203 protein-coding genes, 1 tRNA gene and 1 pseudogene (2 of these 205 only partly in view) are annotated in these 230,686 nt (G+C 33.4%); 82 read left to right on the top strand and 123 right to left on the bottom strand.

The window, feature by feature from the left end; genetic code table 11:
- The 6 genes from pheT to ACEN92_RS00290 all read right to left on the bottom strand — a co-directional run.
- On the bottom strand, positions 1-1,534 hold the 5' portion of the coding sequence (gene pheT, locus ACEN92_RS00265; RefSeq protein WP_495640369.1) for a phenylalanine--tRNA ligase subunit beta. Its footprint begins 887 nt before the window's first position; the window shows 1,534 of its 2,421 coding nt (coding positions 1-1,534); the start codon lies at positions 1,532-1,534; its stop codon lies beyond the left edge, outside the window.
- Positions 1,535-1,718: 184 nt separating this feature from the next.
- Positions 1,719-2,582 carry a bestrophin family protein gene (locus ACEN92_RS00270; protein WP_495640370.1) on the bottom strand — a complete coding sequence of 288 codons (864 nt, stop codon included), beginning with the start codon at positions 2,580-2,582 and terminating at the stop codon, positions 1,719-1,721.
- A gap of 31 nt (positions 2,583-2,613) precedes the next feature.
- Positions 2,614-3,924 carry a TolC family protein gene (locus ACEN92_RS00275; protein ID WP_495640371.1) on the bottom strand — a complete coding sequence of 437 codons (1,311 nt, stop codon included), beginning with the start codon at positions 3,922-3,924 and terminating at the stop codon, positions 2,614-2,616.
- 75 nt (positions 3,925-3,999) lie between these two features.
- A complete protein-coding gene (locus ACEN92_RS00280) occupies positions 4,000-7,098 on the bottom strand; it encodes an efflux RND transporter permease subunit (protein ID WP_495640372.1) in 3,099 nt (1,032 codons plus the stop codon).
- An 88-nt stretch (positions 7,099-7,186) separates the two neighbouring features.
- Entirely contained in the window at positions 7,187-8,257 is a 1,071-nt protein-coding gene (locus ACEN92_RS00285; RefSeq protein WP_495640373.1) for an efflux RND transporter periplasmic adaptor subunit, read from the bottom strand.
- A 336-nt stretch (positions 8,258-8,593) separates the two neighbouring features.
- The gene (locus ACEN92_RS00290; RefSeq protein ID WP_495640374.1) at positions 8,594-10,384 is read right to left on the bottom strand and encodes an ABC transporter ATP-binding protein; all 1,791 of its coding nucleotides are present in this window, start codon (positions 10,382-10,384) and stop codon (positions 8,594-8,596) included.
- A gap of 242 nt (positions 10,385-10,626) precedes the next feature.
- Between ACEN92_RS00290 and ACEN92_RS00295 the strand changes: the two genes are divergently transcribed.
- Positions 10,627-10,701 (top strand) — tRNA-Val (locus tag ACEN92_RS00295).
- Between the two features lie 260 nt (positions 10,702-10,961).
- Here the strand turns inward: ACEN92_RS00295 and ACEN92_RS00300 are convergent.
- Positions 10,962-12,506, bottom strand: a complete 1,545-nt coding sequence (locus ACEN92_RS00300; protein WP_495640375.1) for a helix-turn-helix domain-containing protein — start codon at positions 12,504-12,506, stop codon at positions 10,962-10,964.
- 730 nt (positions 12,507-13,236) lie between these two features.
- Between ACEN92_RS00300 and ACEN92_RS00305 the strand changes: the two genes are divergently transcribed.
- The 3 genes from ACEN92_RS00305 to ACEN92_RS00315 are packed head-to-tail and all read left to right on the top strand — an operon-like array spanning position 13,237 to position 21,745.
- Entirely contained in the window at positions 13,237-18,834 is a 5,598-nt protein-coding gene (locus ACEN92_RS00305) for a DUF7507 domain-containing protein (RefSeq protein WP_495640376.1), read from the top strand.
- Between the two features lie 59 nt (positions 18,835-18,893).
- Positions 18,894-19,802 (top strand): PorP/SprF family type IX secretion system membrane protein, encoded by a 909-nt coding sequence (locus tag ACEN92_RS00310; RefSeq protein WP_495640377.1) that lies wholly within the window; start codon positions 18,894-18,896, stop codon positions 19,800-19,802.
- A 2-nt stretch (positions 19,803-19,804) separates the two neighbouring features.
- A complete protein-coding gene (locus ACEN92_RS00315) occupies positions 19,805-21,745 on the top strand; it encodes an OmpA family protein (protein ID WP_495640378.1) in 1,941 nt (646 codons plus the stop codon).
- Between the two features lie 592 nt (positions 21,746-22,337).
- Here ACEN92_RS00315 and ACEN92_RS00320 read toward each other — a convergent pair.
- The 9 genes from ACEN92_RS00320 to ACEN92_RS00360 form a co-directional block, all read right to left on the bottom strand.
- Positions 22,338-24,059, bottom strand: coding sequence for a sensor histidine kinase (locus ACEN92_RS00320; protein ID WP_495640379.1), 1,722 nt, complete (start codon positions 24,057-24,059; stop codon positions 22,338-22,340).
- Between the two features lie 173 nt (positions 24,060-24,232).
- Positions 24,233-25,360 carry a sensor protein KdpD gene (locus tag ACEN92_RS00325; RefSeq protein ID WP_495640380.1) on the bottom strand — a complete coding sequence of 376 codons (1,128 nt, stop codon included), beginning with the start codon at positions 25,358-25,360 and terminating at the stop codon, positions 24,233-24,235.
- Positions 25,361-25,451: 91 nt separating this feature from the next.
- Positions 25,452-26,012, bottom strand: a complete 561-nt coding sequence (locus ACEN92_RS00330) for a K(+)-transporting ATPase subunit C (RefSeq protein WP_495640381.1) — start codon at positions 26,010-26,012, stop codon at positions 25,452-25,454.
- Positions 26,013-26,109: 97 nt separating this feature from the next.
- A complete protein-coding gene (kdpB, locus tag ACEN92_RS00335; protein ID WP_495640382.1) occupies positions 26,110-28,152 on the bottom strand; it encodes a potassium-transporting ATPase subunit KdpB in 2,043 nt (680 codons plus the stop codon).
- Positions 28,153-28,351: 199 nt separating this feature from the next.
- Positions 28,352-30,052, bottom strand: a complete 1,701-nt coding sequence (gene kdpA / locus ACEN92_RS00340; protein WP_495640383.1) for a potassium-transporting ATPase subunit KdpA — start codon at positions 30,050-30,052, stop codon at positions 28,352-28,354.
- Positions 30,053-30,209: 157 nt separating this feature from the next.
- Positions 30,210-30,287, bottom strand: coding sequence for a potassium-transporting ATPase subunit F (locus tag ACEN92_RS00345; protein WP_081491444.1), 78 nt, complete (start codon positions 30,285-30,287; stop codon positions 30,210-30,212).
- A gap of 83 nt (positions 30,288-30,370) precedes the next feature.
- A complete protein-coding gene (locus tag ACEN92_RS00350; RefSeq protein ID WP_495640384.1) occupies positions 30,371-30,652 on the bottom strand; it encodes a DUF7674 family protein in 282 nt (93 codons plus the stop codon).
- 204 nt (positions 30,653-30,856) lie between these two features.
- Positions 30,857-32,206 (bottom strand): sigma-54-dependent transcriptional regulator, encoded by a 1,350-nt coding sequence (locus tag ACEN92_RS00355; protein ID WP_495642320.1) that lies wholly within the window; start codon positions 32,204-32,206, stop codon positions 30,857-30,859.
- Positions 32,207-32,497: 291 nt separating this feature from the next.
- Entirely contained in the window at positions 32,498-34,942 is a 2,445-nt protein-coding gene (locus ACEN92_RS00360) for a TonB-dependent siderophore receptor (protein ID WP_495640385.1), read from the bottom strand.
- Between the two features lie 247 nt (positions 34,943-35,189).
- Between ACEN92_RS00360 and ACEN92_RS00365 the strand changes: the two genes are divergently transcribed.
- Positions 35,190-35,552 (top strand): hypothetical protein, encoded by a 363-nt coding sequence (locus ACEN92_RS00365; RefSeq protein ID WP_495640386.1) that lies wholly within the window; start codon positions 35,190-35,192, stop codon positions 35,550-35,552.
- A 171-nt stretch (positions 35,553-35,723) separates the two neighbouring features.
- Here the strand turns inward: ACEN92_RS00365 and ACEN92_RS00370 are convergent, their stop codons facing one another.
- Positions 35,724-36,998, bottom strand: a complete 1,275-nt coding sequence (locus tag ACEN92_RS00370; protein ID WP_495640387.1) for an ice-binding family protein — start codon at positions 36,996-36,998, stop codon at positions 35,724-35,726.
- Between the two features lie 724 nt (positions 36,999-37,722).
- Between ACEN92_RS00370 and ACEN92_RS00375 the strand changes: the two genes are divergently transcribed.
- Together ACEN92_RS00375 and ACEN92_RS00380 are read left to right on the top strand one after the other, a co-directional pair.
- Complete coding sequence (locus tag ACEN92_RS00375; RefSeq protein ID WP_495640388.1) at positions 37,723-37,995, top strand: hypothetical protein; 273 nt, start codon at positions 37,723-37,725, stop codon at positions 37,993-37,995.
- 128 nt (positions 37,996-38,123) lie between these two features.
- Positions 38,124-38,558: a PepSY-like domain-containing protein gene (locus ACEN92_RS00380; protein ID WP_495640389.1), complete on the top strand. Its 435-nt coding sequence runs from the start codon at positions 38,124-38,126 to the stop codon at positions 38,556-38,558.
- Between the two features lie 92 nt (positions 38,559-38,650).
- Here the strand turns inward: ACEN92_RS00380 and ACEN92_RS00385 are convergent, their stop codons facing one another.
- The 8 genes from ACEN92_RS00385 to ACEN92_RS00420 all read right to left on the bottom strand — a co-directional run bounded on the left by ACEN92_RS00385 (position 38,651) and on the right by ACEN92_RS00420 (position 46,026).
- Positions 38,651-39,778 (bottom strand): peptidylprolyl isomerase, encoded by a 1,128-nt coding sequence (locus ACEN92_RS00385; RefSeq protein ID WP_495640390.1) that lies wholly within the window; start codon positions 39,776-39,778, stop codon positions 38,651-38,653.
- 44 nt (positions 39,779-39,822) lie between these two features.
- Positions 39,823-40,902 (bottom strand): peptidylprolyl isomerase, encoded by a 1,080-nt coding sequence (locus ACEN92_RS00390; RefSeq protein WP_495640391.1) that lies wholly within the window; start codon positions 40,900-40,902, stop codon positions 39,823-39,825.
- A gap of 24 nt (positions 40,903-40,926) precedes the next feature.
- Positions 40,927-41,568, bottom strand: a complete 642-nt coding sequence (gldI, locus tag ACEN92_RS00395; protein ID WP_495640392.1) for a gliding motility-associated peptidyl-prolyl isomerase GldI — start codon at positions 41,566-41,568, stop codon at positions 40,927-40,929.
- 8 nt (positions 41,569-41,576) lie between these two features.
- Positions 41,577-42,581 carry a DHH family phosphoesterase gene (locus ACEN92_RS00400; RefSeq protein ID WP_495640393.1) on the bottom strand — a complete coding sequence of 335 codons (1,005 nt, stop codon included), beginning with the start codon at positions 42,579-42,581 and terminating at the stop codon, positions 41,577-41,579.
- 298 nt (positions 42,582-42,879) lie between these two features.
- The gene (locus tag ACEN92_RS00405) at positions 42,880-44,136 is read right to left on the bottom strand and encodes a voltage-gated chloride channel family protein (RefSeq protein ID WP_495640394.1); all 1,257 of its coding nucleotides are present in this window, start codon (positions 44,134-44,136) and stop codon (positions 42,880-42,882) included.
- Positions 44,137-44,283: 147 nt separating this feature from the next.
- On the bottom strand, positions 44,284-44,670 hold the full coding sequence (locus ACEN92_RS00410) for a RidA family protein (protein WP_007807877.1): 387 nt from the start codon (positions 44,668-44,670) through the stop codon (positions 44,284-44,286).
- A 152-nt stretch (positions 44,671-44,822) separates the two neighbouring features.
- Positions 44,823-45,119, bottom strand: coding sequence for a chaperone modulator CbpM (locus ACEN92_RS00415; RefSeq protein ID WP_495640395.1), 297 nt, complete (start codon positions 45,117-45,119; stop codon positions 44,823-44,825).
- Positions 45,112-46,026 (bottom strand): DnaJ C-terminal domain-containing protein, encoded by a 915-nt coding sequence (locus tag ACEN92_RS00420; RefSeq protein ID WP_495640396.1) that lies wholly within the window; start codon positions 46,024-46,026, stop codon positions 45,112-45,114. Before ACEN92_RS00420 ends, ACEN92_RS00415 begins: the two co-directional genes overlap by 8 nt.
- A gap of 298 nt (positions 46,027-46,324) precedes the next feature.
- Between ACEN92_RS00420 and ACEN92_RS00425 the strand changes: the two genes are divergently transcribed.
- The 8 genes from ACEN92_RS00425 (at position 46,325) to yidC (ending at position 57,379) form a co-directional block, all read left to right on the top strand.
- Complete coding sequence (locus ACEN92_RS00425) at positions 46,325-47,068, top strand: hypothetical protein (RefSeq protein ID WP_495640397.1); 744 nt, start codon at positions 46,325-46,327, stop codon at positions 47,066-47,068.
- A gap of 135 nt (positions 47,069-47,203) precedes the next feature.
- On the top strand, positions 47,204-48,733 hold the full coding sequence (guaA, locus tag ACEN92_RS00430; RefSeq protein WP_495640398.1) for a glutamine-hydrolyzing GMP synthase: 1,530 nt from the start codon (positions 47,204-47,206) through the stop codon (positions 48,731-48,733).
- 60 nt (positions 48,734-48,793) lie between these two features.
- Positions 48,794-50,704, top strand: coding sequence for a LysM peptidoglycan-binding domain-containing protein (locus tag ACEN92_RS00435; protein WP_495640399.1), 1,911 nt, complete (start codon positions 48,794-48,796; stop codon positions 50,702-50,704).
- 95 nt (positions 50,705-50,799) lie between these two features.
- Entirely contained in the window at positions 50,800-52,899 is a 2,100-nt protein-coding gene (locus tag ACEN92_RS00440; RefSeq protein ID WP_495640400.1) for an amino acid ABC transporter substrate-binding protein, read from the top strand.
- On the top strand, positions 52,899-53,300 hold the full coding sequence (locus ACEN92_RS00445; RefSeq protein WP_495640401.1) for an OsmC family protein: 402 nt from the start codon (positions 52,899-52,901) through the stop codon (positions 53,298-53,300). Before ACEN92_RS00440 ends, ACEN92_RS00445 begins: the two co-directional genes overlap by 1 nt.
- A 73-nt stretch (positions 53,301-53,373) precedes the next feature.
- Positions 53,374-53,607 carry a DUF3820 family protein gene (locus tag ACEN92_RS00450; RefSeq protein WP_495640402.1) on the top strand — a complete coding sequence of 78 codons (234 nt, stop codon included), beginning with the start codon at positions 53,374-53,376 and terminating at the stop codon, positions 53,605-53,607.
- Between the two features lie 173 nt (positions 53,608-53,780).
- Positions 53,781-55,394: a CTP synthase gene (gene pyrG / locus ACEN92_RS00455; protein ID WP_495640403.1), complete on the top strand. Its 1,614-nt coding sequence runs from the start codon at positions 53,781-53,783 to the stop codon at positions 55,392-55,394.
- Between the two features lie 80 nt (positions 55,395-55,474).
- On the top strand, positions 55,475-57,379 hold the full coding sequence (yidC, locus tag ACEN92_RS00460; RefSeq protein ID WP_495640404.1) for a membrane protein insertase YidC: 1,905 nt from the start codon (positions 55,475-55,477) through the stop codon (positions 57,377-57,379).
- Between the two features lie 62 nt (positions 57,380-57,441).
- Here the strand turns inward: yidC and ACEN92_RS00465 are convergent, their stop codons facing one another.
- Together ACEN92_RS00465 and ACEN92_RS00470 are read right to left on the bottom strand one after the other, a co-directional pair.
- Positions 57,442-58,572, bottom strand: coding sequence for a GTP cyclohydrolase (locus tag ACEN92_RS00465; RefSeq protein WP_495640405.1), 1,131 nt, complete (start codon positions 58,570-58,572; stop codon positions 57,442-57,444).
- A 32-nt stretch (positions 58,573-58,604) separates the two neighbouring features.
- A complete protein-coding gene (locus ACEN92_RS00470) occupies positions 58,605-59,621 on the bottom strand; it encodes a transporter (protein WP_495640406.1) in 1,017 nt (338 codons plus the stop codon).
- 118 nt (positions 59,622-59,739) lie between these two features.
- Between ACEN92_RS00470 and ACEN92_RS00475 the strand changes: the two genes are divergently transcribed.
- From ACEN92_RS00475 to ACEN92_RS00495, 5 genes are all read left to right on the top strand, one after another.
- The gene (locus ACEN92_RS00475; RefSeq protein ID WP_495640407.1) at positions 59,740-60,027 is read left to right on the top strand and encodes a DUF4834 family protein; all 288 of its coding nucleotides are present in this window, start codon (positions 59,740-59,742) and stop codon (positions 60,025-60,027) included.
- A gap of 47 nt (positions 60,028-60,074) precedes the next feature.
- A complete protein-coding gene (locus tag ACEN92_RS00480; protein WP_495640408.1) occupies positions 60,075-62,540 on the top strand; it encodes a YfhO family protein in 2,466 nt (821 codons plus the stop codon).
- A 58-nt stretch (positions 62,541-62,598) separates the two neighbouring features.
- Positions 62,599-63,888 (top strand): glycosyltransferase family 4 protein, encoded by a 1,290-nt coding sequence (locus ACEN92_RS00485; protein ID WP_495640409.1) that lies wholly within the window; start codon positions 62,599-62,601, stop codon positions 63,886-63,888.
- A gap of 38 nt (positions 63,889-63,926) precedes the next feature.
- Positions 63,927-65,396: a lipopolysaccharide biosynthesis protein gene (locus ACEN92_RS00490; RefSeq protein WP_495640410.1), complete on the top strand. Its 1,470-nt coding sequence runs from the start codon at positions 63,927-63,929 to the stop codon at positions 65,394-65,396.
- 305 nt (positions 65,397-65,701) lie between these two features.
- Positions 65,702-66,001 carry a hypothetical protein gene (locus tag ACEN92_RS00495; RefSeq protein ID WP_495640411.1) on the top strand — a complete coding sequence of 100 codons (300 nt, stop codon included), beginning with the start codon at positions 65,702-65,704 and terminating at the stop codon, positions 65,999-66,001.
- Positions 66,002-66,082: 81 nt separating this feature from the next.
- Here ACEN92_RS00495 and uvrA read toward each other — a convergent pair whose 3' ends face one another.
- Positions 66,083-68,881, bottom strand: coding sequence for an excinuclease ABC subunit UvrA (uvrA, locus tag ACEN92_RS00500; RefSeq protein WP_495640412.1), 2,799 nt, complete (start codon positions 68,879-68,881; stop codon positions 66,083-66,085).
- A 197-nt stretch (positions 68,882-69,078) separates the two neighbouring features.
- Here uvrA and ACEN92_RS00505 point away from each other — a divergent pair, with 197 nt between their 5' ends.
- The 9 genes from ACEN92_RS00505 to ACEN92_RS00545 all read left to right on the top strand — a co-directional run bounded on the left by ACEN92_RS00505 (position 69,079) and on the right by ACEN92_RS00545 (position 83,631).
- Complete coding sequence (locus ACEN92_RS00505; RefSeq protein ID WP_495640413.1) at positions 69,079-71,880, top strand: helix-turn-helix and ligand-binding sensor domain-containing protein; 2,802 nt, start codon at positions 69,079-69,081, stop codon at positions 71,878-71,880.
- A 241-nt stretch (positions 71,881-72,121) separates the two neighbouring features.
- Complete coding sequence (locus ACEN92_RS00510; protein ID WP_495640414.1) at positions 72,122-75,157, top strand: SusC/RagA family TonB-linked outer membrane protein; 3,036 nt, start codon at positions 72,122-72,124, stop codon at positions 75,155-75,157.
- A gap of 11 nt (positions 75,158-75,168) precedes the next feature.
- Complete coding sequence (locus ACEN92_RS00515) at positions 75,169-76,668, top strand: RagB/SusD family nutrient uptake outer membrane protein (RefSeq protein WP_495640415.1); 1,500 nt, start codon at positions 75,169-75,171, stop codon at positions 76,666-76,668.
- 11 nt (positions 76,669-76,679) lie between these two features.
- Entirely contained in the window at positions 76,680-78,305 is a 1,626-nt protein-coding gene (locus ACEN92_RS00520) for a PKD domain-containing protein (protein ID WP_495640416.1), read from the top strand.
- A gap of 12 nt (positions 78,306-78,317) precedes the next feature.
- Positions 78,318-79,973: a glycoside hydrolase family 16 protein gene (locus tag ACEN92_RS00525; RefSeq protein WP_495640417.1), complete on the top strand. Its 1,656-nt coding sequence runs from the start codon at positions 78,318-78,320 to the stop codon at positions 79,971-79,973.
- 76 nt (positions 79,974-80,049) lie between these two features.
- Positions 80,050-80,808, top strand: a complete 759-nt coding sequence (locus ACEN92_RS00530) for a glycoside hydrolase family 16 protein (protein WP_495640418.1) — start codon at positions 80,050-80,052, stop codon at positions 80,806-80,808.
- 321 nt (positions 80,809-81,129) lie between these two features.
- Positions 81,130-81,714 carry an RNA polymerase sigma factor gene (locus ACEN92_RS00535; RefSeq protein WP_495640419.1) on the top strand — a complete coding sequence of 195 codons (585 nt, stop codon included), beginning with the start codon at positions 81,130-81,132 and terminating at the stop codon, positions 81,712-81,714.
- Between the two features lie 51 nt (positions 81,715-81,765).
- On the top strand, positions 81,766-81,909 hold the full coding sequence (locus tag ACEN92_RS00540; RefSeq protein ID WP_495640420.1) for a hypothetical protein: 144 nt from the start codon (positions 81,766-81,768) through the stop codon (positions 81,907-81,909).
- 660 nt (positions 81,910-82,569) lie between these two features.
- The gene (locus ACEN92_RS00545) at positions 82,570-83,631 is read left to right on the top strand and encodes a tetratricopeptide repeat protein (RefSeq protein ID WP_495640421.1); all 1,062 of its coding nucleotides are present in this window, start codon (positions 82,570-82,572) and stop codon (positions 83,629-83,631) included.
- An 81-nt stretch (positions 83,632-83,712) separates the two neighbouring features.
- Here the strand turns inward: ACEN92_RS00545 and ACEN92_RS00550 are convergent, their stop codons facing one another.
- On the bottom strand, positions 83,713-84,369 hold the full coding sequence (locus ACEN92_RS00550) for an endonuclease III domain-containing protein (protein WP_495640422.1): 657 nt from the start codon (positions 84,367-84,369) through the stop codon (positions 83,713-83,715).
- 259 nt (positions 84,370-84,628) lie between these two features.
- Here ACEN92_RS00550 and bcp point away from each other — a divergent pair, with 259 nt between their 5' ends.
- The gene (bcp, locus tag ACEN92_RS00555) at positions 84,629-85,081 is read left to right on the top strand and encodes a thioredoxin-dependent thiol peroxidase (protein ID WP_495640423.1); all 453 of its coding nucleotides are present in this window, start codon (positions 84,629-84,631) and stop codon (positions 85,079-85,081) included.
- 190 nt (positions 85,082-85,271) lie between these two features.
- On the opposite strand, the gene ACEN92_RS00560 is transcribed toward bcp, so the two are convergent.
- The 7 genes from ACEN92_RS00560 to ACEN92_RS00590 form a co-directional block, all read right to left on the bottom strand.
- Positions 85,272-87,992, bottom strand: coding sequence for a DNA gyrase/topoisomerase IV subunit A (locus tag ACEN92_RS00560; RefSeq protein WP_495640424.1), 2,721 nt, complete (start codon positions 87,990-87,992; stop codon positions 85,272-85,274).
- A gap of 83 nt (positions 87,993-88,075) precedes the next feature.
- On the bottom strand, positions 88,076-89,260 hold the full coding sequence (locus tag ACEN92_RS00565) for an RsiV family protein (protein ID WP_495640425.1): 1,185 nt from the start codon (positions 89,258-89,260) through the stop codon (positions 88,076-88,078).
- 3 nt (positions 89,261-89,263) lie between these two features.
- Positions 89,264-91,132, bottom strand: coding sequence for a DNA topoisomerase IV subunit B (locus tag ACEN92_RS00570; protein ID WP_495640426.1), 1,869 nt, complete (start codon positions 91,130-91,132; stop codon positions 89,264-89,266).
- Between the two features lie 164 nt (positions 91,133-91,296).
- Positions 91,297-92,472, bottom strand: a complete 1,176-nt coding sequence (gene pncB, locus ACEN92_RS00575; RefSeq protein ID WP_495640427.1) for a nicotinate phosphoribosyltransferase — start codon at positions 92,470-92,472, stop codon at positions 91,297-91,299.
- Between the two features lie 91 nt (positions 92,473-92,563).
- Positions 92,564-93,460 (bottom strand): transglutaminase domain-containing protein, encoded by an 897-nt coding sequence (locus ACEN92_RS00580; RefSeq protein WP_495640428.1) that lies wholly within the window; start codon positions 93,458-93,460, stop codon positions 92,564-92,566.
- 88 nt (positions 93,461-93,548) lie between these two features.
- Positions 93,549-94,073 carry an NADPH-dependent FMN reductase gene (locus ACEN92_RS00585; protein ID WP_495640429.1) on the bottom strand — a complete coding sequence of 175 codons (525 nt, stop codon included), beginning with the start codon at positions 94,071-94,073 and terminating at the stop codon, positions 93,549-93,551.
- Between the two features lie 146 nt (positions 94,074-94,219).
- On the bottom strand, positions 94,220-95,677 hold the full coding sequence (locus ACEN92_RS00590) for a TonB-dependent receptor (protein ID WP_495640430.1): 1,458 nt from the start codon (positions 95,675-95,677) through the stop codon (positions 94,220-94,222).
- Positions 95,678-95,768: 91 nt separating this feature from the next.
- On the opposite strand from ACEN92_RS00590, the gene ACEN92_RS00595 reads away from it, so the two are divergent.
- Positions 95,769-96,533, top strand: a complete 765-nt coding sequence (locus ACEN92_RS00595; RefSeq protein WP_495640431.1) for an MBL fold metallo-hydrolase — start codon at positions 95,769-95,771, stop codon at positions 96,531-96,533.
- Positions 96,534-96,545: 12 nt separating this feature from the next.
- On the top strand, positions 96,546-97,049 hold the full coding sequence (locus ACEN92_RS00600) for a hypothetical protein (RefSeq protein ID WP_495640432.1): 504 nt from the start codon (positions 96,546-96,548) through the stop codon (positions 97,047-97,049).
- 68 nt (positions 97,050-97,117) lie between these two features.
- Here ACEN92_RS00600 and ACEN92_RS00605 read toward each other — a convergent pair whose 3' ends face one another.
- The 4 genes from ACEN92_RS00605 to ACEN92_RS00620 form a co-directional block, all read right to left on the bottom strand.
- Entirely contained in the window at positions 97,118-97,762 is a 645-nt protein-coding gene (locus ACEN92_RS00605) for an alpha/beta hydrolase (RefSeq protein ID WP_495640433.1), read from the bottom strand.
- 73 nt (positions 97,763-97,835) lie between these two features.
- Positions 97,836-98,162 carry a hypothetical protein gene (locus tag ACEN92_RS00610; protein ID WP_007811777.1) on the bottom strand — a complete coding sequence of 109 codons (327 nt, stop codon included), beginning with the start codon at positions 98,160-98,162 and terminating at the stop codon, positions 97,836-97,838.
- 5 nt (positions 98,163-98,167) lie between these two features.
- Complete coding sequence (locus tag ACEN92_RS00615; RefSeq protein ID WP_495640434.1) at positions 98,168-99,424, bottom strand: dihydroorotase; 1,257 nt, start codon at positions 99,422-99,424, stop codon at positions 98,168-98,170.
- Positions 99,425-99,502: 78 nt separating this feature from the next.
- Positions 99,503-101,431: a BatA domain-containing protein gene (locus tag ACEN92_RS00620; RefSeq protein WP_495640435.1), complete on the bottom strand. Its 1,929-nt coding sequence runs from the start codon at positions 101,429-101,431 to the stop codon at positions 99,503-99,505.
- 316 nt (positions 101,432-101,747) lie between these two features.
- Here ACEN92_RS00620 and ACEN92_RS00625 point away from each other — a divergent pair, with 316 nt between their 5' ends.
- Entirely contained in the window at positions 101,748-102,860 is a 1,113-nt protein-coding gene (locus ACEN92_RS00625) for a lactonase family protein (RefSeq protein WP_495640436.1), read from the top strand.
- 111 nt (positions 102,861-102,971) lie between these two features.
- Here ACEN92_RS00625 and ACEN92_RS00630 read toward each other — a convergent pair whose 3' ends face one another.
- From ACEN92_RS00630 to ACEN92_RS00670, 9 genes are all read right to left on the bottom strand, one after another.
- Entirely contained in the window at positions 102,972-104,321 is a 1,350-nt protein-coding gene (locus ACEN92_RS00630) for a DEAD/DEAH box helicase (protein WP_495640437.1), read from the bottom strand.
- Between the two features lie 96 nt (positions 104,322-104,417).
- A complete protein-coding gene (locus ACEN92_RS00635) occupies positions 104,418-104,783 on the bottom strand; it encodes a response regulator transcription factor (RefSeq protein ID WP_495640438.1) in 366 nt (121 codons plus the stop codon).
- Between the two features lie 21 nt (positions 104,784-104,804).
- Positions 104,805-106,997, bottom strand: a complete 2,193-nt coding sequence (locus tag ACEN92_RS00640; RefSeq protein WP_495640439.1) for a glycoside hydrolase family 20 protein — start codon at positions 106,995-106,997, stop codon at positions 104,805-104,807.
- Between the two features lie 3 nt (positions 106,998-107,000).
- The gene (locus ACEN92_RS00645) at positions 107,001-108,260 is read right to left on the bottom strand and encodes a YaiO family outer membrane beta-barrel protein (RefSeq protein WP_495640440.1); all 1,260 of its coding nucleotides are present in this window, start codon (positions 108,258-108,260) and stop codon (positions 107,001-107,003) included.
- Between the two features lie 5 nt (positions 108,261-108,265).
- Entirely contained in the window at positions 108,266-109,702 is a 1,437-nt protein-coding gene (locus tag ACEN92_RS00650; RefSeq protein ID WP_495640441.1) for a glycosyltransferase family 2 protein, read from the bottom strand.
- The gene (locus ACEN92_RS00655) at positions 109,699-110,664 is read right to left on the bottom strand and encodes a HEAT repeat domain-containing protein (RefSeq protein ID WP_495640442.1); all 966 of its coding nucleotides are present in this window, start codon (positions 110,662-110,664) and stop codon (positions 109,699-109,701) included. Before ACEN92_RS00655 ends, ACEN92_RS00650 begins: the two co-directional genes overlap by 4 nt.
- Before the next feature lie 147 nt (positions 110,665-110,811).
- Positions 110,812-111,576, bottom strand: a complete 765-nt coding sequence (locus ACEN92_RS00660; protein WP_495640443.1) for a TIGR02757 family protein — start codon at positions 111,574-111,576, stop codon at positions 110,812-110,814.
- Positions 111,563-113,263 (bottom strand): LIC_10190 family membrane protein, encoded by a 1,701-nt coding sequence (locus ACEN92_RS00665; RefSeq protein WP_495640444.1) that lies wholly within the window; start codon positions 113,261-113,263, stop codon positions 111,563-111,565. The genes ACEN92_RS00660 and ACEN92_RS00665 overlap by 14 nt, the downstream gene beginning before the upstream one ends.
- Positions 113,263-113,928 (bottom strand): ABC transporter ATP-binding protein, encoded by a 666-nt coding sequence (locus tag ACEN92_RS00670; protein ID WP_495640445.1) that lies wholly within the window; start codon positions 113,926-113,928, stop codon positions 113,263-113,265. Before ACEN92_RS00670 ends, ACEN92_RS00665 begins: the two co-directional genes overlap by 1 nt.
- Before the next feature lie 170 nt (positions 113,929-114,098).
- On the opposite strand from ACEN92_RS00670, the gene ACEN92_RS00675 reads away from it, so the two are divergent.
- Complete coding sequence (locus ACEN92_RS00675) at positions 114,099-114,395, top strand: hypothetical protein (protein WP_495640446.1); 297 nt, start codon at positions 114,099-114,101, stop codon at positions 114,393-114,395.
- 2 nt (positions 114,396-114,397) lie between these two features.
- Here the strand turns inward: ACEN92_RS00675 and ACEN92_RS00680 are convergent, their stop codons facing one another.
- The 8 genes from ACEN92_RS00680 to ACEN92_RS00715 all read right to left on the bottom strand — a co-directional run bounded on the left by ACEN92_RS00680 (position 114,398) and on the right by ACEN92_RS00715 (position 123,265).
- Positions 114,398-115,144 (bottom strand): trypsin-like serine protease, encoded by a 747-nt coding sequence (locus ACEN92_RS00680; protein ID WP_495640447.1) that lies wholly within the window; start codon positions 115,142-115,144, stop codon positions 114,398-114,400.
- A gap of 67 nt (positions 115,145-115,211) precedes the next feature.
- On the bottom strand, positions 115,212-117,989 hold the full coding sequence (locus ACEN92_RS00685; RefSeq protein WP_495640448.1) for a T9SS type A sorting domain-containing protein: 2,778 nt from the start codon (positions 117,987-117,989) through the stop codon (positions 115,212-115,214).
- A gap of 329 nt (positions 117,990-118,318) precedes the next feature.
- On the bottom strand, positions 118,319-118,621 hold the full coding sequence (locus tag ACEN92_RS00690; RefSeq protein WP_495640449.1) for a DUF6787 family protein: 303 nt from the start codon (positions 118,619-118,621) through the stop codon (positions 118,319-118,321).
- 32 nt (positions 118,622-118,653) lie between these two features.
- On the bottom strand, positions 118,654-119,085 hold the full coding sequence (locus tag ACEN92_RS00695; protein ID WP_495640450.1) for a DUF6146 family protein: 432 nt from the start codon (positions 119,083-119,085) through the stop codon (positions 118,654-118,656).
- A gap of 194 nt (positions 119,086-119,279) precedes the next feature.
- Positions 119,280-119,516, bottom strand: a complete 237-nt coding sequence (locus ACEN92_RS00700) for a hypothetical protein (RefSeq protein ID WP_495640451.1) — start codon at positions 119,514-119,516, stop codon at positions 119,280-119,282.
- A 363-nt stretch (positions 119,517-119,879) separates the two neighbouring features.
- Positions 119,880-120,830, bottom strand: coding sequence for a D-2-hydroxyacid dehydrogenase (locus tag ACEN92_RS00705; protein ID WP_495640452.1), 951 nt, complete (start codon positions 120,828-120,830; stop codon positions 119,880-119,882).
- Positions 120,831-121,026: 196 nt separating this feature from the next.
- Complete coding sequence (serC, locus tag ACEN92_RS00710) at positions 121,027-122,097, bottom strand: 3-phosphoserine/phosphohydroxythreonine transaminase (RefSeq protein ID WP_495640453.1); 1,071 nt, start codon at positions 122,095-122,097, stop codon at positions 121,027-121,029.
- A gap of 97 nt (positions 122,098-122,194) precedes the next feature.
- Positions 122,195-123,265, bottom strand: coding sequence for an acyl-CoA reductase (locus tag ACEN92_RS00715; RefSeq protein WP_495640454.1), 1,071 nt, complete (start codon positions 123,263-123,265; stop codon positions 122,195-122,197).
- Positions 123,266-123,392: 127 nt separating this feature from the next.
- Here ACEN92_RS00715 and ACEN92_RS00720 point away from each other — a divergent pair, with 127 nt between their 5' ends.
- Together ACEN92_RS00720 and ACEN92_RS00725 are read left to right on the top strand one after the other, a co-directional pair.
- Positions 123,393-123,743, top strand: a complete 351-nt coding sequence (locus ACEN92_RS00720) for a 4Fe-4S dicluster domain-containing protein (protein ID WP_007811821.1) — start codon at positions 123,393-123,395, stop codon at positions 123,741-123,743.
- A gap of 163 nt (positions 123,744-123,906) precedes the next feature.
- Positions 123,907-125,073, top strand: a complete 1,167-nt coding sequence (locus ACEN92_RS00725) for a hypothetical protein (RefSeq protein WP_495640455.1) — start codon at positions 123,907-123,909, stop codon at positions 125,071-125,073.
- Positions 125,074-125,215: 142 nt separating this feature from the next.
- On the opposite strand, the gene ACEN92_RS00730 is transcribed toward ACEN92_RS00725, so the two are convergent.
- The gene (locus tag ACEN92_RS00730) at positions 125,216-127,918 is read right to left on the bottom strand and encodes a TonB-dependent receptor (protein WP_495640456.1); all 2,703 of its coding nucleotides are present in this window, start codon (positions 127,916-127,918) and stop codon (positions 125,216-125,218) included.
- A 318-nt stretch (positions 127,919-128,236) separates the two neighbouring features.
- On the opposite strand from ACEN92_RS00730, the gene ychF reads away from it, so the two are divergent.
- Together ychF and ACEN92_RS00740 are read left to right on the top strand one after the other, a co-directional pair.
- Positions 128,237-129,331 (top strand): redox-regulated ATPase YchF, encoded by a 1,095-nt coding sequence (gene ychF / locus ACEN92_RS00735; RefSeq protein ID WP_495640457.1) that lies wholly within the window; start codon positions 128,237-128,239, stop codon positions 129,329-129,331.
- A gap of 328 nt (positions 129,332-129,659) precedes the next feature.
- Complete coding sequence (locus ACEN92_RS00740; protein ID WP_495640458.1) at positions 129,660-130,586, top strand: YihY/virulence factor BrkB family protein; 927 nt, start codon at positions 129,660-129,662, stop codon at positions 130,584-130,586.
- Positions 130,587-130,622: 36 nt separating this feature from the next.
- Here ACEN92_RS00740 and ACEN92_RS00745 read toward each other — a convergent pair whose 3' ends face one another.
- From ACEN92_RS00745 to murQ, 9 genes are all read right to left on the bottom strand, one after another.
- Complete coding sequence (locus ACEN92_RS00745) at positions 130,623-131,252, bottom strand: 3'-5' exonuclease (RefSeq protein ID WP_495640459.1); 630 nt, start codon at positions 131,250-131,252, stop codon at positions 130,623-130,625.
- Positions 131,253-131,254: 2 nt separating this feature from the next.
- The gene (locus tag ACEN92_RS00750) at positions 131,255-133,174 is read right to left on the bottom strand and encodes a DUF294 nucleotidyltransferase-like domain-containing protein (RefSeq protein ID WP_495640460.1); all 1,920 of its coding nucleotides are present in this window, start codon (positions 133,172-133,174) and stop codon (positions 131,255-131,257) included.
- A gap of 144 nt (positions 133,175-133,318) precedes the next feature.
- A complete protein-coding gene (locus ACEN92_RS00755) occupies positions 133,319-134,092 on the bottom strand; it encodes a TerC family protein (protein ID WP_495640461.1) in 774 nt (257 codons plus the stop codon).
- A 16-nt stretch (positions 134,093-134,108) separates the two neighbouring features.
- Positions 134,109-134,480 (bottom strand): DNA topoisomerase IV, encoded by a 372-nt coding sequence (locus ACEN92_RS00760; RefSeq protein ID WP_495640462.1) that lies wholly within the window; start codon positions 134,478-134,480, stop codon positions 134,109-134,111.
- Positions 134,481-134,759: 279 nt separating this feature from the next.
- Positions 134,760-135,335, bottom strand: a complete 576-nt coding sequence (locus ACEN92_RS00765) for a DUF1572 domain-containing protein (protein WP_495640463.1) — start codon at positions 135,333-135,335, stop codon at positions 134,760-134,762.
- Between the two features lie 2 nt (positions 135,336-135,337).
- Positions 135,338-135,910: a pentapeptide repeat-containing protein gene (locus ACEN92_RS00770; protein WP_495640464.1), complete on the bottom strand. Its 573-nt coding sequence runs from the start codon at positions 135,908-135,910 to the stop codon at positions 135,338-135,340.
- Positions 135,911-136,059: 149 nt separating this feature from the next.
- Positions 136,060-136,248, bottom strand: a complete 189-nt coding sequence (locus tag ACEN92_RS00775; protein WP_495640465.1) for a hypothetical protein — start codon at positions 136,246-136,248, stop codon at positions 136,060-136,062.
- A 27-nt stretch (positions 136,249-136,275) separates the two neighbouring features.
- Positions 136,276-136,497: a DUF6095 family protein gene (locus ACEN92_RS00780; RefSeq protein ID WP_495640466.1), complete on the bottom strand. Its 222-nt coding sequence runs from the start codon at positions 136,495-136,497 to the stop codon at positions 136,276-136,278.
- A gap of 102 nt (positions 136,498-136,599) precedes the next feature.
- A complete protein-coding gene (gene murQ / locus ACEN92_RS00785; protein WP_495640467.1) occupies positions 136,600-137,412 on the bottom strand; it encodes an N-acetylmuramic acid 6-phosphate etherase in 813 nt (270 codons plus the stop codon).
- A gap of 103 nt (positions 137,413-137,515) precedes the next feature.
- Here murQ and ACEN92_RS00790 point away from each other — a divergent pair, with 103 nt between their 5' ends.
- Entirely contained in the window at positions 137,516-138,655 is a 1,140-nt protein-coding gene (locus ACEN92_RS00790; RefSeq protein ID WP_495640468.1) for a helix-turn-helix domain-containing protein, read from the top strand.
- 153 nt (positions 138,656-138,808) lie between these two features.
- On the top strand, positions 138,809-141,196 hold the full coding sequence (locus tag ACEN92_RS00795; RefSeq protein ID WP_495640469.1) for a TonB-dependent receptor: 2,388 nt from the start codon (positions 138,809-138,811) through the stop codon (positions 141,194-141,196).
- A gap of 179 nt (positions 141,197-141,375) precedes the next feature.
- Here the strand turns inward: ACEN92_RS00795 and ACEN92_RS00800 are convergent, their stop codons facing one another.
- The gene (locus ACEN92_RS00800; protein WP_495640470.1) at positions 141,376-142,044 is read right to left on the bottom strand and encodes a ZIP family metal transporter; all 669 of its coding nucleotides are present in this window, start codon (positions 142,042-142,044) and stop codon (positions 141,376-141,378) included.
- Positions 142,045-142,060: 16 nt separating this feature from the next.
- Positions 142,061-142,825, bottom strand: coding sequence for a class I SAM-dependent methyltransferase (locus ACEN92_RS00805; RefSeq protein WP_495640471.1), 765 nt, complete (start codon positions 142,823-142,825; stop codon positions 142,061-142,063).
- Positions 142,826-142,966: 141 nt separating this feature from the next.
- On the opposite strand from ACEN92_RS00805, the gene ACEN92_RS00810 reads away from it, so the two are divergent.
- On the top strand, positions 142,967-144,130 hold the full coding sequence (locus tag ACEN92_RS00810; RefSeq protein WP_495640472.1) for a THUMP domain-containing class I SAM-dependent RNA methyltransferase: 1,164 nt from the start codon (positions 142,967-142,969) through the stop codon (positions 144,128-144,130).
- A 129-nt stretch (positions 144,131-144,259) separates the two neighbouring features.
- On the top strand, positions 144,260-144,496 hold the full coding sequence (locus ACEN92_RS00815) for a hypothetical protein (RefSeq protein ID WP_495640473.1): 237 nt from the start codon (positions 144,260-144,262) through the stop codon (positions 144,494-144,496).
- Positions 144,497-144,570: 74 nt separating this feature from the next.
- On the opposite strand, the gene ACEN92_RS00820 is transcribed toward ACEN92_RS00815, so the two are convergent.
- The 8 genes from ACEN92_RS00820 to ACEN92_RS00855 all read right to left on the bottom strand — a co-directional run bounded on the left by ACEN92_RS00820 (position 144,571) and on the right by ACEN92_RS00855 (position 151,528).
- Positions 144,571-145,383, bottom strand: a complete 813-nt coding sequence (locus ACEN92_RS00820) for a DUF6048 family protein (protein ID WP_495640474.1) — start codon at positions 145,381-145,383, stop codon at positions 144,571-144,573.
- Positions 145,355-145,891 (bottom strand): DUF6452 family protein, encoded by a 537-nt coding sequence (locus ACEN92_RS00825; protein ID WP_495640475.1) that lies wholly within the window; start codon positions 145,889-145,891, stop codon positions 145,355-145,357. The genes ACEN92_RS00820 and ACEN92_RS00825 overlap by 29 nt, the downstream gene beginning before the upstream one ends.
- An 11-nt stretch (positions 145,892-145,902) precedes the next feature.
- A complete protein-coding gene (gene rlmD / locus ACEN92_RS00830) occupies positions 145,903-147,315 on the bottom strand; it encodes a 23S rRNA (uracil(1939)-C(5))-methyltransferase RlmD (protein WP_495640476.1) in 1,413 nt (470 codons plus the stop codon).
- Between the two features lie 396 nt (positions 147,316-147,711).
- Positions 147,712-148,152 (bottom strand): hypothetical protein, encoded by a 441-nt coding sequence (locus tag ACEN92_RS00835; protein WP_495640477.1) that lies wholly within the window; start codon positions 148,150-148,152, stop codon positions 147,712-147,714.
- Between the two features lie 99 nt (positions 148,153-148,251).
- Positions 148,252-148,650, bottom strand: coding sequence for a hypothetical protein (locus tag ACEN92_RS00840; RefSeq protein WP_495640478.1), 399 nt, complete (start codon positions 148,648-148,650; stop codon positions 148,252-148,254).
- A gap of 113 nt (positions 148,651-148,763) precedes the next feature.
- Positions 148,764-149,750, bottom strand: a complete 987-nt coding sequence (locus tag ACEN92_RS00845) for an aldo/keto reductase (protein WP_495640479.1) — start codon at positions 149,748-149,750, stop codon at positions 148,764-148,766.
- A gap of 97 nt (positions 149,751-149,847) precedes the next feature.
- The gene (gene cysM, locus ACEN92_RS00850; protein ID WP_495640480.1) at positions 149,848-150,735 is read right to left on the bottom strand and encodes a cysteine synthase CysM; all 888 of its coding nucleotides are present in this window, start codon (positions 150,733-150,735) and stop codon (positions 149,848-149,850) included.
- 1 nt (position 150,736) lies between these two features.
- A complete protein-coding gene (locus ACEN92_RS00855) occupies positions 150,737-151,528 on the bottom strand; it encodes a serine O-acetyltransferase (protein ID WP_495640481.1) in 792 nt (263 codons plus the stop codon).
- Positions 151,529-151,717: 189 nt separating this feature from the next.
- Between ACEN92_RS00855 and ACEN92_RS00860 the strand changes: the two genes are divergently transcribed.
- On the top strand, positions 151,718-152,419 hold the full coding sequence (locus ACEN92_RS00860) for a DUF1003 domain-containing protein (RefSeq protein ID WP_495640482.1): 702 nt from the start codon (positions 151,718-151,720) through the stop codon (positions 152,417-152,419).
- Between the two features lie 20 nt (positions 152,420-152,439).
- Here ACEN92_RS00860 and ACEN92_RS00865 read toward each other — a convergent pair whose 3' ends face one another.
- Complete coding sequence (locus ACEN92_RS00865) at positions 152,440-152,718, bottom strand: DUF2752 domain-containing protein (protein WP_495640483.1); 279 nt, start codon at positions 152,716-152,718, stop codon at positions 152,440-152,442.
- 103 nt (positions 152,719-152,821) lie between these two features.
- Here ACEN92_RS00865 and ACEN92_RS00870 point away from each other — a divergent pair, with 103 nt between their 5' ends.
- Together ACEN92_RS00870 and ACEN92_RS00875 are read left to right on the top strand one after the other, a co-directional pair.
- The gene (locus ACEN92_RS00870; protein WP_495640484.1) at positions 152,822-153,010 is read left to right on the top strand and encodes a hypothetical protein; all 189 of its coding nucleotides are present in this window, start codon (positions 152,822-152,824) and stop codon (positions 153,008-153,010) included.
- A complete protein-coding gene (locus tag ACEN92_RS00875; RefSeq protein WP_495640485.1) occupies positions 153,000-153,551 on the top strand; it encodes a DUF8465 domain-containing protein in 552 nt (183 codons plus the stop codon). The genes ACEN92_RS00870 and ACEN92_RS00875 overlap by 11 nt, the downstream gene beginning before the upstream one ends.
- 115 nt (positions 153,552-153,666) lie before the next feature.
- Here the strand turns inward: ACEN92_RS00875 and ACEN92_RS00880 are convergent, their stop codons facing one another.
- Positions 153,667-154,641: a hypothetical protein gene (locus tag ACEN92_RS00880; protein WP_495640486.1), complete on the bottom strand. Its 975-nt coding sequence runs from the start codon at positions 154,639-154,641 to the stop codon at positions 153,667-153,669.
- Between the two features lie 86 nt (positions 154,642-154,727).
- On the opposite strand from ACEN92_RS00880, the gene ACEN92_RS00885 reads away from it, so the two are divergent.
- Entirely contained in the window at positions 154,728-155,852 is a 1,125-nt protein-coding gene (locus ACEN92_RS00885; RefSeq protein ID WP_495640487.1) for a cysteine desulfurase family protein, read from the top strand.
- Positions 155,853-155,955: 103 nt separating this feature from the next.
- Here the strand turns inward: ACEN92_RS00885 and ACEN92_RS00890 are convergent, their stop codons facing one another.
- Complete coding sequence (locus tag ACEN92_RS00890; RefSeq protein WP_495640488.1) at positions 155,956-156,516, bottom strand: L-threonylcarbamoyladenylate synthase; 561 nt, start codon at positions 156,514-156,516, stop codon at positions 155,956-155,958.
- A 195-nt stretch (positions 156,517-156,711) separates the two neighbouring features.
- Here ACEN92_RS00890 and ACEN92_RS00895 point away from each other — a divergent pair, with 195 nt between their 5' ends.
- Positions 156,712-157,926 (top strand): glycosyltransferase, encoded by a 1,215-nt coding sequence (locus tag ACEN92_RS00895; protein ID WP_495640489.1) that lies wholly within the window; start codon positions 156,712-156,714, stop codon positions 157,924-157,926.
- A 60-nt stretch (positions 157,927-157,986) separates the two neighbouring features.
- Positions 157,987-158,952, top strand: a complete 966-nt coding sequence (locus tag ACEN92_RS00900) for a WaaS/CpsH family glycosyltransferase (RefSeq protein WP_495640490.1) — start codon at positions 157,987-157,989, stop codon at positions 158,950-158,952.
- On the opposite strand, the gene ACEN92_RS00905 is transcribed toward ACEN92_RS00900, so the two are convergent.
- Positions 158,949-159,836 carry a glycosyltransferase family 4 protein gene (locus tag ACEN92_RS00905; RefSeq protein WP_495640491.1) on the bottom strand — a complete coding sequence of 296 codons (888 nt, stop codon included), beginning with the start codon at positions 159,834-159,836 and terminating at the stop codon, positions 158,949-158,951. The two genes, ACEN92_RS00900 and ACEN92_RS00905, sit on opposite strands and share 4 nt — an antisense overlap.
- A gap of 351 nt (positions 159,837-160,187) precedes the next feature.
- Positions 160,188-161,258, bottom strand: coding sequence for a glycosyltransferase family 4 protein (locus ACEN92_RS00910; protein ID WP_495640492.1), 1,071 nt, complete (start codon positions 161,256-161,258; stop codon positions 160,188-160,190).
- 84 nt (positions 161,259-161,342) lie between these two features.
- Between ACEN92_RS00910 and ACEN92_RS00915 the strand changes: the two genes are divergently transcribed.
- Positions 161,343-162,110 carry a lipopolysaccharide kinase InaA family protein gene (locus ACEN92_RS00915; RefSeq protein ID WP_495640493.1) on the top strand — a complete coding sequence of 256 codons (768 nt, stop codon included), beginning with the start codon at positions 161,343-161,345 and terminating at the stop codon, positions 162,108-162,110.
- A gap of 51 nt (positions 162,111-162,161) precedes the next feature.
- The gene (locus tag ACEN92_RS00920) at positions 162,162-162,974 is read left to right on the top strand and encodes a glycosyltransferase family 2 protein (RefSeq protein WP_495640494.1); all 813 of its coding nucleotides are present in this window, start codon (positions 162,162-162,164) and stop codon (positions 162,972-162,974) included.
- Here ACEN92_RS00920 and ACEN92_RS00925 read toward each other — a convergent pair.
- Positions 162,967-164,025, bottom strand: coding sequence for a glycosyltransferase family 9 protein (locus tag ACEN92_RS00925; RefSeq protein ID WP_495640495.1), 1,059 nt, complete (start codon positions 164,023-164,025; stop codon positions 162,967-162,969). The genes ACEN92_RS00920 and ACEN92_RS00925 overlap by 8 nt on opposite strands.
- A 132-nt stretch (positions 164,026-164,157) precedes the next feature.
- A complete protein-coding gene (locus ACEN92_RS00930; protein WP_495640496.1) occupies positions 164,158-164,973 on the bottom strand; it encodes a 2,3,4,5-tetrahydropyridine-2,6-dicarboxylate N-succinyltransferase in 816 nt (271 codons plus the stop codon).
- A gap of 267 nt (positions 164,974-165,240) precedes the next feature.
- Between ACEN92_RS00930 and ACEN92_RS00935 the strand changes: the two genes are divergently transcribed.
- The 5 genes from ACEN92_RS00935 to ACEN92_RS00955 all read left to right on the top strand — a co-directional run bounded on the left by ACEN92_RS00935 (position 165,241) and on the right by ACEN92_RS00955 (position 169,237).
- On the top strand, positions 165,241-165,870 hold the full coding sequence (locus ACEN92_RS00935; protein WP_495640497.1) for a PAS domain-containing protein: 630 nt from the start codon (positions 165,241-165,243) through the stop codon (positions 165,868-165,870).
- Between the two features lie 157 nt (positions 165,871-166,027).
- On the top strand, positions 166,028-166,771 hold the full coding sequence (locus ACEN92_RS00940; RefSeq protein ID WP_495640498.1) for a class I SAM-dependent methyltransferase: 744 nt from the start codon (positions 166,028-166,030) through the stop codon (positions 166,769-166,771).
- Positions 166,772-166,808: 37 nt separating this feature from the next.
- Complete coding sequence (locus tag ACEN92_RS00945; RefSeq protein ID WP_495640499.1) at positions 166,809-167,036, top strand: hypothetical protein; 228 nt, start codon at positions 166,809-166,811, stop codon at positions 167,034-167,036.
- Between the two features lie 164 nt (positions 167,037-167,200).
- Positions 167,201-167,617: a Holliday junction resolvase RuvX gene (gene ruvX, locus ACEN92_RS00950; protein WP_495640500.1), complete on the top strand. Its 417-nt coding sequence runs from the start codon at positions 167,201-167,203 to the stop codon at positions 167,615-167,617.
- Positions 167,618-167,743: 126 nt separating this feature from the next.
- A complete protein-coding gene (locus ACEN92_RS00955; RefSeq protein ID WP_495640501.1) occupies positions 167,744-169,237 on the top strand; it encodes a malate:quinone oxidoreductase in 1,494 nt (497 codons plus the stop codon).
- Between the two features lie 38 nt (positions 169,238-169,275).
- On the opposite strand, the gene ACEN92_RS00960 is transcribed toward ACEN92_RS00955, so the two are convergent.
- Complete coding sequence (locus tag ACEN92_RS00960; RefSeq protein WP_495640502.1) at positions 169,276-171,495, bottom strand: FUSC family protein; 2,220 nt, start codon at positions 171,493-171,495, stop codon at positions 169,276-169,278.
- A 201-nt stretch (positions 171,496-171,696) separates the two neighbouring features.
- On the opposite strand from ACEN92_RS00960, the gene def reads away from it, so the two are divergent.
- The 3 genes from def (at position 171,697) to mazG (ending at position 173,673) form a co-directional block, all read left to right on the top strand.
- Positions 171,697-172,287: a peptide deformylase gene (gene def, locus ACEN92_RS00965; RefSeq protein ID WP_495640503.1), complete on the top strand. Its 591-nt coding sequence runs from the start codon at positions 171,697-171,699 to the stop codon at positions 172,285-172,287.
- Between the two features lie 39 nt (positions 172,288-172,326).
- On the top strand, positions 172,327-172,806 hold the full coding sequence (locus ACEN92_RS00970; RefSeq protein ID WP_495640504.1) for a DUF5606 family protein: 480 nt from the start codon (positions 172,327-172,329) through the stop codon (positions 172,804-172,806).
- 96 nt (positions 172,807-172,902) lie between these two features.
- Positions 172,903-173,673: a nucleoside triphosphate pyrophosphohydrolase gene (gene mazG / locus ACEN92_RS00975; RefSeq protein WP_495640505.1), complete on the top strand. Its 771-nt coding sequence runs from the start codon at positions 172,903-172,905 to the stop codon at positions 173,671-173,673.
- 91 nt (positions 173,674-173,764) lie between these two features.
- Here the strand turns inward: mazG and ACEN92_RS00980 are convergent, their stop codons facing one another.
- The 8 genes from ACEN92_RS00980 to prfB all read right to left on the bottom strand — a co-directional run bounded on the left by ACEN92_RS00980 (position 173,765) and on the right by prfB (position 180,484).
- Positions 173,765-174,235 carry a hypothetical protein gene (locus ACEN92_RS00980; protein WP_495640506.1) on the bottom strand — a complete coding sequence of 157 codons (471 nt, stop codon included), beginning with the start codon at positions 174,233-174,235 and terminating at the stop codon, positions 173,765-173,767.
- A gap of 106 nt (positions 174,236-174,341) precedes the next feature.
- On the bottom strand, positions 174,342-174,689 hold the full coding sequence (locus tag ACEN92_RS00985; protein WP_495640507.1) for a hypothetical protein: 348 nt from the start codon (positions 174,687-174,689) through the stop codon (positions 174,342-174,344).
- Between the two features lie 99 nt (positions 174,690-174,788).
- Positions 174,789-175,211, bottom strand: coding sequence for a DoxX family protein (locus tag ACEN92_RS00990; RefSeq protein ID WP_495640508.1), 423 nt, complete (start codon positions 175,209-175,211; stop codon positions 174,789-174,791).
- A 123-nt stretch (positions 175,212-175,334) separates the two neighbouring features.
- Entirely contained in the window at positions 175,335-176,963 is a 1,629-nt protein-coding gene (locus ACEN92_RS00995) for an acyl-CoA carboxylase subunit beta (RefSeq protein ID WP_495640509.1), read from the bottom strand.
- A 167-nt stretch (positions 176,964-177,130) separates the two neighbouring features.
- Positions 177,131-178,129 carry a UDP-3-O-(3-hydroxymyristoyl)glucosamine N-acyltransferase gene (gene lpxD, locus ACEN92_RS01000; protein WP_495640510.1) on the bottom strand — a complete coding sequence of 333 codons (999 nt, stop codon included), beginning with the start codon at positions 178,127-178,129 and terminating at the stop codon, positions 177,131-177,133.
- A 117-nt stretch (positions 178,130-178,246) separates the two neighbouring features.
- Positions 178,247-178,786: a DUF1697 domain-containing protein gene (locus ACEN92_RS01005; RefSeq protein ID WP_495640511.1), complete on the bottom strand. Its 540-nt coding sequence runs from the start codon at positions 178,784-178,786 to the stop codon at positions 178,247-178,249.
- A 77-nt stretch (positions 178,787-178,863) separates the two neighbouring features.
- Entirely contained in the window at positions 178,864-179,310 is a 447-nt protein-coding gene (msrB, locus tag ACEN92_RS01010; RefSeq protein ID WP_495640512.1) for a peptide-methionine (R)-S-oxide reductase MsrB, read from the bottom strand.
- A 75-nt stretch (positions 179,311-179,385) separates the two neighbouring features.
- A protein-coding gene (prfB, locus tag ACEN92_RS01015; RefSeq protein WP_495640513.1) for a peptide chain release factor 2 occupies positions 179,386-180,484 on the bottom strand; the annotation gives its coding sequence in 2 pieces (ribosomal slippage) (positions 179,386-180,420 and positions 180,422-180,484; 1,098 coding nt in all).
- A 148-nt stretch (positions 180,485-180,632) separates the two neighbouring features.
- On the opposite strand from prfB, the gene ACEN92_RS01020 reads away from it, so the two are divergent.
- On the top strand, positions 180,633-181,652 hold the full coding sequence (locus ACEN92_RS01020; RefSeq protein ID WP_495640514.1) for a threonine aldolase family protein: 1,020 nt from the start codon (positions 180,633-180,635) through the stop codon (positions 181,650-181,652).
- A gap of 77 nt (positions 181,653-181,729) precedes the next feature.
- Here ACEN92_RS01020 and ACEN92_RS01025 read toward each other — a convergent pair whose 3' ends face one another.
- Positions 181,730-182,050: a YbaB/EbfC family nucleoid-associated protein gene (locus tag ACEN92_RS01025; protein ID WP_007806829.1), complete on the bottom strand. Its 321-nt coding sequence runs from the start codon at positions 182,048-182,050 to the stop codon at positions 181,730-181,732.
- Between the two features lie 144 nt (positions 182,051-182,194).
- Between ACEN92_RS01025 and ACEN92_RS01030 the strand changes: the two genes are divergently transcribed.
- Entirely contained in the window at positions 182,195-184,255 is a 2,061-nt protein-coding gene (locus tag ACEN92_RS01030) for a S9 family peptidase (RefSeq protein ID WP_495640515.1), read from the top strand.
- A 70-nt stretch (positions 184,256-184,325) separates the two neighbouring features.
- On the top strand, positions 184,326-185,366 hold the full coding sequence (capA, locus tag ACEN92_RS01035) for a cysteate synthase (RefSeq protein ID WP_495640516.1): 1,041 nt from the start codon (positions 184,326-184,328) through the stop codon (positions 185,364-185,366).
- Positions 185,367-185,469: 103 nt separating this feature from the next.
- On the opposite strand, the gene ACEN92_RS01040 is transcribed toward capA, so the two are convergent.
- The 3 genes from ACEN92_RS01040 to ACEN92_RS01050 form a co-directional block, all read right to left on the bottom strand.
- The gene (locus ACEN92_RS01040; protein ID WP_495640517.1) at positions 185,470-186,120 is read right to left on the bottom strand and encodes a response regulator transcription factor; all 651 of its coding nucleotides are present in this window, start codon (positions 186,118-186,120) and stop codon (positions 185,470-185,472) included.
- Positions 186,110-186,769, bottom strand: coding sequence for a sensor histidine kinase (locus ACEN92_RS01045; RefSeq protein WP_495640518.1), 660 nt, complete (start codon positions 186,767-186,769; stop codon positions 186,110-186,112). The genes ACEN92_RS01040 and ACEN92_RS01045 overlap by 11 nt, the downstream gene beginning before the upstream one ends.
- A gap of 753 nt (positions 186,770-187,522) precedes the next feature.
- Entirely contained in the window at positions 187,523-187,957 is a 435-nt protein-coding gene (locus ACEN92_RS01050; RefSeq protein WP_495640519.1) for a hypothetical protein, read from the bottom strand.
- 262 nt (positions 187,958-188,219) lie between these two features.
- On the opposite strand from ACEN92_RS01050, the gene ACEN92_RS01055 reads away from it, so the two are divergent.
- The 7 genes from ACEN92_RS01055 to ACEN92_RS01085 all read left to right on the top strand — a co-directional run bounded on the left by ACEN92_RS01055 (position 188,220) and on the right by ACEN92_RS01085 (position 194,269).
- Positions 188,220-189,089 (top strand): hypothetical protein, encoded by an 870-nt coding sequence (locus ACEN92_RS01055; RefSeq protein ID WP_495640520.1) that lies wholly within the window; start codon positions 188,220-188,222, stop codon positions 189,087-189,089.
- 18 nt (positions 189,090-189,107) lie between these two features.
- On the top strand, positions 189,108-189,512 hold the full coding sequence (locus tag ACEN92_RS01060) for a hypothetical protein (protein ID WP_495640521.1): 405 nt from the start codon (positions 189,108-189,110) through the stop codon (positions 189,510-189,512).
- An 18-nt stretch (positions 189,513-189,530) separates the two neighbouring features.
- Positions 189,531-190,220, top strand: coding sequence for a hypothetical protein (locus tag ACEN92_RS01065; RefSeq protein ID WP_495640522.1), 690 nt, complete (start codon positions 189,531-189,533; stop codon positions 190,218-190,220).
- A gap of 61 nt (positions 190,221-190,281) precedes the next feature.
- A complete protein-coding gene (locus tag ACEN92_RS01070; RefSeq protein WP_495640523.1) occupies positions 190,282-190,884 on the top strand; it encodes a hypothetical protein in 603 nt (200 codons plus the stop codon).
- The gene (locus ACEN92_RS01075) at positions 190,881-191,342 is read left to right on the top strand and encodes a hypothetical protein (RefSeq protein WP_495640524.1); all 462 of its coding nucleotides are present in this window, start codon (positions 190,881-190,883) and stop codon (positions 191,340-191,342) included. Before ACEN92_RS01070 ends, ACEN92_RS01075 begins: the two co-directional genes overlap by 4 nt.
- Positions 191,343-191,352: 10 nt before the next feature.
- Positions 191,353-193,026 (top strand): S8 family serine peptidase, encoded by a 1,674-nt coding sequence (locus tag ACEN92_RS01080; protein WP_495640525.1) that lies wholly within the window; start codon positions 191,353-191,355, stop codon positions 193,024-193,026.
- Positions 193,027-193,036: 10 nt separating this feature from the next.
- Positions 193,037-194,269 carry a peptidoglycan-binding domain-containing protein gene (locus ACEN92_RS01085; RefSeq protein ID WP_495640526.1) on the top strand — a complete coding sequence of 411 codons (1,233 nt, stop codon included), beginning with the start codon at positions 193,037-193,039 and terminating at the stop codon, positions 194,267-194,269.
- Between the two features lie 77 nt (positions 194,270-194,346).
- Here ACEN92_RS01085 and ACEN92_RS01090 read toward each other — a convergent pair.
- The 4 genes and pseudogenes from ACEN92_RS01090 to ACEN92_RS01105 all read right to left on the bottom strand — a co-directional run.
- Positions 194,347-194,733: pseudogene (locus tag ACEN92_RS01090) on the bottom strand (TlpA family protein disulfide reductase); the annotation flags it as partial.
- Between the two features lie 18 nt (positions 194,734-194,751).
- Complete coding sequence (locus ACEN92_RS01095) at positions 194,752-195,513, bottom strand: DUF4369 domain-containing protein (protein ID WP_495640527.1); 762 nt, start codon at positions 195,511-195,513, stop codon at positions 194,752-194,754.
- A gap of 259 nt (positions 195,514-195,772) precedes the next feature.
- Positions 195,773-196,213 carry a KTSC domain-containing protein gene (locus ACEN92_RS01100; RefSeq protein ID WP_495640528.1) on the bottom strand — a complete coding sequence of 147 codons (441 nt, stop codon included), beginning with the start codon at positions 196,211-196,213 and terminating at the stop codon, positions 195,773-195,775.
- A 278-nt stretch (positions 196,214-196,491) separates the two neighbouring features.
- Positions 196,492-196,746 (bottom strand): hypothetical protein, encoded by a 255-nt coding sequence (locus tag ACEN92_RS01105; RefSeq protein ID WP_495640529.1) that lies wholly within the window; start codon positions 196,744-196,746, stop codon positions 196,492-196,494.
- Positions 196,747-197,037: 291 nt separating this feature from the next.
- Between ACEN92_RS01105 and ACEN92_RS01110 the strand changes: the two genes are divergently transcribed.
- The 8 genes from ACEN92_RS01110 to ACEN92_RS01145 all read left to right on the top strand — a co-directional run bounded on the left by ACEN92_RS01110 (position 197,038) and on the right by ACEN92_RS01145 (position 202,417).
- Entirely contained in the window at positions 197,038-197,577 is a 540-nt protein-coding gene (locus ACEN92_RS01110) for a hypothetical protein (RefSeq protein WP_495640530.1), read from the top strand.
- Positions 197,577-197,723 (top strand): hypothetical protein, encoded by a 147-nt coding sequence (locus ACEN92_RS01115; RefSeq protein WP_007806803.1) that lies wholly within the window; start codon positions 197,577-197,579, stop codon positions 197,721-197,723. The genes ACEN92_RS01110 and ACEN92_RS01115 overlap by 1 nt, the downstream gene beginning before the upstream one ends.
- Before the next feature lie 73 nt (positions 197,724-197,796).
- A complete protein-coding gene (locus tag ACEN92_RS01120) occupies positions 197,797-198,030 on the top strand; it encodes a hypothetical protein (protein WP_441765861.1) in 234 nt (77 codons plus the stop codon).
- On the top strand, positions 198,020-198,400 hold the full coding sequence (locus tag ACEN92_RS01125) for a YchJ family protein (RefSeq protein WP_495640531.1): 381 nt from the start codon (positions 198,020-198,022) through the stop codon (positions 198,398-198,400). The genes ACEN92_RS01120 and ACEN92_RS01125 overlap by 11 nt, the downstream gene beginning before the upstream one ends.
- Before the next feature lie 81 nt (positions 198,401-198,481).
- Positions 198,482-199,600, top strand: a complete 1,119-nt coding sequence (locus ACEN92_RS01130) for a vWA domain-containing protein (protein WP_495640532.1) — start codon at positions 198,482-198,484, stop codon at positions 199,598-199,600.
- A gap of 163 nt (positions 199,601-199,763) precedes the next feature.
- Positions 199,764-201,227 (top strand): AAA family ATPase, encoded by a 1,464-nt coding sequence (locus ACEN92_RS01135; RefSeq protein WP_495640533.1) that lies wholly within the window; start codon positions 199,764-199,766, stop codon positions 201,225-201,227.
- Between the two features lie 43 nt (positions 201,228-201,270).
- Positions 201,271-201,672, top strand: coding sequence for a GlcG/HbpS family heme-binding protein (locus ACEN92_RS01140; protein WP_495640534.1), 402 nt, complete (start codon positions 201,271-201,273; stop codon positions 201,670-201,672).
- Positions 201,673-201,823: 151 nt separating this feature from the next.
- Positions 201,824-202,417 (top strand): 2OG-Fe(II) oxygenase, encoded by a 594-nt coding sequence (locus ACEN92_RS01145; protein WP_495640535.1) that lies wholly within the window; start codon positions 201,824-201,826, stop codon positions 202,415-202,417.
- A gap of 70 nt (positions 202,418-202,487) precedes the next feature.
- On the opposite strand, the gene ACEN92_RS01150 is transcribed toward ACEN92_RS01145, so the two are convergent.
- Complete coding sequence (locus ACEN92_RS01150) at positions 202,488-203,906, bottom strand: aminotransferase-like domain-containing protein (protein ID WP_495640536.1); 1,419 nt, start codon at positions 203,904-203,906, stop codon at positions 202,488-202,490.
- A 186-nt stretch (positions 203,907-204,092) separates the two neighbouring features.
- Between ACEN92_RS01150 and ACEN92_RS01155 the strand changes: the two genes are divergently transcribed.
- The 4 genes from ACEN92_RS01155 to ACEN92_RS01170 all read left to right on the top strand — a co-directional run bounded on the left by ACEN92_RS01155 (position 204,093) and on the right by ACEN92_RS01170 (position 209,070).
- Positions 204,093-204,995: an EamA family transporter gene (locus ACEN92_RS01155; RefSeq protein WP_495640537.1), complete on the top strand. Its 903-nt coding sequence runs from the start codon at positions 204,093-204,095 to the stop codon at positions 204,993-204,995.
- Positions 204,996-205,100: 105 nt separating this feature from the next.
- On the top strand, positions 205,101-205,955 hold the full coding sequence (locus ACEN92_RS01160; protein WP_495640538.1) for an EamA family transporter: 855 nt from the start codon (positions 205,101-205,103) through the stop codon (positions 205,953-205,955).
- A gap of 459 nt (positions 205,956-206,414) precedes the next feature.
- Positions 206,415-207,701 (top strand): Glu/Leu/Phe/Val family dehydrogenase, encoded by a 1,287-nt coding sequence (locus tag ACEN92_RS01165; RefSeq protein WP_495640539.1) that lies wholly within the window; start codon positions 206,415-206,417, stop codon positions 207,699-207,701.
- A 145-nt stretch (positions 207,702-207,846) separates the two neighbouring features.
- Positions 207,847-209,070: a sterol desaturase family protein gene (locus ACEN92_RS01170; RefSeq protein WP_495640540.1), complete on the top strand. Its 1,224-nt coding sequence runs from the start codon at positions 207,847-207,849 to the stop codon at positions 209,068-209,070.
- A gap of 113 nt (positions 209,071-209,183) precedes the next feature.
- On the opposite strand, the gene ACEN92_RS01175 is transcribed toward ACEN92_RS01170, so the two are convergent.
- The 3 genes from ACEN92_RS01175 to ACEN92_RS01185 form a co-directional block, all read right to left on the bottom strand.
- Positions 209,184-209,618 (bottom strand): DUF6526 family protein, encoded by a 435-nt coding sequence (locus ACEN92_RS01175; protein WP_495640541.1) that lies wholly within the window; start codon positions 209,616-209,618, stop codon positions 209,184-209,186.
- A gap of 96 nt (positions 209,619-209,714) precedes the next feature.
- Positions 209,715-210,299 (bottom strand): DUF4142 domain-containing protein, encoded by a 585-nt coding sequence (locus tag ACEN92_RS01180; RefSeq protein WP_495640542.1) that lies wholly within the window; start codon positions 210,297-210,299, stop codon positions 209,715-209,717.
- A gap of 107 nt (positions 210,300-210,406) precedes the next feature.
- On the bottom strand, positions 210,407-210,898 hold the full coding sequence (locus ACEN92_RS01185) for a DNA-deoxyinosine glycosylase (protein ID WP_495640543.1): 492 nt from the start codon (positions 210,896-210,898) through the stop codon (positions 210,407-210,409).
- Positions 210,899-211,080: 182 nt separating this feature from the next.
- Between ACEN92_RS01185 and ACEN92_RS01190 the strand changes: the two genes are divergently transcribed.
- Positions 211,081-212,106, top strand: a complete 1,026-nt coding sequence (locus ACEN92_RS01190) for a helix-turn-helix domain-containing protein (RefSeq protein ID WP_495640544.1) — start codon at positions 211,081-211,083, stop codon at positions 212,104-212,106.
- 115 nt (positions 212,107-212,221) lie between these two features.
- Here ACEN92_RS01190 and ACEN92_RS01195 read toward each other — a convergent pair whose 3' ends face one another.
- The 8 genes from ACEN92_RS01195 to ACEN92_RS01230 all read right to left on the bottom strand — a co-directional run bounded on the left by ACEN92_RS01195 (position 212,222) and on the right by ACEN92_RS01230 (position 222,745).
- Positions 212,222-213,421, bottom strand: coding sequence for an NAD(P)/FAD-dependent oxidoreductase (locus tag ACEN92_RS01195; protein WP_495640545.1), 1,200 nt, complete (start codon positions 213,419-213,421; stop codon positions 212,222-212,224).
- The gene (locus ACEN92_RS01200) at positions 213,418-213,903 is read right to left on the bottom strand and encodes a low affinity iron permease family protein (RefSeq protein ID WP_495640546.1); all 486 of its coding nucleotides are present in this window, start codon (positions 213,901-213,903) and stop codon (positions 213,418-213,420) included. The genes ACEN92_RS01195 and ACEN92_RS01200 overlap by 4 nt, the downstream gene beginning before the upstream one ends.
- 1 nt (position 213,904) lies before the next feature.
- Positions 213,905-216,712 carry an AsmA family protein gene (locus ACEN92_RS01205; protein ID WP_495640547.1) on the bottom strand — a complete coding sequence of 936 codons (2,808 nt, stop codon included), beginning with the start codon at positions 216,710-216,712 and terminating at the stop codon, positions 213,905-213,907.
- A gap of 121 nt (positions 216,713-216,833) precedes the next feature.
- Positions 216,834-217,637, bottom strand: coding sequence for an MlaD family protein (locus tag ACEN92_RS01210; RefSeq protein WP_495640548.1), 804 nt, complete (start codon positions 217,635-217,637; stop codon positions 216,834-216,836).
- 29 nt (positions 217,638-217,666) lie between these two features.
- Positions 217,667-218,446 (bottom strand): ABC transporter ATP-binding protein, encoded by a 780-nt coding sequence (locus ACEN92_RS01215; RefSeq protein ID WP_495640549.1) that lies wholly within the window; start codon positions 218,444-218,446, stop codon positions 217,667-217,669.
- A gap of 1 nt (position 218,447) precedes the next feature.
- Positions 218,448-219,206 (bottom strand): MlaE family ABC transporter permease, encoded by a 759-nt coding sequence (locus tag ACEN92_RS01220; RefSeq protein WP_495640550.1) that lies wholly within the window; start codon positions 219,204-219,206, stop codon positions 218,448-218,450.
- 229 nt (positions 219,207-219,435) lie between these two features.
- Positions 219,436-221,706 (bottom strand): glycosyltransferase, encoded by a 2,271-nt coding sequence (locus ACEN92_RS01225; RefSeq protein ID WP_495640551.1) that lies wholly within the window; start codon positions 221,704-221,706, stop codon positions 219,436-219,438.
- Entirely contained in the window at positions 221,684-222,745 is a 1,062-nt protein-coding gene (locus ACEN92_RS01230; RefSeq protein ID WP_495640552.1) for a glycoside hydrolase family 130 protein, read from the bottom strand. The genes ACEN92_RS01225 and ACEN92_RS01230 overlap by 23 nt, the downstream gene beginning before the upstream one ends.
- A 351-nt stretch (positions 222,746-223,096) precedes the next feature.
- Here ACEN92_RS01230 and ACEN92_RS01235 point away from each other — a divergent pair, with 351 nt between their 5' ends.
- A complete protein-coding gene (locus ACEN92_RS01235; RefSeq protein WP_495640553.1) occupies positions 223,097-224,185 on the top strand; it encodes a DNA topoisomerase IB in 1,089 nt (362 codons plus the stop codon).
- A gap of 99 nt (positions 224,186-224,284) precedes the next feature.
- Here ACEN92_RS01235 and ACEN92_RS01240 read toward each other — a convergent pair whose 3' ends face one another.
- The 10 genes from ACEN92_RS01240 to ACEN92_RS01285 all read right to left on the bottom strand — a co-directional run.
- Positions 224,285-224,578 (bottom strand): hypothetical protein, encoded by a 294-nt coding sequence (locus tag ACEN92_RS01240; protein ID WP_495640554.1) that lies wholly within the window; start codon positions 224,576-224,578, stop codon positions 224,285-224,287.
- Positions 224,579-224,783: 205 nt separating this feature from the next.
- Entirely contained in the window at positions 224,784-225,293 is a 510-nt protein-coding gene (locus tag ACEN92_RS01245; RefSeq protein ID WP_495640555.1) for a DinB family protein, read from the bottom strand.
- 21 nt (positions 225,294-225,314) lie between these two features.
- A complete protein-coding gene (locus ACEN92_RS01250; RefSeq protein ID WP_495640556.1) occupies positions 225,315-225,686 on the bottom strand; it encodes a VOC family protein in 372 nt (123 codons plus the stop codon).
- Between the two features lie 76 nt (positions 225,687-225,762).
- Positions 225,763-225,972 (bottom strand): hypothetical protein, encoded by a 210-nt coding sequence (locus ACEN92_RS01255; RefSeq protein WP_495640557.1) that lies wholly within the window; start codon positions 225,970-225,972, stop codon positions 225,763-225,765.
- 13 nt (positions 225,973-225,985) lie between these two features.
- A complete protein-coding gene (locus tag ACEN92_RS01260; protein WP_495640558.1) occupies positions 225,986-226,366 on the bottom strand; it encodes a DoxX family protein in 381 nt (126 codons plus the stop codon).
- Positions 226,367-226,687: 321 nt separating this feature from the next.
- Positions 226,688-227,425, bottom strand: coding sequence for a GNAT family N-acetyltransferase (locus ACEN92_RS01265; protein ID WP_495640559.1), 738 nt, complete (start codon positions 227,423-227,425; stop codon positions 226,688-226,690).
- Between the two features lie 68 nt (positions 227,426-227,493).
- A complete protein-coding gene (locus tag ACEN92_RS01270) occupies positions 227,494-228,099 on the bottom strand; it encodes a Crp/Fnr family transcriptional regulator (RefSeq protein ID WP_495640560.1) in 606 nt (201 codons plus the stop codon).
- 9 nt (positions 228,100-228,108) lie between these two features.
- On the bottom strand, positions 228,109-229,365 hold the full coding sequence (locus ACEN92_RS01275) for a hypothetical protein (protein ID WP_495640561.1): 1,257 nt from the start codon (positions 229,363-229,365) through the stop codon (positions 228,109-228,111).
- A gap of 19 nt (positions 229,366-229,384) precedes the next feature.
- Entirely contained in the window at positions 229,385-230,461 is a 1,077-nt protein-coding gene (locus ACEN92_RS01280; RefSeq protein WP_495640562.1) for an SH3 domain-containing protein, read from the bottom strand.
- Position 230,462: 1 nt separating this feature from the next.
- Positions 230,463-230,686, bottom strand: partial view of a glucosaminidase domain-containing protein gene (locus ACEN92_RS01285; protein ID WP_495640563.1) — the final stretch only. The gene runs 2,407 nt beyond the window's last position; the window shows 224 of its 2,631 coding nt (coding positions 2,408-2,631); its start codon lies off the right edge, out of view — the gene reads right to left on this strand; its stop codon occupies positions 230,463-230,465.

The raw sequence follows: 230,686 nt of genomic DNA on the forward strand, positions 1-230,686 counted from the left end.
TGATATTCTGTACTTTATAATCTTCTGTTCTTGGCGAATTCGAAACGGTTGCATTGAACTTTTTAGAAAATTCAATATTATTATAACCGTAAACTCTCAAAATTTCTTCGATTACATCAATTTCACGTTGAACATCAACGCGATAAGCCGGAATGGTTAATCCCAAACCGGAATCAGAAACACTATTAACCTTAATGTCTAATGAAACCAATATTTTTTTGATGGTATCTTTTGGAATTTCCTGCCCGATAATTTTTGATACGTGGCTGAAGTTCAGTAAAACAGAAAAATCTTCTATTTTTTTAGGATACACTTCAACAACGTCAGATGTAATTTTTCCGCCTGCTACTTCCTGAATCAAAAGAGCAGCACGTTTCAATGCATATTCTGTAATAGTTGGATCAATTCCTCTTTCAAACCTGAAAGAAGCATCTGTATTTAATTGATGTCTTTTAGCTGTTTTACGAATGCTAACGGCATCAAAATAAGCACTTTCTAAGAATATTGAAGTTGTTCCTTCAGAGACCCCTGATTTTTTTCCGCCAAAAACACCCGCGATACAAAGCGGACCTTTTTCGTCACAAATCATTAAGTCTTCTGCATGCAATGTTCTTTCAACATCGTCTAAAGTTGTAAATTTTGTACCTTCCGGCAGCGTTTTTACAATTACTTTTCCGTGGATTTTTGCAGCATCAAAAGCGTGTAATGGCTGCCCTAATTCATGTAAAACATAATTAGTGACATCTACAATATTATTTTTTGGAGTTAATCCGATTGCTTTTAAGCGGTCTTGCAGCCAGGCTGGCGATTCTTCAACAGAAATTCCGGAAATTGTTACCCCACAGTATCTAGGTGCCAATGCAGGTTCTTCTACACTTACATCAATTTTCAAAGTACGCATGTCAACTCTGAAATTACTAACTGAAGGAGTAATTAATTCTACGTTCACTCCGCGTTGCAGCATTCCTGCTCTTAAATCACGGGCAGTTCCCAAATGGCTCATTGCATCAGCACGATTTGGAGTGAGTCCAATTTCGAAAACTTCATCATTTGCAAGCTTAAAAACTTCTGCAGCAGGTGTTCCGGGAATTAAGGCATCGTCTAAAACCATGATTCCGTCATGTCCTGTGCCAAGACCTAATTCATCTTCTGCACAAATCATTCCGTGACTGTCCTGTCCACGAATTTTACCTTTTTTAATAGTAAATTCTCCTCCTTCTTTATCATATAAAATTGTTCCGATAGTGGCTACAGGAACTTTTTGTCCTGCAGCAACATTTGCAGCGCCACAAACTACCTGAATTGGATTTTCTAAACCAATATTTAAAGTTGTAACTTTTAATCTGTCTGCATCAGGATGCTTTTCGCAAGTCAGTACGTGTCCTACAACAACTCCTTCTAAACCTCCTTTTATCGATTGATATTTTTCGACAACTTCAACTTCCAGACCTAAATCCGTTAGTAACTCAGAAGTCTGCTCCGATGTCCAGTCAGTTTTAATAAATTGTTTTAACCAGTTGTATGATATTTTCATGTTAACTTATTGTTCTTAAATAAAGGTGTAAATATAAGGATTGATTGCCGGAGTTGGAAACTATTTTTTTGTTTTTTGTCTTTAAAAAGTACCGTTTAACGGAATTGTGAAGAACAAAAATGAGTAAAAAAGTTATCACAATCGACTTAATAATCAATTTAGAAAAAAAATCAGATTGAAATTTTTAAATTAATTCTTCCACATGTTTTTTAATGTTTTCTGAAATCTTTCTGGTAGGCAAATCATTTTCGTCATCACCAAAAGGGTCTTCAATTTCTTCAGCAATAAGCTCCAGACTTGCTAATACATAAAAGATAAAAACAACGACCGGTGCTACATAATACCCTAAACTTATGGAGTACCCAAAAGGCAGTGTCATTGTATAAAAGAAAATGAATTTTTTAATAAAAGCACTGTAAGAGTAGGGGATTGGCGTATTTTTGATTCGTTCGCAGGCACCGCAAATATCTGTAAACGATTGTAATTCTTCGTTTAAAGTAATAAGCTGGTCACCGGTAATTTTTTTTGCTTCGTATAAATCATTGATTTTATGATACATCATTCTTTTAACCTGATTTGGTTTATGCTTATGATGATCAATTTCTAAATCAACATCTTCGAAAAGCTGTTTGCTGATTTCATCATCTTTTAAATGCTTATGCAAAATAGTAGCATAAGTCGGGATAAATTTCCTGAAAAATTTTCGATCATTTTCATCTTTCAAAATAGCCGAAAGCTTAATGGCTAAATTACGGCTGTTATTTACCAGGGCTCCCCATAACTTTCTTCCTTCCCACCAACGATCATAAGCAGTATTGGTTCTGAAAACAAGTAATAATGAAATTACAAAACCAAGCATTCCGTGCATAATTGGAATGTTATGGATATAATCGTTTTTAGTAATTTTAAAGTATTCAACTTCAACATAACCTACAATTGCCGAGTAAACCCCAATAGCAAGCATAATAGGGAATAATTTTCTAACGGTATCAGATTTATGGAAATGAAAAATAAAAGAAAACCATTCTTTTGTATTGTATGAAATCATTTTTTAAATATATTTTGAAAGTAAAATTAAACTAAAAACTGATATTTCCTGCTAATTCTTTTAAGGCAATTTCTGATAATTTTGCCTGATATTGAGCGTTGCTGTAGCTAACTTTTGCATTGACATAATTCAGTTGAGCCGTCCTGAATTCTAAGGTGGTGATTGTTCCAATTCTAAATTTATCCAATGTAATAGACAAATTCTGTTTCGCTATTTCTACATTATCATCTACAAGACCTATTAATTCAATATTGGTTAAATATGTTTGAAAAGCAGTGCTTAATTGTGTATTCAAAATCATATTTTGCTGATCGATTGCAATTTGCGAATTTTCAATCTCCAATTTGGCTACTTTTTCATTTCGGTGCTGATTGAATCCATCGAATATATTCATTGATGCGCTAAAACCGTAACTTAAACCATGCGAAGAAGCCTGACTGGTAAAACCCAGACTTGACTCACTTTTAGCAAAATTGTAACCTGAATTTAATTGTACTGTTGGATAGCGACCGGCTTTTACTTGTTTCAATTGTAACTCGGCAATTCGTTTATTAATAATTTGTTGTTCTAAGTCAGGATTTTGTTTTTGTGCCAGACTCAATAAATCGGCAAAGATTAATTTATCATCAACGGTGACTGCATCCGTTACTCTGAAATCAATTTTAGGATCACGGGCAAGGTATTGGTTCAATAGGATTTTGGCATTGGCATAAGACTCTTTTTGGCGTAATAAAGCTACCTGATCTGAATTTAAATCGACCTGAGCATTTAAAACCTCTAATTTTGAAGCTTTCCCAATCGTAAAACGATTTTTTGCCAAATCTAATCTCTGGTTTGAAATCACAATTGTGGTGTCTAAAGCGGATAATTGCTGCTGTTGTTGCACCAAATCATAATAAGCCGAATTAACCTGTCCTATTTTTTCTAAAATAGTTCTTTTTAATTCGGTATCACCTAATTTTTGAAGCTCTTTTAATTGGTCTAACCTTGCAAACATCTTCATTCCGTCAAAAATTGTCCAGCCAAGACTTACGCCATAATTTAAACTGTTGTTTTTTGCATTCTTCAATGATGTTGTTGTTCCGTCCTGACGTGTCTGAGAGGAGTTTTGAATACTGTTGTTATCGACTATCGAAGCTGAGGCAACAGGTAACATACCGGAATTTCCGATAGTTACATTGGTTTCGCTTATTTTTGAGTTGTTTTTGGCAATTTTAATTTCAAAATTATTTTCTAATGCAATTTTCATGGCATCTTCAATAGTGAGGATTTCCTGTGCATTGTTTTTTGCTATACAAAACAAAAATAAAATCAGGCTTTTTAATATTGTTTTAGTTTTCATATTATAAATTATTGACTGCGAATTACCATTTTAAACTGAAGCCCACAGCTTTTAATATTATTTCAAATTTAGGATCTACGATTTACTTTCTTTTTCATATTCTTCGATATGATCAAATTCCGGATAATGTTTTCGGGCTTTAGACCACATTAAATAGATAGCAGGAATTATAAAAAGTGTTAGTGCTAAAGAAAAAATAGTTCCTCCTACGATTACAACCCCCATTCCGATTCTGCTTGTCGATGCTGCTCCAAGTGATAGTGCAATTGGCAGTGCTCCTAAAGCGATCGCCAGACTCGTCATTAAAATAGGTCGTAAACGGGCTTCTGAAGCTTCTAAAATAGCTTCTAATTTCGGTTTCCCCTGTTCACGCAGCTGATTGGCAAATTCTACAATCAAAATACCGTTTTTTGTTACCAGACCAATAAGCATTACAGTTCCGATCTGACTGAAAATATTCCAGGTCTGATTGAATAGCCATAACGAAAATAAAGCTCCTGCAACAGCCATAGGTACCGTTAATATAATAATAAACGGATCTACAAAACTCTCAAACTGAGCAGCAAGAATCAAAAAGATCAGTAATAATGCTAACCCAAAAGCGAAAGAGGTATTGGAGCTGCTTTCGACAAAATCGCGGGATTCTCCACTTAAATCGGTAGTGAAACTTTCATCCAAAACCTTGGCTTTTATCTGATCCATTGCCTGAATACCATCGCTGATACTTTTTCCCGGCGCTAAACCAGCCGAAACAGTAGCAGACATATAACGGTTGTTGTGATACAATTGCGGAGGATTACTCTGTTCTTCCACATTTACCACATTATCCATCTGTATCAATTCTCCATTTTTGTTTTTGACAAACATCGAAGTTAAATCCAATGGTTTTGAGCGGTCTTTTTGATCAAACTGTCCGATAACCTGATATTGCTTTCCGTTTTTTATAAAATATCCAAAACGCTGTCCACTTAACGAAAGTTGTAAAGTCTGAGCAATATCCATAATAGAAATACCTAAACTTTCGGCTTTTGCACGATCGATACTTACATTTATTTCAGGTTTGTTAAATTTTAAATTTACATCAGTAATAGAGAAAACATCACTTTTACCGACTTCTTCCATAAAAACAGGTATTTTTTCTCTTAACTTTTCAAAAGTAGGAGCCTGAATAATATACTGAATTGGTAAACCTCCACGCCTGTTAACGGCAATTGTGGGCTGTTGAATGACGGATGTTTTAGCATCCGGATATTGTTTGGTCCATTTTGTCAATTTATCAGCAATATCTTTTTGAGATCTTTTCCTTTCATCAGGTTCTTTTAATGAAAGCCTTATAAAACCACTGTTTACAGATGAAGATCCAAATCCTGGCGAAGTAATAACAAGACTTACTTTTTTCTCCGGAATAGAATCATCAACCAATTTCGAAATTTCCTGCATAAAACGATCTGTGTATTCGTAAGAAGAGCCTTCAGGTGTATTCATACGCATTACGATCGAGCTTCGGTCATCATAAGGTGCTGTCTCTTTTGGGAGTATGGTAAAAAATAAATAGATAATTCCAAAACAGACAATCAAAATAGGGAAGCTTATCCATTTTTTTGCCATGAAACGATTTAAGGCATCGGCATAACCGCTGTTTAATTTTTCGAAAAACGGTTCTGTTTTAATATAGAATTTTGACTTTTTTTGTTCCCCGCCTTTCATTAAATAGGCATTCAGCATTGGAGTTAAAGTCAATGATACAAAGGCCGAAATCAAAACGGCGGCACCAATTACAACTCCAAATTCCCTAAAGAGCCGTCCTACGAAACCTTCTAAGAAAATTACGGGTAAAAATACTGCTGCAAGCGTTACTGAAATCGAAATTACAGCGTAGAAAATCTCATTAGAACCTTTAATTGCTGCTTCAATCGGCGACATGCCTTCTTCGACTTTCTTGAAGATATTTTCAGTTACGACAATTCCGTCGTCGACCACCAAACCTGTAGCCAAAACGATTGCCAATAAAGTTAATACGTTAATTGAGAATCCGAAAAGCCACATAATAAAGAAAGTGGCAATCAACGAAACCGGAATATCAATCAATGGTCTGAAAGCAATTGCCCAATCCCTGAAAAACAGGTAAATAATAATGATTACAAGAATTATCGAAATCCCTAAAGTTTCTGCTACTTCCAATACCGATTTTTTTACGAAAATGGTATTGTCAAGTGCAATATTCAGTTTAATATCTTTTGGAAGATCCTTTTTTAAGGCTTCGTATTTTTTATAAAATTCAGATGAAATATCTAAATAATTTGCTCCGGGCATCGGAACAATAGCCAAACCAATCATCGGCAGCCCCGATTGACTCAATTTTGTTTCAATATTTTCAGGTCCTAATTCAGCACCTCCAACATCACTTAAACGAACGATTTTATCTCCATCCGTACGAATGATAATATTATTGAATTCTTCCGGTTTAGAAAGATTTCCAACCGTTTTTACGGTTAATTCGGTATTATTTCCGGTTAGTTTTCCTGAGGGTAATTCTACATTTTGTGCATTCAAAGCATCACGGATCTCTGCAACCGTACAGCCGTAAGCAGCTAATTTAGCCGGATCAATCCATAAGCGCATGGCATACCGTTTTTGACCCCAAATCTGAACACCACTTACACCTGGAATGGTTTCTAATCGCTGTGAAATTACATTTTCTGCATAATCACTTAATTCTAAAGAATTTCGGGAATCACTCTGAACAGTCATCGAAATAATGGCATCACTATCGGCATCTGCTTTAGAGACTACGGGCGGCGCATCTATATCCTGTGGTAAACTCCTGATGGCCTGCGAAACTTTATCACGGACATCATTTGCAGCTTCTTCTAAATTTTTATCTAAATTAAATTCAATTGTAATATTACTGCTTCCCTGATTACTGGAAGAAGTTATGTTTCTGATTCCGTCGATAGCATTTACGGCTTTCTCCAGAGGTTCTGTAATTTGCGATTCAATGATATCAGAATTGGCTCCTGTATAATTGGTCCTGATAGAAACCTGCGCCGGATCAATTGAAGGGAATTCCCGAACACCTAAAAAAGTATAACCAATAAAACCGAATAAAATAATCAAAAGATTCAGTACAATGGTTAAAACGGGTCTTCTTATACTTGTGGTTGATAAACTCATTATGATGTGATTTATTTTAGATTTTAGAGTTCAGATTTTAGATTATAAAAATGTGGAAGTACATTATTCAAATTTCAAAACTCATAACTTAAAATTGCTGTTTTTTTACTTTAACTTTTATTGGAGCATCATTTTTTAATGACATAACGCCACTGGTAATTAAGGTATCTCCGGTTTTTAATCCTGATAAAATCAAAATAGATGAGTCGGTTCTTGTAGTAGCATCCACCATAACTTCTTTGGCTTTGCCCATATTTGCTATAAAAACTTTTTTACCGCTTTGAACAGGAACAATAGCTTCTGAAGGAACTGTAATTGCATCTTTGATAATGTTTAAAGGTAATTTTACATCAGCGAAAGTACCCGGGAAAAGTTTTCCATCAGCATTATCTGCAATAGCACGAATTTGTAAAGTTCGGGTTGCAACCGCTATTTCAGGCTCTATCGCATATATTTTTGCGTTATACACCTTCTCTGATCCCGAAACAGTAAAATCTATGGTTGATCCTGATTTTACTTGTGCTGCGTATTTTTCAGGAATAGAAAATGTGATTTTTAATTTGCCGGTATTTACTAATTTTGCAACAACAATTGCCGGAGTGATATAGGTTCCCGGAGAAATAGAGCGTAAACCAATTTTACCTGAAAAAGGAGCTTTTACGGATGTTTTGGAAATTTGAGCCCTAATTAATTGGCTTTGTGCCTGCGCAGAAGCAAAATCTGCATTTGCAACATCAAATTCTTCCTGACTGATAGCTTCTTTCTGAAGTAATAATTTGGCTCTTCTTTGATTTTCAGCGGCCAGGTTTTCTTTGGTGGAAGCCTGTCTTAATTGAGCCCTCAATTCAATATCATTTACCTTAAAAAGAACCTGTCCTTTGTTTACATAACTGCCTTCGGTAAAGTAAATTCCTTCTACAATTCCTGAAACTTCACTATGGATTTCTATTTGTTCATTGGCCTCAATAGAACCTGATAAAGATAAGTTATTGTCAAAAGTGCTTGTCTTAACAATAATTCCGGTTACAGTTGTTGGTGCATCTTTATCTCCGAATTTTTTAGATTCGTCATTTTTACTTTTATTAGATATCACTCTATAGGTAATAAATCCTCCCAGTACGATAATCAGTAAGGCGTAAATTAGGTTTTTTACTTTCATAAATTGAGGTAAATGTGTTTTATAATTTCGAGTTTAGTGAGTATACAAATTTAGTTTTTTGAAACCAAAACCTGTGATATTGGCAGTTATTTAACATTTGTATGTACAACTATTCTTAGCCAATCTTTTGACATAAAAAGATTAGACTATGCTCTTAAAAAAAGGTTTAATCAGAATGTTTTTTAATTTAAAAAAAGCTTCGATTAAGTTTATCCTGAGCGAAGTCGAATGGACTCTGCCTGACACTATGTTTTATCGATTGATGGTAATAAAAATCAAAAAAAATGCAATAAAAGAGTTTCACTTTTATTGCATTTTTTTTGATTTTCGATTTTGCTATGAATTGCTGAACTGAAGATTGCTTAGATTTTTATAGGTTCCATTTTCAAGATTAATCAATTCCTGATGGGTTCCTTCTTCTGTAATTCTTCCGTTGTCTAAAACTAAAATTTTATCAGCACTTCTGATAGTCGAAAGACGGTGAGCAATAATAATACTTGTTCTTCCTTCCATTAAAACCTCTAACGCTTCCTGAACTAATTTTTCGCTTTCACTGTCTAAAGAAGATGTAGCTTCATCTAAAATCAATATACTTGGATTTTTTAATAATGCTCTTGCAATTGCAATTCTTTGGCGCTGACCACCTGATAATTTTACACCGCGTTCTCCAACCAAAGTTTCAAATTTTTCAGGAAACCCTTCAACAAAATTCAATGCATTCGCCTGTTTAGCCGCCAGCATTATTTCTTCATCAGAAGCGTCCGGTTTTCCGTAGGCGATATTTTCTCTGATTGTCCCTCCAAATAAAATAACATCCTGAGGAACAATACTCATGTTTCCACGAAGGTTCTCTAAATCATAATCATAAATACTTTTTCCATCAACCAGAATTTCACCTGATGTAATATCATAGAAACGCAGTAATAAAGAAGAAATAGTCGATTTTCCGGCACCACTGGGACCAACAATAGCAATTTTTTGACCAAATTCGGCTGTAAAGTTTACATCTTTCAGAACTTCAACTTCTTTACGGGAAGGATAACTAAAAGCAACATTTTTGAAAGTAACGTTTCCTTTGATCTTTTCTAAAGAAGTTGTCTTCGGATTTGCATTAATTTCTTCGGGAGTTTCCTCTAATAATTCAAAAACACGTTCAGTAGCTCCGACTGCTTTTTGAATCTGGGCATACATTTCGGCTATTCCTCCAAAAGAAGCACCTATAAAAGTGGTATAAAGTACAAACGAAATTAAATCCCCAACACCTTGAACTTCACCTTTTATAGTTAAGGTAATTCCGTACCAGACAACTGCTACCACGCATCCAAAAAGACATAAAATTATAAACGAAGCAAAATAACCCCTGTATTGACCGCCTTTGATAGCAATTTTTACAATTTCCTTAATTTTGTTTTTATAACGCTGAATTTCGTACCATTCATTGGCAAAGGCTTTTACATTGCTGATTCCCTGCAAAGTTTCTTCGACAATTACCTGGCTTTCGGCTACTTTGTCTTGTGTTTTTTTTCCGTATTTACGAATAAATCTTCCAAAAATTACTGCTGCAACTGCAACAACCGGAACTATGGCCAGCATCATCAGAGTTAATTTTGGGCTAATGTTTCCTAAAATTACAAACCCTCCAATAATCAATATAAACTGGCGTAAAAACTCAGCAATTGTAGTAGTAAATGTATCCTGCAACTGTGAAATATCAGCACTGATTCGGCTATTAAGTTCTCCAACGCGTTTTTGAGAGTAAAACGACATTGGAAGTTTAACCAGGTTCTCATATAATGCAAAACGAATATTTGATAATGAATTTTCAGTGAAATTTACAAAAAGAGAAATTCTGAAAAAAGAGAATATAGCCTGTAAAACCAAAATTCCCATAAGAGCAACAGCAATTTGGTTAGCTTTATCAAGATCCTTATTTGTAACGCAATCCACCAACATTCCCATTAGTTTAGGAAAGGCGAGGGCAGTAGCGCTGGTTAATAATAAGAAAACCAAACCCAGGAAAAATTTCCATTTGTGATTTTTGGCATATTTAAAAATTCGTAGTGCTTTTTGAAGTGAGTTAGTGTCTAATTTAGCTTTCGGTAAATCATTTTCTTGAAATCTTGCCATGTGAGTATACATTTAAGGTATGCAAATGTATGATTATAGCAAATGAATACAAAAGAATAATCAAAAATCCCTTTTCAGATTTTGCATTTTAACTTAATACTAAGAAAACGTCAGGATTTATTTGTTTTTAAGAAGCTGAAATATAGATTGATAAATGATAATGCTAAAAAATATTTGACTTTTTTTCTAAATATGCTTGCAAATACAAATTCTAACTGTATATTTGCACACCTTTAAACAAAGGGCGATTAGCTCAGCTGGTTCAGAGCACCTCGTTTACACCGAGGGGGTCGGGGGTTCGAACCCCTCATCGCCCACTAAGAAAAGCTTCAATGAAAATTGAGGCTTTTTTTATTTTGTATGCCCAGTAAATACTCATCTTTCCGGCCTTATTGAGAATTTCAATGCCGAGTAGTTTAGTTTATATTGCATGAAAAATAAAGACTTCCCGATTATTTGAGGATTTAGAGTTTTGGATTCTCTTTTAAATTCTTAAAATGGAGTGCTTTATCGATTGATTCTAACCCGGATGTATCGCGATTTTTTGCAATATGGTTTTGCTTTCAAGCAGACTAAATTACTTTTTTTCTTCTTTTTGCAGGTAAGTAATAAAAGTTAAGGGTGAAACACCTGTTATTTTTTTAAATGTAGTTGTAAATCTGCTATGGGATAAAAACCCGGACTGATCAGCAAGATAACTTATTTTATATTTCAAATAGTCGCTGTCATTCCTCAAACGATCGACAATGAAATTGATTCTTAATTCACTGATATAGCTTGCAAAATCTTTTTTATTATGCTTTTTGATAACGTATGATAAATAGCGATGATTTATACCAAGCTCTCCGGCCATGGAATTCAGGGATATATCCTTATTGAGATAAAAATGAGAATTCTCAAATTCCTGAATACTTTTTAGAATACTCTCCTCTGTTTCAGCTGACATATAGTCCTTTGCAGGATCTTTTTTTAATGTTGGCTCAATTTCGGTAAAAGGCACTATTTCCTTTTTATTTATAAATTTTTTAAATTTTTTATAATCTTGTTTTCGTCTGTAAATATATAATCCTAATGTAAGTATAACAATAAAAATACAGCTTCCAATAATAATAAAAGTACTCTTTTTATATTTCGATTGGATATCGATCTGTTTTTTGCGAAGTGCTTTAATTAAGTCATTTGCAATTATTTTTCGGTTGTGTTCTTCTCCTTTGTTCAATTTCTGATACAATTCATTATAAGAGATGTACTTTTTACTGTTTTCGGTCTTCTTATAATAAGCAAGTAAAGAACTGTACACTTCTTCTTTTAATGCAAAAAAATTAGAAGCATCTGCTATTTGTTCTGCCTTTTGGTAATTGAAGGATGCACTTTTATAATCTTCAGTGGATGTGTATACGTTTCCAAGTCCATTGTATATAAAACCTTTTAAAGGACTATTTGATGATTGAGACTGGGTAAGTTGTTTATTTGATTTTTCATAAAAATATAAAGCCGAATCAATTTTATGCAATAAAAGATAATTTTTGGCTATTAGTTCGCCATTTACAGCTAACTGAAAATTTCGATCAATACTGGCGCCGGCTTTTTCAAACAATTGATTTCCTTTTTTAAGGTTGGTTATAGCTTTCGAATAATTAGCATCTAACATTTCATAATATGCTATTTCCTGAGACAAATTTCCTTGAAATTTATACATTTCGCTTTTGTCCTCTATCTTTTTACTTACATCAACTGCTTTTTGTAAATAAACTTTACCTATGCTCGGAATTTCATTCTCACGATAAAGTGTAGATAAAAAACCATTTATCCTTGCCTGAAAAGTGTAATTATTATCTAGTTTGGCTAAACTGTCTGCATGCACTAGAGCAGAAGCCGCTTCTTTTCGGATTCCGTATTGACGTAAAAGAGTAGCTTTAAGCATATATGCTTTTATTCTTTCCGGATTATTTTTTGAAATCTTATAAAGATAATCAGTATTGGCTAATGCTTTTATAGGATTTGAACTTAACAATACTTGAGATGTCTCAGAAAAAATACGGTCATATTTAGAAATCTGAGCATTGCATTGCAAATGAAAAAATACAATTACGAACAAGAAGGAGATAAATTTGAAATACATAAACTAAGATAAATTAAAATAATTAAAGACTTGTATAGTACTTTCTTTATCAATACAGGCAAGTCTCTAATTTTAACTATGTTAAATTCTGCAAATGTAATTATTTACTCTATGATATATTTATTTATGAAATAAATTATATAAATCCTATGTCGCCTTCAATGTTGTCCATTACTAAATATTAATTTAATCTTTTGGTCAATAATATTACTTGATCTTAAAATAACTTCAGGATTTTAATGCTTATTAGAGAATATTTGAATAGAATGCGTTAAGTAATTTAAAATCACAACTTATTGATTTTTAGATATTTGAAATTATAATATTTTACCGTTTGCGTAATAGGTAAAGTGTTTTAGTTTTTTTTTTGAAGTACATTCATCAGTTTTGCAGCTGTTTAGCATTAGAAAAAATAGTAGTTTTTTTCATGCAAAAAATAGCTTAAAATACTGTTTTGTTAACTTCTTTGTTTGAAAATAAGATTTCTTTTATAAGAATTCAAAAAAACTCAAATCATTTTTATTGGACTTTAATAAGTCAAATCCCGAGGTTTCAATTTATTTTCATAAAGGACAGCATCGAAAGTTTTCATTTTTGGCAGTGTAATAAATATAGGTAATTTCATATTAAACAGAAATAACAAAGTGGTCTTTGAATTTTAGCCACTATAAAAAATTTAAGATCCGTGAAGATCTTAATTACTTTTTACAGAATTTTAATTATTAATTATATGGGGAATTTTACTTTTTTGAAAATTTTAACGACAACCGGAAAATGGACTTTGAATATACTTCTGGTCTGTTTTTTATTGTTAGTAAGTGCTAATAAAAGTTTTGCGCAAGCAGGAAAAGATGGTACATTAACAGTAACAGTTGCAAATACTGTGTTAAACAGATATACAAGAGTGACTGCCGATGTATTAGCTGGTTCTAATACAGTAACAGTGACGAATATAGCTGAATTAAACCGGGATGGAATTTCATATTTGCCGGCAGGTTATGTAACAAATGCTGCTGGGTTTTCATCCAATACTTTGGCTACCGGTGATTTAATCATGTTATATCAGGCACAAGGGGCAATTATTAATTCTACTAATACAATAGCTTACGGTGATGTAACAAATTACAATAATGCAGGATCTTATGAGCTCGCATATGTTAGTAGTGTTGCCGGTAATGTTATTACGTTAAGTTGTAATACCCGTTTATCTTATTATGCAGCCCGATATGTTCAGGTTATAAGAATTCCACAGTATACCACATTAACAGTTACCAATCCGGGAACTATAGTTGCCGTTCCTTGGGGTGCACCTGCCTTTGGTGGGGCAGATGAGTCGGCTATAGAGAGAAGAAGAGGAGGCCTTGTTGGAATTCTTGCAGACAATATTGTTAATAATGGATCAATAAATGCAAATGATGCTGGTTTTAGAGGAGGTACGAGAGAAAATTTTACTTCTGGTGCAGGGGGTAATTTTTATACCGACTTTAGGACTACAGATGCTGCTTTGTCTGCTGAAAAAGGAGAAGGTATTGCCGGTTACAGAACAGATTATGATACCTCATTTGGAGGAAGATATGGTAGAGGAGCAGCAGCTAATGGCGGCGGCGGCGGTAATGCGCATAATGCCGGTGGTGGTGGAGGTGCCAATGGAGGTGATCCTTTAACTTGGTTTAGAGGAGCAGGGGTAATGAATGATTTTGGTACCTGTGGTACTCCGGGTGCCTGGATTTTAGATCCAAATTATATTGCAAATGGAAATGCATTAACCAATTCTTCCGGTGGAGGAAGTGGTGGATATACTTATTCGGCATCAAATTTAAATGCCTGTACTGTGGGGCCATCCTATCCTGCAGGTTTTATCTCAGCAGGTGTTCCCGCAGCAGATGTTTCTAATGCTACATGGGGTGGAGATTATAGAGATGCAGTAGGGGGAATGGGAGGAAGACCTTTAACATCAACCGGCATGCAAAGTCAGATTTTCTTTGGTGGTGGTGGTGGAGCCGGGGACGGAAATAACAGTGCCAGTGCAGATGGTGGAGATGGTGGAGGAATAGTTTTCTTAATCGTTGCAAATGATATAACAGGCAGCGGTACCATACAAGCTAATGGACAAAATGGATTTAATACAATCGGAGGGCATAATGATGCTCCCGGTGGTGGTGGTGGTGGTGGAACTGTTTTAATAGAGGCATCAACACTGGCAAATACCATAAATGCAAATGGAGGAAGCGGAGGTAATCAGTTAATTACTGGAGCTGAAGCCGAAGGCCCTGGTGGAGGTGGAGGTGGAGGTGTAATCTCTATTAAAGCTACTACAGATTCATCTGCTAAAACAATCCTTGGTGGTATAAATGGACAAACTAATTCCTCATCAGTTACAGAGTTTAAAGCTAATGGAGCAACTAGCGGAAATAGTGGGTCTATTTTAGCTATTGCAATTACTTTGAATTCATCTGTTTGTCAGACAGATTTGCAAATCGATAAAACAGTAAATAATACTACGCCTAATGTAGGAGATAATGTAACCTTTACAATTACTGCCAAAAATAATGGTGCTAATGATGCTACCTTAGTTTCGGTAAACGATGTGCTTCCTGCGGGCTACACCTTTGTGAGCGCAACGCCGTCCGTGGGAACATGGACAGCACCGAACTGGGCTGTCGGCAGCCTTGCCAACGGCGCCAGTGCAACGCTGAGCATCACCGCTACGGTAAACGCTGCGGGTTCTTACAGCAATACGGCAACGATCACAGGCAACGAGCCTGATCCGGTCCCTGGAAACAATACATCGACTACAGTGCCGGTGCCTGTTGCCCAGTCCGACCTTAGTGTGGTCAAGACAGCCAGCAGCGCTACGCCGAATGTAGGATCGAATATCACCTTTACGATCACTGCGGCCAACAACGGACCAAGCACTGCCACGGGAGTTTCGGTAAACGACGTGCTTCCTGCGGGCTACACCTTTGTGAGCGCCACGCCGTCCGTGGGTACATGGACAGCACCGAACTGGGCTGTCGGCAGCCTTGCCAACGGCGCCAGTGCAACGCTGAGCATCACCGCTACGGTAAACGCTGCGGGATCCTATTCCAATACGGCAACGATAACAGGCAACGAGCCTGATCCGATCCCTGGAAACAATACATCGACTACAGTGCCGGTGCCTGTTGCCCAGTCCGACCTTAGTGTGGTCAAGACAGCCAGCAGCGCTACGCCGAATGTAGGATCGAATATCACCTTTACGATCACTGCGGCCAACAATGGAGCGAGCACAGCCACGGGAGTTTCGGTAAACGACGTGCTTCCTGCGGGCTACACCTTTGTAAGCGCCACGCCGTCCGTGGGAACATGGACAGCACCGAACTGGGCTGTCGGCAGCCTTGCCAACGGCGCCAGTGCAACGCTGAGCATCACAGCTACGGTAAACGCTGCGGGTTCTTACAGCAATACGGCAACGATAACAGGCAACGAGCCTGATCCGATCCCTGGAAACAATACATCGACTACAGTGCCGGTGCCTGTTGCCCAGTCCGACCTTAGTGTGGTCAAGACAGCCAGCAGCGCTACGCCGAATGTAGGATCGAATATCACCTTTACGATCACTGCGGCCAACAATGGAGCGAGCACAGCCACGGGAGTTTCGGTAAACGACGTGCTTCCTGCGGGCTACACCTTTGTGAGCGCCACGCCGTCTGTGGGAACATGGACAGCACCGAACTGGGCTGTCGGCAGCCTTGCCAACGGCGCCAGTGCAACGCTGAGCATCACCGCTACGGTAAACGCTGCGGGTTCTTACAGCAATACGGCAACGATCACAGGCAACGAGCCTGATCCGGTCCCTGGAAACAATACATCGACTACAGTGCCGGCGCCTGTTGCCCAGTCCGACCTTAGTGTGGTCAAGACAGCCAGCAGCGCTACGCCGAATGTAGGATCGAATATCACCTTTACGATCACTGCGGCCAACAACGGACCAAGCACTGCCACGGGAGTTTCGGTAAACGACGTGCTTCCTGCGGGCTACACCTTTGTGAGCGCCACGCCGTCCGTGGGTACATGGACAGCACCGAACTGGGCTGTCGGCAGCCTTGCCAACGGCGCCAGTGCAACGCTGAGCATCACCGCTACGGTAAACGCTGCGGGATCCTATTCCAATACGGCAACGATAACAGGCAACGAGCCTGATCCGATCCCGTCAAACAATACATCGACTACAGTGCCGGCGCCTGTTGCCCAGTCCGACCTTAGTGTGGTCAAGACAGCCAGCAGCGCTACGCCGAATGTAGGATCGAATATCACCTTTACGATCACTGCGGCCAACAATGGAGCGAGCACAGCCACGGGAGTTTCGGTAAACGATGTGCTTCCTGCGGGCTACACCTTTGTAAGCGCCACGCCGTCCGTGGGAACATGGACAGCACCGAACTGGGCTGTCGGCAGCCTTGCCAACGGCGCCAGTGCAACGCTGAGCATCACCGCTACGGTAAACGCTGCGGGTTCTTACAGCAATACGGCAACGATAACAGGCAACGAGCCTGATCCGATCCCGTCAAACAATACATCGACTACAGTGCCGGTGCCTGTTGCCCAGTCCGACCTTAGTGTGGTCAAGACAGCCAGCAGCGCTACGCCGAATGTAGGATCGAATATCACCTTTACGATCACTGCGGCCAACAACGGACCAAGCACTGCCACGGGAGTTTCGGTAAACGACGTGCTTCCTGCGGGCTACACCTTTGTGAGCGCCACGCCGTCCGTGGGTACATGGACAGCACCGAACTGGGCTGTCGGCAGCCTTGCCAACGGCGCCAGTGCAACGCTGAGCATCACCGCTACGGTAAACGCTGCGGGTTCTTACAGCAATACGGCAACGATCACAGGCAACGAGCCTGATCCGGTCCCTGGAAACAATACATCGACTACAGTGCCGGTGCCTGTTGCCCAGTCCGACCTTAGTGTGGTCAAGACAGCCAGCAGCGCTACGCCGAATGTAGGATCGAATATCACCTTTACGATCACTGCGGCCAACAATGGAGCGAGCACAGCCACGGGAGTTTCGGTAAACGACGTGCTTCCTGCGGGCTACACCTTTGTAAGCGCCACGCCGTCCGTGGGAACATGGACAGCACCGAACTGGGCTGTCGGCAGCCTTGCCAACGGCGCCAGTGCAACGCTGAGCATCACCGCTACGGTAAACGCTGCGGGTTCTTACAGCAATACGGCAACGATAACAGGCAACGAGCCTGATCCGATCCCTGGAAACAATACATCGACTACAGTGCCGGTGCCTGTTGCCCAGTCCGACCTTAGTGTGGTCAAGACAGCCAGCAGCGCTACGCCGAATGTAGGATCGAATATCACCTTTACGATCACTGCGGCCAACAACGGACCAAGCACTGCCACGGGAGTTTCGGTAAACGACGTGCTTCCTGCGGGCTACACCTTTGTGAGCGCCACGCCGTCCGTGGGTACATGGACAGCACCGAACTGGGCTGTCGGCAGCCTTGCCAACGGCGCCAGTGCAACGCTGAGCATCACCGCTACGGTAAACGCTGCGGGTTCTTACAGCAATACGGCAACGATAACAGGCAACGAGCCTGATCCGATCCCGTCAAACAATACATCGACTACAGTGCCGGTGCCTGTTGAAGTTCCTGCAATTACAATTGTGAAAACAGGAGTGTTGAATGACACTAATGGTAATGGTTATGCTGAAGCAGGAGAGACTTTAACATATAGTTTTTCGATAACAAACACAGGAAATGTAGATTTGAAGGACATATTAGTTTCTGATCCACTGCCAGGAATTGTTATAAGCGGAGGTCCAATTGATTTAGCTGTTGGTCAAAGTGATGATTCTTCAATTACCGGAACTTATACTTTAACTCAAGCAGATGTGAATTCTGGCAGTATAAGCAATCAGGCAACAGTATCAGGAATTACAAACAGTGGGATAATTGTTGAAGACAAATCAGATTTTAGTGATCCTGAAGGAGAAAGACCAACTGTTATAGAATTTAATGGTTGTGTAATTAAAATCTTTAATGCTGTTTCTGCAAATGGAGATGAAAAGAACAAAAGGTTCTATGTACAAGGTTTAGAATGTTATCCTGATAATACGGTGGAGATATATAACCGTTGGGGAGTTTTAGTATTCGAAAGAGATCACTATAATAATAACGACATTGCTTTTAGAGGTATTTCAGAAGGTCGTGTTACTATTAAAGACTCAAACGGATTACCTGAAGGTACTTATTATTATATCATTAGATATAAAGATAAACAATCCAAAACGCAGCGACAAGCAGGCTATTTATACCTTACCAAGTAATACACTATACAAATTAAATGGCTTGGTGAATGCCAAGCCATTATTTAAAAATAAAATAGATGAGAAAATTAGTTTTAGTTTTATTGTTTTGTTCGGTTGCAGGTTTTGCTCAGCAAGATGCGCAGTTTACACAATACATGTATAACACCATAAATATAAATCCTGCCTATGCCGGTTCAAGAGGAGTCATTAGTGTTTTTGGACTTTATCGTACACAGTGGGTTGGATTGGATGGCGCACCGGAAACAAGCAGTTTTTCGGTAAATACACCGGTTGGCGGTAATGTAGGACTTGGAATTTCATTAGTAAATGATAAAATTGGTCCCACTAATGAGAACAACCTATCGGCTGATTTTTCATATTCGATACCAACATCAGCAAATGCTAAACTTTCTTTTGGTATCAAGGGATCAGCAAATTTATTCAAGCTGGATCCTACAAAATTAGCACCGGAAGATCAGGGAGATCCGCAATTTCAGGATTTAGAAAATAAATTTTCACCGAATATTGGTGCTGGTGTTTATTGGCATACTGATAAGGCTTATATAGGTTTGTCAGTACCAAATTTCATTCAGACAAATCACTATGATGACAATGATACGGCGATATACAAAGAGCGCATTAATTACTATTTTATTGCAGGTTATGTATTCAATTTAGACAAATATGAAATGATAAAATTTAAACCGGCATTATTAACCAAAATGGTTGAGGGTTCACCGCTACAAGTAGACGCATCTGCTAATTTTATGTTCAACGATAAATTTGTACTGGGTGTTGCTTACAGATGGAGTGCGTCTGTGAGCGCATTGGCTGGATTTCAGATAACTGACAGCTTGTATCTGGGGTATGCCTATGACCATGAAACAACTAAATTAGCAAATTATAATTCCGGATCGCATGAAATATTCCTGCGTTTTGAATTCTTAAATAAATATAGCAGAATAACTTCACCTAGATTTTTCTAATTATGAAAATTAAAAATTTAATTTATAGCGTTTTTTTGTCTTCTGTCTCTTTTTGCGGAATAGCTCAAAAGGCAGTCTTAAATAAAGCAGAGAAGGAATACAATCAGTATGCATATATAGATGCAATTTCTATTTATGAAAAAGTGGCCGAAAATGGATATAAGGATGAAAAGATGTTTCAGAGGTTAGGAAATGCCTACTATTTTAATGCAGAGCTAACAAAAGCTGTAAAGTGGTACGACGCCTTATTCTCTTTAAACAATCAGCAGGAACCTGAATATTATTACAGATACGCCCAGGCCCTTAAATCTGTTGGTGATTATACTAAATCAGATAAAATGCTCGAAGCTTTCAATGAGAAAGTCAAAACCGATAGAAGAGGGCTTTTATTTAATAATAATAAAAATTATTTAGAACAGATTAAGTTAAATTCCGGAAGATTTGATGTAACAGACGCTGGTATTAATTCAAAACAGTCAGATTATGGAAGTACGGTATTCAATAATAAATTAGTATTTGCTTCTGCACGTGATACTGCAACTTTAGCAAAAAGAACATTTAAATGGACAAACAGGTCTTTTACTAATTTATATGTATCGGAACTAAAAGAAGATGGAAGTTTAGAGAATCCGGTTCGATTGCAGAAAAAGATTAATTCAAAATTCAATGAATCTACTCCGGTTTTTACCAAAGACGGGAAGACGATGTACTTTACAAGAAACAACTATTTAGGAGGAAAAAAAGGAAAGGATACCAAAAGAATTACATTGTTAAAGTTATACAAAGCTGATTTTGTAAATGATAAATGGACAAATATTATAGAACTGCCTTTTAATAGTGATCAATTTAGTGTCGCGCATCCAGCTTTAAGTGTAGATGAAAAGAAACTATATTTTGCATCTGACATGCCGGGAAGTTTTGGACAATCAGATTTATATAGTGTTGTAATTAAGGATGATGGTACATTTGGTCAGCCTGAAAATCTTGGTCCGACAATTAATACAGAAGGACGCGAAACATTTCCTTTTATATCAGGAGATAATGAACTTTATTTTGCAAGTGACGGTCGCCCGGGATTAGGAGGACTAGATATTTTTGTTGTAAAAATCAATGAAGGTGCTGTTTTTGATCAGATACAAAATATCGGAGAACCAGTAAATACAAAATTTGATGATTTTGCCTTTATAATTAATAATAGTACAAGAAAAGGATTTTTCTCTTCAAATAAAGAAGGCGGTATAGGTAATGATGATATTTATAAGTTCACAGAAACTAGAAAGCTGGATTGTGAAAAACAATTATCAGGAATCATAGCAGATTCTGAAACTAATCAGGCTGTCGATGGTGCAAAAGTAATTTTACTGGACGATAAATTTCAGGAAATTGCAGAAACTACATCCGGGACAGATGGTACTTACACTTTTGACGTAAAATGTAATAAAACATATTATATAAGAGTTGCAAAAAAAGACTTTGAAACTAATGAAAGTCCAATTACCATTCAACCATCAAATGATAAACCGGAACTGGATGTTAAATTACAAAAACAAATCAAGCAGATAGGTGTTGGAACTGATTTGGCTAAAACTCTTGAAATTCCTATTATTTATTTTGATTTGGATAAATCATTTATTCGTACTGACGCAGCTTTTGAGCTGGAGAAAGTTTTAGCCGTACTGAAACAGTATCCGCAAATGAAAATAGATGTTCGTTCTCATACTGATAGCAGACAGACTGAAAAATACAATATGATTTTGTCTAACAAAAGAGCCAAAGCTACAATAGAATGGTTTGTAAAAAAGGGGATTTCTGCTGCAAGATTAAAAGGAAGAGGATATGGAGAAAGCCAACTCGTAAATAAATGTTCAGATAATGTACCTTGTACAGAAGAAGAACATCAGTTAAACAGAAGAAGTGAATTTGTAATTGTTTCAATGCAGTAAGAACCTTTTTAATAATTTAAATAGCTACAAAAAATGAATGTCCCCAAAAGTTAAAACACTATTGGGTGCATTTTTTTATTGAAATAAAAATGAAGAGCTATTATTAATTAAAACTTTATTTGTAAATGAAATTTTAAAAACTATCATTCGAGAAGAAATTTGTCCGTCATATTATTTTAGCTAACAACTACTATTAGAATTTAAAAAGGAGAGGTCTTTCATAAATTAAAATATTGAAGATTATGAGATATGTAAATAAAATCACTTGGATACTTATTTTTATAGGAACTTATTTTTGGGCTAAATTAATAATAAAATTTATAGGTCTAATATTACAAAAAATATTAGATTGTATTTTTTCGAACAATTAGGTTTTCCGTATTGAAAAAGATATACAAAAATAAAAGTCAGTTTGTGGCAATTGAAGGCACAGTTGCTTTTTACAAAAGAAGATGCCAATACCATTTTTTCTTATTCAATTAAAACTAAGGTCAGCCAATATAGGAATGATCTGATTTATATGGAGCATTCTATTACGTCCAAAGTCATTTGATTTTTTGAAGGTTTTTATTTTAATTTAGCTAAACAATATTTAGACGTTTAATAAAAACCAAAATGTACTTCCCAATCCTAAATTACTTTCTACTCCAATCGTACCGTTTTGTGCTTCAATAAAATCCTTGCATATTGCAAGCCCTAAGCCTGTCCCGGATTTATTACTGCCGGGGATTTGAAAATATTTATCAAAAACTTTGTCTTTATATCTGGAATCTATCCCTTTTCCGCTATCAATCACCTGATAAATAACATGTTGTTCATCTATCTTTTTTAATCTAATTGTAATTTTGCTTTGTGATGGCGAATACGTTATTGCATTGGTTAAAAAATTTATCAAAACCCAGCACGTTTTTTCATTATCAGCATTTATATCGGGTAAGTTTTTATCGGCTTCAATAACCAGTTTTATTTGTTTTTGATCTGCTTGTACTTTTACCGCTTCGACAGCATAATTTACAATATCATAAGGGTTGCTTTTTTCAATATTCAACTGAATATTCCCGGTTTCTAATTGAGATAGATTGAGTAATTCGCCTGTGATTTTTAATAATCGCTGACTGTCATCTTTAATACTTTCGACCAGCTGTTTCTGATCGTCATTCAGATCACCCGTTTTGGCATTTTCAAGTAATTTAAGACTTAATTTTATAGAAGCAATTGGTGTTTTTAATTCGTGTGAAACCGTTGCAATAAAATTAGTTTTGGCAAAATCAAGTTCTTTGAATAAAGTAATATTTCTCAGGATAATTACATCACCTATATTAATTTCTTTTTCTTCACCTGTGGGTGTTATCGTGATGTTGAGAATTTCTTTATCAAAATAACTTTCTTTTCCGTGAGCAAAAATTTTAAGAGGCTGTTTTTTTGGAGAATCAGTATCGTCTTTTAAAATTAATGAACGAATCAGGTCATTTGTCGAGGCCAGAGCAGAAGCAGATTTACCAATGATATCCTCTAATTTCATTCCGATAATCATCAGTGCTTCATCGTTCATAAATAAAACAATGCCTTCATTATCCAGTCCAATAATAGGATCGTGCATATTATTGATCAGCGTTTCCAGTCGTTTTTTCTCAAAGAACAATTTGTACAAATTACTGTTGTTGTATTCCTGAAGTTTCTGCGCCATCGTATTAAATGATTTTGCCAGATCACCATATTCATTATGATTGGTAAAATGCACACGTTCAGAATAATTTTTATTGGCAATTTCCTTGATACTCAGCGTTAATTCCTTAATTGGGCTGGCAATATTGTTTGGTAAATTAACCAGTAAATTAAAAGCAATCAAAAAACACAGCGTTCCCACAATAGCAATCGAAAAATTGGCAGTTTCGGCGGTACGTTTGGCAATATCACTTTTTTGTTTTATCGCATCCAAATTGAGTTTCATAATTGCAAAAATATCTCGCCTGATTTGCATTTTTACTGCTTCATCAGCTGTGTTTTTTTCTAAAAGAGTAAAGTTTTTTTTAAGATTATCCGTTACTTTTTTCTCACCGGATTCGGTTATGTTCTGAGTTTGATTCTGCAGATTTTTTTTAAAAGTAATAATCGCATGATCAGCATCAGTAGAAATTTCGTCTAATGACAAAAGCATGTTTCTGGAATATTCCAACGTATTATAATTGGCTTTCAGAATATTTTCAGTGTCTTTTTTGATTGAAAAAATATAAAAGGCACTCACTAACGAGAGTATGATAATCATTAAAAATAATAATCCAACTCCCAGATTCAATTTGGTTTTAATTCTCATGATGTCATTGCGAGGAACGAAGCACTCGAGCTCCAGCGAACTGAGCGTAAGCTAATCTCATCCTCTAAATTTAATTATTGTTTTATTTTTTGTGAGATGTTATCTGTGAGATGTAAAATGTACTTTCTCCGACTTCCCCAACCATTTTACATTTTACAAATAACATTTTACATTTAAGATAAAATAACAAGGTCTACATTCGATAAAGACAGCTTATTTAGCAAGCGTCTGAAAATAGTTGTAGACAAAATTACTTTAAATAAATTCAAATGCGGTTTTCCGATGCAGACAGTTGTAATTTGTTTTTCTTCAACCGCAATCAGGATCGCATCAGCGATATTTCTATGCTCTATTTTAATCACTTCTGCACCTAATTGTACCGCCAGTTTATAGTTATTGATTAAATGGCGTTGTTTGTCCAGTGCAATTTTGGTACTGCTTTCTTTCGGCGTTTCTACATATAAAACATACCAGATTCCGTTGTAATAACTTGCCAGACGCGCTGTTTTTCGGATTACAATTTTAGCCGTTTTGTCATTACTGCTAATACATGCCAACAGTTTTTCGTGTTTTAAAGCGTGCAGCGGAGGAACTTCACTTTCGACTTTTCGAACAACCTGACTCGCCACTTCTTTCAAAGCCAATTCACGCAGTTGTAAAATTTGTTCCGACTTGAAAAAGTTCGTTAAAGCTGTCTGGATTTTATCTGCCGTATAAATTTTTCCTTCTTTCAAACGCGTAATCAAATCTTCGGATGTCAAATCGATATTCACGACTTCGTCCGCCAGACGCAAAACATTATCAGGAACCCGTTCCTGGACATCAATGCCGGTTATGCGTTTTACATCTTCATTCAAACTCTCAATATGCTGAATATTCACAGCCGAAATCACATTGATTCCCGCTTCAATAATTTCCAAAACATCCTGCCAGCGTTTTTCGTTTTTGCTTCCTTCAACATTTGTGTGCGCCAATTCATCAATAATAACCACTTCTGGACGGAGGTTGATAATTGCCTGCACATCAAGTTCTTCGAGTTCTTTTCCTTTATAAAAAATAGTCCGCCTCGGAATCACAGGCAAACCAGCCAAAAGCTCATGCGTTTCCTTCCGCATATGCGTTTCGATATAACCAATTTTTACATCGATTCCATTCTTCAACAACGAATGGGCTTCCTGCAGCATACGAAAAGTTTTGCCCACACCGGCGCTCATCCCAATGTAGACTTTAAACTTTCCTTTTCGTGATTTCTGAATTAAATCTAGAAAGTGCTGTGCATTATTTTCTTTTTCCTTATCCATTGGGACTTGATGAAAATTTCATTTGGTTATTTTTTAAATTTAGTTATTAATAATTAAGCTTTCATTAAGTTAAAAGCTTAGTTTTTTTTATTTACTTCAACTCATCCAAAGCAATATTCAAAGCCAGAACATTGATTTTCTCTGTTCCTAAAATGCCCAAAAGAGGTTCTTGTTTTGTTTTTTCAATTAAAGCTACTACTTTATCAGCAGAAACATTACGTGTTTTAGCAATACGATCCACTTGTGCTTTGGCGCCAGCTACAGAAATGTCCGGGTCCAGCCCGCTTCCGGAAGCCGTTACCAATTCTGATGGAACTTCGCTGCGTTTTACCGTTGGATTTTTCAATAAAAAAGTATCGATTCGGGTTTTTACTTCGGCTAAATAGTCGGGATTGTTAGTTCCTTTATTACTTCCACCGGAACCTGCAGCATTATAATCACCAGCCGAAGGACGTGACCAGAAATATTTATTATCTGTAAATTTCTGGGCTACATTAATATGGTAATTTTTTCCTTTTGAAGTTACGATTTCGCCTTTTCCGTGATTAGGTGCAAATTGTGCAATTCCAAGAATACTCATTGTGTAAACTCCGGAGAAAAACAAGGCACAAAAAAGAGTTAATCTAAGGGCGGGCATACTATTTGTTTTCATTTTTTTATGTTTTAATGTAAAATGTTATTTGTAAAATGTGTGATGTTCTTTGTAAAATATTGATTTTGGATATATTTTGCATTTAGCTAAAACCATTTTACATAAATATAGATACTAGTAAATCAATCAGTTTAATCCCAATAAACGGAACCAAAACACCGCCAAGTCCGTAGATAAATAAGTTTCTTCGTAACAATGCCGAAGCTCCAATTGGTTTATACGCAACACCTCTTAGCGCCAGCGGAATCAAAAACGGAATTATTATGGCATTGAAAATTACCGCAGATAAAATGGCAGTTTCAGGACTGTGCAATCCCATGATGTTTAATCCTTGCAAAGCTGGAATCGCTGTGATAAATAACGCTGGGATAATGGCAAAATACTTTGCAACGTCATTCGCAATTGAGAACGTAGTAAGGGTTCCGCGTGTCATCAAAAGCTGTTTTCCTATTTCTACAATCTCAATAAGTTTCGTTGGGTCATTGTCTAAATCGACCATGTTTCCGGCTTCTTTAGCAGCCTGTGTTCCACTGTTCATGGCAACTCCTACATTGGCTTGGGCCAAAGCTGGAGCATCGTTTGTTCCGTCACCCATCATGGCAACCAATCTTCCTGCAGCCTGCTCTTTTTTGATGTAATTCATTTTATCCTCAGGTTTCGCTTCGGCAATAAAATCATCCACGCCGGCTTTTTCCGCAATAAATTTGGCTGTTAACGGATTATCTCCGGTAACCATCACAGTTTTGATACCCATTTTGCGCAAGCGTTCAAAACGTTCTTTCATTCCCGTTTTAATGATATCCTGCAATTCAATTACACCTTGTACCTGATTGTTTTTGATGACTACCAACGGTGTTCCTCCGTTTGAAGAAATTGTAATAACTTGTTGTGCTGTATCTTCAGGAAAAGGGTTTCCTGCTTGCTGTGCAATATTTTTCGCCGCATCCTGAGCTCCTTTTCTAATGTTGGTTCCGTCTTTTAAGATTACACCGGAAGTTCTGGTTTCTGCAGTGAATTTTATTGTATGTGAAATGTTTTCAGTAAGAAGTAAAATGTCTGATTGCATTTTACCATTTGCATCTAACATTTTACTGAGCTCAAGAATACTTTTTCCTTCCGGAGTATCATCTGCCAAAGAACTCAATACTGCTGACTGAATAAATTCGTCATGAGAAATTCCTTTTGAAGGGTAAAAATTCGTTGCTTTTCTGTTTCCAATCGTGATGGTTCCTGTTTTATCCAAAAGCAAAACATCAATATCACCGGCAGTTTCAACTGCTTTTCCGGATTTTGTAATTACGTTGGCACGCAAAGCCCTGTCCATTCCCGCAATTCCAATAGCAGATAATAAACCACCAATTGTTGTTGGAATCAAACATACAAAAAGCGAAATAAAGGCAGCAATAGTAATAGGAGTATTGGCGTAATCAGCAAAAGGTTTTAGTGTAACCGTAACAATAATAAAGACTAAAGTAAAACCTGCCAATAATATGGTTAAGGCAATTTCGTTTGGCGTTTTCTGACGGCTTGCACCTTCTACCAAAGCAATCATTTTGTCTAAAAAGCTTTCGCCCGGTTCTGAGGTAACAATTACTTTTATTTTATCTGACAGTACTTTTGTACCACCGGTTACAGATGATTTATCTCCACCGGATTCTCTGATTACAGGGGCACTTTCGCCTGTAATGGCGCTTTCGTCAATAGTTGCCAGACCTTCAATAATTTCACCATCAGTGGCGATAATATCACCGGCTTCGCAGACAAAAATATCTCCTTTTTTAAGCTGTGCAGACGAAATAGTCTGTCCGTTTTCCAGTTTTGCAGGTGTTTCTTCCCTTGTTTTTCTTAAACTGTCGGCTTGTGCTTTTCCTCTGGCTTCGGCAATGGCTTCGGCAAAATTGGCAAAAAGCAAAGTTGCCAGCAGAATTAAAAAGATGGTGAAATTGTAACTAAAACTTCCTTGCGAATTTTCTCCGGACAGAATCCAGAGACAAACAAAAAACATTACGATAGTTCCAATCTCTACTGTAAACATTACAGGATTTCGGAACATTATTTTTGGGTTTAGTTTCACGAAAGACTGTTTAAAAGCCTCGCTGACCAACTCTTTTTGAAATAAATTATTTTGAGATGCACTCATGGTATTTTAATATTTAGATTATTCCTGATTTTTAACACATAGAAACATAGTCTTAAACCTAAAAAAGGCATTTCATTTTTACTTAAAAACTCATAGACTATGTGAAAAACCAGAGTTTTTTTAATCGATTTCTTTAGTAAAAAATCTATGTTTCTATGTGTCAGAAAAAAAAGACATTCAAATTGTTAGTTTTTTATTTTTATTTCACAGAAAAATATTCAGCAATTGGGCCTAATGTTAAAGCCGGGAAGAACGATAAAGCAGCTACGATCAGGATTACCGCAAAAACTAATAATCCAAAAGTTGAAGTATCTGTTTTTAAAGTTCCGTTGCTTTCCGGGATGTATTTTTTCGAAGCTAAAATTCCGGCAATCGCAACAGGTCCGATGATTGGCAAATAACGTCCTAACAGCATTACAATTCCGGTTGAGATATTCCAGAAAGGAGTATTGTCTCCTAAACCTTCAAAACCGCTTCCGTTATTGGCAGATGATGAGGTAAACTCATACAACATTTCTGAGAATCCGTGATAACCCGGATTTGCCAGCCAGCTGGATAAACCCTGAGGATTTCCTGCATATAAATTACTTGCCAAAGCAGTTCCAGCCAAAATCAGGAAGGGATGAAGCAAGGCAATAATCATAGCGATTTTCATCTCTTTGGCTTCAATTTTCTTTCCGAGGAATTCGGGAGTCCTTCCAACCATTAATCCACTGATGAAAACAGCCAGAATAATAAAGATGTAGAAATTTAAAAATCCAACACCAATTCCGCCATAAAAGCAATTAATCATCATTCCTAAAAGTGTTGTCATTCCTGCAATTGGAGTCATGCTGTCGTGCATGGCATTTACAGAACCGTTACTGGTACAAGTGGTATATGTTGCCCAATTGGCCGAGGCAGCAGATCCAAAACGAACTTCTTTTCCTTCCATGCTTCCCATATTTTGGGCAATTCCCATATGAGAAATGGCAGGGTTTCCATTCATTTCACTAACAATTGTCGGGATCAATAAGAACAAAAATCCTAAAGTCATGACACTGTAAATTGTCCATGATAATTTTTTTCGTTTTAAGACAAATCCAAGTGTAAAAATCATCGCAATCGGAATCAAAACTATCGAAACGTTCTCAACAATATTCGTTAAGTAATTAGGGTTTTCCATTGGGTTGGCAGAGTTCGGACCGTAAAATCCACCGCCGTTAGTTCCTAGTTGTTTGATGGCTACGAAAGCAGCTACAGGTCCACGGCTTACGTTTTGTTCGTTACCTTCAAGAGTTGTGATTTTATCTTTTCCTTCAAAAGTCATTGGAGTTCCGTTAAAAACTAAAATCGCAGCAACTATAATAGATAAAGGCAATAAAACTCTGGTACACGAACGAACAAAAAAGCTGTAGAAATTCCCTAACTGAGTGGTTGTTTTTTCTTTCATGGCAACAAAAACCATAGCACAAATTGCCATCCCGCAGCCGGCACTGATAAACTGCCAAAGCATTAGCGATAATTGTCCCAAGTATGAAAGTCCGGTTTCTCCTGAATAATGCTGCAAGTTGGTATTGGTGATAAAACTTACGGTGGTATTAAATGCTAAATCGCCTGTCATTGATGGATTTCCATCCGGATTTAGAGGTAGCCAGGCCATATTGGTCAAAACCAGCATCGAAATAATAAACCAAATAAAATTAATAGACAATAGCGCTATTAAATGCTGTTTCCAGGTCATTTCGATGCTTGGATTGATACCTACGGCTTTATAAAATAATTTATCAATTGGGTCGAAAATTTTATCGAGCCAGGTACTTTCATAATTGAAAACCCTGCCGATGTAACGACCTAACGGAATAGCTAAAAGCATAACTAATCCGTACATAACAATAATTCCTAATATTTCTGTGTTCATGATTTGATTTTAGATTTTAGAATGTGGATTTTAGATTTTTTTGCCACTAATTCCGCGAATTATTCACGAATTTTTTTTAAAATAAATTAGAGAGAATTTGTGCAATTGGTGGCTAAATTTTTATACGAATCAAAATCAACAGTCTTAAATTTTCTGGTTAAAATTTTTCAGGTTTGATTAAAACATAACCGATGTAAATAAAAACGGCGATAGCGATGATAAATAATAGTGTCATAATTTAGATTTTTTCGAAAATAGAAATTATTTTAAAGAAACCGACAAACAGCAAAAGCCCGGCTGCGATTAAGATTAGGGTCATCATACTCCGGAAGTATTAACTTGTTTGATATATTTCGCTTTAAGCGATTGAGGAAAAAGATGTGAAATATTGCAGTGGCACATTTCCATAAAAGAAGAAACCGAGAAAATATACACATTAGAAATAGCATTTTTAGTTTCAATGCTTCCGGGAATAAACAAACGTTCAGCAAGAGCCAGACATTTTTTTGCACGGACGATATTACCTGAAATGATTGATTTTTTGGTAATCTCGGCAAAGCGTTCGGCTTGTTTGTAGATTGAGGTGACTTGATTTTTCATTAGAAAGAATTTTTATGTTCTTCTCTCTTATGCCAAAAGATGTTCCGAAAAAGGAAGATTGAAGCTAAAGTGCCGTCAATAAAAGAAATGTAGTTTTTTGCCAAAAATAAGGCAAAAAAAAGCCTATCAAAATGATAAGCTTTTATTGAAATGATAGGATGATTCAATTAAAAATTAAAAATTTGAAATTGCTATTGAAATTTGTCATTGATATTGAATACTGTACTCGTCTAACTTTCTGTATAAAGTCGCAATTCCGATTTCGAGTAAACGGGCAGTTTCGGCCTTATTGCCTTTGGTATAATTTAAAACCTTCTGAATATGCAGTTTTTCGACACTCTGCATCGAAAAAGCCGACATAGTTTTGGATGCTTTTTCAGGCTGATACTGCATTTCGTATGGCAAAACGTCAAAAGTTAAAATAACATCATTACTTAAAATAACCGAGCGTTCAATGATATTTTTGAGTTCCCTGATGTTTCCCGGCCAGGAATAGTTTTCTAATTTCTGAAGAAAATCATCTGAAATTTCTAAAGTTTTTTTATTGGTTTTTTCAGAGAATTGCTTCACAAAATAAAATGTCAAAGGTGCAATATCTTTAATTCTTTCTCTTAACGGAGGGAGTCTTATTTCGAAAATATTCAATCGAAAGTATAAGTCGGAACGAAAACGATGTTCTTCGCTTTCCGTTTTTAAATCTCTGTTTGTTGCTGCAATTAATCTGAAATTTGATTTTTTTGAAGTCGTATCACCAACCGGAATATATTCGCTGGTTTCTAAAACCCGTAATAATTTGGCTTGCAATTCGATTGCCATTTCTCCAATTTCATCCAGAAATAAAGTACCGCCATTCGCTTCTTCAATAAATCCTTTTTTGTCTTTTAGAGCGCCGGTAAAAGCACCTTGCTTGTGGCCGAAAAGCTCACTTTCGAGAATTTCCTTACTGAAAGTACTGCAGTTTAAAGCCACAAAAGACTTTCCGGCACGATTGCTGTTTTCGTGAATTGCCTGAGCAAAAACTTCTTTTCCGGTTCCGGTTTCACCAGTAAGTAAAACCGTTGAATCTGTTTTTGCAACTTTTTTGGCAAGATCAATAACTTGTTCGATTCCTTTTGATTTTCCTATAATAGTGTCAAAAGAATATTTATCGCCAATACGTTTTTCTAATTGCTGAACTTTTTTCTGTAAATGCACTTTTTCGACCGCTTTGTATAGAAGCGGAATAATTTTGTCATTATCGTCACCTTTTACAATATAATCAAAAGCCCCATTTTTCATTGCCTGAATGCCGTCTGCGATATTTCCGAAAGCGGTAAGCAAAATAACTTCGGTAAGCGGAAAACTTCCTTTGATGTTTTGTAAAAAGTCGACGCCATTTCCGTCAGGCAATTTTACATCACATAAAACAACATCAATATTGGTTTGTTCGAGTTTCTTAAAACCAGATTTTAAATCTTTGGCTTCGATAATTTCAAATCCCTCCGATTTTACAATACGTGCCACCAGACTTCGTAGTTTTTCTTCGTCGTCTATGATTAGAATTTTTCCCAAAATATTTTCTATTTATTAAAAAACACAAATTTAAGATTATTAATGCATTGGATGAGAAAAATAATCATTTGGTCTGTTAACTAAAATATCTTTAAAGTAGAAAATAATTCAAGTGGATATTCTAACTAAGGAAAGGTATAGTCAAGTATTAAATTTAGTCATCCCTTAAATTTTCGCAAAGCTGCATACCGTTAATTTTTATTATAAAATTGGCCCGGACAATAAGTCCGGGCCAAAAATGTAATCGGGTTTTTATTTGTAAAAAAGAATTGTATTTAACTCATCAGAAGCCAATTAAAATGAATATCCAAGTGTTAGCATCCAGTTTCTTGGTGCTCCGGGAAATAGTCGTATGTAATCATAACCTCCGACCCAGTAGGTTTTATTGGCAAGATTGTTAGCATTTAACTGAAGTTTGAATTTGTTAATAGTGTAATACAAAGCCGCATTTGTAACAACATAACCGGGTAAAGTTTGTGTGTTGGTCTGACTCATAGTTCTTGTGGTAACATAATTAGCTCCAAAGGCAACTCCAAAATCTTTCAAAACTCCGTTTGTAAAATTATATCTGGTCCAAAGATTACCTTGGTTAGAAGGCGTATTTGGTTTTTGTCTGCCTACTTCTTCGGCTATAGGACTATCAGTAATATGAGATTCATTATAAGAATATGCAGCCGAGATACTCCATTGAGGTAAAATATTACCCGTAATATCTATTTCGATACCTTTAGAATCTTCTTTACCCACAGCTCTCATTAAATCCGGGTTAGTAGCATCATTGGCCGTATATAATGTGTTTTTTTGTTCAATTTTATAAAGTGCCAGAGTAACAAATAAGTTGTCATTAAACCAGGATGATTTTCCACCAACTTCGATCATGTTATTTTCTAAAGGATCAAAAGGACCTCCGGCATTTGGATTTGCAATAACTGATGCTGTTTGTGGATTATATCCTTTTACGTAGGTACTATAAAGATTGATATTAGGATTTAAGGTATAGGTAAGCCCTATACGAGGAAGAAAAGAATGTTGTTTTACTTTTTCTTCGTTTGGTTTTTCATAATTCGTTCTGTCGATATATTCATCATAACGAAAGCCAATTAATGCCTGCAAAGGCCCCCATTTGATATGGTCCTGCAAATAAACACCGTAAGTTGAGTAATAAGACTGGTCAAATGGCACAGTAGTGTAAAAATATTTACTGATATCCTTTAATTGCTGCGATGAAGATGGGTTAGCTAAATCAAAATGCGCCACATTGGGAACCGGATTTCCTTTTGAATCCAGCAAATAGGCACTTTTATTATTTGGATTGTACGTAGCAATCGCTCCGGTATTACTGGCATTTCTGTATCCTCTTGCCTGTAGCTGAGAACCTCCGGCAGGAACTTGTTCCTGTGCGTAATCATAACCTAAAATTAAATTATGTGTAAGCGCTCCTGTTTCTGCTTTGTAATTCATAAAACTGGCTATGTTATCGATATAGCGTTTTCTTTTTCGCATAAAAACCTGCATCTCAATCTGAGTTGGAATAGTGGCTCCATTACCATCCACTGCATATTTATTTGCGCCGCGATGTTCTAATAAATCCTCATTGTAACCTGTTCTGATATACGAACTGGAAAAACTCAGTTTATCTGTAAATTGATGATTTAAAGATGTTGTTAAAATGTATGTTTCTTCATTTAAATAATCATTTGTTGAATTAAGTGACTGGCTTGTCTTTGTGGAATATAAATCATTTTCATAAGTAGACTGGCCACGATCCAAAACACTTTTTGAGCTGGTATAAATCAAATCCAGATTAACACGTGTTTTGTCATTTGGTAAAAAAGACAGGGAAGGAGCAATCACTATGTTTTTATCAAATTGTAAATCTCTAAAAGAATTAGCATTTTCATAACCAAGATTAAGACGATATAAAAGTGTTTTTTCTTTGTTTAATGGACCGGTAAAGTCCGCTAATGCTCTAAGTGTATTAAAACTGCCGGTAGAAAAACTAAGGCTGTTTGCTGCTTTATCAAGTGGTTTTTTAGTTACCCTGTTGACAACCCCTCCCGGAGAAGCATTACCAAACAGAGCAGAGGAGGGACCTTTTAAAACCTCGACTCTTTCTAAATAATTAGCCAGAGGCTGTTTCCAGAAACCCGTTGAAGTTCGCAGTCCGTTAAGTAATTGTGTATTGCTTTGACCATTTATTCGGAAACCCCTGATGGAAATATCGTCATAAAAGGTAAACTGACTCACACCGCTAAAGTTTTTTACAACTTCTCCAACACGAATGGCGCCTTGGTCCGCTATTAATTCTTTAGTTGCATAAGAAACGGCTTGGGGTAAATCTTTTAATGCAATTTCTGTTTTTGCCCCGATAAAAGATTTAGTGTTTTTATATGACTTTTCTTTTCTACCGGTAATTTCTACAGTTTGCAGCTCATTAATGTTTTCCTCCATTGTGATGGAAAGATTTATTTTTGAATCTTCCTGCAATTCTATTTCTCTTGTTTGGGAAGCATGTCCCAAAGAAGTGAATAAAATAGTGTATTTGCCGGGTTTTATATTGTAAAATTCAAAATTTCCCTGATTGTCTGTAGTCGTTTTTTCGCCGGTGTTTTTTATCGTTACTGAGGCACTAAAGCTTTCGATGTTATTTAAGGATGTTATTTTTCCTTTGATTTCGGTATTTTGGGCTTGAATAAAATTAACAAGGGATAAGAGTACTAAGGTGTAAAAGGATTTCATTATTGAGAATTATAAATTTTTGCAAATATATATTTATTTAGAATAAATAAAAATAAAAACTCAAATAAAACCTACTATAAATTCAATATTGATCTAATCAGAACTCTTATTTCTAAAGCCTTTTTACGCGGATAAATATTCTTTTATTTATAATAATCTGATAATAATATAATTAAAAATAAAAAAAGTATAAGTTTTGCTTTTATATCAGTTTTAGATTTGTAAAATAACTTTAAAAGAAAGTTTTATGATATTCCAAATGGAAATAATTGTTGATGAAAATAATTTAAAAACTCATATTATGATAGAAAGAACCAATGAACATAGAAGAGGTCTTTATTCAGAAGAACAGCAAATCAATTCAGAAACTATGGAAAACAAAGATTCTGCAATTAATCAGCATCAGGAATATGGCTCGGCTACAAACAGCTATTCAGAAAGGGATAATTATTCCGGTCAGTCGGATAGAGAAAATGATTCAGACAATAACAATCGTAAAAATCAGGACTTAGAACCTGAACTTGACAAAGATCTGGATGACGAGTTAGATAAGGAATTAGATGAATTTTCAGATAAAGATTTTGATCAAAAGGACAGATCTGATTCCTGATTATAAGCTTAAATATCCACTTTCACAGTTTGGAAAAAAGGGACAGGCACATAATAATTTTTTTATTGTGTATTTGCTAATTCAGATTTATTACAGTAGCAACAATAGGACCGTAACAGAAATGTTGCTTTTTTTATCGACGTTGTCTTGTTCAGACTTCACAATGTTTGCCTATTGTACCTTAATAGCGGTAAAAACCCTGCTGCCTAAAGTTAATGTGCCCGTATCTGTTTGCCATTTGATGGTAATGGATTCACCCTCCAAAATACTGGCTATTGCCGATAGCGACAAATTGGTATAGCCCGAATTACAGCTTATCTGTTTGGTGGAACTTGGAATCAAAACCCCATTCTGATAGATGCTGAATGTGGCCACAAAGCTCGAATCGGCTCCGCTATTGATAATAGTGTCCACTGATGGCGGAACCAGAATTCCGTTGATTGTAGCGGCTGAAAGACTTGTCGTAGCTCCCGCACCTGAACAGATGTTTCCATTATAAACAGAATCCCCTGTATTATTGATGGCTCCGGAACCGGTAAAAATCACAAAAGTTTCCAGCGACCCCATTTGTATTGCCGAGGATGTGTTTGCAGGAACAGTACAAATACCCGGTCCAAAAGATACCGCGCCAGCATTTGTCAGCATCCGGCCAGTTACGCTGCAGGTTGCCCCAACAGCCACTGCGGCTCCGTAAGATATGAGATTTCCATAGACTATAGAATCGGCTCCTACTCCAACAGCATCTTCACCTACCCAAAATATATTTTCGGCAGCCGCGCCATTTGTCAATATCACAGTGGTATTGGCTGCAAAATTTATTGCACCCGTTGCGTGAAAAATGAATACAGCACTGGGATCACCCTGACCGTCGAGTGTTAAATTCCCTGCAACAGAGATTGCACTTGCGTTGGCATATTTTCCGGGAGTAATTGTTTCCTCGTTTCCATAGGCTGCAAGATGCGTGTTATTTGTCGTGGTGTAAGACTGAAGTTGGTTGTAAAGTGTGAAAAAATCAGCCAGTAATGTTGAAGAATTAACAACAACCGCAGGCACGGCAGCGGTATTTGAGATCTGACTCTCAAAAGATACCGAATAGGTACCTTCAGATGGAGATAATGACATCCCGGGTACCTCTTCATCAGTAACAGCTGTGGTAGATATGGTTTGTGTGGAATTGACTGATTGATAACTTGGCGAAAAGCCCTTCCAGACCACATCAAAATAATTCAGGGATTTTGTAGTAGTATTGTACAGAATTAATCCATTTGGCGGATTAACAATTGCATCCCGGTCAATCGTAGTAACCCTTGGCAGGAGTATTCCTTTGTTGTCAGAATAAATGTCTAAGACAGTCGAAGCATCCGGATTCGTGGTTCCTATTCCAACTTGGGCACTCGATGTATACGAGACCAGAACCAGAAAAAAAATTGCAGTTAATTTTTTCATTGGGTTTTCCCCTTGCCAATTTATAGCATTAGGGTCTAAGAAGGTAAGTCTATTTTAGCGAAAAACGGCTTTTTTTAAGAATGAATCAAAAACAATTCAGCGTAAAAAAATCCATAATTGTCAAAAAACAGACTTTAATTTACCAGTAAACAGCTACAAATAATGCCATTTTTTTTTTGAATTATAAATAGTGTTTCATTTAATAAATTACAATTTATGTAGGAAAAAAGACAATAATATCCTTGCGTTTTTCTTGTTTTTTGAAAAAATACGTTAAAAATTATTTTTTGTGATAACAAATGAATACTGATTTTAATTTTTTAAAATCAGTATTCATTTGAGTAATAGAGTCATCTGTTTATAAAAATTAGCTTTCAGGAAAGATTCTTTAAATTTAAGTAGGGTAGAAGTAAAGTAAATTGTTTTTACTGAGTGTGGAATATATACTTTCATTATATAAGCCTTTTTGGTTTATATTAAAATAAAAAAAATAATTGTTGGCTACTTTCTTAATCGGTCAATTCAGATCATGAAAGCAAAAAACGAAGGTAAACCTTTGGCATTTTTTGTGGAAACTCTTAATTCCCATTATGATTTTTACACCCCAACTGTTATTCTGGACCAATAGCAGGATTGTAATACAACATCATTAGAACATTACAAACCAACAGAACCAAAAAATAATAATAGTAAAGAAAACTACTTTCAGGCAATTGAATACCAATTGAAAACTATCGAAAATTTGATAATTAACGAATTGCAGGACACTATTTTCGTCATCTTCGGAGATCATCAGCCTCCTATGATAACAACCGATCAAAACTCGTTCAAAACTCCCGTACATATCATTTCAAAAAATAAAGACTTCATCGAATTATGGCATCAAAAAGAGTTTTCGAATAATTTTATCATTGATATTGAAAAAACACCATCCATTGATCACCACGAAATGAAAAACCTATTTCTTGAATGTTTTTTGCAACAATATTCGGTTTAAAATACGATTTAAAAAAGTATGACAATACACTAAATTAGTGTTCTTAAAAAACTAAAGGTTTCTTAAATTGATTTGAACACGTTTTAAGTTATTGTAAATTAGTAATATAAACGTAAAATTTATGAATTATGAAAAAGATAATCATTATTGTCGTTTTATTACTTGGTTTTGTAATATCGGCGAATGCTCAAAAGAAAATAGAATTTACAGAATTGCCAAAAGCATCACAAGACTTTATAAAAAAGCATTTTAGTTACACAACTGTAGATATTGTCAAAAAAGATGCTGAGCATGGTGAAAAAGGGTATGAAGTTAAACTTAAAGATGGTATAGAAGTAGAATTTTGGAAAGACGGATCTTATCGGGAGGTTGACGGCGATCATAAACCGATTCCAACTGAATTCATTCCTAAATCAATTAAAGATTATGTGGCAAAAAATTATCCGAATGAAAAAATTACACATATTGATTACGGACACAAAGATCTCGATATTGATTTAACAAACAAAATTGATTTGGAATTTACAAAAGAAGGTAAATTTTTAAAAAGTGAAAAAGATTAAAAAGCAAAAACTCCATTAGAAATAATGGAGTTTTTACATTCAAATTTATGTCAAACAAATTTATGTCTAAAATTTTATTGACTAATGATTTCTTAAGGCTTTTTGCTATAGGTTTCAATCTCAAAAACTAAAGTTGCATTTGGCGGAATTACTCCTCCTGCACCTTTTTCTCCGTATGCTAAATTTGCAGGAAGAAAAAATACTGCTTTTTCTCCGTCAGACATCATACCTAAAGCTTCTAAGAAACCGGGAATCATTCCGTCTTTTTTACCTGCAACAAATGGGAAAGGCTGATATCCTTTTTGAGCATCTCTGTTGGCATCGTATTTACCATATGCTTTAGCAACTTCAGCAATACTGCTGTCAAAAAGAGTTCCATCTTCAAAGTAACCTGCATAATGAAAATAGAAAGTAGTTCCTTCTGCCGGTTTTACATCTAATCCTTTTTGTGTTATTTTATATTTTAAACCTGACTCAGTTTTTGTAGCAGTAGCTTTTGCTTCTGCAAAATAAGCAGCTTTTGCTGTAATTACTTTTTGGCTTTCTGCTTTTTTTGATACCTCCTTTTTGGCATCTTCGTTTATGATTTTTACAGCATCAAACTTTTTGGCAGCCGAACCTTTGCGTGTAATGGTAATTTTTGTCATGATATCATCCTGAACAATTTTGTTTACATTGTCCATCCCGGAAATTACATGACCAAAAATAGTATGTTTTCCGTTTAACCATGGTGTTTCTTTATGTGTGATAAAAAACTGGCTTCCATTAGTAGCAGGGCCTGAATTGGCCATTGCTAAAACGCCGCCTTTTTCAAATTTTAAATCTTCTGTAAATTCATCTTTGAATGAAAACCCGGGACCTCCTGAACCGTTTCCTTCCGGATCACCACCCTGAATCATAAAGTCATTGATAACTCTGTGAAACTTTAATCCGTCATAAAATGGTTTACCTTTTAGTTTCTCCACTTTTACATTAGGATTTTTACCTTCTGCCAATGAAATAAAGTTAGCTACGGTAACTGGGGCTTTTACATATTCTAAAGACAGAACAATATCACCTTTAGTGGTAGAAATTGTTGCAAAAATACCTTCACCAGGATTTGATTTTGGAGTTGTTTTTGTTGTTTTATTTGATTTTTTTACAGCGGGTTTCTTGGTTGTTTGCGCCTGGATGCTAAACATTGTTGCCAGGCAAAATAAAAATAAAAATTTAAACTTCATTGTAGTTCGATTTATGTCTTTGATACTTGTTTAAAATGGTGTTATTACGGTTTTTCCAATAATTGAATTTCGAAAATAATATTGGCATTTGGAGGAATAACATTTCCTGCACCGGCTTGCCCGTATGCTAAATGAGATGGAATAAAAATAACTGCTTTATCTCCAAAAGAAAGTTGTTCAATCCCTTCAATAAATCCCGGAATCATACCCTCTTTACGACCTGCCTGAAACGGAATAGGTTTGTATTCTTTTGCTTCGGCCCTTGCAGGATCAAATTTTCCAAAAGTTTGTGCAACCTCACCGATACTTGTGTCAAATAAAGTTCCGTCTTCTAAAAATCCTGCATAGTGAATGTATAATTGAGTTCCCGTTGCAGGTTTTTTACCAGTTCCTTTTTCGGTAATTACATATTCTAAACCTGAAGCAGTTTTGGTTGCTTTTGCTTTTAAAGAAGCATGATAAGCCACTTTTTCTTTTTGAACCCCTGCATATTTACTTTTTTCTTTCGCCATTCCTGAAAAATAATCATGAAATACTTTCACAGCATCAAACTTTTTAGCTGCTTCACCATTTCTGATAATTTTTACTGAAATTAACTCATCATCTTGTTTGATCTGATTTACAACTTCCATCCCTTTCCCTTTTTCTACCACATGACCAAAAATAGTATGTTTTCCGTTTAACCACGGAGTTTCAACGTGGGTAATAAAAAATTGGCTGCTATTAGTCCCGGGACCACTATTAGCCATTGCTAAAATACCGCCTTTGTCAAATTTTAAATCGGTAATTTCATCGTTAAATGCATACCCTGCATCACCGGCACCTGTTGCTGAAGGATCTCCTGTCTGAATCATGAAATCTTCAATAACTCTGTGAAATTTCAATCCATCAAAAAAAGGTTTGCCTTTAAGATTTTCATCCGTTACAAATTCATTTTTACCTTCGGCTAAGGTTACAAAATTGGCAACAGTAACGGGAGCTTTTTTATAATCTAACTCAACGATGATATCTCCTTTATCAGTTTCAATTTCGGCATATAAACCATCAGGTAAATTATTGTGCTCGTCTTTACAGGAATAAAATGAGGAGATGGCTAATAGTAATAATAAAATACTTTTTTTCATTTTTTTCATTTTTTAATGTTGTTTTTATGGTGTTAAAGTGTCTTTTTTAGTTTCAATTGCCGCTTTCGGTACAGTAGGTTTTAAAGTTTGTGCAGCTGTTTCGGTTGTTTTTGGAGCCTCTTCAGGTACAAAATTTCGAAGTGTAACAGTACAGATTAAGGATTCATTAGGTCCGATTTTTTTATTATCTCCGTGATATCCGTAAGCGATATGCGAAGGAAATAAGAAGGTTACAATTTCGTTTTTATGCATTAATTTGATTCCGTCACGCAATCCCATCATGATATCTTGTTTGTCAACATAATAGGTTTGTGGGCCAATTTCAGCTTCCGAATAGATAATTCTGCCATTAATATCCTTAATTTCTAAGTTATAATAAGCGATGTCTCCCTTTTTTGGTGTTGAAAGATCGGTTGTATTTTTTTCTTCATAATAAAGCCAGTATCCTTTTCTTGTTGCAAAATATTTTATTCTCGGATTGCTTTTGATTATTTTTTTAATAACGTCTTCTTCGCTGGCTACTAATTTTTTGTTTCTGTCAGCTGATTTTTTCATAAAAGTGCCCGATGCTCTTGAAACAGGTCTTCTGGCTTCTTCATGATGCTTACAGCTTACTATTAAAACAGCAAAAAGTAACGTGTAAGTGCTTATTTTTAAATACTTCATCGTTTAGTTTATATTTTTAGTTTAGTTACTAAATCTTCAAATTTTTTCAGAGTTTCTTCCATCGAGGTTTCAGATCTCCCACCTGCGGCATTGCTGTGACCTCCACCGTTAAAATGATCTCTGGCAAATTGATTCACGTCAAATCCGCCTTGTGAGCGGAATGATATTTTAATGATTTTCTCGTCTTTATTTTCAATAAAAATAGCAGTAAAAACAATACCTTTTATGCTTAATCCATAATTTACTATTCCTTCAGTGTCACCTTTTACATAGTTAAAAGAATCCAATTCGTCTTGAGTAAGCGAAGTATAGGTTGTTTTATGCTCATCAAAAACTTTCATGTTTTGCAATGCCCGACCTAATAATTGCAAACGGCTGTAGGAACTATTATCAAACAATAAAACCGGAATTTCTGTGTTTTCCGCACCTAAATCAATGAGTTCTGCAACAATACGATGTGTATTTCCTGTTGTTTTTGGAAAACGGAATGAACCTGAATCTGTCAATATTCCGGTATAAAGGCAGGTTGCAATTGTTTTATCTAAATCTCCTTTTTTATCTAAAAATAAAATAAAGTTATAAACCATTTCGCAAGTCGATCCAAAGGAAGTATCTGAGTAAGTATAGGCTGCATAATCATCAGGTTTTTGATGATGATCAATCATAATAAATGGCGCTTTTAGTTTTGCTAAAGTATGTTCCATTTCACCTGTACGATGAAAAGCATTAAAATCAAGTGTGAATATTATTTCAGCTTCCTCTAATATTTTAGTGCAGTTTTCAGTATCTTTTTCAAATATTTTTACAGATTCAGAACCTGGCATCCAGGCTAAAAAATCAGGAAAATCATTAGGAGCAATTACTGTTGGCTGATGATTGTTTTTTAATAAAAAATGGTATAAACCCAGCGTAGAACCCATAGCATCACCATCAGGACCTCTATGTGGAATTATAGCGATTTTCTTTGGGGTTGCGAGTAATAATTGTATTGCTTGAATATCTTGTATTTTCATAGTGTGCGAATTTACATTTTTTTAATGTAAAGTTGAAATCATTTTAGAGATTAACACACTTTTATAAGTTAGAAGTTATTAGTTAAGAGTTATAAGTTTTGAATTTGTTATTAATGATTTCAATTGCGAAATAATAACGCCGATGAAACTGAATCGTTAAAGCGAAAACGCTGATTTAATCGGATTTTTTAAAATATTAATAATGTTGGATAAATTTTGTAGTTCCGTAGAAACAACTGTTTTGTAACAATGGATTTTAATCGTTGGAAATGATAATTGTGAATTTTGGAATTTAAAATCAAAGGTTCTCCAATTCTTTTTTTTGTAATTTCTGATACAATTTATATTTCGCGCCCTTTACAATCTGCGATTTATAAATGCCTACAGAGCCTGAAGAAAAATAAGCGATACTACAAGCAATTGCGATAAAAAGTCCGGGTGCTATTCCAAATAATTCCATTCCCATAATAGTGCAGGCGAGAGGAGTGTGTGTTGCGCCGGAAAATACGGCAACAAAACCCATTCCTGCCAAAAGTGCAATTGGCATTGGAACTATTACTGATAAAGCACTTCCTAAAGTTGCCCCGACAAAAAATAGAGGAGTTACTTCACCACCTTTAAAACCAGCACCTAAAGTGAATCCTGTAAATAAAATTTTAAGCAAAAAATCATACCATGGATTAGCGTTTGAAAAAGAATCAACAATTACCGGAACACCTAATCCGGCAAATTTTGTAAGCCCGAAACCTGCAATGGCAATTGCTAAAATAACGCCTCCAATAAAAGGACGTAGTGGCGTGTACTTAATGTTTTTTGAAAAAAGAGAACTCCAAAGGTGTGCACTTCTCGAAAATAATAAAGCAGCAAAACCAAATAAAATACTGATTATTATGGTATAAAATAAGTTTATCAGATTAATTTCAGGAACGTTAGGAATGCTGTAATGCGTATGCTTAACCTGCCAGAATTCAACTGTAAAATAAGCAGCATAAGCGGTTAGAAAAGATAAAACAATACTTTTGAAGTTGATTTTACTAAAATACAAAACCTCCAAAGCAAAAACAGCTCCGGCCAAAGGCGTTCCGAAAACGGATGCAAAACCGGCACTGATTCCGAGGATAATTAAAATTTTACGTTCAGAATCATCTAGTTTGAAAAACTTTGTAAACTGATCGGCAATTGCGCCTCCCATTTGTACTGCAGTTCCTTCACGTCCGGCAGATCCTCCAAATAAATGTGTGAGTAAGGTTCCTGAAAGAACTAAAGGAACCATTTTAAACGGAATTACTTTCTTCGGATTTTCGTATTCTTCAAGCAATAAGTTATTGCCTTTTACAACAGATTCTCCCCAGTAATAATAACTCAAACCAACAAGAAATCCCCCAATAGGCAAAAGCCAGATAATACAGTCATGGTGAATCCTAAATTGTGTAACCCATTCTAAAGAAATTAAAAAAAATGCTGATGCAGATCCGGATAAAGTCCCTGTCAAAATGCAAATGAGAATCCATTTGAATATTGTCAGCAGTATTTCTTTAAATTTTTGAAAATTCATTTAGAAAAGTTTGCCACGAATTTCACTAATAAAAACGGATTTTAAAAGGCCTGGCTATAAAATTTTTAATTCGAAGCAATTCTCTTAATTTTTAACCTGTCGAAAATAATAAGTTAGAGATAATTTGTGAAATTCGTGGCAAAAAAACTATTCCTGTACTACGGCAGTGAATTCAATTTCAACTAAATATTCAGGAGCAACTAATTTGCTTATTTCATAAAAACCGGTTGTTGGTTTTACATCTTTAAAAAATGCTGCATGTGCTCTGGCAACTTCTTCAAAAGTAGTAATGTCAGTAGTAAAAATGCGTGTTCTGATTACATCTTTCATTCCAACATTTAAATCTTCCAGTACCTTTTCAATACGCTCTAAGATGTTATAAGTTTGCGCATAAGCATCATCGGCTTTTACTTTTTCGCCATCAACAATAGCCACAGTACCTGAAACCTCAATGATATTGCCAATTCGTACAGCACGGCAATATCCCATTTTGTCTTCCCATGGAGATCCTGTTAAGATGTTTTCTCTTTTCATTCTTTATATTTTGTGAATTTATTTTTTATAGATCTAAAAAAAATTCGGGTTAATTAATTTGTTGCAATTTATAAAATATACAAATCATAAAGAGGTAAAATCGTTTGAAATCATGTTGTAAATCATTCTTTTTTGTGATATTTTCAGTTGCTTTATTTTCCTTCATAAAACCGTAATTTGTTTTGAGAAGCAATAAGATGCTGTTGTAAGACTTCAATCCTGTTTAATAAATGAGCAATAGCATCAATTCCTTCCAGATTGATTTTAAGATCATAATGCAGGCGGATCATTTTTTCTACGGCAGGTAATTGTTCCGGTTCTAAATATTCATCTTCTTCCTGATTAATAATTTTTATGAGACCATAATTATGCAGCTCAGTTATAAAGGTGTTCTCAATTTCGTGATACAAACAAAATTGTCTTATCTGGATTAAATTTTTATTACTCATGATTTCTGATTTTAGCTAATTCTTTAAATAATTCTTTTTCTTTTACTGATAATTTTGTCGGAATTTTTAAAGTATAAGTAATGTATAAATCCCCAAATTGATTCTCTTTTTTGTATACCGGGAAACCTTTTCCTTTCAATTTTATCTTAGTTCCCGTTTGTGTTTCGGGTGGTACTTTGATTTTTACTTTTCCATCAAATGTGTTTACATAAATTTCTCCGCCTAAAACTGCGGTATACAAATCAAGATCAACATCAGTGTACAAATTATTGCCCTCCCTCTTAAAATCCGGATTATTTGCAATTAAAAAAGTAAGGTATAAATCACCATTTGGACCGCCGTTTACACCAGGACCGCCATGTCCCGGAATTTTTATTACCTGTCCATTTTCTACACCGGCAGGAATTGTAATTCGGATATTTTTGCCGTTTACGGTTAGATTTTGTTTGTGCGTAGTATAAGCTGATGCCAAATCCAGTTCAAGTTCGGCATTAAAATCCTGTCCCCTGTATTTCGTTTGGCTTCTGCGGTTTCTTGCCGAACCGTACATTGAATTGAAAAAATCCGAAAAATCGCTTTCTGAAAAATCTCCACTGGAAAAATCTGAAAAGCCCTGACCGCTTTGTTGTCTCGTGCGTTGCTGTTGATTTGGGTTATAGCCCGCTTTCTCAAATTCATCAGCATGCATCCAGTCTTTACCGTACTTATCGTATTTTTTACGGTTTTCCGGATTCCCCAAAACTTCATTCGCTTCGTTTATTTCCTTGAATTTTCTCTCTGCTTCCTTATCATTCGGATTTAAATCCGGATGATATTTCCTGGCCAGTTTTCGATATGCTTTTTTTATCTCTGCTTCAGTAGCAGATTTATTTATTTCCAATGTTTTATAGTAGTCGATATAATCCATTTTTTTGAAATTTTGTAAAATTGAATTTAGATATTGAAGTTAGGAATAAGTTGCTAATTATCAAAACGATGTGATTTATTTTAAGATAATATTTTAAACGAAAGTTTTAAAGATTCTTTAGCTGAAGTAAACAGTTTTAATTTAGGCTTCATTCTTTTGGCAAGTTTTTTGATTCCAAAAAATAGTCTAATATATTGTTATAAAACTCTTAAAGTCGTAGAGCCTAATTAAATTATGCTATTTTTGCGATGTTATGCTCTTTATAAAATTTAAAAGCCGATTCGATAAAACTTTTTCAATGAAGCACATTTTATTTTTCATATTATTTTTTACTGTTTTGACAGTTTCTGCCCAAACCGAATTTAATTCCGGTTTTAAGTCTATTCCTGCTCCAAAGTTTAGTACAAAACCTAAAAAATTACCGATTCCGGAAGTTAAAGATCCTCAAGCGGATAAGACAGATATGCCAGGTATTAAAACTCCGAATGTTTTTGATAATACCAGTATAACTCCAAAATCTAAATTTCAGATTGGAGAAGAAAAAAGCAAATTTTCTATGGCTCCTAAAAATGATTTTGCCAATCCGGGAGATCGTTATGTGGCAAAAATGGAAAAAGATCTGGATAAAGCTTTGAAAGATGCCGGATTAAAAGAAGATGAACAACCGTTGGTTATGACAGATGTAAACTACGGAGATATTAGAACAAATTCTGCTTATTTTATCATCAAATGTCGTGATTATGGGGTTATTGATGGAGATTTAATTAAAGCTGTTTTAAATCAAGATGTTATTAAAGAAAGAATGTTGTTGCAGTATGAATATCAGGAATTTAAAATATCTCTTCAAGAAGGTATTAATACATTTGAAATGATAGCGCTTAATAAGGGTCAGTATGGAGGAAATACTGGGCAATTTGAAATATACGATGCTGAAGGTAAGCATATTTTAACGGATTATTGGCAAAATTTTAATACAGGTGTACAAGCAAAATTTATAATTATTAAAGAAAATAATTTGCTTAACAAAAAAAAGCCAAAATAGTTTAAATTAAACTTTAAAAATTTACATTTCACTTTAAAATTCAGATATTTAGTGACTTAGTGTTTTTAAAATCTTTAAAGAAAAAAAAATCAAAAATCAATTTTTCAAATTCGAATATAAAAAGTATTTTTGCGCATGCAACACAACGTACTTATTTTAGATTTCGGATCGCAATATACACAGCTTATTGCGCGTAGAGTTCGCGAATTAAATATATTCTGCGAAATTTTCCCTTACAATCACTTTCCTAGTGATTTATCACCTTATAAAGCCGTAATTTTGGGAGGAAGCCCATTTTCTGTTCGTGCAGAAGACGCTCCACATCCTGATTTATCTCAAATTCGAGGCAAACTTCCAATGTTGGCAGTTTGTTACGGCGCACAATATTTAGCACATTTCAGTGGAGGAGAAGTAGCTGCTTCGAACACCAGAGAATACGGAAGAGCTAATTTATCTTATATTAAGGAGAACGAAGTTTTCTTTAACGGAGTTTCAGAAAACAGCCAGGTTTGGATGAGCCACAGTGATAGTATCAAAGCTTTGCCGACAAATGCGGTGAAATTAGCCAGTACTCACGATGTAGAATATGCGGCTTACAAAATTGAAGGTGAAACAACTTATGCCATTCAATATCACCCGGAAGTTTTCCATTCTACTGATGGATCAAAAATGCTGAAAAACTTTTTAGTAGACATTGCCGAAGTTCCTCAAAACTTTACACCAAACGCTTTCGTAGAAGAAATGGTGGGAGAATTAAAAGAGAAATTAGGTAATGATAAAGTAGTTTTAGGACTTTCCGGCGGAGTAGATTCTACTGTAGCAGCAGTTTTATTGCACCAGGCAATTGGTAAAAACTTATACTGCATTTTCGTAAATAACGGTTTGCTTCGTAAAAATGAATTCCAAAGTGTTTTAGATCAATACGAAGGAATGGGATTGAACGTGAAAGGAGTTGATGCTTCTCAGCGTTTTTATGATGCCTTGGCGGGAATTACAGATCCTGAATTAAAAAGAAAAGCAATTGGTAACGCCTTTATCGAGGTTTTTGATGATGAATCACATAAAATTGAAGATGTTACCTGGTTAGCCCAAGGGACGATTTATCCTGATGTAATCGAATCAGTTTCGGTAAAAGGACCATCGGCAACTATCAAATCACACCATAATGTTGGTGGATTGCCGGATTATATGAAATTAAAAATTGTAGAGCCGCTTAGAATGTTGTTTAAAGACGAAGTTCGAAGAGTGGGAGCTACTTTAGGAATTGATCCTGAATTATTAGGAAGACATCCTTTCCCGGGACCTGGATTGTCTATTCGTATTTTAGGGGATATTACTTTAGAAAAAGTACAAATCTTACAGGATGTAGATAAAGTTTTTATCGACGGATTAAAGTCCTGGGGATTATACGACAAAGTTTGGCAGGCCGGAGCAATCCTGCTTCCTGTAAACTCTGTTGGTGTAATGGGAGATGAGCGTACTTACGAGAAAGTGGTGGCACTTAGAGCTGTAGAATCTACCGATGGTATGACTGCTGACTGGGTTCATTTACCTTATGACTTCTTAATGAAAGTGTCAAATGATATTATCAATAAAGTAAAAGGCGTAAATCGTGTAGTTTACGATATAAGTTCAAAACCACCTGCAACAATTGAGTGGGAATAGTATTTTTTTTCAAATTAAGGCGTTACATTTGTAACGCCTTAATTTTTATACCTACTATTTATGAGAGAACTTTTAACGATTTCACTTGTGTTTGTTTTGTTTTTTAACAAAATTACTGCGCAAGATTCATTTATTGAGCACAAAATTCAAAAAGGAGAAACTACTTATTTTATTGCTCAAAAATATAAAGTTTCAGTAGATGAGATTTACAAATTCAACCCAGAATCTCAAAGCGGAATCAAAGACAATCAGATTATTAAGATTCCTGTTCATTCTGCAGGAAAGCAAAACCAGCAAATTACTCATATAGTTGGTGCAAAAGAAACACTGTATGGTTTGTCTAAGCAATATAATGTTTCAGTTGAAGCTCTTCAAAATGCAAATTCCGAAATTCTTGCCGGCGGACTTCAAATAGGTCAGGAATTAATTATACCGCAAAATTCTGCAAATTTTTCAAAAACTGAAATTACTGCTTCTTCAAAAGTGACTCATCAGGTAGTTGCCAAAGAATCTTTGTTTAGTATTGCCAGACAATATAATGTATCGGTTCAGGATTTAGAAAACCTAAATAAAGATTTACTTCAAAACGGATTGCAGATTGGTCAGACAATTGCAATTCCAAACAAAAGAAAAACGTTGGACGGAAGAGTTCGCGTGATTAATCAGGAAACAGTTTTTCATGTAGTTGAAGCTAAAGAAACTAAATTTTCGATTGCTAAAAAATACGGGATTTCAATTGATCAGTTAGAATCTCAAAACCCCGAAATTGTAAACGGATTAATTGTTGGAAATAAATTAGCCATCAATACCAAGGAAATTAAACCAACAAACGAAAGTGAAGAATTGATGCTGGCTTTGGCCGAAAAACAAGTAGTTGTTGAAAAAACAAAAGCTAAAACGGTTGAGTTAGAAGATTTAAAAGACCGGCTTGTAGTTCAGAAAGAAATGAATCAGAAAATCATAAAAATCAATGATTTGAAAGTTAATCTGAATGATTTGAACGGCTCCAAAGATAATTCAGTTGAAAAATTACGTTTGGTTTTAGAAACTAATAAAAATGTTCAGGATATTTTAATGGCTAAATTAGATTCGTTGGTTACTACAATGAATAATGATTTAATCGAATTGAAAAGAATGGATGTCTTGAATATAAATGAATCAAAACGCCTGGAGAAACAATCATATGAAAGTATCAGTAAAACAAGTGATTTGTCTTCTCAATTAAAGAAAGAATTAGCTGAAAACCGAAAAGTTTATGCAGGTTTAATGAATAAAGTGGAACGAATTGCCCTTGAGGAAAACCAGGAATATAAAAAGAAAATCCGTGAAAGCGAAAAAAACAATAATGTCACGTCTTTGCAGCAAAGGCTTTCATTAGAGGAAATCAAACGTTATAAAATAGACCAGGAACAGGGCGATGCACAAAATCAGCTTTTAATCGCGAAAATTGATTCACTGGATATTCAGAAAACAATCGAAATAAAACGACACATTAGCAAAGCTTCCTATTATAGTATGGAAGCCAGGAAATTTGATGATAAGGTGGCTTTGATGAAATTGAAGAAATATCAGGATGAAGTGATTAAAAATCAAAATAAAACAGATTCACCTGAAGTTTCAAAATCCATTTCATTGGAAGAAATGAAACAGGAATTGAAAGATAATCCGTTTAAAAATGAAAAGGATATAAAAATTGAAGTTTTTGATAACCTTAAAGAAGTCCCGAATGGCTATTATTTGGTTTTAGGTACATTTGCAGACGCAGTTCCAAGGGATGAATTAATTATGAAACTGATTGATTCGGGCGATTTTAATGCTAGTTTCTTCTTCAATATTAATAGTCTTTCTTACTATGTTTATTCGAATAAATATAATAATATGGAAGAAGTTTTATATCAATGCAAGAAAAAGGAAGAAGATGAGTTATATAGAAATATCATTATCGCTAAAGCAGAAATTGACCTCAGATAATAATTACCAAAGAATTAACTATTGGACTGATTTTTGTTTTAAACATAAATTAGTATCTTGTTCACATTAAAGAATAATTGTTTTTAATATCTATTATGAAATATTTCTTCACCATTTTTTCTCTTGTTTTTTTTATTACATGTACTGCTTTTTCACAGGAAAAGGTAGTTAAATATACGGTTTCAAACGGAGAAACTATTAACCAGATCGCACAGAAATTTAAGGTTACGCCTTATGATATTTACAAATTAAATCCGGATGCGAAAACTGCTTTGAAGCCCAATACTGTTTTATTGATTCCAACTAAAAATGTAAAAGTTAAAACAGAAGCTGTGGCTGTAAAATCGACTGTACGTACAAAAGAAGTAATACATGAAGTACAGCCGAAAGAGACTTTTTACAGTATTGAAAAAAAATACGGTGTTTCTGATGAAGCTTTAAAAGCAGCGAATCCCTTTCTTCAAAAAGACGGTGTTCAGATAGGTCAGAAATTAGTAATTCCAGTAAAAGGGGCAGCACCAAAAACAATTAAAGAAAAAGCCCAGGAAAAATATGTATATCACGACGTTGAGGCAAAAGAAACTAAATATTCGATTGCAAAACAATACAAAACTACTGTTGAGGATTTAGAAAAACGTAATCCGGATATTGTTGCTAATTTACCTGTTGGGTATCGTGTAACGATTAAAGGAACGGCTCCAAAAACAGAAATAATCACTCCAATTGCTGAAAATTCGGCTAAACCGGTTGAAACTAAAAAGCAAGTTGAAGCTCCAAGAAAAGCAACTACTTATATGGAGTATCAGGTAAAACCAAAAGAAACTTTTTATAGTCTGTCAAAAACGTTTCACATTACTCAGGAAGAATTAACAGAATTAAATCCGACACTTTCTGAAGGAGTAAAAGAAGGAATGGTTTTAAAAGTACCTGCAGGATTTGTGACGCCAATTCCAATTATTGCACAACAACAGCCAGTAGGAAAATCTGTTGAGAAACCAGTAGAAAAAGTCTCAGAAAAAACAGAAGATAAGCCTGTTGATAAACCAAGAGGGATAAAAGTTGTTGGAACAGTAAAGTCAGAGACAGTTGAAGTAGATCCTGAAGTGGTTGAGCTGAGTAAAAAGAGAGGACAGAATGAGCGTAAAAAACTGGTTTTATTATTGCCTTTTAATTTAGCTAAAATGCAAAACGACACAGTAAGTTCTGCCAATCGAATCAAAAATGATAAATTTTTGAACATGACTCTTGATTTTTACTCCGGGGCATTAATGGCAATCGATTCGGCGAAAGCCTTAAAATTACCAATTGATATTTCAATTTATGATTCTCAGGAAACGAAAACTACATCGAATGTCTCCAGTTTGATTGCTCAAAATAAATTACAGGATGCAGATGCTGTTATAGGACCATTTTATCAAAATAATGCTGAAGCAGTAGCAAATTCATTACGCTTGTATAATGTGCCCGTAATTTCACCATTATCAAAAGATTCTGCCAACCCAATAGATAATTTATATCAGTCAATACCAACAAATGACGTTGTCAGAAACTCGGTTTTTGATTATATGCGTTCTAAAAACGGAAATATTGTGGCTGTTGTCGATAAGAAAAAAGAATCGGTTATCAGTTATATCAAACAAAATCAAAAAGGAGTTGTTTTTGCTGCTTTGACAGAAACCGGAGGTTTGGATGTTGCGAATTTAAAAAGTTTATTATTGCCAAACAGAATGAATTATGTTGTAATGGAAACGGGTAATACAGCAATGATTAAAACAATTATTAAAGCTTTAATTGACGCACAAAGAACATGTCAGATTCAATTGGTAATTCTGGAACCTAACAGTACATTGGATACTGATGAAATTAATTTTGAAAACTTAATAAAATTGAAATTAATGTATCCTTCAGTAACAAGAGAAAGTGATGAACAGCCGGTTTTGATTTTTGAAAAAGAATATCGACTGAAAAATAAAGTAAATCCAAATACCTATGCAACAAGAGGATTTGATGTTACTTTTGATACGATGATGCGTTTGGTGCAAGGAAAAACCTATCAGGAAACAGCAGATTTAATGACAACAGAACAAGTTGACAATAAATTTCAATATTATAAAAAAGAAGATGGAGGACACGCAAACAAAGGTGTTTACATTTTATATTACGATTCAGACTTAACTTTAAAAGTAGCAAATTAATGACATCAAAAGTAACCTATTTAGGAGATTTAAGAACAAAATCAATACATGTGCAATCCGGAAGTGAAATTATTTCGGATGCACCATTAGATAACAACGGAAAAGGAGAAGCTTTTTCTCCAACGGACACCGTTGCTAACGCTCTGGCAAGTTGCATGATGACGATTATGGGAATAAAAGCCCGTGATATGGATGTAAATTTAAATGATTCAACTGCTGAAGTAACTAAAATAATGAATGCTGAGCCAAGAAGAATTGGAGCAATAGAAATTGCTTTTGAAATGAAAGGCGAAGCAGACGAAAAAAGTAAAACGATACTGGAACGTGCAGCAATGACTTGTCCTGTGTTTTTGAGTTTAAACCCTGAAATCGAAAAACGAATTACTTTCAACTGGAAATAAAAACAGATTTATAGAATTTAAGGAAGCAAGAAAGAAATCTATTGGTTTTTTTTCTTGCTTCTTCTCTTTTAAAATGGAACAAGACAAAAAACTTCTTATAAAATTAGCCCACACTAAAATGCCTTTCGGAAAGTATGAAGGGCATTATCTAATTGATTTGCCTGAATATTATGTGGTTTGGTATCATAACAAAGGTTTTCCAAAAGGTGAATTAGGACAGCAATTGCAGCTTATCTATGAGTTAAAACTAAATGGATTAGAGGAATTAATCCGAAATATTAAAAAACAATATCCAAAACCTAATTAATGGGAATATTCAAAAAAATGGCTGATTAAAAGTTAAAATTATCGATTCCTGAAACATGTAACTGTTCTGTATAAAAATTTGCAAATTATCTCATTCCCGAATTGATAAATTGTCTAATTAAATTTGTACTTTTGCCAAGTTTTTTACACAACTACAATACAAACAACAACAGAATGAATCAAACAAAATATATTTTTGTTACTGGCGGTGTGACTTCTTCTTTAGGAAAAGGGATTATCGCGGCATCTTTAGCAAAATTGTTACAAGGAAGAGGGTATCGTACAACTATTCAAAAATTCGATCCATATATAAATGTGGATCCCGGTACTTTAAACCCATATGAGCACGGAGAATGTTATGTAACGGATGATGGTGCTGAAACTGATTTAGATTTAGGTCATTACGAACGTTTTCTTAACGTTCCTACTTCTCAGGCTAATAACGTTACTACAGGAAGAGTCTATCTTTCGGTTATTGAGAAAGAAAGAAGAGGAGAATTTTTAGGAAAAACAGTTCAGGTTGTTCCTCATATTACAAATGAAATCAAAGACAGAATGCAATTGCTGGGCAAATCCGGTGACTATGATATTGTTATTACTGAAATTGGCGGAACTGTTGGTGATATTGAATCCCTTCCATATATAGAGTCTGTTCGTCAGTTAGTGTGGGAGTTAGGAGAAAATAACGGAATTGTTATCCATTTAACATTAGTTCCATTTTTGGCTGCAGCAGGTGAGTTAAAAACAAAACCGACACAACATTCCGTAAAAACTTTGATGGAAAGCGGTATCAAGGCTGATATTTTGGTTTGCAGAACTGAACACGAACTTTCTGATGAGCTGCGTAATAAATTAGCATTGTTTTGTAATGTAAAAAGAGAAGCAGTAATTCAGTCTATTGACGCTTCAACAATATATGAAGTTCCAAATTTAATGCTTGAGGAAGGATTGGATGTGGTAGCTTTGAAAAAATTAGATTTGCCTAAAAAAGCAGCCCCGGATTTAAAAAACTGGAATACTTTTTTACGAAGGCTAAAAAATCCAAAACATACGGTAAATATTGGCCTGATTGGAAAATATGTAGAAATGCAGGATTGTTACAAATCTATTTTAGAGGCGTTTATTCATGCTGGAGCTTCAAACGAAACTAAAGTAAATGTAATTTCTATACACTCAGAGCATATTAATATTGACAATGTCGCAGAGAAATTAGGAGTTCTTGACGGAGTTTTAGTAGCGCCGGGTTTTGGTGAAAGAGGCATTGAAGGAAAAATTGAAGCAGTTCGTTATGCACGTGAAAATAATATTCCGTTTTTTGGAATTTGTTTAGGAATGCAGATGTCAATTATTGAATATTCCCGTACTATTTTAGGATATACCGAAGCAAATTCGACTGAGATGAATGAAAAAACCAAACATCCAGTTGTAAATTTAATGGAAGAACAAAAAACAGTTACCGATAAAGGAGGAACAATGCGTCTTGGAGCCTGGAAGTGTGATATTAAACCAAACTCTTTAGCACATAAAATTTACGGGCAAACAACTATTTCCGAGCGCCACCGCCACCGTTATGAGTACAATAGCAAATATGTTGCTGAATTGGAAAAAGCAGGATTAATTGCTTCCGGAGTTAACCCTGATACAGGATTGGTTGAAATTGTAGAACTTGAAAACCACCCGTTTTTTATTGGTGTGCAATACCATCCTGAATATAAAAGTACCGTTGCCAATCCACACCCGATTTTCGTAAACTTTGTGGCTGCTGCAGTTAATTCGCATAAAAAATAATATTAATATTCTAAAGGATGTAACTTTTGAGTCAAACTCATAACTAATAACCTTGTAACGAATGACTTTTTAAAATTATAATGGAAGAAAAAAAATTTGACCTGAATTCAATCATTGGTTTTGTACTGATATTTGGAATTTTGATTTGGATTATGTACCAGAATCAACCTTCTGATAAAGAGATTGCCGCAGAAAAAGCCAAGAAAGAATTAGTGGCTAAACAACAAGCACAATCTAAAACTGATAAGACAAAAACAGCTATTTTGCCAGTAACTGCAGTAACTCCCGGTGATACAGTTCAGTTAGCGCAATTACAAAAAACATTAGGTGGTTTTGCTTATTCAGCGACCCTTCCTTCTGCAAAAGAATCTTTTACGACTATCGAAAATGAAAAGATAAAGCTAAAAATCGCTAATAAAGGTGGGTATATAGTTGAAGCAACTCTTAAAGAATTTGAGAGATTTGAAAAAGGTTCAAAACAATTAGTTGAGCTGATTAAGGATAATAACTCTAATTTGAATATTCAGCTGCAAACAACTGACAACAGAACTTTAAACTCTAAAGATTTGTTTTTTGAGCCAACACTTACGAAAGTTGGTGCAGATCAAATCTTATCAATGCGTTTGAAAGCTGGTGCTAATGAATTTTTGGAATATAAATATATATTGAAACCAAACGATTATTTGGTTGGTTTTGATGTTCGTTCCCAAGGTTTGAGTAAGGTTTTAAATTCTTCTAAACCATTAGATTTAGAATGGAATTTAAAGACGTATAGAAATGAAAAAAGTATTTCTTATGAAAATCGTTATGCCGAAATTTATTATAGTCATGAGGATGGAAAAGAAAGTTATGTAGGTCAAGGTGATCATAAGGAAGAAACGCCTGAAAAAGTTGATTATGTTGCATTTAAACAACATTTTTTTACCACAATTTTACAAACAAATACTTCTTTCGAAAAATCAAAATTAGTTTCTCAAAATCTGGTTAAAGACGAAAAAATTGATACTGTTTTTACAAAACAATTTAAAGCAAACGTCCCTTTAGCTTTTACCAATGGTGAAATTGATTACAAGATGAATTGGTATTTTGGTCCGGCAGATTATAAAGTATTAAAATCATATGATAAAAATTTCGAAAAAATTATTCCATTAGGCTGGGGAATTTTCGGATGGATTAATAGATGGGTTTTTATTCCTTTATTTGGATTCTTAAGTTCCTTTATTGCATACGGTATTGCTATTATCATCTTTACAATCCTTATTAAATTGGCTATGTCGCCAATCACTTATAAGTCATTCCTGTCACAGGCTAAAATGAAAGTTTTACGTCCGGAAATTACAGAGTTGGGAGAAAAATTCAAAAAAGATCCGATGAAGAAGCAACAGGAAACAATGAAATTATATAATAAAGCAGGGGTAAACCCAATGGCAGGATGTATTCCGGCATTGATTCAACTTCCGTTTATGTATGCGTCGTTTCAGTTTTTTCCATCAGCTTTTGAGTTAAGACAGAAAAGTTTCCTTTGGGCTAATGATTTGTCTTCTTTTGATTCAGTTGTGAAATTACCGTTTCATATTCCGTTGTATGGAGACCATATCAGTTTGTTCCCGATTTTGGCAGCAATTGCAATTTTCTTCTATATGAAAATGACATCCGGAGATCAGCAAATGGCTGCGCCTCAACAAGAAGGTATGCCGGATATGGCAAAAATGATGAAAATCATGATTTATGTTTCACCATTAATGATGTTAATTTTCTTCAATAGTTATGGAGCAGGTTTGAGTTTGTATAACTTTATTTCGAATTTAATTACAATCGGAATCATGTTTGTAATTAAGAACTATATTGTTGATACTGATAAAATTCATGCTCAAATTCAGGAGAATAAATTGAAAGAACCTAAAAAACAAGGGAAATTTCAACAACGTCTTCAGGAAGTTATGGAACAGCAGGAAGCTGCAAAAAAGCAAAATAAAAAGAAGTAAAAATTCTGAATGATAAAGAAAAGCCGAAATTAGTATTAATTTCGGCTTTTTTTAGTTTATGGTTATGCCATCTCCGATAACTCTTTTCGGAATGTTTTTCGTTGGCAATGAATTTTAGGATCAAAGTTTTTCCATAATAAATGAATAGCAGTATTTTCAGCTAATTCAGGAGTTCTAATGCAATTTTGGATTCCTTTTTCTGAAAAAGTTTTAAAATATTCATCAAAAATAATCGCTGTAACACCTTTGTTTTGATAGTCAGGATGTACTCCAATAAGGTAAAAAACAACATCCTTACTTTTTTTTCTGGCTTTTAGAAGATGAATAAATCCAAACGGAAATAATTTACCTTTGGCTTTTTGCAAAGCTTCTGCAAAACTTGGCATTACAATACTAAAAGCCACTAAATTATCGTCTTTGTCAACTACAAATTTGATGTATTCCGGATTAATAAAACTGATATATTTCTTTTTAAAATATTCTTTCTGGATATCTGAAATAGCTACAAACGAAGCTAATTTTTCATATGATTCATTAAAAAGATCAAACATTTTGTCAACATGGGGCATAATGTCTTTTGTCTTTGTAAAGGTCAGAGATCTTAATCCATATCTTTTTTTGATTAATTCTTGTGCTTTCAGAAAGAATTCCGGTTTTACGTTTGAAAACGGAAAAATGCTTTCAATATATTCTTTCTCCACACGGAAACCTAATTGTTCAAAATGAGTTACATAATAAGGGTTGTTATACCAGGTAATCATAGTGCCGATTTGGTCAAAACCTTCAGTTAAAACTCCAACTTTATCTAAATTTGAAAATCCCATCGGACCTTCCATATATTCCAGATTATTTTGTTTTCCAAGTTCATAGACTTTTTCCAGCAGGGCTTTAGTGACTTCAATATCATCAATAACATCAAACCAGCCAAAACGGACTTTCTTTTTATCCTGATTATTTACTTCTGACCAATTAATAATAGCAGTTATACGCCCAACAATTTCGTTATTTTTATAAGCCAGATAAAAATAAGCCTCTGCAGTATCAAAAGCAGGATTTTTTGTTTTATCAAATGACTCTAATTCATCAGCAATAAGAGGAGGTATCCAATATGGATTGTCTTTATATAAAGAGAAAGGAAATTTGATATAATCTGTCAGTTCTCTTTTCGTTTTGGCTTCTTTAATTGTAATCATTATTTTTATTGTAAGTTGCTCTTTGTAGCTTTTTATTTTTTTTCGTACTTGGCTTTTCTTTCCCTCTCTTTTTCCTGATAATCTATTTCTTCTTCTTTTTTCTCTTTTCCGTCCTTAACATTTTTATCCTTTGATTCTTTTTCTTTACCTACTCGTGTTATTTTTTCTTTGTATTTAGCATCATAACGCCATGAAAAACCAATTCCGCCATAAAGTAAAGAAGGGCTATTTTTTAAATTCTTGCTTATTGAAGCATCAAGCTGTATGTTGCTTCCAATTAAATAAGCAAGACCGCCTCTGAAAATAGCATCACTGTATAAATCACTTTTATATCCCTGATTTTCTAAGAAAGCGGACCAGTCGCTGTTTAAACCTCTTGTTAAGGTCAAAACATAGCCATATCCTGAATTATCTGTACCAATATAATCGGCTATGATATTAGAGACTAATACCCATCTTCCGTCACCAAATCGGTTTTGTGTGATCAGCATTATTTTTGGAGAAATACCTGATTCTGTTGAATAAAAATTAAGTGTATTTGTACCATAAGCATATGGGTTGTCCTTAAAAACAAAATTAGCTCCGGCAAATATCGAAACAGCAGGAATTAATTGATGCCAATCGAATTTTCTATTGGCATTATAGCTGTAAATATTAACATCTTTTTTGTAATTTTTGAATGGGTCATAAAGCAGGTATTTTGCTCCTAAAACTGTTTGTCTGAAGTCGTTTTTCTTAAAACTGGTAACAGGAGTTGTAAATTCTTCGCTTTGATATTGGATGTCTGCAATAAACTCCAGTTTTTCAAGAAAAAGCCCCCAGCGAAGTGTTAAGTCAGTTCCAAAGCCATTGGCTTTATAATCTTGGGTATGATGTTTTTCATTGATTCCATAAAAACCAATTTCAGCCTGAATAACCGATTTTCCAACTGAGAAAGCAGACATAGTTTCGCCTGGGCGATTTGAGTTGATGACATCAGTGTATTGAGCAAAAAAGAATTGTGGCAATAAAAATAAACCTAGTATAAAAAAGTTTTTAATTTTTAACATATATGTATCTTTTGATTAAAAAGTAATAACGCATTTCAAATGTAGTATATTTTATTATTTATTTAAGATTGATATTTTAATTTTAAACAATGGATTTATTAATTTTGAAAAAAATTATATGATTATGCAAGAAGCATCTTTTTCAGGTTTAATGAGAGCCATTGTTTTTATGATAGCTTTTTATTATATTTTTAAATTTTTAGCCAGAATCTTTTTACCGATTTTGGTAAAAAAAGCAGTTGAAAAAGCAGGAGAAAATTTTCAGAGACAACAACAATATAGTCAGGGCAATACATGGCAAAGCAATCGTAATAATGATGAGATAATCATTGATACCGCGAACGCAAAAAAACCTCGTGAAACCAAAAAAGTTGGAGATTATGTTGATTATGAAGAAATAGATTAAATTTGTAATCAAAATAATTAATTATCCCTTAACCAAACCTGTCAAAATTGAAAATAATAAATAAGTTCTACCCGCATGCCCTTGTTATAATGGGCTTTATTCTCGTTTCCTTAATTTATTTTTATCCTGTTTTGCAAGGAAAGCAAATTTTTCAGTCGGATATTGCTCAATATACCGGTATGGCAAAAGAGCAAAATGATTTTAGAGCGTCCGAACACTCAGAACCGTATTGGACAAACTCTGCTTTTGGTGGTATGCCTACTTATCAGCTGGGTGCCAATTATCCAAATGATTATATAGGTAAAATAGACGATGTTTTGCGTTTTTTACCACGTCCTGCAGATTACTTATTTTTATACTTCCTAGGGTTTTACGGGCTTTTATTAGTTTTAAAAATCGATCCTTTAAAAGCATTTATCGGAGCTATTGCGTTTGGTTTCTCAACGTATCTTATTATTATTCTTGGCGTTGGTCATAATGCAAAAGCACATGCAATCGCTTATATGCCACTCGTGATTGCCGGATTTATACTGGTTTTTCAGAAAAAATATATCTGGGGAGGTTTGCTCACCATGTTTGCGGTTGCGTTAGAAATTAATGCAAACCATTTTCAAATGACCTATTATTTATTGATATTCTTACTGATACTTTCAGGTTATTTTGTTTTTACTTTTATTAAGGAAAAAGAATATAAGCCACTTTTAATTTCGATTGGCGTTTTGGCTGGAGCCGGAATTTTTGCTATTGGTGCAAATGCAACTAATTTAATGGCTACAAGCGAATATGCTAAATTTAGCACACGTAGTAATAGTGAATTGACTTTTAATCCTGACGGTTCTAAAAAGACTTCTGAGAATGCTTTAACCCACGAGTACATTACCGAATACAGTTACGGAATAGCAGAAAGTTTCAACTTAATTGCACCAAGACTTTTTGGGGGCTCTAACCACGAAAATGTAGGTACAGACAGTAGAATGTATTCGTTTATGACTGAACAGGGAGTTCCTTCCGGGCAGGCACAGGATTTCGTATCCGGAATGCCTACCTATTGGGGAGATCAACCCATTGTTGCAGCTCCGGCTTATATAGGAGTTGTCGTTTTCTTTTTGGCTGTTTTGGCATTGTTTATTGATGATAGAAAAATAAAATATGTATTTCTTGCAGGAGCATTGTTTTCGTTAGTGCTTTCGTGGGGAAAGAATTTCTCGTTATTGACAGACTTCTTTATCGATTATGTTCCGATGTACGATAAGTTTAGGGCTGTGTCTTCTATTCAGGTTATTTTGGAATTATGTTTCCCTGTTTTGGCTGTTATGGGAATTCAGTCATTTTTTAAAATTAAGGATGACCCAAAACAACAACAGAAAGCATTAATACAAACTGGAGTGTTTGGTTTAGGAATTATAGTGATTTTAGTAATTGCTAAAAGTTTCTTTCATTTTACGGGAAGCAACGATAGCTATTATTCAGAAAGTTACGGGCCAGGTTTTGTTGATGCTTTGAAAGAGGACAGAATGAGTTTGTATTTTGCAGATTTATTACGCTCAGGCTTTTTCATTATAGTAACTTTTGGGATTTTATGGTTGTTTATCAAAAATAAACTGGCTCAGAATACGACTTTAATCATCGTTGGTATTTTGATGATTTTTGATTTGTTTTTTGTGGATAAAAAATATGTTTCGGCTAAGGATTTTGTCAGTCCGGTCGAAATAGCAGCTCCTTTCCAACAAACTCCCGCTGATTCTCAAATTTTGCAGGATACGACGCATTATAGAGTTTTTGAGGTAAACGGAAATATGTCCAGTGCGCGTGCTTCTTATTTTCATAATTCTATCGGAGGTTATCATGCTGCAAAACCAAGAAGAATGCAGCAGTTGTTTGATTATCAAATTGCTAAAAATAATTTGGAAATACTTAATATGTTGAATGTTAAGTATGTTATTCAGACAGATAAAGAAGGAAAAGAAATTCCGACTATAAATCCTGAAGCTAATGGAAATGCCTGGTTTGTAAGTGATCTTAAACTGGTAAATAAACCAGATGATGTCATGAAAGCCTTAGATCATATTGACACTAAAAATGTTGCTGTTTTTAATGTTCATGAACACGAAGGTAAATTTAAAAATGCACGTTTGAAGAAAAACTGGGATACAACCGGAACTATTAAACTTGTAAAATATAAGCCAAATTACATTAAATATCAATCCGATAATGGAAAAGATGGTTTAGCAGTATTCTCTGAAATATATTATAAAAATGGGTGGAACGCTTACGTTGATGGTAAATTAACAGATCATTTTCCTGTAGATTATGTGTTGAGAGCAATGGAAATTCCAGGCGGAAAACATACGATTGAGTTTAAGTTTGAACCTCAGGTTGTAAAAACAGGAAGCACAATTGCATTGGCAAGTTCAATTGGAATGTTATTACTTTTGATCGGTGGGATTTATTTTGAAAAAATCTTTCACAAAGATTCACGAAAAAATAACGGAGATACTCAAAAAAATATTTAAAAATCTTCGCGAAACTTAGTGAAAACTTTGTGTGTGTCTGTGAAACAGTATAAACTTGATGGAACAAAAAAAACTATTAATCATTACTTATTACTTTCCACCAGCCGGAGGTCCGGGTGTACAGCGTTGGCTTAAATTTGTAAAATATTTGCCTGAATTTGGTATCCAGCCAATTGTTTATGTTCCAGAAAACCCAACATACCCGATAATTGATGAAGGTTTGGTTAATCAGATATCTGATAAAGTAATAATTCTTAAGAATAAAATTTGGGAGCCATATCAACTGGCTTCTGTTTTTTCAAAAAATAAAACAAAGAAAATCAGCTCCGGAATTTTTCCACATCAAAAAAAACAAACTTTTTTAGATAAAACTTTTCTTTGGGTTCGCGGTAACCTTTTTATTCCGGATGCTCGTGTTTTTTGGGTAAAGCCTTCAGTTTCTTATTTGGAAAAATATATTAGAGAAAATAATATTGATACTATTGTTACATCTGGACCACCGCATAGCCTGCATTTAATTGGGTTGGAATTGAAGCAAAAGCTGAATGTAAAATGGTTTGCTGATTTCCGTGACCCCTGGACTACGATCGGTTATCACAAAGCTTTGCGATTATCAGGTTATGCAGCAAAAAAACATAAAAATATGGAACATAAGGTGTTGAATTTTGCTGATGCCATTGTTGTTACCAGTAAAACTACAAAGGTCGAATTCCAGGCGATTACCACCAAACCGATTTCTGTAATTACAAATGGTTATGATATTGAGAATGTAGAGAAGCAGACTTTAGACACCAAATTTACCCTTGCTCATATAGGTTCGTTTTTATCAGACAGAAACCCTCAGTTTTTATGGGAATGTCTGGTCGAATTATTAAATGAAATTCCTGATTTTAAAACTCATTTAGAAATTAAATTAATTGGTGCAGTAAGTCAGGAAGTGCTTGATTCTATAGCACAATTTAATCTAAATAGTTATTTGAATCTTTTAGGATATGTTTCACATCATGAAGCAATTGCACATCAGAAAAAATCACAGGTTTTACTGTTGATAGAAATTAATTCTGAAGATACAAAAAGTATTATTCCGGGAAAATTATTTGAATACATGGTATCCAACCGCCCAATAATTGCAATCGGCCCTCAGGGTTCTGATTTTGCTGATATCATCATGCAGACAAATACCGGAGTATTTTTTGATTATTCTGAAAAAGAGAAGCTAAAAAGTGTAATTTTGGACTTTTATAATCAATTTTTGGAAGGAAAATTACAAGCTAACGGCGTTGGTTTACAACAATATTCCAGAAAAAACCTTACCAAACAATTAGCGCAATTGATCAGTGAATCATAGTTTGCTAAAATTTAAAATCTAAATTCAGAAATCCAAAAATGGGTATTGTCTTAAATCAGTCTTTTAAAAACACCATTATTACATATTTCGGCTTCGGAATTGGAGCTATAAATACACTTTATTTGTATCCCGTTTTTTTGGGAGCTACTTATTATGCCCTGACCAATTATATTCTGTCTGCAGCAAATGTCATCATGCCTTTGTTTGCTATTGGAATGCAGAATACACTGGTGAAATTTTATTCTCAGTATAAAACCGAAGAAGAAAGGGAGCAATTCTTATCATTTACGGCATTATTCCCAATATTAATGTGTATTCCTTTGGGAATTATAGGAATCTTTTTCTTCGATGATATTACGGCTTTTGTGTCTAAAGAAAATCCTGTTGTAAAAGAGTTTATGCTTTTAATTCCGTTTATAGGGATATGTATGGCTTATTTTGAGATTTTTTATGCCTGGGCACGTGTACATATGCATTCGGTTTTCGGAAATTTTATAAAAGAAGTGGGACTTAGATTGTTGTCCTCTTTTGCATTGATGGGGTTATATTTTCATTGGATAAGTTTAGTACAGTTTGTTTACATAACTGCGGTAATTTATTTTATTGCTTTCTTAATTACCATGTTTTATGCTTTTTACATCAAGAGGCCTAATTTTCAAATTACAATTCCTGAGAATGTAAAAAGTGTAATGGAATATACTTTTTTTATTATTCTGTCGGGAAGCGTTGCCAATTTACTTTTAGACGGCGACAAATTGATGCTGAACCAATATATGAAAATTGAGAATATTGCTTATTATTCTGTTGCTACTTATATTGCTTTGGTGATTTCAGTCCCGAGTCGGGCTATGCATCAAATCGTATATCCTATTACGGCTAAATTAATGCACGATAACAAGCATGACGAACTGAATACATTATATAAGAAAACATCAATAAATCTACAGTTCGTTGGTGGTTTTGTAATGCTTTGTATTTTTGTAAATATCGATCAATTGTATGAATTGGTTCCCAAAGAATATAGTGGCGGAATTCCGGTTGTATTTATGATTGGTTTATCTAAATATTTTGATTTAATTTTAGGAAATAATAATGCCATCATTTTTAATACCAAATATTACCGAATGGTCTTATATTTAGGATTGCTTTTGGTATTTTTAACCTTTGTTTTAAATATGATTTTTATTCCTATTTGGGGAATTTTCGGTTCTGCCTTTGCTACTTTATTATCGATTACTTTGTATAGTTTGGCCAAATTGCAATTTGTAGTCAAGAAACTTCATCTGTATCCATTTACAAAACAAACTATACATTCTATTTTATTGACTTTTGTCTTGTTTTTATTGTTTTATTTCTGGGAATTTCCTTTTTACCAGCTTATTAGTATTGCTTTAAAGTCAATTTTAGTAACAATTTTGTATGTATATCTGAATTATAAGTTTAAAATTTCATCAGATATTAATAATGTTATTGATTCACTTTTGAAAAAAATAGGAATTAGAATTTAATTCATTGAGAAAAACAAAAATGGATTTTAAAATAAAGCCAAAATTCATAGGGTTTTAACACTAAAATGATTACATCCGGTTAACAGGTATGTGTTAATGTTATAAATTTAGTTGTTTATTTTGTAATTTATGAGATAAAAACTAACTTTATCTTTCTGAATTATTACAGAATGTTCTTTTATGTTGAAAAAAACACTTATATATCACTAAAAGTTGGTATTGTTTGAGATAGCGAATTTTTATATTTTTGTAAAACCAAAATTTCAAGTTTAAAACGCCTGATTAATTTAAATTAAATGATTATTATGAAAAGCACTCAGTTCAATGCAGAAGAAAGTTTACAAGTATTTTCTAATATGATTTCTAAAAAAGTTCATAAAGGATTTGTACTTGAAGAGCGTAATGACAAAATGCTTTTTGCGGTACTTTCAAAAGGAGGAAAAACTGTAAATCATGGATTCAATTTTATAATTTTTTGTTTAACGTTAGGTTTATGGTCGGTTGCCTGGTTGTATCTTACTATAGAAGCATCTAAACAAAAAAAGATTTTAGTAGCCATAGATGAAGATGGTATTCCTTTTGAAGAAAGATGTTTAGTTGCTTAGCAACTAAACAATAAAAAAATAGCCACAAATTATTTCTCAATGCATTAAGTAAAAAAGAAGTAATTTATGGCTAATTTGTTTTTAATTAAGTTTTTCTTTTAAATATATCCCCGTAACTGATTCTTTTACTTTTACGATTTCTTCAGGGGTTCCTACAGCTAATAAATGCCCGCCGTTTTCTCCACCTTCAGGTCCTAAATCAATAATCCAGTCAGCACATTTTATAAGATCAAGATTGTGTTCAATTACTATTATTGAATGCCCTTTTTCTATTAAAGCATCAAATGAAGTTAATAATTTTTTAATATCATGAAAATGTAAACCCGTTGTAGGTTCATCAAATACAAATAATGCTTTATCTTTTGTAGCACCTTTTACTAAAAATGAAGCGAGTTTAATACGTTGTGCTTCACCTCCGGAAAGAGTAGAAGAGGATTGACCCAGTTGTACATACCCTAAACCTACATCTTGAAGCGGCTGAAGCTTTTGAGTGATTTTTGTTTGTTTGTTTTTTTCAAAAAAAGCAATAGCATCATCAATAGTCATGGTCAGGATATCGTTGATGTTTTTTTCGTCAAAATTAATTTCCAGAATCTCTTTTTTGAAACGTTTTCCTCCACAGGTTTCACATGGCAATGAAACGTCGGCCATAAAAACCATTTCAACGTTTATTGAGCCTTCTCCCTTACAGGTTTCGCAACGCCCACCATCAACATTAAAAGAGAAATGTTTGGCCTGGTACCCTCTTATTTTGGATAATTTTTCTTTTGCATACAAATCACGGATATCGTCATAAGCTTTAATGTAAGTTACGGGATTTGATCTCGAACTTCTTCCGATTGGGTTTTGATCAACGTATTCAATATGTTTTATTTGAGAAAATGAACCGCTTATTTCACTAAACTGACCTGCTTTTTCTGATGCATTTTCCAGTTTTTTTTGCACTGCCGGAAACAAAATCTTCTTAATCAGCGTACTTTTTCCACTTCCCGAAACCCCTGTTACTACAGTTAGCACATCTAAAGGAAAAGTAACATTAATATTTTTTAAGTTGTTTTCACGTGCACCAATGATATCAATGTGATTTTTGAATTTTCGTCTCTTTTTCGGAACGGAGATTTCTAAGTCACCATTTAAATATTTCGCTGTCAATGATTCTGATTTTAGTATTTCGTCATAAGTTCCCTGGGCAACAAGATGCCCACCGAAAGTTCCTGCTTCGGGACCAATATCGATAATCATATCTGCGGCTTTCATGATATCTTCATCATGCTCAACAACAATTACGGTATTGCCTAAATCACGAAGCGAAAGCAAAACTTTTATAAGTCGTTCAGAATCTTTTGGGTGTAAACCAATACTTGGCTCATCTAAAATATACATAGATCCGACTAAACTGCTTCCGAGAGAAGTTGCAAGGTTTATACGTTGTGATTCTCCTCCGGAAAGGGTTGCTGAATTTCTGTTTAAAGTGAGATAATCTAAACCCACTTCTGTCAAAAACGATAAACGATTGTTGATTTCTATCATTAAACGTTTTGCAATTTGCTGTTCATAAACGTTTAAATCTATGTTTTTGAAAAAAGTAACCAAATGTTTAATCGGTAAATCAACCAAATCAGAAATCGTTTTACCATTGATTTTTACATATGATGCTTCTTCACGTAAACGTTTTCCACGGCAGGCGTGACATTTTGTTTTCCCACGGTAACGGGACAGCATCACACGATTCTGAATCTTATAATTTTTTTCTTCGAGTTCTTTAAAGAAATCATTCAGACCCTGAAAATATTGATTTCCTTTCCAGATTAAGTCTTTTTGATCTTCCGATAGTTCAAAATAAGGTTTATGAATAGGGAAATCGAATTTATAAGCATGCTTTACCAATTCATCCTTGTACCAGCTCATGCTTTCTCCTCTCCAGGGATAAATAGCACTTTCGAAAATGGATAAAGAAGTATTCGGAACAACCAAATCAGCGTCAATACCAATAATATTTCCGTAACCTTCACAGACAGGACAGGCTCCATAAGGATTATTAAAACTGAATAAGTGAACGTTTGGCTCTAAAAACGTAATGCCATCCAATTCAAAATTATTAGAATAAATAAATCTTTTATCTGAATTTAATTCCTGCAGGTAACAAATTCCTTTTCCTTCAAAAAAAGCAGTTTGTACAGCATCTGCCAAACGGTTATAAAATTCTTCTTCGTCTTTGACAACAATTCGGTCAATGATCAGTAAAATATCTTTGTTGTTTAATTTATGAAGTTCTGTAGGGGTAAATTCATCTAAACGAACCATTTCGTTATCAACCAAAATACGGGCAAAACCTTGCTGTAAAAGCACTTTTAGTTTGTCTTCCAACTGACGGCCTTCTTCAAGATGAATAGGTGATAAAAGAAGCCACTTGCTATCCGGTTCAAGAGTTTTTACATCTGAAACAACATCGGTAACGGTATTTTTTTTGACTTCCTGACCGGAAACAGGCGAATACGTACGACCAATTCTCGCATATAAGAGTTTCATGTAATCGTAAATCTCTGTCGAAGTTCCAACAGTCGAACGGGCATTGGTTGTATTTACCTTTTGCTCAATCGCAATTGCAGGAGCAATTCCTTTGATATATTCGACTTTTGGCTTGTCCAGACGTCCTAAAAACTGACGTGCATATGATGACAGGCTTTCGACATAACGGCGTTGTCCTTCTGCATACAAAGTGTCAAATGCCAGACTGGATTTTCCTGATCCTGAAAGTCCTGTGATTACTACAAGTTTATTTCTGGGAATAGCAACATCTACATTTTTTAAATTATGTACTTGTGCTCCTTTGATGATAATATTATGTTTTGGGTCGAGTGTAGAAAGATCGATTTGCATAAAAAAAGTCAATTTCTACAAAAGTAATCAATTTTGAATTGAGTTTTGTTAATGAGATTGTTCCAAATTTTAACTAATTGTTCCCAGAATTATCATGTTTTTTGTATTGATGTTTTTTTTGGTAAAAACTTGTTATTTCAACATAAAATAAGCTATTTTAGAACTGTTTTTATAATAAATTAATACCACGGATCAATTTGAAATCAAAATTATATTTACTGTTTATTTTAGTGAGTTTTAACCTGTTTTCTCAGGAACTTCCTCCAATTGTAAAATATCCTTCAACTGTTTATGGTGCCGGAAGCCAGAGCTGGATGATATCTCAGGATGAACAGAATTATTTATATTTTGCTAATAACGAAGGCCTGTTGGAATATAACGGTACAAATTGGCAATTATATCCGACTCCTAATGAAACAATAATGCGATCTGTGAAAGTAATCGATAATAAGATTTACACAGGCTGCTACATGAATTTTGGTTACTGGACAAGGCAATCAAACGGAAAACTTAAATATACTTCTCTTAGTGACACTATCAAAAATAAAATCCTGGACGACGAACAGTTTTGGAATATTCTAAAGTATGATCAATGGATTCTGTTTCAATCATTGAACAGAATTTATATTTATGATACAAAGACGAAAAGGTTTAAAATTATCATGCCTAAAAATGGTGTTGTAAAATCGTTTGGCACTAAAACTTCTATTTATTATCAAACCATAAATGAAGGACTTTTTGAAATTGAAGGAGGAAAGGGAAAACTTATTTCCGATAATCAAACTTTAAAAAAATATACAATTGCAAATGTTTTTACTCTTGATGATGGTTTATTAATTCAAACCCAGTTAGACGGATTTTACAAATTAAAAGGAGCATCTTTATCACCTTTCAAAACTGATGTCGATTCAGAATTAAAATCAGGTTTTGTCTACAGCAGCCAGCGTCTTCAGGATGGGAGTTATGCATTAGGAACAGTTTCCAATGGTGTTTTTATTTTGTCAGATGCAGGAAAACTAAGGTACCATATTTCACAAAGTAAAGGTTTGAGCAATAATACAGTTTTGTCTTTGTTTGAAGATCAAGATCAAAATGTATGGGCTGGTCTTGATAACGGAATCAATTGCATCAATCTACAGACGCCTGTACATAGTTTTACTGATGATACGGGAGTTTTAGGAACTGTATATGCTTCTATTGTATATAATGGAATGTTATATGTAGGAACGAATCAGGGATTATTTTGTAAAAAGTATCAAAGTAATGATGAATTTCAGTTTATAAACGGAACAAAAGGACAGGTCTGGTCTTTATTTGCTTATGATAATACGCTTTTTTGCGGTCATGATTCGGGAACTTTTATTGTAGATAATACATCGGCAGGAAGTATTTTTTCAGGTTCGGGAACATGGAAGTTTGAACCTGTTCCAAACGCAAAAAATCAATTGATTCAGGGGAATTACTACGGAATTTCTGTTTTAGAAAAAATAAATAATCAATGGAAGTTTAAAAATAAAATACAGGGCTTTGACTATTCTGCACGTTATTTTGAAATTACCAAGAATTTAAATGTGTATGTTAGCCATGAATACAAAGGTATTTTTAGATTTCAACTGGATAAAAACCTTTTAAAAGCAAAAGATTTCTATGCTTATTCTTCTCCAAAAAAAGGAAAGAATGCTAGTCTGGCAAAATTTAATAATTCGATTTATTATGCATACAAAGAAGGGATTTTTAAATTAAACCCGAGAACAAAACAATTTGAAAAAGATAAGTTACTTAGTTCTGTTTTTGAAAAAGATGAATATACGTCAGGTAAACTAATTGTAGATGATTCTAATAAGATATGGCTTTTTTCTAAGAACTATATCCATTATTTTTCGGCAAGTAAGCTCAGCAATCAATTAAAACAAAATGTAATTCCGATTCCTTCCTCTTTAACCAATTCTATGTTAGGTTTTGAGAATATCAATCAAATTTCAAAATCAACCTATTTAATCGGAACTACAGACGGATATTATATTCTTGACATTGATAATTTAAGTTTTAAAAACTATACGGTTTCTATTTCGGAGATTTTAATAAATAAACAAAACCAAACCTTAAAGGATGTGATATTAAATGAGGAAGGACGTTTTAAATCGAATGAAAACAATATTACCTTAAATTATACAGTTCCGGAATATAATAAATATATCCATACTGAATATCAATATCTTTTGGAAGGATTTCAGAACGATTGGAGTGAATGGAGTACAAAATCTTCTGTGAATTTCAAAAATTTATCACCGGGGAAATATACATTCAAAGTAAGGGCAAAATTTGCTAATACCATTTTACCAAATACGGCTGTTTATACATTTATTATTTTAAAACCCTGGTATCTGACCAATTTGGCCTGTTTTATTTATTTTCTTTTGATACTTGTACTGGCTTATTTCATAAATAAAGCATATCGTAATTTTTATCAGAAACAAAAAGAGAAATTGATTGAAGAGAATAATCTTTTATTAGAAATTAAGGAACTTGAAAATGAGCAGCAGCTTATGAAACTCAGAAATGAGCAATTGTCGCAGGATGTAGATAATAAAAATAGGGAGCTGGCAGTTTCGACAATGAGTTTGAATAGTAAAAATGAGCTTTTGGCTTTTATAAAAGAAGATTTAAAGAAAACAACCCAGGATGATAATAAAAATATCAAATCAGTTATCAGAACTATAAATGATAATATAACTGAAGAAGATTCCTGGAAAATCTTTAAAGAAGCTTTTGATAATGCTGATAAAGATTTTCTAAAAAGGATTAAGCAATTACATCCTTTATTAACTCCAAACGATTTGAGGCTTTGTGCCTATTTGCGATTGAATCTTTCTTCAAAAGAAATCGCCCCGTTATTCAATATTTCTGTTCGAAGTGTTGAGATAAAAAGATACCGTTTACGCAAAAAAATGGATTTGCAGCACGAAATCGGTTTAGTAGAATACATTTTGGCTGTATAGTAGGATATAAATTACGTCAAAACACCTATACATTACCACAACATTAATGTTTTATTGTGTTTTTAACACTTAAAATGTTAACGAAATTAACATCTTCTGTTGGGTATAAAACAGAGAGCTATTTTGTTATATGTTTAAATTAAGCAGGATTTTTTTATGATGTATGTTTTTTGTTGTGGTTAATTTTGATTTATTCTTATAAGGATAAGATAAATTTAGCATCAATAAAAACTAACTAATTATGAAATCTAAATTATTACTAATCGTATTGTTGCTGTTTACATCTTTTGCATTTTCGCAGAACATTGATGTAACAGGAACTGTACTTGATGCTTCAGGCTTATCATTGCCCGGAGTTAATGTTAAAGTGAAAAGTTCATCACAAAGCACAACCACAGACTTTGATGGATCTTTTAAGTTATCCGGAGTTCCAAAAGGAACAACAATTGTTTTGAGCTACATTGGTTTTAAAACACAGGAAGTTGTGGTTTCAGGCAGCAAAATCACTGTAAAAATGAGCGACGATGCAAAATCATTAGATGAAGTTGTTGTGATTGGTTATGGCAGCCAGAAAAAAAGAGAACTTACAGGAGCAGTTGCAGTAATTGACAGTAAAACAATTGAGGCTTTAAAACCAGTTAAAGTAGAGCAAGCTTTACAGGGAACTGTTTCAGGTGTAAATGTAACGAGCCAGTCCGGAGCTCCGGGTGCAGGATTGGATATTCGCATTCGTGGTATTGCGACCAACGGAGAAAACAGACCTACAGCTATTATTGATGGTTATGTTGGAGATTTAAGTTTGCTTAATCCCAATGATATCGAAAATATTACAGTTTTAAAAGATGCACAAGCAGCCATCTATGGAACTATTGGAGCAAATGGAGTTATTTTGATTACCACCAAAATGGGTAAAAAAAATTCAAAAACAAAAATTGCATATAACACTTATACAGGATTTCAGGAAACATCCAGAAAATTACCAACTCTAAATGCTACAGAATATGCCCTTTTACTAAATGAGAGTTATGCTAACGGAGGAAAAGTGCTTCCCTATCCAAATGTTACAGGTTTAGGAAAAGGTACGGATTGGCAGGACGAAGTTTTTAGAAAAGGAGTTCCCGTTATCAATCATGATTTATCTATTTCAGGGGGTTCAGAAAAAATTACTTATGCAGCAAGTGGTTCACACTTAGATCAGGAAGGAATTGTTGGCGGAGATAAATCAGGTTTCCTGAGAAATACGGCCAGAATAGGATTAGGAGCTGATTTAAGCGATAAAATCAAGTTGAAAACAAATGTTATTTATACGTATTTTACAAGAAAAACTTTAAATGAAAATGGCTTAGGATCTGTTTTGTTTAATGCATTAAACGTACCGGCTACACTTAGCCCATATGATGCAAATGGAAATTTTACCCTGGTACCGGCTACGACCGGATTAGGAAATGAAATTATTAATCCTTTGGCACAAATTGCTAATACTTATAATGAGTATAATTATAAAAAAATCAATGGAAATTTTGGACTGGATTATAAAATTTTCCCTGGATTTGTATTATCAGGTTCTATTGGTTTTAATACTTCAAACAGTGAATCCAGATCTTTTGCAAAGCAAATTAGTTACGGGGGTAAAGTATTCGATGTAAAACAAAGTTCTGTTACGCAGGGATCGGTAAATGATAACGATTATTCATTTGACCTTTTTGGAACTTACACAAAAAAAATTGCAGATAATCATAATGTGGCAGGTACTGTAGGAACAACAATTTTTAAAACCTGGGGTAACGGACTTTCTGCTACAGGTTATGATGTGCCATACAATTCATGGGATTTTGCAGATCTTAATTTGATAACAACAGTATCTAAAGTTATAAATAATGGTTCTTATTCTTATGACCAGAGAAGATTGTCTTATTTTGGAAGAGTACAGTATGATTATAAAGGTAAGTATCTATTGTCGGCCATGATACGACGTGACGCTTCGACTAAATTTGGACCTGGAAATAAAATAGCCTATTTTCCTTCTTTTACCGGAGGCTGGGTTGTTTCTGATGAGGGTTTCTTTGGAGAATCAAAAACAATTAACTTTTTAAAGTTCAGAGCAAGTTACGGTACTTTAGGAAATGACCAAATTGGTGATTATGGATATTTAGGCCGATTAAATGGCGAAGCAACTTATGTATTTGGGGAATTAAGCAGTGGAAGAGGCCAGGGCCAACTGCCTAATCCCGATGTAAAATGGGAAGAAGCCAGAAAATTTGATGTTGGTCTGGATATGAAATTATTAAATGATAAAGTTTCTGTCGTTGCAGATTATTTTATCGACACCAGAAAAGATTTACTGATACCAAATATTAGTGTTTCAGGTATTAATGGTACCGGTGCTCCGGGTGCAGCTTCTCCAACAATGAATGCCGGTACGGTAAGAAATTCGGGTTTTGAATTTGCAATAGATTATAAAGAAAAATTTTCTGATTCTTTTTCAATGAGTCTTGGGTATAATGTTACTTTTCTTAAAAATGAAGTATTAGAAGTAAACAACTCAACTCATTATATTGAAAGAGGTGCGTTTTCTGTGGGACAAACTGCTCCGACACGCATGGAAATAGGGAAACCAATAGGATATTTTTATGGATATAAAACCAATGGTATTTTCCAGAATCAGGCAGAAGTTGATGCACATCCTTCACAATTAGCTTTAGGAGCCAATGCATCTCCCGGAGATATACGCTTTGTGGATGTTAATGAAGATGGTGTAATTGATACTAAAGATAAAACCAATATTGGCGATCAGATTCCTGCAGCCACAATGGGCTTTAATTTACAACTGAATTATAAAAACTTAGATTTTGCGATCTATACTTATGCCTCTTTAGGTAATGATCTGATTAGAAATTACGAAAGAAATTTATCCGATGCCAATCGTTTAAATTATGTTTTGGACAGATGGAAGGGAGAAGGAACTTCCAATTCGACGCCCAGAGTAACTACAGGAGCTACATCAAATAATGTTTTTTCTGATTATTACGTAGAAGATGCTTCTTATTTAAGGATACAAAATGTACAGTTCGGTTATACATTAGACCCGACATTGACTCAAAAAGCAGGAATTTCAAAACTTAGATTGTATGCCGGAGTTAATAATCTTTACACTTTTACCAAATACAAAGGTTTTGATCCTGGCGCATCTTCCGGAGACCCGATCGCAGGAGGAATTGATTACGGGTTTTATCCAATACCAAGAACTTATCTTTTGGGATTAAATCTTAACTTTTAATTGTTATCAAAATGAAAAAATATATACACATATTTCTTTTAACAGGAATGCTGTTTTCAACCGTTTTTATTTCCTGCTCAGATGATTTTGTAGAAACTAAACCTGCTTATTCTATTGATTCTGAAAATTATTTTAACTCAAAAGAAGATTATAATGATGCATTAATAGCTGCTTACGATTTGCTTCAGTCTACATATGTAAATGTTTTATTAGGAGAAATTGCTTCAGATAATACTTTAGCAGGAGGCGAAAGCCCGACAGATGTTATCGGTTTTCAGCAAGTAGATGATATGATCCATACAGAAACGAACAGCAATCTTAAAGATATCTGGAACTGGATGTTTGCCGGAGTTCAAAGAGCAAATTATATACTTGAATTTCAAAACAAAACCGATTTTGAAGGGAAAGCACAAATTATTGCCGAAACCCGTTTTCTTAGAGCCTATTACCAATTCGAATTAGTAAAATGGTTTGGTGGTATTCCGATGAAAGGTGATGCCAGATTCAGACTTGGAGATGAAACTAAAATACCGCGTTCATCGGTCGAAGAAGTGTATGTTTCTATTGAAGCTGATTTGATTTTCGCGGCTGCAAATTTATCCCCAACTGCTGCTCAAAAAGGAAGAGTTACAAAAGGTGCTGCTCAGGCACTATTGGGAAAAGCTTATTTGTATCAAAATAAATTTACACAAGCTGCTGCAGTATTCGAGAGCTTAATAAGTACTTCACCATATTCGTTACAAACCGATTATAATGCATTATTTGAATTGGATGGAGAAAATGGAACAGAATCAGTTTTTGAAGTGCAATATACAGATGTTGAAGGTGCTGGATTTGGATGCCTGCAATGTAGCGAAGGAAACGTTGCCGTAGGTTTCAGCGGGATACGTAACTATGATGGCCCACTGTTTACATCAGGCTTCAGTTTTAATATTCCGACCCAGGAAAGTGCAGATGCTTTTGAAGTAGGAGATAAACGTAAAGATGTAGCTATTTTGGATATTAACGCATGGGCTCTGGCTAATGCAAATTATGATAATGGTAATGGAATTAAATTTGGAAAAGGAAATGAAGACACAGGTTTCTTTAATCGAAAATATTTACCAAGAAAAAGAAGCGCCAATGCTCAGGGCGATTTAAATTTAACAAACCCAAACAATTACAGGGCGATACGTTATGCCGATGTACTATTAATGGTAGCAGAAGCTTATAATCGTGGAGGAATTGATGATGCTAAGGCAAGAGGATATCTGAATCAGGTGAGAAGACGTGCTTTTGGAGATACTAATCATGATATTTCGGCTTCGGGAGCAGCACTTACTGATTTTATTTTAGCCGAAAGAAGATTAGAGCTTTTTGGTGAAGGACATCGTTTCTTTGATTTAGTAAGAACAGGAAAAGCAGTGGGAACAATACCTGGTTTTAAAGCCAATAAAAACGAATTATTTCCACTGCCGATCGAGGAAATTCAATTTGCTAACGGAAACTGGCAACAAAATCCAGGATATTAAAAACATCAATTATGAAAAAAATATATTTTATTATAAATCTGTTCGTTTTGGCAATGCTGATAGCTTGTTCAAACGATGGTCTCGATATTAATTTGGATAATGTAGCGGCACCTGCAAACATTTCAGCACTGACAACAGTTACTCAGGATAATACTGGAAAAGTTACTTTTTTGCCTAAAGGTGAAGGCGCAACACAGTATAAAATTAATTTTGGCGATGGCAGTGCAGAATCCGATTATCTGTCACCAGGTGCTACAGTTACACATACTTATGCGGAAGGCGTATACCATACAAAAATTATTGCGATGGGCATCAACGGAAAAACAACTGAAGCAGATAAAGAAGTTGTAGTTTCATTCAGGGCACCTGAGAATTTAGAAGTGGTTATTACAAATGATTTATCAGTATCCAAAAAAATAACAGTTGTTGCAAGTGCTGATTTTGCATTGTTCTATGATGTTTATTTTGGTGAGGCAGGAAAACCCGATCCTGTTTCGGCAAACAATGGAGAACCGGTTTCATATACCTATAAAGAAGCAGGAGTTTATACCATTCGTGTAGTTTCAAAAAGTGCTGCGGTTAAAACAACCGAATATACAGCAGAAGTTACGGCAAAACTTGTTCTCAATCCAACATCATCAGCGCCAACACCCCCAAGCAGACAAGCCGGAGATGTAATTTCTATTTATGGTTCTAAATATACCAATATTGCAGGAACTAATTATTTTCCGGATTGGGGTCAGGCCGGACAAGGTAGCAGTTGGACAGAGTTTGATTTGAATGGTGATAAAATGCTGAATTATATTAAATTAAGCTATCAGGGAATTGCATTGGCAGATAATGTAACAATAGATGTTTCAGGTATGGAATATCTTCATATGGATGTTTGGACAGCCGATTTACAGAAAATTGAAACTTCTCTGATCAGTAAAACCAATGGAGAAAAACCAGTGGTAAAAGATCTTGTGGCTAATCAATGGACAAGTATAGATATTCCGATTTCGGCATTTACGAGTCAGGGATTAACAGTTGCCGATATTTTTCAATTGAAACTTGTTGGAACTCCTTGGGCTGGTGGTACTGTCTTTATCGATAACGTCTATTTCTATAAAACTCCGGCTCAGTCAATTGAATTACCTCTTGATTTTGAATCTGCTGCCTTAACTTATACATGGAGTGGTTTTGGGGATGCCGGTTTTGGTCCTATACCGACTGCAATTGTTACAAATCCGGATAAGTCAGGTGTGAATGTGTCTAATAAAGTTGTTAAAATAGAAAAAACTTCAGGTGCACAGGTTTGGGCCGGAGCAAGTCTGAATTTAGAAAAAACAATTGATTATACGAAAGGAACAACTGTAAAAGTAAATGTCTGGTCTCCAAAAATTGGGGCTGATATATTATACAAAATGGAAGTTTCAACCTCTCCAAAAGATGGAAATGGTAATCCAACTGTTTTTGTTGAAGTACATGCAACAACAACCGTGGCGAATGCCTGGCAGGTATTGACTTTCGATCTTACCGGTGCAGCTGGTTTTAGTACTGTCAATAAATATGACAGAGTAATTTTATTCCCGGATTTTGGTCAAATGGGAACAGGAGCAATCTATTACTTTGATGATATTAAACAATCCAATTAAAAAAAAGAAATCATGAACAAGAAAATAATTATAAAGATAGTATCCTTATTTACGATTCTTTTGATGGCAGGCTGCCAAAAAGAGGATTTTACTTTTGGAGACATAACGGCCCCGACAAATATTCAGATCACTGCTGAAATTGTTGGAAAAACTGCTGATGCTCCTTATGGCGATGGTTCAGGAACGGTAAAGCTTGTGGCGAAAGCAGATAATGCAATTTCATACAAATTTGTATTTAGCGATGGAACTTCAGAAAATTCACCAAGTGGCAAATTCGATAAACGATTTACTAAAACAGCTGTCAATACTTATACTGTAACAGCCATTGCTTACGGAAAAGGAGGGATTGCGACCAATGCTACAATTGAAGTTGAGGTTTTAAGTGATTTCAGTGATGATGTGGCAGTACAGTTTTTAACAGGCGGAACTTCAAAAAAATGGTATTGGTCAGCTTCAGAACCGGGACATTTGGGTGTTGGTCAAAATGATGGCGATGCTACTAAAAATTATTATGCAAATTATTACCAGGCAGCAGCTTTTGAGAAAGCAGGATCACCTTCCAGCAGCTGCTTATATGAAAATGTACTGACTTTTTCTCTTGATGGAGAACAGTTGAAATTTGAATTGGATAACGGGGGATCCACGTTCTTTAATGCTGCTTTTGCAAGTGTAGCAGGAGGAAGTTCTCCAGATGATGCGTGTTTGGCTTATGATGCCAGTGGCGTAAAAACAGTTTCTTTAAGCCCTTCAGAATCTGTAATCATGTCAAATCCAAATCATGCAACCCAAACAAGAGGAACAACCATGAACTTCTCAGACGGCGGTTTTATGGGATATTATATTGGTCAGACTTCTTATGAGATTTTATCGATTACAGCAAACAGAATGACAGTTAGGGCTGTAATGGGAGGAAATCCCGCATTAGCATGGTATCATACTTTTACTACCACACCGCCTGTTCAGAATCCGGTAACAGATTATACAAATTTAGTATGGTCAGACGAATTTAATACAGATGGAGCGCCGGATGCTGCCAAATGGGGTTATGATTTAGGGAACGGAGGTTTTGGCAATAATGAAAAACAAAACTATACCAATGCTGCAGCAAATGTAATTGTACAAGGAGGGAATTTAAAAATTACCGCTAAAAAAGAAGCTTCCGGAGGTTCTGAGTATTCTTCGGCAAGATTAAAATCAGATGGTAAATATGCATTTACTTACGGAAAAGTTGAGGTACGTGCAAAATTACCAACAGGCGGCGGAACCTGGCCGGCAATCTGGATGTTAGGACAAAATTATGCAACAAGTGCATGGCCTGCCTGCGGGGAAATAGATATTATGGAACATGTTGGAAATAGTCAGGGCCTGATTCACGGGACGCTTCATTATCCGGGGCATTCTGGAGGAAATGGCAATACAGGATCAAAAACTATTGCAAATGTTTCAACAGAATTTCATGTATATAAAACGATTTGGAGCCCGTCTTCAGTAAAAATTTATGTAGACGATCAGTTAATTCATTCTGTTCCCAATGACGCTTCATTACCTTTCAATAAAAGCTTTTTCCTGATTTTGAATGTAGCGATGGGAGGTACTTTCGGCGGTAATATTGATCCTGCTTTTACACAATCCTCTATGGAGATTGATTATGTAAGAGTGTATCAATAGAATATAGATTAATTAGTAAAAACGGGAAGGCCGGTTTAGGCTGGCCTTCTTAATTTAGTTATTTAAAAAAATTAGAATGAAAAAAGTAGTATTACTATTTATGATAAGCAGCTTTTGTGTTGGACAGCAAGCAAAAAGAAAACTAATTTGGGAAGAGAATTTTAATAAAAAGCACTTAAACGAATCAGTTTGGAATTTCGAGCTTGGTGATGGCTGCCCAAATCTTTGCGGTTGGGGAAATAATGAAAGGCAGCTTTATACTAAAAACAATCACCGGATTAAAGAGGGTAATTTAATTATTGAAGGCAGAAAAGAAGGGGACAAATACACATCGGCTAAGATTACGACAAAAGGTAAAAAGGAATTTTTGTACGGACGAATTGAAGCCAGGGCCAAACTGCCTGTAGGGCATGGGTTATGGCCTGCATTTTGGATGCTGGGAGCCAATATAGATGAAGTGAAATGGCCAAAAACAGGAGAAATAGATATTCTGGAATATATTGGCAGGGATCCACATATGATTTATACAACACTGCATACTCAGGATAGTCACGGAAATTCCGTAAACACAAAAAAAACTGCATTTCCTGCTATAGAAGCAGGTTTTCATGTATATGCAATTGAATGGAGTAAAGAAAAAATCGATTTTTTCGTAGATAATAGTTTGGTTTATACTTTTAATCCTGAAATTAAAAATGAAGATACCTGGCCATTTGACAAGCCCTTTTATATTATTGTAAATTTGGCAATAGGAGGGAACTTTGGAGGTCCGGATGTTGACGATACTATTTTGCCTCAAAAATTTTATATAGACTATATTCGTGTTTATCAGTAACTTCTGTAAATAGTGCTAAAAATAAAGACACAACTTGTTTGTAACGAATAGTTTATAACAAGTTGTGCTTCTTTTTTAATTGTTAAAACATTATGCTTATTTGATGTTTTTAAGTACTTTTTATTTAAAGATTAATTTTAATTTAAACTATTTGCTATTTTATTATTAATTATTGCCTATTCATTTGCATTTTAAAATAATTATTTGTTAAATTTGGAAACGTTTTTAACATAACCTATAAAAAAAAAGAAAGCCTATACAATAAAATTACTTTTTAGAAAATTACTCCAGATTTTAACAAAAACTAAAAAAGTAAGTATTATGGCTGATTTACATATTCCAGACTCTCTATTGGTTAAAAATTATGTCGAAGGCAACGAAAACGCTTTGTCGACATTAATAAAAAGACATGAGTCTAAAATATATGGATTTATATATTCAAAAATTGCAGACAGAGACATTTCAAATGATATTTTTCAAGACACTTTTATTAAAGTAATTAAGACTTTAAAAAATAATTCTTATAACGAAGAAGGCAAATTTTTACCTTGGGTTATGCGTATTTCTCACAATCTTATTGTAGATCATTTTCGTAAAACCAAAAAAATGCCAATGTACAGAGAAACAGAAGAATTTTCAATTTTTTCAATTATGTCTGATGACTCCCTGACTATCGAAGGCAAAATGATTGTGGATCAGGTTGAAGTTGATCTTAAAAAATTAATTGAAGAACTCCCGAATGATCAAAAAGAAGTTTTGGTAATGCGTATGTATCAGGATATGAGTTTCAAGGAAATTTCAGAACTCACAGGAGTTAGTATTAATACTGCATTAGGCAGAATGCGTTACGCTTTGATGAATTTGAGAAAAATTATCGACAAACATCAAATTATTTTAACCAACTAATACTATTTTGAGTATTAGCTCGTTATACTATATATAAAACATTTTCATGGTATGGCGAAAATTTACTCTAAAAAAGCATTAGCTTCTAAAAATCTAAAACCCAAAAAAGAAGTTGTTTCTTTTTTATTGAGTTATTCACAAGCTTTAACAGTTGTGAAAATTGAAAATAAAAGTTTTGAGATTATAGCTAATTAAACAGCCCACTACTTTTGTCGGATGTTTATTTCAGAAAAACCAAATGGTCGTTTTGGTAAAAACTCACTATTCGTATGTAAATACAGATAGTGAGTTTTTTTTTCGAGTTAAAGAAAGCATAAAAAAAAATCTTAATACTCTGATTTAAAAAATATTGGGCCTTGAAATTAAAGATTAATGATATATTGGGTATAATAATTCTGTAGTTAATAATGTTGTAAAACAACAATATTTATAAGTTATTATTTACTTTATTTTAATATAACGATTTAGATAAAAAATTGCTGCTATTTTATTTGTGTATTCAATTTTTAATTTTATTTTAGATAAAAAATAAATAGTATGTAAAAAATAATAAATAAAAAAACGTTTATAATTTAAATATTGTTAAAACATTTTTTATTTGTAAATCAAGAAGAAGAAAATACGTTTAACCCATAAAATTATTTGATATGATAAAAAACTACACTAATTAATTTATTCAGTTTGATAAACTTTTAAATCCAAAAAGATCTAGAAGATGGTGCAATTTTCAAAATTGCGGGACATAAAAGAATTTCTATTAAAAAGAAGTTACTTTAATCTTTGCGTTCTGCCGAAGAAATGCACATAAAATAAAAAACCAAAAAAAATCTATTTTAACAATCAAACTAATTAAACATGAAAATAAAATTTATAATGTTATCAATAGTATTGATAAATGTTGGAGTATATTCTCAAAAGAGTCAAATAAAAGACGCCCAGTCTCTTTTTGAAAAAGGAAAATCCCAGGAGGCAATAACGATTTTAAAAAAAACAGAATACCTCATTCTTAACGCCCCGGATGAAGAGAAATCAGAATTTTACTTTTTGAAAGGAAATGTATTAAAGGATTTAGCAATCAAAAATATAGATCCAGCCAATAACTTTACGCTCGCCTCAGAGTCTTATCAGGATGTGGTTTTATATGAAAACGAATCCGGCAAATATAAATTTTCCGTAAAAGCTGCCTTGGCATTAAAGGATATGAAATCTAAGCTTGTTAACGGGGCCATGAGTGATTTTAAAGCAGGTAACTTCAAAGAAAGCGGAGAAAAGAGTTATAAAGTTTATTTATTTGATAAAAAAGATACACTGAACCTCTTTAATGCTGCTGCTGCATTTTTAAATGCAAAAGATTACGATTCGGCAATTAAATATTTAGAAGAACTAAAAAGAATTAAATACTCAGGAAAGGGCACTATCTATTATGCTACCAACATAAAAACAAAAGAAGAAGATGCTTTTGTTTCGCCAAAAGCAAGGGAATCGTTTATTAAGGAAGGACTTTATGAAAAACCAAGAAACGAGTTTATCCCTTCTAAAAAATTTGATATTGCAAGACATCTTGCTTACGCTTATCTTGAAAAAGATGATTTAGTTAAATCTGAAATAGCTTATAACAATGTTTTGGAAATAGATCCTAATTTTATAGATGCCTATATTAATCTTGCTTATATAAAATTACAATCTAAAAAAGCTTTAGTCGATAAGATGGATGCTTTAGGAAATTCCAAAAAAGAAATGCAGGAATATGATAAATTAAATGCCCAAAAGGATGATATAGTCAGAAGTGCAATTCCGTATCTTAAAAAAGCACTTGTTATTGATCCAAAAAGCACAGATGTAAAGAAAACACTTTTAGGAGTTTACAGAGCTCTTGATATGACAAATGAGTATAATTCGTTAAAAGCGAGTATGTAGTTGTCAGGTACAAAGGTTCAAATTTGTTAGATTTAAAAGTTGCTGGAGTTCGTTCTAAGAATTTTAGCAACTTTTAAAGCTTTATGGCTTAACCTTACTCATCTCATCGATAATAGACTTCTTCCCAATTGTTCTCGTAATAATATCTTTTTCCAGACTCCAGCCACGTGCAGGTGAATATTCACGTCCGTACCAAATAATCTGAAGATGCAAATCATTCCATAAATCTCGTGGAAATAACCTTTTAGCATCTTTTTCTGTCTGCACTACATTTTTTCCGTTCGAAAGATTCCATCTGTACATCAACCTATGAATATGTGTATCAACAGGAAAAGCAGGAACTCCAAACGCCTGAGACATTACTACACTTGCCGTTTTGTGACCAACAGCAGGTAATTCTTCAAGAGCCTCAAAACTCTGTGGAACTTTTCCGTCATGTTTATCAATCAAAATGTGCGACAAACCATGAATCCCCTTTGATTTCATTGGAGATAATCCGCAAGGGCGAATAATTTCCTTGATTTCTTCTACTGACATTTTAATCATATCATACGGATTATCAGCCTTTGCAAAAAGCAGTGGTGTAATCTGATTCACACGCACATCCGTACATTGCGCCGAAAGTAAAACGGCTATCAATAATGTATAAGGATCTTTATGATCAAGCGGGACAGGGATAGTAGGGTAGAGTTCTTTTAACGTATTTATAACAAATTGTACGCGTGCTTCTTTATTCATTTCCGTATTTTTAATGACGTAAAAATAGTATAATTTTTATCATGTGCCTAATCCAGTTTTTCGTTGCAACTCCTCGTTCCGGCCGTAACATTTTTAAGCATTCGCAAGAGCTTCCGCTGGTCGCTTTGCCAATGCAAAAAATATAAACTGCCACAACTCCGGGGTTTTCACTGCAACCAGGGGCAAAACGGCTGTCATTTTCAAATTAATTAAAGTGGTAGAAATCTAAAATCAAAAGTCAATAATCTAAAATAAAAATATGACAACATTACAAAAAGGCGATAAAGCACCAAACTTCTCAGGAGTTGACCAAGACGGAAAAACACATAAATTGGCAGATTATACAGGAAAAAAATTAGTAGTTTTCTTTTATCCAAAAGCCAGTACACCTGGCTGTACGGCTGAAGCTTGTGACTTAAGAGATAATTTCGAGCGTTTTAAAGCTAATAATTATGAACTTTTGGGCGTAAGTGCCGACAGTCAGAAAGCACAGGGGAAATTCAGGGATAAATATGAATTTCCTTTCCCGTTACTGGCAGATGAAGATAAGTCGGTAATCAACGCATTTGGTGTTTGGGGACCAAAGAAATTCATGGGAAGAGAATACGACGGAATTCACAGAACAACTTTTGTAATTGACGAAAACGGAATAATTGATGAGGTTATTTCGCAGGTTAAAACAAAAGAACACACTGCACAGATTTTAAAATAAAATCATTGTTCAAAAAATGCCCTTTTTTTAAAAAGGGCATTTTTTTATTTATTATTAAACAATAATGTTAACACGTTTGGTGTAATTAAAGATAGTGTCAGGCTGAGAGGAGTCGGGGGGGCTTTCAATTGACAAGCCTTCGACTTCGCTCAGGATAACATCGATTTACAAGACATCTTATTCTAAAAGATTATTCCAGAACCAAACCTATCTGTCCATCATCATCCAGTTCCGTTTCAACGGTTTCATCATCCGATAATTCCGGTTTTTCGGGAATTTCTTCAACAGGCTCTTCATATGGTAATGGATCCAACAGATTGACTTGTTTTAATTTCTCAGTTGTCAGTTGATTTCCTATTGCTTTAAAACCTTTTACAGCAATGAAATCTTCAACATCAATGTGTAAATCTTCTTTCTGAACTCCTTTTACCTTTGCAAAAACCAATTGTGCTACGGGACGATAATCTGTAGAGACAATTTCTAATTGCGAATTAGGATGATCGGTAATAAAACTTTCTTCTTTATTTTCATTTTCAACAAGGAAACGTTTTAGGAAATAACGTTCTTTTTCTCCGTCATAATAAATAGCCGAAATTGGTTTTTTAGGATTCCATTTCTCCAGAACAATCATATCTTCATCAAAATGAGTAGACAATTCCGGAATGATAACTTTTAATTTACCACTTTGGTTAATAATTAAGATTTTATCGCTTGGTTTAAACTCTCCTAATAATTCTCCTCTTGCATCCACATTTAAACGTTTTACCGTATCATCAAACCAAACTTTTCTTGGTAGTAAAGTAGAGATTCCTTTCTCTTTTAACTCGATTTTCTTGATAGGATATTTCGTTACCAGGTTTCCTTTTGAAGCACGTCCTTTTATCGCTAAATTGGCAAAATCAATATCAAATTTCAGTTTTTTGATAGTTCCCACCTGACGTAATAAAATGGTAATTACTTCAGCTTCCCCATTCGGATTATGCGAGAAGTAAACCACCTGAGAACCTGCTTTTTCACTGGTCAGATCATACGCTTTATCACGCGTTACCCCTGAAACATTGAAACGTTTAATGTATGACGGGCCTGATTTTCCGTCACGGTAAATCATGTTGTAAATTGTACGTTTGTCGCTCTTGTCAAAAATTGCGATGTGAATAATATCTTTACCCACAAAAGTCTTGGCATCTACTTTGGTTACCAGCATTTTTCCGTCACGCAAGAATACAATTACATCGTCAATATCAGAACAATCGGTAACGTATTCGTCTTTTTTCAAACTCGTTCCTACGAAACCTTCTTCGCGATTTACGTATAATTTTGTATTTCTTAAAACTACTTTTGTAGCCTCAACATTGTCAAAAACACGAAGCTCAGTCTGACGCTCACGGCCTTTTCCGTATTTCTCCTTTAACTTGGTAAAATAGGCAATGGCAAAATCTGTCAGATTCGCTAAGTTAAACTCAACTTCCTTCATTTCATCTTCTAACTTAGCGATAAAATCATCGGCTTTATCAGAGTCAAAACGGGTAATACGAATCATCGGAATCTGAGTCAATCTCTGTAAATCATCATCATTAATTTCTCTGACAAATGATTTTTTGAAAGGCTCAAAACGATCATATAAATATTTGTAAAGAGATTCTCTGTCAGAATACAATTTGAAATCAATATACATTTCTTCACGAATGAAGATTTTTTCTAAAGTCGAGAAATGCCATTTGTTTTTTAATTCTTCTAACTGAATTTCCAGCTCTTGTCGAAGCAAATCAACTGTTCTGTGTGTTGAGATTTTCAACATTTCAGAAACTCCGATAAACAAGGGTTTGTTGTCTTCAATAACACAGCCTAAAGGCGCTACAGAAGTCTCACAGGCAGTAAAAGCAAATAAAGCATCAATTGTTTTGTCCGGAGAAACCCCCGGAAAAAGATGAATTAAGATCTCAACTTCAGCAGCTGTATTGTCTTCAATTTTCTTGATTTTGATTTTACCTTTATCATTCGCTTTCAAAATACTGTCAATCAGAGTTGTGGTATTTGTCGAAAACGGAATCTGCGTTATGACCAAAGTATTTTTGTCTAACTGAGCAATTTTAGCACGCACACGTACACGTCCGCCACGCAAACCGTCATTATAATTTGATACATCGGCAATACCCTGTGTCATGAAATCAGGATATAATGTAAAAGATTTTCCTTTTAAAATCTTGATTGAAGCATCAATTAACTCATTGAAGTTATGAGGTAAAACCTTAGTCGAAAGTCCAACCGCAATTCCTTCAGCTCCTTGTGCCAAAAGCAACGGAAACTTTACCGGTAGATTGTTTGGCTCTGCACGACGACCATCGTACGAAACGCCCCAATCGGTAATTTTTGGAGAATATAAAACCTCCAAAGCAAATTTAGATAAACGCGCCTCGATGTAACGAGAAGCCGCAGCTCCATCGCCCGTTAAGATATTTCCCCAGTTTCCCTGGCAGTCAATCAATAAATCTTTCTGGCCAATTTGTACCATGGCATCACCAATACTTGCATCTCCGTGTGGATGATACTGCATGGTGTGCCCAACAACATTGGCAACTTTATTATAACGGCCATCGTCCAATTCCTTAAGAGAATGCATAATACGACGCTGAACCGGTTTAAAGCCGTCCTCAATAGCCGGAACTGCACGTTCCAGAATTACATATGAAGCATAATCGAGAAACCAGTCTTTATACATTCCGGTTACTTTCGTAATCACGTCTTCACCTTCTTCTTCGGTATTTTCGTAAAAATGCTGTCCTTCAAAATGTTTGGCATCTACATCAATAATTTCATCATCTCCTTCCTGATTTTCATCAAGCTGATTGTCTTCTGAATTATTCTCGTCATCGTTTGGAATTATGTTATCGTCTTCTTCTTCGTCTTTCATTTATTTATATTCGAAATTATAAATTTGATATTATTTAATAAACTTTAATTGTAATATCTATCACATCTTAGTTTTAATATTTTTTAATTTGAATTGTATTTATCCAAAATTGTATTTTTCAAAATAAAGGGTTTTAATTCTTCATAACTGAAAAAGACATGCGGCTCTCCAGCTGCAAAACCAAGTAACTCATATGGCGTATATGAAAAAGTGATTCCGGTAGGTAATATATAAAAATTATTAGTCATTGGTATTTTATCGGATAGTACCCCATCTCCATAATCTGACTTAATTCTATTCTCATAAAAAGCAATAAAATCCTTATCAGCTGTATTTATTATTTGCTCGATAGTAATGTTTTTTCCTGTTGCTAGATCATAATTATTGTAAGAAGTACTCATCATACCATGCGCTCCACCTATATAACTATATGAAAAATCAGAAACAACGTAAATATTAGCATCTATGAAAACTGGTGATGAAACATTTAAATTTTCAGAACCGAAATTCTCTTCTTCATTTTTAGATTTTTCTAAACTAAAATTATGCTTCCAGTTTTTATAACTTTTAATGCTTACCGAATCGGAGTTCAAATATTTTATTTTTTTTTCGAGAATATCAAAACCGGTATTATTGGAAAGAATTTCCGCAAAAAAAATATAATCTCTTGAAGGAGTAAACATTCTCATTGCTTCTTCTTTTTTGAAGGCATCTCGGGAATCAAGCAATGTATAATCTATTTTATCGTAACATCTATAAGCCGGAAATGTTTTACTCGGATAAATTTTGTAACTTTTGTTATCCAATATGTATTCTATGTACATTTCTTCAGTTGAGAGATGGTGTAATTTAAGCTTACCAATAATTTTATCACTATCATCAGCATATATTTTTGCTATATAATAATCCTGCTTTTTGTCCTTATCAAAATAGCAATATAATATGTCGTTTTCTCCTTCGATATAAACAGATGCCGTTTTTGAATACCCGCCGTATTCTGTTGATAATTGGTTCGAAAGGTGTAATTGTATCTTTTTACTATCATTTATTGTTCCTTCGAAAGAATATATAAACGGATTCTCTAACTTTAATGTATCCTGATTTATTACAATTGTGTTTTCATTTATCCTGTAAATTAAACTATCATTGTTTTTCTCAATTTTAATTTCATTTGCAGGTTTGGACACAACAAGTGATTTTTTCTCATCATTTTTTGACTGACATGAAAAAAATGCTGTAATTAATAAAAACAAAATGTTTTTTCTCATAATTTATAACTCCTCAATCGTATCTAACTCCACCTTCAAATTCTTAATAATAAACTCTTGTCTGTCAGGAGTATTTTTCCCCATATAAAATGATAACAATTGCTCAACTGAGGTGTTTTTATCCATCATAATTGGATCTAATCGAATGGTTTCTCCAATGAAATTTTTGAACTCATCCGGCGAAATCTCTCCCAAACCTTTAAATCGTGTGATTTCCGGTTTTGGTTTTAATTTTTCTATGGCATCTTTTCTTTCTTCTTCAGAATAACAATAGATGGTTTCTTTTTTGTTTCGGACCCTGAACAATGGCGTTTGTAAAATATACAAATGTCCTTCTTTGATTAATTCAGGAAAAAACTGAAGAAAGAAAGTAATTAATAACAAGCGAATATGCATTCCGTCGACATCGGCATCGGTTGCAATTACGATGTTATTGTAACGCAATTTTTCCAGACCGTCTTCGATATCCAGTGCTGCTTGAAGTAAATTGAACTCTTCATTTTCATACACAATTTTTTTGGTCATGCCATACGAATTCAAAGGCTTCCCACGCAAACTGAAAACGGCTTGTGTATTTACGTCACGCGATTTGGTAATCGATCCGGAAGCCGAATCTCCCTCGGTAATAAAAAGTGTACTTTCCAGGTTTCTGGGATTTTTTGTATCCGGAAGATGGGCACGGCAATCTCTTAATTTTTTATTGTGAAGATTAGCTTTCTTAGCACGATCTGTAGCCAGTTTTCTAATTCCTGATAATTCTTTACGTTCCCGTTCTGCCTGCAAAATTTTGCGTAACAAGGCTTCAGCTGTTGGCGGGTTTTTATGTAAATAGTTGTCTAATTTGTTTTTGATGAAATCATTAATAAACGTACGAACCGAAACCGGCGGTGTTCCATCATCAGAGCCCATATCCATCGAACCTAATTTGGTTTTGGTCTGAGACTCAAAAACAGGTTCCATTACCTTGATACTAATAGCACTCACAATCGATTTACGAACATCAGATGCTTCGAAGTTTTTGTTGTAAAACTCACGAATGGTTTTTACAATTGCTTCTCGGTAAGCCGCTAAGTGCGTTCCTCCCTGTGTGGTATTCTGACCATTTACAAAAGAGTGATATTCTTCACTGTATTGTGTTTTACTGTGAGTTAAGGCGATTTCGATATCATGATCTTTCAAATGTATGATTGGATATTCTAAATCTTCTTCGCTGATGGTTTCCTCCAATAAATCTCTAAGACCATTCTCAGAAATATATTTTTCTCCGTTGAATATAATCGTCAAACCATTGTTTAGATAACAATAGTTTTTGACCATCTTGATCACATATTCTAAACGGAATTTGTAGTTTTTGAAAATAGTTTCGTCTGGCGTAAAAGTTACTTTTGTTCCTTTTCGCTTTGTCGTATCAATTATATCTTCTTCCTGAACCAGGTTTCCTCCTGAAAATTCGGCTGCTTTTTGTTTATCATCACGAACAGATTCTACACGAAAATAGTCCGATAAAGCATTAACCGCTTTTGTTCCGACACCGTTCAAACCAACTGATTTCTGGAAAGCTTTAGAATCGTACTTCCCACCTGTGTTCATTTTCGAAACAACATCGACAACTTTTCCTAACGGAATTCCACGTCCGTAATCACGGACTGAAACGGTTTTGTCCTTGATAGTCACCTCAATAGTTTTTCCGGCACCCATAACGAACTCATCGATACAGTTGTCTAAAACCTCTTTTAAAAGAATATAAATACCATCATCCGGTGAAGATCCATCACCTAATTTCCCGATATACATTCCGGGACGCATACGAATATGTTCTTTCCAATCGAGTGAACGAATATTATCTTCGTTGTATTGATTTTGCTCTAGCATAAATGAATTAGGATTTTTGGCTAATGTACCATTTCTCTGCAAAAAATGAAAGGGTATTTTTTTAAAGTTATCAATAAAAATAGCTTTACAAACCTATTTAAATTAGTTTTAAAATAATACAAAGGCTAAAAATATAAAAAATCAGTATTCTAACAAAAAAATACTTATTTGATTCCGAGTACTTGCTTTGCTAAAGCAATCATTTCAGACGTTCCCGTACTTTTGTTTTTTTCATCAGAAAGTTTTACAACGCCTTCCCAGTGCGTATTATCAGGCTTGGTTTCGATTAATTTTATGACCATATTCATAGATGGCAGACCAACATCATTGGTAAAATTAGTTCCGATCCCGAAAGACATCCTGATTTTATCTTTACAAAAATCGGATATGATTTTTACTTTATCAAAATTAAGAGAATCCGAAAAAACAATACTTTTCGATTTCGGATCAATTCCCATTTTAGTGTAATGCGAAATTACTTTTTGGGCAAATTCTACAGGATCGCCGCTATCATGCCGAACACCATCAAAAAGTTTGGAATATTTTTTATCAAACTGATCGAAAAATATAGCTGTTGTATAAGTATCTGTAAGTGCAATTCCGAGATCTCCATCGTAAACTTGCGTCCAATGCCCGAGACTCATGAAATTGGCCATTTTAAAACCGTATTGTGCTGCATGAAACATAAACCATTCATGTGCATGTGTTCCCAACGGGCGTTTATTATTGAGCATTGCAAAATGTACATTGCTTGTCCCAATGAAACTTGGATTACCAAAACTGTTTAATGTCTCATTTACTAAAACATGTACATCATAAGAATGACGGCGTCTTGTGCCAAATTCCAAAACGGAAACCCCCAGTTTATTATAATTATCTACTTTATTTTTGGTAAGGGTTTTAATAGCTTCATCATTTAATCGGATCAAATGATTTGTTTTATAGAAAAGCTCCGAAATCAAAGCCATCAAAGGAACTTCCCATAAAATGGTACGGTACCAAAAGCCTTCGATAATTACTTTTATTTCCTGTCCTTCCTGTATGATTTCAACTTCTGACGGATCAAAACTATATCCTTGTAAAAAATCTAAATAGGTTGGGTCAAGATAATGGCAGTAATGAGATAAATAACGTTTTTCTTCTTTTGTTAATCGTAAATTTGCCATAGCATCAACTGATCTTCGAAGCAAATCAGCAAAACCCGGAGAAAAAACATGTTTACCACGATTGATAAAAGCATATCGAACTTTTGCCTTTGGAAAAAGCTTTATTACAGCATGCTGCATCGTAAATTTATAGAAATCATTGTCTAAAATTGATTTCAGAAATGTTGTTTCCATGACTTCTTGCTGTATTGTTTTTTCGAATCCTATTAGCTAAGATACGTAAATTCAATAGAATAAGAAAATTACGAGCGGTCTGATATTCTATTTATTTCTGAATAACTTTAAAAGAAACTATACTGTTAGTGTATAAATAAAAAGTGATAAACTGTCCGATATTTTTGTCGAAGGTTACCTGAAATTCCAAACCACCTTTCTTTTCTTTTGGATTTTCAATTTTTACAGGCTGGTTTCTTTTATTCAAATAATACACCTGATCTGATTTTGAAATGTTTTTAATTCTAAAAGTAACCTTATCGCCATTTTTAACTTCAATCAGACCAGAATCCGGTGCGGTAATTTCAGAATCGTTTTCGATTAGTTTATTATAAATTAAAGGTCCGTTCAGAAAATCATCCTTACTTAATTTATCACCAAGGAAAGTTCCTGAATCAGGGAAATGTTTAGCAAAAAAATAGGCAGGAGGGGTATCGAAATAAATCGATGAAAACTCTTTGACCATCGTTCTTTTATTGTCATTATAATAGCCTTGTCCCCAGGTCACATCTATTAATCTCCATTTTCCGTCAATTAAAACGATATTCCATGCATGATTTGATTCAGTGTTTTTTCTCCCAATATCGCTTAGTCTGGTTTTGGAATCTCCACGGATGATTTGGGATTTTAAACCAACTAAAGATGCCAAATGGCTATAAAGAAGTGTAAAACCTTCACAAACTGCTTTTTGAGATTTAAATGTCTTTTGAAGCATATCATTATTAAACTCTTGTATTTTTCTTTGCTTTTCAGCTTCACTGCGATAAGAAAAACTCTGTGTTTTTGGTGGATTTAAAAAAGCAGCAAAATCATATTTTACATTAAAAGCAATCCAACAGTAAATGGCTCTTGCTTTATCATAATCTGAATTAAAATCTGTATTGATTCTCTTTGCTAATTCTTCAGTATTGTTAAAATTTTTAGGATATTTTGAAACAATATTATCCACAGCACTATTTTTTTGTGCAAAAGTATATTGTAGAAAAATTACATTAAAAAAAAGGAATAGAAGAAAGATCTTTTTTATTTTCATGAAATTAAAAACAGTCTTTAATAATGTTTCTGAGTTCTTTATCTAACTCAATATTTGAGATTTTATTTTGTTCTAAATCAAAATTTTCATTGAAAGCAGGCAATGAGAAAGTAGCTTTTATCTGCGCACCATATCTGGGTAAAGCATTACGTCCAATTTCTAAAACTGAAGCACCGCCTCTTGAGCCAGGCGAAGTCGCCAGTAACAACATTGGTTTTTGCTGAAAAACTTCTTTGGTAATTCGGGAACACCAATCGAATACATTTTTAAATGCTGTCGAATAGTTATTGTTATTCTCAGCTAAAGAAAGTACTAAAATATCTGCACTTGCAAGTTTAGCAAGAAATGCTTTTGCGAGTTCATGCTGTCCAACTTCTTTTTCAAGATCAACACTGAACAGAGGCATTGCAAAATCATTTAAATCTAAAACTTCAACTTCTGCATTTTTGAATAAACCTGCAGCGTAAGTTGCTAAATGTTTATTGATAGATTGTTGGCTGTTGCTTCCTGCAAAGGCTATAATTTTCATAGTATTAATTTTTATTAAAAGTAATGAAATTAAATTATAATCAAAAGCGTCCTCAATTAAATGGGGATAGTTAAGTAAAATAAAAGTCCAAAAAAGAATCATTCCTTTTTGGACTTTTTATGATTTTAAACTAATAAAACTTTGGATTAATTCTGTTCTAATTCCTTTTTCGGATGATATCCGAAAAGATGATGTTCTTTTATAATTTCCGGAATACCTGATGGCAACATATGTTCCCAACCTGATTTTCCCTGACCAATCATTTTTAAAACTTCGCGGGAGAAAACTTCTAAATTATGCGGATCGTAATCAGCAATATCCACTACTTTTCCATTGAATTTAAAGAATTTATACAGCTCTTTCATTCTAGGATGCACTTTTAAGTTGCCTGAATTCATTAAAACCCCATTTTCATCCAACATCGGATATAAGAAAACTTTCATATCACGGTAGAATAATTTTCCGAAGGCTTCAAGGATTCCACCACTTAAATGACGATAATATTTCTCATCAAAAATATCAACCAAATTGTTTACACCCATAGCCAATCCCATTCTGGCTTTGGTATAATTAGCAAAATATTCAACTACTTTGTAATATTCCTGAAAATTCGAAATCATTACGGTTTGCCCTAAAGAACAAAGCAATTCTGCCCTGTCCATAAAATCACGTTCATCGATTTCGCCATCTGAGCGTAAATTTGAAAGTGTAATTTCGAAAACTACCAAAGTATTGTCTTTCTCCACTTTGTTTTCTTCGAGGAACATCTTTAAAGACTTCTCATACATATCCATGTTTACTTTTGTAACCGGACGAAAACTTCCTCTTAAAGCAAGAAGGTTCTTTTTGTATAAAATGGCTGCTGGCAAAATATTTTTCCCCTCAGGATTAAACATTACGGCATCTGTCATTCCGTTTTTGACCAATTGTAAACTCATCAATCGATTGTCAACATCTGCAAAACGCGGGCCTGAGAAGTTGATTGTGTCAATTTCGAGCTGGTCTTTATCTAAGTGATCATATAAATAACGTAGTAATCGTTTTGGATCATTGTATTTGTAAAAAGCGCCGTAAATCAGGTTTACACCTAAAATTCCCAGCGTTTCCTGCTGTAATCGGGCATCAGTTTCTTTAAAACGAATGTGCAGGATAATTTCGTTATAAGCCTCATCAGGTTCAATCTGGTACCGGATTCCAACCCAGCCATGGCCTTTAAATTGCTTTGCAAAATCTATAGTTGCAACAGTATTGGCATAACTGAAAAAAAGTTTATTTGGGTGTTTTTCTCTGCTTAAACGCTCCTCAATAAGTTCTCCTTCAAAGGTCAGCATTTTTTTGAGCCGGTTTTCAGTAACGTAACGTCCATCAGCTTCAATTCCGTAAACAGCATCACTAAAATCTTTGTCATAAGCAGACATAGCTTTCGCAATTGTTCCCGATGACCCTCCGGATCTGAAAAAATGTCTGACAGTTTCCTGTCCTGCACCAATTTCAGCAAAAGTTCCGTAAATATTCTCGTTTAAATTAATGCGTAGGGCTTTGTCTTTTATGGAAGGAATCTGAGCGATGACCTTGTCACCTTTGAGTTTTATTTCTGTACCCATTTTATTTTAAATAGATTTGTTACAAAGTTAGCAAATTAGGTTTCTAATGAAAGAGAAATAATCCCTATTTTTGTAAAAAAAACAAGTTCAATTGAAGATCTATTTTTTAGGTACCGGTACTTCTCAAGGCATCCCGATTATAGGGGTTGACCATCCTGTTTGTAAAAGCACTGATGTTAAGGATAAAAGGCTTCGCGTATCTATCTGGATTACGTGGGACGAGCATTCGTATGTGATAGATTGCGGTCCTGATTTCAGGCAGCAGATGCTTTCCTGCGGCTGCAGAAAGCTCGATGCGATTTTATTTACGCACGAACATGCCGACCATACTGCCGGTTTAGATGATATTCGTCCGTTTAATTTCAGACAGGGCGAAATACCTGTTTATGCACATCAGCGTGTGATTGATAATCTCAAATCCCGCTTTGATTATGTTTTTGAAACGGTTAATAAATATCCCGGTGCACCAAGCGTAAAAACTATTGAAGTAATCAATAATAAACCTTTTGCAATTGGAGACAAAACAGCAATTCCTGTCAATGTAATGCACGGTGATTTGCAGGTTTTTGGTTATCGTATAGATGATTTTGCTTATTTGACCGATGTAAAAACTATTGAAAAAGCAGAAATTGAAAAACTAAAAAACTTAAAAGTTTTGGTTGTGAATGCTTTACGTGTTGAACCCCATGATACACATTTTAATTTGCAGGAAGCATTGGATTTCATAAATTTGATTCAGCCCGAAGTAGCTTATTTAACACATATCAGTCACGTTTTAGGTTTTCATGAAGAAGTACAAAAACAACTTCCGAAAAATGTTTTCCTGGCTTACGATAATTTAGAAATTACCATTTAATTATATTACAAAATGAAAAAATCCTTAATGCTTTATCTGTTTCTATTAGCAATCCTAATGAATATTTTTACTTATATGTTTTATAGCAGAGAAGTGAAATTTGAACAGGAACGATATGATAAAATGACTAAAAAACTAAGGGATAGCATAAGTACGGTTTCAACAAAACTGTCAGAATCAGACTATTTTTCATTGGAAAATAACGAAAATGCACAAAACTATTTTGATAATAGTGCTTCCGGAGGGAAATTTATTCAGTACGAAAAACTGATTCCGGTTGTGACCGAAAAACTACTGGACTTAAATTCAAATCCAAACGGAAATCCTTATACCGGCCAGGATAAAATCGATGATAAAAAATTTATCATCAATAAAATAAAAATATTAAACCACAGATGGATTATTGCAGATTACAGCAATGGTGAATTATGGGGGGAAGTATTATTGAAATACTTTGTTAACGATGATGAATCGATTGATTTTGAAGTGAATCAGTCGTTGCTTTATCAAAAGTAGTTTAGTTTCAGTCTCAGTTCAGTTTTCAGTCGCTAAAAAAAACTGAAAACGGAGACTGATACCGAATACTAATTAAGTAACCAATTCTTAAAATCAAAGAAATTCTGAGGTGCAACTCCATGCCCAACCGGATATTCTTTATAGACTGCAGGAATATTTAGTTTTTCTAAAATAGCAGGCGTTTTTCTTGCCCAGTCAATAGGAATTACCTGATCTGCCGTTCCGTGTGAGGCAAATATTTTAAGGTTTTTAAAGTCGTTTTTCTCGTAACCTTCCTTGATTATTTCTTCATTAAAATAACCACTCATAGCAGCTACCCGTTGAATTTTTTCAGGATACGAAAGCGCCACAGCATAACTCAAAATCGAACCCTGGCTGAAACCAATTAAAGTAACATTATTAGCATCAATTGGATAATTTACAACCAATTCATCTATAAATTTAGCAATTAAATCTCGCGAAGTTTTAGCTTGTTCGTTATCTGAAAATTTGTTTTGGTCAGCATCAAAATTAATCGCGTACCAAGCGTATGCGCCGTATTGCAAATCGTAAGGCGCACGTGCAGAAATAATATAATAATTATCAGGAAGTTCTGTAGCAAACGAAAACAAATCGGCTTCGTTGCTGCCATAACCGTGTAATAAAAGTAAAACAGGGTTCTTGTCTAAGATAACTTTTGGGGCTTGTATTTTATATTCTAATGATAAATTCATTTTTTTGTTGTAATTTATTTAAGTCTTCGCTCAGTATCAATTGAATTTTGACATTGCTATTGTTATTGAAATTTTATCCTATAGATTTAAACCATTTTTGAAATAATTCTCCAACTAAAGGAATTGGCCTTGTATGACCTTGTATGGCGCTAAAAATTCCATAAGCCCATAAAACAGAAATGCAGATCCACATGGGAAAAGTGATAAAAAAGCTGTCAAAATTGCTTATAATAGCTCCAAATGAAATAAAAGCCAGCGATAACCCTAATGCCTGACGAATATGGAAAGAAGCAAAACTATTTTTGTTTTCAGAATTCATAGACATGGCAATTAATACGCCAACAATTAAAATATAGCTGGTAATTGCGGCAGTTTTTCCTTCTTCGATCGAATTATTCATTGTAATTATTTTGTGATAACAAGTTGATTTTGATTTAAAATTCCATAAACAGAACCTTTAATTTCGGTTCCCAGAAATGCAGAATTTTTAGATTTTGAAAGAATGTTTTCTTTTGTAAAAGTCGATTTTCCTTCTGGTGTAAAAAGAGTAAAATTAGCCTTAGATCCTTCAGCAATGGAATTATTTTCAATTCCGAAAACCGCTTTTCCGAGTGTTAGTTTTTCGATTATAGTTTCTAAAGGTAAAACAGTCAATAAGGCTCCAAAAGCGCTTTCAAGTCCAATTGTACCGTTTTTAGCGGTATCAAATTCCATTTTTTTGAATTCAATATCAATTGGGTTATGGTCAGAAGTTATCATGTCTATTGTTCCGTCAAGAACAGCTTTTATAAGTGCGATTCTGTCATCTTCAGTTCTTAATGGCGGTGTTACTTTATATCGGGTATCAAAGCCTTCCAGTTTTTCATCATTTAAAACCAGGTGATGAACAGCAACACTGCAAGTCACATTCAGACCTTTAGCTTTGGCTTCCTTAATCATAGCAGCGGATTTTACCGTAGAAATTGTCGGAATATGAAGTTTTCCCCCGGCATATTCTAATAAAAACAGGTTTCTTGAAATTTGCAATTCTTCGGCTAAGTTTGGTATCCCTTTCAGACCTAATCTGGTAGAAACAATTCCTTCGTTTACAACACCATTTCCTTTTATATTGGCATCCTGTGAATACGAAATAACCAGACCATCAAAATCCTGTACATATTGTAAAGCAATTTTAAGCAGATTGGCATTGTCAAGACTTTTATTATAATCTCCAAAAGCAATGGCCCCGGATTTTTTCATGTCAAATAATTCCGCCATATCTTTTCCTTCGCTTGATTTAGTCAAAGCCCCGATTGGGAAAAGTTCTGTTGCAAAACCATTCGCTTTGTTTTTTACAAAATTAATTTGCGATTGGTTGTCAATAACCGGGAAGGTGTTCGGTTGTAAAGCAACGCCTGTAAAGCCGCTTTTTGCAGCGACATTCAATCCGTTTGCGATGGTTTCCCTGTCTTCATAGCCTGGTTCTCCAAAAGAAACACTGCTGTCAAACCAACCTTGGGAAAGATGCATATTATCAAATTTTACTTCGATTGTATCATCGATATCAAGAATTGAAGTTCCTATTTTTTCTATAATACCATCTGCAATTAAAAGATCAACGGTCTTGTTGTGAAACGGACTTTTTGAATCGATAATTTTGGCGCTTCTGATGATTATTTTCATATGTAGATAAATTTATTTTGTACTGAAATCGTAAAATGATTTTTGTAAAAAGTAAAATGTTTAAAAGAAACCTAAGTTTTACTTTACGAATTTGATAATTGCCATTTCTAAAGCTAAAAATAACAGTGCAAAGATAACAAACCATTTCCAAATTTGACTGTCAGTGCGCTCAGTTTGTAAGGTGTTAAAAATAGTCGAAATAGTATCAGCAGTTTTAAAATCTGAAACTACGTTTGTATTTATCCGGCTTAAATCACTTTCGCTTCGTTTGTAATTAAAACTCAGATTTTCTATCCAATTTTTTTTATCGAAAATGCTATAATTTCCGGCTGTTTCAGGGAAATCATTAAAGACTAATTTTACTTTATTGTTCAATAGCTGTTGAATCGGAATAAAGGAATCATCATTTCCTTTTACTTCCAGGATCGCATCTTTCGTTAATAAAACATCTGCGAAATAAGGCTGATTATTGCCAATCGTCAATGCATTAACTCCGGTTTTCTGATTGTTCTGACCCATTTTATAAAAAAGAGGAACAATTAAAGGCGATTGCTGAAAGTTTGAATTTATAACATTAATAGGTGCAGAGAAAACAGAAACTCCGGAAATCGGATTTTGAATCATTGTCAAAAATATACTTTGATCTTCATAAGATAAAACAGCCGGATATGGACTCGTTATATCAAATGATTTAGTAGTTTTCGGATATTGAAAATTACTTATTTTATTCTCAAAAACCCCCGAAAACAATGGATGATCAAAATTGATTTTGGTAATTAATTTACTTGCATTCTGAAGATTTTTAAACTGAATTTTTCCAAAATTCCCTAAAAAAGAATTCAGGTTTGAAATTGAACTTTTTTCAGCCGGAATCACAACAAGATTTCCTCCTTTTGACACAAACGATTTTAAAGTTGTCTGCAAAGCCTGTGGAACTTCTTCCAATTCATTTAAAATAATTGTATTTTGTTTCTCTAAACTATTATAATCTAAACTGCTGATAGGATAATTGTTGAAATTGAATTCTGTCGATGTATAAATTCTCGATAAAAAATTACTTTTTTCAGGATCGCCAATGCTGATAACATTCGTTTTTTTAGTTTTCGAAATGCTGAAATAAAGCTTGTTGTCATAAGTTAAACCGTTGTCTTCAATAGTTACGTAACCATGAAAAGCTTCTTTCGGAATCGTAAAATTGATTTTCTTTTTCTTATTATCAAAGTTGATAATCGTTTTGGCAATCAGTTTGTTCTGATTGTAAAGCGCCATCGAAATTGGTTTAAAATCTTCACCGTAAGCAGATAAATTCACGCTGATTTCGTAAAAATTCTCTAAAGTCTGATTAATGAAAACACTGTCTATTGCTATATTGTTTTTTTGTTCGGCTTCCGGAATTATAAAATATGGTTTCTCTTCAGAATTAATGTTTTTCACATCCTTTTCAGCTAAGCCAACAGCATCCGTAATAATAACTATGTCTTTTTTATGTGCTGATTTATGCGCTTTTATTTTGGCTATGATTGATGAAAGTTCAAGCGGAGTTGCACTGTAGTTTAAATTTTGCAGAGCACTTTTAGATGATTTAATATCTGTATTCCAGTAGTTTTCGGTATTGGTAAGTAATGAAAATTGAGCGTTTTCCGGTGTGTTTTCCAATAATTCCTGAACAGCACGTTTTAGTAATTCGCCTTTTTTACCTTTTGCCTGCATACTAAATGAATTATCAAGAACAATATACATTTCATTTGCAGCATTTTTGCTGTCTTTTGCTTCGAAAAAAGGCTGGGCAAAAGCCAAAATGATACAGGTAAGCAGTAATAAACGTGTTGCTAACAATAATCTCTTTTTAATTTTTGAGCTTTTACGAGTCTGAACAGCGAGTTCCTTTAGGAAGCGGACATTTGTAAAATAAGAGATTTTAAAACGTCGTAATTGAAATAAATGAACCAAAATTGGAACAATCAATAAAAACAGAAAGTATAGAATTTCGGGTTGTTTAAAATGCATTCTGGCTTTGATTTACTTCACTACGTTTTGTTTTTCGTGAAGATGCTGTCAAAAATACAAATTTGTTGAGAGAGTTAAGGCTTCGAAACTATTTTTATTAAAGTTTTATCACCTGCAAAGGAATTGTTACAATATCAATTTTTTTTCTATGCAAATTTATCGCAGTAAATCAGGCATCGTCGAGGATTTATAGAAATATTTAGCGCAATTAATTTTTTAAAATATGGTTTAAATATAACTTTTTTTATAATTAAAAATAAATGCTTTAAAGATATTATTGAGTATTTTAGCTTATTCAAAAAACACAATCAAGAACATGAAAAGATTATATATTATGCTTTTTTTAGCTTTTTCTTTAACTAATTTGGAAGCCCAGAATAAATTTAATTTATTGGTGGGAACGTATACCAATACTTGTAAGAGTGACGGAATTTATGTTTACGAATTTGATGCCGGTTCCGGGGATTTTAAATTAAAAAATTCTTCAGAAAATGCTGTGAGTCCGAGTTATTTGTCGGTTTCTGCAGATAATAAATTTATTTATGCCGTAAACGAAAACGGGACCCAAAGTACAGTAAGCGCTTTTGGTTTCGATTCTAAAACAGGAAAAGTAAGTTTTATAAATAAAAATGCTGCTTTAGGAGCTGATCCCTGTCATTTGATTAATGATAATAAAAATGTTATTGTTGCTAATTATTCGGGTGGAAATATTGCTGTATTTAAGAAAAATGCTGACGGAAGTATTACCGAAGGACAGCAATTAATTCAGCACGAAGGTAAAGGACCAAATGAAGCACGTCAGGAAAAAGCCCATGTGCACATGGTAGCTTTTTCCCCCGATAAAAAGTTTGTTTTAGCTAATGATTTAGGCTTGGATAAAGTTTTTATTTATAAATATAATCCAGGTGCAGCACATGAAGTTTTATCCTTAAAAGGAAGTGTTGATGTTAAAAAAGGAAGTGGTCCAAGACATTTAACTTTTAGCAAAGATGGAAAATTTGTGTATTTGCTGCAGGAATTAGACGGGACCCTGACTACTTTTGCTTATGATAAAACCGGAAGTTTAAAACTTTTAAAAGAAATTAATATTATTCCGAAAGATTTTAAAGGTGCAAACAGTTCCGCAGCTGTAAAAATTTCACCTGATGGTAAATTTTTATATGTTTCCGACCGTGGTGATGTAAATTCGATTTCAGTGTATAAAATTCTTAAAAATGGAAGTTTGGAATTGACGGAGCAAGTAAGTACTTCAGGAAAAGGGCCAAGGGATTTTGCTATCGATCCGTCTGGAAATTACCTTTTAGCGGGACATCAATATACGAATGACATCATTATTTTCAAAAGAGATAAAACTACAGGAAAGCTTACAAATACCGGAAAAAAAATCGAGTTGTGCTCGCCTGTCGGATTGGTTTTTACGAAGATTTAGTTTTATAAGAACAAAGGTTCATAGACAAAAATAAAAAGGCTCAAAGTTGCAGTTTATAAGTTAAAAAACTTTGAACCTCTGCATCTTTGAGCCTTAAAATTTAATAAAATACTATTTTTTATCTTTTCTTTTCTTATCCCTGGTTTTCAACATATTTCTATTAACAGAACCATGTGTTTTCTTTTTGGTTTTTGAAGGTCCTCCAAGATTCACTTTTTTATTCTTTTTATCTTTTTCATGGAAAGCGCCATCACCTGAAAGTTTTGGTTTTTTCGTTAAAAATTTAATTGGCTGACGGTCTTTTTCAGGTTCAATCAGTTTTAGTGAAATTTCAACTTCTTCAGGGAAATCAGCTATTTTAAGCTCCTGATTCATTAATACTTCCACTTCAATTTTAAATTCTTCTTCGCGGGGCGTGATAAAGCTAATTGCAGTTCCGGTTGCATCAGCACGGCCAGTACGGCCAATTCTGTGCATATACAATTCCGGGAATTCGGGAAGCTCAAAGTTAATAACATGTGAGATATTAGAAATGTCTAAACCTCTTGCCATAATATCTGTGGTAATCAGTCCGCGCAGATTTCCTTCCTGAAATTCAGCCATTGTACTCAAACGGTAATTTTGAGATTTATTAGAGTGGATTACTCCAAACTGGCCTTCAAAGTCTTCTTCGATACGTGTATGAAGCATATCAGAAATCTTCTTATTATTCACAAAGACCAAAACGCGTTCCATGCTTTCGTTCGTTTCTAATAAATGTTTCAGTAAGTTTACTTTCGTATTAAAGTTTGGAACATTATATGTAATTTGTGTAATATTTTCAAGGGGAGTTCCTGAAGCAGCAAGTGTAACTTCTTCCGGAAAATCAAAAAAGTCATTCAAAACAGCATCAACTTCATCAGTCATGGTTGCAGAGAATAAAATATTCTGACGTTTGGTTTTCATCATTGCCAATAGTGCTGTCAATTGTGTACGGAAACCTAAATTCAGCATTTCATCAAACTCATCAATAACTAATTTTTGAGTTTCATCAAAGCGAACAACTGCATCCAAAGCCAAATCCATTGTTCTTCCGGGAGTCCCTACCAAAATATCAACTCCTTCGTAAATGGCTTTTTTCTGTGTATTGATATTTACGCCGCCAAAAAGACCAAGTGTTTTAACCGACATGTATTTGGTTAATTTCTCTACTTCTTCAACAACCTGAACTACAAGTTCACGTGTTGGTACAAGAATTACAATTTTGGGTGTATTGGTTGGGGTAAATTTATATAATTTTAAAAGAGGCAATAAATAAGCAAATGTTTTTCCGGTACCGGTTTGTGCAATTCCCATCATATCACGGCCTGACATAATCACAGAAAAGGATTTTTCCTGAATAGGTGTAGGAGTAACAAAACCTAATTCGTCGATTGCTTTTTGTAATGATTTTGGAAGATTGAATTTTTCGAACGTGCTCATTTGCCTTAAATTTTTTGCAAAGATAGCATTAAATCCCCTTATAACAGATAAATACTGAAGGCATCGTTAATTGAATGCTGATTTATTAGTAAAATCTTATTTTAAATATCTTTTGGTACGCAATAATAATTCGCCTGGGCTAAATGGTTTAGCAATAAAATCATCGACTCCTAATTTAAAAGCATCAGAAACGGTTGTTTCTTCTTCACCTAACGAAGACAAGGCAATAACCGGTATATCAGGATGATTATCTTTAATGAATTGTATGACTTCAAGGCCTGATTTCATTGGAAGCATAATATCTGTTAATACAAGGTCGGGTTTTTCTTTTGGAATTCTTTCAATAGCATCCAACCCGTCTTTTGAAATTAAAAGTTCATAACCTTCTTTGGTAAAGATGAATTTTAATATTTCAATTGTCATGTTGTCGTCTTCAATAATAAATATCCTTTTTTTATCCATTGGGTGTTTTTTGGCTATTTTTTATTTTTGTAGCAGCACTATTTCATCGATCATCAGCATGGGCTTTTTATTTTTTCTTTCCCGCCAGGTCGGGACTTTTTGCTCGGGTATAAGAATAATCTTTATTTTGTCAAAAATACGAAAACTAATCTTGCTAAAATTATAATTTTCTATGCTCAAATTATAATTCTCTGTTAATTCTTTGTTTTTTTGTTCTTTAATAATCTCCCATTTTTGATTTCGTAATCCCTCTAAAATAATTTTTGAAGGCAGGAATATCCAATGCCTTTGGTCCTCCAGGCACTGAAATTCTAACGTGTTAAAATCAGTATTATTACAATCAATGATAAGCTCTGCATTCTTATTGTACCAGCCAGTCCAGTTAATATTAAAATCTTTGTAGCCTTTTATTCCATCATTCAGCCCATTTTCTTTTTTAGCATTATATTCAGATGATGGCTGGGTAACAAATTTATATTTCATGTGTTCGCCTAAATGGTCTATTACATTATTTTTGGCTATGTATTTCCATTCAGTAAGATATTCTTCCGGGCTGAGTCCATCTTCACTAAGTTCGTAAATTCCAAATTCAGTACAATTTTTTGTAAAGTCCCGAACACGGTTTTCCAAATTGTCTTTAACAGAAAAAGATTCTGCTTTTTTTTGATACATTCCGTGTGGTTCTTTTCCGTAAAATTTTGCCTGTTCAAAAAATACATATTCCAGATCCAGGCGTAATTTTTTGATTCTTTTTTTAATTAAAATATCTTCATCGGCATTATCTGCTTTGGAAAGTAAATCATCATAAAGAGCCATGTTTTCAGAAGACAAAAAACTATTTCGCTGCTCGACAGGATTAGAATAAATATCCAGATAGATATTTTTCTCTTTTTGGTTTTTAGTTAGATTTTCCAGATATTCCTGAATAAAGGGAGCTGCTTTTCCATAATAACCCCTTAAAAAATCTGAAGTTGTTTTTTTTACATCAAGAGCTGAATTCCATAATAACTTTGCTAAAAGATATTCTCTTAATTCACTGAAACTTCCGGGAACATCAGCATATCCCTGAACGAAGACACCTTTGATTCCTATGGTATTTAAAAAGGCGTAACTGGAAGAAAATGTGTGAAGATTTGGAAAAGGGGACAGATAATTCGAAAATTCAACAGTATAATCCCAAAACATTACATTTTTGGAAAGTTTAACCCATTTTTGAAGAACGTTTTTGATACTATTATTTTTGCCTTCGTTTAAAGCTTCACCACGATTTGCTTCAATTGGACAAATCATTGGGTACAAATTAGTAGCCAATACTAAGTTTTGAGGCGGCTGATAACTATATAAATAAGCTAATGATACAATTTTTGTTTGTGGAAATTGTTTTGCTATTTTGTTTAAAAAATAATAATGAGCTCCCTGAGGCGAACCATATTTTTGATTTAATTTTTGACAGTCGCTACATTCGCAATATACTACATCATCATTATGGCTAATTGAAAAGTAGCGTGCATTTGGTTTCTCCTGAATTGCTTTGGCAATATTGTTTTGCATTATTTTGAAAACCGTATCATTTGAATAGCAAATAGATTCGCTACGACGTTTATGGTCGTAAAGCGCAAACATTGTTGGATTCTCTTTAAAATATTCTTTTACAGGGACAAGCTGATCAAAAGTATGGCCCCAAAGACCAAAATCATCCAGATACCAATCTATTTTATGCCATTTCCTAAAATCCTCGTTATAAGCTCCGGGATATAATAAACCTCTGAAATCAAATGAAGGCTGCTCTTTTATTTTTTTATTTTTCGGATATTTTAAAACTTCAAATTTTGGATAATAAGTATACTCTGTTGTGAATTTTCGTACTCCCCAATATTCCAGTAAACTATAAACGGCATATTCTAAAAATAAGGGAGATGTTGCTCTTAAAATTATTTTTTTGTTGTCTGAATTAATTTCAAAAAAATCTTTTTCCAGAGATTGAAAAATTTCCAAAGTAATTCCGTCTTCTGCTTTATCTGAAGCAATTTCAAAAGAGGCGGGATTAATTTTCTCTAAATTTTCTTTAAGAATCTTTGCTGCTGTAAAACATTGGTTATCCGTATAATTAATATGGGTATTCGATGCGGATTGTTGAAATATAATCTCGTTTTGCGACATCATTTTTGGGTTTAAAATGAAAAGTAATCCAAGTATAAAAATCCACTTTTGCATGGTTTAAAATTTATATTGCAGGGAAAGTGAGATTTCATATTCGTTTTGCCTTTTGTCCGGTGAGTACTCCTGATTATTATACAGAAACTGTAAGCCCGCAATATAATTACTGTAAACCGTTTTACTTATTCCGGCTCCCATTCGATAAGAGCTCAGATTTATTCTTTCACTATACAAACCGGCAGTATTATTATCATCAGGAGAAGTTCCGTAGCCTAAAATTGCAAATAAATAATCATATCTCGTGTCTAAATAGTAACGGGAAGTGAAAGTAAATGCAGGATTTATTTTATCATCAGAACTTTGTAGAAAAGAGCTCAGATTAAACCAAAATGATTTATAATAGGTCCCAAATCCTAAAACCAATGCAGGAAAATCTTCGGTATTGGTTTTGGTATATCGGAATCCTAAATTAGCTTCCCATTTTTTTAAAAAACTCATAAAATAGGTAGCTCCTAATCGATATTTGGGATAAACCCTGTCATTGCTAAAAGCGGCATTTAAAAATAAATAATCCCTTTTTGTGGTAAAAATATAGGAGGAAAGCTCATATTGTATTCCGTTTACATCATCTGCCGAATCAGATTTTCTGTTCATGGCGTTTATATTTGCTATTAATGATCCCCAATTTCGGGTTCGGACATATTGTGCCATATACTGATTCCATGGACCATAACCATCCCGATTAAAGGAAGTGTGAGTATATTGCACACCAATCCTGTCTTCTTTTATTTTGCCGGAAAGTAAAATATACCGATCCTTAAATGAGTTGTTTTTAGGGTTTTCCTTAATCAATTGGGTCATTAATTCTAATTCAGCCTCTTCATTATCTTGTAATTCATAGATGTTTAATTTTTTTGTATCATAATAAAGCTTGTTTTGAGGATAAAGCAATTTTGCCTTTTCGATATCTTCTATTGCCGAGTTATACTCATGATTGCTTATTTCTAAATTGATTAAATAATTGTAAGCATCCGGATATTTATCGCTTTTTGAAATTACTTTTCTATAATAAAACTTCGAACTGTCAGTCATTTGAATTCTTTCAAAACTTCGTCCCAGCAATACATAATAATCCAGATAATCGGGAGCTATTTTTAATCCGGTTTTCGCTTTTTGAATTATCTCCTGTGGATTTTTTTCTAATTTAGAATCAGAAATAAGCTGTACCAGTAAACTATCGACATCAATTTTTTGAGCAATAGCAGTGTTGTTATTTACCAGGAAAAATAAAACAACGGATAGGATAAAAGAGGTTTTCATTTGATTTATGTTTTTTTAGAAGCAGCAAATCCTTTTCGGGTCATTACGCCCCAGCTTTGTTCTTTTTGATTAAAAAAATGCCAATATCCTTTTAATGAGGCATAAACGCAAATAGGATGATAAACAATAGGTTCTATAATTGCCATAAGCACTAAAACCATTAATTCTTTCGAACTGTCATAATTTTTATATAAAATTTCATCTATAAATATGGACACCAAGGTGATTAATAAATAAAATAAATATATCGCCAGGGTAGCCCAGAGGAGAAAATTCATATTGATAAACTGAAATATAAAAGCAATTGCAATGGTAATCAGACCTATTACCTCAATAATTGGTACCATAAATTCAAACCAAAAAAAATAGGGCAGGATTAAAAATGCTGTTCTGCCATATTTTAATTTAAAAAACATGTTACGATGTAAATATAAAGTTTGTACCAGACCTCTGGCCCAGCGAACACGCTGCCTTAATAAAATTTCTTTTGTAGACGGAACTTCTGTCCAGCATAACGATTCCGGAATGTATTTAATTAAGAATTTTTGATGCGTGTCATACATATATTTTCGCATACGGGTAATGAGTTCCATGTCTTCACCAAGTGATTTATGCCAATAACCACCTGCTTTTATGGCAATTTCTTTATCAAACATTCCTAATCCTCCGGAAACTAATAATAAGCCGTTTATTTTGCTCCAGGCCATTCTTCCAAACAAAAAGGCCCTTACATATTCTAATTCCTGAAATCTCGGATACCATTCTTTCGGATAATGTACTTTTACAAGGAAGCCTTCTTTTACTTCGCAGGAGTTTGAAATTCTGATTCCGGCACCAGTTGCAATAACCCGTTTGCTATGTTCCATAAATGGTTTTGCCAGTTTTAAAATGGTTTCCTGTTTTAAAATACAATCCACATCAGTGCATAAAAACAAAGGGTAGTTTGATGAATTTATTCCGGCATTTGAGGCATCGGCTTTACTTTTTCCGTTTTCTTTGTCTACCACCAATAATTTAGAATAAATAGGATTTGTTGATTTATAATGGCCCCGGACTTTTTTGGTTGGGATATGCTCCTGATAATAAAAATTAACTTTTATCAGTTCGAATTCGGTTATGAGTTTTTCGAGTGTGTCATCTGTACTGCCATCATTTACAATTATAACTTCATATTTTGGATAGGTTAGGGATAATAATGAGCGTACATTATATACAATATTTACACCTTCGTTAAAAGCAGGGGCAACAACAGAAACACCCATTAAATAATTGGATTTAAATAAAGTCTCTTCTTCTAAATATTTTTGAAATCGTAAGTGTTTTAAAATGGCTGAATACGATAAAACTGCCAGAATTATATAAAACAGAATATAAATTCCGGAAAATACCGAAATAAATATTTCATAAGCACTTATACAGTATTTTAGAATTTCTACCATCATACAATATAAATGTCGTTTATATGATTTAGCATACGGAATGTATCGTTATCGTTTAAACTTAATTTTTCGACAGTTTTTTTGTCAATACTGTTTAGTGCATCTACTGCGTACATTTTTAAGGTTTTATTAGTTTCATATAAAATTAATTGTTCTAAAAAAACTATTGATTTTTCTCCGCCAATTATTTTTAAGCTTTTTAAAATTTCTTTTTTATTGTTATCATTATCATGTAAGTAAATAGAAATTAATCCTGTTTCCGCATTTTTAAAATATAATGCCCGACAGGCTAAGATGGCTTCATATCTTAAAATATCATCTTCAGAGTTTAATAGCTCAATAATTTTCTCTTCCTGATTGGCATAATTGTAAAAAACCATTGCTTTAATGCCTAATCGCACCACGGACTTATTTTCTGAAATTAACCATTCATCAATGTTTTTTGGCAATTTTATTTTTTTTATATGCAGGAGTTCCATTAATTTAATGATGTTTAATAACGATATTTTTACCGGAATATTTGCAAGACGTTCTAATTTGCCCTCAACCAGAGACAAATAGCAGGCGTATGCATTAGAGCGGATAATCCTGTCACGATGTGTTAAATAAGGTTTTATTAATTTTTTGGCTGGCTTGAAATCGATATTCTGAAAGTGATAAAAGCCTTCACACTTTTGATAATACCTTAAATCTGCAACCAATCGGGCTGAGAAAAAATGTAATTTCAGTTTTTTGTATAATACAATAATTATTGAACTTGACTCTCCTTTTAAATTTTTTTTAAAGCGGATCATTTCATTGATTACAATTTTCTTGCACCAATTTTTATGTAATGGTATTTTACTTTTTAGCTCGGTAATTTTCTCTTCAATTTTCTCTTTGTTGTTTTTTTCAAAAATTAAGGAAGTTAAAAATACATCGGTATTTTGAATTACAAACTGTTTTTTTTTATTGAAGTTATGCATAATCAAGCGTTTACTCCACATTAAAACAATCAGGATCACAACACAGGTTAAAAGCGAGGGGACAAGATAAAATTTTAAAAAATCAAAAATCGTAATCATATATACTGAATTTGTAATTAAAGTACGATTTTTTTTCGGATTTGGTTGTTAAAATCCTTCAAAAACTCCTAAGCCGAATAATGCGAAGTCATATTTTACAGGATCATTAGCATCCATTTCCCGAAGTTTGAGGTCTAATTCAGTTAATGCTTTTCCATCATTTTGCTTTCGTGTAAGCAATCCTAATTTACGGGCTACATTGCCTGAATGAACATCCAGTGGACAAGACAGAACGGCTGGCGGAATGTTTTTCCAGATACCTAAATCAACGCCTTTAGTATCTTGGCGGATCATCCACCTGAGATACATGTTGATTCTCTTTGCCGCAGAATTATTTAAGGGATCTGAAATGTGTTTTTGGGTTCTGGGTAAATGATTGATTTCAAAAAATATCTTTTTAAACTCATGAATACTTTTCTGTAAGCTGTTATTTTCCTGATTTTTAGAAAAAACAGCTTCTAGTCCGTTGTGGTTTTTATAAATATGCTGCAATCCTTTTATAAAACCTGCAAAGTCTTTACCATTGAAAGTGCGATGAACAAAATTCTCTAATCGTGCCAAATCTTCATCAGAATGTGACATGACAAAATCATAAGGTGTATTGCCCATCAAATTCATCATCTGATGGGAGTTTTTGATAATCATTTTACGATTTCCCCAGGCAATTGTTGCACTTAGAAAACCAGCGATTTCAATATCTTCCTTTTGCGTAAACAAATGCGGAATCTGAACGGGATCGCTCTCGATAAAATCCGGATTATTGTATTGATTGACTTTTTCGTCGAGAAATTCTTTGAGTTCAGTTTGATTCATTTAATATGTTTTTGGCGAAGAAACCGTCTTTTAAATTAGTAGTTCGCATTTGGGGTTGTATTTTGTACCGCGTCTCAAAATACTTTATCTGTTCTTTATTGACACAAGGTAATTCTCCATCACCGGTTCCCCAAAAGAAAACGCTGTTAATTGGAGAATGGTATTGTAAGTTGCCATTTTTTATGATTTCATAATCGTTGTCAAACTTGCTGTTTTTATATGGGGAAATTATTTCGTTTAAAGAAAATGTACTATTATTTTTTAAATAAATATTACTTGTAAAAAAACTTAAATTTAAAGGAGTCATTATAAGTACCGTCAAAATTAATAATGATAAATAGAGGGAGATTAGAATTTTTCTTTTAGTATTAAGAATACAGGCAGCGCTTAAAAAACAGAATAATAATATACCATTTATAAAAAAGCGATATTGGGGTGAAGATAAAAACAGTAATATCATTTGCGAAAAAAGTATTCCGTATAAAATCCAAAATGACTTTTTATTGAAAAATTTAAATATGAAAATTGGGATTACTGCCAGAAGGAATAAAATGGCTTTATTAAAGATGCCATGCAGACCAGATCGTGAAATCCATACTTTAAAAATCTCAAAAGTATTCAGACTATTATATTGATTTTCGGTTAATGAAAAAGCCGCTCTTCTGGTTTCATCATAATAAAAATGTGCTATGGGAGCAGGGATTTGAAAATCGAATGAAAATGGATTAAATACTGATGGAAATAAAGGATAACCACTGATAATAGTATTTTTTATTAAAAAAAGTGATAATACTAATAAACCAATAATTAGTGGTTGGATAATCTTCGGAATTAAAATTTTATAATGTTTTATAAATAATACAAGTACAATCAATACAAGAATAATCGAAGTTGTTTTTATAAATATTGAAAATAAAACCAGAATAGTGATAAGACTAAAAGTTTCCGGGTTTATTTTTTCATATTGATTTACGAATTCAAAAAAGATAATCAAGGATAAAATATAAACAGGTAAATCAGGAGATGGTGCGCTGATAAAAGTAAAAAAAAAGATATTAGCCAAAGGCAGGAAACCAATAATCAGACGGTTAGGTTCATTGTTTTTAAAATAACTATTGAGATGAAAAAAAGCATATATATTGCCGAGTAAAAGACAAAAACCACTTAAGTCATTAAATTTATTATACAGGAAAGAAAAACTAAATACGCTTTGTGTAATATGCCAGCCACTGGTTTGTGCTAAGAATAAATGCAAATTCGCTACACCTTTTACAAAACCATATTCGTTTATCCATTTTATAGTCTGAATATAGTATGATTCATTGTCAATAATATAAGGAATTGAGGCACATTGAGCCAGAATTAAAATAAAAATAAGAAGTAAAGCTATTTTTAAAGAAAGTGTTAAAGCTTTGAATTCCAGGAAAAAAGATTGATATAGTATCTGAATTTCATTTTTAAAACTAAAGTAAATTCCAATATTGAGAATTAAAAAGATGAGATGAAATTCAATATTAATTCTTCCAAAAATGGCCCAAATACTGGCAAAGACAGTAGTTGTAAATAGCCCAAGAATTGAGAAAATAACAAAATTTGAATTTTTTAGCTGAAGCTTTTTATTGGTATAAAAACCAATATTGACAGTGGTGAAAACGATATAAATCCAACTTAAAAGAATTAAGATCATTAGGATATTATTTGTCCATCTGACATGACTAATTTTCGATCAGCCATATTAGCCAGTTCTTCATTATGAGTCACAATCACAAAAGTCTGCCCGAATTCATCACGAAGCTGAAAAAATAACTGATGTAAATTTTCTGCAGAATGTGTGTCCAGGTTCCCGGAAGGTTCATCGGCAAAAATCACATCCGGCTTATTGATCAAAGCCCTGGCTACGGCAACACGTTGCTGTTCTCCGCCTGAGAGTTCGTTTGGTTTGTGATTGATTCTGTGTGATAGCCCTAAATATTCTAAAAGCCTTTTAGCTTCTTTTTCAGTTTCAGATGGTTTTTTTCCTGCAATATAGGCAGGGATACAAATATTTTCAAGAGCGGTAAATTCAGGTAAAAGCTGATGAAACTGAAATATAAATCCCAAATTCAGGTTTCTGAATTTTGAAAGGGATTTGTCATTTAATCCTAAAACATTTTCTCCGTTTATTATTAGTGAAGTTTCAGTATTTGATTTTGCGGGTTGGTCTAAAGTGCCTAAAATTTGCAATAAAGTCGTTTTTCCGGCACCGGAAGCACCTACAATTGAAACAATTTCCCCTTTCTTAATATGTAAATCAACTCCTTTTAGCACCTGAAGCTGATCGTAATATTTATGTATGTTTTTTGCTTTTATCATTTGAAACTGTTTTTACAAAGAAACAAAGATTCTGCCGATATTAAAATGGGTTGTAACAGAATTTTATGACATCAACAGCAAATGGGAATTAAGGAACAATTTTTTCTTATGGAATAATTTTTGTTTATGATTTCTTTATAAATTCAATATAAATTAAATACCTTTTTGAAATGGAAGAAATTACAACAACAAACGATGAAATGATAAGAAAACTGCTTTTAGGATTATTGTTTGACGGAATTGGAATGATTTCGTTTAGTATTCCGCTTTTAGGTGAGTTTTCGGATGTAATTTGGGCGCCAATTGCTGCTTTGATTATGGCTAGAATGTATAAAGGAAGAGTAGGGAAGGTTGCAAGTATTTTGACTTTTGTAGAAGAAATAATTCCGTTTACGGATATAATTCCGTCATTTACTATCACTTGGATTTATACTTATTATTTTCAAAAGCAAAACAGGGTTATCTAATATTATTTCAATTTTTCTAAAAATGCTAAAAGGGTTGCTGCAGAACAAGGTGAGAAATATTTTTTATCAGTTTCAGGGTCAACAGTTCCATTAGACACAATACTTACAAGCATTCCCTTTTCATCAACAACAGGAGCTCCGCTTAACCCACCAAATTGTTCCGGGATAATCACATCTTTCAGGAGAATTCGGTTATCAATAGTTTTATAATATTCAAATTCGTAAACTCTTTGTTTTCCATTTTCCATTTTTCTTGTCCAGCCAGCCACATATAGTTTTTCTCCAGTGATTAATGGAACAGTTCTTATTTGCAATGGTTTAACTTTTGAACGATTTTCTTTTATTGTAAAGATAAGCCAGTCATTGTCATAAGTTGATTTTGCATCTAAAAGCTCAGATTTATTTTCATTCAATAATTTATCACAAATAACAATCTCAGATTTATTTTCTAAAGGATACAATGACCAGAGTTTTATATTGTTTTCAAAAGACAACGTTTTCATACCATCTGGTTTAATGAATTTGAGTAAATGTTTTGCAGTTACCGCATATGTTTGATTATTAAATTGTAATAAAAAACCACAGCTAAATTTTGGCTGGTTCAATTTGGAGTCAAAAAAATCAATTTTGTTTACTAAAACAATTTCTTCAAATGTTTTAGTTGAAACTTTTTCCTGGCAAAAACAAGCTGTCATTATTAACAGAGTGAATAAACAGGTCAGTTTAAATATTTTGGCTGATATTTTCATTATCTCATTTTTAAAAATACAAATGGCGACTTAACAGTTGCCATTTGTATTAAATCTACGAAAGAATTTATTGTACTATAATCTTTTTTGTATGCAAGATTTGTTTTGTTGCCGGATCTGAAACTTTTATGATAAAAACACCTTTTGATTTTAAATTAATGGTTTCCTGTGTTTTTCCGGTAATATTTCGTTTAATAACTTCTTTTCCTAAAACATCAAATATTTTAAGCTCCGCCTGAGCATCATCGTTCTCAATCAAAACAGAAAAAGAACCATTATTTGGTACAGGCCAAACTTTAAACGAAGTAATTTCTTTGTTTGGTTTTTCTACTGACAGATTAGAGCTGTATCCGCTAACGATATTAACTTTGCGTGTCATGCTTGCTCCTTCATTATCTGTAACAGTAAAATCAAAAGAACATAAACCGGATGCGTTTGGTGTAAATTCGACAACATCCGAATTAAGTGCAGTAATTCCGTTAACAACATTAGACAGAGAATAGCTAACGCCACTTGTAAAACCTCTCGAAAGTTTCTGGATATTAATACTGATTTTATTTCCGGCAGGAGAATCATAATGAGGCAGGGACATCCATTGTAAATATTTGTCTAAAGTAGTATACCCGTCTAAGTCCGCATCTGCATTAGCATCTGAAAAATCACCAATACCGGAATTTGTATTTGTTCCCATGATAGTTTCCCACCAATTTGGTAACCCGTCCTGATCGCTATCCCAGTTAGTATCTCTGGTTATCTCAGGGTATGTTTCGTAACCTCCAACATCAGATTCGTTGTCAGGAAATCCGGGTTTATTAGTAACGCTACCTCTGTAAGTATAAGTCCCGTTTAATGTTTCTGTAATGATTCTTTGATCATGATCGTCAAATTCCGGCTGTATACATCCAACATCAGAAAGAACTATTTTGTATGCATTTTTTGCTGATTGTGTGGTTACATACGAAGGGAAAAAAGGCGTGTCAACAAAGTTATCGTAAGTATTAGTCGCTCCATTTTTATAGGTAATTCTTCTTCCACTAGTTTGATTATTTTCATCAAAATAGCCCGGCATCACATTTCCATTAAAATAACAGCGTTGCATTCCTGTTCCGGTATTTTCGTTATCAGCGCTAAAAGCAACAAATATTTTTGAACCTGCACCTGGTTTGTAATAATTGTTTACAAAATTAACTTCTTTAGTTCCGCCATCTGTTGTTCGGGAACCCCAATTGTAAACTACGTTATTGGTAATGTCCATTCTGCCGGCATAAGCACCACTACCATCTAATCCGCCGCCCAGACTCCAATTTCGCCCGTAACAATGCGCTAAAAGATTATGGTGAAAACTTCCGATATCACCGCCAATTGTCGCAGCATAACCATGCTCAGTTCCCACTGGATAATTTTGATGTCCAGCAGCATTTAATGCTTCTGATATTAATGTTTTTTGTAATGTGATATTCTTTCCGGAACGGGAACTAAAAGCTTCATCAATTGTCCAGCTGATTGAGCAATGATCAATTATACTGTTATCGGCACCAGTTAATCCCATGCCGTCAAAAGTAGTTCCTCCTCCTAATCGAACTCTTATATTCTGAACGATAGCATCATTTCCTGTAATTCCAAAAGGTGCTTTGCGAATACAAATTCCTTTTCCGGGTGCTGTCTGACCCGCAATGGTTACATAAGGCTGGCTTGAAACTAAACGAGAATCTAGTTGGATAATTCCTGATGTATTGAAAACAATAGTTCTTGGTCCGATATCGTTTGTTACCGCTTCACGCAAACTTCCCGGGCCACTATCATTTAAATTTGTAACGGCTACTACTTTGCCGCCTCTTCCGCCACGAGCAAAACGACCATAACCTTCTGCATCCGGAAAAGCAAGCTGAGCAGGACGGAAGCGCCATGTATTTCCTTTTATTATTTCGTTATTCGCTAAAACTTCGTCAACTCTCCAATAATAAGTTGTTCCTGTATATAATCCATTTACCTGAAAAGAAGCATTTGTTTTATCCTGATTGCCTTTATATTCCGGTGATGAAGTTCCTGCAGCTTCCAGAGCAGCTAAATCGGTACCAAAATAAATATTGTGAGATACAGCATTAATTGCCGAAGTCCACGTTAATGTTTTGCTGCCTGAACTTAATTCTACGTGTTCATCATTATGCTTAGGTGAAGGATTTGTTGCCTGATTAAAAATATTAGGTGTGTTTAATTCAAATCCGTTCAGCATTACATTTTTAAAGGTTTCAGTACCTGATCTTTCGGCAGCAAAAAGTATAACTACATCATTTCCTGTTGTAGCCTGAAAGGTTAAATAAGCCGATTTTGCGTCTGCTGTTTTCAGTGCTCTCACACTTGGAATTAAATTATTGATTACTAAATTTCCATCTATCGATATATCAATTGGACTAAAAGTATAAACCGGGCTATCTACTGCATTTAAAAAAGCAAGCAGGGTATGAGTACCTGTTTCTAAACCACTAATTTTTACTTCTATTTGCCCACCTTCATTTGCAGTACCATTTTTTACAGTAATTCCATCAGATACCAATCTGGCGTAACTAGGTGCTTGTATGCCTGCCTTAAACCAATTTGTTCCCAAAATATCTCCTTTATCGCCAACCCGGGTTATTGTAAATGTAACTCCGTTTTCAGTTCTGCTGGCTGTATTGGTGGTAATTACCCAAGGAATGTAGTCTGGTTCGCTTACTTCAGCTGTTGATCTTCCTGATTGGTCAAAATCAATTTTTACTACCGGATTTTGGGCAAAAATCTTTGTCGTTGTCATTGTAAAGAAGACTATTGCCATTACAAGCGAAAGTTTCATAGAATTATTAAACATTTTGATAGGTTTGGTTAGTTAGTAAAGATAAAATCTTGTAATTGTAAAGATTATGAATCGTTAAAATATAACTGTCCTGTACTGTCCTGTATAATAATGTTTTTGATAGTATATGGAAGATATTTATTTACATAATGTAAATTTATTCTTAAATAAATAAAGTATTATTGATTTATTGTAAATAATTGTAATTGACGTTTGTCTTAATTGAGGATGTTATAAAAAGTAAGAATAGAATGATTCAGGCGAAGAGAAGTAATAGATGCTCAAATATTTTTAGCGAAATCTCTTTTCAATGCTGATTGAAAATTTTAAAAAAAAAGAAGAATTTAATTTTTAAACAAGAAACCCAGTCCCATGCTTTTAAGCATTCTCTTTTCGAAGTTCCAAAAAAAACGAAATTGTCCAAAAACAGTTCCAATAGCAACCAATAAAACCTGATAAATAGGAAAGATAATCAGTAAACGAATAAGAGTAAACCATCCGCCAAAATCTTCTTTGGTAATATTCAGCCATTCGCAGAAAGGTCTGGACAACCATGCAGATGCCGATCCTGTGATGGCAAAAACGATAAATATGATAATAAGTTGAAAATTAGAGGTAATGCCCCAGCGTTGCTTTAATCGATTCATTTTTATTGGCAATGATTACAAATATAGTAACATTATCTGGAAGGGACATAGCCGTCTAATTTTTGTTTGTAAGTATTTTGAAAATAAATCATGTAATTATAAATCAGATAATTTACTTCGTAACCATAATTTATTGTTGGGTTGTAATCAATTGTCATTTCATATAAATTAGGATCATAGCGTTGGGGCTGTAAGACACGATTATTCCATTCAGTGACATACTGTCGATTTTTATTTTCAAGATAGGATTGGGAATAATAATTTCTGGGAAGAGCTCTTGAGGCCAGCCAGGTGCTAAAACCATTATCAATTATAATTACTTCATATTCTAAAGAATCATTTGCAATTCTTACCGTATCGTTTACTGCTACATTATTATTTATAGGTCTATTTACAGCTGTTTTGGTAGTGGAACAGGCAATAATGGTAAATAAAATTATCAGGATGTAAACAGCGTTTTTCATGACTTTTAATTTTAAACATAAATTTACAAAAAAAATACTGAGATACAAAGGTTTACAGATTCAAGGGAATAAGTTATTTAAAAAAACTATATACGTTTAAGTATAGAGCTTTTATATTTTAATATTAAAGAAAACTTATCTTCCAATAGTTTACCTATAAAACCAGAAACGCCACCTTTGCTTTTAGTGACTACCTAAACATCTGCCACGTCAACTTTGACATCGGCATTTTGATCTAAACCAAATTGCATTCCGTATTTAGAAATCGTATCCATGATTCCCGATGCCTGACTACTGTTTCCTGAAATAGAATTAATTATATGCAAAATCTGAAAATTGCCATCATTTGGATCTTTTGCTTTATTAATTAAAGAATTCAAAACCTGCGGAATCATACTTGAGGCCACGTTTGATGAATCAGTACTGCTCAATCCAAATTTTCACCAAGACTTCTAGTTGTTGCAATATTTGTTGCACAACCGGATTAGAATTGTCTATAGGAGAACTTCCGTTAAATAAGCCTGCTAATTTTTCTGAGTTACTTTCCGAAGCAATTTTTTGCAGTCCTGCAAAAATTGAGCTCCCGGTTTCGGCCACTACAGCTTCATTATGCTCATTTGGAATAGTGTTATTATTTGCAACCGAATTGCCTCCATATTGTTGGACTAATTGTGTAATTGTTCAAACATGATTTAGATTTTTTTAGATTGGTAGCTTCAAATTTAATCATAAAAGAAAAGGGATTTATTAAACGATGTTAATAAATCCCTTTTAAAGTATTTAATTATAGTTAATTAGCTCAACAAAGAAATAATTTGTGATGCTAACTCAGTACCAATTCTGTCTTGTGCTTCTCCAGTTGCAGCTCCAATGTGAGGAGTCAGTGAAATTTTTGGATGCATTAAGATTGTCATTTCCGGTTTTGGCTCGCTTTCAAAAACGTCCAATCCTGCAAAAGAAACTTTCCCTGAATCCAAAGCTTTAATTAAAGCAATTTCATCAATAACACCTCCACGGGCACAGTTTACGATTCCAACGCCATCTTTCATGATTTCAAATTCTTTCTCACCAATGATGTAACCATCCTGAGCAGGAACGTGAAGTGTAATAAAATCAGCTTCTTTCAATAAGGACTCAAAAGACTGAGGAACGATAGTAGTCGTAATAGACTGACCATCAAAAAACTCCACTTTTACATCTACTGTCGGAATAAAACTATCTGCAGCGATCACTTTCATACCTAAACCAAGAGCCATTTTTGCAGTAGCCTGACCAATACGGCCAATACCAACAATACCTAATATTTTTCCTCTTAATTCAGTACCATTTGCGTAAGCTTTTTTCAAACCGTCAAAGTTTGAATCTCCTTCTAATGGCATATTTCTGTTAGAATCATGTAAAAAACGAACACCGGAAAGTAAGTGTCCAAATACTAATTCAGCTACTGATTCAGATGAAGAAGCAGGCGTATTAATTACATGGATTCCTTTGCTTTTAGCATAATCAACATCAATATTATCCATACCAACACCACCACGGCCAATAATTTTAAGACCAGGACAAGCATCAATAATATCTTTACGAACTTTGGTTGCACTACGCACCAAAACTACATCTACGTTGTTTTCGTTAACAAAATTAGCAACTTGTTCCTGTGCTACTTTTGTTGTTATAACTTCAAATCCACCTTTTTCTAAAGCTAGAATTCCACTTTTAGAAATTCCGTCATTCGCTAATACTTTCATTTTAGTTTATGTGTTTATTGGGTTAATCGCGTATCGTTAAGATTGACGAATTAACAAATATGATAATTTTTTCTTTTTTTGTTTAGAGCTAATTCCCGCTATTCATTTCAATCTTTTATGTTTAAAGAAAACATAAAAGGATTTCCATTTCTATCGGGGCTATGACTCTGATATTTAATTGATATTTTTCTGAAAACTAAACTTTAGTTTCCAAAGCTTTCATTACATCTACTAAAACCTGAACACTTTCGATAGGCATAGCGTTATAAATAGAAGCTCTGTAACCACCAACAGAACGGTGTCCCGGCAATCCTGAAACTCCGGCTTCTTTCCACAATTTGTCAAATTTTTCAGTGTGGTCAGCATTTGTCAGCAAGAAAGTCACATTCATATTTGAACGGTCTTCAATAGCTGCAGCACCTTTAAATAATGGGTTTCTGTCAATTTCATTATATAATAAAGCTGCTTTTGCATCATTTAATTTTTCAACAGCAGCAACTCCGCCTTTTGCTTTAATCCATTGCATAGTCAATAACGAAACATAAACTGCAAAAACAGGAGGTGTATTGTACATGCTCTCTGCTTTGATATGTTTAGTATAGTCTAACATACTTGGTATCGCTCTTCCGTTTTTACCTAAAATTTCTTCTTTAACCACTACCAGAGTAGTTCCTGCAGGTCCCATATTTTTTTGAGCTCCGGCATAGATTAAATCAAATTTAGAAAAATCCAAATCGCGTGAAAAAATATCAGAACTCATGTCGCAAACCACTGGAATATTGATTGCAGGGAATTCTTTCATTTGAGTTCCAAAAATGGTGTTGTTACTTGTACAGTGAAAATAATCTGCATCAGCCGGTATTTCGTAACCTTTTGGAATATGGTTGTAATTTTCTTCTTTTGAAGAAGCTACGATAACAGTCTCTCCAAAGAACTTAGCTTCTTTTATTGCTGCCGTAGCCCATGTTCCTGAATCTAAATAAGCTGCTTTTCCGCCTTCTTTCATCAGGTTGTAAGGAGCCATTAAAAATGCTGTACTTGCTCCGCCTTGTAAAAATAAAGCCTGATATCCTTTACCGGTAAGGCCTAATAATTCTAAAGCCAATGCGCGGGCTTCGTCCATAACTGCAACGAAATCCTTGCTTCGGTGTGAAATTTCTAAAATTGATAATCCGGAATTGTTAAAATCTAAAATCGCTTTTGATGCTGTTTCAAAAACTTCCTGAGGTAAAATACTTGGTCCTGCGCTGTAGTTGTGTTTTTTCATGGTATAGTTAAAATAGTCCAAATTTTTAAAAACGCAAATTTCGGGAATACGAGCCGAAAAATCGTTAAATTATTCGCAATAATTATAATTTTTTAACCTATGTTATTAACAAAAACGATATAGTATCAATATTGTCTGCATAATCCCATAATTTCGGAGTCTGTGTTTTACCAAAAGAAATGCTGTTTTTGATCAAATTATTACTTACAATGCATTGAATTTGTTCAGCATCAGCTTCGAGACGGTTTTGTAAATCATCTATGTTTTCATAAAATTCGTAAAAAACACTTGAAATAGGAGAAGCATAGCTCGTATCTTCTTTTATGGTTAAAAAACCATTGTCCAGTAATTTGAAATTACTCATTAAAAAAACAGCCTTGTTGTAATCATAATTATTGGCATATTTCTCATAATGAATAACATCCTGATATTTAAAAATAGCCTCAAAAAAAGCATCAAATTTATAACCTTTTGGAACAAAAAGCTTTGAAACATTGCGACATCCCAAACCAAAATATCTAAAAATATCCTCGCCTAAAGCTTCTAAATCTTCCTTAGTTTCCTCACCATTTAAGACAGCAACAGAATTTCTGTTTTTGCGAATTATCGACGGTTTATCTTTAAAATAATATTCAAAATAACGTGCCGTATTATTGCTTCCGGTCGCGATTACGGTATCGAAGTTTTCTAATTTTCCTTCCGTGAAAGTGATCTTATCTTTTAAACTTTCGTCAGCAAAAATTAAATATTTAGCTAAAAACGGCAATAAATGCTGATCGTTTGAAGACGTTTTAACTAAGGCTTTATTTCCTGTAATCAAAACCGATAAAAAATCGTGAAAACCTACCAACGGAATATTTCCGGCCAGAATTAAGGCAACGGTTTTTTCTTTTTTGTTATCCTGAGCGGAGTCGAAGGAATAGTTTGAAAGCCATTTATCTATGTTTTCTTCTGTCAGGGCATCTGCCCATGATTTTATTGCAAAATATACTTGCTCAGGTGTATACCATCCGTTGTGTGATTGTGAAAGCTGAATAAGTTTTATAAAATCATCAAAAAACAAGTCATTACCTAAAACCAACTCATTTCTAGTGTTTTCCTCTTCAGAAAATTGACTTAAAAACTGACCTAGCGCTATAAAAGATTGTTTTTTTTCGTTTTGTAACATAAGTAATTTGTTTATGAAAGGTTTTGATTGTAATTTTGCACAAAAATAAGCTATATTAAGTTATAAGGCAAAGCAGAATGAAATGTTTGTAGGATCTTATATTTTTTAACTCGTAACCAAGAAAAAGATGGCAATAATTATAACCGACGAATGCATAAATTGCGGGGCTTGTGAACCAGAATGCCCAAATACGGCAATTTATGAAGGAGCAGATGACTGGAGATATAAAGATGGAACAAGTCTTTCAGGAAAAGTAATTTTACCGGACGGAACTGAAGTTGATGCAGATGATGCTCAAACACCTATTTCGGATGAAATATACTATATCGTTCCTGGAAAATGTACCGAATGTAAAGGGTTTCATGATGAACCTCAATGTGCTGCCGTATGTCCTGTTGATTGCTGTATACCAGATGATAATCACGTAGAAGATGAGGAAACTTTGTTGAGCAGACAAGCCTTTTTGCATAATGAATAAATAAAATACGTCCAACTTTAAAATTAAAAATCCTGAGTATTAAGCTCAGGATTTTTTTTGATGATTAAGCCTATTACATGATGGGATTTAATGATTTGTTGCGATAAATTTAATTTTATGATAATATTTTAATACTTTAGTCGGAAATTTCTAATAATAATCTATGAAAGGATGGATACTTTTGGTTACTGTATTCTTTAATGCAACCGTTTTTGCTCAAAGCGCTGAATATTCTATTGTCGTAAAAGATATAGATACGCAGTTGCCTATAGAAAATGCAACAGTAGTTATATTAAAAACCAAACAGATCTTATTAAGTAATCCGGATGGTAAAGTAACTTTTGTATTAAATGGCGCTTCAAATGTTCAGGTTTCCGAGACAAATTATGAGGATTTAACGCTTCGTTGGACTGTTTTGAAAGAAAATGGATTCGTAGTTTATTTAAAAAATAAAAATAATAAATTAGATGAAGTTGTTTTATCTCAGGGTTCTCCACAAAAAATACTTCAAAAAATTGTTTCGAATTCAATACAAAAACTGGCAGCTTCTTATCGTTTAAAAGTGTATGTAAGGGAATTTTTTCTGCTTGACAATAAATATTCCTATTATAATGACGGACTTGTAAATTTTCAGTTTACTGTGAGTCAAAAGAAAGCAAGTACAACATTGTTAGTAGAGCAAAATCGATCTTATGGCTTATTAGAAACAGACGTAAGTGCCGATTTAAAGGGATATAATTTGAATAATATCATGGAAAATTATTTGAATTTAAAATATTTCCAGCCCATTTTAGATGCAAAAGCAAAGAAAGAATACGAATTTAATGTAAAAGGACACCTTGCCAATAATGATTATTACACAATGACTATTACACCATTGCATGCATCCAGAGCTACAGCAGATAATTTTGAAATCGTTTACGATCCTGTAAAAAAGTTAATTATGGAATTTACCATTGTGACTGCCCCTGAAAATATTGCTGAAATGGAAGAGAATACTAAAGTTGGTTTTAAGAACATTACAAGATCTACTGTAAAAGTAAATTACAGAGTAGATGGTTTAGATTATTATTTATTGAGTTCGAATGAAGAGATAGCTTATGATGTTATTTTAAAGGATAAAACAAAAAAGAATATTCAGGTCCGAAATAATTTCATAACTACAAATTTTAGCAAACAAAAATTTACTTATAAGGAAAGCGATGTTTTTAAAGAGAAAACACTTTTTAATAAAAAGAATAAGATTCTGACCAATTACTGGGACATTTCGGGATTTACAGCTACCGACGAAGAAAAGGCATTGATAAATGCATTAGATTTTAATATGTAATTTTAAAATAATAAAAAATCCTGAGTTTAACGGCTCAGGATTTTTGTTTTGGGTGTCAGGCTGAGTGAAGAGTTGAAGTTGAAGCCTATTCTTAACATAAAGCTGCCTTCACTTCGCTTAGGATGACAAATAGGTAAGTTTCTTAAAAATTAAATCCAAGTCTTGCATAGTAGTAAGCTCCGTTGAAGCCCATTTGTACAGCATCCCAGTATCCACCTGCTTCGACCCAGTCATCTTGTTGATCCGGATAAATGTTTAGCAAGTTGTTCGCACCAATGCTAAGTTTTGTTGATTTTGCAAGCTTAAACCCTAAAGTTAAATCGGTTACAATTTTTGCTCCATAAGTATCTGTAGCAGCTTTCTTTTGATTTTCGAATAATTGTGCATCAGTTTCAGAAGGGTCTAATCTGTAATCTTCAGGATCTTCATCCATTTGATAATCTAATAATTTTACTTCGCTGAATCTTGTAAAAGCCAATCCGGCATCAAACCATTTTCTTCCATAGTTAAGGTTTAAACCAAATTTGTTTGGTGGTGCAGAAGCTAATAAAAATGCTTTGTCACGTTCGCCAAAAAATGTTTTTTCATCTAAATCGCCATTTTTCACTTTGTCGATTTTCATGTCATTAATATTTCCAACAAGAGTTGCTCCAAATCTATTTTCGTTTATGGTTTTTTTCCATGCCAGAACGACATCAAGTCCTTTTGTTTTTGTATCGACACCATTTACGAAAAATTGGGCTTTATCTACATTCATTCCTAAAGAAGACGCATCAAAATAACCGGTTAGTACGATTCTGTCTTTTACATTAATAAGATATCCATCAACAGTTGCAGTAAAATCTCCAAAATTGGCTGTAAAGCCTAAAGATGCATTTAAAGCCTTTTCTTCGTTTAATTTTTGAATTCCAAATGCTTTCGTTATTTCACTGTCATTAGGAGCTAATAAAACTTCTGTTGCACCGCCAGAACTAAAGTTCGTAAAACGTAAATTATAATAAATTTGTGCTAATGATGGAGCACGGAACCCTGTACTTACAGAGCCTCTTAAGTTAATATTATCGGTAATTTTAAGTCTTGAAGCTAATTTCCCGTTTACAGTACTACCGAAATCACTGTAATTTTCATAACGAACAGCTCCACTAACCATCCAAGCCTGTGTAATATCTAATTCAGCATCAGTATACAAAGAAAAGTTGGTACGGTTTTTATTTACTTCGTTCAGCGGACTATAACCGGGAAATCCCTGAGAACCTCCGGGTCTTGGTTCTCCGGAAACAGGGTCAATTGGTGCGCTTTGAGTTGTTGGATCTGTAATAGGTACTCCATTAGTATCGTATGTGGCATAAGAACCTTCTTCTCCGGCAAAAATCTCGAATTGCTCGACTCTGAATTCAGTTCCAAAAGCTATGTTTAATCCACCCAGAATGTCACCATAATTTTTTGAAACATCTAAATTTGTAGTGTTTTGAAGTAAACTATGTCCACCGGCATCGAATTCTGTTGGCGAATTTTCTTCAAGTGAAGCGTTGATTGTTCCTTTTATATCATAATGAAATTTGTTTTTTCCTAAAGTATTACTAAAGTCCCATTTCCAGCCTCCGGAAGTCTCTGTTCTAATTCCTGCAGCAATTGAATTGTCATTTATTTTTGATGTAATTCTAGGCGTATATCCACCTGGATAAATAGCTTCTACAACTCTTGCTCCATCATTTCTGGTAAAGGCATAAGCATCGGTATTTCTGAAATTACTTCCTCCAAAAGCATAAAATTGTGTTTTTTCTGATATCGGAACAGCAAGATTAACAAATAAATTTACACCCTGAATTTCAGCTTCTCCAAACCCTTTTCTAAAATCAAAACCAGGCCGTAATGTTTTGTTTTTATTCAGGAATTCACCTGTTACATTCACGTAACCTCCTTTAGTGCCAATAGGGGTACCATAATTAGCAGATATTTTTACAGATCCCCCATCAAAATTTTGATCCTTTCCAAATGAGTTTCCGTTTCCTTTTTTGTCTAATCTATAACCGTCTGTATTAGCAGTTCCTTCAGGAAAATCGCCTTTTGCATTGGTATTAAAAGCACCATACGTTATAGCTCCGGTAAATTCATTCACATTATCATTAGTAACAATATTTATAACTCCTGCAATTGCATCAGAACCATATTGCGCTGCAGCACCATCCCTTAAAATCTCAATTCTTTTAATAGATGAAGCCGGAATTGCATTCAAATCGGTTCCGGTATTCCCACGGCCACGCGTTCCAAATAAATTAATAAGCGATGATTGGTGTCTTCTTTTTCCGTTAATTAAAACCAATGTCTGGTCTGGCCCCAAACCTCTCAACGAAGCAGGATCAACGTGATCGGCACCATCAGAGCCCGATTGTTTGTTAGCATTAAATGAAGGAGCTACGTATTGCAGTAATTCATTAATTTCAAGTTTCCCGCTTTGTGTTGTTACATCTTTTACACTAATAATATCAATAGGAACTGCAGAATTGACAACAGTTCTTTTGGAATTTCTGGAACCTACAACTACGACATCATTCAAAACCTGACCGTCATTTTCGTCTAAAATCAGATCAAGTTTGTTACTAACAGCTTGTTTTTCTACAGTTGAATAACCAACATAACTGAAGATTAATGTTGCTCCTTCTTTTACTTTTATAATATAGCCGCCTTCAAAATCTGTTGAAACTCCATTTTTTGTTCCTTTTTCAACAATATTTACTCCGGGCAGTGGTGCTCCTGCCTTATCTTTTACAACTCCGGAAATTTCTTTTTGTGCAAAAAGGATAATACTGTTTAATAGAAATAATAATAACGTAATCTTTCTCATAGTTTGTTTGGGTTTTGGTTTATTGTTTGTTCTGATTTGTAATAAAAGTAATATTTTTTAACAAAAACTTAATGAAAAGTTTGATTTTTTTTAAGAAGATACTTTAAAAAACATTAATCGTCATTTTTACTTCACTCACGAGCTATTAAATCTTATATTTGCAAAATTTTAAAGCTAAAAAATATCATTTCAATAGAAATAAAAAATCAATAAATAAATCATATCCATTTATAGAGTCTTCTATTCTGTAATAAGTTAGAAGTTTAATGGTAGTACCTGATTATATTCAGGTTCAAATAAAATAAATAGAAACAACAGATGAAAGCAGGAATTGTAGGATTACCAAATGTTGGAAAATCAACATTATTTAATTGTTTATCTAATGCAAAAGCGCAAAGTGCCAACTTTCCGTTTTGTACAATCGAACCCAATATTGGTGTTGTAAACGTTCCGGATCCGAGGATTAACAAATTAGAAGAATTGGTAAAGCCTGAGCGTGTACAAATGGCAACTGTTGATATTGTTGATATCGCAGGTTTGGTAAAAGGAGCGAGCAAAGGTGAAGGTCTTGGAAATCAGTTTTTAGGGAATATTAGAGAGTGTAATGCTATTATTCATGTTTTGCGTTGTTTTGATAATGATAATATTGTACACGTTGACGGAAATGTAAACCCAATTCGTGACAAAGAAACAATCGATATTGAGTTACAGTTAAAAGATTTAGAAACTGTTGAAAAACGTTTGGAAAAAGTAAACCGTGCAGCGAAAACCGGAAATAAAGAGGCCCAAACTGAAAAAGCACTTTTAGACAGAATCAGAGAGTCATTATTACAAGCTAAATCTGCTCGTACCATTATTCCTCAAAATAATGATGAAGAAGTTTTAATGGAATCTTTTCAGTTGATTACAGCAAAACCGGTATTATACGTTTGTAATGTTGACGAAAATTCAGCTGTAAACGGAAACAAATATGTAGATCAGGTTCGCGAATTGGTAAAAGACGAAGATGCTGAGGTTATCATACTTTCAGTAGGGGCAGAGGCTGATATTACCGAATTAGAAAGTTACGAAGAGCGTCAGGTTTTCCTTGAAGATATGGGGTTAACAGAACCGGGAGCATCCGTTTTAATTCGTGCAGCTTACAAATTATTGAAACAACAAACTTATTTTACCGCTGGAGTAAAAGAAGTTCGTGCATGGACAATCAATATCGGTTCTACAGCACCGCAAGCAGCAGGAGTTATCCATACCGATTTCGAAAAAGGATTTATCCGTGCCGAAGTAATTTCATACGAAGACTATGTTCATTACGGTTCTGAAGCAAAAGCAAAAGAAGCAGGGAAATTCAAAGTGGAAGGAAAAGAATATATCGTAAAAGATGGCGATGTAATGCACTTCCGTTTTAACGTATAATTTTTCTTTAGAAAATAGAATTAAGAATAAAGAAAATAGACAAAAACTGCTGGAGAAATTCAGCAGTTTTTTTATGCTTAAAAATTAAGATTTTCTATTGTCAGGATGAACGGAGTCGAAGTCCGTTTATATAATCCAGCCTTCGACTTCGCTCAGGGTGACAGTATCTTTAAAATGAATAATGTTTATCTTTATTCTCCAGGATTTTTTCCGGAAATAAAAATAAAAATTCAAAACCAAGATGGTAAAAATGTAAAATTTCTCTAAAAAAAGAAAATTTCTCTTTTAGATAATTGCTTAAATTTGAAAAACTATCAAAAATCAGCAAATGAAAGACCAAAATATATTTTCTAAATCATGGTATTTACTAAAAAATACCTTTTTAGAATTTCTGGAAGATGACGCTATAAAATTAAGCGCTGCTTTATCGTATTATACCATTTTTGCATTGCCGCCATTATTGATCATTATTATAACAATTTGCGGTTTCTTTTTTGGAGAAGACGCTGTAACAGGCCAGTTATACGGGCAAATAAATGAGTTGGTAGGAAATGATGCAGCAGCACAGATTCAGGAAGCAATCAAAAATGTACAGCTTTCAGACAGTAATATTTTTGTTACTATTTTCGGGGTCATTATGTTACTTATAGGGGCGTCAGGGGTTTTTGCCGAAATTCAGAGCTCCATTAATTATATTTGGGGATTGCGTGCCAAACCAAACAAAGGATTCAAAAAATTTATTCAGAACAGACTAATGTCGTTTTCAATGATTGCATCAGTTGGTTTTCTTATGCTGGTGAGTTTAATGGTAAATGCTACTTTAGACATTTTAAATACAAGGTTAAAAATTTATTTTCCTGAAAGTACGGTGTATTTGTTTTACATTCTGAATTTGATAATTGTTTTAGGAAGTATCACATTGCTTTTCGCTATTATTTTCAGGACATTACCAGACGGAATCATTAAATGGAAAGATGCATTTATTGGGGCCTCATGTACATCACTCCTTTTTATGATTGGTAAGTTTGCAATCGGATTTTATTTGGGTAACTCAACTATAGGATCTGTTTACGGTGCTGCAGGATCAGTGATTATAATTTTGGTATGGGTTTATTATTCAGCTATCATCTTATATTTTGGAGCCGAATTTACTAAAGTGTATGCCAAAAGCTATGGAGGGAATATTCATCCAAATGCATATTCCGTAGAAATTAAAAAAAAAGTTATTGAAATTGATAGTGCAATAAAACAATAACATAGTATTGCTTGCAAAGTATTGAAACAAAAAAGATTATAGTTTAAACAACTGGTTCAAATTTATTTCTTTTTTTTCCCTAAGTTTTTTTACAATTTTCAGGAAAGCAATCGCCGTGATGTAGGCATCACCCAAAGCAGTATGACGGTCTTTTTTTGAAATATCAAATTTATCTGCCAAATCATCTAATGTGTAATGATCTTTTCGTTCAAACAGATGTGATTTGATTAAGGTTTTTTTATACAATATTCCCGTATCCAGAGATTTGTTTTTTAATTCAGGCAGACCATTTCTTTCTAATGCACGATTAATCATTGTAATATCAAAATTAGCATGATGTGCAATAATAATTGAGTCACCCAAATAGTTTAAAAATTGCTCTAAAGCCTCTAATTCTGAGGGACGCTTTACAATAAAATCTTTCAAAATGCCATGAATCTGTGCAGTCGATTCGTCATAATGGTCCTGTTCTATGTAAATTTCAAAGCTTTCTTCAATTTTGATAATATTGTTTTGTAAAACGAGTGCGCCAATACAAAGTATCCGGTCATTTGTATAATCGAAACCTGTCGTTTCTGTATCCAGAACTACAAAACGCGTTTCTTCGATAGTAATGTTTTCATCGAAAAGATTTTCTTCTTTTTCCCAAAATTTAAATAAACTCATCTTTATACAATATTAGAAACATTAAAACGTACCGAAATTAATTCCTGAAGTTCTTTAATGGTTTTGAAAGTTCTTTTTAGTTTTATTTTTTCCATCTTCGAAAGCGATTCCAAAGCGATGAATTGCCCTGAATCATGATGTAAAAGCCCTTGTTTGGTTCTGAATTTTAATAAAGCTTTGAAGGAATAGGAGCACGACAAATAAAGTTCGCTGTTCTGAGGTTCCAATTCAGCCAATTTTTCAAAACGTTCTGCCGTATTGCTGATTGATTTTACAGAATGAGACAAAATCAATACCCTCGCAGCATCTGTCAGCGGCATTAAAGCTCTTCTTTTAATATCAAACTGATCTTTGTTAGCACCATCTTGTTCAACCAGAAATTGTCTGAAGAAACCTGTTGGGGATGGACTTTGTAAAGCTCCGCTAACTAAATGGACATAAAAAATAGGATTGGCTTTTACACTCTCAAAAATCGAGTCTGACAATTGATTAACAATTTCGGCGTCACCATATTTCAGACTGTAATCAAAAAATATAAAAGATAAAAGAACTTCATTTTTCCCCGGATTGTTGATCCAATAGTGTACCTGATTTTTCCATTCGTCCAGACTCATGCACCATTTTGGATTTGAAGCCATCATTTCGGCAGGACAATATTCGTAACCAATAGTAAAAAGTCCTTTGTTTATATAGGTAGCTAATTTTATAAAGTAAGCTTTGGTTTCATCCTTAAAAACTTCAGAAACATTTTCATACACAATGGCATTATCCTGATCTGTATGCAGCATTTGCTCATCACGGCCCTGACTTCCTAATGCCAGCCAGGCAAATTTTACAGGAGGAGCACTGTGCATCTTCTCCAGCGAAATATCAATAACACGGTTTACACAGGCATCATTTAATTCGGTTATGATTTTTGTAATCAGGGTCATCGGGATATTTTGGTCTAAATATCCTTGCAGCAACTGCATGATTTGGGCTCTTATAGGCTTAATTTCTTTAACTTTTGTAGTTCTTTTTAAAGCCTTAATTAAAACCGCAGGATTATTTCCCAGCGACACCATAAGATCGTGTTTAGATAAAATACCAACAGCTTTTGTATTGATAGTTCCATCTTTGGTAAGACACAAATAACTGATATTACTTTTCATCATGGCCATCTGCGCCTCGGTAACCGTCATTTTTTTAGAATAAGTAATCACTGGCGATGTCATAATTGTTTCGGCTGCAGTAGTAATAGGATAATCACCGGAAACAATTTTGTTGCGCAAATCTTTGTCGGTAATAATTCCGATTGGAAGCATTTCATCAACAATTAAAATAGCACCTACTTTTTTCTTCGTCAGAATTTTTGCAATTTCTTTTGCTGTTGTAGAAGGACCGCAGGTAACAATTTTTTTAGAATATTTTACAGGCTGCAAATCAAATAATTCTTTATCTGAACTTAGATTTTCCTGTGCGACAACTTCACCGTATAAATTATTTTTATGAACTTCGGAATAAGGATTTTTAGTGTTCGAAGCATAACTTTCGATCAGGAAATTACCAACATCTTTGTTTTCTAATGCATAAGGTTTAAAAACAGCAATAGGTATCGCGTACAATATGCTTTCTTCATAAGTACTGGCTTCCATAACATAATTCTCCTGTGCCAAAAGAGGCCTAAGCCCAAAAATATCACCTTCATCGCACATATCCAGAATAACATTCTTTTGATTCTTTTTGAGTGCAACCGCTCCTTTATGAACCACATAAAATGAATCATGGGTTTTTTCATTTTCTGTAAAAATCACCGAATCTTTTTCTTTATAAATAATAGAAATCTGTTCAGATAACTTTTCAAGATCTTTTTGATGTAAAAAATTAAAAGGAGGAAAACTTTTTAAAAAGTCAGCAACTCTATGTGAAATAGTATTTTTCATTCGTTAGATTTAGATTCCAATTTAAGACTTAAAATAGAAATGTAAAAGAAACACATTTAAACTTTTTATTCAACTATATTTTATGAAATATCTGGTTTATTTGTTAAACAAAAAAAGCTCCTCGAAGGAACTTTCTATAATTATTTACGATTGTTTTTTCCGGACTCGCATGTTGATGAATTCTACTGCCAATGAAAATGAAATGGCAAAATAGAGATATCCTTTTGGGACTGCACCAATATGCTCACCTGCCAATGCAGCGTTCGATAAATGCATACTTTCTGTAATCAGCATGAATCCGATTAATATCAAAAACGAAAGACCTAATATTTGTATTGATGGATTTTTATTAACGAAATTGCCTACCGGAACCGCAAATAACATCATTACTCCAACAGAAATTACAACGGCTGTAATCATAATAGTCAGAGCTCCTGAAACACCATTCGTCATTCCGACCGCTGTTAAAATCGAGTCGATTGAAAAGATTAAATCGATTAATAAAATCTGTATAATCACATTTGTAAATGATTTTTTTACAGCTGTACTTAATGTTTTTTCTTCGTCACCTTTATGATCTACTTTTTCACTGATTTCTTTAGTGCTTTTATAAATAAGGAACAAACCTCCCAAAAATAAAATTAATGCCTGCCCTGTAAAATCACCTTCCAGCCAGCCCCAATGTATGCTGAATATTATAGCTTTCATGGCAATTAAATAGGAGATTCCCATTAACAACGCAATACGCATAAACATCGCTAAAAACAAACCAATCCGGGTTGCTTTTTTGCGATCTTCTTTGGGGAGTTTGCCTGTTACGATTGATATGAAAATAATGTTGTCAATTCCTAAAACAATCTCAAGAAAAGTAAGTGTCAATAGGGCAATCCATGCATCAGGATTCAAAAATACTTCCATTTTAATAACTTTTTATTTAGTCAACTTTATATACTGTTCCGCGTTGTTTTTCATCAGAACCAACCATTCCAAACTCAAAAGTATAAGAATCTTTTTTAGTCGTTAAAATTTTCATGCTTATCGCTTTCTCTTCCGCCATATTTTTCGGGTGTTTCTTTTGCAGAATATATTCGCAGTCACTTACCCAGCGTACAGTCGAAGTATCAGTTTTGCCGTCAAAAGTCTCAATTTCGATACCATCTTTACGTTCAAAAAAAGTAGTTTTTTTAACGCCGTCTATTTCAATTTCAAATTTAAATTTTCCGTTTTTAAAGTCTTTGCAATTGTGTTCTGCATTGTAACAAGACATTAGTAATAGTAATGGCAGAAGTAATAGTATTTTTTTCATTTTAAATTTAGGTTGTTTTAGGAGCTATTTCCTGCTTTTCATTGCAATCTTTTTGTTTTTAAAGAAAAAACAAAAAGGATTTCCATTGCAATCAGGGCTAGAACTATATTAGGTAAATAAGAAACATTATTACAATCAGGGTAAAAATGATATTAAGAAAACTCAAAAAAAATAAATTTCGTCTTTTGTTTTCACGACTTTGTTCATCAGATAATTTTGTTCTGCAAAATTTTATTAAAATCCAGTAAGCAATCCCACCTAAATTAGCATGAAATTCTATCATTTTAATCTTTTTAATTCATCATCAGTAAAGTTCTTGATTTCTTTTTCTTTGGCAAACTTTTCGGCATTGTAATTTCCTGATTTATTCTTCGGAATCGATAAACTGTCCCAATCGTTTTTCTTCAATTGTTTGGCATAAAAAACAATTTGACCAACGTGATACGGATAATGTGCCAATTGACGATTGATTGCTTCTACTACCGTGTGGCCCTCATTTCTAATATAAATAATATCCGAAAGCTGCTCTGGTTTTAAACTGTTCAAAGTATTCAGAAAGCATTCCCAGCCTTTATTCCATGTTGCTAAAACTTCTTCTTTTGACTGTAAATCATTTTCGAATTCGGCATCACGGTTGCGCCATTCTTTTTCACCGTCTGTAGTCAGAAAGTCTGTCCAGCGTGACAGCATATTACCGGAAATATGTTTTATAATGGTTGCAATACTATTGGTATCTTCATTTACAGAAATAAAAAGCTGTTCCGGTTCTAGTTGATCCATGGCTTTTTCGCCCAGCATTTTATAATACAAAAACTGCTTTTTAACGCTTTCCAAATAAGATACAGATGTATTCATGATTAAACAATTTTAATGTCATATTTGTCTAAAAGGCCAACAATTCCCTGAGTCGAAAATTGCGCTTTTCGCATCGGATTAAATTCGGGATCGATTTTGTAGTTATATGCCGTTCTAAAATCAGCAGCAGCTAATTGTGTATCATTAAAAATAGCACCATCTAAATCACAATTATCAAAAACCGAACTGGTTAAGTTGGTTCCTATAAAAGTAACTTCTCTTATTGAACAATTGATAAACTTGGTTTTTGCCATTTTCTTATTTGAAAATATGGCATAATCCAAAGCAGTTTCTTCAAAATAAACCTGGAATAAAAAGTCATCACATTCGTTAAAAGCGATTCCTAAAAGCTTGCAGTTTTTGAAAGTCACATTTTTTAAACTCGTTCCCAATAAACTTGTCATTGACAAATTACAGTCAATAAATTCGCAGTCCAAGAAAGTATTGTAGGCAAAATTGCTGTTCGAAAAATCACAGTTTTTAAAAACACAATCTTCAAACTCCCGATTGTTTATTTTTTTGTCAATATAAATGACTTTCTCGAAGGTTTTCTGAATGTATATTAGACTTTCCATGAATGTTTTTTTGATTTTCGGGCATTGTGGCAATTGCAATAGATTTACTTTCAAAGAAAATATAAAAATGGATATCTTCTAATTGATCTAAGCATCGCTTGACCAAATTATTTTCTGCCCCATTTTTTGGCAATTTCTTTGGCTTGATCTTAAGTATAAAACTTACCATTTTTAATATTTTCTAATGCATTTTCAATGTCTAAATTGTAAGCTGCATCCGAGTCAACATTTGAGTTGTTTATGGATTGTAAAAGATGTTTCAATTTTTCGACAAAAGAAGGATCTTTTACCTTATCAATTTCCTGATGAATCCAATTTAATTCTGCTTGAATATCCATAATTGTGAATTTTAGTAAAGATACAAATTAGTCATTAAACAAACCCTTCATGATGATTTTCAATCCGTAAAAAATTAAAAACATAGCGCTTAAACAAGCTACAATTCCAACACCTAAAACTAAATAATGCCAATTTGTATGCTGATTCATAAAAGCATTATAAATCAACGAAGGGCCAATAAATAAAAGAGGCAGTGAACCTGATAAGTATTTAATTCCTTTTCCTAATAATTCTTTATTTGTAGCCATTTGTTTTTTGTTTTTGAAAGTTTCAAGTTTCAGTTTTTTTTCGTTTTAGGTTTTGCGAACTTATAATAGTTTGCATTTCACATTTCACAAAAAACATTTCACTTAATTATTGTAATTCTCTACAGCATTTCTAACACTTCCGTATTTTTTTAATAATTCAGAAGCTTCTTCATATGAAACCGGAATTTCTCCCATAATCATTTTCACACCACGATCAACCAGTTTGATGTTGCTCAATTGCATATCAACCATTTTATTTCCTTTCACTTTTCCAAGCTGAATCATAGCTGCAGTAGAAATCATATTCAAAACTAATTTCTGAGCAGTTCCTGCTTTCATTCTGGAGCTTCCGGTAACGAATTCGGGACCAACCACAACTTCAATAGGAAACTTAGCTGTTAGTGCCAAAGGGCTTCCCGCATTGCAGGTAATACAACCTGTTAAAATATTATTTTGATTGCAGGTTTCTAAACCACCAATAACGTAAGGAGTTGTTCCTGATGCGGCAATACCAATAACGGAATCATTTGTGCCTATATTATGTGCTTGTAAATCTATCCAGGCCTGAGTTGCATTATCTTCGGCATTTTCTACGGCACGACGAATGGCAGTATCTCCGCCTGCAATGATTCCGTTTACCAAATCAAACGGGACACCAAAAGTAGGAGGACATTCAGAAGCATCTACAACGCCCAAACGCCCGGAGGTTCCTGCTCCGATATAAAATAGTCGCCCGCCCAGTTTTAATTTAGCAACAACCTGCGCCACTAAAGCTTCAATTTGCGGTATAGCTTTTTCAACTGCAGCAGGAACAGTTTTGTCTTCATTATTGATATTTGTAAGCAGTTCGTGAACCGACATTTTTTCTAAATGTTCGTACTTTGACGCTTGTTCTGTAGTTTTTGTGAAGGTCATTTTTCGTATAATTGGTCTTGCCCAAAATTACTATTTTTTATTGCAATTTTCAGAAGCTTTTTGAAAGAACTAAATATTATATTTGTTAAATATTAAAAGATAAATGGATAGATTAAGCTTACTGCAGGGGATTGCCAAAATCTCGGTTTTTGTGTCTTTACTGATGGCATTTTTTCTATATACCGTTAAAACCGAGAATAAATTGGCGAATCGTTTATTTGCGTGGTTTTTTATTGTTTCGGCTATTGACCTTAGTGGCTTTTTCGTTTACGATTATATTCAGGATTATCTGAATTTGGTAATTTTCAGATGGACAGTCTGTTTACTTGCAATGCCATTATTTTACCTTTATGTATTAGCAGTTTGTTATTCTGATTTTAGATTAAAGTGGAAACATTTGGTGCATTTACTTCCAATTATTGTAGTGAATTTAATTTTTCTTCCGAGACTTTATTTGGCAAATGGCACTAATGAACTTTTTGATTCAATTGACCAAATGCCTGAAATAGTCCTTATTCAGGTTTTAATTGAATTTCAATACGTGTTTTATATTGTCAGCACATTTTTAATTTTAAAAAAATATAAAGAGATTTATCTGGAAAATTATGCCAATCCGAGTTCTTTAACTTACAAGTACCTTTTTCAGATGACCACTGTTTTTCTTGTTGCACACTGTTTGGTGGCATTAAAAAATGTATTGCGTTACAGCGATTACAGACAGATATTTCTTTGGTTAAATGTAGTGGTAGGAACTGCAGCATTATTTATTACTTGTTGGTTAGTAATGAAAGCCCTTAATCATCCGGAACTTTTTAGGGGAATCAATTCTAAACTAAAATTGACGAAAGATATTCTTCCGAATGAGGAAACTGACACAACCGAAATAAAAGAAAATCATAACGAAACAATTGCCACTCAAATTTCAATATTGAAACAATACATGGCTGAAAAAGAACCTTTTCTTGACCCGTCGCTTACCATTCAGGAATTGGCCAATCAAATTGATATCCCGGTTCGGGATTTATCTGTTTTGATTAATCATAAAATGGATCAGCACTTTTTTGATTTTGTGAATGAATATCGAATTCAAAAAGCAATGGGTATTTTAAAAGATAAGTCTAAAAGCGACCTTACCGTTTTAGAAATTTTATATGAAGTAGGTTTTAACTCCAAATCTTCGTTTAATACTTCTTTTAAAAAATACACCAATTTAACGCCTACAGCTTACCGAAATGCCTCATAATTAGTAGCTTGTAAAAAGTCGTACTTCGTACCTTAAAAAGTCGAACCAATTTCCTGAACAGAAAATGGTTCGACTTTTTTTTGTCGGTCGAATCCGGAAAATTTCTAAGGCAACTTTGCTTCAAATTAATCGAACAAGTTAAAACTAGAAATTATGAAAACAGTAAACCTCCTTATCTTTTTATTATTGCCATTTTTTTGCTTAGCACAATTAACATTTAAATTAAAAGGGAAAACAGCAAGCGAAACGACATCTTTAGAATGGGCAGATATCTCAATCTTAAATTCAGAAGGAAAAATTATTGATGGAACTACAACCAAACAAGATGGCATTTTTGAAATCAATCTTAAAAAAGGTTCTTATAAGATAGGCATTAGCCTTTTGGGATTTGAAGAATACGAAAAAGAAATTTCGATAGAAAATGATACCGATTTGGGAACCATTATCCTAAAAGAAAATGCAACCAAATTAGTTGAAGTTGTTGTTCAGTCTAAAAAGAAAATAATCGAACAGAAAACAGATCGTTTGGTTTACAACTTAGAAAATAATATTACAAATGTGGGAGGCGATGCTTTAAGCGCCATTAATACTGCACCGGGAGTTGTAGTCAGAAATAATACAATCAATATTTTAGGAAAAGGAACTTCTCGCGTTATGATTGACGGAAGGATGATTGAATTAACGGGCGAAGAATTGAATAACTTCCTGAAATCAATATCTGCCGGTGATATTAAAAATATTGAAATTATAAGCAATCCTCCGGCGAAATATGAAGCGGAGGGAACTGGTGGATTGATTAATGTTATAATGAAAAAAGGAGTTCGTGATTCATGGAAAAACACTACTACAGTTTCTTACGATCAAAATAAGTACGGAATTTATACTTTAAGAGATAATTTCTTTTACAATAAAAACAAGTTTCGTTTTTCTGCCGGTGTTAATGCAAAAACAGGTTATTTAAATGCTACAGATGACTTAAAAATGTATTTTTCAGATGGACTTTCACATATGAAAAGCACAACAAAAGTAAAAAGCGAAAATCTTTCCGGAAAAATAGCTTTAGACTATGATTTTTCTGAACGTACAACAGTTGGTTTTCAATTTTTAAATGACAGAAATAATCCGGACTTTAAATCGGATATTACAATTAATAAATATAATACTCAAAATGAACTGGAGGATATTACGATCAATAAAAGTAATACTGACAAAGGATTTGGCAATCAAACGTATAATGCACACCTGATAACCAAATTAGATTCTCTAAAAAGAAAGCTTTCATTCGATGTGGATTATTTTAATTACAATTCGAAATTCGATAGAAATTTTGTTGCTAATAATTATACGCCAGATATGACATTTGTGGATGTAAATCAGTCTGGAAGAAATATTTCGAATCAGGATATTGACAACTGGAGTTTTAAGGCCGATATGGAACATCCGTTTCAGACGATCAATTTGTCTTACGGTGCTAAAATGAGTTTTACAAACAGTATCAGCGATGTACTTTACTACAATACAATTTCCGGAAATCCGGAATTAGATCCAAATCAGTCAAACCGATTTAAGTACACTGAAAATAATCAGGCGGTTTATATTAATGCAGATAAAAAACTGAATGAAAAATGGAATTTTCAATTGGGATTGAGGTTGGAAAATACCCAAACTACCGGATTTTCGGAAACTTTGAATCAGGAAACAGAAAATAATTATTTAAAATTATTTCCAACAGTTTATGCTTCTTACCAGAAAAACGAAAATAATATTTTTAGTTTGAATTACGGAAAAAGAATCAACAGGCCTCGTTTTGATTTATTGAATCCGTTTCGCATTTACATCAACAGTAATAGTTATTCAGAAGGAAATCCGTTTTTAAAGCCTTCGTTCAGTGACAATTTTGAGTTGGCACATTCTTATAAAGAAATTTTGAGAACCAGTGTTTTTGTCAATTCTGTTACAAATGGTTACGGCGTTTTATTTACGTCAAACCCGGAAACGAATACGCAGATTATAACGCGTGAGAATTATTTTAAAAATTTAAATTATGGTGTTGGAGAAAGTTATTCGGCAACTTTTACAGATTGGTGGTCAAGTGAGAATTCATTGTACTTTTTAGGTGCAAAAACAAAATTTATTGCAGCTATTAATGCAGTGCCATCAAATAGTTTACAAATTGATTTTTCTACAAATAACACTTTTGTATTAGGCAAAACAACAAAGTTACAAATCGATTTTTCGTATACAAGTCCTTTTAAAGGTGGTTTGTATGAAGTAGGATACGCCTCGGGTTTTGATATTGGTTTCAAACAGGATTTGTTTAATAAAACGATGCAGATTGCATTTTTGGCAAATGATATTTTTAATACTTCTTATTTAAAAGATTTTACTTCGGTTGTAAATGGTGTCAAGCAGGTTTACAGCCAAAATGAAAGTAATCGATTTGTCCGTTTGTCTGTGGTTTACAATTTTGGTAATAAAAAGATAAACGTAAAGGAACGCAATTTTGGAAATCAGGAAGAGAGAAAGAGAACGGGGAATTAATAATTAGTCAATTAGAAAATTGAATTATGAAAATGAAAACACGAGATTTTCTTTTGTTTTATTGCGTGAGGAATGGACGCTGGCTACCGAAGTAGCGCATACAGCCCGACCGGATTTGCGAAAGGCGCACATAAGCGGTTTGTTAAATAGCGCCTTTTGTGAATTTGGTCACGCCCTAATTATAATAGAAATGCCAATAAAATTCCGAGAACGATCATGGAAACTTTGGCAATATTGAATTTGTGTCCTTCACTGCTTTCAAAAATAATTGTCGATGAAATATGGAATAGTATTCCGATTACTATTGCTGTTATTTCGGTGTAATAATTATTTAAAAAAGGTAAATATTCTGAAGCCACAGTTCCTAAAGGCGTCATGATAGCGAAAGTTAACATGAAAGCAAAAATGGCTTTTTTATTTAAACTTGCGTTAATGAAAAAAGTTGTTAGAATCACGGCAATCGGTAAATGATGAATGGCAATTCCAATAGCCAGACCATGATGATGACTTACTGGAAAACCTTCTAAAAACGCGTGAATACAAAGACTTATAAAAAGCAGCCACGGAATCTGAGACATTTTTGCATGTCCGTGAACATGTCCGTGTTCTGCCCCTTTGGAGAAAAACTCAAGAATGATCTGAAATAAAATTCCGATCATGATAAATAAACCAATATTGTGATTGTGCGATTCGTAAACTTCCGGCAACAAATGCATTACAGTTAACGATAATAAGAATGAACCGCTAAACGCGAGCAATAATTTTAGATTGGTTTTGTTTTTTGGTTTTAGAAACAAAGCCACGATATATCCTAAAAGTACTGAAAATAAGGGTAATAGATAATTCATTTGTTGATTTACCAATTTATTTAAAAATCATGATTAATCGTTCGCTTTCGGTTTTGTGGAATTTTTTGAGTTTATAATCCCCAAAAATATCTAAGAGAAAAATTCCGGCTTCGGCCATTAATTCTTCAAAATCTTTTAGCGTTAAGGCTTTTACTTTTTCGGTAAAATGATATTTTCTGCCTTGGTCTTCAAAATCAATTTCTTTAAAAATATGCCCGTCTTCAACGTATCTTTTGATTTTAAAATCGATTCCGTCAACGGTTTTAACTTCTTCAGGAACCAAAGTTTCGATTACCTGAGCCACATTCATAAAGTCAATGACGGCGAAACCGTATTCAGATAAACTTTCTTTGATTGCTTTTAAGGTTGTTAAGTTATCATCGTCACTTTCGAAATAACCAAAGCTCGTAAATAAATTAAAAATAGCATCGAATTTTTCCTCAAAAGGTTCACGCATATCGTGCACTTTAAAATGAAGGGTTTCGTTACTGTTTTTGCTGGCTTCGGCAATACTGTTTTCAGACAAATCAGCTCCTAAAACATTAAAACCTAATTGATTTAGATAAATAGAGTGGCGTCCTTTTCCGCAGGCTAAGTCAAGGACTTTTGCTTTTTCAGGCAAGTTTAGATAATGCGTCAGGTTGTCCATAAAAATCTGGGCTTCCCTGTAATTTCGATCTTTATAAAGAATATGATAATACGGAGTATCAAACCATGAAGTAAACCAGTTTTCAGTATTACGATCCTGATTAGGTGTTGATGAGTTAGGTGCGTCAGACATTTATTCTATTTCAATTAATTCAAAGTCCGGCAAATTTAGTGTATTTTTGCCGAAAAATAACTATTTCGCGACGATACCTAATAACAATGTTGTGATGTAGAGATGCACTGCCGTGCATCTTTAATGATGGAATTTATAAAGATGGAAGAAAATTTTAGAATGATAGCCAAATGTTTTTTTGGTTTTGAAGAGATATTAGAAAAAGAATTACGGGATCTTGGTGCTCAGGATGTCGAAAAAGGAGTGAGAATGGTGAGTTTTAAAGGTGATAAAGGTTTTATGTACAAAGCCAATTTATCGCTAAGAACTGCTCTTAAAGTTTTAAAACCAATTTACTCATTCAGAGCTAATAACGAACAGGCTTTATATAAAGGAATTTCAGGTGTAAACTGGTCGAAATTGCTAAATGCAAACCAAACTTTTGTTATAGATGCCACAGTGCATTCGACTTATTTTAATCACTCAGAATTTGTTTCTCAGAAATGTAAAGATGCGATTGTTGATCAGTTTAGAGAAAGAACAGGTCAGCGTCCGAGTATTGATAAAGCTTTTCCGGACTTAAGAATCAACGTTCATATCGACAAAGACCAGGTATCTGTAGCTTTAGATACTTCAGGGAATTCATTGCATCAGCGTGGTTACAGGACTGCAACCAATATTGCACCTATTAATGAGGTTTTGGCAGCAGGAATTTTGTTGTTGTCAGGCTGGGAAGGTCAGAGTCACTTTTTGGATCCAATGTGCGGTTCAGGAACTTTTTTAGCAGAAGCAGCAATGATTGCCTGTAATATTCCGGCAAATATCAACAGAAAAGAATTTGCTTTCGAAAAATGGAAAGACTGGGATAATGATTTATTTGATCAGATTGTAAACAGCCTGATGAAAAAAACAAAGGAATTTCATTATACTATTAAAGGGTTTGATAAAGCACCAAGTGCCGTTCAAAAGGCTAAGGACAATATTAAAAATGCCAATCTGGATGATTATATTTCTATTGAGGAAAATAACTTTTTTGATACTGAAAAAGCTGTAGAAGGAAAATTGCATATGGTTTTTAATCCACCGTATGATGAGCGACTGGATATTCATATGGAAGAATTTTACAAAAATATTGGAGATACTTTAAAGAAAAGCTATCCGGGAACAAACGCCTGGTTTATCACAGCTAATCTTGAAGCCCTGAAATTTGTGGGATTAAAACCTTCACGCAAAATAAAACTTTTCAATGCCAGTTTAGAAGCACGTTTGGTAAAATACGAGATGTACGAAGGAAGCAAGAGAACGAAATTTCAGGTTTCTGAATAAGATCCTAAATTATTAAGATTTTAGCTTTCTATCTCAGAGTTTAGTGTAAAATAAGAAATTAACAATTAAGGTTCGACGAAAAATAGCTCAGCAGTTTAGTATCTCAGAACCTTAGCAACTTTAAAAGAAATGACAAAACTACAAATCAGAGCTTTTTTATATCAATTAGGATGTTTCGCGATTTTATTTATTCTTGGAAGATTTATAATTGCAGAATATTCAGGACTAACAGGAATCTGGATACCAATGACTGCTTTTATTGTGGCAACTTTAATTGCACCACAATTTAAGGCCCTGAAAACGAAAGATGGGGAAAAGCTTTATGTGAAATGGATTTTCATAAAAGGAATCAAGGAAATAGGATAAAAAAGTACTTGCAAATTGAGTAAAAAGTAACAGCCACAAATTCGCGAATTTGTGGCTTATTATTTTAAGGACAATTATTTTTTAGGAGCTTCTTTTTTAATCTCAGGAATAATTACTTTTTTCTTGTAAAGCGGTATAAAGTAGGAAACAGTATAATTAAACCCTATTCCAAAGTTTCCGTCATAAGTTCTGTTGAATCCCGGAATATATAAGTTTTCAAAGTTATCAGGCTCTTTGTTGGCTATTAATAGTTTCAATTGAAAACCAAAACCGACAAACACATTATTAAATACTTTAGCTTTTACGCCTAAACAAACTTCGGCCCAGGCAGCAGTCAGACCAGTATATTTTTCTCCGGAAACTATTGTTTGCTGTTCTCCCCAGTAAGGATTTGGATTATAGATTTTATAAGTATTTAATTGTTGGCTAAAAGTACTAAAACCTCCGCGGAGACCTATTGTAATCAGGTTTTCCATATCAAGCCAGTTTTGATAGGCATTATAATCGAAACCTCCTTTTATATACGTTCCGGTTGCAGTCGAATTTAATCGATCGTCATCAGTAGTTTTATCTTCAATACCAAGTTCGGCTGCTATGTAGTACTTTTTTGTCAGTCGAAAATCACCTACAAACTCTACACCTTTATAATTTTTGTCATAAAAGCCACGTGATAGCTTAAACAAATCAACACCTACACGCAGACCATAACGGTCAGTTTTTGGAGGAACACTGTCTTTAGCAGTTTCCTGAACATCTTTTTTGGCTACAGGTTTTGGTTTTTCCTGGATGATTTCTTTTGTTATTGTTGTTTCTGTATCTTGTGCCTGAACCAAAAACATTGAAAACAATAAACAAATACTAAAAAAATACTTTGACATGTGTTTCATTTTCAAATTCAATATTAGAGTTTTCCGGTTCAGCCAACTGAATCCATAATCCATCATTTCCGGAATCTGTTACTTCTAATGGATTTTGAATAGCTAATTTGTAAATTGTTTTAAAACCACAGGCTCTTGAAACATATACATTTTGCCTTGTATAATTAATTTTTATCTGATCTGTATTAGAAAGTGCTGCATTAGTACTGTTTGAATTTAAAATAAAGGAAAAGGTTGCACTGTCCTTATCTGTTTTTAACGGAATTGCTATAGAATCACCACTTGTTAAATATTTTGTTTCGTCAATAGCACTTTTATTAAAAACAATACCTTCTGGCTGATCTTCGCCAATTACTTTTAAACGGGTTACATTTTGTTTTAAAGAAGGTGTTGTAATATAATAAAACGAAATTATCAGTCGGGGAGTAGTTGGTGTATTTGCATCGCAAATATCATCTTTTTCGCAACTTGATAAGCCAAAAGTAAAAGGCAATAAAAAATAAAGAATTTTTTTCATTTATAATTATGTTATCTAAGTTCTAAAAGTACAACATTTTCGACATGATGCGTTTGCGGAAACATATCTACCGGCCGGACACGTGTTACTTTGTATTTTTCATCCATTAAAGCCAGATCTCTTGCTTGTGTTGCTGAGTTACAGCTTACATACACGACTTTTTCAGGAGCGATTTTCAGGATTTGTTCAATAACATCCTTGTGCATTCCGTCTCTTGGCGGGTCGGTAATAATAACATCCGGTTTTCCGTGTTGTGCAATAAAGGCTTCGTTGAAAACGACTTTCATATCTCCTACAAAAAACTCGCAATTCGTAATATTATTGCGCTCAGCATTGGCTTTTGCATCCAAAATAGCTTCAGGAACACTCTCTACACCAATTACTTTTTTTGCTTTTTTTGAAACAAATTGTGCAATAGTTCCAGTTCCCGTATATAAATCATAAACAGTTTCATCACCGGAAAGACCTGCAAAATCGCGTGTTATTTTGTATAATTCATATGCCTGATCTGAGTTTGTCTGGTAAAATGATTTGGCATTAATACTAAATTTTAAACCTTCCATTTCTTCCAAAATATAATCCCTGCCTTTATACAGTTTTATATTTTGATCGTAAATAGTATCATTTTGTTTTGAATTTACCACATATTGCAATGATGTGATTTGTGGAAATTTCTCATAAAGATGATCTAAAACCAATTCACGGTTTGCTTTGTCATTTTCAAAAAACTGAATTAAAACCATGATTTCTCCTGTAGAAGCAGTACGGATCATAAAAGTTCTTAATAAACCTGATTGTTCTCTTGGATTAAAAAATGCTAAATTATGCTCATTGGCAAAATCTCTAATTTCATTTCTAATGGCATTTGAAGGATCTTCCTGTAAATGACATTTTTGAATATCAAGAATTTTATCCCACATTTTTGGAATATGAAAACCTAAGGCATTTCTGTTTCCTAAATCTTCAGTGCTTTCAATTTCTTTTTCGGTTAACCAACGGCTGTTCGAAAATGAAAATTCCATTTTGTTTCTGTAAAAAAACTGTTTTTCAGAACCTAAGATATTTTCAAATTCAGGCAATTCAACTTTACCAATACGCTGTAAATGATTTTTTACTTCATTTTGTTTGTAATATAGCTGTTGGCTGTATTTCATGTTCTGCCATTTGCAGCCGCCACAAACACCAAAATGCTGGCAAATTGGCTCAGTGCGATGCTCTGATAATTCATGAAATTTAACTGCCTTACCTTCGTAATATGCTTTACGTTTTTTAAAAGTTTGTATGTCTACAACATCACCAGGAACGACATTCGGAATAAAGATTACTTTTCCGTCAGGCGCCTTAGCTACTGATACTCCTTTTGCTCCGGCATCAAGAACTTGTATTTGATGAAAGACAATTTTGTCTGTATTTTTTCTTCCCATAGCGCAAAAATAAGTGTTTGTAAACTTTTATAAATTTAATTTCCAAAATATTTTATCAAATTCTTTGATTTATGGGTTTGCAGGTTAAAAATTAACCTTGTTGTCAAAAAACTAAAAGCTCATTTTATATAAGTATGTTCTGTCTTTTATCCGTTTGGTGTAATTGAAAAAAATAAATCAAAAGTATAAATTTGAATAAAACTTCTTTACACTTCCAGAAATCATTGTCACCCCTGAGTCCATTCGGCTTCGCTTTGGATAAACTTAGTCGAAGGCTTGTCAATTGGAAGAGCTTCGACTCCGGTCAGCCTGACATCTGTTTGAATTACACCCAACTGTTATCTTTTATATGAATGCAAAAACTGAAGTGGAAAAGTGAAACCATAAGAAGAATAATTATTTTCTTTTTATTAATTCATAATTGATAATTGTAAAGGAGTAGAAACATAAATCTGCTGAGATTTTCCCAAGGATGATTCCGAAAAAATAATTGCCGCAAAGAATGGGCATCCAATACATACAAAACGGACGGATTACCAAAAAATCTAAAAAAGCAGGATAACCAAATTCTAAAATTAAATTTTTTGTTAGTGAAAGAACTTCTCTGGTATAAGTTTTTCTATTAAGAAGTTTGTTTTGTTGTGTTAATTTTTTATAGGAAGAGAATAAAATAACACTGTAAAAAGCGAGATACTCTGCAAACGTAATCAAATAAGCAGTTGTTAATCCGCTATATATTTTACTGAAAAGTGAAGTAGTAAGCGCTGCACTTGTACTTGCTAACTCAGCATATTTATATCGATCGAACCATTCTTTAAAATTTGATTTTGTGAGCATTTTTTTAAGCTTTAATAAAAAATGTAAGGTACAAAAGTTTATATTTTCATATCTCAAAATTAACTTTTTAGGACCTTACATTTTAAACTTAAAGATGCTTTAATAAGCCAGAAGAATAAATAAGTTTGGGCTTTCCTTCGACGCATTCAACTCCTGTTGGTTGTATTGCAAGACTGCAATCAGAAATGACTCCCCTTTTTTTGATATAATCAGTTTGGGCATCCGTATATTTTTAACTTTTGCCAGAAACTCGTCGTTATTGATTTTTTTAGAATAGACAATATATCCGGCATATCCCCCGCAACCTTTAGCTCCAATACCGGTAATATTCCATTCCGCAGGATTTGTACAAGATTCTGAATTAGCTAAAGAAGCTACAATAATCTCGTTGTACATTTTTTCTAATTTTTTAGAATCTTCTTCCTGAGAATTTTCATCATTACTGCACGAAGCAAATAGTATACAAATGGCAAATACGATAAAAGAAAGTTTTTTCATAGTTAGTGTTTTTATAAGAGATGCAATGATTTGCAAAAGGTTGCGCAAAAACACAAAAAACAAAAATAATAACTTTAAGTATTCGAAGACCAGTATTTAAGATTTTTAAAAAACTACCATAAATGATGGACAGAAGGTTTTATATATTCTTCATAAATTTTATTCATTGCCGAAATTTTCTCCGGGGTTAATTTTGGTAAATCATAAACAGATAAATTAGACATCACATGGCTTGTTTTAGAGGCTCCCGGAATAATACAGCTGATATCATCAAAACTTAAAATCCATTGAAGAGCAATAGGAGCAAGGTTTGGAGTTTCAGGAAATAAAGATTTTAATTCCTGAACAGCTTTTAGACCCAAATCATAATCAATACCTGAGAAAGTTTCTCCTTTATCAAAAGCATCTCCGTTACGGTTAAAATTACGGTGATCTTGTGCGTCAAAAGTTGTTTTTGCATCAAATAAACCTGTTAAAAGACCACTCGCTAACGGAACTCTGGCAATGATTCCGATATCTTTTTTTCTTGCTTCAGAGAAAAACAACTGAGAAGGACGCTGACGGAACAAATTAAAAATAATCTGAACAGTTGTTACATTCGAATATTCGATTGCTTTCAGTGCTTCTTCTACTTTTTCGATGCTTACACCCAGATTTAAAATTTTCCCCTGATCTTTTAAGCGGTCAAACAGCTCAAAGATCTCAGGTCGGTAAAAAACTTCAGTAGGAGGACAGTGCAACTGAATAAGATCAAGTGTTTCTAATCCCATTCTTTTTAAACTGTCTTCAACAAATTTCTGAAGCACTTTAGGCTGATATCCGTCACTAACATGCGGATTTATATGACGTCCGCATTTTGTAGCAATATAAATGCGTTCAGATCGTGAGCGGACTACTCTTCCTACGGCAGTTTCGCTTAAACCATTTTCGTACACATCGGCAGTATCAATAAAATTAACACCATTGTCAATTGCGGTATTCAAAAGTTCGTCTGCTGTTTTATTATCAAAAGCGGATCCCCATTTTCCTCCAACCTGCCAGGTGCCAAGAGAAATTTCAGATATATTAAAGCTTGTTTTGCCTAATTTTCGGTAGTTCATTTTCTTTTTAAGTTACAAAGGTTTATAGGTTCAAAGTTGCAAAGGTTTTTTAGGTTTAGGTCCTAAGTTTTTAAACTTTGAACCTTTGTACCTCTTTTTAATCAAATAAATCAGAAGAAAGATAACGATCTCCCCGATCGCAGATAACAGCTACAATAACTCCTGATTCTAATTTTTCGGCTATTTTTAATGCAACAGCTACAGATCCTCCACTGCTCATTCCTGCAAAAACACCTTCTTCGAGTGCTAATCTTTTGGTCATTTCACGTGCTTCTTCTTCACTTACATCAACAACTGTATCTACTTTTGAAGCATCAAAAATTTTAGGTAAATATTCCTGCGGCCATTTTCTAATCCCTGGAATCTGTGATCCGTCACTTGGCTGGGCACCAATGATTTGAATTGCCTGATTTTTTTCTTTTAAATAAGTTGAAGTTCCAATGATTGTTCCTGTTGTTCCCATTGCCGAAACAAAATGTGTAACACTTCCTTCAGTGTCATTCCAAATTTCAGGACCTGTGGTTTTGTAATGTGCTTTCCAGTTGTCATCATTAGCAAATTGATTCAACATCAGATAACCTCCCTGGGCAACTTTTTTGTCTGCATAATCGCGGGAACCAATAATTCCTTCGCTGGCGGGTGTTAAAATAACCGTGGCTCCATAAGCACGCATGGTTTGTGTGCGTTCTTTTGTAGAATCTTCTGGTAAAACCAGTTCTATTTCTATTTGAAATAACTGCGCAATCATAGCCAGTGCAATTCCGGTGTTGCCACTTGTTGCTTCAATTAATTTATCTCCTTTTTTTATATCTCCTCTCTCAAGGGCTGAAGCAATCATGTTATATGCCGCCCTGTCTTTTACACTTCCGCCGGGATTATTTCCTTCAAGTTTCAGTAAAAGTTTTACATTTTTATTTTTAACCAGATTAACAGTTTCCATTAACGGAGTATTACCAATCAGGTTTAGTAATTTTTGTGATTTCATTCTATTTTTTTTCTTTTATTTTAACTTCGGTTGTAGTAGTATTCAGGACGATAGAATCTTCAGGAATAGATTTGGTTATCCAGGCATTTCCCCCAATAATACTATTTTTGCCAATAATCGTTTCACCTCCCAAAATAGTGGCATTAGCATAAATACACACATTAGCCTCTACGGTTGGATGTCTTTTTGCATTTTTCATATCTTTACTTACACTTAAAGCCCCTAGCGTAACTCCCTGATAAATTTTTACATATTTTTCAATTACCGTAGTTTCTCCAATGACAATTCCGGTAGCGTGATCTATAAAAAAAGGGGATGCAATTCTTGCTCCTGCATGAATGTCTGTTCCTGTAATTCGATGTGCATATTCACTCATCAATCTGGAGAATAATAATAAGTCCAGAAGATATAATTCATGGCTTAACCTGTAAATGGCTATAGCGTAAAAACCGGGGTATCCTAAATAAACTTCATTGATATTATTGGATGCCGGATCATTTTCTAAAATATATTCGGCATCATGATTTAATTTTTCTAAAACACCGGGTAATTTTTCAAGAAATCGGTCCCAAATTGGCTCGCATAAATTTTCCGGTTTTTTACAGGCTAAAACAGCAATTTCTTTAAAACGTATTTCGAGCTCATCGATGCTTTGATCTAAAGGTGCATTGGAATCAAACAGGGTATAGAAAAGCTTTTCGGTAAAATCTTCTGTTTTAGTTTTGATTCCGTAATTTATGTTTGAATGGCTTTTTAAAGCTTTTATGTTTTGTATGATAAGATCTTTTGACACAATTATAAATTGAATTAATGATTTGAAACGTTAAAAGTAAGATGTTTTTTGTAAATAAAGATATGATTTGTTCAAAGAAATTTTGTTTTGAAAATTGTATTTGTGATAAATAAAAAGAATTTTAAACAGAATAATTTATGTTATTCTTAATAAGTTAAATGTGTAAATTAGCCAGTAAAACATATAAAAATGAAAAATAACTCGACTTTTAAAAGTGCTATTTCTAACCTGTCATTTCCTGCAAACGAGAAAGTTTCAGGTAAATCTGTCCACAATCCTATTTTAGGTCTTATTGTTAAAGATCATCCTTCTTTTTGTGATACCGATTTTATTGCAATTCAGGAGCTAAATACATACCGTCAGAAATACATTTCGAATTATTTATCTACCGAGATTGGCGCACTTTCTGATCTTGAAAAAAGTGTTATCGAATCTTTAAAAGAAGATAAATCAATAGTAAGTACTGTAGAAGATGAAGAAGAAACCAGGAATTTTGGACAAAGAATAGCCGATAAAGTAGCTGACTTTGGCGGAAGCTGGACCTTTATAATTTCATTTTTACTTTTTATTGTTGTCTGGATTGCTGCAAATGTTTTTATATTGATTAATAAAGGTTTTGATCCGTATCCTTTTATCTTACTGAATTTAATTTTATCGTGTATAGCTGCATTACAGGCACCGGTAATTATGATGAGCCAAAATCGTCAGGAAGAAAAAGACAGAACCCGTGCTAAAAAAGATTATATGATTAACCTGAAATCTGAATTAGAAATCAGAATGATTCATGATAAAATAGATCATTTAATTATGCACCAGCAACAGGAACTAATCGAAATTCAGAAAGTGCAAATTGAAATGATGAACGATATCCTGAACCAGATTAAAAAATAATTCCAGCCAAAAAAGAAAATTTAAAAGTGTTTATACCAATATCCGACAACCATAAAAATACCGTTTATGGTTCCGGAAATCCAAAGCAATTTGGTGTAGTTTTTTGATTTGTCTAAAAAGTACAATGCTATAAAACCTAAAAATAAAAGGGTAGAATAAAGTGCGGGATACATCTTGAAAGCAGCCAGAAACTGGCCCTGAAAAAGTAAGAATAAAGCACGCTGAAAACCACATCCCAAACACTCAATTCCGAAGAGCGTTTTGAATAGGCAGGGCAGCATAAATTTTTCTAAATCCACAGGTTTTGTTTTTTACAATTTTACAAAAAATATCTGATAATATTTAAAAGGTAAGAAGTACTATTTTAAAGTTTCTTACTTTTGAAGTCTTACTATTAAAGATATGAAAACTTTTAAAATTTTAATAATGATTCTTGCTATTTCAGTTGCGTTATATGAGCAGGTTTCAGCAGAAAAAAACATCTACATTACAGTTGTTGCAATTGTAGTTTTTATGTTTGGAATGATGCAGCTGAGTGCAAAAACACCGAGTAAAAATCAAGATAAAGAAGAAGAAGAAGATGTTGAGTAAAGGAGATAAGGTTTCTGTTTTGGACGAAGCCATAAACGGAGTCGTAGTTTCGGTTAAAAACAATGAAGTTTTGATTGAAACTGAAGATGGATTTATGATGACATTTTTTGTCAATGAATTGCTTAAAATTCATGATTCCAGTAATTTAATGAATTCTATTAAAAGAATTAATTTAGATGAAGTTTCAAAAGAGAAAGCCGAGCCAAAACCAAGGAGTTTTGTAAAAGAACGTAAAGATAAACGTGAAATTTCGGCTCCTGAATTTGATTTGCATATTGAAAAACTGGTTCCTAACAAACGCGGAATGTCAAATTATGACATTTTAAATTTACAAACAGAGACGGCAAAAAGACATATCGAATTTGCTATTCGGAATCGCATTCCTAAGATTGTTTTTATTCACGGAGTCGGCGAAGGAATTTTAAAATCCGAATTGGATTTTTTATTAGGACGTTATGAAGGAATAGATTTTCAGGATGCCAATTATCAAAAATATGGCTTAGGTGCTACAGAAGTTTATTTTAGGCAAAACAATAAATAATAGAATTTGCAAGTCTGAAAAAATCAATATAGACATAAAAAAGCATCCCTTTTTTTACATTCATTTTTTAATAAATCAGTGTAAAAAAAGGGATGCTTTTTTGTAGGAATTAATTTTAATTAGTATCGACTGTTACGATTCCTAATAAAAAGCTGTTTCCTAGTTTAAAGCTGGTATTTCCATTATTTAAAACTACATTTTTCAACGTAATTGTATGTGTAAAAATGTTCGGGCCCAATGTTGCGGTAACGACTTCAATAATGCCACTTTGACCGGCAACACCATTTTCACCGTTCCATATCTGAGCAACAGCAGGAGAGGTTGGAGTTGTTGTATTACAGAAATAAGAGCTGGTAAGAACACCCTCATAAACCTTATAAGCAACTTTATTAGTAGTCGAAGTAATCAGAGCTGTTCTTGGGCTGTTTGGAGCGGTAACTTCATTTACAATCAGATTAGCATCTATATTATCAATTGTTAAGGATGTACCATTCCCTGTACTGTAATTATAAACTTGTTTGGAAGTACTGCATTGTTCTGCAGCTTCTTTAAAAGTTAAATTTAACCCAACAGCAGGCGTTACAATATTACCAAAAACAAAATTTGGCCCTACTTGTTCTCCTGAAGGTTTAGAATAGGTCAGGTTTTTAAAAGCAATATTATGAGTGTATCCTGATATTCTGGTGCTGTTTTCTGTTTCATTAACCGTATAGTTTACAGTTGTGCTAATTTCTATTTGTCCGCTTGTAGCATTCCATTCATCAGTTACATTTGGGGTTGCAGGTCTTATTGCATCACAAATATTGGCTTTTAAAACAGTTCCGTCATAGGTTCTGTAAAATAGTTTATGGCTGCTGTCAATGTTAAGAATAACAGGGCTTCCTGCCGGAGTTACCTGGTTTACAAATGTTTCTTCGGGTAGTTGCAATAATAAACTTTCCTGATTTTTTATTTTATAAAGCAATTGGTAAGTATCGTCACAGTAGTCAGGAGCAACTGCGCTAAAATCAAAAGTTTCAACGGTTAAATCACCGTCATCGCATCCATTTAACAAAAGGGCGAATAAAAGGAGGCTTGCGTATTTTTTCATCGTATTTTTATTTGAGTCAAAAATAGTGAAAAATTTTGCAAATGATATTTAAGAATTGACAATTGATATTTTATAACTTTGCCGGAATGAAAAAAGTATACCTCGATAACGCTTCTACAACTGCCATGCGATCTGAAGTTATTCAGGAAATGACAAAAATTATGGCAGATGATTTTGGTAATCCGTCCTCTACACATAGTTTTGGCAGAAATGCAAAAACTATTTTGGAGCTTTCCAGAAAAAGCATTGCTAAGCATTTAAACTGTACGGCACAAGAAATTATTTTTACTTCCGGTGGTACAGAAGCAGATAACTGGATTCTTCGTTCTGCAATAGAAGATCTCAAAGTAGTGCGAATCATTACTTCCAAAATAGAACATCATGCGGTTTTATATCCTGTTTTGGCTTTAGAGTCGGATTATAATATTCAGGTTGATTATGTGAATATAAATCCTGATGGAACGATCGATTTGACACATTTATCGAACTTATTGGCTGAAGAGAAAAAGACATTAGTGAGCCTCATGCATGTAAATAATGAAACAGGAACTATTTTGGATCTGGAAAGAGCAGGTGTTATTTGCAAGCAATATGATGCCCTGTTTCATTCGGATACGGTGCAATCTGTTGGGAAAACTGAAGTTGATCTGCAAAGGACTCCGGTTGATTTTATTGTAGCGAGTGCTCATAAATTTCACGGGCCGAAAGGAGTGGGTTTCGCTTTTATCCGAAAAAATTCAGGATTACAGCCATTACTTTTTGGCGGAGAACAGGAAAAAGGACTTCGTGCCGGAACCGAAGCTGTTCATCAAATTGCCGGAATGGCAAAAGCTTTGACACTTTCGTGCGAAAATTTAGATCAGGAAAGAAAATACATTTCTGGCTTGAAAATGTATTTGATAAACCAATTGGAAATTAATTTTCCGGATTTTAGAATCGTTGGAAAAAAAGAAGATTTTTATAATATCATCAATATAATTTTACCTTTTTCGCAGGATAAAACTTCAATGTTATTGTTTAGTTTAGACATGAAAGGAATTGCCGTTTCCAGAGGAAGCGCATGTCAGTCCGGAAGCATCAAACCTTCACATGTCCTGAAGGAAATTCTTTCGGAAGAAGACTTAAAATTGCCCAACCTCCGAGTTTCATTCAGCCATTACAACACAAAAGAGGATATAGACTGGCTTATTGAGAGCCTGAAAACGATTTAAGGTTTAAAAGCTCAAAGTAGCAAAGATTCAGGAATTTAGTGTTTAATTCTTTCGACTTCGCTTAGGATAAACATGTTATTCTGAGCGAAGTCGAAGCCGTTTTTTACTTACGAATTACCTTTACCTGCGAATCATTAGTTAATTTTATGATGGTTGATGGTTTTCCGGCTACTTTGTCCTGATTTAATTTTACGACATAATCAACACCTTTTATAATTTCCGGATTAATATCTTTAAAAGCTATTGGAGTAGGCTGTCCTGAAATATTTGCCGAAGTTGAAACTAAAGGCTTCTTCATTCGCTCTAATAATTTAAAGCAAAAAGGTTCTTTTACCAAGCGGACTCCAAGTGAATTATCGGCAGCAATGATGTTTGGCGCCACATTTCTGGGTTGGTCTAAAATCAAAGTAGTAGGCTTTTCAGATAAATCTAAAATTTGCCAGGCTACTTCCGGTATATTTTTGAAGACATTATACATCATTTTTTCGCCATTCATCAATACAATCATGCTTTGGGTTTCAGCACGCTGCTTTAGTTTATATATTTTAGCAACAGCTTCAGGATTTGTAGCATCACAACCAATCCCCCAAACTGTATCTGTGGGATAAAGAATGATTCCGCCTTCTTTGATTACTTCGTAAGCATTGATTATTTCTTCGTTCATTTTCTGAATTTAAATTCTAAAATTTTTACAAATATATAAATAATGCGAGGAATTATGGGGGTTTGTAATAACTATAGATGAATATAAATTTTGACAAATGCTTCTTTTTTATGAAAAAAAATGGAATATTTTATAGTTTTATGTGTTCTAAAATAGTTACTTTGAGGTGAATTCTTATTATTTAAATCAGATAAAATGTATAAATCAATCAAGTTATATTTTAGGCTAAAACTATTGACTCAAAAACTTAAAAAAGAAAATAAACATATCAATTTTATCAATGAGCCTAAATATAAAAACAATGTTTTGATTATTGATACTAAAATACCGGAGCATAATAAAGATTCAGGTTCCAGAAGACTGACAGAAATTATAAAGTTGCTTATTAAAAATAAAACAGGCGTTTTTTTATTGGCTGATTTTAAAGAATATCGATATAAATTAGAGTATGTTTCTTATTTTAAAGAATTAGGTGCAGTAGTTTATGAGCCGGCATTAGATAATTTTGAAAATCTGGTAACAAAGAATGAGTTTCTAAAAATGGTTCTTCCTCAGGTAAATTTTGCCTGGCTGCACCGACCTGAAATTTTTGAAAAATATTATCCCGAGGTAAAAAAACATAATCCTCAGGCTAAAATATTTTTTGATATGGTCGATTTTCATTACTTAAGATTCAAAAGAGAATCTGAGCTGACGGGTAATGCTGAAACCATGAAAAAAGCAAATCAATATTTAAAGCTGGAGTTGGATAATTGTAAAAAAGCAGATAAAATTATTGTTATTTCGGATATTGAAAAGCAAAACCTGAAAACATATTTTGATAATGATGATAAGACAGTTGCTATAGGAAATATTCATCAATACATTAAAAATTTTCAATTTAATAGTTTTCAGGAGCGTAAAGATTTATTGTTTATTGGCGGATTTGATCATAAACCTAATATTGATGCTGTATACTTTCTGCATGAAGAAATTATGCCATTATTATGGAAAAGCAAACCGGATATTTCATTAACAATTATTGGCAGCAATGTGCCAGCGACAATCCAACAATTAGATTCAGAACAATTCAGAATATTAGGATATGTTGAGGATGTGGCTCCATATTTTTTAAATTCAAAGGTTTTTATAGCTCCTTTGCGTTATGGTGCAGGGATAAAAGGTAAAATTGGTCAGAGTTTAGAATATGGACTACCATTGGTTACTACTGATATTGGTGCAGAAGGATTTGATTTTGACGAAAATACTAAAGTTATTGTTGGAAATACCAAACAAGAAATCGTTGATAATATAATTGCAATTTATGAAAACGAAACACTCTGGAAAAAACTAAGTGCTGATGCTGAAAAAGCTATTGAACCATTTTCTGTCAGTACTATTGAATCTAAAATTTTGAATTTGTTTAATTAATTGGAGTGTCAATTTCATAAACTTATCTATTTTTTTAAATATTTATAAAGACAATTAATAATGACAAAAACTAAAAGAATTGCAATCGTTACTACTCATTCATTTGGTTATGTTGGCTATTTGGCTAATAAATTAAATGCTGTAGAAAATGTTGATTTAGTTTATATCAATATTGATTCTATACCTTTTTCATATAAAAATAAACTTTCAAGAATTGGAAATGCGTTCAGAAAAATTTTTTCCTTTCCGGGTTTGAAGGAAATAAACAGAACAAATTATATTAGAAATGTATTTTCGAAGAAAAATCCGTTTGATCAGATTCTGATTATCAGACCTGATAAAATTTCAAAGTCCGCGTTATTGTGTTTAAGGGAAAATACAGAACAACTAATTTGTTATTTGTTTGACGGTATTGAGAATTTTAAAGATCAGAAAAAAACATTAAGTTATTTCGATATCGTTTACAGTTATGATAAAAAAGATGCAGAAAAATATAATTTTACATTTCTGACCAATTATATTTACGATGATGAAATTGAAAAAAGACCAATTGCTAATCTGGCTTTTAATATTTCTTCTTATGATAAAAGATTTTCGTTTTTAGAAAATCTGGCAAAATATTTAAAAGAAATTCAAGTCTCTTTTCGGTTTATTGTCAAAAAAGACAAACTTTTTATTCATGATTTAATTGAAATTTCTGATCGGTATTTATCCATATCTGAAGTAAAAAGTATTATAGCCGAGAGTTTAGTTTTAGTCGATATTCAAAAGAAAAACCAACATGGGCTGAGTTTTCGGGTTTTTGAAGCTTTAGGATACAGAAAAAAAATAATCACAAATAATCAGGATATTATAACTTATGATTTTTATAATCCGAACAATATTTTTGTAATTACTGAAGATGACTATCATGTTCCAAAAGATTTTTTTGATACTCCTAATATAGAACTTCCGCCGGAACTTCTAAAAAAGTACCATATAAATAATTGGATTTCAATAGTTTTTAATATTGATTTTAATGTTTAAAACAATGATTTATAAAAATTATAATATTGTTGTTTCATAACGTTTAAGTCATGGTTTTCTTTGACTATTGTGTATGCATTTGTTTTTATTTTTTCTTCTAGAGCTGAGTTTCTTAAAATTTCAAAAACTGCCTCAGAAAGGGTTTCACTATCTTTTAATTCAGCTAAAAAACCAGTTTCTCCATTTATTATAATTTCGGGTATTCCGCCTGCTTTGGTAGCTACAACAGGGATCCGTGATGCAAATGCTTCGTAAATAGTCAAGGGTAATCCTTCTGTTATTGAGGTGATCAGGAAAATATCAAATTCAGGCAATAAATCAGAGACATTATTTCTAAAGCCTGTAAAATAGATGTCTTTTTCTAAATCATTTTCTTTTGCATAAGTAATTAAATCATTTTTTAGCGGACCATCCCCAATTATGACAAATTTTAAGGGAAAGCTAAGATTGCTTTTTGATTTGATTTTTTTTGCTGTATCAATAAACGTATAAATATCTTTTTGATGAGTCAAACCCGCTATATTTCCAATAATTTTTGTGTCGGATGAAAAGCCAAATTCGTCATGTAAAAGGTTCTTACTAGCTTTTGAAGCAAATTTTTCAACATCAATAGAATCATAAATAGTTAATAAATGTTTTTTATTGGGGATAATGTTGTCAAAAATAGCTTCAACGGCTTTTGATACACATATAATTTTTTGAATACTTGAATGGGAATATTTGTACCTGTTTAAGAATTTATTTTTTATTTTATTATTTCTTTTTCTGCTTAATATTAATGAAACCGAATTATGTATAAATTTCATAGCTATCAATCCTGCATTTAATGCTGAAGAATCATGAATGTGTATTACGGATATAGATTCTCTGTTACAGATTTTCACAATGGCAATCGTAAGATTAAAAAGTTTAAACTTATTTTTTTTATAAGTAAAATAGTTTGCATTGTCTTTTTTACAAATTGTTGCCAACACTGAGTTCTCAGGACATAAGATATATTGTTTTAAATCGTTTTTATCCTTTAAAAGATTATAAATAGTATACATTTGAGCATCACCTCCTCTTAATTCGGTTATGGATGTGATGTTTAATATTTTTATTACCATAAAGTATTAATTATGAAATATTTATGCTGTAGAGTCATGCTTATATGCATACTTTAATTATTTTGTAACAACAATAATGAGCAAATAAATATTGGTTGTAAATGTAGTTCTTCTTACAATAATATAACATTAAATCAGGATTTTTTGATAAATATCAAAATACTGCGCCGCAGCAATTTTCCAATCGAAACCTGATGCTCTTTTTTTAACTAAAACTTCATTTTCTTGTTGATTATTGTAAAAATGATTTAAACCATTAGTTAATATAATCTGCATATATTCAGGATCAAAATCGGTCCAGTAATAAGAAGAGTCACCGCCAATTTCCGGTAAAGAAGTTCTGTTCGATAAAAATACGGGCTTGCCAAAACTCATCGCTTCAATTGGAGGTAATCCAAATCCTTCTCTTATGGATGGAAATAAAAATGCAGTGCAGCTTTTCATAAAAAACTGTTTTCCTTGCTCAGTCACTTTTCCAGTTAAAAAAACCTGGTTTTGAAGTCCTTTTTTAATAATCAAATCTTTTATTTCTTCACCGTATTTTTTATTATGATTGCCTGAGATTATTAAATTGAAATTTGTCATTAATTGCATCATGTTAATGATAGAACCATAGTTTTTGCGTTCTATAAAATCTCCAATGCAATAAAAAAAAGGCTTGTTTGTTGGAACATTTGCTTTATACAAATCGGTATTTAAAATTTTAGAAATTGGATTCCCGTTATGAATTACATACTCAGGAACATTGGGTACATTAAAATAGGAATGTGTCTGTTGTTTTGCAAACTCAGATATATAGGTAATGGCGGTAGATTTTTCTAATTTTTTACGAAAGAGTTTATTTACCTTGTGATTCATGTTTGAAGAAATTTCTTCGGTAAAATTTACATCATGAACCGTAAGTAAATAATTATTATATCTAAATGGTTCTATTTTTGTATTCTGATTTACAGAGTGCCATAAGTCATGTTTTTTACGGGTTCTGAAAATCCAATGTCTGGAAAGGCTGTTATATTTATGATAATCGAATTTATCTCCAAACTCTTCCTGTAAAAGCTTTTGATTTACTGTATTTAAAATTATTTTACAGTTATCGAAGTTTAGTTCCGATAAGCCTTTTATTAATTCATAATTAAATGTTCCCAGTCCGGTTTCCCTGTTTTTTATGTTATGAGATTCAATAAAAATAGTTTTTTCCATAAAAATAAAATTTTGTAAATGTAAAGCTAATATTGGATTAATAAAATGCAATGATTACTTTTGTTTTCACTTACTACTGTATTAATGCAAATAAAGATTCACTCTAATTATCTAAAGCAAAAAAAAGCTTTGTTATCTATCGTTCAAAGTTTCGATTCAAATGGAATTTTGTTTGGCGACGGTAACCGAAATAAGATAAAGTTATTTGAACTTGGTCAAAAAACAATCAATATCAAGTCGTTTAAAATTCCTAATATCATTAATAAAATTGCTTATAAATACTTTAGAAAATCGAAAGCAAAACGTTCATTTGAATATGCTGTGATTTTACTGGAAAAAGGTATTGGGACACCAGAACCAATTGCTTTTTTTGAAAACTATAATTTCTTAGGCTTAAAAGACAGTTATTATGTGAGTGAACATTTAGTAACCGAATTGACGTACAGGGAATTGGTCAGGACCCCTGATTATCCTGATCATAATAATATTTTGAGACAATTTACCAGATTCACTTTTGATTTGCATGAAAAAGGGGTCGAATTTTTAGATCATTCTCCCGGAAATACACTGATAAAAAAAACTGTTGAAAATAAATATGAATTTTTTCTGGTTGATTTGAACCGAATGAATTTTCATGATACTATGACTTTCGAACAAAGGATGAATAATTTTAGCAGGTTAACACCCAAAAAAGAAATGATTACTGTAATGAGCAATGAATATTCAAAGTTTTATACTGAAAAAAATGAAGCTGATATTTTTGATAAAATGTGGCAGTTTACCAGTAATTTTCAAGAAGAATTTAATAGAAAAAAAAGACTTAAGAAGAAACTTAAATTTTGGAAGTCTTAGTTAACTGAGACAAGCATAAATAGATTATTTAAGGATTCAATATATTAGAATATGAAAGCATCTGTAATAATGAGTACTTATAATGCTGAAGAATGGCTTGAAAAGGTCATTTGGGGATTAAGTGTACAAACCGAAACCAATTTCGAAATTATCGTTGCTGATGACGGCTCAAAGCCAAAAACCAAAGAATTGTTAAATGCACTAAGAACTCAGATTTCGATGCCATTGATACATGTTTGGCAGGAAGATAATGGTTTTCAAAAATCTCAAATTTTGAATAAAGCGATAATGGCTTCCAATTCTGATTATCTTATTTTTACAGATGGTGACTGTATTCCAAGAAAAGATTTTGTCGAAACGCATTTGCATCACAGAGAAAAAGGATATTTTCTTTCGGGAGGTTATTTTATGCTTCCGATGGATATTTCAAAAGCAATTACCAAAAATGATATTTTAGAGCAAAATTGTTTTGATGCAAAATGGCTTGTAAAAAAAGGTTTAAAAAAATCATTTAAAAATTCTAAACTGACAGCAACAGGTTTTCTGGCAAAATTTCTAAATTTTATAACGCCTACAAAGGCTACATGGAATGGTCACAATGCATCTGGCTGGAAAGAAGATTTGGTTTTTATCAACGGATTTAATCAGGAAATGCAATATGGTGGCCAAGACAGGGAACTGGGAGAAAGGCTTTTTAATACAGGACTTAAGTCAAAACAAATTCGCTACAGTGCCATAGTGGTACATTTAGACCATGCCAGGGGATATGTAAATGAGGCAACCTGGAAGAAAAATTTCGCAATCAGAGAGAATACAAAAAAAAATAAGGTCGTTAAAACAGCTATTGGAATAGATTCTAATTAGCTTTTAAATACTTTTCTAAACTAGGAATTATTAAATCAGGGGTAAAAGCCTGATATAATTTCATAGCCTCGTTTTTCATTTCTTTTGCTGTTTTTGTACCGTATATTTCAGGTTTGAAGTCTTTTAAGTGCACAGAAACATTTTTTATTCCATCATCAAAACTATTCCAGGCTTCTTTTTTTATCCAGGTCGAAAAAATAGTAAATGTTGGTTTGTTTAATGCTTTGGCCATATTTACGGCTCCGCCTTCATTACCAATCAAAGCATCACAATGATAGGTAATCGATAAAAATTCCCTGATGGTTTTGGGAACAATATCTATTTTGATATTTTGTTGTGTGACCGGCTTACATAAGTCAAAAATTTCCTGAGCTTCTTTTAATTGGGACGGAATATAATTGAATAACAGTGTAGCGTTCGTATCTGACACAATTTTATCTAACAACTCAGCCATATACTTGCTTGGATACGTTTTAGTTTTTCCACTTCCTAAAACACCAATCATGTATATTTTTTTTGAAAAATCAATTTTGTTTTCGATTAAAATTTGTTTTCCATTTTCAATTTCAGATTCTTTCAGAAAGATTTCAGGTTTATTTTTTAATGGTTTTTTTAAAGAGAATGGCTGTAATAAAAGCATCCTGTTTTCAAGCGCCAATCCTGCAGTTGTTTTTGGCACAGAAAGTTCCCTGACAGTATCGCTGTAAATTAAATTAGTATATGACTTATAAAAACCAATTTTGGTTTTAGCTCCCGAAAAAGCAACAATCATATTGCTTTCAAGTTTTCCGTACGCATCTATAATAATATCATATTTAGATTTTCTAATTTCAAGGCAAAATTTTAAAAATTCAATTTTACTGTTTTTAACTTTATCCGTAAAAAGTATAATATTATCAATATTTGGATTGTTTTCAACAACAGGATTCGTAAACGGGTAAATCAGATAATCTATTTGTGCGTTTGGATATTCATTTTTTAATGTATTGCAAATGGTTGAGCTTGCAAGCACATCACCAATCATCTTTTGTTGAATTACAAGTATCTTCATATAGAAATTGAATCTTTTTAGGAGAGTACAAATTGAAGGAAAAAAAACCAATTACGAATTAGTTTTAAAATAAAAAATTCCAAATTCCAATCGATAATTTGGAATTTGGAATTTAAAATATTTGGAATTTAATTAAACGGCTACATCATATTCACGTAATGCATTATTTAAAGAAGTTTTTAAATCTGTAGACGGTTTACGTGTACCAATAATCAAAGCACATGGAACCTGAAATTCACCGGCAGCGAATTTTTTAGTATAACTTCCTGGAATTACTACTGAACGAGCAGGAACAAATCCTTTCATTTCTACAGGAGTTTCACCGGTAACATCAATAATTTTTGTTGAGGCTGTCAAACATACATTTGCTCCTAAAACAGCTTCTTTACCTACGTGAACTCCTTCTACTACTATACAACGAGAACCTACAAAAGCACCATCTTCAATAATAACAGGAGCAGCTTGCAATGGCTCTAAAACTCCGCCAATACCAACACCACCACTTAAGTGAACATCTTTGCCAATTTGAGCACAGCTTCCTACTGTAGCCCAAGTATCTACCATTGTACCTGCATCAACATAAGCTCCAATATTTACATAGCTAGGCATCATAATTACTCCACTGGAAATGAATGAACCGTAACGGGCAGAAGCTCCGGGAACTACACGAACTCCTTTTTCAGCATAATCTTTTTTCAATTCCATTTTGTCGTGGTATTCAAAAATTCCTGCTTCCCAAGTTTCCATTTTTTGAATAGGAAAATACATAACAACTGCTTTTTTTACCCATTCATTTACCTGCCAACCTTCACCAACAGGTTCCGCAACACGCAATTTTCCTGCATCAAGTAATGCGATAACTTCTCTGATAGCATCAGTAGTTGTTGTTTCTTGTAATAAAGCTCTGTTTTCCCAAGCTTGTTCAATTATAGTCTGTAAAGGATTCATATGTTTAAATTTTTGGCAAAGATAGGGTATTTGAATAAAATCAAAAAAGTAAATCAATTTGAAAATGTTACAAATTTAACTTTTTGTGTTTAATTTGAGAAACGAGATAGTGTTTAAAATGCTTTTAAAAATATGATTTCTTTGATGTCATCACATGATAAAAATCAGATTTCATAATTTAAGTTCTAATTAATTTCGCATCATAATTCCTGAAATAGGGAAGAAGAGTTAACAGCATGTTTTTAGAATAAATATAATCAGAAGAATATGAATCAGGAAAATCAGTTTCAAAACCGAATCGCAGTTATTGATAAAGAAGTTACATGGGACAAAACACAAGTAATTATGAGCAAAACAAATGCTTTTGGTATTATAGAATATGCCAATGAAGTTTTTGTAGATGTTTCAGGTTACGAAGATTATGAATTAATGGGGCAGCCACATAATATTATTCGCCACCCTGATATGCCTAAAGTTATTTTTAAAGTGCTTTGGGAAAATCTGAAACAAGGAAAAAACTTTCATGCAATTGTAAAGAACTTAGCGAAATCCGGAAGGTATTATTGGGTAATTACTGATTTTGAAATTGCAAAAGATGAAAATGGGGTGATTGTAAATTATTTTGCAAGACGACAATCTGTACCTCAGGAAGTGATTTCGCTGCATATTGAGCCACTGTATAAAAAGTTACTGCAAATTGAAGCTGCCAGCGGTGTTGAATTTAGCGAGAAATATCTGATTGGATTTCTGGAAGAAAAAAAGAGAACTTATATTGAATATATTAAGGAACTGATTTATGAACAAGAAAAGGCACAGTCAAAATTTGCTAATTACGAAATGAAGACAGAAGATGAAGAAGAAGAGAGGGGCTTTTTTAGCAGATTATTTGGCAGATAATTATACCTTAATAATAATAATTTTTTAGTTGTTTTAAATTTGGTTAAAATCCGTTTTGAATTTTTTCAGGGCGGATTTTTGTGGCTTTAGGGATTTCAATAAAAGAAGATTAAAATCAAAAAGTTGTACCTTTAATATTTATTAGATAATAAAACTCATGAAAGATAATTTCTCAAAACAGGCAGTTGATTATTCTAAATTTCGTCCTCAATACCCTGATGAAATGATTGAATACATTATTTCATTTGTCAATAATAAATCGACAGCGCTTGATGTGGCCACAGGTAACGGACAGGTGGCTCATAAACTTTCCGCCCATTTTAAAAAGGTATTTGCGACAGATATAAGTCAAAAACAACTGGACAATGCCATTCAGGCAGATAATATAATTTACAGCAAAGAATCTGCAGAAAAAACTTCTTTCGAAGATGGGCAATTCAATTTAATTGTTGTGGCACAAGCTGTACATTGGTTTAATTTTGATGTATTTTATAAAGAAATCTACAGAGTATTAAAGCCGGAAGGTATTTTTGCAATAATGGGTTACGGATTATTTTCGACCAATACGGATTCAGATAAAATTTTGAGACATTTTTATTATGATATTATAGGGCCTTATTGGGACGCGGAACGAAAATATCTGGATGAAAATTATGAAACTATTCCATTTCCATTTGAAGAAATTCCAGTAGAGAAATTTCAAAATCAATTTAGCTGGACTTTTGAAATTCTGATTGGATATCTTCAGACATGGTCGTCAGTGCAGCATTATATTTCAAAAAATAATCAGAACCCGATAGATTTGATCTACGATGATTTGAAAGTTTCATGGCAAAAGAATGATCAGAAAGTTACATTTCCATTGTTACTCAGAATGGGGAAGTTAATACCAAAAATATAGATGAAAAGTTTTATATTTGTATTGTAAATGACATATTATGGAAACGATGAGACTAGAGTTTCAGCCGGAAATTAAAGAAAAAATCTTAAAATTATTAAGTTCGTTCTCTTCTGATGAATTAAAAATTATTCAGGAAGATTCTAATTTTGATGAAAATAAAAAGAAACTGAATGAAAGAGCAGAAAAAATTATTAAAGGAACTGCCCAATATAGTACCTTTAAAGAGTTGGATATTTTGCTTGAAAAAACAATTTCTAGTAAATGAATTTAGGAGAGATTTATTTTTATGTTCTAACAGGTTTGGTTTTGGCTTGGTTATAGATGAGAAAAAGATAACTTTACGCAATAAAATCTATTATTTCTATTGTTCAATTTTGCATTTTTCTCAGATATTTCTTTATTCAATTTTGTTTCATAAATTTAAATAAAATGCCAAGAATCCTTTCCATAGATTACGGACAAAAACGTACCGGAATAGCTGTCACAGACGAAATGCAGATTATAGCTTCAGGTTTAACTACTGTTCCAACTAATACTTTAATTGATTTTCTTACAGCTTATTTTGCAAAAGAAAAAGTAGAGGCTGTTTTGATTGGAGAGCCAAAACAAATGAACGGGCAGCCTTCAGAAAGTGCCTCAATTGTTAAAGGTTTTGTAACTCACTTTTCAAATGTTTTTCCGGATATGAAAGTTGTTCGTGTAGATGAACGTTTTACTTCAAAAATGGCTTTTCAGACTATGATCGATAGCGGACTAAGCAAAAAGCAACGTCAGAACAAAGGATTGATTGATGAAATTTCCGCAACGATTATGCTTCAGGACTATCTTTCTTCTAATCGTTTTTAAGTTTTGGGTCTATAAATTTCACTTTATTTAGAAAAAAATGTGATTTTCTAACTTTTATCATGCTTAAAATCCTTTTTTTTTGAAATTATAAAAAGTATCTTTGCATTTTTAAAATAAAATAGTGTTATGCCCGACGAAACCATACGTTCAAATAGTGAAGTAGTGCTCATTGGCGCTGGAATTATGAGTGCCACTCTTGGAGTAATTTTGAAAGAATTACAACCAGATATCAAGATAGAAATTTACGAAAGATTAGATATTGCTGCAGCAGAAAGTTCTGATGCATGGAATAATGCCGGAACCGGGCATTCTGCCTTTTGTGAATTAAATTATACGCCAGAAAAGGCTGATGGCTCAGTAGATCCCAAAAAAGCCATTAGTATTGCCGAATCTTTTGAGGTTTCACGCCAGTTTTGGTCGTATTTAGTACAGCAAAATAAGGTTCCTTCACCTGAAAATTTTATTAAAAGTGTGCCTCACATGAGTTTTGTCTGGGGTGAAAAAAACGTTCAATACCTTAAAACACGTTTTGAGGCTTTACAAAAAAATCCATTATTTGCCGAAATGCTTTTCAGTACAGATTTTGAGCAATTAAAACAATGGATGCCCCTTGTAATGGAAGGAAGACAGCCTGACGAAAAACTGGCAGCAACTACGATGGCAATTGGTACTGATGTGAATTTTGGTGCTTTGACGCGAAGTATGTTTAATTATTTAGAAAAATTAGACGGCGTATCTTTATATTTTAATCATGAGGTTAAAAAATTGAAACAGCTGGAAAATAAATCATGGCGTATCAAAATTACCGATTTAGCATCTGGTCAAAAAAGAAAAGCATATACTAAATTTGTATTTATTGGTGCTGGTGGAGGTTCGTTGCCATTACTGGAAAAAGCAAATGTTCCTGAAGGGAATGGTTATGGAGGTTTCCCGGTTAGTGGTCAATGGTTAAAATGTACCAATCCGGAAGTTATTGCAAAACATCAGGCAAAAGTTTATGGAAAAGCAAGCGTTGGTGCTCCGCCAATGTCAGTTCCACATATTGATACACGTGTAATTGATGGAGAAAAAGCATTGCTTTTTGGACCATTTGCAGGATTCTCGACTCGTTTTTTAAAGAATGGATCATATTTAGATTTACCGTTGTCAATAAAAGCAAACAATTTAATTCCGATGTTATCAGCAGGATTTCATAATATTCCACTAACAAAATATTTGATCGAACAAGTACGTCAGTCTCCAAAAGACAGAATTAAAGCATTACGTGAATATTTGCCAACAGCACGATCTAAGGATTGGGTTTTAGAGAAAGCCGGTCAACGTGTTCAGGTTATCAAAAAAGATGAAAAAGAAGGTGGGGTTTTAGAGTTTGGAACAGAAGTAATCAATACTCATGACGGAACTTTGGCAGTTTTATTAGGAGCTTCTCCTGGAGCGTCAACTGCAGTTTCGATTATGATCGATTTGATTGGCAGATGTTTTGAAGACAAAATTAAAACACCGGAATGGGAAGCGAAATTAAAAAACATGATTCCTTCTTATGGAAAAACATTAAATGATAAACCAGAACTTTTAGAAGAAATCAGAAAACATACTTCTGAAGTATTAAAGCTGAAATAGTCAATTTTTTATTTTATATAAACACAAATCCAGATGCATTAATCTGGATTTGTTATTTTAAAGTCTTTTGTAATTTTTAATATTTTTTCAGATAAATTACTCATCCAGATCAATTGCTCAATTACCATTTGGGCTTCCTGCATTTTAGCCTGGCGTGTTTCCTTATCCAGTTCTTCATCTGTTGCCAGACGAGTGAAATTTTTACGTTTCATTTCTTCAAATTGCAGCGTTACATCTTCTTTATCAAAAAAAGTATCGACTATAATAGTTTCATTTTTTAAAATAGAAATGGAATGGTCTAAATTTAATAGAATAGTTTTAATGATATAGTTGAATGACTCTGATGCTGATGTGGTTTGGTGTGATTGAATATAAGTTGATAAAGAGGCTAGAGCAGAAAGTAAAGAATGATTTAAAACAACCAATTTATTTACCAGCGGAAGTGTTTTTTGTTTCGATTTAGGTTCCTGCATCATCCGTTGAAATGAGGTCATTAAACTTCCAATTTCTATAAAAGCATTTTTTCTTGCTAATTTGTATGAAGTTGGAACTTCTCCTTTTTTGTTATAGAAGTCTGCTATTTCTTTCAGGTAATTTCGATTGGCCCGTATAGAACTTTCAATATGGATGGGTGTATTTATAAACTCCCAGGCTGGCCATAAAAAATGATTAGCCAAAAAAGCCAAAATCGCTCCGGTTAAAGAATCTAAAATTCTAAACTGAATTACTTCGACAACATTTGGGACTAAGATTCCATAAATAAAAACCACATACATAGTCACGAAAGTCGCACTGATTTTGTAATTGATTTGTGTAAAAGAAATTCCAAGAAGCATACATATAATTGAAAAAATACTCAAAGCAATATGGTTTTGCACGAGAGAAACGATTCCAAATGCCAGTAATCCTCCTAAAATAGTTCCGAAAATACGATTATAAGAGCGTTCTTTTGTTAAGCCATAACCAGGCCGCATTATTACCACAATGGTCAATAAAATCCAATATACGTTTTGAAAAGGGAGAAATTTTCCAACAATAAAACCAATCAGAATTGTTATGGTTAATCGTAAGGAATGCCTAAAAATAGGAGAAGAAAAACTTAAGTTTTCAATTAGCGTACGTAAAGGGTAATATTGTGGAGTAAGGAATTTTTCCAGCTCTTTATCTTTGGCTTTTAATTTGTATGATTGCATGGCCAACGAAAATGCACGTTGTATAATTTTAATTTTTCCGACCTGATTTTTAGCATATTTCAGCATATTGGTCAACATCAAGACTCCTTCGACAGCTTCTTCCTTTCCTAATGTTTTTTCATAATCAAAAATGGCAAGTTCCAGAGCGTCAAGTTCATTTTTTAAATCATTCTTCTCAATATAAGCTGTAATATGATGTACATTTTTGGAGAGTTTCTTTAAAGTCGAAGCGAGTTTATAGGCCACATTCTGGTAAGTTCTTAAAACTGCCGGGTGTTTGTCAAATTTTTCATGAATTTTACTATGGTCAAAAGAAGTATACAATGCCAATTCCTGAATTTCTACCAAAGTGATAAAAACCAATAGCATCTTTCGGTTTTGTGTAGTTGCCGAACTGCTTTGATTGCCAATGAGTACTTTTCTCAGGTCTTCATGGATCAAATTGAGCTCAACCTGTATATTAAGCTGTTTTTCGATAATTGCCTTTCTATTCGCTTCGGGACTCCATAAATCTCCTCTTAGTTTTAAATACTTTGCAGTTAATCTAATCCCTTCGGCTATTTCAAGTTCAATATATTTATAAGGCTGTACAAAATGAAATATAAGAGAAATAATTAAATATAAAATTCCTCCAATAAAAATCCAACCTGAATATTCAAAGGCTTCCCAGCCTTCATGCAAATGTCCAAATGATAAAGAGATTGAAATTAAGGCTGAAAAAGAAACCAGAGTAGCGCGTTGCCCATAAACCGAGATCATAGAGCATGAAAAAAGTAAAAATCCTAAAAAAGGATAAAATACATAGGGATATGGATACGCAAAATTGACTAATAAATTTACTCCTGATACAATGAAAGACGCTGCGACCAATCCTTTTATTTTATGGCTCAGGGTGCTTGGGATATCACTTGGATAAGTGTAAAATACACCTAAAGCAATTGTAAAACCAATTTCAAAATGCCCCAAAAATTGAAATATCAGAACAGGAACTACAGAGGCGATGGTTACTTTTGTGGCATTTAAAAACGAAGTACTATTGGTAAATTTTGCAATACGATCCAGCATATCAATTGGTTTACCAACAAAGGTAAGAATTGACTAATTAATTTGGCATAATTATAGTGTAGATTTTGATGTGCAGGTAAAAAAATGAGATTTTATATAGTGTTTTCAAATGTTCATTGACTATTTTTTACTATTTTTGCCTCTGAATTTGCAGGATTAGATGAGATTTTCAGTAGATAAATATATAATAAAAAAACATAAATGATTTTACCAATTGTAGGATATGGTGATCCGGTTTTAAGAAAAGTGGGTGAGGCAATTACGCCAGATTATCCAAACTTAAAAGAGACAATAGCAAATATGTACGAAACAATGTATAATGCTTACGGAGTAGGACTTGCCGCTCCGCAAGTAGGTATTGCTATTCGTTTATTTGTTATTGATACTACTCCTTTTAGTGATGATGAAGATTTACATGAAGAGCAGCAAAGCCGCTTAAAAGGTTTCAAAAAAACTTTTATTAATGCCAAAATTGTAGAAGAAGAAGGAGAAGAATGGAGCTTTAACGAAGGTTGTCTGAGTATTCCTGATGTTCGTGAAGATGTGTACAGAAAACCAACTGTAACAATTGAATACTGTGAAGAAGATTTCGTTATGAAAAGGGAAGTTTTTGACGGTTTGATTGCAAGAGTTATTCAACATGAATATGATCATATAGAAGGAGTTTTATTTACAGATAAAATATCCTCTTTAAAAAAGCGTTTAATTCAGGGTAAATTAAAAAATATCACTGAGGGAAAAACATTTCAGGAATACAGAATGAGATTTGCATCTGCTAAAAAAGGAAGATAATATATAATAAACCAAATTCTTAATACTAATTTAATAAACATGAATTTAGAGAAAATTTTAGCCATTTCTGGGAAACCGGGTTTATATGTATTGAAAGTGCAAACACGTACAGGTTTTGTGGCAGAATCATTGTTAGATGGAAAAAAAATCACAGTAAACTTAAAAAGTAACGTGAGTTTATTGTCAGAAATTTCAATTTACACATACGAAGGCGAAAAACCTTTGACAGAAGTAATGCAGCGTATGGCTGTTAAAGAAAATAAAGGTCAGGCGATTTCGCACAAAGAAGATAATGCAAAGTTAATTGCTTACTTCAAAGAAATTTTACCGGAGTATGATGAAGAAAGAGTATATCCTTCTGATATTAAAAAAATATTAAATTGGTATAACATGCTTCAGGCAAAAGGTTTGGTTACTGACGAAGCGCCTGCTGCAACTTCAACATCTGAAGAAATTGCTGTTGAAGAACCAGTAAAAAAAGCGCCTGCTAAAAAAGCAAAAGCTAAAAAAGAAGAATAGTAGTTAGCTACATTCAAAATATACCAATCCTGTTGAGATGTTTCTTGACAGGATTTTTTACTTTTACATTATTCAGTTACAACAAAAAACTTCAAAATGAATAAAGAACTTCAACTTAAAGCTTTCGAACGATTATTAATTATTATGGATGAGCTTCGCGAGCAATGTCCATGGGATAAAAAGCAAACTTTGCAAACTCTTAGACATCTTACCATTGAGGAAACTTATGAATTGGGTGATGCTATTTTGGATAATGATTTGAATGAAGTGAAAAAGGAGCTTGGAGATTTATTATTGCATATTGTTTTTTATGCTAAAATAGGAAGTGAAACCAATGATTTTGATATAGCGGATGTGTGCAATGAAATTTGTGAAAAATTAATTCATCGCCATCCTCATATTTATAGCGACATTGTGGTGAAAGATGAAGAAGAAGTGAAACAGAACTGGGAAAAACTAAAACTTAAAGAAGGAAAAAAATCAGTTTTAGAAGGTGTTCCGAGAAGTTTACCGGCTTTGGTAAAAGCCAGCCGAATCCAGGACAAGGTAAAAGGTGTAGGTTTTGATTGGGAAGAACCACATCAGGTCTGGGATAAAGTTCAGGAAGAATTAGAAGAACTGCAAGTTGAAGTGAAATCCGGTGATCAGGATAAAATTGAAGCAGAGTTTGGTGATGTTTTATTCTCGATGATAAATTATGCAAGATTTTTAAATGTAAACCCCGAAGATGCTTTAGAACGCACCAATAAAAAATTCATTAAGCGTTTTCAATACTTAGAAAGTAAAGCAGGCGAATTAGGAAAGCCATTAATGGATATGACTTTGGCAGAAATGGACATCTTCTGGAATGAAGCTAAGAAATTATGATTGTTATTTTATAATTCAGATTTAATTATAAAATAAGTAATAAAAAAAGAGACTCAAAATGAGCCTCTTCTTCTGAATTAAATAACCCACACTAAATAGAATCCTGAATGATTTTAAGCCATTTTTTTGCAAACATATGGTCTTGATAAGCGCTTATCTGTTTGATGCGGTCATCATTATAATCATAGAATGAAGCCGTAATTTTTTTAGAAGTTTCCTTTTCCTGAAATTCAAAATCAATTTTTAAGATTGTATCTGAATTAGGGTCAGAAGTTGGAACCAATTTACAGGATGAAACAGTTTTTAAATCTACATAGATTGCTTCTTGCTGATTTGGATTGAAATTCATTAAAATAAATCTTCTGTTTTTTTGATCTATAGTGAGTATTTTATTGTTTTGAGACTCGGTCAGATCAAATTGCTGTGGATTGGCAGGATTAAATTTCTTTTTTATGTTTAAAATTTTTGATTTGTCAGCAACGCTCGATCGTGCTGAAAAATATATTGGTATGGCTATTATGATCGCAATCACAATACCAATGATGGTTACACTTGTTTCCATTTTTTTATTTTTTATTTGATAAATACATGAATTAATAAACTGTTTTTTAGAAAAACGGTTTAATTAGGAAGAAAAAGATTTCTCGTGATTAGAATTTATCGATAAACTACCAGAAAAAATGGAAAGGATAGAGCATTAATAAGATTTTCCTGCTCTGTGTTGAAAATTGATTTGAAAAATTCGATACCGTTTTAGCAACTCTATGCTGTGGAGTTATAAGCAATAAAGAATTAAACCATTTGATAACCGCCGGATGGGTCGTTTTGATATTTGCTGTAAATTGATAACTGCCCTGAGGCTGAATAAAAGCAGAAGAATCTATAATGTCCCTCGAGAAATTGGTATCCGTTGGTTGACTTTCGATTATTTGAACAACAGATTCATTTGCTTGAGAAGCAAAGAAAGCTATGATCAAAAATGATACGGAAATAATGGTTTTACGAATCCAATTCATGGTTGCGAATTTAACTCATAAAACAGAATTAAGAAAATTTAAAGTGCTAATTACTTCTTAAAGTTACCCTCAACTTATATAGTTGAGGATAATATTTTGTTATTGCTGCATTTTGAAATAATAATCAGCTGAATGTTTTCCGCCTCCATAAAACAAGAAGAAAATACAAACTAATAGAACTACTATTGCTAAAACCAAGCTTTCGGAATGCATATTACCCATGAAGTTTATAAGAACCGCTCCAAATAATATTGGCAATTGTGCTGCAATCGCCCAACGTGTAAGAAGTCCAAAGAAAATCATAATCCCTCCGATCATGTGGGCTGGCGCAATATAATGTAAGAGAAACATTCCGCCTCCAAACTGATCAATTGGAGAAATTAAATCATGTAGATATTGAACGTTGGTTACAAAAGAAATCCCCTTCATAAATAAAAAAACACCCAATACAATACGTACTAAATCGACTGGTAAATAAGTGTGCGAATTAGCCCATTTATTCAAACTTTTTACATTTTCCATGATACTACGTGATTAAAAAATTAAGTATACTAAAGTTACTGAATTTTTATGATATATTTATTTTTAAGTAGCTGAAAATAAGTTTTTTACTTGTTTTTTAACGTATTTTATTAATTGTAAAACCTAAACCTGAATAACGCCCAAATTAAAAGGTTTTTGAATAGGGGCATGATTGGCAGCCTCAATTCCCATTGAAATCCATGTACGGGTATCTAAAGGATCAATAATGGCATCTGTCCAAAGTCGCGAGGCAGCATAATATGGTGAAGTTTGTTCGTCGTAACGGGCTTTTATTTTAGTGAATAATTCAGTTTCTTTCGCTTCATCTACAATCTCTCCTCTGGCTTTAAGTGAAGAAGCTTCAATCTGTGCCAATACTTTTGCGGCCTGTGTTCCGCCCATAACAGCAAGTTCTGCACTTGGCCACGCAAAAATTAATCTCGGATCATAGGCTTTTCCACACATGGCATAATTTCCGGCTCCATAAGAATTACCTACAATTACAGTAAACTTTGGTACGACAGAATTACTCACGGCATTTACCATTTTGGCGCCATCTTTTATAATTCCGCCATGTTCTGATTTAGAGCCAACCATGAAACCCGTAACATCCTGTATAAAAATTAATGGAATTTTCTTTTGATTACAATTGGCAATAAAACGAGTCGCTTTGTCAGCGCTGTCAGAGTAAATAACACCGCCAAACTGCATTTCGCCTTTTTTGGTTTTTACTACCTTTCTTTGGTTTGCTACAATTCCAACTGCCCAGCCATCAATTCTGGCGTAGCCTGTAATTATGGTTTGTCCGTAACCATCTTTGTAAGCTTCAAACTCCGAATTATCAACCATACGGTTAATGATTTCCATCATGTCATATTGTTCGTTTCTGGCTTTTGGCAGAATTCCGTAAATATCCTTAGGTTCCAGAGCAGGTTTTTCGGCTTTGATTCTGTTGTAACCGGCTTTGTCATAATCGCCAATTTTATCGACTATGTTTTTTATTTTGTCCAAAGCATCTTTATCATCTTTTGCTTTATAATCCGTTACGCCTGAGATTTCACAATGTGTAGTGGCGCCACCTAAAGTTTCATTATCGATAGTTTCTCCAATAGCAGCTTTTACCAAATAACTTCCTGCAAGGAAAATACTTCCGGTTTTGTCTACAATAAGAGCTTCATCACTCATAATTGGAAGATAAGCTCCTCCGGCAACACAACTGCCCATTACAGCAGCTATTTGAGTGATTCCCATACTGCTCATTTGCGCATTATTTCTAAAGATTCGGCCAAAATGTTCCTTATCCGGAAAAATCTCATCCTGAAGTGGCAAATAAACACCTGCACTATCTACCAAATAAATAATTGGCAGCCTGTTTTCCATGGCAATTTCCTGTGCACGTAAATTTTTCTTTCCTGTAATTGGAAACCATGCACCTGCTTTTACCGTAGCGTCATTGGCTACAACAATGCATTGTTTTCCTTTGATGTATCCTATTTTGATTACGACACCGCCGGATGGACAGCCACCATGTTCAGCATACATTCCTTCTCCAACAAAACCTCCAATTTCTATACTTTTAGAATTTTCATCCAACAAATAGTCAATGCGTTCCCGTGCTGTCATTTTGCCTTCGGCATGAAGTTTTGCAATACGTTTTTCGCCTCCGCCTAATTTAACTTTTGCAAATTTTTGCTTTAGTTCAGAAAGTAATAGTTTATTGTGATCTTCGTTTTTATTGAAGTTTAAATCCATAAGATATTGATGTTTTTACAAAATAATGTGTGCTAATTTACAAAATCAATTGAAATAAATGAGACAAACTAAATGGTTTAAAATTGAAATTTATGCTTTATTAACATTTAAAGGGCAAAAAAAAACAGAAGCGAACTTCTGTTTAGTATATATCTTAATTTTGGAATTTATTTTTTAGAATCGCAGACCAATCTTTTTAGTATTGCCCATTGCTTCAACGCATCGCGAGCTTCAACTGCCGGATAGCCCAACATTGTTTTTCCTGCAGGAATATCACCTGTAACACCAGAACCGGCACCAACAATTGCGCCGTCACCAATAGTTGTATGATCTTTAATAGAAGCGCTTCCGCCGATTATAACTCCGTTTCCTAAAGTTACAGAACCAGCCAAACCACTATTTCCGGCCATAATACAAAATTTACCCAATTTACTGTTATGTCCAATCTGAACTAAATTATCGATTTTGCATCCATCGCCTAAAATCGTAGAACTGAATTTTCCGCGGTCAACGCATGAATTTGCACCAATTTCGACTCCGTTTCCTATAATTACATTTCCTATTTGCGGAATTTTCACCAAACCTTTTTCACTGCAAGGACGGAATCCGAAGCCATCAGCACCAATTGTGGCGTTTGGATGAATAATACAATCGTTGCCAATATGACAACGTTCGCGAACTACAGTTCCTGACCAGACAATCGTATTTTTCCCAATAGTACATTCGTCTAAAATAGTAACATTTGGATATATTGTAACATTGATTCCAATTTCTACTTTTGGACCGATATAGCAACCTGCTCCAATTCGGGCACCTTCATTAATAATTGCAGTTTCATCAATTGTTGCAGTTTTATGAATGTTTGTATGGAATATTGGAGTAGGCGGAGCAAAAAGCGTCAGAATTTGAGACATAGCCAAATCGGCATTTTTTACTTTAATAAAAGCACGGTTTTCTCCGGGTTCAATAGAAATATCTTCATTGACTACAGCAATTGATGCTTTTGATCCTTCCCAAAATTTCTCATATTTTTTGTTGCCAATAAAAGAAATCTCTGAAGCGGTTGCTTTTTCTAATTGTTCTGTGGCAGTGATTTTTTGGGAAGTAGTCCCGTATATCACGCCATTTAGAACTTCATTAATTTCTTGAATTGAGTAGGATTTCATGGAATAAATTTAATTGAGTTATTGGGGGAATTTTTGCCAAATAAACTCAATTAGATTTTAATTACCTAATATTATTGTCATGTTTTTTATATAGTATATTAAATAACGACTGAAATATTACAAATTTAACATTAATTCTATCAATTTATTGACGGTCTTCCAATTTCTGGTGGTTGCCCGAACTTTTAGTTTACGTTCGATAATAGCATTTGTCAGTTTGGAATTTCCACCCGGATTGTCATATATAATGTAAATTGTTTTACCAATGATAAAGAATCTATCTTCTTTAAAGTCAGTTGTTTCAAAGTCGTTAATACTTGTGATTTCGGGTATGTCAGATAAAAAAGTTACATATGGCTGAGTAGGATCTTCTAGTTTCTGAAAAGGATTTTGTTGGGCACTTTTTTGCAATTCTTCAAGAGTCAGAATAAGTACGGGAACCTGGAATCCAAAATGCTCTTCGATGGCATTTGTAATTAAATTTTCTAATTCTGAAGTATTAGTAAGTAAACTTTTAAAAATAATATTTCCACTCTGAATATAAGTATTGCACTTTTGAATGGGAAGTTCTGTAAGAATGGTTCTTAAAACTTCCATTTTAATGAGTTTTTGACCACTTACATTTATACCACGCAGAAAAGCAATATAGGTTTGCATGTTTGAAAATTGAATTAAAATAAAAAGCGATTCACTTTGATTAATTAAAGGAATCGCTTTTCAAAAATAACTAAAAATTATTCTTTTATTTTTGATAAAGATACGGCATTGATACAATAACGTAAACCGCTTGGTTGTGGACCATCGGGAAAAACATGCCCCAAATGCGCATCGCAGGTATTACAAACAACTTCAACACGAATCATTCCGTATGATTTATCGGCGCTATATGCAATAGCATTTTCTTTAATTGGTTGTGTAAAAGAAGGCCAGCCTGTTCCTGATTCAAATTTTTCACTTGCATCAAAAAGCAAAGTGCCACAACATTTACACTCGTAGATTCCAGGATCAAATAAACTGCAAAGTTCAGAGCTGAAAGATCTTTCAGTACCTTTTAAACGTGTTACCTGATATTCTTCAGGAGTTAAAAGCTGTTTCCATTCTTCTTCTGTTTTCTCAACCCTTTTTTCGGGAGTTGGATTTCCTTTGTTTGTAAAATGAATTACATCTGCCCACTTTATCATAACTTTTTTTTTAGTTTATCAGTCTCGGTATTCAGTCACAGTTAACTGAAAAACTGCGACTGAATACCTTAGAAACTATTCTTCTCCTCTTTGTCCCATCATCATTAAAAACGCTTTTAGGAAAGCATCGATGTTTCCGTTCATTACGCCGTCAACATCACTGGTTTCATAACCCGTGCGAACGTCTTTTACTAATTTATACGGTTGCATTACATAATTACGTATTTGCGAACCCCATTCGATTTTCATTTTTCCAGCTTCAATATCGGCGCGTTGGGCTTGTTGTTTTTTCAGTTCAATTTCATACAATTGAGAACGTAACATTTGCATGGCGCGTTGTCTATTATCCTGCTGTGATCTGGTTTCAGAACATTGAATCTGAATTCCTGTCGGTTTATGTACCAATTGTACCTTAGTCTCAACCTTATTCACATTTTGCCCTCCGGCTCCACTGGATCTGGAAGTTGTAATCTCAATATCTGCAGGATTAATATCAATTTCTATACTGTCATCAACCAGCGGATATACATAAACTGAAGCAAATGATGTATGTCGTTTGGCATTACTGTCAAAAGGTGAGATTCGTACTAAACGATGTACGCCGTTTTCTCCTTTTAAATATCCAAAAGAGTAATCTCCTTCAAATTCTAAAGTTACAGTTTTGATACCTGCAACCTCACCAGCCTGAAAGTTCAGCTCTTTGATTTTAAAACCATAGCTTTCTCCCCACATCATATACATACGCATCAGCATTCCTGCCCAGTCGCAACTTTCTGTTCCGCCGGCTCCGGCAGTAATCTGTACCACGGCACTTAGGCTGTCACCTTCGTCTGAAAGCATGTTTTTGAACTCAATGTTCTCAATATGCGCCTGCGTTACAGTATAATGCTCGTCTAATTCTTCTGCAGAAAGTTCCCCTTCTTTATAAAAGTCATAAGCAAGCTGCAATTCATCCGTAAGATCGATAGCTTTGTTGTAATCTTCAATCCATTTTTTTTTGTTTCGAAGATTTTTTACAATGATTTCAGCTTCTTTTGCATTGTTCCAGAAGTTGGGAGCGAAAGTTTTTTCTTCTTCGTTTGCAATCTCAATTAGTTTGGCATCAACGTCAAAGATACCTCCTCAACGCACCAAGGCGCTCCACAATACCTTTTACTTGTTCGGTAGTTGTCATAAATTAATAGTAGTTTTATATGTTTCTTATAAATATTACGTTATTTTGTTCTAAAGCAATTCACAGCGAAAAATTATAAAACTTTCGGGGAATAACTGTTAGTAATACGTAATTTTGTTGTGCAAAAATAAGATATAGTTTTTAGAATATGGAAATAAATTTAATTAGCGACACTATTACCAAACCTTCACACGAAATGTTGCAGTATATGTTTAACGCTCATGTGGGTGATGATGTATACAGACAGGATCCAACGGTTATTGAATTGGAGACCAGAGTAGCTGAATTTTTTGGTATGGAAGCGGGACTTTTTTTTCCTTCTGGGACTATGGCTAATCAAACAGCGATTAAATTACATACGCAGCCGGGAGAACAATTAATTGCTGATAAATATGCACATGTTTATCATTATGAAGGAGGAGGAGTTTCTTTTAACAGCGGTGTTTCATGCTGTTTATTAGATGGACACAGAGGAATGATAACTGCCAGTCAGGTGGCCGCTGCAATCAATGATCCTGAATTTTATCATAGCCCGTTAACCAGTTTGGTTTGTGTTGAGAATACCACTAATAAAGGAGGCGGAGCCTGTTATGAATTAGAAGATTTAAAAGAAATAAAAAAAGTTTGTGATGCCAACAATCTGAAATTTCATTTGGATGGTGCCCGAATTTGGAATGCATTAGTAGCGAAAAGACAAAACCCTAAAGAATTTGGAGTTATTTTCGATACTATTTCGGTTTGTCTGTCAAAAGGATTAGGTGCACCGATTGGTTCTGTTTTGTTAGGATCTAAAGCTGATATTCACAGAGCGTTGAGAATCAGGAAAATACTTGGAGGAGGAATGCGTCAGGTTGGTTATTTGGCTGCAGCCGGTTTATATGCTTTGGCCCATAATATTGAAAGACTGGCAGAGGATCACCGAAGAGCAAAAGAAATCGCAGCAGTTTTGAGTACCAAGGTCTGGGTGTCTTCAATAGAACCTGTAGAAACCAATATTTTGATTTTTTCTTTAGCTGAAGGGTATAGTGATCAGCTTTTAATAGAAAAATTAAAACAAAAAAATATCTCAATAAGCTCCATGGGACAGAATAAACTTCGCATTGTAACTCATTTAGATTATAGGGAAGTTATGCATACGTATGTGTTGGAGACACTTTCGAAGTTTTAGACAAAAGTTAAAAGTTATTGGTTGAAGGTTAAGTGATACAAAACTTTTGAACTAATAACTTCTAACTCATAACTTTTTTACTTAAAAAGATTATCCATTCCAGGAATCATTGGCATATCCATTTTTGCAACGGCGTCAAGTTCTCTTTCGTTGACGCTTGTAGCTTTTTCAATAGCTTTATTAAGTGTTACAATTAAGTAATCTTCCAATTGTTCTTTATCTTCTAAAAGAGAATCATCAATAGAAATTGATTTTATTTTTCTATTAGCTGTCAGCGTCACTTTTAATAATCCATCAGCACTTTGTTCATCAATTAATACAGTATCTAAGCGCTTTTTTGTATCTTCAATTTTTTGTTGGGTTTCTTTAAGTTTACCCATCATTCCCATTAAATCCATTTTGTTGATTTTTAAATTATTTCATACAAAATTAGTATATTGCTGTATTATATCAATACAATATTTTAAGAAAATATTAATCCTGTTCTATTGCGATTATAGTACTTTTGCTGCTTCGTATTAAAAAAACTAATGCTTAAATCCATGCCAAACAATATAAAGGCCCCACAAGCCAAAGTAATTCCAAAGAACCTAAAAAAGCATAAAGAAACCCGAATAGATAATTATTTTTGGTTGAATAACCGTGAGAACCCTGAAGTTATTGATTATTTAAATCAGGAAAATGCTTATTACGAGAGCATGACCAAAAATACAAAAGATCTTCAGAATGTTTTGTATGAAGAAATGAAAAGCAGGATTAAAGAAGATGATTCATCAGTTCCTTATTTTTATAACGGCTATTACTACATCACTCGTTTTGAAACAGGGCAGGATTATCCGATTTTTTCCAGAAAAAAAGAAAGCCTTTCAGCAAATGAAGAAATTTTATTCAATTGCAACGAAATGGCAAAAGGACATGCTTACTTTAAATTAGGAGGTTTAAGTATAAGCCCGGATAATAAATTTGTAAGTTTTGGTGTTGATATTGTTGGAAGAAGAATTTATACCATTCAGATCAAAAACCTGGAAACAGGTGAAATTTTATCCGATAAAATCGAAAATGCTACAGGCGGATCAGTTTGGGCAAATGATAATCAGACTATTTTCTATACCAAACAAGACGAAGTTACCTTAAGAGCAGATAAAGTTTTCAGACATAAATTAAATACTGATTCGAAAAATGACGTTTTGGTTTTTAATGAAACCGATGATACTTTTAATGTTTCGATAAGTAAAGAAAAATCAAGAAAATATATTGTAATAGGATCAGGAAGTACGCTAACGACTGAATACAGAATTCTGAACTCAGACAACCCTGAGGGAGAATTTGAAGTTTTTCAGCATCGTGTACGTGGTTTGGAATATAGTATTTCGCATTACGAAGATTCATTTTATATTTTAACAAATAAAGATAAGGCGACCAACTTTAAGTTGATGAAAACGCCTGAAAACAAAACTGCAAAAAAATATTGGGTAGATCTTATTCCGCATCGGGAAGATGTTTTATTGGAGGATATCGAAATTTTCAAGAATTATTTGGTCGTTGAAGAACGCTCAAACGGATTGAATCACATTCGTATCATGCCCTGGAATGGCGAACCTGATTATTATTTGCCTTTCGGAAGCGAAACTTACAATGCTTACACAACAACCAATATTGATTTTGATACTGACATTTTGCGGTACAGTTACCAGTCGCTGGGAACGCCATCTTCTGTGATTGATTTTAATATGAAAACTAAAACCAAGGAAATTTTAAAAGAACAACAGGTTTTAGGAGGTAAATTTGATAAGGATAACTATATTGAAGAACGTGTCTGGGCAACGGCAAGAGATGGAGTAAAAGTACCTGTCTCTATGGTTTATCGTAAGGGATTAGAGAAAAATGGTAAAAATCCGTTACTGCTGTATGCTTATGGTTCGTATGGAATCACAATGGATGCTTATTTCTCGTCAACCAGACTTTCATTATTAGATCGTGGATTTGTTTATGCAATTGCCCATATCAGAGGAGGTGAGGACCTGGGAAGAGAATGGTATGAAGACGGAAAACTGTTAAAAAAGAAAAATACCTTTACAGATTTCATTGATTGCTCTAAATTTGTTATTAACGAGAAATATACTTCTCCTGAACATTTGTATGCAGAGGGAGGGTCAGCCGGAGGGTTATTGATGGGAGTTATAGCAAATGAATCACCGGAATTGTACAATGGAATCATTGCGCAGGTACCATTTGTGGATGTGGTTACAACGATGTTGGATGATAGTATTCCATTAACGACAGGAGAGTATGACGAATGGGGCAACCCGAATAATAAAAAATATTATGATTATATGTTGTCATATTCGCCTTATGATAATGTAAAAGAACAAAAATATCCCAATATGTATATTTCTACAGGATTGCATGATTCGCAGGTACAATACTGGGAGCCAGCCAAATGGGTAGCTAAATTGAGAAATTTAAAAACTGATAATAATCTTTTGTTCCTGGATACCAATATGGATGCCGGACATGGTGGAGCTTCAGGACGTTTTGAGGCTTTAAAAGACTTAGCAAAGGAATTTAGTTTTTTATTAGATTTAGAGAAAATTAAAAGCTAATTAGAAATTTTTTGTTAAATTTGCAACCTATCGAGGTTATTTAAAAATACCTTTGATTAACTATTTTTTTATGAAAGAAGAAATAAATGCTTATAATAATGTTTTAGAATTAATAGGTAACACCCCGCTTATTAAACTAAATAAAGTCACCGAAGGGTTAGAAGGAAATTTCTACGCAAAGGTAGAAGCTTTTAATCCGGGACATTCGTCAAAAGATAGGATAGCATTATATATCATTGAAGAAGCAGAGAAGAAAGGAATTTTATCTCCAGGTGATACCATAATTGAAACAACTTCCGGAAATACAGGTTTTAGTTTAGCTATGGTAAGCATTATAAAAGGCTACAACTGTATTTTGGCAGTAAGCTCAAAATCATCCAAAGATAAGATTGACATGTTGAGGAGCTTAGGAGCGAAAGTATATGTTTGTCCGGCTCACGTTTCTGCAGACGACGAAAGATCTTATTATAACGTAGCAAAACGTTTACACGAAGAGACTAAAGGTTCTGTTTACATAAATCAATATTTTAATCAGTTAAATATTGATGCTCATTACAATACCACCGGCCCTGAAATCTGGGCACAAACAAAAGGTCAGATTACACATCTTGTTGCTTGCAGTGGTACAGGAGGAACAATCTCCGGAACTGCAAAATTCTTAAAAGAACAAAATCCAAATATTAGAATACTAGGTGTAGATGCTTTTGGATCAGTATTGAAAAAATACCATGAAACAAAAGAGTTCGACAATAAAGAAATATACCCGTACCGTATTGAAGGTTTAGGAAAAAACCTTATTCCATCAGCTACAGATTTTGATATTATCGATAAATTCATCAAGGTAACTGATGAAGAAAGTGCACATACAGCCAGAGAAATTACCAGAAAAGAAGGTTTATTTGTAGGATATACTTCGGGAGCAGTAATGCAGGCAATTAAGCAGTATGCTGAAGAAGGAGAATTTACTAAAGACAGTAATATTATTGCTATTTTTCCAGATCACGGATCTCGTTATATGAGCAAAGTATTTAGTGATGACTGGATGAACGAACAAGGATTCTTTGATAGTGTTAATGAAGAAGAAGTTCAAAAAATTGAATTTGTAAAGTAATAAAGAGTTAAAAAAAGAAATACTCTTTATAAATATATAATAAACCTGCCTGAGAAATTGAGCAGGTTTTTTTATGCCCTCCTAAAATTTGATTTAGAAGATATTATACTAAGACAATTTTATGCTTAATGGCGTATAAAACCAATCCAATTCGGGTTTTAATTTCCAGTTTATCAAATAAACATTCCCGGTATCCATCTATTGTTTTTGGACTTAAACACATTTCTGAAGCAATCTCTTTGTATGTTTTTTCGGTACAGGCGTGTTTTATAAAAACGATTTCTTTTTCTTTTAAATTGATTTTTTTAGAATCATCATTGACTTTTTTGACCAGCATTCCCGAAACTAATTCCGTAAAATAAAAGCCTTTTTCAATTACAGAAATAATAGCTTCTTTAAATATATCCGGCGAAGTATCTTTCAACAAATAACCTTTTGCGCCGTTAGTGATCATCTTTATAATAATTTCTTCGTCATCATTGAGTGAAAGGGCAATCACTTTTAAATTAGGCCTGTTTTCTTTGATCCATTTCATTGTGCTTACGCCATCTAAAACAGGCATGTTGACATCTAATAAAATTAAGTCGACTTCTGTATCGACGTTTTCTTGTAAATACGAAATGAATACTTTGCCATTCTCAAAATGATTGATCACTTCAAAATCTTTAAAACTGTTGATTAAAAGTTCGAGTGATTGTGAAAAAAGCTGATGATCATCAACAATAATAATTTTGCTTTTAGTGTTAGATTTCATTGGTTTTGATTAAAGGGTAATCTAAAGTTACGGTTGTTCCTGATGAATCTGATTCCATTATTAAGACTGCTCCAATTAACTTGGCTCTTAATTTCATGTTGTTTAAACCTAATCCGGAATTTATCTGACTTGTATCATAACCAATTCCGAAATCTTTTATTTTTAATCGAAAAACGGCATCAGTTGTATTAATACTCACTTCAAATAAATCACTGTGAGAGTGTTTAAGGCTGTTATGCACAGCTTCCTGAAAAATTCGATAAATAAATAAATCATGTTCCTGACTAATCTGGGGTATTTCTCCCGTAAGATTATAATTGTATTGAATGTTTTTTAGTTTTTTTATACGCTCAAGATCTTGTTTTATGGCTTCGATAAAATTACTATGCAATAAATTATCCTTATTAATGATTCGGGATAAAATCCGGATCTCATCCAGTGATTTGGCTAATATTCCTTTAAGATCATTCAGTTCATTTGCCTGAATTGGTTGTCCGTTATCCAGATAGATATTGAGCTGCATAATACCAACAGAAACTATCTGGCCGATATTGTCATGGAGTTCCTTACTGATTTCGCTTAGGGTCTGATCTTTAATTTCAATTCTGGTTTTAATTAATTCAGATTGAAAATAGAGTTCTGATTCCATTTTTTCAACCAAATAATTGTTTTTCTTTTTCAAAAAATAAAAGAATATAACAAGCAGAATAACAAGTAAAGTTAAAAAAACAATACTTAACGAAATGACTAATAATTGTATTTCTTTTCGCTCCATAAGAATCCAATAATATAGCAGCTGTGAGCCAGGAGATTTAAAATAAACACTACCAAACTAAAAACAGATTCGTCGTGTTTGATCAAAAACCAGTTTAAAGCAAGCATGAAGGGCACAAAAGGTACATGAAAGACTAATATTCCCAATATGTACCAAAAAAAGACTGATCTTTTAAAATTTAATATTTTGTCTGAATTAAAAATTTCTACCAAATATAAACAGGATAGTATCATAATTAACAGTACCCCAATGGCAAAACTATATGTATAAGAACGATTTGAGTCTTCTTTGAAATATAAAATATTCATAAAAAAGGATATTATAAACAGTAGCAAAAAAAGAATTGCTATTATTTTATAATTTGTTTTTAATAAAAGACTCCTTAAAAGTAAGATATAGGCACAAAAACTGACCAGCATATAAAAATTAAACACATAATAATTTAGTATGCCTGTCCATGCGGTAAAATAATATCCGACTTTTTCTATTATGACAGAAAACCAAATCAAAATTACTAAAAATTTAGCTTTATTGACAGGAAGTTTATGCCATGAAATCAACCCGATAATTCCGGAAAATAAAGCTAAATAGACAATATAAAATCGTAAAAATTCAAACATAATTTTTTTAGTATATTAAACTAGGCGGTTTTCCAATACTTCCATAGTTCATTGGTTCGATGCTTGATATATCTGGATTCTCCATTTCCTGAACTAAAGCAAAAGTCTGCACGTCCGCTGTTTTGGTTGTTTTGATCTTTTTTCCGGTCGCTGTTAAAAAAATGGTCATCAAGCCTGCTTTTTCTTCATATTTTCTCTCATCAGGATATACTCCAAAGTAAAAACGGATTCCGTTTACATCATATCCTTTTTTCTCGCCTTTAGTCTTGATATAATGAATATAATTTTCGAGCTCCTCTAAAGAAAACCAAACAGCATTTGAATCCTCTTTGTTAATGTATTTAGCAATTATGCGGGCCCGATATTTCATAAAGTTCAAATGTAATTCCCTCGCGAATTTTTTTGTAATTAATTGAGTTGGTCTTCCAGATTCTCTTTCCATAATTATTTTAATAGGTTAATTGATTATTAAATAGTGTTTTAAATAAAATGTTTTATGCAAAATTATTTTTAATTCCTACAACTGACAAGGGGAAATACACCCTTTTTTGTAGGGCAAATTTATTTAAAAATTTGGGCTAAAACACTGTTTTGTAAGAAAATTAAATGAAACAATTTTACATCGTTCATTTTTGTGCACAAAATGGGCAGGCGAAATCTGAAAAGCCTATAAAAGAGTAAGAGCTAATTATAATACTAAAATTATGAGTTTATATCACGAAGTTTTTCAGGGAGAATCATTCAGCGAAGACAATTATTTTGAGGCTGTACGATATGTTTTAGGGCCGGAATATGCTAATTTAAACGAAAGCGAATTAGAAGATGTCCTTTTATCACGAGTAGATCAAATGTCTGAAAGTGAAGCAGAAGGATTTTGGTCCAGTTTAGGAAATGTAGCCAGCAGTATTGGTTCAGGGGTTTTACGCGGTGTTGCAGCCGTTGCTCCAATTGCAGGAACTGCTATAGGTACTTATTTCGGGGCACCTCAGATTGGTGGAGCTTTGGGTGGCCTGGTTAGTAATTTGGCAGGAGCCGGAAGTACTGCGTTAGACAATAGCCGTCAGTCACAACCACAACGCAGACCTGCACCTCAGCAGCAACGCAGACCTGCTAATAACAACAATTACAGACGCAGACCGGCACCTTCACAAGTTGGCCAGACCTGGAGTAATACCACTCGTTATTTGGCCGATGCGGGGAGAGCTGCTATTCCGGCAATTCAGCAATATGTACAGGACAATCCGGTACAATTGCGCCCGCAGGCAGCACAGGATATCAGCAGAGTACAAGGTTTATACAATCAGTTGGGTGGAATTATTAATAATCCGCAATTTCAGGCAGGACAGGCTCAGCAAAGTTTAGGAACTGCAAGTCCAAATTCGCCAATTGAAAGCCACTCTTTTGCAGAATTGATAGAGAGTGTCAATTATTTGACCGAAAACATTTTATATGAGTATTACAACGGAGGATTAATCCCGACTGAAGATTACTATATTGATCAATATGGTCAGTTTGTTGGCACAAATACTCCTAACAGAATCAATAGACTTGAAAATTCTATTGCAAGTTTATAAAACCTAAAAGTTATACTAATGGATGCTTATTTAGAATATTTGAAAGAACACAATCCTGAAATGGCTAAATATTTTGAGCTCATGCAACCCATGATGGAAAAAAAAGAACCTGAAGTGGAAAAAGAAATTCCAAAAATTGACTTAGAACTTGAGGAAAGAATCAGGAAACTAAAAAAAATCAATCATAAACTTTTTACCATTATCGAAGGGTTGAAATTTCAATTGGAATTTGAATTAAATCAAAATGATGATTTAGCAAAAGCTATGGGTGCGTGTACCGAGTGTTTTGGCGAGAACAGTGATTGCTCCGAATGTTTCGGAACGGGAAAACCAGGCAACAGTATTCCGGATTTTATTCTTTTCAATAAATATATTCAACCCGCAATCCAGAAATATAACAAACATTATTTCAATAAAAATTAACCATTAATATTTAAAATTATGAATTATTTCGAAAGTTATTTAGATGAAGATTTATTAAATGAAGATTATTTCAACGAAGATCTTTTAGGTGAAGATTTACTGGAAAGTTATGACGAAAGTTATGATGAGGCCGTAAAAAAAAGACCTTCCATAAAAGGGATCAGACCTAACGTAAGTGCAGCGGTGAAACAAAGATCTAATTTTGGAAAAGCCTTAAGCGGAAGAGCTAATGATTATGCTACAAAAAGCGAATTGAAAAAATCATTAGATGCTATTTCAAACCAGGTAAATGAGCTGAAGAAAACCTCATTAGCAACCAATAAAACGTTGGTTGCATTAGATCAAAAGCATACAGAGCTTGCAAAGTTAGATGCCCGTAAAGGCGAAAATCAAACTAAGGTCCTGAAAAATATGCAAATGATGAATATGATGGGATCGTTATTGAACCAGCCAAAATTAGTTCCGGAAAATCTTAAGGTTATAGATGATAAGATCAGTGTTGTCGAGGGTAAAAACCCAATCTATGTTGACCAGACGATGTCTTTATTATTACCAATGATGACTACTATGGGCGATTCAGGTTCCGGAAAATCGGACAATAATATGATGTTGCCAATGGTATTGATGATGTCTCAACAAAATCAAGGTAATACAGGCAATAATAATATGATGCTGCCACTTGTCATGATGATGATGATGAATAAGTAAATGTAAAAAGGGCAGTTGATACCCAATTGCCCTTTTATTTCTAACCATTAAATTATAAAAGATGAATCCATTCAATATATTAATCAATTATATAATAGCAAACAGCAGAGCGAGCTTCTACAATGTTTCAGGAAACCAGGAAATAACCAATACGGCACTTTTAACAGGTATGGTTTCTGAAAATCCGCTGATGAGTTATTTAATTATCGATAACAAAGCCAAAATAGAAGGAGAGAAATTTAGTGCAGCCGTGACTGCAACAGCTCCGGCACCGTCTAACACCACAGGATTACCGGCGCCTCCTGTTGTAACCCCTCCTGCAGGAACAAGTACATCAACTACACCATCAGGAACAAATCAATCGACAGAAGTTGTAACATTGGAAGCTGTAAAAAATGAAATTACAGCTAATAACACCATTTTGCGTGATGAAATAACTAAAAAACTGGAAATCAATAAAGAGGAATTAAATAAGTCTATCACAGAAAAATTAGATGCTAAAATTGCTTTTCTGGAAAAGAGCAATGCTGTAATAAATGAATCTATTCTTGAAATCAAAGAGAAACTGGATGAAATTGCTAAAGCAAATCAGGCTCCGGATACTTCGGTGGGAACCAAGGATATTTCTAACCAAAAAACGGCAGTTAAAAATAATCCGAAATGAAAACGGCAGCCTCTAATCAGGAAACCATCGTTTTAGACAGAATTGAAAAAACTACCAGCGCGATTCTGAAAAAAATCAATTGTATTCGCCCGAGTTTTTTATCGGGTAATCTGAAATTTTCAAAAAAAGCAGAGGAAGAAAAAAATCTTTTGTTTAAAGAATTAATTCCGAAAAGGATTTTTTCAATTGATAAAACAATCGAATTGTTTATCAAGGTATTAGAAGATGTTAATTTTCCGAAACTGGACCAAATTGAGCAGGATTTTATTTTAGGATTAAAAAAAGTTGATCTTAAAAATAGCCAATATGTTAATGAAATCAACAATTTTGTTACGCAGGAAAACGAAATAAATGTAGTTTTCTTTTCTCTGGTAGAAGAAAATCTCTATTTCACCTATCTCAATTCTGAATTGTATGACATTAAATACAAGTTAGACCAAATGCGTCTGCAACCTTAAAAACATACTTATGGATCCAAGACTCAAAATTATATTATACGGTAATCCCGACGAAGAATTATCGTTGCTAATGCGTTTAGAAAAAGAAAAAGAGTATCCGGATCATTGCAAAATCATTTCAGAATTTGGGAAAATTGTGAGTATCCAAACGCAGCGGCGTTATTTATGCTCTATTTACAACAGCAAAAAAGTAAAAAGTCTAAAAGCACCCAGTGTGATTCCTGTAAATGATGGAGTTGAGCTTAATCCTGAAACCCAGGTTTTAGATAAAAAAAATGAAGTTTTAAACGATACTGTTTCGAATGTGGTTTTTGGAATTATTGATTTTGGGTTCGATTTTAGCCATCCCGATTTTATTAATAACGGAAAAACACGTTTTGAAAAAATTTGGGTGCAATCTGACCGATATGATGGTAATGAATTTGGATATGGAAGGATAATTAGTCAGGCACAGATCAATGAAGCTTTATTAGATGAGTTTCCGTTTAAGAAACTGGGTTATCATCCGGGAAAATCGGATTTATTTGGTAATGGTACGCATGGAACTCATGTGCTGGGAATTGCCTGTGGTAATGGCGCTGTTGCACCCAAAAGTTTTGCACCAAATGCTTCAATTATAGCTGTTGATATGGGAACCAATTACGTGAACGGATCTAATCTGTCGCTGGGCGATTCGGTAAAAGGATGTGATGGCTTATATTTTATTACAAAACAAGCTGGTGAAAGACCCCTTGTAATAAACATGAGCTTGGGAGGTCACGGCGATCATCATTTGGGAGTAACTTTATTTGAACAAATTATCGACTATATTGTGACAACAAGAAAAGGGACGGCCATTGTGCAAAGTACAGGAAATTATCATCAGGCGAATGCGCATACCTATGGCGATATTAAATGGAATCAGAAAGTTAAAATTCCGTGGATGTTCAAAAAACATGATCGTACTCCAAACGAAATGGAAATTTGGTACCATGGAGATGATATTCTAAGTGTAAATATTTATGATGATAATCAAAAATTACTGCTTTCATCAACACCCTTTAAAGATGAGTTAATTGTAAAAGATGATGATGAGGTTGGAATTTGCCTACACAGATGCAACGAACCCAATACGGGTAAAAATCAAATTAATATTTTGGTTAATGGCAAACTAAATTCAAAATTCTGGACAATTGAATTGGTGGGAAGAACTGTCAAAAACGGACGATATCATTGTTACATCGAGCGCGATGACGGTGGACAATCTATATTTTTGCCTGCAATTGTCAACAAAACCCATACAACCAATTCGATTTGTAATTCAAAATACAGTATTGTTGTTGGGGCTTATAATCAAAATGATGATGCAAAGCCTATTTTGTCTTTCAGCAGTTCCGGACCAACGGCTGATGGACGTATGAAACCTGAACTTGTTGCACCCGGTTTTAAGATAAAATCATCCTGTTCGTCTTCGAGCAGAGAAAACAGGGCGTCAAACAAGTTGACTTCTAAAAGCGGAAGTAGTATGGCAGCACCCTATGTTGCTTCTTTAGTAATGAAAATTCTGGAAGAAGAACCCGATCTTGATATTATTTCAATACGGAAAAAGCTTTTTAAGGCATGTGATACAGCTTCTTTTAAAGATAACAGTTTTGAGATTTTTAGAGCCGGGCATGGCTACATTAATCCAAACAAACTAACATAAATAGATTATCATGGAAAATTTAGTTTCGAATTCCCCGGTTATAAATCATAATCCTGCTACAGCAAACGTATTAATCAACAGCGTTGGATTGAATGCTGTAAATAATGAATCTGATGTATTGCAGATCCAGAATTATCTCAAAGCATTAGGTTATCCTGTACAGACCAATGGTATTATTGCAAACAGTCAAACGGACAGCACCATTATTTCAATTTTGAATTTTCAGGCTAACAATAGAATTGTGGTTACCGGTCTGGTTAATCCAAATGATGAAACTTATAATGCACTACAGCAATTAAACAGAGCCAGTGCATCGTTGGCAGAAGGAGAAGATGAATCACTGCATCAGCCGTTTTTAACGAATTCTTTTTTATTCAGAAGAAACGCCGGAAATGCAAATACACTAAATGTAATTTTTGAGGGAGATTCCTGGCTGGATTATCCTATTCCCAGAATTTTAGATTTGTATGATACTATTACAGATCACAATCAAAGACTCAACTTAAATTGCCTGCATTTGGCTAAGTTTGGAGAAACGACTTTGCAAATGTATGCTGACAGAACGCATTTTGTACAATATGTAAGCGGTTATCGAATTGACCGAATTTATTTTAGCGGAGGCGGGAATGATGTTTTTCCACAGCTTGGCAGAATATTAAATGCGGGAGTAACAACTTTTAGTTCCGGTTTCTTTACAGATGCTGCAAAATTAAATGAACTTAGAAGTTTGCCTGCAGGAGATGGCTTGTATCAAAGATGTATTTTATATAAAAGATATTTAAATACGGCCGCTTTCGATACAGCACTTTTCAATTCGGCTAATCTCACGTCAATTTTTAATACGATTATGCGAAATTATCTTGGTTTTGGGAATATTGTCAACACCCATTGCACTCCCAACACAATATTTTATATGCATACTTATGATTATCCTTTGTTCAGGCTTGGAGTACAGCCTTCTGTCGGGGGGCTAAATTTACCTTTGGGTCCTTGGATAAAACCTGTTTTTGACCACTTAGGAATCAGTGATCCACTTTTAAGATCTTATATCATTATTCGATTATTGGATCGATTTTATGCATTATTGTGGCAAATAAAAAATCATTTTACCTATTATGGCTATCGTTTTCAAAGCCAAATTATAGATTATCGAGGTCTCTTAAATTCATCTGAGTATTGGAGAGATGAAATTCATCCGAATTCAGCTGGGGCAAGAAGATTATCGACCAGAGTTAATTTTTAAAAAGAAAACCCGACTGATATGGACCGGGTTTGTGTAAAAAAAATACTCCGGATAAAGGTCCGGAGTATTTTGTTATTCTATTTAGATAAAAGCTCAAGTATTTTTGCTTTTAATTCCGGACCTCTTAAGTCCTGAGCTACTACTTTTCCTGATGCATCAAGTATAAAGGTTGCCGGAATCGACTGAACATTGTATTGTTTTGCAATTGGTTCGTCCCAGAATTTTAAGTTTGAAACATGTGTCCAGGTTAATCCATCTTTTGCGATAGCCTCTTTCCATGCGTCAGCTTCTTTATCCAGTGAAACACCAACGATATTTAATCCTTTTGAGTGCAGTTCTTTATAAATAGCTACAACATTTGGATTTTCTTTTCGGCATGGTCCACACCATGAAGCCCAAAAATCTACAATAGTTACTTTTCCTAAACTTTGTTTCAGGGAAATTGTTTTCCCCTCAGGATTAGGAGCTGAAAAATCTGACCTTCATTTAGCGTTGCCAATAGCAGGAGCTGTAGCACCTACTGCAGGCATTTTCATTTGACCAATTTTTTCTTTAATGCTTTTTCCTGGTTTTGTATTTTTTAAAGACTCATCCAATGAATTGTAAAGAGCTTCGTTCTTTTTGAAATCAGAACTTGGATCATTAATCAAACTTTGAATAATTAAAGCAGAAATGAATGATTTTGGATGAGTTTCAGCGTAAGCGGTATATTTCTTTTTTGATTCAGTCTGAACTTCAGTCTGAATAGCCATGTATTGTTTCATTAAACTATTGATAACTGCTGTATCTTGTTTTTGTTGGGCAGCCTGCATAGTTTGAGAATTTTTTTTCTGGAAATCCATTAATTTTTTCTGAACTTTAGTAAGGTCTTCGTTGAATTTAACAAATTCTTCGTTGCTGTAAGTTCCTGAAATTTTTGATTTATGGATACTATCTTTATCCACATCAATTTTAATTTCACCAGTTTCCAGGATAAATGGAATCGGTCCTTGTAAATCTTGTATAATTAAAGTATGAAAAGCTGGTTCAGTAACTTTTCCTTTTATTTCAAATTTTCCATTTTCAACTTTTACAGTATCAAGGGCTTTAGGTGCCATGGTTGTTGGATCCTGACCTTGAAGTATAATGGTTTTCCCGTTTTCAATTCCTTTTGCAGTTCCTGTAATTAGGAATTCTCCGTCTTTAACTTTACTGCATGAAATTATCGCTACAGAAGCGGTAAGTAAAAAAAATATTTTTTTCATTATAAAAAATTAATTAGTTAATTGATTTGTGCAACAAAAGTATTTAAAAATATAAAACATCAACAATTTTGCAACTTAAAATTTTGTTATAGTTTTTTACGGCACAATTGTCTTATATATAGTAGTTTATGATGTTTTAATTGAAGAAAAAACAGTAATTATCCGATTATTCAGAATTGAATTAAATAATTAAATACTTTTTAAGCATAAAAAAAGCATTCTGAATTCAGAATGCTTTTATAAATATCAGATAATAAATCTATTCCTGATTTGTTTTTTTTCTCCAGGTAAAAGAGTTTAGAATATGTCTTTTTGCAAATCTTCCAGGAGAATCTGCATTTACCATTTTTATATAAGTAGCTTTAGGAACACTAATGTATTCGTAAACACTTCCGTTCGAGAATTCGATGATTAGACGGCCTTCAACAAATTTATAATCAGTGATTGTTGCAGTTGCGATAGTTTCAGTATATTCAGGTAAGTTTGCTTTAATCGTTTCAGGATTAATGCTTACCAAAAAGTGATAAGCTTCAATAATAGCTTTACTTTTTTCTTCTGCAGCTTTCAAACCAGCTTCATCACCTTGAAATTTATCAGGATGAGCTTCTTTCATCGCATTACGATAAATGGTTTTTAAATCTTTTAATTCTGCAGTTTTCTCTACGTTTAGTAACTTTCTGTATTCAACTATTTTTTTCATAAATAAAAGGTAACTACTTGTCTATTACTTTGAAATTGATATTAATTGTTCAAAAAGACAAATTTTTTGCAAAGGTACACTTTTTTTTAACTTTTTACTTTTGATAGAAAAAATATTCGAAAAAGTTATTTGTTAAATGTTAGAAGTTAAATGTAAGATGTAAATTTGATTGTGTTTTATAAAACGAAAAGTTCGCAAAGCTTTGTGTTATTAAGCTTTGCGAACTTTGCAGTATTTTTTTACTTGTTTCAACCTGAAACCAAGAAAACCCTGAGGCTTTATTTATTCTCCGGTTTATGATTGGCTTTATCGAAGTTTTTAGATTTTTTCGGATATTTATCATAACTGATATCGCTTGGGTTTTCGATAACCGATTTAATTGTAATCCAATCTCCAATAGTAAAGTTTGAATGCGCAATTTTATAATCTAAAAGATATTCACCACAAAAATAATTGTTGTTTTCATCTTTTTCGATGATGCCGGTATAAACTCCTTTTTGAGGCATTTTTTTTTCTTGTGAATCTTTAGACATAATTTTTTATTTTAAATTGAAGCTGCAAAGTTAATCAATATTCTGCTCAAATTTGCTTGTTAACTTACCGCAAAGATCCACAGAGATTTTACACAAAGGTTCGCAAAAGTTTTTCAATCTTCTAAATGTGAATATCTGTGATTTTTTATTACAACGTAACCACAAACTTATCATTTCGACGAAGGAGAAATCACTAAAGGGGAGCAACGAGTGTGACTTCTCCTTCGTCGAAGTGACAAAAATGAAAATAAAACATAGTAACTAAGTTCGGTAATCTCAGTATATTTGCACATGCAAAAAAACTTTAAGCCACATCCTAATTCGTTTAAAAATACTTTTTGTGTTTTTCATGAAGTACTTTCAAATGAAATTGAAGGTTTGAAAGTGCAGTTTGAGAGCAAAGCGGGAAGTACCTATTATTATACTGAAATTGGAATGTATCGTGTTTCAAATCATTGGGGGAGATTGGCTAACAGCAAATGGCGCCTGATAGCGCGTGAACCTGAAACGGAATCGAAAACTAAAATTGGTTTTGCAGCCTGGAGTGAATTTTATCCTGACAATGCAACGGAGAAATTATACTATATTGAAGCAGATTTTGAGAAAAATATGGTAACCTATCAGCATAGAAATAATCCGGAGTATGATAAAAAAGCAATTCTGAGAACCAGTTTTGACACCACAAAGCGAATTAAACAAATAAGGAATCTGCAGCAACTGACTTCATGGGCAAAACATTTTGATGAAGATATTGATGTTTTGAGAGAAAAAATTATAACTGACCTGATTTATACCGAGAAAACTTTAGACGAAATTAAAAGAGAAATATAATGGGACGCAACAACGAAAGAAATATAAAAAAGCACAACGATAAACTTCATAAAGCTCAGGACAAAGCAAAACAAGCCGTAATTGCACGCAAGGAAAAGCTAAAGGAAATTGTGAAAAAGTTTAACGAAAATAAGACTGAAGAGTAAAAAGTTTCAAATTCCAGGTTACGTTACGCAACCTGAAACCTGAAACCTGAACAAAAAATAACAATAAGAAAATATGAATACAAAATTTGAAAGTTTAAAAGCGAGCGTACAAGAAATTATAGATTTAATTGCAGCAGAAAATAATAGAGAAGCCAATAATAAATTACTTGATGTAAGTGATGTATTGGATGAAATGCTGGATTTTGCAGAAGAAGATGAAGAGTTAAGAGAAATAAGCAGATATCAGGTTTTATTAAATCAGCTGCATGTAAAACTTAATGGTGAAGAGCAGGTTGATGGAGAGTAAAAAATGCTTTTGTGATACCGGTTTATTATTTGCAGATTGTTGCGGATTGTATCTTCAAAATGATCAGAAAGCACCAACCCCTTTAGCTTTGATGCGATCCAGATACTCGGCTTATGCTGCCCATAATGCTGATTATCTTTTGGAAACAACTTATGTTTCTGAACGTAAATATTATTCGAAAGGAGAAATTCTAAAATGGGCAACGAGTAATAAATGGCAAAAACTAGAAATTTTAAGTTTTACCGACAATAAGGTAGAATTCAGAGCTTATTTTTTAGATGCCAATCAAAAACATCAAATCCATTATGAGTTTTCGACTTTTAAATTTGAAAATGAAGCTTGGTTTTATGTTGATGGAAAGTTTGAATAATAATAGGATTTGAGTTATTTTAACTAAAAATTAATAAGCGTTTCTTTTTTCGTAATTCTAAAAAACCGTAATTTTAAAATTATGAAAAACGAATTTAAAAAAGGTTTTTATTTTAAAACTTACGAAGCCCCGTTTCAGTCTCCGTTTGAAAAACTTTTCGGCATTTTTAAAGAGTTAATTACCCATACTTCGGGTGATTTTGATGAAGCTATAAATTGGCTTCGGGAGCTGGACAAGGAATATAAACTTACCGATGAAAATTATACAATTGATGATTTTATCGAAGACTTAAAAAAGAAAGGTTACATAAAAGACGAGGTTAAAGAAGATGGAACAGGAGGCTTTGGAATCACAGCGAAAACAGAACGTGCTATCAGGCAGCAGGCCCTGGATCAGATTTTTGGCAATCTTAAGCGTTCCGGAAACGGAAATCACAAAACCAAACATGCCGGAAATGGTGATGAGCATACCGGAGAATTTCGTGAATTTAATTTTGGAGATGGTTTGGAACGTATTTCACTAACAGAAAGCTTGCGAAATGCCCAGATAAATAACGGTGTCGAAAGTTTTATGCTGACCGAAAATGATTTGGTTGTTGAAGAAACGCAGTATAAAGCGCAGATGAGTACTGTTTTGATGATTGACATCAGCCATAGTATGATTTTATATGGAGAAGACCGAATTACACCTGCCAAAAAAGTAGCAATGGCTTTAGCCGAATTAATTACAACACGTTACCCAAAAGACACCCTTGATATTTTGGTTTTTGGAAATGACGCCTGGATAATTCCCATAAAAGATTTACCGTATTTGCAAGTTGGTCCATACCATACCAATACCGTTGCAGGATTGCAGCTGGCAATGGATATATTACGCAGAAAACGAAATACCAACAAACAAATTTTCATGATTACTGACGGAAAACCAAGTTGTGTACGTGAAAGGGATGGTTCCTATTATATGAACAGTAACGGTCTCGACGAATATATTGTCGATAAATGTTACACACAGGCACAGCAAGCCAGAAAATTACATATTCCGATTACGACTTTTATGATTGCAAACGATCCGTATTTGCAGCGTTTTGTCAATCATTTTACCGAAGCCAATCAGGGAAAAGCATTTTATACCGGATTAAAAGGGTTGGGTGAAATGATTTTTGAAGATTACGAAACAAACAGGAAGAAAAGAGTTCGTTAAATAGGTTCAAAGTTACAAAGTCTCAGAGGAACAAAGGTTTTCGGTTGTCACGCTGAGCGGAGTCGAAGCGTTTTTAAGACAACGTATCTCGTAGAGGCGCACAGCAGTGCCTCTGACTCATTAAAATAAAATAGAATAAAAATAATAAAATAGATATTTCATAATGAAAATAGAAAATATAAATACATTAGGCCAATTAAAAGCCGCTGGATATAAAAGCATAAGTATCAAGGATGAATTGCGAAATAATCTCCGTGAGAAAATAAAATCAGGACAGCCCGTTTTTGAAGGCGTTCATGGTTTTGAAAATACAGTAATTCCCGAATTGGAGAGAGCTATTTTATCCCGCCATAATATCAATTTACTAGGGCTTCGCGGTCAGGCTAAAACTCGTTTGGCGCGTAAAATGATCGAATTGCTGGATGAATATATTCCGTTTGTGACAGGTTCTGAAATTAATGATGACCCGTTAAATCCAATTTCACGTTTTGCAAAAGATTTAATTGCCGAAAGAGGGGAGGAAACACCCATTTCATGGTTGCACAGAAGTGAGCGTTTCTTTGAAAAATTAGCAACTCCGGATGTTACGGTAGCCGATTTAATTGGTGATGTTGATCCAATAAAAGCAGCAAATTTGAAATTATCATATGCCGATGATCGCGTGATTCATTTTGGGATGATTCCGAGAGCGAATCGCTGTATTTTTGTAATTAATGAATTACCTGATTTGCAGGCCAGGATTCAGGTAGCCTTATTCAATATTTTGCAGGAAGGTGATATTCAGATCAGAGGATTTAAGTTAAGGATGCCACTGGATATGCAGTTTATTTTTACTGCCAATCCGGAAGATTATACCAATAGAGGAAGTATTGTAACACCTTTGAAAGATAGGATTGGTTCACAAATTTTGACCCATTATCCTGAAAGTATTGCCATTGCAAGAACAATAACTGAGCAGGAAGCTAAGTTAGACAAGACTCAAAGTGAAATTGTATACGTTCCGGGCTTAGCCAAAGATATTCTGGAGCAAATAAGTTTTGAAGCACGTGACAGTGAATACATAGACAATAAAAGCGGCGTAAGTGCCAGAATGAGTATTACGGCTTTCGAAAATTTAATTAGTACTGCCGAGCGTCGTGCTTTAAAAGCCGGAGTTGATCAGACTGTTTTGCGTTTGTCTGATTTTATTGGAATTATTCCTGCGATTACCGGAAAAGTCGAATTGGTTTATGAAGGAGAACAGGAAGGAGCTGCTGTCGTTGCACAGAATTTAATTGGGTCAGCAATCAGAACTTTATTTTCAGATCACTTTCCTAAGATAGAAAAGCTTGAAAAGCCAGGCGAAAAAACACCTTATTCTGATCTGATTGATTGGTTCTTTGTTGAAAGTGGTTTCGAATTGTTAGATGAAGCTTCAGATACAGAATATAAAAATATTTTGGATGAAGTAACTCCGTTGTATATACTGATAAAAAAATATCAGCCTCAGCTGGATAAAAATGATCAATATTTCATGAAGGAATTTATTTTATGGGCTTTGGTTGAATATAAAAAATTAAGCAAAGATCGTTTTGCACAAGGGCATCAATTTAAAGATATGTATGGAAGTTATATTAGTAAACTGTAAAAAAAATAAAGACTAACTTCATCAATAATTAAAAATCATAAAAATGAATATTACCTTAGAACAAGCTGAAAAAGCAATTGCTGCGGCAAAAAATAAAGCAACAGAAATTAATACAAAAATGGATATTTGCGTAGTTGACGCCGGAGCAAATCTGGTTGCTTTTGCCCGTATGGATGGAGCCTGGATAGGATCGATTGATATTTCTCATAAAAAAGCAAGAACTGCAGCATGGTTCACAATGGATACGGCTTCTTTGGTAGATGCTGTTCAGCCAGGAGCACCACTTTATAATATTGAACATTCAAATGGCGGATTGATAACTTTTCCGGGTGGAGTAGTTATAAAAAATAATATCGGGAATATTATCGGTGCAATTGGAGTTAGTGGGAGCAGTGTAGAAAATGATCATACAGTAGCAGTTGCAGGAGCTGGAGCTATAAAATAAGCAGTTTAAATTATTATTGTAATAATTTAAGAAACGGACCCGACAGGTTTTAATAATCTGTCGGGTTTATTATTTGTAAAAAACAGCATTACCGGTTTTATTTCGTGTACCTTGCTCCGTTGGCTGTATTTGCAGTTTTCCTAAAACAAAAATGGAAGATAGTTTTGAAGTTTTGATTGCGAGTTATATCGAAAATAAAGTTGGGATTTCTGAGCATTTTTTAAGCTCTGAACTGGCAAACCATTTAAAACAAAATCTCCTTGATTTAAATCAAAACAAATTACTGAAAGAAGCTGGAATAGGTAATCAGGAGAAGCTTTCTTACGATGGTGCTATCAGGAGTGATTCTATTTACTGGTTAGATAAAAAACACAATAATGTCTTCGAAAATGAGTTTTTTGCCAAAATAGATGCTTTTATACTTTATTTAAATGAAAGCTGTTACACCGGAATTACAGGCTACGAATTTCATTATGCGCTATACGAAAAAGGCGATTTTTATCTGAAACATTTAGACCAGTTCAAAAATAATCCAAGCCGGAAATATTCGATGATTAGTTATCTCAACAGTAATTGGCAGGATACAGACGGTGGCGAATTACTCATTCATCAACCGGATAATAATCAAAAAATTTCGCCTACTCAGGGCAAAACAGTTTTCTTTAAAAGCAATGAACTGGTTCATGAAGTTTTAGTAACTCAAAATACCAGAATGAGTATTACCGGCTGGCTGAAGAGCGAATAAGTTTTTTGAAATGGTTAATTAACTCTATTTGTTTCTCATAACTCAATAAAACTTATAAGCAATTCACGATTTATTTATGAATTAATTTTCCTAAAGTTTGTATCGATTGTCTTAATTCATTTGTCCAGGGCAGGCCAAAACTTAATCGCATACAATTTGAAAACTGATTTTGAAAAGAGAAAATCCTTCCGGGAGCAATACTTATATGATGTTTCATAGCCAAATGATAAAAATCGGCTGTATCAATTTTTTTATCAAGTTCAACCCAAAGAAAAAAACCGCCTTGTGGCTGACTCACTTTCGTTCCTGTCGGAAAAGATTCTAAAATAGTATTGATGTAATTATTGCAATTATGATTCAGTATCTGGCGAATTTTACGGAGATGATTTTCATATCGGCCATTTTTAAGAAAATCACCCACAACTTCATGTGTAATAGTAGGAGAGGAGATGGTATGGTATAATTTGGTTCGCAGGATTTCTTTTTTAAATTTTCCCGGTAAAACCCAGCCTACACGATATCCGGGAGCCAAAGTTTTAGAAACCGAACTGCAGCAAAGTACAATTCCGCTTTCATCATATGTTTTGCAGTTTGTCGGACGGCTGGAGCCAAAATACAAATCACCGTGAATATCATCTTCAATAAGTGGAATATTATGAAATTCCATTAATTGGACTATTTCTTTTTTATGTTCGTTTGGCATCATACTTCCCGAGGGATTACTGAAATTGCTCATTAATACACAGGCTTTTATTTTTCTGGTCGAAATCGCTTTTTTTACGGCGTCCAATTCTATTCCGGTCGTCATATTTGTTGGTAATTCCATAACATATAAACCTAAAGATTTGGCCAATTGTAAAACACCGAAATAAACAGGGCTTTCTGTAATTATAGTATCTCCGGGTTTGGTCAGAGTCATCAGGCAGTGTGATATGGCGCTCACACAACCGGGAGTTGTTATAATATCTTCTTCTGTTGGAGAACCTCCCCAGGTAAATGACCAACGTGCAATTTCTTTTCGTAAATTAAGATTTCCCTGAATGTCTTCATAACTCGTTCCGCTATTGGGTAACGATCGCATTGCCTGAATCATTCCTTTATTCAGTTTTGCGATAGGCAAAAGTTCGTTTGATGGAAAACCCAGTGAAAGCATTGTAACATCTTTCGCTCTCATATCACCATAAACCAGATCGATTAAATCTTCGCGCTCTATATTGTCAACGCTTAAAACCGGACTGCTCGATGAGCATTGTGCAAGAGGTCTTGATGAAATATTACTCACATAATAACCGGATTGAGGCCTTGATTCGATCAAAGAACGGCTTTCAATTTCGTAATATGCCTTACTTACCGTACTCATGCTGTAACCCGTTTCAGCACAAACTTCACGAATAGATGGTAACTTATCTCCAACGCTCAGAATGCCGGATTTTATCTGCTTTTCAATTCTGTCGGCAAATTGCAGGTATAAGTAATTTGAATTTTTCATGTGAAGATAATATTTGCTTTTTGATGGAACATGGTATCGTCATTCTTCATCTTAGTTTGTGATTTGAAATTATGGCAATTTCATAAAAAAAAACTGTTATGGTGCAATTTACAAAAACTGTATCTGTATTGCTGTTTTATTTTTAAGAAATTTGCTTCATCAGAAATAAATAAAAAAAAGAAGCCTGTGAAAACTACAAAATATTATATAGCCGCTATTACTGCATACGTTATTTGGGGATTTTTTAGCCTTGTGCTAAAACCAATTCATGAGTATCCTTCTTTGGATATTTTATTTTATCGTGTTTTTAGCTGTAGTTTTTTAATGTTGCTTATTGTTTTTGCTTTTAAACGAAAAAGTGTAAAAGAAACAATTGAAATTTTCAGATCGTTAGCCGGCTCGGAAAAAAAGAAAACTATTTTGTTGAATATTGGCGGCAGCTTCTTTTTGATGGCAAACTGGTTTACATTTATTTACGTAATGAATCATGTGAGCGTAAAAGCAACCTCATTGGCCTATTTGGTTTGTCCGATATTGACCACTTTATTAGCGTATTTTATTTTAAAAGAAAAATTGACAAAAACACAATGGCTGTCTGTCGGGATGAGTATTTCAGGCTGCTTATTGTTATCATATGCGGATATTATGGATATGTTTTTTAGTATAATTATAGGATTTACCTACGCCTGTTATTTGGTAAGTCAGCGTGTCAATAAAGGATTTGATAAATTTATTGTCCTTACCTTTCATATCACCTTGTCAGCCTTGTTTTTATTGCCTTTTTATTCCGCTTACAGCGGACCGGTTCCGACCGATTTTAAATTTTATTTTTGCATAGAAACCATAGCTGTATTCTTTACTATTATTCCGTTATTTTTAAATTTATATGCACTTTCCGGAATCAATTCTTCTACTGTTGGGATGTTATTGAATATTAATCCGATGATTGCTTTTGTGCTGGCTAATGTTGTGTATAAAGAAAAAATAACACCATTACAAATTTTAGCCTATAGTATTATTTTTATTGCTGTACTGGTTTTTAATACACACCATCTTTTTGGGATGAAACAAAAAAGAAGTATTTGCTAAACACAACTCAAATTATAAAAATTGCCCGGAAGGTTTCCTTAATCTGCCCGGGCTTTTTTTGAATGATTTTTAAATCTTATTTTTACATTTAAAAGATATTATTTTATGCTGTTTCTGATTCTAAGTATTATTTGTAGCGTAACTGTGGGAGTGATTTTTAAAATAACCCGTCACTATAATTGTAACCCGACTCAAATTGTTGCTGCAAATTATATGTTTGCTCTTACGCTTTGCTATTTTATTTTCAAACCGGATCTTATAGAAATCGATTCAAACGCTCCGTGGAATATTTATTTGCTTGCCGGTGTTTTGTTGCCTGTTATTTTTCTGTTTTTAGTGGCTTCCATTAAACATATGGGAATTGTAAAAACCGATGCGGCCCAAAGGCTCTCACTATTTATTCCGATATTGGCAGCCTGGTTTATTTTTAAAGAAGAGTTTAATTGGTACAAGATTATTGGCCTGTCAATTGGTTTTTTAGCATTTTTATTCATTTTAAAAAAACCTTCGAATAATCATGAGAATAGATGGATTTATCCCGCAGCTGTTTTGATTGGTTTTGGAGTTATTGATATACTTTTTAAACAGATTGCGCTTTATACGGCTTTGCCTTATACAACTTCCTTATTTATAGTTTTTGACATTGCTTTGGCAGTTTCTTTGCTTGTTGTCGTTTATGAAAGTATAATAAAAAAAGCAAAATTAAATTTTAGAAATTTCCTTTTTGGCGCTTTGGTCGGGCTTTGTAATTTCGGAAATATTTTATTTTATCTTAAAGCTCACAAAGCTTTTTCAGAAAATCCATCGACAGTTTTTGCCGGAATGAATTTGGGTGTTATTATTTTGGGAAGTCTTGTTGGGTTGTTTTTTTTTAAAGAAAAACTATCCAAAATTAATTTCATAGGAATCTTTTTTGCCTTATCTGCCATTATTTTTATTATTTTGTCACAATTCAAATAATTTTTTTATTCTTTAAATATTTAATTTTCAGGCCTTTTTAAAAGTAATTTTAATTCTTTTAAATAAATTCTACTAATTCTATAGAGTTTATAAAAATTTATTTATAGATTTGCAATAACAATGAGAAACTATAGTCAAAATATTATTCAGATCATGTGCAGCTTCGCGATATGTTGCGTAATGGACTATGTAATGAAATGGCGTTAATAGAGAAATACTTGTTAGTTATTTTTTTTTTTAGCCTTTCATAAAACATGAAAGGCTTTTTTTAGAAATAGTAAAAATCAAAAAATGAGGTCAAATAGAAATACCAATACGCTGATGCAGGGCCTGCTTATGAAAATACCATGTTGTTGCAGCTATTTATAAACAATAAGCATTTGTTATGTGTCTTGCAAAAGACTTAAAGCATTAAATTTTTTAAATCAACCGAATAAAAAAATCTTAAAAAATAAAATTATGAGTATAGAAATAATAAAGCAGAATCCCTTTCAATCAATGATTGACCGTTTTAATATAGCTGCTGATATTCTGAAATTAGATGAATCAATCAGACAAAAATTACAAAAACCTGAAAAACAAATCGTAGTCAATTTCTCGATACAGCTTGACAACGGCAATATTCAAAATTTTGAAGGCTATCGGGTAATTCACAATACAGCATTAGGACCATCAAAAGGCGGAATTCGTTATGATACTGCGGTGAATCTGGATGAGGTAAAAGCTTTGGCTGCCTGGATGACCTGGAAATCTGCGGTGACCGGAATTCCGTTTGGAGGTGCAAAAGGCGGAATTATTTGTGATCCGAGAACTCTTTCAAAAACAGAACTGGAGAAAATTACAAGAGCATATACTAAATCTTTATCAGATATTTTTGGACCTGATAAAGATGTTCCGGCTCCGGACATGGGCACGGGTCCTGACGAAATGGGATGGCTGATGGATGAATTTTCGTTAGTTCATGGTAAGACTATCCATGCAGTTGTGACCGGGAAACATTTACATTCAGGAGGATCTTTAGGAAGAGTAGAAGCGACAGGAAGAGGTGTAAGCATCATTACGCTTCTGGCACTTCAAAAATTAAAGCTAAGACCTGCAAGATCTACTGTTGCCATTCAGGGTTTTGGGAATGTCGGACTGCATTCTGCTTTGTTTTTATTTGAAAAAGGTTTGAAAGTTGTAGCTGTTAGTGATGTTTCAGAAGCATTTTATAATCCCGATGGTATCAATGTTCCTGAACTGATTTTATATTATAATTTAAACAATAAAAGCATCAAAGGTTATCCTAATTCTATTGCGATCAAGCATGAAGAATTATTGCTTCTGGAAGTTGATGTCCTTATTCCGGCGGCAAAAGAAGATGTCATCACCCAAAAAAATGCCAGTGATATTAGGGCTAAAATCATTGTCGAAGGAGCAAACGGGCCAGTTTCTTCTGATGCTGATAAAATATTGCATGATAATAATGTTTTGGTAGTTCCTGATATTTTAGCAAATGCCGGAGGTGTAACGGTTTCTTATTTTGAGTGGCTTCAGAATTCACTTTTAGAGTCCTGGAGAATTCACCAGATTAACAGGCGACTGGAAGATATTTTAGAAAAAGGTTTTGAAACCGTTTTCAGGATTGCTTCAAAGTATAATGTTACACCACGTATTGCAGCTTATATCATTGCTTTACAGAAAGTTGCTGATACACAGGCAGTAAAAGAAGTAGCACTGAATGCTCCAAAATTTAAACAGAATTAGAAATTGGCTCTAATGACGATTAAGATGATTTTCATTGATTGTTATCGTTTTGAAGATAAATGGTAATGATTGATGGAAATGTCTTTTTCGTCTAAAGTGAATGAATGGAATTTAATTTTTAAGCATAAAAAAATAATTTTTAAAGATGAAGAATATAAACTTTCTTGCCTTCGCAATGCCGGCTTTTTTCCTCTTTTTATTTATTGAATATAAGATAGCGCAGCGAAAAAAAAGACCGGAAATTTTTAATTATGAAAGCTCCGTATCTAATATAAGTATTGGTATTGCTGAGCGGTTGATTAATTTGTTTATCGCGGCAAGTTTCTACCAGCTGTATTATGTAATTTATGATAATTATCGAATTTTTGATATTCCCGGAAATGTTTTTGTCTGGTTTGCTTTAATTCTTGCAACAGATTTTGTCTGGTATTGGTATCACCGATTAGGACATGAAGTCAACTTTTTCTGGGCGGCACATATCGTTCATCATCATAGCGAGGAATTTAATTTTACGGCTGCAGCCAGGATTACGACTTTACAAGCCATTGTCAGAACGGGATTTTGGTGTGTACTTCCGTTTGTTGGATTTCATCCGGCAATGGTAATTACTATGTTGATTGTTCATGGAGCTTATTCTTTTTTTACGCACACTCAGCTTATCGGAAAAATAAAATGGCTTGAATATGTTTTTGTAACGCCATCGATTCATGGAATCCATCATGCTTCTGACGAAAAATATTTAGACAAAAATTATGGAGATATGTTTACATTTTGGGACCGTATTTTTGGAACTTTCAAGGAAGAAGAAGAAAAACCAAAATATGGATTAACACATCCGCTGAAAAGCTATAGTTTCCTGTGGCAGCATTTTCATTATTATTTTGAGATTTATGAATTATGGAAACGCTCAAAAGGATTCAAAGAAAAATGGAAAGCCGTTTTTGGAAGCCCCGCAAATATGGATCAGGATATCCGGCCCATATTAGAAAAGCGTTTTCTTCAGGATAAAGCTAATCCAAATCAAAGACTTCGATTCAGGAATTACCTTTATATCCAATTAGGGGGCTGTACTTTCTTTTTAACCGTTTTTACCTATTATTTTGAGTTTTTAAATGTTTTTGATAAAATTTTTGCATTATCAATTATCCTTATTACGCTAGTTAATTGCGGTGCTTTATTAGAACAGCGAAAATGGATTTACTATTTGGAATATACACGGATTTATATAATAACAATCTATTTTTTATATGAAGAGAATCTAATTTCCTTTTTCTTTTTTCCGTTGGCGGCCATGATTTTTGCAGAACAATTATTTTCACTCGGAAAACGTTATCAGGAGGTCGTACTTCAGTTAGAAACTTCAGAATAAACAAATAAAAAAAGCGGCATAAGCCGCTTCATGTTAATGTTTAAAGCTAACATTAAATTCTATTTGATGATTTGAATTTGCTATTGCTATTGAAATTTGCTATTGCCATTTTTTCACACCCTGCAATAATCGCCTTTCCAGTTTACGATTGCTTTTTTTATGTCATCAGCGGAAAGATTTTCCTTAAGTGAGCGTTCCAAAAGGGGTAAAAACTCGGCATCCGGTGCAAATCGTAAAGCATATAATTGATCGTTAGTAAGCTTATATTCAATAGTTTCCAGTCTGTTTCCCGTGAGCACAAAATAACGGTACCTGAGTTCCAATTTAACAATTCTGTTTTGTAAAATAAGGGCATAATGCTGACGGAGCATATAAGCAAGACAAAACAAAAAAATGAAAATAACCGCTATAAAAGCCCATAAAAAATGATCGGCAGAAGTAATTGCAAAATAAATGCTAATGACTAAAAACAGTATCAAAACAGGATAATATACAAAATGGTGAGGTGAATAAAATCGAATATGATTTATGTAAGATTGTGGTTTCATAATATTTTGTTGAATAGAAATATAAAAAAAAGCTATCTGTTAATAAGAATAGCTTTTTTGTAAATAATTAGTAACCAATAACTTAATATGTTTATATTATTTTTTGTCTAAATCCTGTTTAAGCATTTTTGCATGTTGAAGGTGTGCTGTCAGAGAAGCAATATTGTTTGATGCCCAGGTTTTAATTTCTTCATCATTTGAATTTTTTGATGCTTTAGTAAATTTATCAATTGCTTTTTCGTGGCCATCAATCATCATATCAACGAATTTTTTGTCAAAATCCAGACCGGATTTTTCATTTAGTTTGTTGTATTGTTCTTGTCCGTCTTCAGTAATTGAAGTTGGTAACGAAATATTTCTGCTTTCAGCAACAGTTTTAACCTCTCCTGATAATTTTGTATGATCATCAACAAGCATTTTTCCAAATTTTTTGATTTCAGGATTGGTACTTTTTTGTTGGGCCAATTGACCAATTGAAATTTCTTCCAAATTGATTTCGGTTGCATCAACTAAAAATTCAGAATCATTTTCTTTAGAATTTGAATCAAATTTAGCTTCATTCTGATCTTCTGCTACTTCTTTTGGGTCTTCTTGTTTTATTTCTTTTTTGCAGGAATTCAGGCTCAATAAAATTATCCCTGTACCTAAAACTAGTTTACTTATCAAAAGTATCTTTTTCATGATTTTACGTTTTAAAATTATTAATGAATATAAAATTATTTAAACATACTTACAGAATTTTATACTTTATAGCAATAATGTTATATCATTCAGACCTGAAGATAATTTTATTTTGACTGAAGGATTATTTGCTTCCATTCACTCAATTTAGATTCAAAAGATTTACCCGCATTGGCAGGACTGGTAGACGGTAAGGTGAAGAGTCGATAAGAATCATCTTCTATCGGTACATGTTTTTTAAAAAATGCTGCGGCTTTCTGACCGTTAAAAATAATAGTTTTAATATTTGGATGTTGTTTTAAAAATAATTCGAAATCATTGGTTATTTCATTTTTTATGGCACTGTCCAGACTTCCAATCCTTTCACAAAACTGCAAAACATCCCAAAGAGCAACTTTATTTTTTAATAAAAGATTTTTTCTGATTTCATAATTATCTGAGAAATCTTCATTAAAAATTTCAAACATAAAACGCCAGAAATTATTTCTTGCATGACCATAATACTGCCGAATTTCAAGTGATTTAGTACCCGGCATAGTACCTAAAATCAGAATTACGGCATCAGGTTTTGAAATTGGTGCAAAAGAAAAGCTTTTCATATTATTTTGATTAAAACAAGTATTTAGAGATAATTATAAAACAAATTACAGAAATTATATAACACATTCGATGGTGTTTTAAACGAATTTTGAAACGTAGATTTTAGAGTTGTTTTACGTGGTATCAATCTGTGTTCCATTAACTCTACAAAGATAATTATAGAATTTTAAATCCCAGCAAAATGAAAATAGTTACTATACATACCGATAAAATTAAAAATATATTTGAAGAATTAACATTGAGTTTAGGAGGAAAAATAACTTTTGATTCAGATGAATATGCACTGGAAGTAAACAATAATTTTGCCAGAGGTACTATTGTTGGTTCTTCTTTTATTGATGCTATTTCCTGTTTGCAGTTTGATATGGTATTTTCTGAGGATGTGAGAATAAATATTACAAATCCGGATATTTCACCTGTTTATTTTGCCTATTGTTCTAAAGGAAATATATCACATAGCTTTGGAAATTCAGATGTAGAAAGAAAATTAAAAAAGTTTCAAACAGCCATTGTTTCTTCTAAGCAGAATGAAAGTAATATTTTATTTTTTGAAAAAAACGTTAACACTAAGCTCACATTAATTGTTGTTGGTACTCAAAATGCAGAAAGTATCCAAAAAGATTCGTTAAATTATAAAGTTAAAAAAACATTTTTTGAAAAAAGCAGTATCAATAATTTCTTCTATGTTGGCTCCTATAATTTGAAAATAGCTGAGAAAATTGAGCAATTGAATGGCATTACCCAAACCGGAATTGTTCGAAATTTATTAAAAGAAGGCATTTTGAAAATTATTCTGGCAATGGAAATCCAGCAGCATTCTGATGATATGAATAATTCTTCAAAAGAAACAAATTGTCTTACCATTAGAGAAATGGAAGAAATAAAACAACTTTCAGATTTTATAAAAGCGAATCCGGAAGAACAGTTTACAATAAAATCATTGAGTAAGAGATCCGGTTTGTCTCCCAACAAATTACAGGAAGGTTTTAAAATGATACATGACAGAACGGTAAACGATTTTATTACACACATGAGAATTTTAAAAGCAGAGCTTCTGATTAGAAATTCTGATCTGAATATCTCTGAAATAGTATATTGTATTGGTTTTACCAGCAGAAGTTATTTTTCTAAAATATTCAAACAAAAATTCAATTGCAGTCCTAAAGAATATAAATTTAATCAAAGTCCATTGGCTATTACAGCTTAGGCTTAATCGAAAGTTTGAATTCCGAAGAATTTATCTATAATAAAAATGCCGCTAAATACGGCATTTTTTGTTTTGCACTTATTCAAAAAATCGAATAGAAATTTTTACTAAAAAATTATCTTCCAAATTTATAATACTCTAAATCCATGTGTTTTTTATTGTTGATAGAAGCCAAAATAGAGTTCATGCCTATAACGCTAAAAGTGATTCCGTTTCCGCCAAATCCCAAAACATAATGTTCGTTATTATCAGGATTTGTTTTTCCGAAGTAAGGTAATCCGTCTTTTGTTTCCCCAAAAGTTCCGGCCCAGGAATAATCAATTTTAAAATTAATTTCCGGGAATTTTTTTTGAAATTTTTTTAAAAGAAATCCTTCTTTTTCAGGTAATAGTTTATCCCTTTTTTCGGCGTCTTTAAAGTCTTCGTCACCACCACCCATAATGACCCGGTTATCTGATGTGGCCCTGAAATACAAGTAAGGCGAGGAAGTATCCCAGAAAATTGTCTTTTTAAAAATATTGGGTAAGTCGGGAATACTTTCAGATGTAATAACATAAGTACTTTTAAGATCAACTACTTTTGCTGCAAGCGTTTCTGTACTTTCATAACCGCTGCAGTGTATAATGTGATCTGCAGTTATATTGTATTTATTTTCAGTGTTTGCTGTCAGTTTTCCTTTCTGATTTCGGATGGAAATAATATTCGTGCGGTCAAAAATCTGCATTCCCTTTTTTTTACAATAGAGCATTAAATCCTGAGCCAGTCTAAACGGGTCCATAACGGCTGCTGTTTTAGACTCTATCGCTGCGATAGCATTTAATCCAAATTTTTCCAAATCGGGTTTTTCTAACCAATTTACATCAAATCCATGTTCTTTTCGGGTTATAAACTCATTTCTCAAAAATGGAATATCCTTTTTTAGAGAACAGAAATAAATACTCTTTTTTAACTCAAACTGACAGTCACTTTTTATATCATTAACAATTTTTTGTAAATCAAAAATGGCTTTTTTTCCACTTTTATAACTGTCAACAGCACATTGGGGACCTCTTATTTTTATTAATTTATGTAATGCTACGTCAATTTCATATTGAAGCAAAGCCGTACTGGCAGCCGTACTTCCGTTGCAAATGTCACGACGGTCAACCAAGACTATTTTTTTTCCTTCATTGATTAGTTTATAGGCAATTAGTGCTCCTGTAATTCCTCCGCCAATAATTAAAATCTCTGTATTTATATCTGATTCTATTGATGGATAGCTTGTGTTCATCGCATGTTTTAGCGGCCAGAAACTTTCTGTTGAGCGCAGTTTCATTTGGTACTTTTTTTAGTACGCATTTTTGTTCTGCTTTGATCTTTTCGCTGGTGTTGTTCATGCGCTTCTGCAATCGAATGTGATGTTCTGACACTTTCGTCTTTTTTAGCAAGTTCACTAAGTCTGTGATAATATTTCTGTACAATAATCATTTCTTCTTCCGTCATGCTCTCAATATCAACCAGACTGTTGCTGCAATATTCGCTTGAAGCTACCAATTCATTTAATTTCAACTGAATAGCAAGCGAGTCTTTGTTTTGTGCCTTCTGAATTAAAAAAACCATCAAAAAGGTAATAATAGTTGTTCCTGTATTGATAACCAGTTGCCAGGTTTCAGAATAATCGAAAAAAGGTCCTGAAATTGCCCAGACCACAACAATTAAAAAAGCAGTTAAGAAAGCTGTCGTGCTCCCTGCCGCTTTTGAGACATGTGTTGCAAATTTTTCGAATGCCCTACTGTGATTTTGTTTTTTATTTTTCATGTTATTTAACTTTTTGCTTACTGACTTGTTCTTTACGGATGACTCTATTGTTTTTTTCATCATAAACAGCATCATCTATTTCTTCACCTGTTTTGCTGAAAATTTTAATTTTGGGATCCTGATGGGTTCCTGTAATTACAATTGGAAATCCAACAATACCAAATGGAGGAAGCCCCAATCGCATTCTTAAATCCAGTAATCCATCAAAACTCGTGGTGCCTTTTATCGTAGGTCTGAAAGTGGCCACACTAAAAGTAAAAGGATCAATATGGATTAAATTATTATTAATCCTCGATTTTATCTCGATACCTTCCATATCCGGATTATCCAAATCTTTTTGACCGGTTTTCGAGCTGATTCCGTCAAATAATTTCAAACCTTTTATCTGTACATCATGCAAATTCAGAGTTCCTTCACCTTCAAGTGATTCGTAAATAGGACTCATATTTCCGTTCAAGTCACCTTTTATTTTATAATCAACACTAATAATTCCCTGTGCTTTTTCGGCAGCTGTAACCATTTCGCGGAACATCGGAATCTCTTTATAAGCTCTTTGCACACTAAAATCTTTGGCATTGAAATGAGCATCAAAATGTGCCGAAGTCGGAGACTCATCTTTGTATGAAGCATCGATTCCTAAAATGCAGTCGATGATATTAAAAGTGGTGTTTTCCAAATAAAAATTTCCTTTTGCAATACTTGTTTTTCCGGAAAGTTTATGGAGAATTAATCCTTTATATTCTACTTTGTCAACAGTTGTTGTGAGTCCTACATTTAGATTTTTCGGGATAATTACGACACCGCTCATTTTTGGATGGTCTTCTTTAGCATATTCAACTTCAATATTTCGATTTTTATTTTCACCTTTTTTCAAAGCCATAAATTCATCGATATTAACCAGTTTTGATTTCATATTGAAATTGCCGTTTAAAGTGCCATGTGATTCTAAAAAATAATTGATGGTATTGAGAAGATATCCGTTAATGGCAAAATCTGATTTCCCATAAGATGCATTAAATCTTTCGAACCACATTTTTTCATTCTGAAAACGAAAATTCCCCTGTTTGATGAAAAAGGCTTTCGGAAAAAGTTCTGATGTTGCTTTAATATTTTTCAGGATAATGGTGCCTCTGTTATCTAACTTATCATATTGACCAGTTGTCGCATAACTTTGTTTTCCTTTGAGCGAAAAATCTGCTTTGGCATAACCGGTAATATCCATTCCTTTTTGAGAAAATACTTTATAGATGTTTCCCACATTCAATTCTCCTTTTACTTTGGCATTGTATGCCAAATCACCAAAATCTGAAAGTGTGGCATTTACATATACCGGATTTTTTTCAAACACAAAAGAGGCAGGAGCAACAGCCACAATTAAATCTTTATAAGTCCCGGCTTTATTGAGCACATTGGCCACAAAAGTAATATCGGTAATAGGGTTAGGATAAGAGTCCGTTTTTAGCCAGCCATTTCGCAGCGAAATTCCACCTATTGTTTTAGGGAATAATTTTTTAGAATCGCTGAATATTCCTTTTGCCTGAATATTGGTTTTTAAAATTCCTTTTAATTCAATTGTGCTTAAGCCTATTGCGGCATCAAGAGTCGCAAGATCCAAAGCACCTTTGACGCTGGCATCTACCGTCATTTCTTTAAAACCTTTACTGCGTAAATAAGCAGTAAAATAATCTTTCTCACCAACTTTAAATTTCAGTGTTTTTAAATTAATCAACAGCTTTTGGATGTCAAGCGAAGGCATAATTGCATTAAGATCCATTTGAAATCCCGTTAGTGGAGCAGGAGCATTTTGATAATCTATGGCTCCCTCATTAATTTTTAAATTAAAAGCCAAATCCGGTTTTTGTTTTTTTGAAACATTGTAATCACCTTTAAAAGTAAAAAGCAAATCACTTTTTCCGGAGATTTCGGTTTCATCCATCCAGGTCAGATATTCCGGTGGCATAACCGAGAACAAATCTTTCACGGTTGTATTTTTGGATGCAGCTTTAATATTGATTTTATATCCGTCTCTTAAAATGGTTAACAGTCCGGTAAATTTTAAAGGCAATTTATTGATCTGTAATTCATTTTTCTGAAGGATAAAAGAAAGCGCATGTGTATTGATTCGGGTAATTAAATTGGCATGTACTTCTTTTTTTCTAAGGTAAGCGGTTTTTTTATAATAAAAATCGACATTATCAATTTGTGCATTAGTATTTAAATCGAAAATATCTTCACTCAGATTTCCTTTTCCAACATAATTAAACCCTTTCGCATCAATCAAAATTTTCGCTGAACGATCATAATATTTTACGTGACAGTCTTCAAAATCAATTCGTTCCAGTCTAAGTGAAGTTCCCTCTTCAGGAGTATTTTCTTTTTTGTCATCAGGAGCAATATAAATGTTGTAGTTGGCTTGCCCTTTCTGGTTGACCATTATATTTATTAAAGCTTTGGAAACATAGAGTTTATTGATTTTTACTTCATTGTCGAAAATTAATCTTTTTAAATTTATTCCAAAAGCCACCTGTTCAGCCTGCAGCAATGTATCCTTATGGAAAGGAGCAGAGCCTGTAAGCGATAAATCTTCTAAGGAAACTGTTAAGGACGGAAAATGGGTAAAAAAGGAAAGTTTGGATTTCGAAAAATCCATTTTCGTATCCAAACGTTCATTTGCAACTTTTTTTACTTCGGAAGCTATTTTTCCGGGAAAAAGCAACGGAATCAAAAAAAGCAATAATAAAACAGAAGTGATTACTATTGCTAAAATTTTTGCTGTTTTTAAGGCAATATGTTTGAAATTAGAACTCATAGACGGTCAGTTTTATTACCACAGGTAAAAATTAAAAAGATGTCATCCTGAGCTTTTGTCGAAAGGCTTAGGATGAGAATGATTTTCAGAATATTTAGTCATTTCACTAAATTTATATATTTTATTTCTTTTTTTGAGTGTCCTCCGCTTTTTTAGCTTCTTCTTCAGCTTTTTTCTTTTCCTCTTTTTCTTTCTCTTCTTTTTCTTTCTCCTCTTTTTCCTTTTGTTCTTTCAGCTCTTCTTTTTTGGCTTCTTTTTCTTTTTCTTTTTTCTTGAAATATCCTCTTAATAAAAAGTTGCTTTTTGCGGCTTCCATATTTTCGCTGAAACCTTTGGTACCTTTTTCCAGGTTGCTAAGTGTTTTATCCATAGCGTTGGCCATGCCCGGATCACGAATTAGTTTTGCCAAAGCTCCATTACCATTGTTCATGCTGCGGCTAAATACTGCTAACTCTTCTGAAATGACACTTACATTATCCATACTTTTTTTGACACTTTTCATAATGTCGTTCATTTCGATGCCATGGACCGAGGCAATTTGGCCATTATTTTCAATTATTTTTTGCGACTTTACACCCGGAGTAATGGTAAGTACTTTATCACCCATTAATCCGTCTGAGCCGATACTGGCCGTTGCATCAGTTTTAATAAATTCACGAACATCATCCTTAATGACCATTCCCACTACCACCGTAGAGTCATTAACGAGCTGAATTTCATCAACCGTACCAATATTGATTCCGGAAAATCGGACATTATTACCAATCTCCAGACCGCTTACAGTTTTAAAGCTTGAGGTAATTCTGAATGTAGATCCAAAAAGATTTTTTTGTTTCCCAATAAAATAGATTGCCATTATAAAAAGCAGTAATCCTATTGTTACAAACATTCCTAATTTCCAGGTATATCCAGATTGCTTATCCATGATTTTTGATTTTGTTTTTGATTTTATTTTTATTCAAAGAATGAGCGTACCCATTCGTCTTCACTTTTTTCTAATTCTTCGTACGTTCCTTCGGCTTGTATTTTTCCTTCTTTCAAAACAATAATACGATCGGCAGTAAGCTTTGCACAAGCCATATCATGTGTAATAATGATTGAAGTGGTTTTGCGTTTATGTTTGATATCTAATATTAATTCACTGATTTCTCTTGAGGTTATTGTATCTAAACCGGTTGTTGGCTCATCATATAAAATAATTTCAGGCTTTAAAATTAAAGTACGTGCAAGACCAATTCTTTTACGCATTCCTCCTGATAATTCTGACGGCATTTTGTCAATTGCATCACCTAAACCTACACTTTCAAGGGCTTCAATTACCTCTTTTTCAACTTCATCGCGCTTCAGCTCCCGTTTGTGCTTTTTTAAAGTAAAGGACAGGTTTTCTCTCACAGTCATAGAATCATACAAAGCACCGCTTTGAAATAAAAAGCCAATTCGGACCCTCATTTCATTCAGCTCCCTTTTTTTAAGTTCTAATACATTTTGATCAAAAACATTTATTTCACCTTTGTCGGGAGTAACCAGTCCCACAATGCATTTTATCAACACCGATTTTCCGGATCCCGAACGGCCCAAAATCACTAAATCTTCTCCTTGGTTTACGGTAAAATTTACTCCTTTTAAAACATGATTATTAGCACCAAAAGTTTTGTATAACTCCTTGATTTCTATTATCACAGTTTTTTTTTCGCCTTTGTTTTCAGGTTTAGTATTTTCTTTTTCCTTAATCATCTTAAAAAAATAAATCGGTTATCTGAACAGCTAACATATCAATAATAAAAATTGTCAGGGATGCTGTTACTACTGCAGAATTGGCAGCTTTACCAACACTTTCGGTCCCGTTTGCAGCATTAAATCCTTTGTAGCATCCAATCATTCCTATAAAAAAGCCAAAGAAAAAGGTCTTTATAGTAGCCGGAATCACATCCAGAAATTCCAGGGATTGAAAAATTTTGGTTATATAACGGTAAAAGTTCACATCTCCATGGATATTTATACCCACATAACCACCCACAATTCCAATAGCATCAGCAAAAATTACGAGAATAGGAACCATTAATGTGGTTGCTAAAATTCGGGTTACCACTAAATAATTATAAGGATTGATAGCGGAGACTTCCATAGCATCAATTTGTTCCGTTACTTTCATAGAACCTAATTCGGCACCAATTCCTGAAGATATTTTTCCGGCGCAGATTAAGGCAGTAATAACAGGAGCGATTTCACGAATTAATGAAAGTGCTACCATTCCGGGTAACCATGATTCGGCTCCGAATTTCACTAAAGTTGGTCTTGACTGAAGTGTAAGCACCAAACCCATAATAAAACCGGTTATGGCAACTAATGGCAACGATTTATATCCTATAACATAACTTTGTTTGAGGAATTGCTTAGTTTCATACGGAGGTATAAAAAGCTCTTTAAAAAACCGAGTTGCAAACCGAGTTGCATTCCCTACGTCTTCGAATGTATTTTTTATAGTGATAATCAAAATAGCTGATTTTTAGTTGTTTATTCTGTATTTAAAATGAGAAAAAGGCACTTATTTCCCTTATTAAAATTACCTTAGTAATCAAAATATTTCATTACATAACTTTAAAGTATGTTTATATAATTTACATTGGAATTAACACAATAAATAGAACAGATTGACGTTATGGCAGATTTAAACAAAAAAAATCCCTTTAATCAAAGGGATTTTTAAAAGTGTATGGAGTTGTTTAAGAATTTATAATCAAATCTGCTTTTGTTTTTACCAAATCAATTACTTTACATTCTGCGTCTTTAAAATTTTCCATTATTAATCTGGCAGTCAGATAGCAAACTGTAGATTCGGCTCCCTGGTTAAGGTTTATATTTTCTTTTTCAAGACCATCATATCCACCTCCGCTTATAGGATTGTACATGATTTGATTTAAATGATTTTTTCCTAAAAACCAATTAAAAGCAGTTTTCATATGCTCTTTGTATAATGGATTTTTAAACGCATTATAAAACGCATTTAAAGTTTGGATAATATAGGAAACATCAATAGGCTGTTCTCCAAATTGTTCCGGTTCTTTGCCTTTATGATACCATCCATTATTCGAAATTACTTTGAAGCCATTGCTGGTAAACATTTTTGAAAGTAAAAAGTCAAGCGATTCTAATGCTATTCTTTTATATATTGGTTTGCTGGTTGTTAAATAAGCATACAGCATAGATTCCGGAAGAATACCATTCCCGTAAGTAAGATAATTCTCGAACCATTTCCAATCTACAGTGTTGTGAATTTCATAATTCGAAACCAATTTTGCATTCAGTTTGTTAATGATAGCTGATACATACAAATTAGGTATCCCACAATTATATAAATACAATCCTTTGGTTGCAAAGCCAATAGAACGTGGAGACTGAATTGTTTCTGCCCATTTTAAACTTTTCTGAAAACAGGCTGAGGCTTTGTTTGCAATATTCTCCGGAAGGATATCTTTTATTGAGATTAAACTTCCCAATGCCCAGATTGCCCGTGCGTTCGAATCTTCTAAATTTACTTCTGCATTTTGTTCTATGTGTTCTCTGTTATCTTTATCAACATAGTTAATGAAATTACCTGTTTCTTTCTGACAGCGGTCAATAAAGTCAAGATAAATCAGAATATAAGGTAAATCATCTTTATCACCGGTTAATTTATAATGCATGCAAAGTGCTACCAAAGCTCTGGCATTATCATCTAAAGTATAACCGGAGGAAATGTCCGGAATAGAAATATTGCAGAATTGGATAATTCCTAAATCGGTTGTCATTTTTTTGACATGCATCAATTGAATTTCTGGATAATCAAATTCTATTGCAGATGGATTTTCCATTAATTTGGTATATGTATTCATATGAATGATGGCAACGTTTTCCCAAGATGATGCCCGCATTTTGCGAAAAGCATTTTTCCCCATTTCTTCTCTCAGATTATCATCAGAAAGTAATTTTATTGTAGCATTGGCAAATTGATCTGCGTCTCCAATGTCAACTAAAACCCCGCAATCTGAACTTAAAACTTCTAATGTATGCGGAATTTTTGATGCTACAAGCGGACAGGCACAACTCATTGCATAGGAAAAAGTACCACTTACTGCCTGATTAGGATCCTTTGAGGTAAACAGGTAAATATCAGTCGCTTTTAGGTAATTTAAAAGTTCATCCGTATCCAAATACTCATTTATGAAACGTACATGATCTTTTAAATTCAAATTTTCAACCATAGTCTCCAGTTTGTTTCGATATTCGTCTACACCATTTTTAATTAAATTTGGATGTGTTTTTCCAATAATCAAATAAAGAACATTAGGTGTATTTCTGATAATTTTCGGAAGTGCTTTAAGTCCCGTTTCAATGTTTTTTCCTTCTCCTAAAAGCCCGAAAGTCGAAAGTACTTTTCTGTCTTCAATATTGAATCTTTTTTTTGCCTCTGCAGGTGTTTCATAAATAACAACATGGGTTCCGTGTGGAGCACAAGTGATATATTCTTTTTCGATACCATAATCATTTATAAGGGTTTCCTGAGATTGTTTTGTCATTACAAAAACCGAATTGCTGTATGAAAGCAGTAATCTTACAAAAGTTCTCAATTTGTCATTTGGTTTTTGAATAACACTATGAAAAGTAAAGGTTACCGGTTTTTTTATAGCATTTAAAAATTCTAACAGATAATCTCCGTACTCGCCTCCAAATAAACCAAATTCATGTTGAATATGAACAAGTTTTACCAAATCATCATTATTGATTTCTTTGGCAACTTTTGCATACTCTTCTCTGTTTTCGGTATTCAATGTAAAAGCCTGGGTTGGTTTTTTTGGAAAATTTACCAATTCACAGATTTCACAGTTAATAGATTTTCCAAAAACACTGGTAATTCCTTTAATGGTATCCTGCGTATAAGTAGCTATTCCGCATTGTGTTGGAGGAAATGTGGAAAGGAAAATTATTTTTGATTTAGTTGTTTGTATCGTTTTCATGGGGATTATTTTTTAGTTCGTTTAATAAATCATTAAGGTTCAGTGAGGCTACTGCAATTTTATCATCTGCAGCACCGTAATAAATATAAAGCCGGCTTTCAAAAATGGCTGTTCCGGTCGGGAAAACGACATAATTTACATAACCGTGTTTTTCGTAATATTCTGATGGTGTTATTATTGGTTTTTTTAGCCTTGATAAAACTATTTTAGGATTGTTAAGATCCAGTAATGCTGCACATGCATGATATACTAATCCTTTGTCTCTTCTTTCAGCAGCGTGATAAATCAGCAGCCATCCGTCCAGAGTTTCTATAGGAGGAGCTCCGGGTCCGATATGACTTGTTTCATGATCAAATTTGGGTTCCATAACAACATAATCAGGCAGGTTTTTTAAATTATCTTTCCAGAAATCTTCTGTCAAATCTTTCTTTTTCTCAAAACTAAAAATTTGTATGGAAGGAAATAATCGATGCAGGGCAACAAATTTTCCATTGATTTTTTTTGGAAACATGACAACATTTTTATCCCATACATATAAATTTTCCTTGATAGTTTCTGTTAAAGGATAATTTCTGTGCACATTAAAAGCAAGAATTTTAGCAATACAGGGATCTTGCAGGTGCTTTCTAATAAGGTTAGTAAATTCGTTCAAAATAAATCTGGGCGTTATAATACCTTTCTTTTTAAATTTTTTCAGGTCTTTTGAAACTGCAAGCGCTCCACATGCATTTATTCCATCATACGTTACATAAGTAAGATAAAAGAGATCATCAATTTTTGAAATTCTGGGATCTTCAACACCATGAATTTCATAAATATATTCCGGCGAAAATATAGGTCCCGTATTTCTTTCAACAACTGTTGTTGGTCCCTCCAGCCGGCAATATCCAATAGTTGAAAAATTACCTTTTTTTGCTGCTCTGTAAAACATGTGAACCGTATTTCCGTCCTGATAAATGGCTGGATTTAAAACACCTAATTCTTCAAAAGACCTTTCGGTTTTCTCTAAAATTACACCATGTTTCGTAGATAATACCATAGTTTCAAACTTGACTTTTTATGTAAAAATTCTTACGTTAAATTATTTTTCTTTAAAATTAGATATTCTATACAGGCACAATTAATCCAATCCATTAAAAAATTAACTCAAAAACATCTAAATGGAAATTATATAAAAGAAACAGTGCTTAAAAAGAACTTTTATAGTCAAAAAAAAAATCAATAGGGTCAACACGAATAAGTTAAGTAAACAAAATTTGTAAGATAAAAAAAGAATCCCTTCCTGTTAATGTAATTTCTTTATGTCAGAATCAAAAATGACTAGAATATAAAGCATTATGAAGCAAGGAGAAACGAGCAAAATTGAGTTTCTTATATAATCAGAACAGATATGAATTCATCTAAAGTTACCCAGGAAAAATTAATGAAATTGCTGATTCAATCCCCTCAGTCTGCAATAGAAAAATTAGATCTGGTTTATGTAAGCGATAAAGAAATGCCTATTGAAAGATGTAAAGAAGGTGATGAATTTATCTATAAAAAAAACGGAAAATGTATAAAACAAAAAAGTGAATTAAGGCGCTTTAACAGTCTTGTACTTCCGCCTGCCTGGGAAAATGTCAGGATTTCTGATCTGCCTAATGCTCATCTTCAGGCTGTGGGCCTTGATGAAAAAAAGAGGAAACAATACCGATATCATCCAAAATGGAATTTAATAAGGAACCAGACAAAGTTTTATAAAATTACCGAATTTGGTAAAAAACTGCCTCAAATTCGTAGAAAGGTTGATGCTGATCTGGAACAAAAAGAATGGACAAAAAATAAAGTAATAGCTTTAGTTATTCGATTAATGGAAGAAACCCATATCAGGATCGGAAATGAAAAGTATGCTAAAAATAACAAATCATACGGACTTTCTACTTTGCGGAAAAGGCATATCAATATCAATAAAAATTCGCTTCGTTTTGAATTCATAGGAAAAAAAGGAAAAAAACATACCATTACTACAAGAAACAAACAACTTGTAAAACTGGTAAGCCGCTGCGAAGAAATTCCGGGATGGGAAGTATTTAAGTATTATGATGAAAATGGGGAAAGAAAAATTCTGGACAGTCATATGGTGAATGTATATCTTCATGAAATATCAGGAGAATATTTTAGTGCCAAAGATTTCAGGACATGGAATGCGTCTTTGATTTTTTTTGAAACATTAATAGAATTAGGAATTGCTGAAAATGAAAAAGAAAGAAAAAGAAATATTTTAACTGCATATGATGCAACAGCTGAAGCTTTAGGGAATACCAGAATAGTCTGCCGAAATTATTATGTGCACCCTTTACTGGTCTCAACCTATGAAGACGGAACTATTGAAACCTATTTTGAGAAGGTCAAAAAATCCCGCAGTAATCAAAAATATTTGTCCAAAACTGAAATAGTGTTTTTAGATTTAATTCAGGATTATCAACCCAAATTACTGTAATGCATTTGGCTTCTATTTTTTTTGCTACGAATTGCACAAATTCTTACAGATTAATTTGCGCTAATTTGTGCAATTTGTAGTAAACCTTTCATTATGGGTTTAGCTACTCAAAACATAATATTTTCGTGTAATTAAAGCAATAGGAAGTCCAATACAAAACATCAGGATTACTATGGATAACAATAATGGAAAATCTAAATGTTTAGCCGGTAAAGCTGGAAACACAATTGGTAAAACTATAAGATTCATTACTATCCAGACAAAAATTCCATATAAAAATCCTGAAATCAAAGTATTCTTTTTTAAGAATGGAAAATAAGGGTAAATGGTAAAATAAAACCAGGCAAAAATCATTGCGATTATATAATGTAAACCTAGTCCGTACCATGCCATTTGCCATCCTCCGGTATAGGCGTCTTTCTTAAAAATACCACTTGCGATAGACTGAAGAATTTTTATTGGGTTATTTTCTGTAATAAGAACGCATATACAACGATAGCTGCCGTAATATCTAATGTTCCTGCAATTAACCCTGATAAGAATACTGTTCCTGCTTTTGAATTCATATAGTATAGGTTAGTTGAAATTAATCTCAGGATTACTGTTTTGTTACTATTTTAGAAATTGCATGTAATTGGCTCAAATGTCTTTTAATGTGAATAAGAGCAAAGCTTATCCATTCATAAATAGTAAATTTTCCAAATCCGGGAATTTCAGAATCAAGACAGGTTAAGGTTAAATCATAATTTTCTGAAACATCCAATAACTCTTTTTCTATTTTTAACAGAGATAAAGCTAATGAATTTTTGTTATACTCGATATTTGGAGGAATTATGAATTCAGGGGATTCCATTTTTATGTCATAATTTAAGAAAAGAGCCTCAATATCTTTAACTTTTTCATCAGGTTTTCGGGTAGTTTTTTCAGTTCTCCCCGCGCACAATTTTGGAAAACCCGAGCATCCCATAATCAAATGTCTTATAACTTGTCCCGCAGTCCAGCTCCCTTCAAACGGAACAATATTTAATTCAGTTTCAGAAAATGAGGAAAGTGATTCGTTTAATTCCTTAAATGTATTGACTATATTTTTTTGAAGTTCTGTTTTCATTTGATTGATTTAATTGTCAATTTATACGGATGTTATCCACCAGATATTTCCAAACGGATCGGTTACGCCACAAGTTCGGCCGTAATCCTGATTGCTTAATCCCATTAAAGAAACAGCATCGTTTTCTAATGCTTTTTTATAAGTTTCATCTGCATTCGGGACATATACAAACAAGTTTGCGGTTTGTTTCGCCCAATCTGTAATTTCATCGGTTACCATTATTGTACTGCCATTTAGGGTAACTTCGGCATGCATGATAGTTCCGTCTTCGCGAAGTGATTTTGTATTAGTTTCCGTAGCTCCAAAAACATTTTTTGTAAAATCAATGAATTTCGAGGCGCCTTGTAAAATCAAATATGGCATTATTGTCTGATGTTCTGCTGGTATATTCATTTGTAATATTTTAAAAATTAGGATTTTAAAATTACGATTTTTTATTTTATTGCTTTGTAAATCAGTAATTAAGATCTTATAAAAGTACTTCGCAATGAAAACCATGTGAATTAAGAAGGTCTATAATCTTATTATTTGAAATGGAAGAAGAATGAATGCGCAAAATTTTATCACAATCTTCAAGATCAAAGCTGATTACACTATTTGGAAAATGTTCAAGAAGTTTCCCAACAATCATTTTTGATTGCTCCATTTCCTCAACATTTGTTTTAAAAACTTCTATCATCGCGTTTGTGAATTTACATAGCGATGTTTTTGTATCGCTCTAATTTATGATAATACACATATGAAACCGCCAGAATCACCAAAAAAATCAAAGGGAAAAAGCTTTGAAATCCAACACCGTCAACAGCAAAATGACTGATAGAAGCAAATATAAAATCGAAAGCAAAACCAGCATACGCCCATTCTTTGACATTCTTTGGGATCTGCGGAATTACCAATATCAATACACCCAAGATTTTAAAAATCACTAATGCATTTCCGAAATACTCAGGATATCCCAAATGCCTAATTCCTTCTTTCGCCATCTCGCTTTGAGAAGTAAGGGCCGGCATAACACCTTCAAACAGAAAAATAATAGTCGTAGTAATCCAAAAAATAATTTTTGCTTTTTTCATTGCTTTGATTTTTAAATAGTTATTAGTTAATTATTTATACAAATTTACAATGTTATTTTTTTTTTATAAACAGGTATTTCTGACTTTTTTAGGGGCATTTGGGACAGAATTTGGATTTTAGATTTTAGAATGTAGATTTTAGATTGAAAAACAGAACAGAGAACACAGAAAATAGAATATAGAGAATAGAGAAAATCTGCTCAATCTGCAAAATCTGCGTGAAATGTTTTTGCAGTAAAGTAAGCTCAAGATAAAACACGAATGAAAAAATCCGTTTTTATCCGCGTTTTCGCTTAGCAAATCCGTGTCATCCGCGTACCATTATTTAGTTTTCAAAATATAATTTCTGATCACAAACAAATCCTCAAAACCCAATCTGGTATAAATATCTTTTCCCATTGCCGAAGCCTGCAAAAAAGCATATTCCATATTGCGGTCTATAGCAAAATTTAGTGCAAATTTCATGATTTCTTCAGCGAAGCCTTTTCGTCTCATTTCAGGAATCACGCCAACACCGTGAATTCCGATATTATTTCCGGTTTGGAATAACATGCAAGTTCCAATGGGCTGATTACCAATAGAAAATAAGTAAAAATGAACGTCATTATAATTCTGAAGCAGAATTTCCTTGCTGATGACATACTCAAAAGCATCCGGATAAATAGCTGTCCATTTTTGAGCATCTTCTTCATTCAGGACACGTTTAAATTCCAGGTTATTTTGTTGTGTGAATTTCTGATTCAGTTTGAGTGCCATTGCCACTTGTTCTGTTTTTTTGATGAGGCCTTTTGCTTCGAGAATTTCATAAGAATTGCTTCCGTAAAGATTCCAATATGGTAAAACTAAACCAGGGTTTGATTGCATTATTGCAATGGCTTTTTCCGCATCATTTTCAGAAATATCTTCATGAAACCACAACTTATTTGGCCAACCGGAATTTTCGATTTTGCAGTATTCGAAAGTTTCGTTTTTATGATGGGATTTAAAAGGAATTCCAACGGTTTTCCATAAACCGGTAAGATTGTTTATGTTGTCTTCTATTAGGTTTGCATTTTTCATTTTAAGCGTAATTATAACTATGACAAAGATAAATATAGCTTTTATTGAAAACCTTTACATATGTTGATTTACAAATCTTTTTCAAGACTTTTTCTGATACGGCTTAATTGCGTCGGCGTAATTCCTAAATGCGAAGCTATATGGAGTAGGGGAATCCTCTGCTCAAGATCAGGATGTGTTGATAAAAGATGAAGATATCTTTCGGTAGCATTTTCCATCACCAATGAAATTTCTCTTAATTCCTTTTTGATTACCCAGTTTTTTTCTAAATAAGCGATATAGAAGTTTTTTAAATCGTCATTTTGGAAAATCAGTTTTTTATATTTCGCGTAATTAATATCGATAAGAATGGAATCTTCCAGCGCTTCGATTTCAAAATTCGAGGTAGTTTGCTGCAACAAAGAAGTTTTGGAGCCTGCAAAATCTCCTTCCAGAAAAATATTTTTGTTATAAATATTTCCTGCCTTATCAGTAATATAAGCCCTTAAAGCGCCCTGGCATACAAAATGAATTTCTTTTGCAATTTGACCTTTTCTTAAAAGCAATTCCCCCTTTTTGAATGATTGAAACTCAACGATATTTTCTATTAATTGCCACGAAGTTTCTGAAATAGGAGCGTAGCTTTCGAATTTTGATTTTAAGTTGTTGAGGTATTTATTTTGATCAATCGCCATTTGTTGATTTTATTTTTTTGGATTATTTTTTCTTAATCCTTTTAAAAAATCCTCGGTAACATTTTCAAACGCTACATTTCCGAAATCTTTTTTTGTCCATATTCGGGTAGGTATTTTTTCATCTGGATTACTCCGATTCGTATACTCTTCACCATATTTATGAAGATGTATAGTATTGGTGTTTTCGTCTATCTTAAATGTTGTATATGAATTGACAAATAAAAAATCCATGCAAAATATCTGTTGAATAGTAAAATAATTATTTTTACTTACAATACCTCCATATCCATCCGCCGGGCAATTATCATCGTATTTAAATACTAAATCATAATTCCTGCTTTTTTCAAAATATTTATTATTTGTTTTTTCTAAAATAACGATCGGATTTGAGTTATGCTGAGCATTATCTTTATTTTTAATTTCTTCCTTTTCTAAAGTCAATATTTTATAGTTTCTGGTTTTTAAATTAATCATGGTACTATCTAAAATATAAAATCCTTTGGGAAGAGTTATTGTCTGTTTATTTGAAATTTTATTTGTACTGTTTTGAATTACGAAATCATCTTTTTTCTCTTCTTTTTCTTCGCTAAGAACAATTGTTTTTCTTTTAAATACTTTTTTAATACTATATTTTATGGTTATAATATTTTTATTTATAAATGGAGAAATATTTAAGGAATCGAAATTTTTAAATGATTCATCTTTCTTTTTTAAGAAAATTTTAGCCTGTTCAATATATTCAGGACAGCAATCTTCATAGTCTTTTTTGTTCTCTAATAAATTTTTATAGAATTTGTTTTGTTTTTTTAAAGATTCTTTTTTTACATCAAAAAAATGTTGTTCTAATAATACTGATTTAAAACTTTTACTATCAGAACTAATAAATTCATTTGATACTAACTTAGGTTTATTTACTATATTATAAAAAATATTTAAAGCAAAGCTTTTATTATCATCTGTCATTCTCTGATAAAAGCCATTCTCTATATTTTCACTAACTTCTAAATTGCTTAACCTATTTTCTTTTTCTATTATACTTACTCTTTTAGATTCAATTGATTCGTATAATTCCTTATATATAAATATAGTATCGCCTTTATTAACAACATTAAAATCTTCTTTATCAATGTCAACTTTTAATATAAAATCATTGCAGTCAATATTAGTTTGAATGTCAGTGTTATTTTTGACCAATTTTTGGTCATTTTTTTCTTTATCTATGCAATTCAACAGACTTGTCAAAAACAATATTATAAGCAATCTCATCTTTTATATTTTATATCTTTTATTCGGACTTTATTTTAGTTTGATAGACATATCCTTTTTTACCTTCTTTAGTTTTTACTAGCCACCAACTATCTGAATTATCTAATACTTCAATTTCAGAATCATTATTTATTTTTTGCAAGATTTCAGAAGATGAGTTTTTTTCTTTCCTTAAATTAGTATAACCGTCAGAATCTTTTATTTTATTAAGTTTATGTTTTTCGATTAGCAGTTTTTCTATCTCTTTAATTTTTGAATATGTTGGATCATAATATTCTTCTACATCAATTTTCCCATGAAGAGATTCTACATATTTTGTTTTTTGTTTGGCATAATCCAGTTGCTTAGAAGAAACTATATATGATTCATTTTCAAGTATTATTTTAACGGCATTATAATCTTCTTGAGAAAGAGCTAATGTCATTAAAGCATAAATTTTATCTGATTCTATTTTGTATTTCTTTATAAAATAAGCCAACCAGTTACTATTAATATATTTTTCATTATTTGTAAATGTTTCGTTATTTATGAGGAGAGCTAAATCATCAATATTAAAATCATGAGAATCAGGTTTTTGAGCTTCGAACAAAACCAATTTTCTTTTGAATTCTTTTATATCAGCATTTTCTTTATTCAAATCATTAGGAGTGAAATTTATATTGCTTCCTTCATTAAATAATTCAGAAAATAATTCCTTTTTTGTTTTCATATTATGTTTTTTGGGTTGTTGTTGTCTCCATTGTTGCAAAGTAATTATATTTCCAGATACAACATCATCAACATATATTTTACCACAATCATTTTTATTTACATAAAAGATATTATACGTTTCCCAATGAAGTTTACCATTATAACCAGTTTTTATTTGATAATAATCTTTTCCATTTATTTTTTCATTTTCAACCATATATGATACACCTCTTGTATGTTGAGTAAGTGAATCTATATACCTCTGATGTATTTTAACTTCAACTAATTCTGAAATAACTTTAGTTGCTTCATTCTCACTACTACAAATATTTTTTTTCTTTTTTTGTTGTCCGTTACAACTACTTAAAAATACTATACTTGATATTATATATACAAAGGTTTTCATTTTATTTTAATTCATCTAAAAGTTCAATTTCTTTTTTTATCTTATTTTTTTCCTCTAAAGTTTTCTCTTTACATAATTTATATTTTAACAGTTCTTTATAGTCACTAATTACTCCTTTAAGTAGTTCTTTTATACTGGTTTTATAATTTGGGTCTGTAGCATAAGGTCCATTCTTCCCTTTGTCCTGCATACCTGTCAAAAAATCATCTATTGTTTTAGAATCAT

Source organism: Flavobacterium sp. Flavsp81 (assembly GCF_059491325.1).

What these genes read in the sequence shown, in the direction of transcription:
- cysM (WP_495640480.1), bottom strand. Translation starts at nt 150,735, where the DNA reads ATGAAATCACAAAAATTACTAAACCTGATTGGTAATACTCCGTTAATG.
- ACEN92_RS00670 (WP_495640445.1), bottom strand. Translation starts at nt 113,928, where the DNA reads ATGATAAAAGCAAAAAACATACATAAATATTACGATCAGCTTCAGGTG.
- ACEN92_RS00750 (WP_495640460.1), bottom strand. Translation starts at nt 133,174, where the DNA reads ATGAAAAATACTATTTCACATAGAGTTGCTGACTTTTTAAAAAGTTTT.
- ACEN92_RS00445 (WP_495640401.1), top strand. Translation starts at nt 52,899, where the DNA reads ATGACATCAAAAGTAACCTATTTAGGAGATTTAAGAACAAAATCAATA.
- ACEN92_RS00290 (WP_495640374.1), bottom strand. Translation starts at nt 10,384, where the DNA reads ATGGCAAGATTTCAAGAAAATGATTTACCGAAAGCTAAATTAGACACT.
- ACEN92_RS00775 (WP_495640465.1), bottom strand. Translation starts at nt 136,248, where the DNA reads ATGGATATTCAAGCAGAATTAAATTGGATTCATCAGGAAATTGATAAG.
- yidC (WP_495640404.1), top strand. Translation starts at nt 55,475, where the DNA reads ATGGAAGAAAAAAAATTTGACCTGAATTCAATCATTGGTTTTGTACTG.
- ACEN92_RS00305 (WP_495640376.1), top strand. Translation starts at nt 13,237, where the DNA reads ATGGGGAATTTTACTTTTTTGAAAATTTTAACGACAACCGGAAAATGG.
- ACEN92_RS01240 (WP_495640554.1), bottom strand. Translation starts at nt 224,578, where the DNA reads ATGGCATGGTACGGACTAGGTTTACATTATATAATCGCAATGATTTTT.
- ACEN92_RS00345 (WP_081491444.1), bottom strand. Translation starts at nt 30,287, where the DNA reads ATGACACTATTATTTATCATCGCTATCGCCGTTTTTATTTACATCGGT.
- ACEN92_RS00590 (WP_495640430.1), bottom strand. Translation starts at nt 95,677, where the DNA reads ATGGGTACAGAAATAAAACTCAAAGGTGACAAGGTCATCGCTCAGATT.
- gldI (WP_495640392.1), bottom strand. Translation starts at nt 41,568, where the DNA reads ATGAAGTATTTAAAAATAAGCACTTACACGTTACTTTTTGCTGTTTTA.
- ACEN92_RS00385 (WP_495640390.1), bottom strand. Translation starts at nt 39,778, where the DNA reads ATGAAGTTTAAATTTTTATTTTTATTTTGCCTGGCAACAATGTTTAGC.
- kdpA (WP_495640383.1), bottom strand. Translation starts at nt 30,052, where the DNA reads ATGAACACAGAAATATTAGGAATTATTGTTATGTACGGATTAGTTATG.
- ACEN92_RS00405 (WP_495640394.1), bottom strand. Translation starts at nt 44,136, where the DNA reads ATGAATTTTCAAAAATTTAAAGAAATACTGCTGACAATATTCAAATGG.
- ACEN92_RS00990 (WP_495640508.1), bottom strand. Translation starts at nt 175,211, where the DNA reads ATGGAAAATGTAAAAAGTTTGAATAAATGGGCTAATTCGCACACTTAT.
- ACEN92_RS01280 (WP_495640562.1), bottom strand. Translation starts at nt 230,461, where the DNA reads ATGAAAACCTTTGTATATATAATATCAAGTATAGTATTTTTAAGTAGT.
- ACEN92_RS00440 (WP_495640400.1), top strand. Translation starts at nt 50,800, where the DNA reads ATGAAATATTTCTTCACCATTTTTTCTCTTGTTTTTTTTATTACATGT.
- guaA (WP_495640398.1), top strand. Translation starts at nt 47,204, where the DNA reads ATGCAACACAACGTACTTATTTTAGATTTCGGATCGCAATATACACAG.
- ACEN92_RS00615 (WP_495640434.1), bottom strand. Translation starts at nt 99,424, where the DNA reads ATGAAAATAATCATCAGAAGCGCCAAAATTATCGATTCAAAAAGTCCG.
- ACEN92_RS00985 (WP_495640507.1), bottom strand. Translation starts at nt 174,689, where the DNA reads ATGAATTGGATTCGTAAAACCATTATTTCCGTATCATTTTTGATCATA.
- kdpB (WP_495640382.1), bottom strand. Translation starts at nt 28,152, where the DNA reads ATGAGTGCATCTCAAAATAATTTATTTCAAAAAGAGTTGGTCAGCGAG.
- ACEN92_RS00625 (WP_495640436.1), top strand. Translation starts at nt 101,748, where the DNA reads ATGAAAAGATTATATATTATGCTTTTTTTAGCTTTTTCTTTAACTAAT.
- ACEN92_RS00530 (WP_495640418.1), top strand. Translation starts at nt 80,050, where the DNA reads ATGAAAAAAGTAGTATTACTATTTATGATAAGCAGCTTTTGTGTTGGA.
- ACEN92_RS00520 (WP_495640416.1), top strand. Translation starts at nt 76,680, where the DNA reads ATGAAAAAAATATATTTTATTATAAATCTGTTCGTTTTGGCAATGCTG.
- def (WP_495640503.1), top strand. Translation starts at nt 171,697, where the DNA reads ATGATTTTACCAATTGTAGGATATGGTGATCCGGTTTTAAGAAAAGTG.
- msrB (WP_495640512.1), bottom strand. Translation starts at nt 179,310, where the DNA reads ATGATAAAGTGGGCAGATGTAATTCATTTTACAAACAAAGGAAATCCA.
- ACEN92_RS00845 (WP_495640479.1), bottom strand. Translation starts at nt 149,750, where the DNA reads ATGAACTACCGAAAATTAGGCAAAACAAGCTTTAATATATCTGAAATT.
- ACEN92_RS01170 (WP_495640540.1), top strand. Translation starts at nt 207,847, where the DNA reads ATGAAGAATATAAACTTTCTTGCCTTCGCAATGCCGGCTTTTTTCCTC.
- ACEN92_RS00585 (WP_495640429.1), bottom strand. Translation starts at nt 94,073, where the DNA reads ATGAAAATTATAGCCTTTGCAGGAAGCAACAGCCAACAATCTATCAAT.
- ACEN92_RS01260 (WP_495640558.1), bottom strand. Translation starts at nt 226,366, where the DNA reads ATGAAAAAAGCAAAAATTATTTTTTGGATTACTACGACTATTATTTTT.
- ACEN92_RS01270 (WP_495640560.1), bottom strand. Translation starts at nt 228,099, where the DNA reads ATGGCGATTGATCAAAATAAATACCTCAACAACTTAAAATCAAAATTC.
- ACEN92_RS00805 (WP_495640471.1), bottom strand. Translation starts at nt 142,825, where the DNA reads ATGTCTGACGCACCTAACTCATCAACACCTAATCAGGATCGTAATACT.
- ACEN92_RS00380 (WP_495640389.1), top strand. Translation starts at nt 38,124, where the DNA reads ATGAAAAAGATAATCATTATTGTCGTTTTATTACTTGGTTTTGTAATA.
- ACEN92_RS00650 (WP_495640441.1), bottom strand. Translation starts at nt 109,702, where the DNA reads ATGATGGTAGAAATTCTAAAATACTGTATAAGTGCTTATGAAATATTT.
- ACEN92_RS00630 (WP_495640437.1), bottom strand. Translation starts at nt 104,321, where the DNA reads ATGAGCACGTTCGAAAAATTCAATCTTCCAAAATCATTACAAAAAGCA.
- ACEN92_RS00835 (WP_495640477.1), bottom strand. Translation starts at nt 148,152, where the DNA reads ATGCTCACAAAATCAAATTTTAAAGAATGGTTCGATCGATATAAATAT.
- ACEN92_RS01180 (WP_495640542.1), bottom strand. Translation starts at nt 210,299, where the DNA reads ATGAAAAAGATACTTTTGATAAGTAAACTAGTTTTAGGTACAGGGATA.
- ACEN92_RS01245 (WP_495640555.1), bottom strand. Translation starts at nt 225,293, where the DNA reads ATGAAAACAGAACTTCAAAAAAATATAGTCAATACATTTAAGGAATTA.
- ACEN92_RS00640 (WP_495640439.1), bottom strand. Translation starts at nt 106,997, where the DNA reads ATGCAAAAGTGGATTTTTATACTTGGATTACTTTTCATTTTAAACCCA.
- ACEN92_RS01265 (WP_495640559.1), bottom strand. Translation starts at nt 227,425, where the DNA reads ATGAAAAATGCAAACCTAATAGAAGACAACATAAACAATCTTACCGGT.
- ACEN92_RS00620 (WP_495640435.1), bottom strand. Translation starts at nt 101,431, where the DNA reads ATGCATTTTAAACAACCCGAAATTCTATACTTTCTGTTTTTATTGATT.
- ACEN92_RS00690 (WP_495640449.1), bottom strand. Translation starts at nt 118,621, where the DNA reads ATGAATCGATTAAAGCAACGCTGGGGCATTACCTCTAATTTTCAACTT.
- ACEN92_RS00940 (WP_495640498.1), top strand. Translation starts at nt 166,028, where the DNA reads ATGAAAGATAATTTCTCAAAACAGGCAGTTGATTATTCTAAATTTCGT.
- ACEN92_RS01135 (WP_495640533.1), top strand. Translation starts at nt 199,764, where the DNA reads ATGAAAATAGAAAATATAAATACATTAGGCCAATTAAAAGCCGCTGGA.
- ACEN92_RS00610 (WP_007811777.1), bottom strand. Translation starts at nt 98,162, where the DNA reads ATGAATAATTCGATCGAAGAAGGAAAAACTGCCGCAATTACCAGCTAT.
- ACEN92_RS01175 (WP_495640541.1), bottom strand. Translation starts at nt 209,618, where the DNA reads ATGAAACCACAATCTTACATAAATCATATTCGATTTTATTCACCTCAC.
- ACEN92_RS01230 (WP_495640552.1), bottom strand. Translation starts at nt 222,745, where the DNA reads ATGGTATTATCTACGAAACATGGTGTAATTTTAGAGAAAACCGAAAGG.
- ACEN92_RS00545 (WP_495640421.1), top strand. Translation starts at nt 82,570, where the DNA reads ATGAAAATAAAATTTATAATGTTATCAATAGTATTGATAAATGTTGGA.
- ACEN92_RS00880 (WP_495640486.1), bottom strand. Translation starts at nt 154,641, where the DNA reads ATGAAAAAATACGCAAGCCTCCTTTTATTCGCCCTTTTGTTAAATGGA.
- ACEN92_RS00560 (WP_495640424.1), bottom strand. Translation starts at nt 87,992, where the DNA reads ATGAAAGACGAAGAAGAAGACGATAACATAATTCCAAACGATGACGAG.
- ACEN92_RS00720 (WP_007811821.1), top strand. Translation starts at nt 123,393, where the DNA reads ATGGCAATAATTATAACCGACGAATGCATAAATTGCGGGGCTTGTGAA.
- ACEN92_RS00680 (WP_495640447.1), bottom strand. Translation starts at nt 115,144, where the DNA reads ATGAAAATATCAGCCAAAATATTTAAACTGACCTGTTTATTCACTCTG.
- ACEN92_RS00655 (WP_495640442.1), bottom strand. Translation starts at nt 110,664, where the DNA reads ATGCATAACTTCAATAAAAAAAAACAGTTTGTAATTCAAAATACCGAT.
- ACEN92_RS00450 (WP_495640402.1), top strand. Translation starts at nt 53,374, where the DNA reads ATGGAACAAGACAAAAAACTTCTTATAAAATTAGCCCACACTAAAATG.
- ACEN92_RS01195 (WP_495640545.1), bottom strand. Translation starts at nt 213,421, where the DNA reads ATGAAACTGCGCTCAACAGAAAGTTTCTGGCCGCTAAAACATGCGATG.
- ACEN92_RS01210 (WP_495640548.1), bottom strand. Translation starts at nt 217,637, where the DNA reads ATGGATAAGCAATCTGGATATACCTGGAAATTAGGAATGTTTGTAACA.
- ACEN92_RS00790 (WP_495640468.1), top strand. Translation starts at nt 137,516, where the DNA reads ATGGATAGATTAAGCTTACTGCAGGGGATTGCCAAAATCTCGGTTTTT.
- ACEN92_RS01200 (WP_495640546.1), bottom strand. Translation starts at nt 213,903, where the DNA reads ATGAAAAATAAAAAACAAAATCACAGTAGGGCATTCGAAAAATTTGCA.
- ACEN92_RS00360 (WP_495640385.1), bottom strand. Translation starts at nt 34,942, where the DNA reads ATGAAATCCTTTTACACCTTAGTACTCTTATCCCTTGTTAATTTTATT.
- ACEN92_RS01165 (WP_495640539.1), top strand. Translation starts at nt 206,415, where the DNA reads ATGAGTATAGAAATAATAAAGCAGAATCCCTTTCAATCAATGATTGAC.
- murQ (WP_495640467.1), bottom strand. Translation starts at nt 137,412, where the DNA reads ATGACCTTCACAAAAACTACAGAACAAGCGTCAAAGTACGAACATTTA.
- ACEN92_RS00675 (WP_495640446.1), top strand. Translation starts at nt 114,099, where the DNA reads ATGGAAGAAATTACAACAACAAACGATGAAATGATAAGAAAACTGCTT.
- rlmD (WP_495640476.1), bottom strand. Translation starts at nt 147,315, where the DNA reads ATGGGAAGAAAAAATACAGACAAAATTGTCTTTCATCAAATACAAGTT.
- pyrG (WP_495640403.1), top strand. Translation starts at nt 53,781, where the DNA reads ATGAATCAAACAAAATATATTTTTGTTACTGGCGGTGTGACTTCTTCT.
- ACEN92_RS01215 (WP_495640549.1), bottom strand. Translation starts at nt 218,446, where the DNA reads ATGATTAAGGAAAAAGAAAATACTAAACCTGAAAACAAAGGCGAAAAA.
- ACEN92_RS00705 (WP_495640452.1), bottom strand. Translation starts at nt 120,830, where the DNA reads ATGAAAGTATTAGCGAATGACGGAATTTCTAAAAGTGGAATTCTAGCT.
- ACEN92_RS00485 (WP_495640409.1), top strand. Translation starts at nt 62,599, where the DNA reads ATGGAACAAAAAAAACTATTAATCATTACTTATTACTTTCCACCAGCC.
- ACEN92_RS01140 (WP_495640534.1), top strand. Translation starts at nt 201,271, where the DNA reads ATGAATATTACCTTAGAACAAGCTGAAAAAGCAATTGCTGCGGCAAAA.
- bcp (WP_495640423.1), top strand. Translation starts at nt 84,629, where the DNA reads ATGACAACATTACAAAAAGGCGATAAAGCACCAAACTTCTCAGGAGTT.
- ACEN92_RS00820 (WP_495640474.1), bottom strand. Translation starts at nt 145,383, where the DNA reads ATGAAACACATGTCAAAGTATTTTTTTAGTATTTGTTTATTGTTTTCA.
- ACEN92_RS00840 (WP_495640478.1), bottom strand. Translation starts at nt 148,650, where the DNA reads ATGAAAAAACTTTCTTTTATCGTATTTGCCATTTGTATACTATTTGCT.
- ACEN92_RS00435 (WP_495640399.1), top strand. Translation starts at nt 48,794, where the DNA reads ATGAGAGAACTTTTAACGATTTCACTTGTGTTTGTTTTGTTTTTTAAC.
- ACEN92_RS00540 (WP_495640420.1), top strand. Translation starts at nt 81,766, where the DNA reads ATGGCGAAAATTTACTCTAAAAAAGCATTAGCTTCTAAAAATCTAAAA.
- ACEN92_RS00420 (WP_495640396.1), bottom strand. Translation starts at nt 46,026, where the DNA reads ATGGATTATATCGACTACTATAAAACATTGGAAATAAATAAATCTGCT.
- ACEN92_RS00875 (WP_495640485.1), top strand. Translation starts at nt 153,000, where the DNA reads ATGTTGAGTAAAGGAGATAAGGTTTCTGTTTTGGACGAAGCCATAAAC.
- ACEN92_RS01075 (WP_495640524.1), top strand. Translation starts at nt 190,881, where the DNA reads ATGAAAACGGCAGCCTCTAATCAGGAAACCATCGTTTTAGACAGAATT.
- ACEN92_RS01255 (WP_495640557.1), bottom strand. Translation starts at nt 225,972, where the DNA reads ATGATAGAAGTTTTTAAAACAAATGTTGAGGAAATGGAGCAATCAAAA.
- ACEN92_RS00945 (WP_495640499.1), top strand. Translation starts at nt 166,809, where the DNA reads ATGGAAACGATGAGACTAGAGTTTCAGCCGGAAATTAAAGAAAAAATC.
- ACEN92_RS00415 (WP_495640395.1), bottom strand. Translation starts at nt 45,119, where the DNA reads ATGAGTAATAAAAATTTAATCCAGATAAGACAATTTTGTTTGTATCAC.
- ACEN92_RS00665 (WP_495640444.1), bottom strand. Translation starts at nt 113,263, where the DNA reads ATGATCTTAATTCTTTTAAGTTGGATTTATATCGTTTTCACCACTGTC.
- ACEN92_RS01110 (WP_495640530.1), top strand. Translation starts at nt 197,038, where the DNA reads ATGCAAAAAAACTTTAAGCCACATCCTAATTCGTTTAAAAATACTTTT.
- ACEN92_RS01085 (WP_495640526.1), top strand. Translation starts at nt 193,037, where the DNA reads ATGGAAAATTTAGTTTCGAATTCCCCGGTTATAAATCATAATCCTGCT.
- ACEN92_RS00810 (WP_495640472.1), top strand. Translation starts at nt 142,967, where the DNA reads ATGGAAGAAAATTTTAGAATGATAGCCAAATGTTTTTTTGGTTTTGAA.
- ACEN92_RS00755 (WP_495640461.1), bottom strand. Translation starts at nt 134,092, where the DNA reads ATGGAAGTATTTTTGAATCCTGATGCATGGATTGCCCTATTGACACTT.
- ACEN92_RS00645 (WP_495640440.1), bottom strand. Translation starts at nt 108,260, where the DNA reads ATGAAAACCTCTTTTATCCTATCCGTTGTTTTATTTTTCCTGGTAAAT.
- ACEN92_RS00740 (WP_495640458.1), top strand. Translation starts at nt 129,660, where the DNA reads ATGAAAGACCAAAATATATTTTCTAAATCATGGTATTTACTAAAAAAT.
- mazG (WP_495640505.1), top strand. Translation starts at nt 172,903, where the DNA reads ATGAATAAAGAACTTCAACTTAAAGCTTTCGAACGATTATTAATTATT.
- ACEN92_RS00730 (WP_495640456.1), bottom strand. Translation starts at nt 127,918, where the DNA reads ATGAGAAAGATTACGTTATTATTATTTCTATTAAACAGTATTATCCTT.
- ACEN92_RS00285 (WP_495640373.1), bottom strand. Translation starts at nt 8,257, where the DNA reads ATGAAAGTAAAAAACCTAATTTACGCCTTACTGATTATCGTACTGGGA.
- ACEN92_RS01190 (WP_495640544.1), top strand. Translation starts at nt 211,081, where the DNA reads ATGAAAATAGTTACTATACATACCGATAAAATTAAAAATATATTTGAA.
- ACEN92_RS01020 (WP_495640514.1), top strand. Translation starts at nt 180,633, where the DNA reads ATGGAAATAAATTTAATTAGCGACACTATTACCAAACCTTCACACGAA.
- ACEN92_RS00390 (WP_495640391.1), bottom strand. Translation starts at nt 40,902, where the DNA reads ATGAAAAAAAGTATTTTATTATTACTATTAGCCATCTCCTCATTTTAT.
- ACEN92_RS00770 (WP_495640464.1), bottom strand. Translation starts at nt 135,910, where the DNA reads ATGGAAAGTCTAATATACATTCAGAAAACCTTCGAGAAAGTCATTTAT.
- ACEN92_RS01130 (WP_495640532.1), top strand. Translation starts at nt 198,482, where the DNA reads ATGAAAAACGAATTTAAAAAAGGTTTTTATTTTAAAACTTACGAAGCC.
- ACEN92_RS00490 (WP_495640410.1), top strand. Translation starts at nt 63,927, where the DNA reads ATGGGTATTGTCTTAAATCAGTCTTTTAAAAACACCATTATTACATAT.
- ACEN92_RS00765 (WP_495640463.1), bottom strand. Translation starts at nt 135,335, where the DNA reads ATGAATACATCTGTATCTTATTTGGAAAGCGTTAAAAAGCAGTTTTTG.
- ACEN92_RS00635 (WP_495640438.1), bottom strand. Translation starts at nt 104,783, where the DNA reads ATGGATAAAAAAAGGATATTTATTATTGAAGACGACAACATGACAATT.
- ACEN92_RS00470 (WP_495640406.1), bottom strand. Translation starts at nt 59,621, where the DNA reads ATGTTAAAAATTAAAAACTTTTTTATACTAGGTTTATTTTTATTGCCA.
- ACEN92_RS00925 (WP_495640495.1), bottom strand. Translation starts at nt 164,025, where the DNA reads ATGAAGATACTTGTAATTCAACAAAAGATGATTGGTGATGTGCTTGCA.
- ACEN92_RS00970 (WP_495640504.1), top strand. Translation starts at nt 172,327, where the DNA reads ATGAATTTAGAGAAAATTTTAGCCATTTCTGGGAAACCGGGTTTATAT.
- ACEN92_RS00725 (WP_495640455.1), top strand. Translation starts at nt 123,907, where the DNA reads ATGAAAGGATGGATACTTTTGGTTACTGTATTCTTTAATGCAACCGTT.
- ACEN92_RS01275 (WP_495640561.1), bottom strand. Translation starts at nt 229,365, where the DNA reads ATGAGATTGCTTATAATATTGTTTTTGACAAGTCTGTTGAATTGCATA.
- ACEN92_RS00915 (WP_495640493.1), top strand. Translation starts at nt 161,343, where the DNA reads ATGCAAATAAAGATTCACTCTAATTATCTAAAGCAAAAAAAAGCTTTG.
- ACEN92_RS00425 (WP_495640397.1), top strand. Translation starts at nt 46,325, where the DNA reads ATGAAGCACATTTTATTTTTCATATTATTTTTTACTGTTTTGACAGTT.
- ACEN92_RS00315 (WP_495640378.1), top strand. Translation starts at nt 19,805, where the DNA reads ATGAAAATTAAAAATTTAATTTATAGCGTTTTTTTGTCTTCTGTCTCT.
- ACEN92_RS00745 (WP_495640459.1), bottom strand. Translation starts at nt 131,252, where the DNA reads ATGAGTTTATTTAAATTTTGGGAAAAAGAAGAAAATCTTTTCGATGAA.
- ACEN92_RS01065 (WP_495640522.1), top strand. Translation starts at nt 189,531, where the DNA reads ATGAATTATTTCGAAAGTTATTTAGATGAAGATTTATTAAATGAAGAT.
- ACEN92_RS01160 (WP_495640538.1), top strand. Translation starts at nt 205,101, where the DNA reads ATGCTGTTTCTGATTCTAAGTATTATTTGTAGCGTAACTGTGGGAGTG.
- lpxD (WP_495640510.1), bottom strand. Translation starts at nt 178,129, where the DNA reads ATGAAATCCTACTCAATTCAAGAAATTAATGAAGTTCTAAATGGCGTG.
- ACEN92_RS00815 (WP_495640473.1), top strand. Translation starts at nt 144,260, where the DNA reads ATGACAAAACTACAAATCAGAGCTTTTTTATATCAATTAGGATGTTTC.
- ACEN92_RS01055 (WP_495640520.1), top strand. Translation starts at nt 188,220, where the DNA reads ATGAGTTTATATCACGAAGTTTTTCAGGGAGAATCATTCAGCGAAGAC.
- ACEN92_RS01060 (WP_495640521.1), top strand. Translation starts at nt 189,108, where the DNA reads ATGGATGCTTATTTAGAATATTTGAAAGAACACAATCCTGAAATGGCT.
- ACEN92_RS00565 (WP_495640425.1), bottom strand. Translation starts at nt 89,260, where the DNA reads ATGAGAAAAAACATTTTGTTTTTATTAATTACAGCATTTTTTTCATGT.
- ACEN92_RS00270 (WP_495640370.1), bottom strand. Translation starts at nt 2,582, where the DNA reads ATGATTTCATACAATACAAAAGAATGGTTTTCTTTTATTTTTCATTTC.
- ACEN92_RS01150 (WP_495640536.1), bottom strand. Translation starts at nt 203,906, where the DNA reads ATGAAAAATTCAAATTACTTATACCTGCAATTTGCCGACAGAATTGAA.
- ACEN92_RS00300 (WP_495640375.1), bottom strand. Translation starts at nt 12,506, where the DNA reads ATGTATTTCAAATTTATCTCCTTCTTGTTCGTAATTGTATTTTTTCAT.
- ACEN92_RS00570 (WP_495640426.1), bottom strand. Translation starts at nt 91,132, where the DNA reads ATGCTAGAGCAAAATCAATACAACGAAGATAATATTCGTTCACTCGAT.
- ACEN92_RS01005 (WP_495640511.1), bottom strand. Translation starts at nt 178,786, where the DNA reads ATGCAAACCTATATTGCTTTTCTGCGTGGTATAAATGTAAGTGGTCAA.
- ACEN92_RS00400 (WP_495640393.1), bottom strand. Translation starts at nt 42,581, where the DNA reads ATGAAAATACAAGATATTCAAGCAATACAATTATTACTCGCAACCCCA.
- ACEN92_RS00695 (WP_495640450.1), bottom strand. Translation starts at nt 119,085, where the DNA reads ATGAAAAACGCTGTTTACATCCTGATAATTTTATTTACCATTATTGCC.
- ruvX (WP_495640500.1), top strand. Translation starts at nt 167,201, where the DNA reads ATGCCAAGAATCCTTTCCATAGATTACGGACAAAAACGTACCGGAATA.
- capA (WP_495640516.1), top strand. Translation starts at nt 184,326, where the DNA reads ATGAAAGAAGAAATAAATGCTTATAATAATGTTTTAGAATTAATAGGT.
- ACEN92_RS01250 (WP_495640556.1), bottom strand. Translation starts at nt 225,686, where the DNA reads ATGAATATACCAGCAGAACATCAGACAATAATGCCATATTTGATTTTA.
- ACEN92_RS00495 (WP_495640411.1), top strand. Translation starts at nt 65,702, where the DNA reads ATGAAAAGCACTCAGTTCAATGCAGAAGAAAGTTTACAAGTATTTTCT.
- ACEN92_RS00475 (WP_495640407.1), top strand. Translation starts at nt 59,740, where the DNA reads ATGATTATGCAAGAAGCATCTTTTTCAGGTTTAATGAGAGCCATTGTT.
- ACEN92_RS00715 (WP_495640454.1), bottom strand. Translation starts at nt 123,265, where the DNA reads ATGTTACAAAACGAAAAAAAACAATCTTTTATAGCGCTAGGTCAGTTT.
- ACEN92_RS00885 (WP_495640487.1), top strand. Translation starts at nt 154,728, where the DNA reads ATGAAAAAAGTATACCTCGATAACGCTTCTACAACTGCCATGCGATCT.
- ACEN92_RS00275 (WP_495640371.1), bottom strand. Translation starts at nt 3,924, where the DNA reads ATGAAAACTAAAACAATATTAAAAAGCCTGATTTTATTTTTGTTTTGT.
- ACEN92_RS00280 (WP_495640372.1), bottom strand. Translation starts at nt 7,098, where the DNA reads ATGAGTTTATCAACCACAAGTATAAGAAGACCCGTTTTAACCATTGTA.
- ACEN92_RS00935 (WP_495640497.1), top strand. Translation starts at nt 165,241, where the DNA reads ATGAATCAGGAAAATCAGTTTCAAAACCGAATCGCAGTTATTGATAAA.
- ACEN92_RS00980 (WP_495640506.1), bottom strand. Translation starts at nt 174,235, where the DNA reads ATGGAAACAAGTGTAACCATCATTGGTATTGTGATTGCGATCATAATA.
- ACEN92_RS00800 (WP_495640470.1), bottom strand. Translation starts at nt 142,044, where the DNA reads ATGAATTATCTATTACCCTTATTTTCAGTACTTTTAGGATATATCGTG.
- ACEN92_RS01070 (WP_495640523.1), top strand. Translation starts at nt 190,282, where the DNA reads ATGAATCCATTCAATATATTAATCAATTATATAATAGCAAACAGCAGA.
- ACEN92_RS00550 (WP_495640422.1), bottom strand. Translation starts at nt 84,369, where the DNA reads ATGAATAAAGAAGCACGCGTACAATTTGTTATAAATACGTTAAAAGAA.
- ACEN92_RS01235 (WP_495640553.1), top strand. Translation starts at nt 223,097, where the DNA reads ATGAATTCATCTAAAGTTACCCAGGAAAAATTAATGAAATTGCTGATT.
- ACEN92_RS01125 (WP_495640531.1), top strand. Translation starts at nt 198,020, where the DNA reads ATGGAGAGTAAAAAATGCTTTTGTGATACCGGTTTATTATTTGCAGAT.
- ACEN92_RS00330 (WP_495640381.1), bottom strand. Translation starts at nt 26,012, where the DNA reads ATGAAAACAAATAGTATGCCCGCCCTTAGATTAACTCTTTTTTGTGCC.
- ACEN92_RS01025 (WP_007806829.1), bottom strand. Translation starts at nt 182,050, where the DNA reads ATGGATTTAATGGGAATGATGGGTAAACTTAAAGAAACCCAACAAAAA.
- ACEN92_RS00370 (WP_495640387.1), bottom strand. Translation starts at nt 36,998, where the DNA reads ATGAAAAAATTAACTGCAATTTTTTTTCTGGTTCTGGTCTCGTATACA.
- ACEN92_RS01080 (WP_495640525.1), top strand. Translation starts at nt 191,353, where the DNA reads ATGGATCCAAGACTCAAAATTATATTATACGGTAATCCCGACGAAGAA.
- ACEN92_RS01095 (WP_495640527.1), bottom strand. Translation starts at nt 195,513, where the DNA reads ATGAAAAAAATATTTTTTTTACTTACCGCTTCTGTAGCGATAATTTCA.
- ACEN92_RS00685 (WP_495640448.1), bottom strand. Translation starts at nt 117,989, where the DNA reads ATGTTTAATAATTCTATGAAACTTTCGCTTGTAATGGCAATAGTCTTC.
- ACEN92_RS00920 (WP_495640494.1), top strand. Translation starts at nt 162,162, where the DNA reads ATGAAAGCATCTGTAATAATGAGTACTTATAATGCTGAAGAATGGCTT.
- ACEN92_RS00515 (WP_495640415.1), top strand. Translation starts at nt 75,169, where the DNA reads ATGAAAAAATATATACACATATTTCTTTTAACAGGAATGCTGTTTTCA.
- ACEN92_RS01050 (WP_495640519.1), bottom strand. Translation starts at nt 187,957, where the DNA reads ATGGAAAGAGAATCTGGAAGACCAACTCAATTAATTACAAAAAAATTC.
- ACEN92_RS01205 (WP_495640547.1), bottom strand. Translation starts at nt 216,712, where the DNA reads ATGAGTTCTAATTTCAAACATATTGCCTTAAAAACAGCAAAAATTTTA.
- uvrA (WP_495640412.1), bottom strand. Translation starts at nt 68,881, where the DNA reads ATGCAAATCGATCTTTCTACACTCGACCCAAAACATAATATTATCATC.
- ACEN92_RS01145 (WP_495640535.1), top strand. Translation starts at nt 201,824, where the DNA reads ATGGAAGATAGTTTTGAAGTTTTGATTGCGAGTTATATCGAAAATAAA.
- ACEN92_RS01115 (WP_007806803.1), top strand. Translation starts at nt 197,577, where the DNA reads ATGGGACGCAACAACGAAAGAAATATAAAAAAGCACAACGATAAACTT.
- ACEN92_RS01030 (WP_495640515.1), top strand. Translation starts at nt 182,195, where the DNA reads ATGCCAAACAATATAAAGGCCCCACAAGCCAAAGTAATTCCAAAGAAC.
- ACEN92_RS00780 (WP_495640466.1), bottom strand. Translation starts at nt 136,497, where the DNA reads ATGGCTACAAATAAAGAATTATTAGGAAAAGGAATTAAATACTTATCA.
- ACEN92_RS00825 (WP_495640475.1), bottom strand. Translation starts at nt 145,891, where the DNA reads ATGAAAAAAATTCTTTATTTTTTATTGCCTTTTACTTTTGGCTTATCA.
- ACEN92_RS01045 (WP_495640518.1), bottom strand. Translation starts at nt 186,769, where the DNA reads ATGGAATCAGAACTCTATTTTCAATCTGAATTAATTAAAACCAGAATT.
- ACEN92_RS00960 (WP_495640502.1), bottom strand. Translation starts at nt 171,495, where the DNA reads ATGCTGGATCGTATTGCAAAATTTACCAATAGTACTTCGTTTTTAAAT.
- ACEN92_RS00600 (WP_495640432.1), top strand. Translation starts at nt 96,546, where the DNA reads ATGAAAAAATCCTTAATGCTTTATCTGTTTCTATTAGCAATCCTAATG.
- ACEN92_RS00955 (WP_495640501.1), top strand. Translation starts at nt 167,744, where the DNA reads ATGCCCGACGAAACCATACGTTCAAATAGTGAAGTAGTGCTCATTGGC.
- ACEN92_RS00895 (WP_495640489.1), top strand. Translation starts at nt 156,712, where the DNA reads ATGTATAAATCAATCAAGTTATATTTTAGGCTAAAACTATTGACTCAA.
- ACEN92_RS00890 (WP_495640488.1), bottom strand. Translation starts at nt 156,516, where the DNA reads ATGAACGAAGAAATAATCAATGCTTACGAAGTAATCAAAGAAGGCGGA.
- ACEN92_RS01105 (WP_495640529.1), bottom strand. Translation starts at nt 196,746, where the DNA reads ATGTCTAAAGATTCACAAGAAAAAAAAATGCCTCAAAAAGGAGTTTAT.
- ACEN92_RS00525 (WP_495640417.1), top strand. Translation starts at nt 78,318, where the DNA reads ATGAACAAGAAAATAATTATAAAGATAGTATCCTTATTTACGATTCTT.
- ACEN92_RS01225 (WP_495640551.1), bottom strand. Translation starts at nt 221,706, where the DNA reads ATGAAAACGATACAAACAACTAAATCAAAAATAATTTTCCTTTCCACA.
- ACEN92_RS00660 (WP_495640443.1), bottom strand. Translation starts at nt 111,576, where the DNA reads ATGAATCAAACTGAACTCAAAGAATTTCTCGACGAAAAAGTCAATCAA.
- ACEN92_RS00510 (WP_495640414.1), top strand. Translation starts at nt 72,122, where the DNA reads ATGAAATCTAAATTATTACTAATCGTATTGTTGCTGTTTACATCTTTT.
- ACEN92_RS00320 (WP_495640379.1), bottom strand. Translation starts at nt 24,059, where the DNA reads ATGAGAATTAAAACCAAATTGAATCTGGGAGTTGGATTATTATTTTTA.
- ACEN92_RS00535 (WP_495640419.1), top strand. Translation starts at nt 81,130, where the DNA reads ATGGCTGATTTACATATTCCAGACTCTCTATTGGTTAAAAATTATGTC.
- serC (WP_495640453.1), bottom strand. Translation starts at nt 122,097, where the DNA reads ATGAAAAAACACAACTACAGCGCAGGACCAAGTATTTTACCTCAGGAA.
- ACEN92_RS01185 (WP_495640543.1), bottom strand. Translation starts at nt 210,898, where the DNA reads ATGAAAAGCTTTTCTTTTGCACCAATTTCAAAACCTGATGCCGTAATT.
- ACEN92_RS00995 (WP_495640509.1), bottom strand. Translation starts at nt 176,963, where the DNA reads ATGGATTTAAACTTCAATAAAAACGAAGATCACAATAAACTATTACTT.
- ACEN92_RS00325 (WP_495640380.1), bottom strand. Translation starts at nt 25,360, where the DNA reads ATGGATAAGGAAAAAGAAAATAATGCACAGCACTTTCTAGATTTAATT.
- ACEN92_RS00870 (WP_495640484.1), top strand. Translation starts at nt 152,822, where the DNA reads ATGAAAACTTTTAAAATTTTAATAATGATTCTTGCTATTTCAGTTGCG.
- ACEN92_RS00910 (WP_495640492.1), bottom strand. Translation starts at nt 161,258, where the DNA reads ATGGAAAAAACTATTTTTATTGAATCTCATAACATAAAAAACAGGGAA.
- ACEN92_RS00365 (WP_495640386.1), top strand. Translation starts at nt 35,190, where the DNA reads ATGATATTCCAAATGGAAATAATTGTTGATGAAAATAATTTAAAAACT.
- ychF (WP_495640457.1), top strand. Translation starts at nt 128,237, where the DNA reads ATGAAAGCAGGAATTGTAGGATTACCAAATGTTGGAAAATCAACATTA.
- ACEN92_RS00930 (WP_495640496.1), bottom strand. Translation starts at nt 164,973, where the DNA reads ATGAATCCTTTACAGACTATAATTGAACAAGCTTGGGAAAACAGAGCT.
- ACEN92_RS00465 (WP_495640405.1), bottom strand. Translation starts at nt 58,572, where the DNA reads ATGATTACAATTAAAGAAGCCAAAACGAAAAGAGAACTGACAGATTAT.
- ACEN92_RS00310 (WP_495640377.1), top strand. Translation starts at nt 18,894, where the DNA reads ATGAGAAAATTAGTTTTAGTTTTATTGTTTTGTTCGGTTGCAGGTTTT.
- ACEN92_RS01100 (WP_495640528.1), bottom strand. Translation starts at nt 196,213, where the DNA reads ATGAAAAAAATAGTTGAATACAGAAAGTTACTAAACGTAGAGAAAACT.
- ACEN92_RS01120 (WP_441765861.1), top strand. Translation starts at nt 197,797, where the DNA reads ATGAATACAAAATTTGAAAGTTTAAAAGCGAGCGTACAAGAAATTATA.
- ACEN92_RS00605 (WP_495640433.1), bottom strand. Translation starts at nt 97,762, where the DNA reads ATGAATTTATCATTAGAATATAAAATACAAGCCCCAAAAGTTATCTTA.
- ACEN92_RS00350 (WP_495640384.1), bottom strand. Translation starts at nt 30,652, where the DNA reads ATGAAAAATCAAGTCACCTCAATCTACAAACAAGCCGAACGCTTTGCC.
- ACEN92_RS01040 (WP_495640517.1), bottom strand. Translation starts at nt 186,120, where the DNA reads ATGAAATCTAACACTAAAAGCAAAATTATTATTGTTGATGATCATCAG.
- ACEN92_RS00900 (WP_495640490.1), top strand. Translation starts at nt 157,987, where the DNA reads ATGACAAAAACTAAAAGAATTGCAATCGTTACTACTCATTCATTTGGT.
- ACEN92_RS00760 (WP_495640462.1), bottom strand. Translation starts at nt 134,480, where the DNA reads ATGAAAAAAATACTATTACTTCTGCCATTACTATTACTAATGTCTTGT.
- ACEN92_RS00795 (WP_495640469.1), top strand. Translation starts at nt 138,809, where the DNA reads ATGAAAACAGTAAACCTCCTTATCTTTTTATTATTGCCATTTTTTTGC.
- ACEN92_RS00410 (WP_007807877.1), bottom strand. Translation starts at nt 44,670, where the DNA reads ATGAAAAGAGAAAACATCTTAACAGGATCTCCATGGGAAGACAAAATG.
- ACEN92_RS00860 (WP_495640482.1), top strand. Translation starts at nt 151,718, where the DNA reads ATGAAAAATAACTCGACTTTTAAAAGTGCTATTTCTAACCTGTCATTT.
- pncB (WP_495640427.1), bottom strand. Translation starts at nt 92,472, where the DNA reads ATGGAAACAACATTTCTGAAATCAATTTTAGACAATGATTTCTATAAA.